Below are 230,686 nucleotides of genomic sequence, written 5' to 3'. Positions count from 1 at the left end.
TGTCCAGGCTTTCGGCGATCTGCAGCGCCTTTTGGCGCATGTGCGGCCAGTCTTCAACCGCTGCACGGACATCGCTCAGTACCCGCTGCAGGCCTTCCAGCAGCGTTGCCTTGGCTTCATCGGATACGCGGTTTATTTCGACGGCGATCCATGATTCCATGTGCGAGGCGTTTTCACCTTGCGCGATGAGATGGGACAGGTTGGGCATGGCAGCGGTATCACCGCTGGAGATGCCCAGGTGTGAGGGGACCTTGTTGACCTCGACCAGGGTGCCCGTTTCCCTGTTACGGGTGGCCACGAAAAGGGGGTGGACCACCAGCCGGATGGCAGCATGCTGCCGGACCAGTTCGGCGTTGACCGAGTCTACAAGGAAGGGCATGTCGTCGGTTACCACGAAGACCACGCTGCTGTCTTCCTCATCAACGATGGAGATATTTGCATGGCCCGGTTTCCGCACCGCGGCGCCGTCCCGGTGTGCTTCCGCACGTGCGGTCAGTACGTCTCCCGGATAACTCCGCGCGTCCTCTTCGGCTAGATGCTGATAGTAGTCCCCGATAAAGCCCTCATGGCCTTCGATCGAAAGGGGCTGATCCTCCACGCTGGATCCAGACGACATCGACACACGCCTCCATCACAAGATTCTCGCTGCTTCCTTGCAGCTCTTACGGCGAGCCTAGTCTTTTAGTTTGCGCCCTGCTGTGGAAGAAAATACAGAGGTTTTGGACTTTTGTTGGACGGGTGCACAAACAAGGTCTGCGATGGCGCGGCGGAGAGGCGATTCGGGCGCCGCTTCGAGCAGCAGGGATCCTCCTAGCAGTGCCGCGTCTGCTGCCGCGTTGTCCTCTGGAAGGAAAGCCTTGAGTTCCGATGCCGGGCCGAACCTTTCCCACGCGTCCCGCAATTGCCGCTCTGGGCCCCTGCCCACTGAGGAAGCGCGGACCTTGTTCATCACCACGACGGGCGCGGCCTGTGGAACGGCGCTCTCAAGCTCAGCCAAACCCCGCACCAGTCGTGGCACGCCGACGGGATCGGCGGCACCAACAGCGAAAACAGTGTCAGCCAGCTCCAAAGAACGCAGGGTGGCCGCGTTTCTGCGGGGAGCCATGGTGTCGAAACTCAGCTCCTCGTCAGCCTCAAGGCAGAACCCAGTGTCCACCACAACCACCTCTGCAACCTGTTTCGCCCGTTCCAGGACGATGGCAAGCGCGGATGCCCGGAGCTCCGTCCACCGGTCCGCCCGGGTGATTCCCGTGAGGACCCGGAAAGGACCGAGCTTCGTGGCGATCGGCGTGGCCACCCTCCGCAGCGCCTCCGCGTCCAGCAGCCCCTGGTCAGCGAGCCTGCATGCCTGCGCCAGGCCGGCGGACTCGTCCATCAGGCCAAGCACAGCGGCTATGCTCGCACCATAGCTGTCGGCGTCGACGAGGATAACAGACTTTCCTTCGGCAGCCAGTTCGCCCGCGATGTTCGCCGCAACGACGGTCCGTCCCGGCGCCCCGACAGGGCCCCATACCGCGATGATCCGCCCCGGCCCTGGTTCCTCCCGGGTGCTTGGTGGTTGCACCGGGACAGGGTTGAGGGCAGCGCCCGTGTCGGCGGCACCGCTCCAGTGCGCGCCCCGGGGTTCGTCACCGGTCAGCTGGGCCACTGCCTCCGCAATCCTGTCCGACAGGACCGCCGATTCCACACCGGTCAGGGCCGAAGCCACTCCTATCCCCCGTAGTCTTGCCGCTTCGTCAGCCGAATCGGTGAGGGCAATAATGGCCACACCAACCGCTCCCAGCCGGTCCACCAGGGAAGCGGTCAGACCCTCGCAGCCTTCGGCAACCACCGCGGCCCTCGCCAGGCCGCTCTGGCACGCGGCCAGTAATTCGGGCAGTTCTGCGCACCGTCGGACCACTGTGACCGGACCGTGCAGGCGCTCCAGTCCGCCGACCAAATCCTCACGGCTCTGCCCGACGGTGACGACCGGAATGCTCATCGGGCGCCGCCTCCGGGGTTCCAGACCACCGAGATCTTTGCTTCATTCGCCTGTGCTCCAAGCAGGCCGGGCATCTGGCTGTCCTCCACCAGCACCATCAACACAGTGGTCCGGGACGAGCCCAGCGAAGTGGAGCCAGCCGTTACTTCCGCAATTTCAGCGCTCGGCAGGAGAAGCTTCGGCTCGCTGAAACCGTTGCGGGCGTCCGGCTGGGCTACCCAAACATCGACCCTGGCGCCTGCCACTGCCTGCGCCGGCAGGGTCTCCTCGATTGTTAAGGCAACGGGTTTGCGGTCCAGTTGGTCCACTGCACCGAGGCTTGCCCGGGGAACGAGTTGATCCTTGCCAATCCTTTGCACTGCAACTACGTTCTCCGGCAGTCCAGATTCGGCGGTAATGTATTGCGCCTCCGTCTCCCCCAGCCTGACTTTGGCCCGGACGACGTTCTCGGACGTCAGCCTTTCGCCCACGGCTATGCCGTCGCGGGCCGCATAAACCTCCGTGGTCCGGTCGGCGCTTCCCACCAGGAACACGACGCCCGCCACCGAGGCCAGCACAAGGAGAACACCGACCAGCAAGCGGGGATCCTTCCATGAAGGCCGCTTCAGCCTTGCCGCCGTGGCAGATGACTCTGGAACCATTACCGCTTCTCCCCCCATGGGCACCGTGACGCCCGCTGTGTCCCGACTCCTCATTGTTACGGCAAGGAGGCAGGAACAAAAGACAAAAGTTCAAACAAGGCCAAATTGTGGATAACAGCAGCAAACTCCCCGTTCCGGTGGCAAAATGGAGGTATGCCCAGGTTTCTTACACTCGCAGACGTCGCCGAGCAGCTCCAGATCAATTCTCCAGCTGCCTACGCTCTGGTCCGGAGCGGAGAGCTCAAGGCTATCCAGGTTGGCGGCCGAGGCCAGTGGCGGGTCGAAGAAAAGATGCTTGAGCAGTACATCGAGGAACGGTATGCCGAAGCAAGCCGAATGATCCAGGAATCCAAGTCGAAGTCAGTCTGAATCTCTCCCTGCTTGGCGCTCGCGGACTTCGTGTGCCGCTCCACCCTTGGTGCGCATCGCTAGAGCTCACTGGTCCGCCGTGACCTGACCGCAGCCAGTGCAGCGAAGGGAATGGTTGCGATCTGGTGGACGTGGTGGCTGCGGCGCACCTCCCCGGGAGTGAGGACAGCAAAGTCAACGTAGTCCCTTCCCACCCGGTCGATAACTCCTGCCAGCCGCACCACTCCGCCCGCATTTCCGATGAGGACTGACAGCTCGGCGCGGTCCCGGGCCATCCCGCGAAGGGCGCCAGCAAGCCCTATCCCCCGGCGCACGGCGGAGGTTTCGGCCTGTGAGAGCCGGCCCAGTCCTACATAGCGCACCGCTGCGGTGTAAGGAATGAGCAGCTGGTGCTGTTCTTCATCCAGCACCAATGCCTCCCCGCCGGCGTGGGAAAGCGTGCCGCTAAAAGACTCCCCCGCTGCGAGGTAGACGGTTAGCCGGCAGCCCACAATTGCCCGCAACCGGTCGGCCAGTTCCAGACCCACCATCTCCGCACGCGCCCGCTCGTTGACTTCGGCATCAAGGGCCAGTCGGTCCGCCTCCGCAAATTGGCTTTCGAGGTCAGTAAAGAGTGCATCCCAGCGCATCCGGCCAGAGTAGGGCCCCAGCCGTGACCAGGTCAACGACGAGGACCTTTTCTCTCCAACGTATGGACAAAGCTAGAAGAAGAGGAGCAAACTAGCTATATCAATGCCAAAAGGCATCAAACTGCATCAAGAGGATACCAATGACACAACCAGCAGAACCGGTCCGGCCCGCCGATGCCATCACTGTGGCGGCCATACTGCTGCTGGGCGTCCTGCTTTTTGCCGTGGGTTCCGGGATACTCGGGCAATGGCAGCTGTCTTCGGCTCGGCAGCAGGGACTCTCTCCGGAGCACCTTCTTGGCGCCGCCGCGGCGGCCGGCGGGGCCGCTTTGGTGGGCTGGTGGCTTGTTGCATTTGTCTTTGCAGGAGCCACCGTTTTTCTGGAGCGCAACGGCAGGACCCGCGCGGCCGCAGCGACCCGGAACCTGTCCCCCGCCTTAATGCGGCGGCTCGTGCTTGCTGCGCTTTCGGTTCAGCTGCTGTCCGGTCCAGCCGCACATGCCGGCGCGATTCTGCCCGGACCGGAGTGGACTCCCGCGCAGTCCCGGGTAGCATCCGCTCCTGCAAGTGCCGGGCCGCTGGCAGTGGAGGAACGCCCGGAGAACCCTGCAACTCAGCCATTAGATATTGACCCGGGGTGGCAGCCGGCTGCCCCTGTTGCCGGCCCTGGATTGCTGGCTGCTCCTGCAGTCCGCGCAGTCGAGCAGGCAGGAATCGAAACCGAGGCTGTGGCTGTCCTGGCGGGAGACACACTGTGGGATATCGCTGCGCAGGCGATGGGACCAGGGGCCTCGGACGTCGAGATCGCAATGGAATGGCCCCGGTGGTACGAGGCCAACCGGGCCGTCATCGGCCAGAATCCCGACGTTCTGCTCCCGGGACAAATTCTTCAGCCGCCTTCCGCAGCATAACGGCAGCCAGCCACCGAAAATTTCAGCCACCAATTAAGGGGAAAGCAATGACTGCAACCACGCCTGTTCGAGCTGTCGAAAAGCCGGGGAGGGCGGTAAATCCGGGCATCCGGCGGATTCCACCGCAGGCCCCGACCAGGATTTCCCCTCCAGTCCAGGCCGGAACACCTCCAGTGTTGCGTCCCGTTGATGAGTTGTCAGAAGTACGTGCGGTCGCCCGCGGTACAGTCCAGGCGGCCATGGAAGTGCTCGCGGGTATTCGCCCCATCCACCAACTGGCCCGGCGGCTTGATCCCCGCTGCCTCGGAGCTTTGCAGCACCGCGCCTGCCTGATCCGGCGCGAAATCACCCGTACGGGCAACCCCGCTCTGGCACGGCTGCACCGGAATTCCATCGTCCGCTCCGTCCGGGTTTGCGAAGTGGACGATGGCATTTTTGAAGCCAGCGCCGTGGTGGTGGACGATGCCCGTGCCAGGGCTGTGGCCGTCCGGCTGGAGCGGGGCAAGCAGGTGTGGCGGGTGACTGAGCTTGTCATTGGCTGACGGGCTGGCAGCACAGAACTCCGGCGGTGCCGAGCCCGTGCAGATTCAAGGCCAAACGGGAGCAGGGCCGGGAAACGATGCCCGGCCCTGCTCTTCATTCAATTATCTTCCTGACGAGGTGTCAGCGCTTTTTCTTCTTTGCAGATCGCCTGGCTGCGTCCTGGGCAGCCGCCTTAGCAGGATTTCCTGAGCGGCCGGAGGACCGGGTTTCCACCCGGGTTTGAGTGCCGCCATCCTCGCGGGGAGCAGTGTACTGCAGCTGGGCGGGCTGGGCAGGGGCTTCCAGTCCAGCGGCCCGCACCTGCGGCTCAACGTGCTCAGTGTGTCCGCCCCGCGCGTCTTCGACAACGACGTCCTGTGCTGGAGTGACTTCAACTTCGAGGTTGAAGAGGAATCCTACGCTTTCCTCGCGGATGGCCTCCATCATGCTTTGGAAGAGGGTAAAGCCCTCACGCTGGTACTCAACAAGAGGGTCACGCTGTGCCATAGCGCGCAGGCCGATCCCCTCCTTGAGGTAGTCCATCTCGTAAAGGTGTTCCTGCCACTTGCGGCCAATCACTGACAGGACAACGCGGCGTTCCAGCTCCCGCATGCTTTCGGAACCGATGGTTTCTTCCCGGGCCTGGTAGACCAGGCGTGCATCGGACAGCAACTCCTCTTTTAGGAACTCAACCGTAAGCCTGGACTTGCCGCCGGCTTCCTCTATGATCTCGTCGGCCGTGACACTCACCGGGTACAGCGTCTTGAGGTTGGTCCAGAGCTGGTTGAAGTCCCAATCGTCGCCGTTGCCCTCCGCCGTGGCAGCATCGATGAGCGATGTGATGGTGTCCTCAATAAAGAACTGCACCTTTTCGTGCAGGTCATCACCTTCAAGGATCCGGCGCCGGTCACCGTAGATGGCCTCGCGCTGGCGGTTGAGGACGTCGTCGTACTTCAGAACGTTCTTGCGCTGTTCGGCGTTGCGGCCCTCTACCTGGCCCTGGGCGGAAGCGATGGCACGGGAGACGAGCTTTGATTCCAGCGCGACGTCGTCCGGCACCGAACTGTTCATCAGGCGCTCCGCGGCGCCTGAGTTGAAGAGCCTCATAAGGTCGTCGGTCAGCGAAAGGTAGAAACGGGACTCGCCGGGGTCGCCCTGGCGGCCGGATCGTCCGCGCAGCTGATTGTCGATGCGGCGCGACTCGTGCCGTTCGGTGCCCAGGACGTACAGGCCGCCCAGGTTCAGAACTTCCTCGTGCTCGTCCTTAACCGACTGCTTGGCAGCTTCAAGGGCGGCAGGCCAGGCGGATTCGTATTCCTCGGAGTTCTCCTCCGGATCAAGGCCGCGTTTCGCCAGCTCCGCCACGGCAGTGAACTCTGCATTGCCGCCGAGCATGATGTCCGTACCGCGGCCGGCCATGTTGGTTGCCACCGTAACGGCGCCCTTTCGGCCTGCTTGCGCCACGATGGCTGCTTCCCGGGCGTGGTTCTTCGCGTTGAGGACTTCGTGGCGGATTCCTTCCTTGGCCAGGAGCCGGGACAGGTATTCGCTCTTTTCCACGCTCGTGGTGCCTACCAGGACCGGCTGGCCCTTTTCGTGCCGTTCGGCAATGTCCTTCACGACGGCGTCGAACTTGACGGCCTCGTTCTTGAAAACCAGGTCCGACTGGTCGATCCGCTGCATGTCGCGGTTGGTGGGAATGGCAACCACACCGAGCTTGTAGGTGCCCATGAATTCCGCTGCTTCGGTCTCGGCAGTTCCGGTCATGCCCGAAAGTTTGCCGTACATGCGGAAGTAGTTCTGCAGCGTTACGGTGGCCAGAGTCTGGTTCTCCGCCTTGATCTCCACGCCTTCTTTGGCCTCGATGGCCTGGTGCATGCCCTCGTTGTAGCGGCGGCCGGCAAGGATACGGCCGGTGTGCTCATCGACGATCAGGACCTCGCCGTCAAGGATGACGTAGTCCTTGTCACGCTTGAACAGTTCCTTCGCCTTGATGGCGTTGTTGAGGAACCCAATGAGGGGCGTGTTGGCGGATTCATAGAGGTTCTGGATGCCGAGGTAGTCCTCGACCTTTTCGATGCCGCTTTCCAGGACACCTACCGTGCGCTTCTTTTCGTCGACTTCGTAGTCCTTCTCCGGCTGGAGCCGCAGGACCACTTTGGCAAATTCGCTGTACCAGCGGTTGGTGTCACCCTGGGCGGGACCGGAAATGATGAGCGGGGTACGGGCTTCATCGATAAGGATGGAGTCGACTTCATCAACAATGGCGAAGTTGTGCCCGCGCTGGACCAGTTCGGATTTGTCCCAGGCCATGTTGTCGCGGAGGTAGTCGAAGCCGAACTCGTTGTTGGTGCCGTAGGTGATATCCGAGGCATACTGCTGGCGCCGCACGGCCGGGTCCTGGTTGGCCAGGATGCAGCCACTGGTCAGGCCGAGGAAACGGTAGACGCGGCCCATGAGGTCGGACTGGTATTCGGCCAGGTAGTCATTGACGGTGATGACGTGGACGCCCTTGCCGGTAAGCGCGTTGAGGTAGGCAGGAGCAGTTGCCACCAGGGTCTTGCCTTCACCGGTCTTCATTTCTGCGATGTTGCCCAGGTGCAGGGCTGCGCCACCCATCAGCTGAACATCGAAGTGGCGCATGCCCAAGGTCCGTGAGGAGGCTTCCCGGACTGCGGCAAAGGCCTCGGGAAGCAGGTCGTCAAGCTTCTCCCCGTCCTGGTGGCGTTCGCGGAGCCGGTCCGTTTCCTCGCGGAGTTCGGCATCCGTGAAGGTCTTGAACGAATCTTCCAGGGCATTGATGGAGTCGGCATAGTTCCGCAGCTGCCGGAGCGTTTTTTTGTCACCGGTGCGGAGAAGTTTTTCGATAAGTGATGCCACGTGAAGATGCTCCCAGTCTCATGCCGCCGAATTCTGGCGTTTTTAGTCTACGGGAGAGACACCGCCCCGGGGCCCGTTTGTTCCCTGAGAGCGGATACGGGCTACAACCCCGCAACGGCCTTCGCGAGCGCGCCGGAGAGATCGCCGCGGCAACCGACCTCCACGTCAGGAAGTCCCAGCCACTCAGCCATCAACCGAAGTTCGGCGGCGAGTTCGATGGCGGTGTCCACCGGGGCGCCCGGCTCGGCGAACGCTGACTTGGCCAGCAGTTTCCCGCCTGCGCGGTCAGCTTTCAGGTCCACCCGTGCCACGATCCTGTCCCTCAGGAGGAAGGGAAGCACGTAGTACCCATACCGCCTCTTGTGCTCGGGTGTGTAGATTTCGATCCGGTAGTGGAAGCCAAACAATTCTTCCAGCCGGCGGCGCTCAAAAACCAGTGAATCAAACGGACTCAGCAGTGCCCGGCCGACCGCCTTACGTGGAAGCGTGGCCTCCACGTGCCGGAACACGTCGCGGTTCCAGCCGGCCACGGCCACCCGCTCCAGCCTGCCGCAGTCCACCAGATGTTCCACGGAGGCAGCGGCCGCCTTGGCCGGCGTGCGGAAGTAGTCAGCGAAACACCGTACGGTGCCGATGCCGTGAGCCTGAGCCGCGGCGTCAATAAGGCGGTGCAGGGCAGGGGCACGTTGGAGTTCCCGGTCCAATGAAAGGGGCACGTCCGGCAGCACCCTGGAGGTCAGGGTGTACTTGCGCTCAAACTGCTCCGTCCTGGAAGCCGCCGAAACGATGCCCTCCTCAAACAGGTGTTCCAGTACACGCTTGACGGCACTCCAGTTCCAACCCCAGTTAACCGCCTGTTTTTCCTCGACGTGGCCGATCCTCGCCGCGATCTCGGCAGCCGTCATGGGTCGTGCGGAGGCAAGTGTTTCAAGGATCCGGGCAGCGATGGTGGCCCGCACACCCGGGTCCATACCTGCGGCGCCCACCCATGCCCTTTTTTGCCAGAGCCGAAGGTCGGGAAAGTGCTCAGGGCGGATATAGCTGGCCTCATGAGCCCAGTACTCCACCATGCGCCGTGGATGGGTGCCGGACATGCGCTGGAGGATGGTGCGGTCGTAGTTTCCGAGCCGGGAGAAGAAGGGGAGAAAGTGGCTCCGGGCGAGAACATTGACGGAATCTATCTGGACGAGCTGGAGCCGGGCAAAGGTGCGGCCCACCGTCCGTGATGTCACGGGGCCGGTGGGCCGTCCTTTGTCGAGTCCCTGTGCTGCCAGAGCAATCCGCCGGGCCTGGTCCAGGCTCAGCGTCGCTGGCACATCAGTCCTCTCTGTGGTTGGTGTTCACCACCCTAGGCGTTTGCTGCTGCGTCGTCCGAACGGTACGCGATAATTTTTTCTTCGACCACGGTGTCACCGGGTTCGCATTCGTGGTCCAGGGTGATGACCCCATAGGTCCAGCCGCGGCGCCGGTAAACGACGGACGGCGTATTAGTAGCCTTATCCACGAAAAGGTAGAAATCATGGCCGACGAGTTCCATGTTGTCCACGGCGTCGTCGAGGGAAAGCGAGGCGGCCGGGAAGACCTTGCGCCGGATCAGGACCGGGGAATCACCAGCCGGGATGTCATTGTCAACATCGTAGGGAGACTTCTCTGCTGGGGCCTGCGCGGTTTCGTTCCGGTGGCTCGCCTCGACATAAATCGGTTCGTGGGCACTGGCGGGCTCCAGCGTGGCGGTTGCTTCACGAACAGCCTTAGGCGTGTGCCGTCCATGATGGACCTTCTTGCGGTCTTTGGCGCGGCGGAGCCGCTCAAGCAGCTTGTTGTACGCGAGGTCGAATGCCGCGAACTTATCAGCGGCGCTTGCTTCGGCACGGATCACCGGTCCCCTGCCCAGAACTGTCACCTCAACGGTCAGCTGGTCGCCGGTCTGCCGGGAACTGGTCTCCTTGGAAACCTTCGCATCAACCCGCTGGACTTTGTCCCCCAGCGACTCGATTTTTGAGATCTTCTCCCCGGCATATTCGCGGAACCGGTCTGAAACTGTCAGATTTCGTCCGCTGATCATAAACTCCATGGTGCCCTCCAAATGACTTCGGTGACACGACGGCAGCACTTCCCTGGGCCGATCTGTTTGACAGTCAAGCCCCTCTCCGAGCCGCCATCGACAGGTACATTCTGTTCTTGGTACCCACCACCGACGTTAGTTCATAGCCATGCGTTATTCATCCTTTCTTGGTTTATTTTTTTCTAAGTCATGCTCCCTTCCCCGGCCTTCAGCGGATGCTGCGCCGGAGGCCGAAGAGTCGGGCGGGCGTGTCGCGGCGAGCACGATTGCGCCGGCCACTACTGCACCTGAAAGGTGCAGCGCCCGGGCCGCTTCCGCCAGTGTCGCGCCTGTGGTGAGGACGTCGTCGATGATGACGCAGCGTCGTCCGGCAACCTTGTTCCGGTCCCGTTGGCGGACCCGCATGGAACCCCGTACGCGCTTTGCGCGGCCGCCGCGGTCCAGGCCTTTTTGTCCCCCGGGCAGTTGGAGGCCCCGCGTTCTGGTCTTTCCCAACACGTCCCGCACCGCAACCCCGGGCACTTGGTGGGACACCTCCCTCAGCAGGAGGTGGACGGGGCTGAAACCGCGCTTCAGGAAGGCTGCGTTGCTGCTCGGTACCGGGACCAGGCAGTGCACTTCCATCCCGGCGGATGCCGAACGGACAGCACAGGCGAGCGCCCGCCCCAGGCTGCCCGTGAGCTGATACTGGCCGTGGCGCTTGAAAGACAGCAGGGCCGAGGCGAGCTCCTCCCGGTATACCCCGGCAGCCACGACGGGCAACAGCACCCTCCCGCCAACGTCCATCAGGGCAGGTGCTCCGCTTTCAGCCCGGAAGGGGTCTCGTGTCAGACGGCGGACGCGGCGGTCGCACTGGGCGCACAGGGCCCGGTCTTCGGCTCCGCAGCAAACGCAGTCCACTGGAACGGCAAGTGCAAGAAGGTCGGCCGCAGCCCCCGCCGTCTGGTCCAGCAGGCGCAAAAGCGCATTCTGATACTCGGAGCGGTGCGCGGCGGACCGTTGTCCTTCCGGTGAAAGGTCCGGGTCCAGGCGTAGCCTTCTCCCGGCACTGGCCTCAGTAGCGGATCTGTTGCTCACCGCACAAGGATCTGACCGGATGCAACCTTGGGACAGGCCGCTGCCTGCCTATGTGGACAACGCCCAACAACATCAGCCAGGGAACGACAGGTCAATGGGTCCCTTGATCTGGGGGGACCAGCCATTTCCGAGCCGCTGGAAGACGCCCTCCCCGGACTGCGCATAGATCTCCTCAGCCCCGTTTCCGGCACTGAGCGCCACCAGCCCGGGCCACGGGGCCAATTGTTGCGGCTGCCCCGAGGTGAGGGACAGCAACTCAGGCGTGACGTTAGACGCCGCGGTACCCTTCATCACGGCAACGGTAGTGTCACTGACCCACACACCCTGGTCCGGTTCGCTGTCGGTGGCCAGGGTAACCGGCGGGGTCAGCTCCCGCGGTGTTCCGTCCGCGGCGCGGATTATGCCGGTCACCTGCACGCGGGTCTTCCCGTTCTGTTCGGAAATCACCAGCGCCCGGACTCCTTCCCGCGAGATCCGGAAGTCCTTGACGGTGCGCCCCGCCAGCCAGGCGGGCGCCAGGGTTACCGACGGCACGTTGACTCCCTCGGCGACGCCGGTGGGGCGGTATGCAACAACTTCGGTTTGCCCCGAAGCTCCCGGTCCTGCCGACCACACCCATTCGTTCAGTCCGAAGGAGGGCCGGGTCAGTGCGCTCCGTGTGGTTAATGCCCGTGCGGGCTCGCCGGGGTTGATGCTGTACAAGGTGGTGCGGCTGTCGTTAAGGAACGCCGCAGTCTGTGACACCGGGGATTCTGCCGGGAACCGCGGGTTGAGGGAAGACACCGGCTGCATATCCGGCAGCGGTGACACCCGGTTGTTCTCGTAGCGCACCAAATCGTTGCCGCTGACGGCAATCTGGCGTGAAGGCACGCTTTTGTCCAGCACCGGTGGGAGGACCGAGCCGTTGTCCTCCACGCGGACCAGGTCCTGGTTGGCGCGCAGCTCAACGTTGACCACGTCCGGCTGGCTGCGGAAAGTCAGCGTCAGCTGCATCTGCATCCGCAGACGGTCTTCAGGTGAGGTTTCCGTAAGTTCCTTGGCTGTCAGGTCCACTTGCGCCGCACCTGAGACAACCGGCACCGACTCCCGGGCCAGCTTGATGCCGGAGGGGAAGGCGCTCACCACCGCCCCTCGCAGGTAAGGCGCAGGCCCGGCCAGCAGTGCACTGGTCATCGCCTTGACAGTCTTGTTCTTGATGAACCAGCGGACATCAGGCACAGCGTACGTGAAGCTGGGGTCATAGAAGTAGATGGGGTAGGCCCCGTAGATGACCTTGAACGTTTCTTCCGCAATTGCCGTGCCATCCGGAAGGGCGGAGATCCGCCATTCCCCGTCCACCTGGGTGACCGTCACTGGAATTTTTTCAACTGTTCCCTCTGGTGACTGGGTGGCTATGCCGTCAGCGTCGACCGTGTAGGCGACGTCGAGCTCATAGTTGTAATCATTCTCCGCCTCACCCGGCACGACCCGTGCTTCACGGTAAACAAGGGCCCGCTGGTCCGGCTTCCAGGACACGGATGACGCCTGGGTCAGATACTGGCGTGCGACGGCGTAGTCGTCCTCATAGCCGCTGCCTGCCCGGTAGAAGTAGTCGATGATCGTTTCGGGCGTGGCGCCCGCCTGCGGCGCCGCCGGCAGGAACACGGGTGCACTGAGGTTGCCCGCGCTTCCTTCACTGCTCTTGCCCACCGGCCCGGACGTGGGAATGCGGGCACAGCCGGACAGCAGGACGGCCAGCAGGACCAGCAGTAGAGCCACGGGTTGCGCCCGGCGCAGGGCGTAGCCCGTCATGTGGTCTCCTTCGACGCCGGCGCCGGAGCAAACGGCGCCCTGCCCGCTTCCAGCACCAGCATGTTTTTGTTGTCCGCCTCATCAGGAAGGGTGATGTCATTGGGTTCCAGTTGGACCGGCGACTTGTCGATCTCCTCGCCTTGACGCAGTGGCAACGTCAGCCGGAAGTTTGCCCCGTTCCCCTTTTTGCCCCAGGCTTGGAGCCAGCCGTCGTGGAGCTTGGTGTCCTCCATCGCTATGGACAGGCCAAGGCCGCTGCCGCCGGTGGTGCGGGCGCGGGCAGGGTCGGCACGCCAGAATCTGTCAAAGACGCGTGCGGCTTCGGCCGGTGCCATGCCAATGCCGTGGTCCCGGACCGCTATTCCGACGGCGGTCTGGCTGGCTGCCACGGTGACCCTTACCGGCTTCCCCTCGCCGTGCTCCACAGCGTTAAGAATAAGGTTCCGAAGGATCCTGTCGATCCTGCGGGCATCCATCTCCACAATGATGGCACCGCCGGGCGCGCTGAGGATGATTTCGGAGCCGTATTCCGCTGCCACAGGCGCCGCCCCTTCAATGACGTGGGCCACCACCTGCAGGATGTCCTCCGGCTCGGCATCCAGCATGGCCACGCCGGCATCGAAGCGGGAGATTTCCAGCAGGTCCGAGAGGAGCGACTGGAAACGCTCCACCTGGTTGTACAGCAGCTCGGCTGAGCGTTTGTTGATGGGGTCGAATTCTTCCCGGGCGTCGTAGAGCACTTCGGCGGCCATCCGCACGGTGGTCAAAGGGGTCCGCAGTTCGTGGGAGACGTCGGACACGAAGCGCTGCTGCATCTGGGACAGCGTGGCCAGCTGGGTGATCTGTTCCTGGAGGCTGGCTGCCATGTGGTTAAAGGATGCACCAAGGCGGGCAACCTCGTCCTCGCCCCGGACCACCATCCGCTCCTGCAACTGGCCGGCCGCCAGCTTTTCGGACACCATCGCGGCGTGGCTGACCGGACTGACGACGTTGCGGGTGACGTACCAGGCAATGGCACCGATCATCAGGACCAGCACGGCGCCGCCGGCCCACAGCACACTTTGGATCTCGTCGAGGGTCTGCTGTGCGGTGTTCAGGTCGTAGATAAGGTACAGCTCATAAACGGTGCCATTGAAGGTCACCTTGTTGCCCACGGCAATGCCGGGACGGTCCTCCGTGCCAACCGGGATCACGGTGGAGGCCCAGTACTGGTCCTTCCCCGACTCCTGCACGGCTTTACGGAGTTCCGGCGGGATGACGCTGACCGTCAGCTGGTCCGATGCCCGTGACTCCACCCACCGGTTGCGGGGTTTGGTCTGTTCGGGCATGGCCTCGAAGACATACCGCCGTTGGATGACCGAACCGCGGCCCTCTACCGCGTTGAGGGTGTCGTACACCAGGGTGATCACGCTGGACTGATCGGTGACCTGGGCGCCGTCGAACGTTTCCTGGACCTGCTTGACGTTGTAGCGCGTCTCCGACTCGGCCTGCGTGAGCCGCTCCTGGAACAGGTTGTTGGCGATCTGGTTCGACAGGTACGCCCCAACCACAGCAAACGAGGTGATCGCAAGCATCAGGGTGGTGAGGACGGTGCGGAACTGCAGCGACCGGCGCCACCGCCGATGCAGGGCCCGCCCTATATACCGGAGCGCCGGCAGGAACCGCCGGAACCCGGTTCGGACCAGCCGGGCAACGCGCAGGCTGACGATCAGGGTGCGGCGCTGCCAGATCCGAGCGCGAAAGGACAGCCTGTGGAGGCCGGCGGTGACGGCGTCCGTGTGCTCGGGGGCCTTGCGCGGCTCATGCCGGTCAGGCCCGCCGTCGGATTCGGGAGAATTTCCCACGGCGGGCGCGTTGGCAGGTCCCCCCTTGGGAACTGCGGGGTCAGGCCCCTGCTTTGTAGCCGACACCACGCACCGTTAATACAACTTCCGGGGCTTCCGGATCCTGCTCGATTTTTGACCGGAGGCGCTGGACATGGACATTGACCAGCCGCGTGTCGGCGGCGTGGCGGTAGCCCCAGACCTGCTCGAGCAGCAGTTCGCGGGTGAATACCTGCCAGGGCTTGCGGGCAAGGGCCACCAGGAGGTCGAACTCCAGCGGCGTGAGGGAGATCCGCTCGTTGCCCCTGCTGACGGTGTGCCCCGCGACGTCGATGGTGATGTCCGCGATCTTCAGGGTTTCGGGGGCTTTCTGGTCGCCGGGCCGAAGCCGCGCGCGGACGCGTGCTACGAGCTCTGCCGGTTTGAAGGGCTTGGGCACGTAGTCGTCGGCGCCGGATTCGAGGCCGCGGACGACGTCGGAGGTGTCTGCCTTGGCGGTGAGCATCACGATGGGCACGTCCGACTCCGCGCGGATCTGCCGGCAGACCTCGATGCCGTCCACGCCGGGAAGCATAAGGTCCAACAGGACAAGGTCAGGCCGGGATGAGCGGAAAACGTCAAGCGCCTTGGCGCCGTCGGCGCAGAAGACCGGCTCGAAGCCGTCATTGCGAAGAACAATTCCGATCATTTCGGCCAGCGCTTCGTCATCATCTACCACCAGAATGCGTGCCTTCATAGTTATATATTCCCTTATCAGGCAGGCTTTGTCCTGTTCAGGGCGCTGCGGCATGGCGGAACGCTAGGTGGCCCGCCTGCGGAACTATAGGCTGGGACGAAGCCGGACGTTCCCGGTGCCCACCGTGTGCTGCGGCCCGGGCGCCGGCGGCCGGGGCACTGCTACAGGGGGAAGGAACACGGGTGTCACAAGAGGATCCGGGCGCGCAGCAGCCCCAGGGCTGGGACCGGTCCGGTGAAGGCGGTGGCGCCGGCAGCGAAGGCCCCGGCAACGAAGGCCCCGTCAGCAAAGGTCCCGACGCTGACGGCGGCCCGGGCGCCAGCAGCAACGCCAGCGACGACGGCGCACCTGGCTTCGACCCTAATGTCCAGCCCGCGCCTCCTATTCATTACCAGGCCGGTTGGGGTTCAGCGCCTGCGTGGGGCAGGCAGCCTGAATGGGGTGGCCAGCCCGTCTGGGGATCCGGGCCGGGACAGCAGCAGTGGGGCACACCGCAGTCCCCGACCCCTGGTCCGAACCACGGCCAGCAACCGTACGGTCAGCAACCCTACGGCCAGCCCCGCTATGTAGCCCCGCCCAAACCCGGCATCGTTCCGCTGCGCCCGCTGATGTTCGGTGAGATCCTGGATGGTTCCTTCCAGACCATTCGGCGCAACGGGAAGGCCATGCTGGGCGCCGCCGTCCTGGCGCAATCGCTCGCAGCCATCCTCGCCGCAGTGATCACGGCCGTGACAGCCACCTCCCTGGTCTCCTTCGAAACATGGGCGGAAAGCGCCAGTCCCGCCGATCTTGCCTCCCTCGGCCTGGGATTTCTGGCTGCCGTCCTGCTGGTAGTGATCCTCACGCTTTTTATCTCGGCCGTGCTCCAAGGCGCCATGGTGGTGCCCGTGGCGCGGTCCATCCTCAACCGCCCCACCGGGTTCAGGCAAATGTGGGGCCTGGCACGTTCGCGCGCCTGGGCGCTGGTCCGCCTGGCCGCGCTGATGATGGTGGCGGGCCTGCTCGGGTTTCTGGTGATGGCAGCGGTCGCCGTGGGGCTGGTCGCCAGCATGGAAGGCGCAGGTGCCCTGCTGCTGATTCCCCTGGTGCCTGCTTTTATTGCCGTGTTCGTGTGGATCTATATCAAGCTGTTGGTGGCCCCTGCCGCCGTCGTCATCGAAGAACTTGGCGCCCTGGACAGCTTGCGCCGCTCCTGGGCACTCACCCGCGCCAACTGGTGGCGGATCTTCGGCATCACCCTGGTGGTGAGCATCATGGTGGGCATCATCGGGCAAGTGGTCATGATTCCGGTGAGCCTGGTGCCCACCTTCCTTGGCGGTTTTATCTCGCCGCACGGCGGCACTGAGCAGGACGTCGCCATCGCCGTTGCCGTCGGCGTGGCCACTGCCGTCCTCGGTGCACTGATCGGCGCAGTCGGCTACGCGTTCCAAACGTCGGTGATGGCGCTGATCTACATGGATCTTCGAATGCGGAAGGACGGGCTGGACATCGCCCTGCTCCGCCTGCTGGAAACCGGCGCGGATCCTGAAGGAATCCCCGGCCGCGGGATGACTGCATCGGGGCCGGGCCCTCGTCCCGGGACGGGCCCCGGCGGAGCCTGGCCGAATGTCCGCTGAACCTCCGGTGCTCCCGGGGGCTGAGGAAGCCCGGCGGTGGGCAGCTGAGGAACTTGCTAAATCCGAGTACCGGGACGCTGAACCGGGTTGGCTGGACTCGTTGTGGCGAAGTTTCCTGGACTGGCTGCTGTCCCTGGACGGGCCGGCCGGCGAAGCGGGCCCGGTGCCGAGCCCGGCCATCGGAATCGTGATCGCGGTAGTCATCGCCGTCGCCGTGATCCTGGCCCGGCCCCGCCTGAACCCGAAGACCCGGCAGCGTAAGCAGGTCTTCGAGCCGGACACTGAACTGAAAGCTTCGCACTACCGGATACGCGCGGAAGCCTCGGCCGCAGCAGGCAAATGGGGGGACGCCGTCGTCGACCGGTTCCGTGCGCTGGTCCGTTCCGCGGAAGACCGTACGGTCTTTGATCCGCAGCCGGGCCGGACCGCTGATGAAGTGGTCCTCGCCCTGTCCGTCCCGTTCCCGGCTGAGGCGGCACGCCTCGAGCAGGCCGCCAGGACCTTCGACGCAGTACGCTACGGAAACTGGACGGCGGGCAGTTCTGACTACCAGTCGATAACCGTCCTCGACCAACATCTCGAGGCAACCAAGCCTGTCAGGAACCTAGACCAGCAAAATGGCGCCCTGCAGCAGGACCCGGCGGCGCTGCCATGACCGGGATGGTTTCCGAAGCTGCGAACACGGAGAGCCACAGCGCCGAAACCGGGGTTGCCGGCAGGAATCCGCTTCGGTGGCTTCGCCGCCACCGCGCCCTGGCCGCCGTGGCAGCAGTCGTGGCGGTGGCCTTGGGGCTGGTTATCTGGGGCCAGCTCGCCCCCAGGGGCGACGGCGTTTCCTTGTCTGTCCATAATCCCGGACCAGAGGGGGCACGGGCTGTCACCCAAATTTTGGGCCGTCACGGGGTTGACGTCCAGGACGCCAACACGTTCGACGACGCGATGGCCGCCCTTGCCGACGGTGACTCCCCCACGCTCCTGCTGTACGACCGGAGCGCGTTCCTGGACGACTCCCGGCTGCGCGAACTCTCCGGCGCCGCGAAGCGCTTGGTGGTTGTATCGCCCCGCCTGCAGACGCTTGCCGCGCTGGACAGCGGGATCAGCCAGGCCGGCGTGGTGCCCGAGGCAGCAACAGTCCTCGAGCCCGGTTGCGCGCTCCCGGATGCGGAGGCTGCCGGCGCCGTTTCCGGCCAGTCCGGCTTCGTGTACGACGGCGGGACGTCCTGCTACCGGCCCACAGACTCCGCCGCCGGGCTGCTGACCGTAAGTGCCGACGGGCACCTCTCGGTCCTGGGCAGCACGGCCATCCTCAGCAATGAACGGCTCGACGAACTGGGCAACGCCGCCCTCGCGATCCGGACCCTGGGCAGTTCACCGGACCTGGTCTGGTACCTGCCGTCCGTGGCCGACCTGGAGACGTCCGGTTCCCCGCAGACGCTGGATGAGCTTGCGCCGCCCTGGGCCCGTTTCCTTGGCCTCTGGCTCGCCCTGGTGGCACTGGCGGCAATCCTTTGGCGGGGCCGGCGGCACGGACCGCTGGTCTTCGAGCCGCTGCCCGTGGTGGTCAAGGCTGTGGAGACTGCAGAGGGAAGGGCCCGGCTCTACCACGACTCGCATGCAATCGAACAAGCCCGGGACAACCTTCGGGCCGGCACGCTGGTTCGGCTGGGCCGGAAGCTGCGGCTGGGGCCAGGTGCCACCGCGGACGACACTGCTGAAGCGGCGGCACGGTTCCTGGACCGGCCCTCCCAGGACATCAAACAACTCCTCAACGAACATCCCCGCAGCGAGGCACGGCTTGTGGCCTGGTCGCAGGAGCTGGACACCCTAGAGAAAGAGGTCAGTAGCCGATGAGCGAACAAGGCAGCGGCCCCCGGGTCCTTGACGATACCCATGATTCGGCCCGGCAGGCGCTGCTGAGCGTGCGCCATGAGGTGGCAAAGGCAGTGGTGGGGCAGGATGCCACCGTCACCGGCCTGCTGATTGCCCTGCTGTCGCAGGGGCATGTGCTGCTGGAAGGTGTGCCGGGTGTAGCCAAGACCCTGCTGGTGCGGGCGTTGTCCGCAGCCCTGAGCCTTGACACCAAACGGGTGCAGTTCACCCCGGACCTGATGCCTGGCGACGTCACCGGTTCCCTGGTGTACGACTCCCACAGTTCCGAGTTCTCGTTCCGGGAGGGGCCGGTGTTCACAAACCTCCTGCTCGCCGACGAAATCAACCGGACCCCGCCCAAGACCCAGGCATCGCTGCTTGAGGCCATGGAGGAGCGGCAGGTCTCGGTGGACGGCGTCTCGCGGCCGCTGCCCTCCCCATTCCTTGTTGCCGCCACCCAAAACCCGGTGGAGTACGAGGGCACCTATCCACTCCCCGAGGCACAGCTGGACCGTTTCCTGCTGAAGCTCACCATGCCCTTGCCGGAGCGCCGGGACGAGATGGAAGTGATCCGCCGCCACGCCGCCGGCTTCGACCCGCGTGGCCTTGCAGCCGCCGGTGTCCGGCCGGTGGCAGGCGCGGCGGACCTTGAGCGGGCCCGGCAGGCGGTGGCCACCGTTGCGGTCGAGCCTGAAATCATTGGCTACATCGTGGATCTTGCCCGGGCCACGCGGTCGGCACCATCCTTCCAGTTGGGCGTCTCACCCCGCGGTGCCACGGCATTGCTGAACACATCGCGGTCCTGGGCCTGGCTGTCGGGCCGGGGTTTCGTCACACCGGATGACGTCAAGGCGCTGGCCCTGCCCTGCCTGCGGCACCGGGTGACGCTGCAGCCTGAAGCGCAGATGGACGGGGTGCGGGTGGACGACGTTCTGGCCAGCATCCTCGCTTCCGTGCCCGTGCCGCGCTGATGGCCATTTCCGGGCGTTTTGTGGTGCTGGTGCTGCTGGGCCTGGTGCCGGTCCTGCTGGTGCCCGGCTGGGGAACGTTCTTCCTTGTGGCCGGCTGCCTGCTGGTTCTGGCAGCCGTGGACCTTCTCCTGGCCGGCTCGCTCCGCAACGTCCGGGCTGCGCGCCGGGAGCCCGGCACCGTGACGCTGCACGGCACCGCGAACTCTGTGCTGACCGTCCGGAACGATGGACGGCGCCGGTTGCGCGGGACCGTACGCGATGCCTGGCAGCCCTCCGCCGGCGCCCAAAATCCTGTCCAGGACATTAGCGTTCCGGCTGGCGAAAGCCGCCGGACCAGTGTGCGGCTGCGGCCTGCCAGGCGCGGAGACCTCAAGGCCCCCCACGTCACCATCCGCTCCTACGGACCCATGCTGCTGGCAGCCCGCCAGCGGACCATCGACTGCCCCGGCTTACTGCGGGTCCTGCCTCCTTTTAATTCCCGGCGGCACCTGCCGTCCAAACTGCGCAAGCTCCGCGAGCTCGACGGCAAGGCTGCGGTCCAAATCAGGGGAGCCGGCACCGAGTTTGATTCCCTGCGTGACTACGTCCGGGGCGACGACGTCCGCTCCATTGACTGGCGCGCAACCGCCCGCAGGTCTGCCGTCGTGGTGCGCACCTGGCGGCCGGAACGCGACCGGCGCGTCGTGATGGTTCTGGACACGTCCAGGACCTCGGCAGCAAGGATCGACGACGAGCCCCGCCTGGATACCGGAATGGAAGCGGCCCTCCTGCTGGGAGTCCTTGCGGAAAGGGGCGGCGACCGGGTGGACTTCCTGGCCTTTGACCGGCGAACGCGGGCCAGGGCGGGATCTGCCGGGCAGGGTAATCTCCTGGGCCAGTTGGTCCAGGCGATGGCCCCGCTGGAAGCCGAACTCATCGAACTGGACTGGTCGGCGATCCCGGGGCAGGTCCGCGCCGTGTCAGCCCACCGGTCCCTGGTGGTGCTGTTGACCTCTTTGGAGGGCGGCGCACCTGAGGAGGGCCTCATTCCCACTGCCATCCAACTGGCCCGCCAGCACGTGGTGGTAGTGGCGGCTGTCCGGGACCCCGAACTCGGAACGATGCTGCGGGAACGTGACAGCGCCGCCGGTGTCTTCCGTGCCGCCGCCGCCGAACGCGCGCTTCTGCAGCGGGCAGCAGTCACCGCTGAACTCCGGCATCATGGCGTGGAAGTGGTTGACGCTGAGCCGCAGGAGCTCCCGCCACAGCTGGCGGATATGTACATCAGGCTCAAGGCTGCAGGTAGATTGTGAAGTCCCCATCGCTGTCCGTGCCCCTCACGAGGAGGTCCCCATGAACTTACCGATCTACCAGCAGGCCCTGGGGCCGGACTTCGGCCGGCTGCAGCCCGAACTGCAGGAGTACTTTGCCCTGGTACCGGGCAGCGGCCGGTACGGCGTAGGCGAGGGCACGTTCGACGTCGTGGGCTGCCGCCAGGACTGGCTGCGTCCGCTGCTGCGGCTGACCGGCGGGGAGGAAGCATTTTTCCCCGAGTATGGGGAGAACATTCCGTTCCGGATCGAAAACCACGCCCACCAGGATCCCTTTGGCCGCTCAAGCCTCACGGCGCGGCGGGAAATCCGCTTCCCGGGGCGTACCCGGATCTTCCAGGACACCACCAGCGTTGTCCGCCGCAAAGGGGGAGCCCGGCTGGTTGACTACGTGGGGAGGTACCGGCGGCTGGTGACCGACCTGAACCTGAGCGTGACAGCGGAGGGACGGCTCCGCGGCGTTTCCGAAGCGTCAAGGCTTTTCCTTGGGCCCCTCCGGATCCCCCTTCCCGCGGCCCTGGACGCCAAAGCCTACGCGGAACAATGGTGGGATCCAACCGAGGGCAGCAATGGGAAACACCACATCCAGGTCAAGGTGATCCAGCCCCAGATCGGACTGGTGCTGGTCTACGCCGGCAGCTTCGACTACAGGCTGCGGGCATACACCGGCGGGAGCGCGGCACGGAGCTTCCTGCCGCGGTACGCGCAGCCGGACCGCTGGGAAAACCGCCTTTGACGCCCTAGCCCTGCGCCAGCTGGTTCAGCCCATCGGCGAGCTGAGTGATCCGGCCCAGGACTGCCGTAGCGTCAGCCGGGCTGCGGCCGGCAAGCCCGGCAGAGGGCGTAACGCGGACAGTGCTGAGGGCCGTCGCCGGCAGGCCCAGCTGGTGCCAGGGACGCCAGACCGCCTCGACGCAGTCAGACACCTTCGCCAGGGAGTTCCCCGCGACGTCCATGGCCCCGATCCACAGACGTTTGTCTGATTCCACGGCTCCCGCCAGTTGCTCCCATTGCCGGGCGGTCAGCGCCTTCAGCGGAACAGCAATGCCGTCCGCTCCGGCGGCAAGGATCTGCTCGAACGGCGCCTCAATCTCGGGAACAGCAATAACGATCTCGGCGGCGCCGGCGGCCCGCAAAGCATCCAGGACAACGCGCCAGGACTCCCGCGCCTCCGACGCCGCAACTGCACGCAGCGTGCGGTAACCGCTGGAGGTGGGAATGGTGCCGGCCAGGACGGCTGCGATGTCAGGCTCATCCATCTGGACGACCAACCGGGCACCGGGAACCGCCGCCGAGACCCGGGAAAGATACGTGCCGACGCCGGCAGCAAGGGAAGCTGCGAGATCCCGCCGGGCTCCGTAGTCGATGAGGGCGCGCTCGCCGTTATGCAGGTGGAGGCCGGCGGCAAGGCTCAGCGGGCCCACCAACTGGACCTTCACCTCGGCAGCCGGTTTCTCCTCTGCACCGGCCACATCGGCCAGGACATTGATGTCAGTGGCAAGGGCGGAGGCAGCGCGGCGGAAGTCCTTGCCGGGACGGTCCACCAGCCGCCAGCCATAGGGTTGGACGTCCACGGCCAGCTCCTCGAGGAGGCAAGCCGTGCGGCCCAGGGCATCTGACCCCACGCCCCGGTCTGGCAGTTCGGCGAGGAAGGGCAGATGGGGGCTGCCCAGCTCGCCCCGGATGATCTTTGCCGCCTCCACCGGGTCCTCGCCGGGCCAGGGCCCCAGTCCGGTGGCGGTTACTTCCCTCGGCGGCGCCTCGTTGCCGCGGGCTGCCCCGGAACCGGCTTCGTGCCGCTCTCCCGTCCTCACGCGAGCGCTGATGCCTGCGGGTGCTGCCCCGAGGAAGCCTCATGGTCTTCGGCGATCGCCTCGTGATGCCGGATGACTTCACCGATGATGAAATTGAGGAACTTCTCAGCAAAGGCAGGATCCAGGTGGGCGTCTTCGGCCAGCCTGCGCAGCCGTGCAATTTGGGCTGCCTCGCGCCCCGGGTCGCCTGCTGGCAGCCGATGCGTGGCTTTGAGGAACCCGACTTTCTGGGTTGCCTTGAATCGCTCAGCCAGGAGGTAGACCAGCGTGGCGTCGATGTTGTCGATGCTGGAGCGGATGGAGAGCAGCTCAGCCATCACCGAGTTGTCCACCTGGCCGGCCAGCGAACTGGCGGAGGGATCGTAGTCATCGGAGCCAGGAGCGTGGAGGTTGTGCTGCGTCATGGTTCAAGTCTATGGGAGGGCTCCCGTTTCGAGCGGGGTGTTAAGCGCCGGTGCCGCTATCCGGCACCGGCGCTTAGTGCAGGCCCGGGTCAGTGCATCAAATGCCGAGCAGTGCCCGGTGTTCTTCCCGCCGCTTCGCCTGTTCCTGCGGATCCGGTACGGGAAGGGACGCGATGAGCCGCCGCGTGTAGTCATGCTGCGGGTTTCCCATCACCTGGCTCCCAATCCCCTGCTCCACCAGCCTGCCCTTGTACAGGACGCCCACCCAGGAGGACAGGATGTCCACCACAGCGAGGTCGTGGCTGATGAAGAGGCAGGCGAAGCCAAACTCCTGCTGGATGTCCTTAAACAGCTCCAGGACCTTGGCCTGCACTGAAACGTCCAGGGCCGACGTCGGTTCATCAGCTATCAGCAGCCGAGGGTTAAGGCTGAGGGCCCGCGCCAGCGATGCGCGCTGGCGCTGCCCTCCGGACAGCTCATGCGGGTACCGTCCCGCGTACGACGCCGGCAGCTGGACTGATTCGAGCAGCTCGCCTACGCGTTTGCGCGCCTGCGCCGGGCTTGGCTTGGTGTGGATGACCATGGGTTCGGCGATGCAGTCCCCGATGGTCAGTTGCGGGTTGAACGAGGCAGCAGGGTCCTGGAACACAAAGCCGATGTCCTTCCGGAGCGGTTTGAAGGTCCGCTCCCGGAGGTTCAGCATTTCGTATCCCAGCACCCGGAGGCTGCCGCCAGTGGTCCTGTTGAGGCCCGCGATGGCCCGCCCGATGGTGGTCTTCCCGGAACCGGACTCCCCTACCAGCCCGAACACTTCGCCCCGGGAAACGGTGAAGCTGACCCGGTCCACGGCTTTGAATGCCGGTGTTCCGAGCCTGCCCGGGTACTCGATGGTCAAGTTGTCCGCTTCCACCAGGACTTCCTCATCCTGGTGCGCCCGGCGGGTAAGTCCTTGCGAGGCGGAGTTGTGCCCGAGGTGCGGTACCGCGGCGAGCAGCCTTCGGGTGTAGTCCTGCCGTGGTTCCGCAAACAGGGTTCGGGCGGGCGCTTCCTCGACAACGTCCCCCTGGTACATCACCACCACGCGGTCGGCGAGGTCGGCCACCACCCCCATGTTGTGCGTGATGAGCACAATGGACGTGCCGTACTTGTCCCGCAGGTCCCGGAGCAGTTCCAGGATCTCTGCCTGGACCGTGACGTCCAGCGCGGTGGTGGGTTCGTCGGCAACGATGAGGCCGGGGTTCAGTGCCAGGGCCGCGGCGATCACCACCCGCTGCTTCTGTCCTCCGGAGAACTGGTGCGGGTAGTAGTTGACGCGGTGTTCCGGATCGGGGATGCCGACCTTGCGCAGCGCTTCAACGGCCCGGGACTTGGCTTCCCTGGCCGAAACCCGTTTTCCGCCACTGCCTGAATGCGCCCGGATGCCTTCGGCGATCTGCCAGCCGACGGTGAACACCGGATTCAGCGCCGTGGAGGGTTCCTGGAAAACCATGGCCACGTCACGGCCACGGATCTGGCGCAGGCGGGCGGCGCTGACACTGATGACGTCAGCCCCGTTGATCACCACTGCACCTGTACTGCTGGCCGTTTCCGGAAGCAGGCCCAGAATGGTTTTGGCGGTGACCGTCTTGCCGGACCCGGACTCCCCCACGATGGCGAGTACTTCGCCCTTCCCGACTTCCAGGCTGACATCCTTGACGGCATGGACAGGCCCGCCGTCGGTGGCAAACGTGACCTGAAGGTGGTCGATGTCGAGAACCGGGCGGCCGCCGTCGGACTGCCCCCCGGAATGCCGGCCGGACAACGGGTCGATGTTGACGGTCATGATGCCCTCACTTCTGTTGCGATGGCGCCGGTATCCGCCGGCGCCGGCGAGTTGCCCCGCGTGCTCTTGCGGCCGCGCAGGCGCGGATCATTCAGGTCGTTGATGCTCTCGCCCACCAGGGTCAGGCCCACCACGGTCAGCACGATGGCCAGGCCCGGGAACATTCCGGTCCACCAGATTCCGGAGGTGGTGTCGGCGAGCGCCTTGTTGAGGTCGAAGCCCCATTCCGCGGCCGAGCTGGGTTCGATGCCGAAACCCAGGAAGCCCAGACCGGCCAGGGTGAGGATGGCTTCGGAAGCATTCAGCGTGAAGATCAGCGGCAGGGTGCGCGTGGCGTTGCGGTAGATGTGGCGGCTCATGATGCGGACGTTGGAGGCGCCCACCACTTTTGCTGACTCTACGAACGGCTCGGCCTTAAGCCTGACAGTCTCGGCGCGGATAACCCGGAAATACTGCGGAATGAATACCAGCGTGATGGCCGTGCCGGCGGCAAAGATGCCGCCGATGAGGCTGGACTGCCCCCCGCTGATGACAATGGCCATGACGATGGCCACCAGCAGCGACGGAAAGGCGTAGACAGCGTCGGCGATGACCACCAGGATCCGGTCGAGCCACCCGCCCAGGTAGCCGCTGACCAAGCCAAGGACGACGCCGACGACGATGGACATGGCCACGGCAACGACGATCACCAGGATTGCGGTCTGTGCACCCCAGATCACCCGCGACAGGACGTCGTAGCCCCCTACCGTTGTACCCAGGAGGTGCTTGCCGCCCGGGGCCTGCTGGGTGGGGAAGTTGCCGTCGGCGTCGGAGAGCTGGGAGAAGCCGTAGGGCGCCAGCAGCGGGGCGAAGAGCGCCGTCAGGACGAAAGCGCCGGTCAGGATCAGGCCTGCCACCAGCATGCCGCGCTGGAGGCCAACGCTTTTGTTGAAATGCGAGACGACCGGCAGGCGCCGGTACCAGGGCGCGCGGGGACTTTCCATGGGGACGGGAACGGCTGGAATGCTCATGTCAGTACCTCACGCGGGGATCGATCAGCGCGGCGATGATGTCCACGATGAAGTTGGTCATGGCGACGATGATGGCGAGCAGCACCACGATGCCCTGGACCGCCACGAAGTCGCGTGCTGTGAGGTAGTTGGCCAGCTGGAATCCCAGGCCCTTCCACTCAAACGTCTTTTCGGTCAGCACCGCCCCGCCGAGCATCACGGCGATCTGCAGCCCCATCACGGTGATGATCGGGATCAGGGCGGGCTTGTAGGCATGCTTGGTGACCAGGCGGTATTCGCTCACTCCCCTGGACCGGCCGGCCTCCACGTAATCCCTGCCCAAGGTGCCGATGACGTTGGTCCGGACAAGGCGCAGGAAGATCCCGGCCGTCAGGAGCCCCAGCGCCACCGCAGGCAGGACAGCATGGGCCATGACGTCGCTGAGCGCTGCCATGTTTCCGCTTCGGAGCGCGTCCAGCCAGTAGATCCCGGTGGGGGCCTCCAGGGATGTCAGGGCGAGTTCGCTGGATGTTTTGGCCCTGCCTGCTACTGGCAGCCACCCCAGCCAGACTGAAAACGTAAGCTTCAGCAGCATGCCCGCGAAGAACACGGGGGTGGCGTAGCAAAGAATGGCGAAGACCCGCAGGACGGCGTCGGGCGCTTTGTCCCGGCGGTGCGCCGCGACCATGCCGAGCGGGATGCCTACCAGGAGGGCGACGAGCAAAGCGTTGATGGTCAGCTCCAGTGTTGCTGAGCCATAGGTTGAGAGCATTTCGACGACGGCCCGGTTGTCCGTGAGGGTGCGGCCGAAGTTGCCCGTGGCCAACTGGCCGAGGTATTCGAAGTACTGGACCAGGAGGGGCCGGTCGTAGCCGGCCGCCTGGATGCGCTCCTGAAGCTGGTCGGCAGGCAGCCGGCCGCCCATGGCTGCAGTAATGGGGTCACCGGTGATCCTCATCAGGAAGAAGACCATGGTCACCAGGATGAAGATTGTGGGGAAGATCAGCAGGAAACGGATCAGGATGTACTGGCCCAGTCCACCGCCGGAAGATTTTTTGGTGGCCGGGAGGAGGCCGTCCGCCTCGCTTGGTGGCGCGTCAATGAGTGTTGTCATGGGTACCTAAAGTTGTCGTTGCCGGCGCTGCGGCTCCAAGCAGGTGGGCAGCACCGTGGCCAGCAGACGGGGCGGGACGCGTGCACCTGGCTGCAGGCGCATCACGTCCCGCCCCGTGTGCGGTCAGAGCCGGATGGTCGCTGTACCTACTTGGACATCACGCCAAGACGGGTCTTGAACGACGCGTCCAGGGTCTTTTCGACTCCCTGGACATCCGTTCCGGCCACCATCACCTGGGCGCCCTGCAGGAGCGGCAGCGTGGAGAGATCCTTGGCGATTGCTTCTTGGGCCTGGCCGAGCAGTTCGCTCCGCTCGGCCTTGTCCGTGGTGACGAGCTGGTTCTTGACGATCTCCGTCACGGCGGGATTCTCGTAGTGGTTGCCGAGGAAGTTGCCCGGGATGAAGAACGGCGTCAGGTAGTTGTCGGCGTCCGAGTAGTCCGGGAACCAGCCGAGCTGGTAAACCGGGTAAGCATCCGCCCGGCGTTCCTTGGTGTAGGTGGTCCATTCCGTGGACTTGAGGTCCACGGTAAAGAGGCCTGACTTCTCAAGCTGTTCCTTCACGAGGGCATACTCATCTGCAGCCGACGTGCCGTACCGGTCCGTGTACTGCAGCTTAAGGTCGACCGGGGAGGTGATGCCGGCGTCGGCCAGGACCTTCTTAGCCTTGTCCAGGCTGGGCTTGCCGCTGCCGTCACCATAGAGGCTCTTCAGTGGCTCCGTAGCTCCCTCGAATTCCTTGGGGACGTAGGAGTAGACGGGCGTGTAGGTGTTCTTGAACACCTGGGAGGCAATAACATCGCGGTCAACGAGGTGCGCAATGGCCTGCCGCACTGCCAGCGACTTCGCGGGATCGGCCTCGGGCGTCTTGGCACCGAACGGCATGGTATCGAAGTTGAAGACCATGTAGCGCAGTTCCCCGCCGGGCCCCTTGTGGACCTTGACCTTGGAGTCCTGTTCCAGGTCGGCCACGTCGGTGGCCGTGAGGATACGGCCCGCCACATCGATGTTGCCCTGCTGGACATCGAGTTTCAGGTTGTTCGGGTCCGCGTAGTGCTTGAGCGTCGCGCCGTCATTGGCGGCTGCGCCCAGCATTCCCTGGTAGTCCGGGTTGGGCTTGAAACTGACCAGTTCGTTCTTCTTGTAGCTTTCAATCGTGTACTGGCCGGCAAAAGGCTTCGCGGCAATGATGGCGTCATCGTCCATGATCTTGTCCGCGGGGAAGACTTCCTCGTCCACAATGGGTCCCGGGTTCGAGGCGAGGACGCCCGGGAACACCTGGTCGTTTCCAGCAGCGAGGGTGAACACCACCGTGTTGGGGTCCGTCGCTTCGATTTTCTCCATATTGGCCAGGAGCGAAGCGGGACCGTTGGGATCGTCAATGGCCTTGACGCGGTTGAACGAGAAAACGACGTCGGAGGAGTCAAGGGTGTGGCCGTTGGCGAACTTCAGGTCCGGCTTTAGCTTCACGGTGAACTCGGTGGGGCTGGTAAAGGAAGCCGACTCAGCGATGTCCGGGGTGGCATCGGCGGTGCCGGGCTTGTAGTTGAGCAGGAAGGGGTATATCTGGTTCATCACCATAAAGGAGCCGCCATCGTAGGAGCCGGCGGGATCCAGCGTGACAACTTTGTCAGTGGTTCCGTAGGTGATGGCCCCGCCGCCGGCATCGCCGGTAGTGGTTCCGCCGCCGCCTGAGGGGCCCGTGCAGGCCGTCAGTGCAAGCGCGGAAATGCCTGCCAGCGCGATCGCGCCGTGCAGTGCCTTGTTGCTCTTCGTCATCTGTGAACTTTCTGTTCGATGAGTACGCGCCCTGCCGCCACTGCAGGATGTCTTTGCCTGGGCGGGAGCTCGCTGTGCTGATGCCTAGATTCAATCAGAGAGTCAATCCCCAACACGGGCCATTTTGTGAGTTGAGACACAAAATTTACCTGAATGATGCGGTGCTCTCATTTGCCGGCGGCGCAACGAAGAACACCGCCCCGGCGAAACCGCGGCGGTATGTGGAATGAAGGGTTCTAGAGCGCGGCGCGCTGGAGCGAGCGTGCGGCGTCGATGGTGGCCTGGCCCAGTACCCGGCTGCCCTGGTAAAGGACCACGGTCTGCCCGGGGGCGACGCCGCGCAGCGGCGTGGTCAGCCGAACCACCAGTTCAGCGCCGGCACCTTCTTCCTGAGCTTCCATGCGGGCCGTCGCGGGGACGGGGTCGCCGTGCGCGCGGACCTGGGCGTAGCAGTCGAAGTCCTCGCCCGTTTCCACTTCCACAATGGGCAGGCCGGCCCAGGACACCTTGATGCCCCTGATTTCGTCAATGGCCAGCAGGGCTTCGGGACCCACCACCACCTTGTTTTCCTTGGGCCGGATCTCAAGGACAAACCGCGGCTTGCCGTCAGCGGCGGGGGTGCCCAGTTTCAGGCCGCGGCGCTGGCCCACTGTGAAGGCGTTGGCACCCGGGTGCTCCCCCACCTTGGTGCCGGTTTCATCCACGATGTCGCCGGTGGTCATGTCGATCTTTTCGGCGAGCCAGCCGGCGGTGTCGCCGTCGGGGATGAAGCAGATGTCGTGGCTGTCGGGCTTGTTGGCCACGGAGAGGCCGCGGCGTTCAGCTTCCGCACGCACTTCAGCCTTGGAGGGCGTGTCGGCCAGCGGGAACATGGAGTGCTTGAGCTGCTCGTGCGTCAGGACGCCCAGGACGTAGCTCTGGTCCTTGGCCCAGTCAGCGGCGCGGTGCAGTTCGCGGTTGCCGTCGGCGTCCTCGATAACCTTGGCATAGTGTCCGGTGCAGACGGCATCGAAGCCCAGGGCGATCGCCTTTTCCAGCAGCGCCGCGAACTTGATCCGCTCATTGCAGCGCATGCACGGGTTGGGGGTGCGGCCGGCCGCGTATTCGTCGATAAAGTCCTGGACAACGTCCTCCTTGAAGCGTTCGGAGAAGTCCCACACGTAGTAGGGAATGCCCAGGACGTCGCAGGCGCGCCAGGCGTCCCGGGAGTCCTCGATGGTGCAGCAGCCGCGGCTTCCGGTCCGCAGTGTGCCGGGCATGCGGGAGAGGGCCAGGTGGACCCCGACGACGTCGTGCCCCGCCTCGACGGCGCGGGCGGCGGCGACGGCGGAATCAACTCCGCCGCTCATGGCTGCTAGGACTCGCATACTGGCTCTCTGTTTGGGGGTGTTTCCGGCTCTTGGCCGCGTGGTGCCGGACGGTGCTGGCTGGACCTGCTGCCGAAAACGCAGGCAGGCTCCCGGGAAACGATCTTGGCCTATCTATTCTACGGCCTCTGGCAAATGCACGGTCAGCGGGCGCCCAAACCCTGCCGGGCAACGGTACCGGCCGTCTGGATGGAGGACTCGTGGCCGGCCATTCCAGCCTGCCGCGCCCGCGCGTAGGCATTGGGAAGGGCGGCCAGCAGCGCATCGACGTCCTCTGCCTTCGAGGAGTGCCCCAAGGTGAAGCGCTGGGCGCCGCGGGCTGTTTCCTCGTCCAGTCCCATCGCGAGCAGTACGTGCGAGGGCCGCGGCACCCCCGCGGTGCAGGCTGACCCGGTGGACGATTCCACACCGGCCAGGTCCAGGAGGAACAGCAGGGAGTCCCCTTCGCAGCCGGGGAAGGTGAAGTGGGCGTTGCCGGGGAGCCTGCCGGCGGCGGGTGCACCGCGCAGGACTGCTTCCGGTACCTGCCCGCGGACGCCGTCGATCAGGCGGTCGCGGAGTGCGGAGATGCGATCCGTTTCAGTGCCGAGGTTCGCGACGGCGGTTTCGGCCGCCGCAGCGAAGGCTGCGATCGAGGCGGTGTCCAGGGTGCCTGAGCGGACGTCCCGCTCCTGGCCTCCGCCATGCTGGACCGGGGTGAGTTTCACCGACCTTCCGAGCAGCAGGGCGCCCACCCCTACGGGTCCACCAATCTTGTGCCCGGAGACGGACATGGCATCCAGGCCTGATGCCTTAAAGTCAACCTGCAGCGATCCAAACGCCTGGACCGCATCGGAGTGGACAGGAACACCCACCGCATGCGCCAGTTCCACCACGCGCTCGACGGGCTGGATGGTTCCCACCTCATTGTTCGCCCACATCACGGTCACCAGGGCGATGGTGTCCGGGTCACGGGAAAGCTCAGTCTCCAGGAACGCCAGGTCCACCAACCCGTCGCCGTCCACCGGAAGCCAGGTGACCTCGGCGCCCTCGTGCCGCTCCAGCCACTCCACCGTGTCCATCACTGCATGGTGCTCGACGGCGGAACACAGGATGCGTCGACGCGCGGGGTTTTCGCCCACGCGGGACCAGTACAGGCCCTTGACGGCAAGGTTGTCAGATTCGGTGCCGCCGGACGTGAAAATCACCTCGGAGGGATGGGCGCCTGCCGCCGCGGCAAGGGCTTCGCGTGCATCTTCCACGGTGCGGCGTGCCCTGCGGCCGGAGCCGTGAAGGGAGGACGGATTTCCGGTGCGGGCAAGTTCACGCGTCAGGGCAGCCAATGCCTCGGGAGAAAGAGGGGTGGTGGCTGCATGGTCGAGGTAAACGGGCACCCTGTAATTCTAGCCGTCCCGCCCCCATAGGTCGGTGGCGCAGCGTTCAGGCCGGCGGCAGAATCCTTGCACAGCAGTGGCCGGGCAGGTCTGCAGGTGCCACACGGTCCGGGGAGTCGTCGAAACGGCTTGCGGCGCCCCTCAGGAAAGCACCATTCATGGTGCACACGACCCCCGGATGCCCGTCGGAAAGGCGGCGGAAAGGGCAGTTCGGCAGGAGGAAGCCGCCGTCGCCATCCGGCTCGGGGCGGTAGCCGGACTGCACGAGGAAGTCCTCCAGTGTCTCCGCCGTTTCAGCCAGGGCGCAGCCCTTCTGAAACGACTCGGCGGGCAGGGAATCGCCGACTGGCTCACCTCCGCTGGTGGACCGCTCGATCGCTGCTGCCATCAGCTCGCCGGCGAGGTCGTAGTTCCGGTCCGGCACTGACGCTCCGATTTCACCTGCCACAGGCCGGTACATCTTGGCCGGGCGGCCCGAGCCCGGTCCCGACTTCCCCGGCGGCTTGTGGAACTCAACCGCCAGCAGGCCGTCCTGCACCAGCCGGTCCAAGTGAAAGGAGACTGTGCTGCGGGGAATTCCGGTGGCACCGGCCACCTCGTCCCGGCCTACGGCCCTTGGGGAAGCCGCAACAAGCTCAAAGAGCTGGCGGCGCTTTTCATCACCAAGGGAGGCGAGTGCGGCCATCCGGCCCGCCCAGGAAAGTCTGTTCATCGCCCACCAATCCAAAGTCAAGATGTATTGATTATAGACCCTTCCGGATTCTAAAATAGCCTTACCTACTTTTAGAAGGAGTCAGCTGTGAAAACCACATCAGCACTGCGCACCAACGCCAGCACCACCGCGACCAGGGACCCAGCAAGGCAGGCCTTCCTGTTGCTGCGGACAGTTTTTACCGTCGCACCCATCGCCTTCGGACTGGACAAGTTCACGAATATCCTCGCGGACTGGACCATCTACCTCGCGCCGCAGGCCACAGCACTGGTGCCATTGCCCGCCCAAACCCTGATGTACGTCGTCGGGGTGGTGGAAATTGTTGCCGGCATTGCCGTAGCCGTCCGTCCGCAGTTCGGGTCGCTCCTCGTGGCCGCCTGGCTGGGCGGAATCATCCTCAACCTGCTGCTGCTCGGAGCCTTCTTCGACGTGGCACTTCGTGACTTCGGGCTGCTCGTTGGCGCCCTGGCCCTCAACCGGCTGTCCCGGCGGACCGGCAAGCCCTCCCGCAGCTAGGCCGAAGGCGGCAGCACCGGCAGGAACCTGGCCACGTCGTCCCGTGCCGCGGCCAGGGATGCCGGGTCCGGGCATGACACGGAAACGTAGACCGATGATTCCGCAGTGGCAAAAAGCCTGGCCAGCACCGCTGTAGCCCTGCCTCCTGCCGCGGCAGCCTGTTCCAGAACCAGCACTTCAACCGTGCGGCCCGGGGAGGAATCATCCCCTCCCCACCGCAGCGTCGCGGCTTTGAGGTAGTCCGGCAGGATCGTGGGATCCAGGTACTGGAACAGAGCCACAGTGGACTCGTGGTCCCCGCCCCGGGCCAGCACGGACTGGTTGGTCCGGACCTTTGCGGCCACCAGGCAGCCATCTGCCTTAAGATATTGGCTTTCGCCGGCAACATCGTCCTTCACCATCGTCCAGCCGGGCGCATCCTTCAGGCCGTCCGAGATGCCCACCGGTACTCCATGGGCCAGGATGCCACCGGCAGAGAAGGGCAGGTCCTGCGCCGCCACTGCCTCGGCGTCATGGCCCGGAGTGATGGTGGGCGTGGCAACCATCGGGGCGCTTTCCACGCGTTCCGGCGCCGCAGGGTCAGGTACGCCAACACTGCAGCCCCCGGTAAACACGGCACTCAGCGCGGCAGCGGCCAGCGGCACTCTTCCCGCACGAACCCTGCGGGCCCGGCCCGCCGTCGTCGGCTTTTCCATGCGAACCCCACTACATTCCCTGCCCGGCCCCCGCGGCCGTCATCCCCAAGAGTCTAAACGCCGTCCCTGCCCGTCCGAATGGGCAACAGGCGGGCGGCCGGGAACCCGCAACGCCGACACGATCGTTGTCAGGGCAAGGGCCGATAAGCTGGGCCGACAGGGCTGCCCCCGCGGACTGGCCATACCGACAGAAGGATGAGTGCTTGACCGAGAGCAGCTCGCATTATCAGGTGCTTCGTGTGGCGGTCACCGCCACCGAGAAGGAAATTAAGGTGGCCTATCGGCGCGCAGCCCGCGTTGCCCACCCCGACCACGGCGGGGACGCTGCCGCTTTCCGCCGGGTCACCAGCGCCTACGAAACCCTGATTGATCCGCAACGGAGGAAGGCCTACGACCGCTCCTACGCAGCCGGCACCGCCGGGGAAAACCAGGATTCGGAGCCACACTTTGACGCACCGGCGGCGGGCAGCCGGGCTTCGGCCACCGTGCACAGGACCGGCGGCAGCCGAAACACTGCCGGAGACCCTCCGGTCTACGTTCCGCCCTACGGTCCAGCGGACGGTGACATAGTTCCCCTGATACCGCTGGCTGAGGCAAGTCAGCAGATTCACGGCATGCCGCGGAAGCGCGGGATATTCGGGGCCGAAGCGCGGATCCAGCGCGAGATGCGCACTGTCCAGCTCCTGACCCGCCAGGTACTCCCCGCCATCCCGGCGGCGAGGCTCATCAACGGGCTCCAGTCACCGGCGGACAACAGCCACATCGATCACGCCGTGCTGTCCGGCTACCGGCTGGCGCTGATCGGCTCCATGCTTTTGCCCAAGGGCGCCTATGCGTGGGACGGGTGGACCCTGAACCACGGCGGACGCTCGGTTGCCCCGCCGCAGCTGGCGCACATAGTCCGTGCCATGCAGGACATTTTTCCGGAATTGAACGTCACCGGCTGGACGGTGGTGCACAGCCCGGGCGGGAATCTGCACGAGCCGGTGATCGACCAGCATCGCCGTTCGGCCGGCGCCCTGGAGACCGTCCGGATTGTGAATGCCGCGGGCATGGTCCGGGGCCTGAAGGAGTTCCTCGCGTCCGGTCCGGCTCCCAACACTGTCAACGTTCCTGTACTGGCCAGGTTGCTGCGCGGCATGCACTGACGGCGTTGACTAGGATGGGATGGTGTTCCGCATCCTCTTCCACGCCCCCGAAATTCCCGGCAATACCGGCAACGCCATCCGCCTTGCAGCCATCACCGGCGCTGAACTGCATCTGGTGGAGCCGTTGGGATTCGACTTCTCGGACGCGAAACTCCGCCGGGCGGGCCTCGATTACCACGACCTCGCCGTCGTCACCGTCCACAGGAGCATGGAAGACGCCTGGCAGCACCTTCAGCCGGAACGCGTCTATGCTTTTACATCGGACGGAACGGCCAGCTACACGGACATCGCCTACCAGCCGGGTGATGTCCTGATGTTCGGCCGGGAATCGGTGGGACTGCCACCGGAGCTGAAGACGGATCCCCACGTCACTGCCACTGTACGGCTGCCCATGCTGCCCGCGCTCCGCTCGCTCAACCTCGCCAACGCCGCCTCCATCGCTGTCTACGAAGCCTGGCGCCAGCAGGGATTCGCCGGCGCACGGATCTAGGCTCCGGGTCCGCTTTTTACGACCCGGCAGGATGCCGCGCCGGTGGACGCCGGTAAACAATACTGGCCCGGCCCATCCGCCTGCGCAGCTGCGCCGAATAACTCCTGAGAACAATCCACAGCGATCAAGGAGCGGCAGGTGACACTTCTCCGGGAAAGTTCCAGGCCAGGCCACCGCATCCCCGGCGGCACTGCTAAGGATTCATTCCCTGGAGACTTATGCTTGGTAGTAATGGAAACTCCCAACGCGCCTCATTCCGAGGCTCCGGCCACTGTGGCGGAAACGCCGGCCGACATCAGCCAGCGACTGGTTGCCCTGCTGCAGCAGATAGCCGAGGGCGACCGCGGGGCGTTCGCGGAGTTTTACCAACTGACGTCCCGGCGGGTCTACGGCATGGCGCGCAGGGTCCTGATTGACGCTGAGCTCAGCGAGGACACCACGCAGGAGGTATTTCTGCAGGTCTGGCAGAACGCGGCCAAGTTCGATCCGGCCGCCGGAAGCCCGCTCGCCTGGCTGATGACCATTTCACACCGGCGTGCGGTGGACAAGGTCCGATCGGCCCAGTCGGCCACCGACCGTGAAGCCCGCTATGGTGCCAGCACCCAGGACATTGACCACGACAGTGTGTCCGACGAAGTCGGAAGCAGGCTCGAGGCCGAGGCCGTGGTCCGGTGCCTTGGCACGCTGACCGGGACGCAGCAGGAATCGGTCCGCCTTGCCTACTACGGCGGGCTCACCTACCGGGAAGTCGCCGAACGCCTGAATGCAGCAGTTCCCACCATCAAGTCCCGCATCCGCGATGGACTGATCCGCTTGAAGACCTGCCTGGGGGTGAGTTGAAATGACCGAAATGAATAACGGACGCGGCGGCCGCCCGGGCGCCTTCGGCGATACCGTCTCTGCTGACCTCGCCTCCGGCCGGGCGGTGGACCTGGCCGAGCTGTATGCGCTGGATGCAGTGACGGACGACGAACGCCGCGCCATCGAGCAGTACGTTTCAACGGCACCGGCAGCGGAACGGGACTCCTTTTACGAACGCGTCCGCCAGTCCAGGGAAACACTGACGCGGACGTTTAGGGCGGAGGAAGAACCGCCAGCGGACCTGTTCGACCGGATCGTGGCCCAGTTGCCGGCCCAGGACGCGCGCCGGGATTTGGACGTACCCGCTCCTTCCGCCGCCTTCCAGGGTGCCGGGGAGGATTCCAAGGACGAACTCGCCAACGCCCGGCAGCGCCGGGAGGAACGGCGCCGTCCGGCCGGCGCGCGCCGCTGGCTCGCCGGAATTGCAGCGGCAGCAGCGATAGCCCTGGGCGGAGTGGGCGTTGGATCCTACCTTGCCGACCAGAACGACCCCCTGAACCAGGTGGTCCGGGCTGGGGACCTCCGGGAGGCATCGGTGGACGTCGCCGGCGGCGGTACCGCCACCGTCCAGATTTCCTCGTCCGAGGACGCAGCCGTTGTCAGGATGAAAGACGTCCCCGCCCCGCCCGAGGGCAAGGTCTACCAGATGTGGCTCATTCCCAAGGACGGTTCAGCACCTGTCTCGCAGGGGCTGATGGACGCGGAAGCACTCTCGAAGCCCGCAGTAGTGGAGGGCATCTCGTCTGCCGCCGCGCTCGGCATCACCGTTGAGCCCGTCGGTGGCTCCGAGTCCCCCACCCTGCCCACCGTCGCCGCCGCCCCCTTGGACGCGTAGAACGGGCCTGGCAAAGCACAAAAGCGCGCCGCGGTCTTCCGGAAGGAAAGCCGCGGGGCGCTTTTGCATGTTCGCCGGCGCCTAGAAGCCGGCGATGGTTCCGGGACCATTGACCGCCACTACATGGAACGCCTCGGCGCTGTGCCCGGCGGGAAGCCCGGCACGTGCAGCATTTACGTGCATGCCCTGGCGTACCGCTGATTCCATGGCCGCAACATCCGGGTGCTGGCTTACGTGGACATGGATGGCTTGAAGCTTGGCCTCCACATGCGGGGTGACATCCACGAAATGGTTTTCCCGTTCGTCCGGCCCCGCATACAGCCAGAGCCACGGGAGCTTGTACGCCTCCAGCCCGGCCTCGGCGAGTTCAGGGTAGGCAAACGGATTTTCCAAGGCCGGATAAACAGCGCGCGTGACGGCCTCCCCCACGGCAAGGTGGTCCGGATGGCTTTTCTGGATGCGCCGCCAGTTCCGTTCCGGATGCATGGCAAGCACGACGTCGGGACGAAGTTCGCGGATAAGCTTCACCACTCCCCGCATCACCTCGTGCGAGGGTTCGAGGTAGCCGTCACGCTGATGGAGGTAGTGGATGTCGGTCACCCCGACCAGTTCGGCAGCGCGGCGCTGTTCGCGGTCGCGCATGGCGATGATGTCCGCCCGGTGAGCCGGATCGAAACCGCCGGCGTCACCGTCGGTCATGATGCAGTAGCTGACCTGCACACCTGCAGCAGTCCAGGCCGCGATAGTGCCGGCAGCACCGAAATCAATATCGTCCGGGTGGGCCGCAAAACAGAGCACCCGTCCAATCCGGTCCGTGGCCGGGTTGGACGGGCTCTCCGCCTGCGCAGTCAAGGCAGCCAATAATCAGCCTTTACGCTTCTTGATCTCTGCCGTTGCCTGCGGGAGGACATCGAAGAGGTCTCCGACAATACCGAAGTCCGCGATCTCGAACACGGGCGATTCGGCGTCCTTGTTTACTGCGACGATGACCTTGGCGGTCTGCATGCCGGCCTTTTGCTGGATGGCACCGGAGATACCCGCGGAGATGTAGAGCTGCGGGGAAACGGTCTTGCCGGTCTGCCCCACCTGGGCGTCGTGGCTGATCCAACCGGCGTCGGTGGCTGCGCGTGAGGCTCCCACGGCCGCTCCCAGTGCGTCTGCGAGTTCCTCCACGGGTCCGAAGTCGCCGTCGAGGCCGCGTCCGCCGGCCACCACGATGCGGGCGTCGGTCAGGTCCGGGCGGCCGCTGGCGACCTTCTGTTCGCGGGCAGTGATCCGGGCCGCGGCTTCAGTACTGCCCACGGGCACGTCAACCGTGACGATTTCCGGCGTGGTGGGTGCGGCCGCCGGTTCCGGGACCACGTTATTGGCCTTGAGGGTCAGCACGGACACTGGCGTGGTGGTTTTGCACGCGGTGTTGTACGAACCGGCGAGGACGGACTTGTGCGCAGTTCCGTCAGCATCCACGGCGACAACGTCGGTGATAACACCGGCGTTGAGGCGGATTCCAAGGCGGGCGGCAATTTCCTTACCTTCGGGAGAATTGTCGAGCAGCACGATGGTGGCTCCGGTGCTCTGCGCTGCGGCCGCAAGGTAAGCGGCTTTGGGTGCCACGAGGTAGTCGTCAAGGTCCTGTGCGGAGGGGCGAAGGACAGCGCTGACGCCGTATTCGCCGAAGGCAGCCGTTACCTCGCTGTGCAGTTCCCCGTTGAGGGCAACAACGCTGTCCCCAAGGGAACGTGCCAGGGTCAGCAGTTCGAGGCTGCTCTTCTTGAGCCCGTTGCCGGGATTGTCAATGAAAACAAGTACTTTTGCCATTGTCGATGTTCCCTCTTAGAGCAGCTTCTGGGCGGTCAGGAAGTCAACCAGCTTGATGCCGGCGTCGCCTTCGTCGGTGATGATGGTGCCGGCGGTGCGCGGCGGCCGTTCCTCGGCGTTGGTCACTGTGGTCCACGAGCCGGCGTGCCCCACCTGGGCAGGATCCACTCCGATGTCGGCGAGGGACAAGGTGGTGATGGACTTGCGCTTGGCGGCGATGATGCCCTTGAAATTGGGGTACCGCGGCTCGTTGATCTGGTCCGTCACGGACACCAGCGCCGGGAGGGCGGCTTCTACGGTTTCGGAGCTCGTGTCCGCGTCGCGGCGGGCGACGAGCCGTCCGCCGTCCACCTCCAGGGTCGAAGCGAACGTAACCTGGGGAAGGCCAAGGCGTTCGGCCAGCTGCGCGGGCACCAGCGAGGTCTCGCCGTCGGTTGAGGCCATGCCGGTGATGATCAGGTCAACCGGCGCATCCTGGCCCAGGTACCGGACGGCTGCCGAAAGTGCCAGCGAGGTGGCTGCTGCGTCGGAGCCTGCCAAGGCCTCGTCGGTCAGGTGCACGCCCTCGGTGGCGCCCATCTGGAGGGACTTCTTGACGGAATTGACTGCACCGGCCGGACCCATGCTCAGGGCGATGACCTGGTTGCCTGCCTTGCTGCCGCCGCGGGCCTCGGCCAGCTGCAGTGCCGCCTCGAGTGCGTATTCATCCAGCTCGGACAGGATGCTTTCGTCACGGTCCGTCGTGTAGCCCTCCCCGTTGAGGTGACGGTCGAACTGGGCGTCCGGTACATGCTTGACCAGGACGATGATCTTCAATGTCTTCTCCACTGTATCGACAGCAGCCTTCCATGCTTGTGGACAGCCAGCCGGGTAGGGTCATGGCCGCGGAATGCCCGGCGTACGGGTAGCTCCTAGCTAACCATATAGGCGCACTCGTGCGCCGTCTTCCGTTAACGCCTGTGTCAGCCGGGCTGGACGGGGGCGCTGACTGACCGGCTGCAATGACGACGGCGGCATCCCCGCTTAAGGGGACGCCGCCGTCGGCGTTTGGTGATTCTTCGTACCTTCCCGACGCCTGCTGTCAGCTGGCTGCGGCGCCAAGGGTGACGTCGAGCGTTTGTTCCGCACCGTTGCGCAGGACAGTGATCTTGACCTTGGAGCCCGCGGGCTGCTCCCGCACTGCCGCCGTCAGCTGTTCCGGTTCACCGATAGCGAGGTCGTTGAACTTCGTAATAACGTCGCCTACCTTGATGCCTGCTTTCGCGGCAGCCGAATCGGGCTCAAGAGTGGCGACGTCCGCGCCCACCGAGAAACCGGAAGCGGCGCTCGACGCGGACTTCTTCTTGACGCTGACACCCAGTTGGCCGTGAGAGGCCTTGCCGGTGTCGATGATCTCCTGGGCCACCCGCTTGGCGTGGTTGATGGGGATGCTGAAGCCCACGCCGATGTTGCCGCTCGAGGAGGACAGCGAACCGGAGCCGGCTGATGCGATGGCCACGTTGACGCCGATGATTTCGCCGCTGCTGTTCACCAGGGCACCGCCCGAGTTGCCGGGGTTGATGGCGGCGTCCGTCTGGATCACGTTGATGGAGATTTCGCCCTGCTCCGCCGTTTGCTGGCTCTGGCCGCCGCCCGGAGGCGCGAACTGGAAACCGCCCTCGTCGTCGCCCTCAGCGTTGTCGCCCTCTTCAGGGGCGGCAGCCGAGGCGACGCTGATGGTCCTGTTGAGCGTTGAGACGATGCCATCCGTCACCGTCCCGGTCAGTCCCAGCGGCGAGCCGATCGCGATGGCCGTGTCCCCGACGTTGAGCTTGCCGGAGTCGCCCAGGGTGGCAGGGGTGAGGCCTGAGGCGTTGTCCACCTTGATGACAGCAAGGTCTGACAGCGGGTCGGTACCAACCAGCTTGGCGGTGAGCACCCTGCCATCGCTGGTGCGGACTTCGAGGGCGGCGTTGGCCGTCTGTCCGTCCAGGGTGACCACGTGGGTGTTGGTGAGGATATTGCCCTGGTCGTCCAGGATGATGCCTGAACCTGTACCGCCGGCGCCGTTGCTTGATGCGCTGATGGTCACCACACTGGGTGATGCCTTCAGGGCGGCCGCCGTTATGGCATTGACATCATCCTGGTTGTTGACGATGACCGTTCCGGGCTGGCTGTTGCTGGTGGTAGCGGCGCTGGAGCCCGCGCTGTCGAAAACCTCACCGCCCGCAACGGTCGCTACTCCGCCGCCCACCAGGCCGGCCGCGAGGATGCTGGCCACCAAGGTGCCGACACCAAACGAAGCCTTTTTGCGCGGGGCGTCCTTCCGGTTTGGAGCCAGCCCGGGATGGCCGCCGGGGGCGTTGTGCTGGCTTTGGCCGAAGTAGCCGTAGTGGGGCTGAGGCTCCTGGGGTCCATTCGACGGCTGGCTTGCATGCTGGCCGGAAGCAGATTGTCCGTAAAACGGCTGGTGCTGGGAATACGGCTGGCGCTGCGGGTACGCCGGGCGTGCTCCGGGAAGCTCCTGGGTGGGGTTATCCCCCGGGTTCCTCAGGTCCAGCTGCTCGGTAGGGTATTGGCGCTCAGTGGGGTATTGGCGCGGACCGGCAGCCTCGTTGACCCCGGGCGCCGTGGATCGTGAGGCCGCTGTGCCATCCGCGTCCTGAACCTCGCCAGGATTGTTCCCCGGCTGGGCTGAATGCTGCTGCCAGGAATCCTGCCGCCCCGGGCCGCGGTTTTCGGGAGAGGCACCGGGGGTGTGGTTCTCAGTCATGGGACTTCCTTTCATCCTCGTCTGAATTAACTATGGACTCCCTCCCTGTCACAAGCTCGGATGTTTGCTGAGAGCTTGCTGTGGACTTCTCCGAGGCCCTGTTGGTGCCCGTTCCGGGACGTTTCGCTGGTGGCATATTCCCCTCAATGGACGGCCTGTGAGGTGCACCATAGAATCAAGATGATTGCCACAGCGACCTGCGGCTACACACATGCGTGGGGGCGCTGCTGCATTCTGAGACGACCGGTTCGTCCCGAATCGGTGTCAGGCGTGCTGAAGGGTTGCACATGCGGTCAAAGTTCAAACGTATTCTCGCCGTGATCGGCCTCACCGGCCTGCTGGCGGCACCCGCCGCCGCGGCCTGGGCGGAGGATCCGGTCACCATTCCGTCCGGCCAGAACATCGTGGATAACGCGGATGTCCTCGGAAGCCGGAAGGGCGAAGTCCAGGAAGCGGTCCAGAAGCTCCTCAAGGACGACAAGTACAACCTTTACGTTGTCACCGTGGACACGTTCACCAACCCGACTGTCCCCGCAGACTGGGCCGCAGCCGTTGCAACAAAGAAGGGCATGGGCAGGTCCGACGCGATCCTCGCGATAGCCAAAGACGACGGCAAATTCAGCTTTGTCCTGAACTCTGCCAGCCCGATTAAGTCCAAACAGGGGGCCATCAGCCAGAACGCGGTTACGGCCAACCTGGCCGGTGGAAATCCCGATTTCGCCCAGGCAGCCATCGACACTGCAGCGGCGATCGGAGATGCCGCCGGTGGTGGCAGCGGCAACGTTCCTTCCGGTGAGGGAGCCGGGGCAGCCGTTCTGGTAGGAACGGGCGTGGTCGCCGCCGGCGGTGCCGGGGCGTACCTCTACTTCCGCAACAAACGCAAGAAGGCTGCCGTCCAGGCATCCAGCGCGAGCTATGGCCCGCAAGGCGCGGAAGTTGATCCGCTGGCTTCCCTCAGCGTAGAGGAGCTCCGCCGCAAGAGCGGTTCCCTCCTCATCGAGGCCGATGACGCCATCAAGTCCAGCGAGCAGGAACTTATGTTCGCCCAGGCACAATACGGCGACTCCGCCGTCGGCAACTTCACCAAGGCGCTGGAGGAAGCCAAAGGCCACATGACGGAATCGTTCAAGCTGCAGCAGCAGCTGGACGACCACATCCCGGATACAGAAGAGCAGCAGCGCACATGGCTGGGCGAAATTATCCGCCGCTCGGAAGCTGCACTGGCGTCGCTGCAGGAGCAGAAGGCGGACTTCGATTCCCTCCGCGAACTTGAGAAGAACGCCCCCCGGGCACTGGCAGCCGTCAATGCCGGTGCGCGCGAAGCCGATTCGAAAATCGCCAGCGCTGAGCAGTCACTCACTGCCCTCAGGGCCAAGTATGCCGAGAGCGCGCTGGCCCAGGTCTCGGACAATATCCTGCAGGCCAAGGAGCGGCTCGCCTTCGTCCAGAACGCCTCAGCCACTGCTGAGCAGAAGCTGGCAGAGGGCGAAGGAAGCCTGGCTGCTGTTGCTGTCCGCGCCGCAGAAGAGAGCCTGCACCAGACGAACGTCCTCATCGATGCAATCGCCAAGGTTTCCTCCAGCCTTGACGAGGCCCGGAGCGGACTTGAGGCGGCGGTAGTTGATACTTCCCAGGACCTTGCCCAGGCAAAGGCAATGATCCAGTCCGGCGCCCATCCCGGGCTTGCCGGACCGGTGGCGGCAGTTGAAGCTGCCCTGGCACAGGTCAGGTCCGAGATCCAGGGCGGAAAGATCGACCCCATCGCCACCCTGCAGCGCGTCGAAACGGCCCATCAGTCCCTCGACCAGTCACTCAGCGGCATCAGGGACCAGCAGGAACAGGCGCGCCGGGCTCAGGCATCACTCCAGCAGACCATCATGTCCGCCCAAGCCCAGATCAGTGCGACCTCCGACTACATCACTGCCCGCCGCGGCGGTGTGGGCACAGAAGCACGCACCCGGCTGGCGGAGTCGCAGCGCAACCTGGACTACGCCCTGTCCATCGCGCGCACCGACCCGGTCACGGCCCTTACCTACGCCCAGCAGGCACACGCACTCGCTGCACAGGCAGCCCAGCTGGCACAGGCCGACGTTGACCACTTCGATGGCTACGCCAACCAAGGCTACGGCCGCGGCGGCATGTTCGGTGGAGGCGGCGGCGGCGGGTTGGGCGGCGCCATCCTCGGCGGCATCCTGATCAACTCCATCCTCAACGGAGGCGGTGGCGGCGGCTGGGGTGGCGGCCACAGCGACGGCGGAGGATGGGGCGGCGGCGATTTCGGCGGCGGAGATTTTGGCGGCGGCGACTTCGGCGGAGGGGACTCCGGAAGTTTCTGACAGCCGGGGCCCAGGCTCCGCCCGTCGGAGCCTCCCCACTGCCGGATGGGCGCAGTACAACAACGTTCACTGATTTCAGTGGTCAACACAGAGCAGGACGAAAGGTAACACCATGGTTAAACAGTCCATTTTCGGCCGAGTCGCACAGCTGGCAAAGGCGAACATCAACTCCTTGCTGGACAATGCTGAGGATCCGCAGAAGATGCTGGACCAGATGGTCCGGGACTACACCAACAATATTGCCGAGGCGGAGTCCGCTGTCGCGCAGACCATCGGCAACCTCCGGATGCTCGAAGACGACTACAACGAGGACGTCAAGAACTCGCGCGACTGGGGAAACAAGGCCCTCGCCGCGTCGCGCAAGGCCGATGAATACCGCGCTAACGGCAACGTGGCTGACGCCGAAAAGTTTGACAACCTGGCCAAGGTGGCCCTGCAGCGCCAAATGGCGGCTGAGAACGAGGCCAAGGGTGCGGAGCCGAGCATCGCTTCCCAGCGCGAAGTGGTGGACAAGCTGAAGACCGGCCTGGACCAGATGAAGGGCAAACTCAACCAGCTGACCAGCAAGCGCAACGAGCTCGTTGCCCGGTCCAAAACCGCAGCTGCGCAGGCGCAGGTGCACGATGCGATCAAGAGCATCGACATCATGGACCCCACCAGCGAAGTGGGCCGCTTCGAAGAGAAGATCCGCCGTGAAGAGGCCAAGGTCCGCGGGCAGCAGGAACTCGCCTCGTCGAGCCTTGATGCCCAGTTCAACCAGCTTGAAGACCTCGGTGAGCAGGTTGAGATTGAGGCACGCCTGGCTGCGTTGAAGTCGGGTGGCACATCAAAGCCGGCCATCGGCGCCGCCGGCACTGCCGGAGCCGATGAGTCCGTAAGCGAAATCGACTACGACAAACTCTGACAAGCAGGCGGGGAGCACCCTCGCCAGGAACGCCAGGAAGGCCGGGGCCGCTGCCCCGGCCTTCCTGATGCCGGAGGTGTGTAGCGTGGTGGCATGGCTTCCTCCGACGCAACATCCCTCCTCTGGCTGCGGGACGACCTCCGACTTGACGATAACCCCGCGCTGACTGAGGCCGCAGCGCTGGGCCTGCCCCTGACCGTCCTCTTCATTTTGGACGAGGAGTCGGAGGGGATCAGGCCGTTGGGTGGAGCAACCCGGTGGTGGCTTCACCATTCCCTTGCAGCGCTGGCCGCCTCCTTGGAAAACAAAGGGTCGCGGCTGCTTCTCCGCCGCGGACCGGCGTCGGCTGTTATCAGGGAAGTGGCAGCCGAGACCGCTGCCACGAGCCTCTTTTGGAACCGGCGCTACGGGTTCCCCGAGCGCACCGTGGATGCCGAGGTAAAGGCGTGGGCCGACGATAACGGCATTCAGGCGTCCAGCCACCAGGCAAACCTCCTGTTCGAGCCCTGGACCATTCGCACCGGCGCCGGCGGCCCTTACAGGGTCTTCACGCCCTTCTGGCGTGCGTGCCTTGCCCGGGGCGAACTGCGGGAGCCGCACGACGTACCGCACCGCCTTCCCTCCCCCGCACTGGGAAGAGGAGGAGCACTTCCTGCCGGTGATGACCTGGACACCTGGCACCTCCTGCCACACTCCCCCGACTGGAGTGGGGGCCTTGCAGATACCTGGGAGCCAGGCGAAAAGGGCGCCCAGCTCCGCCTGGCTAATTTTCTGGACGGACCGGCCGAGGAATACGGCACCGGCCGGAACGTGCCGGGAGTGGAAGGTACCAGCCGGCTGTCGCCGCACTTGCGCTTCGGCGAGGTCAGTCCGTTCAGGGTGTGGAGCGAAATTCGGCACCGGTTTCCGGGCAAGGTACCGGCCGACGTCGGTGTCTTCCGTTCAGAGCTTGGCTGGCGGGAATTCTGCTGGCACCTTCTGCACACCAATCCCGAGCTCGCCACCCGCAACTACCGTCCGGAATTTGACCGCTTTGAGTGGCAGCCGCTCAGCAGTGGGGAGCTGAAGGCATGGCACCAGGGGCGCACCGGTTATCCCCTGGTTGACGCCGGAATGCGGCAGCTGTGGCAGACAGGCTGGATGCATAACCGCGTTCGGATGGCGGCCGCATCATTCCTGGTAAAAAATCTCTTGGCGGACTGGCGCATCGGCGAGCTGTGGTTCTGGGACACCCTCGTGGACGCGGACGCGGCCAGCAACCCTGCCAACTGGCAATGGGTGGCAGGGTCCGGAGCCGATGCGTCGCCCTACTTCCGCATCTTCAACCCGGTGACGCAGAGCAGGAAATTCGATTCCGCGGGCGTCTACCTGCGCCAGTTCATCCCGGAACTTGCCGGCCTCGACGGTAAGGCCATCCATGAGCCGTGGAAAGCCGCCGAAGTCACCGGGTACCCGGAGCCGGTCGTTGGGCTGCCGGAGTCACGCGAGAGGGCTTTGGACACCTACAGCAGGCTCAAGGACTAACGGGCTGCAGCGCGGGCCCTGCGGCCTCTTATCGGCTGACCTTGCCCATCAGGGACGCTATGGGCCGCAGGAAGATGGGGCGGGCCAGGAACCAGGCCGCCACCATGACCACAACCGAAGCCAGGAAAACCCAGAACCCGAACCAGCCGTCGTCGTCCCGTACTCCATACATGTGGTTGAGGTTGCGCAGCGCTCCCGTGGCGAGCACCAGGAAGACGTGCACCGCGATGAAGGCAACAAAGTAGATCATCACCGGGAAGTGGACGGCCCGGGCCCATTCGATCGGGTAGGCCTTGTTGAGGCCGGTGGCTTTCTTTGGCCACGCAGACGACATCCGCAGGCCTGTAATGAAGGCCAGCGGCGCCGCGATGAAGACCGTGACGAAGTAGGAGAGCAACTGCAGAGCGTTGTAGTTCACCCAGCCGTTTTCCGTAGGCCAGTTCAGGGACGCATACTGCAGGGCAGCCGAGAGCGCGTTGGGAAAGACGTCCCAGCTGGTTGGAACAATGCGCATCCACTGCCCGGTAGCGAACAGCAGGACCGCGAACACCAGGCCGTTGAGGATCCACAGGGCATCCAAAGTGAGGTGGAACCACAGTTCAAGGCTGATCTTGGTGGGAGGGTTCTTCGTCTTGATCAGGCCCTTGTTGTTGCGGGTCCAGTGTCCGCTGGGGCGCGTGGTGGTGCGCACCTGCCAGCCGGTGCGGATGATCAGGAGCAGGAAGAAGGCGTTCAGGAAGTGCTGCCATGCAAGCCAGGCCGGAAAGCCAACCGGCGCTTCTGCCGGCAGCTCTGAGTGGCCCGGATAGTCCGCCACGAATGACGCGACGGCGGGCAGGCCCATCAGCCACTTGGCGATCAACACCACGAGGACCAGCGCCGCAAGAACGGCGGGCACACCCCAATAGAGTCGGGACCGCTTGCCCGCGGCAGTGCCGGGCTTCTTCGTGGGTGTGGACATCGAGCAACATTCCTCTCGAGAATGACTGGCGAAGTGCTCACAATCTGTGAGGCTCTGCGAAAGAGAATACTAGGAACTACCGGCATTCAAGGAAAAAAGAAGACCCCGCCCGGCTTGTCTGCCGGTCGGGGCCTTCTCATGGTTGCGGGGACAGGATTTGAACCTGTGACCTCTGGGTTATGAGCCCAGCGAGCTACCGAACTGCTCCACCCCGCGTCGCAGAATCAACACTACCCTATTTCGGCGGCGGGCTTTTACACGGCTGCGTCAGCGCCCTTTCCGTCCCGAAAACCGGGCTCGACTTCCGTCCCGAAAACCGGGCTCGACGCTTAAACCAAAAAGTCCCGGACACTGTTTCCAGTGTCCGGGACTTCCGTCAGTTGCGGGGACAGGATTTGAACCTGTGACCTCTGGGTTATGAGCCCAGCGAGCTACCGAACTGCTCCACCCCGCGTCGCAAGAACTACTTTACCGGCCGGTGAACAGCAGGCCAAATCGAGAAGGCGTGATCTCCGTCTCGCCGGTCCGGCACCCGCTCCAGGTGGAACGGGTGCCGGGTGCCGCCGTCGTGATCAGCTGCTGGGTGGTCAGCCAGCGGTTAGCTGCTGGCTGCTAGCTGCTGGGAGACGGCGAAGGCGTGGCTTCAGGTGTCGCCGTGGAGGCCGGAGCGGGAGTTGCCTCGGGAGCGGCAACCGGAATCTTGTTCTCTGCGTCCAGTGCGCGCTGGAGGGCCGCTGAGATACGCTTCTGCGCCTCGCCGTAGGCTGCGAAGTCGCCGGCGGCGAGGGCGGCCTGCCCTGCCTGGATGGCGGCGTTTGCCTCATCCAGCGCCGCCCGCAGTTCAGCCTTGGCATCCGCTCCACCCGGTGCAGGCGGAGCAGCCGGATCTGTGGGTGTCTGGCCGTTGTTGCCGGAGTCGCCCGCAGCCGCCCCCGAGTCCCCGCCGAAGAGCTGCTTCAGCGCTTCGTCAAGCGTCGGGGCGAACCCAACCTTGTCACCAAAAGCCACCAGGACGCGCTGCAGCGTGGGGTAGGACGTTTCGCCGGTGGACTTCAGGTACACCGGCTGGACATAGAGGATGCCTCCGCCGACAGGGAGCGTGAGCAGGTTGCCGTTCAGGACGTCAGAGGCACCCTGGCGGAGCAGGTTAAGGGCCTGCGAAACCGTGGGATCAGAGTTGAACTTGTTCTGCGCCTGGCCCGGGCCGGGGACCTGGATCTCCGGTGGGATCTGCAGCAACCGCAGCTTGCCGTAACTCTCGGCCTTCACACCCGCCTGGTTGCCGGCGTCGGAATCGGCGGCCAGGAAGCCGTAGAGGACGTTGCGCGCGTTTCCATTGACAATCTGCGGAATGAACGACGACGTCAGCTGGAAAGCAGGCTTGTCCTGGTCCGGCATCTGCAGCGACATGTAGAACGGCGGCTGCTTGACGTCATTGGTCGAATCGACCGTGGGGTCGTTCGGCACGCTCCAGGCGTCCTTCGTCTGGTAGAAGCTGGAGGGGTCCGTCACGTGGTACTCGCCCAGCAGCTGGCGCTGGACCTTGAAGAGGTCCTCGGGGTACCGGACGTGGCTCATAACATCACCGGACATTTCCGAATAAGGCTTCAGCGACGTGGGGAACACTTTTTGCCAGGACTTCAGCAGCGGGTCCTGGTCGTCCCAGGCGTACAGGGTGACCGAGCCGTCGTAGGCGTCCACCGTGGCCTTCACCGAGTTCCGGATGTAGTTGACGGTGCTGTTCGGCAGGGCGACTGCACGGCCGGAAGTGGTCTGGGAATCAGCCGTGGCGTCTGAGAGCTGCTCCTGCTGCGAGTACGGGTAGTACTGGCTGGTGGTGTAGCCGTCCACGATCCACTTCACCCGGCCGTCGACCACTGCGGGGTAGGCGTTGCCGTCCACGGTCAGGTAGGGGGCCACCTTCTCTACGCGCTCACGCGGGTTGCGTTCGTACAGGATCTGCGATTCCGGGTTGACGCCGTCGGAGAGCAGCAGGTCCGAGGACTGGAACTTGATGGAGTACAGCACCCTGTTGAAGAAGGTACCTACGTTCGGTCCGCCGTTGCCTTCGAAGGTGTACTGCGTCTCACCCTCACCTGACGGCCTGTCCTGCTCGCGGGGCGGAGCACCGTCCGGTGCACCCACGATCGAGTAGTCCGGAGAGTACTCGCCAAAGTAGATCCGCGGCTCGTAGCTGGAGTCATCCCCCAGCACACCGGTAGAGGGAATGCCTGATTGCAGGAACTCCGGCTTGCCGTCAACGGTGAACTTGTTGCCCTTGGCTGCCACCACGCCGTAGCCGTGGGTGTACACAACGTGCTGGTTGAGCCAGCCCTGCTGGTTTGTTTGCACATTGGTGGGGTTCAGCTCGCGGACGGCGATAACGGTGTCCTGGATCTGCCCGTCCACCTCATAGCGGTCAACGTTGAGGGACTCCGGGAACCGGTAGTACGGACGGTACTGTTCCAGCTGCGAGAACGCGTCCGAGATCAGGTTCGGGTCCAGCAGCCTGATGTTTGCCGTGGTCTGGGCATCTGGCGCCAGCGCGCCTGTGCTGGCGGTGTTGGTGGCGTCGTAACGGTCCACCTGGATGGCATCCAGTCCGTAGGCAGCGCGCGTGTTGTCGATGTTGCGCTGGATGAACTCCTTTTCCAGCGTCTCTTCCGATGGGCGTACCTGGAACTGCTGGATCACCCAGGGGTAGACGCCACCGGCCAGGATGGACGTGATGACGAGCATCGCCGTGCCGATCACAGGCAGGCGCCACCGGCCGATGACGGCGGCCACGATGAACAGGATGGCCACAAGTGCCGCCGCCACCGCAAGGATGGACTTGGTGGGGATCACGGCGTTCACGTCCGTGTACAGGGCACCCGCCCAGCGTCCGTTGTTGCTCTGGACCGCCGAATAGCGGTCAAGCCAGAAGTTGATGCCCAGGAGGACCAGGAAGGCGGCACCGGTCACGGCGATATGGATCTGAGCCGCGCGGCTGGTGAAGACGCCCCGTTCCATCAACCGGATACTGCCGTAGAGGTAATGGGTCAGGATGCCTGCGATGCCCGCAATCACCACCACGCTGATCAGGAACCCGGTCACGAAGCCGAGGAACGGCAGCGTCATCAGGTAGAAGCTGATGTCCAGATCGAACTCGGGATCCGTTTTTCCGAAGGGTTCCTGGTTGAAGAAGAGAAGGACCCTCTGCCACTGGCTTGAGGCGGCGCTTCCGGCGAAGAGGCCGAACAGGACCGGCAGGCCCACCATAACCACCCGGCGGACAGGTTCCAGTTGTGCCTGGTACCTGTTGAGGTTGTCGCGGATTTCCGAGTCCGGGGCGTAGACCGGCCGGGACTGGTACGCGATGCGGATGGCGAAGAAGACCGCAAGGAACATGATGGCGAACCCGGCGGCGAAGATCCCGATCCGGGCCAGGTTCTCGGTGACGAACACTTCGATGAAGCCGAGCTGCCGGTACCAGAGGACATCAGTCCAGACGTTGGCAAAGAAGATGAAGCCCACAACCACCAGGGCAACAACAATCAGGGTGGGCGTCAGCGCGCCGCGTCTTGAAGGGGGTTTACCTGTGGACATGGTGCTGGCAGGACGGGACAAACTCGGTACCTCATAGCTGGTCGTCAGATTATTCGAAGCGTGCGTGCGAGCGACGTACTCACCGGTCAAACGCTGGTTTCGTCCGTCTTAATTGCCACGAGTGGCGGTAATGCTTAGTTCCTGCCCAGTCTAGTTGGTTGTGCACGCCGGCAGGCGGGCTGTGTCCCCACCGGAACCGGCGAGCTCGACGGCGCGCCGGGCCTCCGTGAGATTTTCAACCTTGACCACCTGGAGACCGTCGGGAATACGGCCCACCACCTCCCCGCAGTTGGCAGCGGGAGCGAGGAACAGGGTGGCTCCCCCGGACCTTGCGCCGAGCATCTTCTGCCCGATGCCGCCGATCGGCCCCACCTGGCCGTCGGGAGATATGGTTCCAGTGCCGGCCACGTGTTTTCCTCCTGTGAGGTCCCCCGGAGTGACGGTGTCGATGATGCCCAGCGAGAACATCAGTCCCGCACTGGGGCCGCCCACTTTTTCGAGCGAAATCTCCACGTCGAAGGGGAAGGTGAACAGGTACTTGAGCATGACGCCCAGGATGAAGCGCCCCGAACCGTTGTCCTTCGGCGTAATCAGCTGGGTGACCTCCCGGCCGTCGCGTTCCAGCAGCACCGTGGCGGGCGCACCCTTGCCTGCCGCCAGTTCCTCCTGAATGACGGCGAGGGAGGTAATTTCCCGGCCGTTGATTGTCTTGAGGATGTCCCCCTGCTCAATCTTCCCTGCAGCGGCAGAACCCTCGGAGAGGCCTGCTGCCTGAAGCTGCTGCCCGAAGGGAATGTCCAGCTCATTGAGGGCCGAGGCGACCGCGTTCTCCTGGGATGTGGTCATCGCCACTGAACTTTGCTCTTGGGCCTCTTCTTTGGTGGTGCCCGTGGGGTAGATCAATTCCTGGGGGTACACAGCCTTTGAAGGGTCGAGCCAGGCGGAGAAAACGCGCAGGATGCTCACAGGGCTGCTCGGGCCTCCGCTGACGTAGACAGTGGTCAGGTCGAGGTTGCCCGCCGCCGGATAGGATTCCCGCCCCGTGACTTTGATGACCGGGCTCCCCTGGCTCTGTCCAAGGGTGTTGTAGGTGGGGCCGGGTGTTTCGACGACGTAGGGAACCGGCAGGGTCCCCACCGCGATTCCAAGTCCCAGGGCCGCTACCCCCGCCACCATCATCGCCGAGACTTTCCTGTCCCGGCGCGCGGGACCGGCGAAGGATATTGCATCATCCCCTGGCACGGAGGCCTCGGCAGCCGCGGGCGCGCCCGCTTCAGGGCCGCCTGATTTCCCATGCCTGGGACCGGAAGGGAGCTCGGCAGCGTGGTCCTCGGAGGGGTGGCCGCCACGGGTTGTAGTCACTGAATCAACACTACGCGGTGCCGGCAGGCGGAGTTCTTTGCCTACAGCGAACGGTAACGCAGTCCGGCAGACAGCCGACCACCGCCGGGGTACCGTGAAGGTTGATCAACAGTCACACCGACGATCGGCGGGATCATGACCTCCAACCCACTCAATCCGTCCAACGGCGACGACACCCCCAAGGACCCGTTGGCAGAGATGCTGCAAAACCTGATGGGCGGCAAGGGGATGGAGAATTTCGACCCTGCCGAGCTGGCAAAGGCTGCCGGCCTGCCCAACGACCCCAACCTCCTGGCCCAGATGTTCTCCCAGGTCCAGGCCATGATGAGCGCACCGTCCGAGGGCCCGGTTAACTGGAAGCTGGCCCACGAGAACGCGCGCCGGGTAGCGGCCGGCAGCGCGGATCCCTCCGTCACCTCACAGCAGTCCCGCGAAGTGGATGAGGCGCTGCGGCTTGCTGAACTGTGGCTCGACCCCGTCACCGATCTTCCCGCTACCGGCCTGATCGGCCGCGCATGGTCCCGTGCGGAATGGGTGGAGGCAACCCTTGGCACCTGGAAGAGGCTGACCGAGCCGGTCGCCAACAGCATCGCCAATGCGCTCTCGTCCGCCATGACGGAGCAGATGCCTGAAGAGATGAAGTCGATGATGGGCGGAGCCTCGTCGATGCTCCAGAATATGGGCGGCGCAATCTTCGGCATGCAGCTGGGGCAGGCCATCGGCGCCCTCTCCACGGACGTGGTCAGCTCCACCGATATCGGAGTGCCCCTGGCTGACCTTGAGATGGCCCTGCTGCCTATCAACGTCGCCGCTTTCGGCGAAGGGCTTTCCCTGCCCGAGAACGACATCCGGCTCTTCCTTGCTGTCCGCGAAGCCGCCCACGCCCGGCTTTTTGTCCAGGTTCCCTGGCTGCGGGGACACCTGCTGGGCGCCATCGAGGCCTACGCGCGGGGCATCCATATCGATACCTCCCGCATTGAGGAACTGGCGCGGGACCTTGATCCCAGCAACCCGGAAGGCATCCAGGAAGCCCTTTCGCAGGGCGTATTTATGCCCCAGCGGACGCCCGCCCAGGACCAGGCCCTCGAGAAGCTGGAAACGGCGCTCGCGCTGGTGGAGGGGTGGGTGGACGAACTCACTGCTGCGGCCACCGAAAAGGTTCTTCCGTCAGCGGGTGCCCTTCGGGAAACCGTCCGCCGCCGCCGTGCAACCGGTGGGCCGGCCGAACACGCATTCGCTTCGCTCGTCGGTCTGGAATTGCGGCCCCGCCGCCTGCGCGATGCTGCCACGCTGTGGGCCACGCTGAAAGAGGAACGCGGCATTGAAGGCCGCGACGCCATCTGGCACCATCCCGACCTGCTGCCCACCGCGGAGGACCTGGACGATCCCCGCGGGTTCAGTGGACGCCGGAAACTGGCCGAAGCCAGCGACACCGAGGTGGACGACGCCCTGCAGAAGCTGCTAAGTGGCGGGTTTGACGACGCCCCGTCCCGAGGAAACGAAGACAGCGACGGCGGGCAGGACGGGAAGCCGGTTGAGGGCCCGGATGCTGATGGGCAGGACGGCGGGCCGAAAAGCTAAGCCGGGCTAGTCGGCGTCGTCCGTCCAGCGCTCCCCGCCTGGCCCGATGGCACCGGCACCGTCCCCCGTTTTGCTGCCCGGAAGGCCGCGTGCCATGGCATAGGAAACGCCTTCAAGAAATGCCTTCGCCCGCGCGGTTTCCGGGTAGGCCGCCAGCAGTTTCCAGAACGCCGCATTGTGGCTGGCTACCAGGAGGTGGGCGAGTTCATGCAGCAGTACATAATCAACGACCCACTGGGGCATGGGGCGGAGCTTGTCCGAGAGGCGGATAGTGCCGTCCGCAGGGGTTGCCGACCCCCACCGTGAGCTCTGGTTGCTGACCCAGCGTACCGACGACGGCACGGCCTTTCCGCCGAGGTACATCTCGGAGAGCCGGGCCGCGTGGGCGGCCAGGGCGGTATCCGAGGCAGGGCGCTTCCTGCCGGAAGCTGTACGCCGCTCCCCCTGCCGGTGCAGCCTGGCCAGCATTCGCTGGACCCATTCCTTTTCCTGGGCTGCCGTGAACCGCGCCGGGATGGCCACCACGGCCGTGCCGTTCTCCCAGAACGCCGCAACGGTCCGGGTCCGGCGGGCCGAGCGCCGCACCTCGACCGGGGCGCCGCCCTCGGTAGTGGTGATCATAGCGAAGTGCTTTCCACCAGGACCCGCAGAACGTCCTCCCCGTAGCGTTCCAGCTTTGACGGTCCCACTCCGGCCAGCGCCGCAAGTTCTTCCAGGGAGGACGGCCGGGCTTCGGCAATGGCTGTAAGCGTTGCGTCGGTGAACACCACGAAGGCGGGAACGTCGGCGGACAGCGCCACCTCACGCCGCCAAGTCCGCAGAGCGTCAAAGGTCTGTTCCTCATAGCTCGGCGGACAGGCGTTGCACCGCCCCACCTTGCGCTCCGCACCCGTGGCAAGCATGCTGCCGCAGACCCTGCAGACAGCCGGGGCGGCTGCCTTGCGGCGGGGTGCGGGCCCCTTGCCCCTGATATTCGAGCCGGCGACGGAATCCGGGCGCAGGCCGTCCAGGAACCTGGAGGGCTTGCGGTTGGCCCGGCCGCCGGGAGTCCGGGCCGTGGACCAGGACAGTGAAAGGTGTTCGCGGGCGCGGGTAATGCCGACGTAGAGGAGCCGCCGTTCCTCATCCACGGATTCCGGAGAGTCGGCAAAGGAGATGGGCATGAGGCCTTCGCTGAGGCCCACCAGGAACACCGCATCCCATTCCAGGCCCTTGGCGGCATGCAGCGAGGCGAGGGTGACGCCCTGCACTGTGGGTGCATGCTGGGCCAGCGAACGCTCCTGGAGTTCGTTGACGAAGTCGCCCAGGCCAAACTCCGGTCCCCGGGTCTGCACGAGTTCGTCGGCGAGGGCCACCAGCGCCGCGAGGGATTCCCAGCGTTCACGGAGCGCACCGCCGTTGTGGGGTGCCGCTTCCGTATAGCCAAGGGAGGCAACGATATCCCTGACCAGCTGGCCCAGCGGTTCCGGCGACTCCGCCGAGACTGCCCGGGTGGCTGCCCGCAGCTGAAGGATGGCGTCGCGTACTTCCTTGCGGGCAAAGAAGCGCTCTCCGCCGCGCAGCTGGTAGCCGATGCCGGCGGCAGCCAGGGCCTGTTCATACGCCTCGGACTGCCCGTTGGTGCGGAACAGCACAGCCACCTCGCTGGCCGGAGTTCCGGCGTCGAGCAATGCCTTGATCCTTTGCGCCACGGTGGCAGCTTCCGCTTCATCGTCAGAGCACTCGGTGAATTGGGGGGCGGGCCCGGCAGGCCGCTGGGCAACGAGCTGGAGCGGCGCGGCCCAGGCGGCGTCCGCGGCAGGTCCACCGCTCCGCCTGCCGGCGAGGAGATCGTTGGCGAGCTTTACCACTTGCGGCGTGGAGCGGTAGTCCCTGATCAGTTTCATCACGTTCGCCTGCGGATAGCGGGCCTTGAACTCCAGGAGGTGCTTCGGGGAGGCTCCCGTGAACGAATAGATGGTCTGGCTGGCGTCCCCGACGACGCACAGCTCATCCCGGCCTCCCAGCCACAGTTCAAGGAGCCTTTGCTGCAGCGGGGAGACGTCCTGGTACTCGTCCACGACAAAGTGCCGGTACTGCTCGCGGACGGTGGCGGCGACCTTCTCGTCCTCCTGCAGGATGCCCACCGTGATCAGGAGGACGTCCTCAAAGTCGATGACATTGCGGTCCGTCTTGACGTCCTCATAGGACTGGAAGACCCGGGCGACAGCAGTGAGGTCGAAACCGCCAGGAGTTCCCCGGTCCTGGGCGTTTTCCAGGTAGTTGGCGGGTGTCAGCATGGACACTTTGGCCCACTCAATTTCCGAAGCAAGATCACGGATTGAGGCCCTGTCCGTGCTCAATCGAAGCCGGCGGGCTGCCTCAGCGAGCATTTGGGCCTTGTGGTCCAGCAGGTTGGGCAGTGTCCCGCCCACAGCCTGTGGCCAGAAAAACTGCAGCTGGCGCAGTGCTGCTGCGTGGAATGTCCGGGCCTGGACGTTGCCTGCGCCAAGGTCCCGCAGCCGGCTGCGCATTTCCGCCGCCGCACGGGCAGTAAACGTCACGGCCAGGAGGCGCTGGGGAGTGTAGACACCAGAGTGCACGCCATAGGCGATGCGGTGGGTGATGGCCCGGGTCTTTCCCGTGCCGGCGCCGGCCAGGACGCACAGCGGGCCGTTGAGCGTGCTGGCGACCTCGCGCTGCTCGGCGTCCAGGCCGCCCAGGATCCGGTCCTCCAGGGACGCTGCGCCGTCAAAATTTTCTGTAGTCATTTTGCTGCTTTTTCGTCTCGACTACCGCGTGCTGGAGTCTGATGGATAAGTAGTGCTTCAGGCGCCAACCCGGTCCTGAATACGTCCGCCGAACCAGTGCTCAATCAGGGAGCGGGCAATCGACAGCCGGCTGGAGATGGTGATCTCACCGGTGAGCACAGCGTCCTGGAGTTCCTCCCGGCTGAACCAGCGCGCCCTGGTGACCTCCACGCCGTCGGGCGTTGCCTCAGCGTCTTCGGTGACGGCGGTAAATCCAAGCATAAGGGAGGCAGGAAAGGGCCACGACTGCGAGCCAAGGTACTGGCAGGCAGCAACCCTCACTCCCACCTCCTCGTGGATCTCCCGGACCACTGCCTGTTCCAGCGATTCCCCCGGTTCCACGAATCCTGCCAGGGTTGAATAGTTCCTGGCATCAGGGGCTCCGCCGCCACCCAGGAGCAGGCGCCCGTCCGGGCCCACGACGGTAACGATGATGGCGGGATCGGTCCGCGGGTAGTGTTCGGACGAATCAGCCGGGCAGCGCCGCACCCATCCTCCGGCTTCCACCTCAGTGGGAGAACCGCAGCGCGGGCAGTGCGTGTGGGTGGCGTGCCAGTTGGCAATGGCGCTGGCCTCAACAAAAAGGGCAGTATGTGTTGGACTCAGCCCGGCGGCAACATCCCGGAATCCTGCCCACGAAGCATCCGAGGGTATGCCGCCAGTTCCAGGCTCCAGCGGTTCCGCCAGGATGAAAAGCAGCATGTGGGTACCAGGGGCAAGGTCTGAACCGGGCAGGGCGGAACCAAGGTAAACCGTCAGCTGGGGCGCGGCACCGGCGGCGGCCAGTTCTTTATGGAGTGGCTGTGCCGCCGACATCAACAGCCCGCCGCCGTGGATCAGCCCCTGCCGGCCGGAGAGGACAACGGCCAACGTGTCTGGTGTGGCGAGGAGTTCCTCCACCATTCCCGGTTGTGCCCGGGCGACTGATCCGCGGTCAACCAGCGCGGGAGGCACCGGGAGCACCGTGTCCATCAGGTGGTTCGCCGGCAACCGGGCCGCCTTGCCCGAGTGGACCGGTGTTACAGACTCCGCGTGGCTCATGTGTCCACCGTACTGACTGGGACCGACAATTGATATTTGGGGTGCGCTCCCCCTTGGCGGCGCTTCCCTGCCTACCCTGATTTGGACTATATCTGAAGACTCGCCGACCTTGGACCGGTATCTTCGACTGGACGCAATCTACCGTGGAACAGTGAGAAGAAAACCGATTGAACTGGCAGCCGTTGCAACCGCGGCAGTCCCCGGACTGACCCCGACGGCCGTTAGCTCTGCCCCGGATGACCCTGCGGACTTCGACTCAGCGCTGCTGCTCGATTCGGAGGGCAAGCGGTGGCGTGTCCGCTCGCCGCGGCACGCCGAGGCAAGCGCCCGGCTTGAGACGGAATTCCTCGTGCTGCGTGCCTTCGCCCCGGCCATCAGGGCCGAGCTGCCCTTCCTGATGCCCACCGTTGCCGGCAGCGTACGGCTGGGAACCTTGAGCACGTTTGTCTACTCGCATCTGGCCGGCAGCACGCGAAGCGTCGAGGAGCTGACCGCAGGCCCGGACGCACTGGCCCGTGAAATCGGCGTCGCCCTGGCTGCGATCCATGATTTGCCCCATTCGCTGGTCAGCAATGCCGACCTGCCCAGCTACACCCCCAACGAGTTCCGGCAGCGGCGGCTGAATGAGCTTGACCAGGCAGCCACTACAGGGAAAATTCCGCCCGCCCTGCTGCTCCGCTGGGAGCACGCCATGGAAGATGTGTCCCTGTGGCGCTTCAACCCGAGTGTGGTGCACGGCGACCTTCACGAGGACAATCTCCTGGTGGAAGGACAGCGCGTTACTGCCGTCACCGGTTGGACCGACCTGCGGATCGGCGATCCAGCCGACGATTTCGCCTGGCTTGTTGCCTCCAATGAGCAGGACTTCGTGGACGCGGTACTGGGCGCCTACACGGCCAGTCGCAGGGACACCCCGGACAATCACCTCCTGCGCCGGGCAGCACTTTCCGCCGAATTCGCCCTGGCCCAGTACCTGGTGAAGGGGATTGCCTCGGATGACCCCGGCATGATCTCGGAAGCCGAAGAGATGCTCGGCACCCTGGCCCGGGACATCGAGGAGCACGGCGGGCAGCCTATCAGCGTGGAGCCCCAACCGGCCGCGGGTGCACCGGCCGGGGGCTTCCCCGCCGCCGGGGCGGGTGCCCAAGCGGCCCCGGGAAAGGTGTCAGCGATCATGGCGGCCGACGCCGGTCCTTCGGGTTCAGTGCCGTCCGTGACGGTAGTGCCAGTGCCGGTCCCGCCCCCGGTTCAGCCGGCGGTCCACGTCACGGCCATCCCGGCAGAACCCCCGGCTGAGCCGCGTACGCAGGGCCCCGCTGGGAACAAGGGGCCGACGATGGACAGCCGGCAGGCCAACGCAGAGGACAAGAAGGACCTGGACGACACCTCCACGGCCGCCATCTCCATCGTCGACGTCACGAAGAACTGAGCGCGGCCGCCACGATCTCCTCCAGCTCGCCTCCTGTACCAAGGTCGTGGGGACGGACTACCTCGTTGTCGGCGACGTAGAAGAAGGCCGCCCGCACGTCCTCGAGAGGAACCTCCTTCAGCCTCGCCCACGCAAGGCGGTACACGGCGAGCTGCACCGACTTGGTCCTCAGCTGCGCGGCAGCCGGCCGCCGTCCGGTCTTCCAGTCCACCAGGTCCCACCGGCCGTCGGCGTCCCGGAAGACTGCGTCAATGCGCCCACGCACCACGACGTCGCCCACCCGGGTCTCGACGGGAACCTCAACAAAGGCGGGCGAGCGTTCAGCCCAGGGGGACGCTTTGAAGGTTGCCACCATGGCGTCAAGGTCGTAGGCAGCATCAATGTGGTCATCCGAACCGGGAGCTTCACCGAGGTCGAGCATTCCGGCGGCGCCGAAGTACTCCTCCACCCATTCGTGGAAGGCGGTTCCCTTCCGTGCTGACATGCCGGGTTCCCGTGGCACCGGCCTGCGGAGCCTGCCAAGCACCGCGGCCGGGTCCTCCCGCAGTTCCACCAGGGTGGATGCAGAAATGTGGCCGGGCAGGTGCACTTCGCGGCCGGCGCTCCTCCTGGTGCGTCGCTCCAGCAGCAGCGCTGCTTCCCGGGCCCATCCCCGCGCCACCCCCGTCAGCTCCCTCCCGGGACCAGCCTGCCCTGGGGGTGCTTCTGATGGATGCGGGACCGGAAGGGGTTCCCCACCGCTGTTTTCCAGGGCGGCAAGAACCCTGGCAGCGGCTGATTCCATGGCCTGCCGCCGTCCGCCCGAGAGGCGCAGCCGCTTTCCCGTTCGCGGATCCACAGGCCCCTCGAGGGGGTCGTACGGCCAGCCGGCAACTTCCGTTTCAAGGGTGAGCGGGCTCTCCACGGGAAGGGCTGCTTCCTCCAATGACCCCGGATGGATTGTCGCAGCAGCACGCTGACCTTCGGCCGCCTTGGTAAGTGCCTCGAGTTCGGCAAGGAACGGCGACATCCCGGCACGCCCCGCCCGGGATCCCACCCACGCGGGACTGGACGCCCAGAGGACGTGCTTGGCCCTGGTGTACGCCACGTAGGCGAGCCTGCGTTCCTCTGACTCGCCGTGGGCCTGGACGGCCGACTTGAAGTCTTTTTCCGCGTCCAGCCAGCCCTTCTGGTCCGGCTGGTCGAGGTCCCACTGGGGAAGGTCTGCACGGTCACCCCGGAGCGGCCAGGGCAGGGCAGCCGAGCCGCTGCTCCACCGGGAGTCCCTGTCGCTGGGGAAGGCCCCTGCATTGAGCCCGGGAACGAAAACCACATCCCATTCGAGGCCCTTCGACGCATGGACTGTCAGCAGTTGCACGGCCTCCCGGTTGACATCGCTGGCAGGTGCTTCCAGCCCGTTTTCCTCAGCCGCGGCGGCTTCCAACCAGGCCAGGAACGCCAGGATGTCCACACGCTGCGACGTGCGCAGGAACCCCGCGGCGGCATCCTGGAAGGCGTCAAGGTTGCGGCGGGCCTGATGGATGCTGATGCCTGGCCGCGCTGCCACTTCGATGTCCAGCAGCATGGCCCGCTCGACCTCGCCCAGCAGGGTGGTGAGATCATCCCCGAGGTAACTCCGGAGGTGCCGCAGTTCTGCTGACAGCCGGGTCAGCCGGCTGCGGGCGCCGGGGGTCAGCGACCTGCCGTTGGCGGACGTCCAGCCCTCCCGGGGCAGCCAGTCCAGGGCTTCCACCAGGCTGGCAGCGTCAGTCAGATCACTCTCGAGGACCGTTTCACTGACGTGGTCCGGCTGCTCGTCAAGGAACCGTTCGGCCACATGCCCGCGCCGGCGCGCCAGTTGGCTGGACCAGTCGCGCAGAGCCATCAGGTCGGCCGGGCCGATGCGCCAGCGGGCACCCGCGAGGAGGCGCATCAGCGAGTCTGAGCGTCCGGGGTCGGCAAGCACGCGCAGCGTCGCCACGAGGTCCACGATCTCGGGGGTATCCAGAAGTCCGCCAAGCCCGACGATCTCGTAGGGGATTCCCCTGGCTTCAAACTGGCGCCGAATGGCCTCCATCTGGGCGCGGCGGCGGCAAAGGACGGCAAGGGCAGGCGCTACGGGAGTTCCGTCGGGTTTGAGCTCAAAGTCCGTCACCCGGTACTTCAGAACGTCCTCTGCGAGTGCGGCGGCTTCATCAACATCTGTCCCGAAGCGCCCCAGCACCACCGTTCCCTCAACTGCACCCGGACTGGGCTGCAACCGGGGCACGTCCGGTGCTACCGCCCCTCCCCCGCCGGCCGGTCCACGCTGGGCTGCTGCCTTGCCCAAGGACTGGGACATGACGTTGGCTGCCGAGAGGATTGACCGGCCGTTCCGCCAGGCTGTTGTCAGGTAGGACGTGGGGGCAGGAGTCCATTTTCCGTCGCCGTCGGGACCACTGGCTACGGGAAATTCCCGAACGAAGTGGAAAAGCTGCCCGGCCGAGGCGCCGCGGAAGCCGTAGATCGACTGGTTGGGGTCGCCCACTGCCGTCACTGCATGCCCGCCTCCGAACAGCCGGGAGAACAGCACCAGCTGGGCATAGGAGGTGTCCTGGAATTCGTCGAGCAACACCACTTTGTACCGCTGCCGTTCCATGTGTGCGGCCAACGGGACATCCTGCGCCACCTTGGCAGCGAGCGCCACAAGGTCACCGAAGTCAAGAGCACCCCGGGCCCGCTTCGCTGCTGCGTACCGGCCCACCATGTCCGCCACGCTGGCCCTGGTCCGGAGCATCGCGGCAAGCTCCGCCGCCGCCTGAGGCGGGTTCTTCTTTTTGCCCGCCTGGTACGGCAGGGATTCGAATTCGGACAGCCTTGCCATCAGCCAGGCTTCCACGTCCTCGGGCTCCTGGAGGTGCTCTGCGCATTCCCCGGCCAGTTGGATAACCGCCTTCACCAGGGTGGACTTCGCAGAACGGAAGTGTGCGTACTCGCCGTCGTAGGCCTCCACCACTTCGCTGGCCAACTGCCAGGCCTGTGCGCCGCCGAGGAGGACCACATCCCGCTCCACGCCCAGCCGCAGTCCATAGTCAGAGACGATGCCGCTGGCAAAGGAGTGGTAGGTGGAGACCTTGGGCTCGAGGGAATCACTGCTGACCAGTTGCTCCGGGAACAGCCGGCGCGCCGTGTCCTGGCTGGCCAGCCGCTGCAGGGCGGCCAGTTTCGCCCGGATCCGGGACGCGAGCTCACCCGCAGCCTTGCGGGTGAACGTCACCCCAAGGACCTCCTCTGGCCGGACCCAGCCGTTGGCCACCAGCCAGACGACACGGTCGGCCATGGTGGCAGTCTTACCCGATCCGGCGCCTGCGATGACCAGGCGCGGAGTCAGCGGCGAACTGATGATTTCCGACTGCTCCCGGGTGGGGAGGTTCTTTTCCCCCAGCAGCAGCGAGAGTTCCTCCGGCGTAAACCGGGGTTCGGGGAGCCGGGGCATGATCACGGCTGTTTCCGCACTCATTCCGTGACCTGCCTTCCGCGTACGCACAAAGGACACACTTCGGGGAGCCGGCAGCCGTGTCCGCCGTGGCTTCCCTTCGCTGGATCATGCCGTGCCGGGAATTCGTTGCCGGCCATCACAGCGGCGGCCTCCTTCACCATGTCCAAAGCCCAGTTATCCTGGGGGTCAAGCGGATCCTGCTGTTGAATGCCTGGATTTTTTGTTCCCGTACCAAGTTGGGCGAGTACTGCACCGCCTGGAACGGCAGCCGTACTCCCCCCGGGGCTTTCGCTGAAGCCGCCGGCGAGGACTGCGGCCTGGTAGGCGCCGAGCTGCGGATGCGTGGACAGCTCCGCTTTCCCCGGCTGGCGTTTTCCTGTTTTAAGATCCACGATGACCAGCCTGCCCTCGTTGTCGATTTCCAGGCGGTCCACCTGGCCGCGAAGGACTGCTGCGCGCGCCGAACCGTCGTCCATCACCACGTCGGCGAGCGCCACCTCAAAGTCCTGCTCGACCCCCAGCAGGCTCCGGCCCTCACTCCTCATGACCAGAACATACTGGGCAAGCTTGCGGACCATGGCCTCCGCCCGCTGGAAATCCAGTCTTCCCTCCCAGTTGTCCTTCATCCCCAAAGCGGGCCACCGGCGCACCAGTTCCGCTACGTACTCCGCTCCTGACGCATCCGGCAGTTCCTGTGCAATTGCATGCACCAGCGTGCCCAGGCTCCTCGCGAAATCGGTGGCCGCTTCGCCGCCTGCAGCCTGCACGAACCAGTCGAGCGGCGACTTTTGCACCGTCTCAACCTTCGACGGCGACACAAACACTGTTCCGCCGGGGGGAACCACGGGATCGGACGAGGTCAGCTGCGGCAGGCCCCACCAGCTTCCGGGATGCGCGCCGGCAACAGGGGGTTCGGCGGCCGCGAGCCGCGCGAGGACCCTGACTGCTTCTTCCGCCTCGGCCGCATGCTTTCCGTCCAGCTGGGCATGTTGCCGCAATTCGGCAACCAGGGCACGCAGGGTCATGGGGCGCTCCACCGGCGTGAATCCCCGGCCCTCCTGGTCTGGATTGAGGGGTGAGACGTAATCCAGGAAGGAGGAGGGCTGTTCGTCCTCTGAGGAGACGGCGGTACAGACCAGGAGCTCCTGTGCCCTCGACACAGCAGTGGAGAAGCTCCGCAGTTCGTCATACCGGATATCCCGCAAACGGCTCAGCGGATCCCGCTGCAGCGCGTAAGCTGTGCCGTGTTCAACGGCGTCGGCGTACAGGGTGCTTCCAAGGAGTTCGCCGCGTAGACGCGTATTGGGCCATACGCCTTCCTGGAGCCCGGGAACCAGGACCACAGGCCATTCCCGCCCTGCTGCGCTGGCAGGAGTCATCAGTTCGACGGCGTCATCCAGCTGGGCGCGGGCTGCCAAAGTGTCCATGGGGAGCTCCTGGTTCAGCAGGTACTCCAGGAACTGCTCCGGGCCGGCACCAGGCATCTGGTCAACGTACCGTTCAGCGGTGTGGAAAAGCGCCATCATGGCGTCAAGGTCCCGGTCCGCGCGGGCGCCGTGCGGCCCGCCGGACAAAGCCGTGTCCGTCCAGGCGGTGGAAAGACCGGTGGAATTCCAGAGGGCCCACAGCACCGACTCGGCATTGGCACCCGGCTCGAATGCAGCTTTACGCCCTGCCTGGATCATGCCTGCTGTGCGCCGCGCCGCACGGCCTTCCATGCCGAGGGAGGACAGGGCCCCCGGTTCGAGCAGGGCTTCGACGAGCAAGGCATCACTGGTGCGGCCCCCGCCGCCCAGGAGCTCTTCGCGCCTCAGCGACTGCCGCAGCCGGCGCAGCTCGATGGACGTGGCACCGCCCATGCGGGAGGTCAAAAGGGATACAGCTGTTTCTGGGGTCAGCAGGGCGGGGTCAAGGGCGACGGCAAATGCGTCAAGCAGCGGCCGTACCGCCACTTCGTCCCGGACAGCCGACTCGGCCACCGGCACGCGAATCGGGATCCCTTGGCCGGACAGGTAACGCTGCAGCTCGCTGACCTGCCCTCCATTACGCACAATCACCGCGATGTCCGCCAGGTCACGGCCGTGGTTGATGTGCTGATCGAGGATGCGCTGGGCCACATACCGGAGTTCATGCACGGCCGACGGCACGAGATGGGCTTCCACCACTCCCTGCGCCCGGTCCCCCACCGGCTGCTCGAGTTGCCTGGCCAACTGCCCGCCGGCCCGCTGCGAGATACGGGCGGCAACGCCCAGCCACGCGTCTGCCAGGGCAGGCGTGTGCCGGTGTGCGTAGCGCAAGGGCCGCTCCAGGGCCGGGGCGTGCGGGGACAGCAGGCGCGGCAGTTCGGCCACGAGATCCGGGCGCGCTCCCCGGAAGCCCTGGACGACAGTGTCCGGGGAGAAGGCAATGAAGCAGTCCGTCCCGCGGGCGATGTCCGCCAGAAGCTCAAAGACGGCAGGGTTTGCCTCCTGCACGTCATCAACGACGATCACCTGCAGGCGCTCGCGTTCGGCAGCGAGGAATTCAGGGACGTCCTGGAAGATCTGGCGTGCCGCGGTGATGATCCCTGCGGGATCAAAAGCTTCCGGCATCCTCAGGTCCAGGACGTCACGGTACTCCGAGTACAGCCCGGCGGCGGCAATCCAGTCAGGCCGGTCGCACTGGCGGCCCAGGTGGGCGAGGTCCGCGGCGGTCAGGCCCGACTCAATGACGCGGTCGAACAGCTGCCGTATTTCCTGCCGGAAGCCGCGCGTCTCCAGGGCTCCCGCGAGATCGTCAGGCCACGGCAGCTCCAGCCCCGGCAGGCGGTGGCCTTCGAGGAGTTCCTTGATGATGAGGTCCTGCTCCGGGCCGGACAGGAGGCGCGGCGGCCTTGAGAGGGGCAGCACTCCTTCGGCCTTGGCGCGCCGGAGGACATCAAAGGCGTAGGACGCCCAGGTCCGGGCCGGCGTCGTGCTCAGGCTTCTGTCCAGCCGGGCGGTGAACCGGTCGCGAAGGGAATCAGCCGCGAGCCGGGTTGGGGCCAAAATGAGCATCCGCTCGGGGTCAACGCCGTCCCGCAACACCCGCGTAACGGCCGCTTCGATCAGGACAGTGGTTTTGCCCGTGCCCGGCGCCCCCGGTACCAGGACAGGGCCGGATCCTTGTGCCACATCAACAGCTGCCTGCTGATCGGGTGTCAGCGACGGGGCTTCCGCGTGGATGCGCCGGGGCGGCAGCAGCTTAAGGCCAGGAGGAGGGCCGGGCTTGCCCGGCTGCATGGCGCCGCCATGGCATAAGGCTCCGGCGGCCGTAGCGAAGTCGGCCTCAAGGCCGGCTGCTGGTTCGTACCGGTGCTCGTCGCGGGGACCTGTGAAGGAAACTGTTACTGTCACGCCGATATTCCATCATCAGCCACCGACATTTTATGGAGCTGACGCTCCAACTCCCCGGCAACGGCGTCAATGTGCTCAAAATCTTCAGCTGTCGGCGCCCACCTTGCGGCGGAAAGGTCCACCCGCCAGGAGCCCTCCCCCGTCCGCAGGTAGGTTTCGTGGTCGCCTCTGAGGGGAGTTCCCTCCTGGCAGTAGTGGCTCAGGGCTTTCACTTCAAGTCCCTCCGGAGCGTGTCCGCTCGCCTTGAGGATCCGCCACCAAGGTACGCCGCTGCCGTAGTGGCTCATGACTGAGCCGATTTGCCTGGGCCCGCCGGACCCCAGCAGTTCGGCGACGTCCCCGTACGAGACTGCGGATCCGGCCGGAACCAGCCTCACGATGGCCAGTACCGCCTCCACATACTCAATCCGCATTGATCCAATCTAGCCGCAGTGGCGCTCCCGGGAATTGTCCGTGGCCCCCGTTAGCGTGGATGCATGAGCACCTGGAACACCCTCCCCCGCGCAGCCTTCGACCTGGAAACCACCGGCCGCAATTCGCGTGCAGCCCGGATAGTGACGGCGTCAGTCACAGTGGTGGACCACAAGGGTGAGGTCATAGAGGAACATGAGTGGCTGGCTGATCCAGGGGTTGAAATACCTGCCGAAGCCAGTGATGTGCACGGCATCACCACTGAACAGGCCAGGCGCGAGGGCAGGCCTGCCCGCGAGGTGACGCAGGAGCTCGCCGCAGTGCTGCAGGGGCTTTTCGACGCCGGTACGCCCGTCATCGCGTTCAACGCCAGTTACGACTTCACGGTGCTCGCAGCGGAGTCGGCCCGCTACGGGGTCCCGCAACTTACCCGGTTTCCCGTTCTGGACCCTTACATCATGAACAAGCAGGTGGACCGTTACCGCAAGGGCAAGCGAACCCTCACGGCTTTGTGCGAAGAGTATGGCGTGGTCCTGGACAACGCCCATACCTCTGCCGCTGATGCCCTTGCTACCCTGAAGGTCCTCGACGCCATGGCCGGGAAATTCCCGAAACTGAGCATGCCCGCCAGCCAGCTGCACCAGCTCCAGGTGGACTGGGCCGTGAGCCAGGCCGCCGATTTCCAGGGCTACCTCCGCAAGACGAAGCCCACAGCCGTCATCGAAGGCGACTGGCCAGTACTCCCGCCGCAGGATGCCAGCGCCGGCGGCTTCTAGCCACCAGGCCGCGCTGGCGTTCCGAGATATATTTCACAGTCATATCGCTTCATAAGGCAGCTTGCTTTCGCGCTGTGGGGATTCGCTGCGGCGGCGACTGAAAGCTCCAGCACGGCGGCTAAAGCAGCGTTGGGCCGAATTCTGTTCGGCCAATGGTAGGTCTCACCCGCGCTTGTTCACCATCAGAACGCGAAACGCCCAAGTGAGACAATAAAGTTTTGCGGTCACCCCTGCTCTGGCCTTGCTTGACCAGCACCGGGCAGGTGCCAGGCGCCACCAGCGCAGCCTTGCGGCCCGGTTGACTATTGACTCAATGAAAGTGACAACCTGATGAAAATCAAAGCGATGAAGTGGCTGACAACCGCTCCCGTGGCAATCGCCCTCGCGGTTTCCCTCGCAGCATGCGGCTCAGGATCTGCTGAGCCCGCCGGGACGCCCACGGATGCCCTCGCCGGCAGTGACCAGCAGACGCTGGACAAGTACACCACCGCCGACGTCACCCCCGTCGATCAGATCGACAAGACCAAGCTCGGCCTCAACACTGAGGGCACGCTCGAGGTGGGCACCCTTTCGGACGCTCCGCCGAACATCTTCATTGACCCCTCCGGCAAGTTCACCGGCTACGACAACGAACTGCTGCGCGCCATCGCCGGCAAGCTCGGCCTCGAGGTCGAATTCGTTGCCACGGACTTCTCGGCACTCCTCTCCCAGGTGCAGACCAAGCAGTTCGACGTCGGCTCCTCCTCCATCTCCACCACGGACGCCCGCCGCGAGAACGTCGGATTCACCAACGGTTACGACTTCGGCTTCATGGCAGTAGTTGCCAAGACCGACAGCGACGTCAAGGGCTTCGCCGACCTCACCGGCGACCTCCGCATCGGCGTGGTCCAGGGCACCGTCCAGGACGACTACGTCACCAACACCCTGAAGCTTGAGCCAATCCGCTTCCCGGATTACGCCACCGTGTACGCCAACGTGCGCAACGGCCAGGTGGACGCGTGGGTGGCCCCGTCCCAGCAGGCCACCGGCCAGGTGAAGGAAGGCGACGGCACCGTCATCGCCGAGTCCGTCGTCAACACGCAGAACTTCACTGCCTACGCGGTGGCCAAGGACAACCAGCCGCTGATTGACGCGCTGAACTCCGGCCTGGACGCCGTTATCGCTGACGGAACCTGGTCCAAGCTGACCAAGGAGTGGTACCCGGACCGCGAGATGCCGAGCGACTGGAAGCCGGGCAGCAAGGCCGCCACGGTTCCCCAGAGCTGATTGAGCCGCAACGTCTATGGATCTCTTGGATCAGCTGGCTGACACCTTCTTCAACTGGGAGGAAATGGCGAAAGTCATTCCCGCCCTGCTTATGGTCGGTTTGCCCAATACCCTGATATTGGCCGTGGCCTCCGGTGTCTTGGGCTCCCTGTTGGGGCTGGCGCTTGCCATGATGGGGATCTCCCGCAACGCGGGGGCCCGCTGGGTGGCGCGCTTCTACACCGATGTCTTCCGTGGGCTCCCCGCCATCCTGGTGATCCTGGTCATCGGTATCGGGCTCAGTCCCATCGCACGGGAAATCACCGGATCCCGGAACCCGTACCCCCTGGGCATCCTGGCCTTGACGCTCATCGCGGCAGCCTACATCGGTGAAATTTTCCGTTCGGGCATCCAGAGCGTGGAGAAGGGCCAGCTGGAGGCATCCCGGGCGCTGGGCTTCAGCTACGGCAGTTCCATGCGCCTGGTGGTGGTGCCGCAGGGCATCCGCCGGGTCCTTCCCGCCCTGGTGAACCAGTTCATCTCGCTGTTGAAGGATTCCTCGCTGGTGTTCATGCTTGGCCTTGCCGCCTCGGACCGGGAGATCTTCCGGATCGGAAATGATGCCATGGCCAACACCGGCAACCTGTCTCCGCTGGTGGCCGCTGGTGTTCTGTATCTGATCCTGACTGTTCCGCTGACCCACTTCGTGAACTTCATCGACAACCGGCTGCGTACCGGCAAGCCGGAAAAGAAGGAACCGGATGAGCTGGCAGCACCTATCGGCAAAGGGGCACAGGCATGACGGAATTCGCGTCCGGAACCCTGACCGGCAAGAACCTGCACCTGTCGTTCGGGCACAACCACGTTCTCCGCGGCATTGACCTGCACGTGGAGAAGGGAACCACCGCCTCAGTAATCGGCCCGTCAGGGTCCGGTAAGTCCACACTGCTGCGCGTGATGAACCGGCTGATCGAACCCGATCAGGGCGACATCCTCCTGGATGGCCGTTCGGTCCTGAAAGACAACCCGGACGAGCTCCGGCAGCGGATCGGCATGGTGTTCCAGCAGTTCAACCTGTTCCCGCACAAAACGGTAGTGGACAACGTGTCCCTGGCGCTGAGGAAGCTGCGTAAGCTGCCGCAGGAACAGGCCCGAGCCGAAGCCCTGGAGCAACTGGACCTGGTGGGCCTGAAGCACAAGGCCGACGCCCGCCCGGCAAACCTCTCCGGAGGCCAGCAGCAGCGCGTCGCGATAGCGCGGGCACTTGCCATGAAGCCGGAAGTCATGTTTTTTGACGAGGCCACATCCGCGCTGGATCCCGAGCTCGTCAAGGGCGTCCTGGCGCTTATGACGGACCTCGCGAAGGGCGGCATGACCATGGTGGTGGTGACCCACGAAATGGGCTTCTCCCGCAATGTCTCGGACACGGTGACGTTCATGGACGCCGGGGTTGTGGTGGAATCCGGTCCTCCCCAGCAGATCTTCAGCGACCCGGCCACGGACCGCTTGAAGAACTTCCTCTCGGACGTTCTGTAGCTCCTGGCCCAGGCACACAAAGAAATCCCCGGTTGCATAACGCAGCCGGGGATTTCTTTTACGTCCGGGTGGCCGGGAGGTACCTCGAGAGAGATAAAAACGCCCGACGACGGAACTAGCCTTGTGCGGCTGCTGCCGCCTTCGCTGCCGCCGGAAGCGCATCGAAGATCCGGTTCATCGCTGTGTCGTCGTGCGCGGCGGACAGGAACCAGGCCTCGAAGACCGACGGCGGCAGGTAGACGCCCGACTCCAGCATCGAGTGGAAGAACGGCGCATAGCGGAAGCTCTCCTGGGCCTGGGCGTCGGCGTAGTTGTGCACTCCCCGGGCCGAGGTGCCGAAGGCCACCGAGAAGAGGTTTCCGGCGAACTGGATGGAGTGGTCCACGCCGGCGGCGTCCAGTGCAGTGGACAGGGCCGAGGAGAGCTCCAGCGAGCGGACGTCAATGAAGGAGTAAACGTCCCGGGTGGCGTGCGTCAGGGTGGCAACACCCGCAGCCATGGCCACCGGGTTCCCGGAGAGCGTTCCGGCCTGGTACACGGGACCGGTGGGGGCAAGGTGGTCCATGATGTCGGCACGTCCGCCGAGGGCCGCCGTCGGCATTCCCCCGCCGATGACCTTGCCGAAGGTGAGCAGGTCCGGCGTCCACGGTTCAGCGGCGTCCGGCGCGCCGCCGGTGAGGCCCCAGTAGCCGGAGTAGCCGGTGCGGAACCCGGTGAGCACCTCGTCCACGATGAGCAGCGCCCCGTGTTCGCGGGTGATGCGGGACAGGCCGAGGTTAAAGCCCTCCTCCGGTGTTACCACGCCCATGTTGGCCGGCGCCGCTTCAGTGATGACGGCGGCGATATTGGGTCCGTGGGCGGCGAAGGCTTCCTTTACGGCGGTGAGGTCGTTGTACGGCAGCACCAGGGTCTCGGCCGTGGTGGCCTCGGTGACCCCGGCCGAGCCTGGCAGGGCGAGCGTTGCCACGCCCGAACCCGCAGATGCCAGGAGGCTGTCCAGATGCCCGTGGTAGCAGCCTGCGAACTTGATAATCAGGTTCCGGCCGGTGAAGCCGCGGGCCAGGCGGACGGCCGTCATGGTTGCTTCGGTGCCGGTGGAGACCATCCGGAGCCGCTCGACGGCGGGCACGCGTTCCTGGACGATCGCCGCGAGGTTCGCCTCGTCAGGGGTGGACGCGCCGAAGGACAGGCCGCGGTCCACCGCCGCGTGGACGGCCTCCAGCACGGCCGGGTGTGCGTGGCCCAGCAGTGCCGGTCCCCAGGAACAGACCAGGTCCACGTATTCCTTGCCGTCGGCGTCCGTCAGGTACGGGCCCTTGGCGGAGACCATAAAGCGCGGAGTCCCGCCCACGGACCCGAAGGCCCTCACAGGAGAGTTGACTCCGCCCGGCATCAGCTGGCGGGCGCGGTCGAAAAGTGCCTCATTGCGAGGATTGCTGGAAGTCATGGTTCCCATTCTCTCAGTTAGCGGGCGCTTCAGTTGCGAGCAATTCCGCCACTCGGGGCGCTACCGCCATCCCCAGGAGCTCGATGGAACGCATCATCGCGGAGTGCGGCAAGGGGCCGTTGCTGTACTTGAGGTCAAAGCGGTCCACGCCCAGGTTCTGCTTGAGCAGGACAATCTTCCGGGCCACGGTCTCCGGCGGTCCTACATACAGGGCGCCCTCGGGGGCGCACAAGGCGTCGAACTCCGCCCTTCCGGCAGGTCCCCAGCCACGCTCGGCCCCAAGCTTGTTCCGCAGTTTCAGCCAGTGCGGGAAGAGTTCCTCCCGTGCCTGTTCATCTGTCTCTGCCACATGGCCGGGTGAATGCGTCGCAACCTGCTGCATCGGGTGGCCGTATTTCGACATGGCTTCCCGGTACAGGTCCACCAGCGGCCGGAACGAGCGCGGCTGACCGCCAATAATGGCGAAGATGATGGGATACCCGTACTGGGCAGTGCGGAGAACGGATTCGGGTGTTCCGCCGACGCCGATCCAAGTGGGCAGCAGGTGGCGTTCCAGGGGCGGGTAGACGCTCAGGCCGGAAAGGGCAGGCCTGATGCGGCCTTCCCAGTGGACCGGCTTCTGCGCCCTTACCTTGTCGAACAGCTCCAGCTTCTCTTCGAACAGGACCTCATAGTCCGCGAGGTCCAGCCCGAACAGCGGAAAGGATTCGATAAACGATCCGCGGCCAAGCATCACTTCGGCCCGGCCGTTCGAGAGGGCGTCCACGGTGGAGAACCGCTGGAAAACCCGGATGGGATCATCTGAACTCAGGACCGTGACTGCGGAGCCGAGGCGGATCCTCGTGGTGCGGGCGGCAGCGGCAGCGAGGAAAACCTCGGGCGCGGATACCGCGTAGTCCTTGCGGTGGTGTTCGCCCACCCCAAAGGCGTGGAGTCCGACGGCGTCCGCGAGCTCAGCCTGTTCGAGCAGCTGGCGCAGCACCTGGGCATGCGGCTGCGGGCTGCCGTCCCGGTGCTCGCCGACGTCGCCGAAGGTGTTCAGCCCGATCAGGATCCGGTCCGCGCCGACCGGGGCCGTGGGAAGGGGCGGGATGTCATTCATCGGGACTCCTTCAGCCAGCCGGCCAGTTCCGCTGCCCAGTAGGTCAGCACCATGTGGGCGCCGGCACGCCGGATGCCGAGCACGGATTCGGTGATGGCCGCCCGCCGATCAATCCAGCCGTTCCCGGCGGCAGCCTCGATCATGGCGTACTCCCCCGAGATCTGGTAGGCCGCCACAGGGACCGGGCTCATCGCCGCCACGTCGGCGACGATGTCCAGGTAGCTCATGGCCGGCTTCACCATCACCACGTCTGCCCCCTCGGCGAGGTCCAGTTCAACCTCGCGGAGGGCTTCGGTGCGGTTGCCCGCATCCATCTGGTACGTGCGGCGGTCCCCTTTAAGCTGGGAGTCGACGGCTTCCCGGAAGGGACCGTAGAAGGCCGACGCGTACTTGGCTGCATAGGCAATAACGGAGGTACTGGTGTGCCCTGCCTGGTCCAGGGCGGCGCGGATCGCGGCGACCTGGCCGTCCATCATGCCCGACGGGCCCAGCATGTGGGCACCGGCGTCGGCCTGTGCCACGGCCATCCGGGCGTAAATCTCGATCGTGCGGTCGTTGTCCACATAGCCCTCGGCATCCAGTACGCCGCAGTGCCCGTGATCAGTGAACTCGTCCAGGCACACATCGCTCATGATCACCAGGTCGTCGCCGACCTCTGAGCGGACATCCCGGATGGCCTTGTTCAGGACGCCGTCAGGGTTAAGGGAGGCGGTGCCCTCGGCGTCCCGGGTCTCCGGGATGCCGAACAGCATGATGCCGCCAAGGCCGAGCTCAACGGCTTCAGCCGCGGCCCGCTTGAGCGTCTCCGTGGTGTGCTGGACAACTCCGGGCATCGACGTGATCGGGTTCGGCTCGGTGAGGCCCTCCCGGATGAAGGCCGGGAGGATCAGCTCGGCCGGGGCCAGCCGGGTTTCCGCGGTCAACCGGCGCATGGCCGGGGTGGTGCGGAGGCGGCGGGGGCGTTGGCTCGGAAAAGTCATGGTCCTGTCCTTGGGAAGGGGTCGAGGGGTGGGCGGAAGTTCCGGCTGGCGGCTTTCCGGCAGGTCAGGGTGGTTGCGGCCCGGCGTTCCCGCCGGTTCCCAGTGCAGTTCCGACCGCCGCCACCAGCCCTTGCGGGGTGGGCTCGCCGGCAATTGCTGCCACGGGCAGGCCCAGGGAGGCAGCCTGTTCCGCCGTCGACCGTCCAATTGCTACAAGCCGGCAGCCGTGCAAGGGCGAGAGCGCATGGATTCTCCGGACGGCGCTGGGCGAGGCCGCCACTACTGCCTGGATCCGCCCGGCCGCGATTTCAGCGGCGGCAGCTTCCGGTGCAAGGAGGGAGTACGGTGCCGTGCCCCGCCCCGGTCCCGCATCCTCCGGCGGTATGGCCAGCCTGCGCTCCGCTGCCGCGGGATAGTCGACGGTGCGGTAGGCGGTCACAGCCGTGACGGTGCTGCCCGCCGCCGTCAGCCCTTCGGCGAGCCGTGCAGGCGCGATGTCCGCCTGGGGAAGAAGTACTTTTCCGGTGCCGGCCGGCCATACGTTGAGCAGTCCCGAGGCAGACTGTTCGTCCCGGGGCATGAGGTCCACCGGCAGTCCGGCGGATTCGAGGAGACGCCGGCAAGCCGGTCCGATCGCAGCGATCCGCGTGGCGGCGGGAATCCACTGGCGCAGCGTGAGGCCCCGTTCGGTTGCCTTGGCGGCGAGCACATGGACTGTGGTGGCACTGCTGATGATCAGCCACTCAAACGCGCCGGCACCCAGCGCATCGCATGCCACGTCCAGGGTGTGCTGGTCCGCGGCACGTTCAAAGTCGATCAGCGGCAGCAGGAGCGCCTCGGCGCCGGCCTCCTCGAGTGCCGCCACCAGGGGCAGTGAGCGTTCCGGGCTGCGGGTGATCAGTACCCGGGCCCCGCTCAGCGGATTACCGCTGCGTGAACCTGCTGCTCCATGCACAGGGCGGTCCGCCATGCCTACCCCTCCCCAAGGAGGGTGCCCCGGCCACGGCGGGAAGGCAGTCCCATGGCCGGGCTCAGGAAGCCTGCAGGTCTGCGATATCGGCGGCACCTGCGGCAAGGAGGACTTCGGCAAGTTCGATGCCAAGCAGGGTGGCCCCTATTTCCGTGAGTCCGTCGGTTGCCCGCTTGTCCCGGACCGAGGCGGTGCCGTCCACAGCACAAACCACGGCTTCCAGGTGGAGCATGCTGCCCTTCCGGAAGGCGTAAGCACCCACCGGTGCTGCGCAGCCGGCTTCGAGCCGGGCCAGCAGGGCCCGTTCAGCCGTAACCGCAAGCCGGGTGTCCGGATCGTCCAGCGCGGCCAATGCCTGTGCGAGGACGTCCTTGGAACCTTCAGTGGAGCCTAACCTGGGCGGGGCGTCAGCTGTGCGGCATTCGATGGCGAGCGATCCCTGCCCGGCAGCGGGCAGCATGACATCCGTTTCGAGGTACTCGCTGACGGCATCCAGCCGGCCGATGCGCTCCAAGCCTGCCGCCGCGAGAACTACGGCATCGAGATCGCAGGACTTCCCCGCAACCATCTGGTCCGTTGTGTTTCCCGGAAGTCCGGGGACCCTGCCCAGGCGGGTGTCAACGTTGCCGCGGATATCGAGGATTTCCAGGTCGGGCCTGGCCGCGCGGAGCTGGGCGGCGCGGCGGGGAGAACCGGTCCCCACTGTGGCCCCGGCGGGAAGATCTGCGAGCTTCAGCCCGTCGCGTGCGCACAGGACGTCGCGGACATCCACGCGCCGCGGCGTGGCCGCAAGGCTGAGGCCTACTGCCGCCCCAGTGGGCAAATCCTTGAGCGAATGGACCGCGACGTCACACTCGTTCCTCAGCAGCGCATCGCGCAACGCGGCCACAAAAACACCGGTGCCGCCCATTTGCGACAAAGACCCGGTGAGGACGTCGCCGTCGGTCCTGATGTGGACTAGCTCCACGGGAAAGCCTCCGACGGCGGCCAACCGGTCAGCGGTTTGCTGCGTCTGGGTAAGAGCCAGCTTGCTGGCGCGGGTTCCGATCCGGACGGTCACTGCTGCGGCGCTCCCCCGGCCGTGCCTGGCTGGTTGGCCGCCGGTTCGGCCGCTGCCTCGGCTGGATAGGGATCATGGCCGGTCCCCACGGTGGTGTCCGCCCCTGCGATGGTTGGCTTCTCGCCGCGGAAGTTCGCGCAGCATCCCGGGCGGCAGACGTCGTACCAGGGGCCGAGGGCGGTCACTGCCGGGCGGTCGCTGATGTTGTTGGCCACGGTCCGCTCGGAAATCAGGTCCACCATGCCGTTGACGAACTTGCGGTGTGTGCCCGGAGTTGGGACGCGGGTGGCTGCGAGTCCCAGGTTGGCGCAGGTTTCCAGGGCTTCCGTGTCCAGGTCCCAGACAACTTCCATATGGTCGCTCACAAAGCCCAGGGGCACAATAACAATGCCCTTGACGCCTTTGCCGGCAAGCTCTTCAATGGCGTCGTTGATGTCAGGCTCGAGCCACGGCACGTGCGGGGCCCCGGAACGGGACTGGTACACCAACGACCACGGCGCTGTAAGGCCTGATTCCTCTTCCACCCTCTGGATGACGGCGGCTGCGGTAGCCAGGTGCTGGGCAACGTACGCTGAGCCCTCATCGAATTCGCGGGGTTCACCCTCGGAACGGCCTGCCGCGTCTGCGTCGCGCGTAGGGATGGAGTGGGTGGCAAACAGGATCTGGACGGGCGCGTCCGGCGTCCCTGCAGCTGCCAGTTTTTCCCGGACCTCCGCGAGGCCCGCTGCGGTGCCTTCCACGAACGGCTCCACGAAGCCGGGGTGGTCGAAGTACTGGCGGACCTTGTCCACCTCCAGGCGGCCGTCCAGGCCGGTTTCGGTCAGGGCCATGCCGATGTCCTCGCGGTACTGGCGGCAGCTGGAGTAACAGGAGTAGGCACTCGTGGTGATCATCAGCAGGCGGCGGTGCCCGGCGTCGTACGCGTCCTGCAGGGTCTGCGGGATGTACGGGGCCCAGTTGCGGTTGCCCCACAGCACGGGAAGGTCAATGCCCCGGGCGCCGAGCTCGGCCTCGAGTGCTGCCTTCAGCTCGCGGTTCTGCTGGTTGATGGGGCTGATGCCGCCGTTGGCGCGGTAGTGGTGGGAGACTTCCTCGAGCCGCTCGTCCGGGATGCCGCGGCCGCGGGTCACGTTGCGGAGGAACGGAATGACGTCCTCCTGGCCTTCGGGCCCGCCGAAGGAGGCGAGGAGGACGGCGTCGTAATTCTTGGGGGCCATGCGGCCGGTCTCTGTCACGGGGTTAACGGCCACCACATTGGCGGAATCGCGTGCTTCAAGGGGGCTCATGCCAGCACCTCTGCAACTTCTTCCGCGGAGATGCGGCGTCCGGTATAGAACGGGATCTCTTCCCGGACGTGGTTGCGCGCTTCGGTGGCGCGAAGGTGGCGCATGAGGTCCACAAGGTCCACGAGCTCAGGCGCCTCCAGGCCCAGGATCCATTCCCAGTCACCCAGCGCGAAGGAGGAGACAGTATTGGAAATGACCTGCGGGAAGTCCCGGCCCAGCAGGCCGTGGTCGCGGAGCATCTTGCCCCGCTCGGCCTCGGGCAGGATGTACCACTCGTAGGAGCGAACAAACGGGTAGACGCACAGCCATTCTGCCGGTGCGACGCCACGGGAGTAGGCAGGGGTGTGGTTCTTGGCAAACTCAGCCTCGCGGTGCACACCCATGGCGGACCAGACGATCTTAGTCCCGGCGAAGAGGGTGCTGCGGCGGATGTCCCGGATTGCCTGCTGCAGGGCTTCGGGTTTGGGCCCGTGAAGCCACACCATCACGTCCGCATCCGCCCGCATGGCGGAAACGTCGTAGCTGCCACGGTGAGTCACGCCGGCCTGGGCGAGCCGTTCCAGCAGGGCCTCGAAGTCCGTGGCGGCAGCGGCGCTGCGGACCAGCGCCTCCGAACGCTTGAAGACCGTCCAGAGGGTGAAAAACTGCTCGGCTGATTCTTCGGTTTTAGTGACAGATTCGGCAGAAGTGTGGCTCATGGTTACAAGTTTGCCCCTTCGTACCCAAAAGTCGAAACCAGCGAGTTCTACAACCCGTAGAAGTGCTCAATGTCACAGCAGCACCCGCTTTTCCGGATCCCCGGAAGTCCCGCCTAGGGATTTCGCAGGCGGAAGAAGACCAGTCCGGCGGCACCAGCCACCCCTACCAGCCCCGAACCAAGCCACACCAGGGCGCTCTTCGGCTCAGGCTGCGGAGCCAGCACGGCGCTGCTCCGTACGCTGCTGCCGTTCGGAGCTGAAGCGTATGGCGTCCACCCCGCCTTGGTATGAGGTACCGCGTAAAGCGGTACGTATCCGGCCACTTCACCTGCAGTTGCGGTAGGAGCTTCGACTGCGGCCACGTCGGCAGTGGGCTGGCCTGCCGCCGTCGTGGAAGGATTCCGGGCCACGGTGGATGCGGGCGGGGCAGGCTGCGCCGGCGTCGTCCCGCCTGCCGCCGGGGAGGTTGCCGGGGCTGCAGGGGCGCCTGCGCCCTGCGATTCCGGCACGACAACTGGAGCCAGGGATGCAACGCCCGGCTCGGTTCCCGAAGACGCAGGGGCGGAGGGCGCGGGAGCGGGCGTCGCAGAGCGGGTGGCTGTCGGGGCGCTGGATGCGGGGGCGCTGGATGCCGGAACCTGGGACGCCGGAGCGGTGGCCGAAGGTGGCGCCGGTTTTTGGGTGGCCTTCACCGCGGGACGGAGGGCTGACGGGATTGCAGAGGCGGACGGAGTGGCAACCGGACTGGGGCTGGGGGGCTGCCCGGACTCCGAGCCCTTCCCCTTGTCCCCCGGAGCCTTGCCGTTGCCGTTCTTCCCCTCGCGGTTCTGGCCGGGCGCCTCCTGCCGCGCTTCGCCCGACTGGCCCTTCAGCGGGACCACCGGGAGGGATTTGGTGTCCGCAGCCGGGGCTGCAGGGTCCCCGGGATCGGGCGCTCCCTCTTTTGCTTGGGACGCCGGGACGCCCGTGGTGAGAACCAGTACCGCTCCGATTGCCGCAGCTGCTGCGCCGCGTCGGAGTCCCCCATGGATACCGGTCCGGGGCATGGAAAGATCGGACCTGTTGTGAACCATAGTCATCGACACTAACCATGCGGGGCGGCGAAGTGAAAACCAGCAACGCCCCCAACGGCGGCCCGGGAAAGGCCTGTTGCCACGCCTCCACCGGCCTGACCAGCGAGGACGTTCAGCCGGCCAGGTTCCGGATTTGGTTCTTCGTGTCGGACACCACTGCGGCGAGTCCGTTCCCGGCCACCCAGCCGCCCACCACGGCCAAACCGCCCACCGCGTTGCAGGCGTCCCGTATGGCGGTTACCCGCGCACGGTGTCCGACGGCGGCGAAAGGCAGGGCACCACGCCACCGCACAACGTCCCACTCCACAACGTCCTGCCGGTCGATGCCAACCCCGAGCAAGGCCGACGCATCCTGAAGCGACGCTGCCAGGAGCCCGTCGTCGGTATCAGGTCCGCCGGGCTGGATACCGGTGCTGTCAACGCGTCCATAGGAAAGCCGGAGCACATGCCTGCCGGAGCCGGCGGCGGCAGCCAGCCAGTCCCATTTGCCGGTGGCATGGGTCAGGGCCTTTGCCTGGATGCCGGGCGCTTGAGGTGATACGAGGACGCCGGTGCCGCGGGGACGGCGGTCCAGTTCAGGCTTGTCCAGGACCAGGGTGACGAGTTGCACGTCAGGCCCGGAACCGGGCTGCTTTCCAGCAATTGCCGGCACCGCCTTCTCCAGCAGTCCGACGGCGGCCGGGCCGTCCACTGCGACGACCAGCAGGCCGGCGTCGAACATCTCCCCCGCGGCGTCAACGCGCCACCCATCGGATGTCCGGGCCACGTTTGTTGCGCGCCTGCCGGACAGGAGCGTGACGCCGCGGTCGTGGAGATCGCCGACCAGCGCGCTGACCAGGGTATGCATTCCGCCTTCGAGGCCGGCGACAGCGGAGCCTGCCTTGGCGGGTCCGGTGCTGTTGCGCCGCTGGGATGCCACAGCGGCGGCCAGGGAGCCGTGCTGCCGGACTCCTGCACGCAGTCCCGGAGCTACCATGTCGACGTCGAGCAGACCCGGGTCGGCGGAGTGCACACCTCCCACAACGGGCGCAACCAGCCGCTCAAGGACCCGGCGTCCCATGCGCGCCCGGACGAGGGCGGACACGCTGACAACGTCCGCTGCCGTGCCGATGGACGCGGGCAGGATCCTGTCGAGGGTGGCGCGGAGCGAGCCGAGAAGCCCAAGGGACCTGCGGACTTCGGCGTCCCAGGGGTTGGCGGGAATTCCGAGGATGCCTGTCTTGGGAAGTTCGCGGGGGCCGCCCGGGAGCTGGACCCAGGCACCGCCGGGCCGGGGCGCAACAATCCTGTCCGAAAGGCCCAGTTCCTTGGCGAGGCCGGCAACGGCGTCGGACCGTGTGGCGAAGGACTCAGCCCCGCTGTCCAGGGTGAGGCCCGCCACAACGTGGCTGCCCACGCAGCCGCCCCATTCCCCGCCGGCTTCCAGGACTGTCACCGGGTGCCCGGCCGCGGCCAGCTCCCGGGCGGATAGGAGGCCTGAGATCCCACCGCCCAGCACCAGCGCGGACGGTGCACCAGCCGGGTGAATCGCCACGGGTTACTCCGGCGAGATGGAATGGATGAGCTCTACAACCCGGGTAAGGACGGCAGGGTCGGTCTCGGGAGGAACGCCATGGCCCAGGTTGAGGACGTGGCCGGGCGCAGCTGCTCCCGCGGCGATTACAGAGCGGACGTGGGTTTCGAGGATTTCCCAGGGGGCGGACAGCAGCGCAGGGTCGATGTTTCCCTGCAGCGGGACTGATCCGCCCAGCCTGCGGTTGGCCTCGTCCAGCGGCAGGCGGTAGTCAACGCCCACCACATCCACGCCCACGTCCCGCATGGCCACGAGAAGCTCAGAGGTACCGGTGCCGAAGTGGATGAGCGGGGCACCCAGGTGCCTCACATGGTCCAGGGCGCGCGTGGATGCGGGAGCCACGAATTTTGTGTAGTCGGCCAGGCCCAGGGAGCCTGCCCATGAGTCGAACAGCTGGGCGGCGGAGGCGCCGGCCTCAAGCTGGGCCTGCAGGAACATGCCGGATGCGTCGGCGGCCCAGTTGGCGAGGGCGCGCCAGGTCTCCGGGTCCGCGTGCATCATGGTGCGCGGTCCGAGGTGGTCCCGGGATGGCTTGCCCTCCACCATGTAGGCCGCCAGGGTGAAAGGCGCCCCGGCGAAACCAATCAGGGGGGTCTTACCGAGTTCGGCAACCGTGAGGCGGACCGCTTCGCGAATGGGTTCGAGCGCCTCCCAGGTCAGCTGCGGCAGGGCGGCAACGTCCGCGGCCGTCCGGACGGGCTTATCCAGGACCGGACCCACGCCGGGCACAATGTCCACTCCGACGCCAGCCAGCTTGAGCGGAATGACAATGTCGGAGAAGAAGATTCCGGCGTCCACATCGTGGCGGCGGACCGGCTGGAGCGTGATCTCCGAGGCTAGCTCGGGACGCAGGCAGGAGTCCAGCATGGCAATGCCTTCGCGGACCTTGAGGTACTCAGGGAGCGAACGCCCCGCCTGCCGCATGAACCATACGGGGCGGCGCGATGGCTTTCCGCCGCGGTAGGCCGTTATCAGTGGCGAGTCTGCAGTACGGCCATCCATCAGCGGATGGTCTGCAGCGAGGGCGCCGGCAGCGGACATGGCAGGGCTGGAAGTCATGCCTTTGATTGTGCCCAAAATCAGCAGCAAAAGATAACGACAGGCTGTCACGCCAGGGGCCGATTCCCGCGCCGTGGCAGGAATCACAGCTTCGGCCGGGGGCCTCCGGCCCGGACAGTTGTTCTACCGAGGAACGAAAAAGCTATGATTGACCTGCTGTGGTTCTTTTTTCATTGGTGGCTACACACGCCGACATCGATCTTGAGACCGTTGCTCAGTTGAGCAACGGTGCCTCCGGGATCGCCACATCCGCTCTCTCCGGATCGCCGGCGGTGACGGGTGCGGTTGTCCTTGCCACCTGCAACCGCTACGAAATCTACGGCGAGGCTCCCCACCCGGACGACGTTGAGGCCGCCCGCGCAGCGCTTGTCGCCCAGATCAGTGACGTCAGCGGACTCAGCGAGCCCTTGGTTTCCCGCTCCTTCAGCACCCGCACCGGCCCCGAAGTCAGCCAGCACCTCTTTGCCGTCAGCGCCGGACTGGATTCCGCCGTCGTCGGTGAACGCGAAATCGCCGGCCAGGTCCGCCGGGCCCTCATCACCGCCCAGCATGAAGGAACCGCCAGCTCCGGACTCGTCCGCCTGTTCCAGGCCGCGTCCAAGACGGCCAAGGACGTCGGCGCCCAGACCGCACTCGGATCGCGGGGCCTGTCCATCGTGTCGGTGGCACTGGACCTGGCAACTGATCTTTCCGAGAACCCTGACTGGTCCACCAAGAAGGTGGTGGTCTTCGGCACGGGTGCCTACGCCGGCGCCACGATGGCGCTGCTCCGTGAGCGGGGCTGCACGGACATTTCCGTCTTCTCCTCATCCGGCCGCGCGGAAGGCTTTGTGGCCACCCGCGGCGGCACCGCCCTTGACTCCGAAACGCTCCGTCCCGCCGTTGCTGCCGCGGACGTGATGATCGGCTGCAGTGGCTCGGACACCCGGGTGGAAGCCGACGAACTCGCCCTCGTGCGCGCAGATTCGCCACAGCCACTGATCGCCATCGACCTGGCCCTCACCCATGATTTCGACCCCGGCGTGGGCGAGCTGGAAGGCGTTGAGCTGTTGACCCTCGAATCCGTGCGCCTCGCCGCACCTCAGGAGCAGGCTGAATCACTGGCCCAGGCAAGCGGCATCGTCAGCGGCGCCGCCAAAGCCTTCGAGCAGGAGCGGGAGGCCCGGTCCGTTGATTCCGCGATCGTTGCACTGCGGCGGCACACCATGAACGTCCTTGACGCGGAAATGGAAAAGGTCCGCGCCCGGCACGGCTGCACTGCGGCGGCTGAAGAAGTGGAATTCGCACTTCGGCGCATGGTCAAGCAGCTGCTTCATGTGCCCACCGTGCGCGCCCGAGAGCTCGCCGCCAACGGCCAGCAGGACGAGTACGTCGCCGCGCTTGAGGCCCTTTACGGCATCACTGTGGAGCAGCCGGCAGCCCGCGCCGTTCCCCAGGCTGAGTGCCCGGTGGACCATGAGGGCCGCGAAAGCGCCTGACCGCGCAACACCCCACCACTCCTGTACCCTCCCGCACAACGCCCCACCACCTCCTGCCCTCTTAATCTGACGCTCTCGCACTTAATGCGTCATTTCCACCGACGCTCGCTCACTCTCCTAAGGAAAGTGAGAGAGCGTTGCACAAAAAGGCGCATTAACTGAGAGAGCGTGCTGCAAAGGGTGCGGAACGTGATGGCGCGTTGGAGAGGGCACTGCAGCCTTAGTAGACGGGTTTGTTGGGTTCCACCTCGCGCACCCACGCCAGGATGCCGCCGTCGAGATGGCTGACCCGCTGATAGCCGGCCTTCTGCGCCGCTGCCAGGACGTTCGCCGAGCGGGTTCCCCCCTTGCACAGGAACACAATGTCCTTGTCCTGCGGCAGCTCCTGCCACGCTTCCCCGGCAAGTATCCGTCCCTGCGGGATGAGCACAGCGCCGTCGATCCTGACAATGTCGTATTCCCCTGCCTCCCGCACATCCACCAGCTCAAAGTCCTTGAGGCCGGCCTTCCGGGACGCGAGCATGGTAGCCAGCTGGGTAGCTGTGACGGTGTGTTCCGTGTCCGCCTGTGCCGGCGTAATGCCGCAGAACGCCTCATAGTCCGCGAGCTCCGTGATCGGCTCCGCTGCCGGGTCCTTGGAGACGCGGATTTCACGCCAGCTGCCGCCCAGGGCGTCGAACAGGGCCACCCTGCCCAGCAGAGAGCGCCCGACGCCGGTGATCAGCTTCACTGCTTCCGTCACCATCAGTGACCCCACGGCAGCGCAGAGCATGCCGAACACCCCGCCCTCGCCGCACGAAGGGACGGAGCCTGCAGGTGGCGCCTCAGGATAGAGGTCCCGGTACGTGGGCCCGTGCTTTTCCCAGAAGACACTCACCTGCCCGTCGAAACGGAAGATGGACCCCCAGACGTAGGGCTTGCCCAGGAGGGCGGCGGCATCGTTGACCAGGTAGCGGGTGGCGAAGTTGTCGGCACCGTCCAGGATCAGGTCGTAGCCGGCGAACAGCTCCAGGGCATTGGAGGCATCCAGCCGTACGTTGTGCAGCCGGACGTCCACCAGCGGGTTGAGGGCCGCGATAGCGTCCCGCGCCGACTCGATCTTCGGCCGTCCAACGTCAGCGACGCCGTGGATGACCTGGCGCTGCAGGTTGCTGAGGTCAACGGCATCGTCATCGATGATCCCCAACGTTCCCACCCCCGCCGCGGCAAGGTACAGCAGCGCCGGGGACCCGAGCCCGCCGGCACCGATTACCAGTACTTTGGCGTTCTTGAGCCTCCGCTGCCCCAGTGCGCCGATCTCGGGAATGATGAGGTGCCGCGAGTAGCGCTCCACCTCGTCAGGGGTGAGCTCACCTGCCGGTTCAACCAGCGGGGGCAGTGAAATAGTCGAAACATTTGCGGTGAATGTCGAAGCCATACTTCAATGTATGCCCCGGGATACCGCCGGGTCATATTACCCCGACGTAGAGTGGGGGTAACTGCAAGGGAAAGAAGGACAACTGTGGTCCATGAAGCACGGGCTGACCGCCCGTCCGCAGCCGAACCGCAAACCGCCTCGCGCCCCGCCGGGCAACGGTCCGCCCGGCTTCCCCGGGACGAGAGACGCGCCCAACTCCTTTCCGCAGCACAGGAAGTCTTCGTTGCCAACGGCTATCACGGCGCCGCGATGGACGAAATCGCCGAGACAGCCCACGTCAGCAAACCGGTCCTCTACCAGCATTTCCCCTCGAAGCGGGAACTGTACCTGGCCTTGCTCGAAAGCCACCTGGCATCCTTGACCGACCTGATGCTGGGGGCGCTGAACTCCACCACTGATAACGATGAACGCGTCCAGGCCGTAATGCGCGCCTATTTCCAGTTCATCGCCAACGATGACCAGGCCCACCGGCTCGTTTTCGAATCGGACCTCATCAACGATCCGGATGTCAGCTCGCGGCTGGAGACCTTCAACCGGACCTTCGCGGATGCCATTGCGCGCGTCATCGCTGAGGACACCAAACTTCCCCACCTGGAGGCAGAGCTCCTGGGCCGCGGGCTCGCCGGGATGGCGCAGGTCAGTGCACGGTATTGGCTCGAAACTGACGGGAACCTGGACCTCCATGTGGCCAGCGACCTCATCTACCGTTTAGCTTGGCGCGGAATCTCTCGCTTCCCCAAAGAGTCCTAGACTACAAATAAGACATAACCCGAGTAACGTGAACAGGCTGGGAGGCCCCCTGTGGAAATTAAGATCGGCGTGCAGAATGTTGGCCGCGAAATTGTGCTGGAATCAGTCCAGGACCCGGATGCCGTGGCCAAGGTTGTAGAGGAAGCCATCACCACCGGCAGCGAACTGCGCCTGAAGGATGACAAGGGACGCCTGATCATTGTTCCCGGCAAGGCCTTGGCCTACGTTGAAATCGGCGCAGAGGAACAGCGCCGCGTAGGGTTCGGCCAGTTCTAGCACCGCGCCCCGCAAAGGGGCATGTACTCCAAGGAGAGCCATGCTTTCGCTGACCATTGTGGTGCTGGTGACAGCGGCCGCAGGTTTCATCGTCTGGGCCAACGACAAGCGGCACACCAAATACGGCGTCGTCCTGCCGGCCGGCGTTGCCGTGGGGGCGGGAGCTGTCACCTGGATCATCCTGATGGCTGCGGGCTTCGGTTACCGGCCGGGCATGACCTGGCTGCCGTGGGTCCTGCCCATGGTTGTGGGCTCAGCAGCAGCGGTTGCAGTGGTCCTCTACTTGGGCCGCGCGAGGGCAAAGCATGATCTGGAACGGCTTACTGCGGCGCTGCGGCTTTAACCGCACACCACGAGCTTTGGCCGGAACCACGCGCCCGGACACTCAAGCACGGCTGTGACCACTGCCTTTCGGGCAGTGGTCACAGCCGGTTAAGCGGCTGCAGGGTGTTTCGCCGGCTCCGCAGCCGCGTGGACCGCCGCAGCGGCTTCACTTACTGCCTCGGCCGCGCCCACGTCGCGGGCAGTGACTTCTCCCCCGGCGTCATGCGACGTGTATAGGAGGAAAACCCGGTTGTACCGCCAGTCCAGGTCCGGGTGGTGGTCCTGTTCCTCAGCAAGGCGCCCGACGGCGGCAATCAGCTCAAGTGCGGCAGCCGCCGTCGGCATCTTGTACACCGTCACGAGTGCACCATGGCTGTACCGCCAGTCGGTCAGGACGGCCAGGGCGTCCTCGAGCCGCTCGGGAGAAAGAATGTCCTTGCCGGCCATGACTGCTCCTCGCCTTAAGGCTGGCTTCCGCGGCACCGGGAGCGGGCTACAGGAACTCTGCCCGGCCCTCCATGGCCGACGACGCCAGTGCATGTTCGCGGCGCGGGATCCTGCCCGCCGCTTTCGCCAGCCTACCGGCGATGACTGCATGTTTGAAGGCCTCCCCCATCAGGGCAGGATTCTGCGCCCGGGTTACCGCCGTGGCCAGCAGCACGGCGTCACAGCCCAACTCCATGGCCAGCGCGGCGTCCGAGGCCGTACCGATGCCGGCGTCCAGAACCACCGGAACCGAAGCGCGTGAGACGATCAACTCGATGTTGTGCGGGTTCAGGATGCCCAGTCCGGTGCCGATCGGCGCCCCGAGGGGCATGACCGCAGTGGCCCCAAGGTTCTCAAGCCGCAGCGCGAGGACCGGATCATCGTTGGTGTAGGCAAAAACCTTGAAGCCCCTGTTGACGAGTTGTTCCGTGGCGTCCACCAGTTCGACGGCGTCCGGCAGCAAGGTCTGTTCGTCAGCGATGACTTCCAGCTTCACCCAGTCGGTTTCCAGCGCCTCCCGGGCCAGTTCGGCCGTCAGCACGGCATCCCGGGCCGTGAAGCAGCCTGCTGTGTTGGGCAGCACCCGGATGCCGTGGTCCACGAGCAGCTGGAAGAGTGATCCGGTCTCAGCGGTGGAATACCGCCGCATTGCCACCGTGGTGAGGCCGGTGCCGGAGGCCAGGAGGGCAGCCCCCAGGCCGTCCAGGCTGGGCGCGCCGCCCGTGCCCATGATGAGGCGGGATGTCAACGTGACGCCGTCAATGACCAGCGGATCATCATGGCCGGCCACGCGTGGAGTGGTGATCGTTTCGGTCATGGTCTCAGCCTCCCTGGACTGCCGTGACGAGTTCGACCTCGTCGCCATCCGCGAGCGCGGTGGTAAACCACTGGCTGCGCGGTACAACCTCGGAATTGTGGGCCACGGCCACACCAAGCTTTTGGCCGTCGGTTGCCTGGCCGTTGGCGGCCAGGGGGCGGCCGGTGATCTGGCTGACGAGCACGGTGATGGAGGCACCCTCAGGCACAGGGTGCCGGGTTCCGTTCAAGGTGATGTTCATGCTGTTTCCTTTGTGGGCGATGTGTGGCTGAAGTGTTTGGGGACTGAGCCGGTGGTTACGCCGGCGCCTGCCCCGGTGGAGAAGCGGCCCGGGCTGAAGGCCGCCCACCGGGGGTCCTCGTGGCCGTCCAGAAGGTCCCGGCAGACGGCGGCTGCGGCCGGTGCCAGCAGGACTCCGTGGCGGAAGAACCCGGTGGCGATGATCAGGCCGGAAACGTACCCGTGCTGGCCGTTGGCCGCTGCGTCCGGGGCGGGAACCCGCCCCAGCAGCGGCGCGTTGTCGGGTGTTCCGGGACGGGCGCGGGCGGTGCATTCCAGCAGTTCGAGTTCGGCGACGGCGGGAACCAGTACTTGCGCGTCGCGGAGGAGCTGGTACACGCCCCCGGCGGAAACGGCGTCCGTGCCGGACACCGCATCCTCGCGCTGGGTCGCCCCGATCACCACCGTGCCGTCCCTGCGGGGGACGATGTAGACCGGAACGCCGTGCACCAGTCCACGGACGGTGGAGGTCACCAGGGGCTGCAGATGCCTGGGCACTGCCAGGCGCAGGATGTCCCCGTAGACGGGCCGCAACGGCAGGAGCAGCTCATCAGGCAGTCCTTCAAGAGCTGCCGCGTGCAGCCCGTTCGCCACCACCGTTTCGGCCGCCAGCACGGTTCCCCCGGACGCCAGGCGCACGCCGGCAACAGCCCCGTCCTGCCACAGCAGTCCGGCTGCCTTCGCCGGTACCGCATATCCGTCGACGGCGCCACCTGCTGCACTGCCCCAACCTGCGGCTGTCTTCGTGTCCCCGCCGCCGTCATCCGCACCATGCCCGGCCAAGGCGGCCTGCAGGCAGGCCACCAACAGTCTTGGATCCACCTGGTGGTCGGCCGGAGTGTCCAAAGCGCAGGCGATCCCGGGGCTGAGCAGGGGTTCCCGTTGCCGCGCACCCCGGACGGTAAGCGGCTCTACGGAAAGGCCGCTGGCCTGCTGGACGGTACGCAGGTCCATCAGGGCACGGCGGTCGGCGGCGTCGGCACCCACGGCGAGGGTCGGCGTCGTGATGTATCCGGGATCTGCTCCCGACGCTGCGGTGAGACCGGCGGCAAATTCCGGCCAGCGGGCCGAGGCATCCAGCATGAATTCCAGGAGATCCTCCTCCTGGTAGTGCAGCTCGCTTACCGGGGCAAGCATCCCGGCGGCGGCCCAGCTGGCCCCCGAACCCGGTGCGTCATCGATCACCGCAACGGAACGGCCGGAACGCTTCGCCTCCCACGCGATACCGTGGCCAATGACTCCGCCGCCGATCACCGCCACATCAGCATGGATTGTGCTGTCCGCGTCCACGGCCAGGGGCCCTGATGGTGCGCCCATGTGTCTCCTTCCCTACGCCGGTATTAGCCGGATCAGGTCAAGCGGTCGGCTCTGACGCCCTCTCAGCCCGGCGCTTTGTGACAGCTGCCGCGGGCTCCCGCAGTACGAGGCCAGTGTAGAGGAACTAGGCTTTCCCCCATGAATGTGTCCCACACCCCTGCCGCCGGCACCGATGTCCTCAGCAGCGCCAAGATCAGCAACGGCGTCAACGCCGCCCGCCTCTACCTCTGCACTGACGCCCGCAGGGACCGCGGCGACTTCGACCAGTTCGTGGACGCAGCGTTCGCCGGCGGGGTGGACATCATCCAGCTGCGGGACAAGGCCATCGAGGCAGCAGAGGAACTGGAACTCCTGGCGGTGCTCAAGGAAGCGGCAGAGCGGCACGGCCGGCTATGGGCTGTCAACGACCGTGCCGACATCGCGGTGCTGTCCGGGTCACCCGTCTTCCACATCGGCCAAAAGGACCTGCCCCTGGACGCTGCACGGACCCTGCTCAACGGCAACGCCGCCATCGGCCTGTCCAGCCACACCCCTGCCCAGGTGGATGCGGCGCTCGGTGCGGCCGCCGGCCCCGCCGGGCTGGACTACTTCTGCGTGGGTCCGGTATGGGCCACGCCCACCAAACCGGGGCGGGCAGCTGTGGGACTGGAGCTGGTGCAGTATGCCGCCACAGCCGCGCGGCCGGCAGCGCGGGAAGGACAGGACGACGGCGGTGTGCCCTGGTTCGCGATCGGCGGCATTGACCACGGCAACGTGGAGCAGGTGGTGGAAGCGGGCGCACGCAGGATCGTGGTGGTCCGGGCCATTACGGAGGCCAGCGACCCGGCAGCCGCCGCCGCTGCGCTGCTCGCCGCCCTGGATGCCCTCACCTCCTGATGCCGCCGCTCCGGGACGGATGCCTGCATAAAGGCGCCGATTCCGGCTAGGCTGATTTTCGTGTCACACCATCGGCTGGCCCCCAACGTCCACGAGCACAACAACGCCCTTGAGGAAGCGCTGAGTGCCCTGAGGACGGAGCTGGAGCTGCCGGGCGCCTACCCTGAGGACGCGGTGGCTGACGCGAAAGCGGCAGTTGAGGCCCTGCAGTTTCCTGACTACGACCTCACCGGCGTCGAATTCATCACCATCGATCCCGCATCGTCCACTGACCTGGACCAGGCACTGTTCATCGAAGCTGACGGCGACGGCTACCACGTGCTGTACGCCATCGCCGATGTCCCCGCTTTCGTGCCCCCTGGCGGGGCCCTGGACACGGAAACCCGCCGCCGGGGCCAGACCTTTTATGCCCCTGACGGTCGGATCCCGCTGCATCCGGAAGTCATCAGCGAACAGGCCGGCAGCCTCCTCCCCGGCCAGGACTGTTCTGCGTTCGTCTGGGACTTCCGCCTGGACAGCGCTGCCGAGGTGACATCCGTAGCCGTGAAGCGGGCCCGGATGCGCAGCCGCGCGAAGCTCAGTTATAAGGGGGTGCAGGCGGAGCTTGACGCCGGTACCGCCTCCCCTGTGCTGCAGCTCCTTAAGGAAGTGGGGCTTAAGCGCGTGGAGCTGGAACGGGCCCGCGGGGGCGCCAGCCTGAACATGCCGGAACAGGAGATTGTCCAGCTTCCCGACGGCGGCTACCGGATTGCCGCCGCTCCCCAGCTTCCGGTGGAGGACTGGAACGCGCAGATATCCCTGATGACCGGAATGGCAGCGGCCAACCTCATGCTCGCGGGTAAGGTGGGCATCCTGCGCACCATGCCGTCCCCGGACGAGCGCTCCCTGAATCATTTCCGGCTGCAGACAGAGGCCCTTGGCAAGCCCTGGGACGGGGAGGTTAGCTACGGCGAATACCTGCGCAGCCTCGACTCCACCGATCCCCGCCAGCTGGCCATCCTGCATTCGGCCGGCATGCTGTTCCGCGGCGCCGCCTACACCGCCTTTGACGGTTCCGTCCCGGAGGACGCCGTCCAGTCCGCCATTGGCGCCGCCTATGCCCATACCACCGCTCCCCTGCGCCGCCTCGTGGACCGCTTTGTCCTGGTGATCTGTGAAGCGTTGAGTAATGGCGGCAATGTACCGGCCTGGGCACGGGAGGCACTCCAGTCCCTGCCCGAGATCATGGCCGGGTCGGACCAGCTGGCATCACGGATGGAACGGATGGCCCTCGATACCGTGGAGGCCGCGCTGCTGGTTAACCACATCGGGCAGGAATTCGACGCGATCGTGATTACCGGGTCCAAGCCGCAAAAGGAAAACGGCAAAAACGGCAACGGCAACGGGAAGAACGGCAACGGGAACGGCGGTTCGGGGGTCATCCAGATCGCAGACCCCGCTGTGACCGCACGCTGCGCCGGGGAACTGGTGTCCGGAACCAAGGTCCGGGTCCGCTTGGTCTCCTCCGATATCGCGACGCGCGAAGTCCATTTCGAACTCGTGGAGTAGTGCCGCGAAGGGCCGTCCGGCCGCGGAAGCCTGGTTTTTGGCCGCCTGCGGCTAGACTGAAGAGGTAGAAATGGATGCCCGGTCGTTGATTTCCTTGATTTGAAACCAACAAGCCCGCCCCTACGCGATCTTGAGATACACCCGCTGGTCACCAGTGCCAGCATTTAGATAGCCCGCGATCGGCTTCCACTGGAATTGCTTGTGCGCCCGAGCGTGCTCCGGAACAGCCCTTCGGCCGGCCCGTTGAGCAGGCAGCGCCACTGCCCAAATGAATAAGGAAACTCCACAGTGAGTGAATTGCATACCCACCAGCTTCTGACCGATGAGTCCGGCACCGAGACCATCGAGCCGGAAGAAACCATCATCTCGGACGAGAAGCCCCACGAGATCGCCGAGAAGTCCTTCGCCGACTACAACGTCCGTGCGGACATCGTGGAATCCCTGGCCGACGCCGGGATCACCCACCCCTTCCCCATCCAGGCCATGACCCTGCCGGTGGCCCTGTCCGGCCACGACATCATCGGCCAGGCGAAGACCGGTACCGGCAAAACCCTCGGCTTCGGCATCCCCGCCCTCCAGCGGGTGGTGGGCCAGGACGACCCCGGCTACGACAAGCTTCCGGTTCCCGGCGCCCCGCAGGCCCTGGTCATCGTACCGACGCGCGAACTCGCCGTGCAGGTGGCCAATGACCTGCAGACGGCGTCCCGCAAGCGCAACGCCCGCATCACCACCATCTACGGCGGTCGTGCCTACGAGCCGCAGGTGGAGGCGCTGAAGAAGGGCGTGGAGATCGTGGTGGGAACACCCGGCCGCCTCATCGACCTCTACAAGCAGAAGCACCTGAGCCTGAAGAACGTCAAAATCGTCATCCTGGACGAAGCGGACGAGATGCTGGACCTCGGCTTCCTGCCGGACGTGGAAACCCTCATCGCCGGTACGCCGGCAGTCCGCCAGACCCTGCTGTTCTCGGCCACCATGCCGGGCCCGGTCATCGCGATGGCCCGCCGCTACATGACGCAGCCCACCCACATCCGCGCTGCAGATCCCGACGACGAGGGCCTCACCAAGCGCGATATCCGGCAGCTGATCTACCGTGCCCACAGCATGGACAAGACCGAAGTTGTGGCCCGCATCCTCCAGGCGCGGGGCCGCGGCCGCACCATTATCTTCACCAAGACCAAGCGCACCGCCGCCAAGGTGGCCGAGGAGCTTGTGGACCGCGGCTTCGCAGCCGCCGCCATCCACGGCGACCTGGGCCAGGGCGCCCGGGAACAGGCACTGCGTGCCTTCCGCAACAACAAGGTGGACGTCCTGGTGGCCACCGACGTCGCCGCGCGCGGCATCGACGTTGATGACGTCACCCACGTCATCAACTACCAGTGCGTGGAAGACGAGAAGATCTACCTGCACCGCGTGGGCCGCACCGGCCGGGCCGGCAACAAGGGCACCGCGGTGACCTTCGTGGACTGGGATGACATGCCGCGCTGGAGCCTCATCAACAAGGCCCTGGGCCTGAGCGTGCCGGAGCCCATCGAGACCTACTCCTCCTCACCGCACCTCTACGAGGACCTGGACATCCCTGAAGGCACCAAGGGCCGCCTGCCGCGTGACAAGCGCATCCTTGCCGGGGTGGACGCCGAGTTGCTTGAAGACCTGGGCGAAACCGGCAAGAAGAACAGCCGTGGCGGCCGTGACAGTGGCCCATCACGCGAACGCGACGGCCGGGACCGCAGCAGCCGTGGCCGCGACGGCAGGGGCGGAAACCGCGACGACAGCCGCAGCAGCGGTGACTCTACAGCCCGCACCGGGGAGCGCCGCCGTCGTACGTCCGATTCCGCTGCAGCCCCCACAGCTGCCGCCGAATCCCCCGCCGCGGCCTCACCCGCAGCAGAGGGCGAGCAGCCCTCTCGTGTCCGCCGCTCCCGTACGCGCACCCGCCGCCGCAATGGCGAGGTAGTGGCCGGCAGTGACACAGCGGCACAGCCTGGCAGCACCGAGGCCTAACCCCCTCAATGACTGACACTGTCTGGGCGCCGGACGGCAGCAGCCTGGTGGTACACGCGGACAACGCGGAGTTCCTCCCCTCGCTGCCGGATGGCGCCTTCACACTGATATACGTGGATCCGCCGTTCAACACCGGCAGGCCCCAGCTGCGCCAGCAGACCATCATGGTGGCCAACGCCGACGGCACAGGGGACCGCGTAGGTTTCAAAGGGCGCTCCTACGACACGATCAAGGGAGCGCTGCACCGCTACGACGACGCGTTCAGTGACTACTGGTCCTTCCTGGAACCACGGCTCGTCGAGGCCTGGCGCCTTCTGGCAGAGGACGGCACGCTGTACCTGCACCTGGACTACCGCGAAGTGCACTACGCCAAAGTGATGCTGGACGCCATCTTCGGCCGCGAATGCTTCCTGAACGAGATTATCTGGGCCTATGACTACGGCGCCCGGGCCAAAAACCGGTGGCCCACCAAGCACGACAACATCCTGGTCTACGTGAAGAACCCGGCCAAGTACCACTTCAACAGCGCCGAGGTGGACCGGGAACCCTACATGGCGCCCGGGCTGGTGACGCCCGCCAAGCGCGAGCTGGGCAAGCTGCCCACCGACGTCTGGTGGCACACCATCGTCTCCCCCACCGGCAAGGAAAAGACCGGCTATCCCACCCAGAAGCCCGAAGGGCTTGTCCGGCGCGTCGTGGCTGCGTCAAGCCGGCCCGGGGATTGGTGCCTGGACTTTTTTGCGGGTTCCGGCACCCTCGGCGCCGTCTCGGCGAAGCTCGGCCGGAAGTTCGTGTGCGTGGACCAGAACCAGCCCGCCATTGACATTATGGCCAAGCGCCTGGGTGCCCACGCCGAGTTCACGTCTTTCCCTGCCAACTAGGCAGGGAAGGCGGCGGGACTAGGGACGGACGACGGCGGTCCCGGTGGCCATGTCCTCAATCCGGGCAAGGACATCCGGCCTCGTCAGGTTTTCCCCCAGCAGGTTGGGTTTGCCGGTGCCGTGGTAGTCGGACGAACCCGTGATCAGCAGGTCATGCTTCGCTGCAAGCCGGCGCAGGAAGTCACGGCCCTCCTCCGGATTGTCGCGGTGGTCAATTTCCAGGCCCGCCAGGCCGGCGTCGATCATTTCCTGGTAGACGCGCTCCCCCACAATGCGGCCCCGCGAGGAGGCCACCGGATGGGCAAACACGGGCACGCCGCCAGCCGCGCGGACCAGTTGGACGGCGGTGGCCGGGTCCGGCGCGTAATGCTGGATGAAGTAGCGGGACCGGGAGGTGAGGATGGACGCGAAGGCTTCCGACCGGTCCTCCACCACCCCGGCGGCCACCAGGGCATCGGCGATGTGCGGACGCCCAAGGGTGGCACCCGGAGCCACATGATGGATGACGTCATCCCAGGTGAGCGGGTAGTCCTCGGCGAGGAGGGTGACCATACGCTCGGCGCGGGTGTGCCGGGCATCCTTGGCTTTGGTGATTTCCTCCAGGAGCCCGGCATGTTCGGGGTCGTGCAGGTAGCTCAGGAGGTGGACACTGATCCCCTGCTCGGTCCGGCATGAGACCTCCATGCCGGGCACCAGTGCAACGCCGTGCTCCACTGCCGCCGCGGACGCTTCCTCCCAGCCTGCGGTGGAATCGTGGTCGGTCAGCGCCACGACGTCCAGCCCGGCGCGGGCGGCGGACGCCATCACGTCAGCGGGCTTCTCCGTGCCGTCGGAGACGTTGGAGTGGGCATGCAGGTCAATCCTCACCTTCCCAGCCTAGTTGACCGCGCATCCCCTTGTTCATGCGGTATTCGCACAAGGCTTCGTGCTGGTGAGACGATGGTGCCGTGAACGATGCCGATAACACCCCGAATTCTGCTTCCCAGCCCTTGGAAGAGCGCGTCAACAACCGCTCCCAGCGGCCCAGTTCCGACGCCTTTAAGGCCTTTATGGCCAGCAACTGGGCGCCGTCCGGCCAGGAACTCCCGGCACGCGACGCCGTCGCCAGCCACGCCGCAACCCGTCGCAAGGCCATCTCCGACCAGTTCAAAGGCGAACGCCTGGTCATCCCGGCCGGTCCGCTGAAGGTCCGCTCCAACGACTGCGACTACCGCTTCCGCCCGCACTCGGGCTTTGCGCACCTCACTGGTCTTGGCCTTGACCACGAGCCCGACGCTGTCCTGATCCTGGAGCCCGTCGACGAAGGAAAGGGCGACGACGGCGGCAACCACCGCGCCACCCTCTACTTTCGGCCACTCGCCGGGCGCGATACCGAACAGTTCTACGCCGATTCACGCTCAGGCGAGTTTTGGATCGGTGCCCGTCCTACCCTGGCCGAGTTCGAAGCCCGCCTGGGCCTGGCCACGGCACACATCGACCAGCTCGAGACGGCCATCACCAAGGACGTGGGCGCCCCTGAAATCGGTGGTGTCTCCATCCGCCTGGTGCGCAAGGTGGACGAAAACATCGACGCCCTGGTGGACACCGCCCGGTACAACACGGCGAAGGACCCCGACAACCTGGACCTCGCCGTCCTGGACGCCCTCGATGAAAAGCTCAGCGAAGCCCTCTCCGAGCTGCGCCTGCTCAAGGATGAGTGGGAAATCGAGCAGATGAAGCTCGCAGTCGCCGCCACCGTGGAAGGTTTCGAGGAGGTGGTGAAGGCCCTCCCGCGGGCACTGACGCACGCGCGGGGCGAACGCGTTGTGGAGGGCGCCTTCTTTGCCCGTGCCCGTGAAGTGGGCAACGAGCTGGGCTACGACACCATCGCAGCCTCGGGCAACAACGCCACCGTCCTGCACTGGACACGCAACACCGGAAAGATCAACGCCGGCGAGCTGCTGCTGGTGGACGCAGGCGTTGAGGCCGATTCGCTGTACACCGCTGACATCACCCGCACGCTGCCCGCTACCGGAGTGTTCTCGGATATCCAGCGCAAGGTCTACGAAGCAGTGCTGGACGCCGCGGACGCCGGCTTCGCCGCCGCACAGCCGGGAACGCGCTTCCGTGACATCCACACCGCCGCCACTACCGTCCTCGCGGAGCGCCTCGCCGAATGGGGCATCCTGCCCGTCAGCGTCGAAGAGGCCATCAGCCCGGAGGGCCAGCAACACCGCCGCTGGATGCCGCACGGAACCAGCCACCACCTGGGACTCGATGTGCACGACTGCGCGCAGGCTAAACGCGAGCTGTACCTGGACGGGATCCTCACCGAGGGCATGGTGTTCACCATCGAGCCGGGCCTGTACTTCAAGGAAGAGGACCTTGCCATCCCGGCGGAGTACCGCGGGATTGGCGTGCGGATCGAGGATGACATCATGATGACCGCAGAGGGCCCTGTGAACCTGAGTGCTGCGCTGCCGCGCAAAGCAGATGACGTGGAGAACTGGATGGCGGGCATCTACCGCGAGGCCGAGGGCGCGAGCTAGGCATACAAACAAGCGGGGCCACCGGAATTTCCGGTGGCCCCGCTTTTTGCTTTCGGCTTTTCTGCCCCGACTACTGCCGTGGCTCGTCCTGGCGCTGGTCATCGCCAGGGCGCCGATCCACGGGACGCTGGTCCGCCGGCTGCCCGTCGTCAGGCTGTCCTGCAATGTGCTGCGCACGCGGCTGCTGGTGGCCGGCCCCCTCGCCTGCCCCGGCTTCAGGACCCTGCGGAAGCCGGACGCCGTACTGGGGGCGGCCGTCCGGGAGGTCAGGGTACCGCACCGCGCGGGCCGGTGACGGCGCGGCCTGCTGCTGCGGACCGGCGTCGGCCTGTTGCCCGGCGGGTGCGCCGTAGGCAGGGTTTTCCTGCACCTGGTTGCCGGGAGACTGGCCGTACGGATCGTTCCAGCCGGAGGGCCGGGCAGGGCCCTGGCCGGGCTGCTGGTAGGGCTGGTTCTGGTAGTCCCGCTGCGTGTAGGGGCCGTTGCCCGCGGCGGCGTCCGAGCGGGTCATGGGCAACTGCTGCAGCAGCCGGCGCGCCTCGTGCGCAGCCTCGGGCGAGACAACGACGTCGTAGCTGGTGGCCACCACCTGGCTGGTAGAGGTAAAGTCCCGCTTCCCCCGCTGCATGGCGTAGGTGACAATGCCAAAGAGCATAAAGAAGGCCGCACCCATCAGCACGGATGCCAGGATGGAGAAGTACCCGGGCGAGGGCGCGAAGAAGGAGAGCATCACGCCCACGAAAAGGCCGAACCACATGCCGCTCAGCGCCCCGGACAGAGCCACGCGCGGGTAGCTCAGCCGGCCCGTTACCCGCTCCACCATCTTCAGTTCGTTGCCCACGATGGATACCATATGGACCGGGAACTGCTGGTCCGCGAGGTAGTCCACAGCCTTCTGGGCGTCCAGGTAGGACGTGTAGGAGCCGACGGTGTCGCCGGTGGGAACCGCGCGGGCTTCGTCCACGCCGTTGGGCCCGCCAGCCTTGGGAGCGCCAAAAATGTTTGCCATAGACCCATTCTTGCCCATGAGTATGTGCGCCGCCTGTAAATTCAGCTAAAAGAGAGCAGACTCGGTAGCCTGTAGGAGTGAGCACAACTCCTACCCGCGTCTTCGTGGCGCGCCTGCTGGGCCTGGACGTCTTCGACCCGCTGGGCGACCGGCTGGGCCGGCTGCGCGATGTTGTTGTGCTCTCCCGCGGCACCCAGGGTGCCCCGCACGTGGTGGGCATCGTGGTGGAGGTTCCCGGAAAGAAACGGGTCTTCGTGCCGATGACGCGGATCACCTCCATCGACCAGACCCAGATCATCTGCACCGGCCTGGTCAACCTGCGCCGCTTCGAGCAGCGCGGCGCCGAAACCCTGGTGGTGGCGGAGATGTTCGACCGCCGCGTCACGCTCCGGGACGGCAGCGGCGACGCCACCATCGAAGACATTGCCATGGACCAGCACCGCTCCCGCGACTGGTTCGTCAGCAAGCTTTTTGTCCGGCGGGGCCATTCCCTCTCGCCGCTGAGCCGGCTGCGCCGGAACGAAACCCTCATTATTGACTGGGCTGACGCCCTGCAGGGGCCGCGCACGGAGCCGCAGGCAGCCACCCAGTTCGTGGCGAACCACGAAGACCTCAAGCCCGCAGACTTCGCCGAAGCCCTCCAGGAGATGAGCGACAAGCGCCGCTTCGAAGTGGCCAGCGAACTGCAGGATGAGCGCCTGGCAGACGTCCTGCAGGAGATGCCGGAGGATGACCAGGTGGAGATCCTCTCCGCCCTGGACGTGCAGCGCGCCGCCGATGTCCTGGAGGAAATGGACCCCGACGACGCCGCCGACCTCCTGGGCGAGCTCCCCTCCGCGCAGGCGGAGGAACTGCTCCAGCTGATGGAGCCCGAGGGCGCAGAGGACGTGCGGCGCCTGCTGGAATACGACGAGGACACTGCCGGCGGCCTGATGACGCCGGTTCCGGTCATCCTGCCGCCTGAAGCGACGGTGGCCGAAGCACTGGCCCATGTCCGGCGGGAGGAACTTTCCCCAGCGCTTGCCTCGTCCATTTTCATCACCAGGCCTCCGCTGGAGACTCCCACCGGGCGCTTCCTGGGCGTCGTGCACATCCAGCAGCTGCTCCGCTACCCGCCTTTTGAGCCGCTGGGAAACCTGGTGGACAAGAACCTTGAGCCGCTGTCCGACCAGGCGCACATCAGCGAAGTGGCACGGACCCTGGCTACCTATAACCTGAACTCCCTTCCGGTGGTTAACGACGCCGGCCGGCTTGTAGGGGCGGTGACTGTTGATGACGTTCTGGATCATCTGTTGCCGGACGACTGGCGAGCCCATGACGGCGAAGCCCCGATAAGAAGGCTCGGTGGCCGCATTGGCTGATATTGGTGCTCCCAAGAACCCCAACGTGCGGCCCCCCGCCAAGGCGGCGGCGAAGGGCAGCCTCGACACGCCGCTGAGCGGCCGCCAACGGATCCTGCCCAAGTTCTCCCCTGACCCCGATGCCTTCGGCCACGCCACGGAGGGCTTCGCCCGTTTCATGGGTACGCCGCAGTTCCTCGTCTACATGACGGTCTTCGTTCTGGTCTGGCTGGCGTGGAACACCTGGGCTCCGCTTGCCTGGCAGTTCGACTCCCGCGACCTCGGCTTCACCCTGCTGACCCTGATGCTGTCCCTGCAGGCGTCCTATGCGGCACCGCTGCTGCTGCTGGCCCAAAACCGCCAGGATGACCGCGACCGCGTCTCGCTCCAGCAGGACCGCCAGCGCGCTGAACGCAACCTGTCCGATACCGAGTACCTGACCCGGGAACTGGCATCGTTGCGTATCGCGCTCCGCGAGGTGGCAACGCGCGACTACGTTCGTGCGGAGCTGCGCTCGCTTTTGGAAGACATGCTGGAAGCCCAGGAGGAGCTCCGCACCCACGATCCTGCCGGGCAGGGGCAACATGAGTCCCCGCGCGACAAGGTGCGGGAAAAACTCAAGGAGCAGCGTGACCGGCAGCGGAACCCCCGCACCCAACAGATTCCCCGGGTAAAGCCCGGGCACTCCACCCAGGACCGCTAAGGAGCGCACCCATCAATAACACCTCGCTGGCCGGGGCAGTCTCTGCCGCCCTGGCCACGGTCATCGATCCCGAGCTGCGCCGTCCCATCACTGAGCTGGGGATGGTTGAGTCCGTCGACGTTTCCGGCGACGGCAGGGTCAGCCTGGTTGTCCTGCTCACCATTGCCGGCTGCCCGCTGCGCGACACCATCACCGCCGATGCAACAAAGGCGCTGCTCGCAGTTCCGGGAGTGGCCGCCGTCGACGTCGAACTGAAAGTGATGACGCAGGAACAGCGTGATGCCCTGAAAGAGCTGCTCCGCGGGGCCGGCGGCCAGCGCGGCATTCCGTTCAATGAGCCCAATTCGCTTACCAAGGTCTACGCGGTCGCCAGCGGCAAGGGCGGGGTGGGAAAATCCTCGGTGACCGTCAACCTTGCCTGCGCCCTGGCCGCACAAGGACTGCGCGTGGGAATTGTGGACGCGGACGTGTATGGCTTCTCGGTCCCCGGCCTCATGGGCATCAGCCAGGCGCCCACCCGGGTGGACGACATGATCCTTCCCCCTGTTGCGTATGGCGTGAAGGTGATCTCCATCGGCATGTTCGTCAGCGGCAACCAACCTGTGGCCTGGCGCGGGCCCATGCTGCACCGGGCCCTTGAGCAGTTCCTGACCGATGTCTACTTCGGCGACCTGGACGCCCTGTTCCTTGACCTGCCGCCGGGCACCGGAGACATCGCCATCTCCGTGGCGCAGCTGCTGCCCAAGGCGGAGATCCTGGTGGTGACCACGCCCCAGGCCGCCGCGGCCGACGTCGCCGAGAGGGCCGGCGCCATCGCTACCCAGACGGGGCAGTCCGTCGCCGGCGTTATCGAGAACATGTCCTACCTGGAAATGCCCGACGGCGGCAGGATGGAGCTGTTCGGAAGCGGCGGCGGGGCGGTCCTCGCCGAACGGCTGACAGCCACGGTGGGCACCTCTGTGCCGCTGCTGGGGCAGATCCCGCTGGACATCCAGCTGCGGGAGGGCGGCGACACGGGAGTGCCGATCGTCCTTGGCGAGGCAGGCACGCCGGCGGCACAAGCGCTCTCGGACATTGCCGGGAGGCTGGCAGCCAAACCCCGCGGCCTGGCCGGCATGAAGCTGGGGCTGCAGCCCCGCTGAGCTCCTGCCCGCGAAGGCTTTCCCGGCCGCCTTCGTCGGGGCCCTTCCGTGTCAGGTGCTTTTGGTCAGGTGGCTTCTGTGTCGAAAGGGGCAGCTTCGCCTGGTGGAAGCGACTGGACCGCCCTTTCAGGACGCTTCGGGGCGGCATCAGCTACTGCTACGGCAGCGGCTCCGGAGACGGCCGCAACGGCGGCAGGCGCACCGGCAGTGACGGGCTTGGTGTCGTCATCCAGGAGCGCCTCTTTGATAATGCGCCGGGGGTCGTACTGGCGGGGGTCGTACTTCTTCCAGTCGACATCATCGATGTCGATCCCCACTTCTTCCTTGATCTGTTCGCGCGCGCCGGAGGCCATGCGGCGGACTTCCTTGACCAGGTTGGCCAGTTTCTGCGTGTATTCGGGCAGGCGCTGGGGACCGATCACGAGGACGCCAATGATCAGCAGAAGAAAGAACTCCGGGCCGTTGATTCCAAACACTTTAGGAAGATTACCCTCTCCGGGCTGCCAGTGACGATTCCCGCCCGCGGACGGTGGATACTGTCCGCTTTACTGCGTAAAAAGGGCCACGATCTTGTTCACGCCGCGCTGCAGCCGATGTACAAGCGGTTCGGCGTCCTGCGCCGGCGGCTCCTCCAGCACTTCCGCTGCAACCCCTTCACCCGCCTGCTCGCTGAGGCGCTCCAGGATGGGCACGGCGTCGTCAGCCCGTTCGGCGGGGAGATCGGAGACATAGGTAAAGGTGCGGCCCTGCGTCCGGTAGGTGGCCGACCAGGGTGACGCCGCCAGGATCTGCAACGGCGGGCCGGCCTGCCCGGAAGCGGGTTCGGGTTCGGTGCCTCCAGGATTGTGGCGCTCGGTGATGGTGGCGTAGTGCGTTCCGTCGGAGAGCCTCAGTTCGACGGCGGGGCGGCCCTCCAGCACCACGGCTTTGGCCGATTCGAGGTGGAATCCCATGGCTTGGAGTTCGGGGCATACCCATCCTTCCGAGCGCAGGCCCGACAGCCGTTCTGCGCTCAGGGCCCTGCCGTCGGCGGGCGTCTGGGCCGAGACCTGCGAGAGGCTGGCTGCGGCTGCGTCTGCGCGGATCGGGTCACCGGCCACGGCAAATGCACCGGCAGCGAGGACACCTGCTGCGGCAACCGTCCCTCCCGCCGTCATGGCCAGCACCCGGACCGCTGCCCTGGGCGCCTGGTGGTCCGGGGCAGGAACCGGCGGCCGGGCTGCCAACTCCTGGGTCCGGGCCAGCAGCCGGGCAGTCAGATCATCGCTGGCCGGCGGGATGGGCGCGCCCCGCAGCCGCTCAAGGTACTGCCGCTCCCGGCGCAGCGCTGAAGCGCATTCGTGGCAGGACTGGATATGGCTGGCGGTGCGCTGATGCCTGCGGCTGAGCGGAAACTGGGGCCTCATGTGCCGTTCAGAGGATGCCGGCGATGCGCGGCAATGACAGTTTGGGCCTGGACTGCTGCGGACGCGGGTCACGGTGGGCCAGCTTTTCGCGGAGCATGGTGCGGCCGCGGTGGATGCGGGAGCGGACGGTACCAAGCTTGACGCCCAGGGCCTCAGCGACCTCGTCGTAGGACAGGCCTTCAAGGTCGCAGAGGACCACGGCCGCGCGGAAGTCCGGCGGGAGTTCCTCAAGGGCGGCCTGGACATCCAGGTCCAGGTTGTTCAGCTCGAAGCTCTGCTCGGGACCCGGTTCACGCCCGGGAATCCTTGATTCGGCGTCCTCGGCAAGGGCATCGAACCGGATGCGGGTTTTCCGCCGCGCCTGGTCAAGGAAGAGGTTGGTGGTGATGCGGTGCAGCCAGCCGTCCAGCGTTCCGGGCTTGAAGTTTTCCAGCGAGCGGAAGACGCGGACAAACACCTCCTGGGTGAGGTCTTCGGCGTCGTACTTGTTTCCGGTCAGGCGGTAGGCCAGCCGGTAAACCTTCGCGGAGTGGTTGGTCACCACTTCTTCCCAAGTGGGGCGCACCCACTCGGAATCCGGCTTGTTTGCTGCAGGGACAGGTGCCACAACTGATGATGACATCGTCCACTCCCCTCGTGGAATGCTTACGCCCGGACACTGTTGACATCTTTGATTCGGCGCCGGCCACCCTTTGGATGGCCGGATAATAATCATTTCAAATTTCGCTGGGAATTTCCTGACTGCCGGGTAACTTCAGCCGTAGGCGCAACGGCCCGCCTTCCCGGCTGTTGCCGGACGACACAGTAGGCTGTAGAGGACAATCCCCCTGCCGCCCAGAAAGCGAAATCCATGAGCGCCGACAAGTCCACGAGCTGGTCCTATGCAGAAGATCTGCCCGCCGAGGATGAGGTTATGCTGCGGGCACGGGAGCGTTCCTTTGAATTGGGCGTGACCCCGATCGGGCCCGGTGTGGGAGCAGTCCTCACCGTCCTCGCTGCGGCGTCGAAGGCCCAGACCGCCGTCGAGATCGGAACCGGCGCAGGCGTCTCCGGCGTCTGCCTGCTCCGCGGCCTCGGTGCGCACGCTGTCCTCACCACCATCGACGTGGACGTCGAACATCTTAAAGCAGCGAGGGAGGCGTTTTCGGAGGCCGGCAGCCCGGCCAACCGGACGCGGACCATTTCCGGCCGCGCCGGTGATGTCCTGCCCCGCCTCACGGACAGCGCGTACGACCTGGTGTTCATCGACGCTGACAAACCGGGACTGCCCGGTTACGTGGAGCAGGCCATCCGGCTCCTGAAGCCCGCAGGGCTGCTGATCATCAACGATGCGCTGGACAAGGACAAGGTAGCCAACCCTGCCGGCCGCGAGGCCACCACAGTGGTCCTGCGCCAGGTGGGGAAGAGCATCCGCGACGACGAGAGGCTCGCATCCGCCATGCTTCCCACCGGAGACGGCCTGCTCGTGGCGGTCAAAAAATAAGACAGGACCCGCAGCCCGAAGGCTTGCGGACCCTGTCCTGCACAATTATTCGGTAACGCCGACCAGGCATTCCTTGAGGTTGGCCGCTTCAGCTGCATTCAGTTCGACCACCAGGCGCCCGCCGCCTTCGAGCGGGACGCGCATGATCAGGCTGCGGCCCTCCTTGGTGACTTCCATTGGGCCGTCGCCGGTACGTGGTTTCATAGCCGCCATGAGGAATTCCCCTCCATTTAGTCCCAGGACTGATCAGCCCGGGTGGGCTGTGTCCGCATGTAGATCAAGCTGCCATGGCGGAGTGGATGGACACCGCCGGGGCTGCGCGTATTCTGAATGCTTTTTGTCCTTGCTTACTTACCATTATCGCGGAATTACCCGTCCGTAGCTAATCGATGGACATTTGTGGACGGGTCCAATTTGCACTCTGACCTGCGCAGAAGCCTGAATTTCTAGGGCGGATAATCCCCGCCGCCCGGCAACTGCTCCCACGCCCAGAGCCAGACAATCCAGACGATCTGCAACAGCACGAACATCACCACGACAGTTCCCCGGTAAGCCCGGGACCGGGACAGGAGCGCGGCCCCAAGCGCCAAGGGGAAAAGCGGCAGCAGCATCCGGAAAGTACTGGTCTGCGGATGGAGGAACATCACCAGGTAGCCCATGTAGCAGGCGCACCACAGCCGGAGTTCGGCCCCGAGCCGGACCACCGGCGGAAGGTACAGCATGGCGCCGAAGAGTGCCACAAAGAAAAAAGGGGCCAGCATTCCGAGCACCGGGCCGAAAAGGTCGACGCCGGTGTCGAACCAGGGTTTGAACGGCACCAGGTCGTGGCCCCGCCACACGGTTTCGGTCTTGGTATAGGCCTGGATGTCCCCGGTAGCCGCCCATGCTGCCGCCGGCCATGCCAGCGCCGAGAGACCTGCCACTGCTGTAAGGGCGGTCAGGGCCGCCAGGTCGCGGACCGAATGCGAATCCGCTTCCCGGCTTCGGAAGCGCTGCACCAGCCGATGGACCAGGAGGAACCCCAGCATGGCCGCGAATGGAACGCCTACCGGACGCGAGAGGCACAGCACCACCACGACCGGGATCGCCGCCAGGTGCTGCCGCCGGACGACCAGCAGCAATGCGGCCGCGAGCAGCAGCAGCGACAACGGTTCGGCATACGGCACCTGGAGGACCGCGGACACGGGGAAAGTGGCGAAGAACGCTACCGCCCACAGTGCCGGTCCGTGTGCTGCCTTCTGGCGGAAAAGTGCGTAGATGACCAACGCGGCAGCCAGTCCGGACAGCATCGCGATAATTGTCAGCGAGGCAGCAGCGGCCAACCCGGTCAGTCTGCTGAGCCCTCCTGCCAGGGACGGGTACAGGGGATAAAAGGCCCACGTGTTTTCCTGGACATTGCCCGCGTCATCAACAGGAAGGCTGGTGGGGTAACCGTTGGCGATCACCCTGCCGTACCAGCGCGCGTCCCAGATGTTGATGAAGTTCCAGTAGTCGGGCCTGGCCGGGAACCACGGGTTGGGCCCCTGGTGCAGGGCGGCAGCCATAAAAATTGCGGCGCTGACGAGCCTTGCGACGATATAGATGGCCGAAACCTGGAGCCACCAGGGCCAGCCGCCTACGGTTGCGCGGAAGCGGAATGCAGCCGCCTGGACCCACGCCGAAATTCCTGTTCCCCGCCGGGTGGCGGTGCTCACGCCTGCTCCTCCCCTGCCCCGGACCCTGCCTCGGCAGGCCGGTGCGATTCCGCGGCAGCTGGTTCCGCTTCGGTCCCATCCCCCTCATCCTGCGCCCGTGCCTCGGAGGAGGGCCCGGCCTGTTCCGCGGCCTCAAGCCGGGCTTTCAGGGTTTCCACTTCCTGCCGGCTTGCCGCCAGCTGGTCCCTCAACTCATCGAGCACCTGGTCCACCTGGTCCATCCGGTAGCCCCGCAGTCCCAGGGCAAACCGCACGCGGTCCACATCCTGCGGCGCTGCGTTGGCCGGGAGGAGGACCGGCGGGAGGTTGGCGGGAGGCTGCTCAAAGCCGGCGTCCAGCAGGGCAGGCAGCGCGGGGCGGCCCGGCTTGCCGGGACGGCTGCCCGCGCCGGCCCACAGGACAGCGCCGATCAGCACCACGGCAAGGAAGACCAGAAAAAAAGTCACTACTCCATCGTGCCAGACCTTGCCGTCATGCTATTCCGGGCGCTGTTCGCCGTTCATCGAGGGGGTGATGGCCACGTGCAGTACGCGGTCCACCGCTTCCGCCGGGTCGTCCACCACCTGGATCAGGTCCAGGTCCTTTTCGGAGACCATGCCCTCAGCCACCAGGGTGCCCCTGATCCAATCGATCATGGGGCCCCAGAAGTCGACGCCGAGCAGCACGATCGGGAAGGACGTCACCTTGCGGGTCTGCACCAGGACCATGGCTTCGAACAGCTCGTCGAGGGTGCCAAGGCCGCCGGGCAGGACGATGAATCCCTGCGCGTACTTCACGAACATCGTTTTGCGGGCGAAGAAGTACCGGAAGTTGATCCCCAGGTCCACCCATTGGTTCAGGCCCTGCTCGAACGGGAGCTCGATGCCGAGGCCCACCGACACGCCGTTGCCTTCGACGGTGCCCCGGTTGGCAGCTTCCATGGATCCCGGGCCGCCTCCGGTGATCACGGCGACGCCGGCCTCGGCCAGCTTCCGCCCCACCTGGACGCCCATCTCGTAGTAGGGGCTGCCCGGTTTGGTCCGGGCTGAACCGAAGACACTGACAGCCGGGCCGAGGTCAGCCAGTGCCCCGAATCCCTCGACGAACTCGCTTTGGATCCTCATCACGCGCCACGGATCGGTGTGCACGAATTGACCAAGGCCTTTGGTATCAAGCAAATGCTGGTCGGACATCTCCACCGCCGCCTGCTTACGGCGAAGTTCAAGGGGTCCTTTACGGCGCGGCTGCGAGTTTTTGGCCGGATCTGCACTGATGCTCATTCACCAAGGCTAACCTGCCGGCGGGAGGTATCTCTTGAATCACGATCCGCAGGAACTTGCGGTGATTCGCGTCATAGGTCCCCGTTGTTCGCTAGATTCTTCCTTATGACTACTCATGTGCCCGGCGATGCCCTCGTCTCCCTGAACGCCGTAAATAAGCATTACGGCCAGCTGCACGTTTTGAAGGACATCAACCTTCAGGTCCGCAAAGGCGAGGTTGTCGTGGTCATCGGGCCGTCAGGGTCCGGTAAGTCCACGCTGTGCCGCGCCATCAACCGCCTTGAAACCATCGAAGGCGGCACCATCAGCATTGATGGGAAGGTCCTTCCCGAGGAAGGCAAGGAACTGGCGCAGCTCCGCGCCGACGTCGGCATGGTTTTCCAGTCGTTCAATCTCTTCGCGCACAAAACGATCCTCGAAAACGTCACCCTGGGCCCGATTAAGGTCAAGGGCGTTGCGAAGGCAACCGCGGACAAGGACGCCATGGCGCTGCTTGAACGGGTAGGGGTCGGACACCAGGCTCCGAAGCTCCCCGCACAGCTGTCCGGCGGCCAGCAGCAGCGTGTTGCCATCGCCCGCGCCCTCGCCATGAAGCCCAAAGTCATGCTTTTCGATGAGCCGACCTCGGCCCTGGACCCCGAGATGATCAACGAGGTCCTGGACGTCATGATCCAGCTGGCCAAGGAGGGCATGACCATGATCGTGGTCACCCACGAGATGGGCTTCGCCCGCAAAGCCGCGGACCGGGTCGTCTTTATGGCGGACGGCCAGATCGTCGAGGATGCCACCCCTGAGGAGTTCTTCACCAATCCCAAGAGCGACCGCGCCAAGGATTTCCTCTCCAAGCTCCTCACCCACTGATTCACCTACGAACAAACACTCCCAGTTCGCACCCAGGGCCGTGACCCACGGCCACCAATGAAAGGAATGTCATGAAGGCATTTATGACCCGGCGGAAGTCATTCTTTGTGGCGGCTACCGCTGCCCTCGCCCTCTCCCTGAGCGCCTGCGGCGGAGGCGGCGCCGGCACCACCAGCGACCCCTCTGTCGAAGCAGCCCCCACCTTCGCCGCCGGCACCACCATGGAAAAGCTCGCCTCGGCCGGAACCATCAAGATCGGTACCAAGTACGACCAGCCGCTCTTCGGCCAGGTGGGCCTGGACGGCAAGCCGGTCGGCTTCGACGTCGAAATCGGCAAGCTGATCGCCGCCAAGCTGGGTATCGCCGCTGACAAGATTGAATGGTCCGAGACGGTATCGGCAAACCGCGAACCGTTCATCGAGCAGGGCAAAGTCGACCTGGTGATCGCCACGTACACCATCAACGACAAGCGCAAGCAGGTTGTCAGCTTCGCCGGACCGTACTACGAAGCCGGCCAGGCCCTCATGGTGAACAAGGACAACGACACCATTAAGACGCCTGAAGATGTCAAGGGCAAGAAGGTCTGCTCTGTCACCGGTTCAACGCCGGCCGCAACAATTGTGGACAAGTACGGCGCAGAGCTCGTCCCGGCCGCAACCTACTCTGCCTGCCTTGAGCCGCTGCGCAACAAGCAGGTTGAGGCAGTCACCACCGACAACGTGATCCTGGCTGGTTTCGTGGACAAGGAGCCGGACGCCTTCAAGCTCGCCTCGGACGAAACCTTCACCAAGGAGCCCTACGGCATCGGCCTGAAGAAGGACGACACCGAGTTCCGCAACTGGATCAACGACCAGCTGGAAGCATTCCAGGAGGACGGGTCCTACAAGAAGGCATGGGAAGCTACCGCAGGCTCGGTCATCAAGACCGCCCCTGAGCTGCCCGCGCTCGATCGTTACTAGGTAATTCAGTGGTTGCCGGGGCTGCTCAGCGGCCCCGGCAACCACCGTTTCCAGTCCCGTCCACGCCCACAGCCAAAGGATCCAATGGACGTCATTCTTGAAAACCTTCCCCTGTACTGGAACGGTTTTCTCCGCACACTTTTCCTTTCCGCCGTTTCCGGGGTCATCGCGCTCGTGCTCGGGACCCTGCTCGCAGCGGCCAGGGTTTCGCCAGTAGCCGCGCTCCGCGGCTTCAGCATGGTCTATGTGGAAGTTCTCCGGAACACTCCGCTGACCATCGCCTTCTTCTTCGCAGCGATTGTCCTCCCCCGGCTCGGCGTCAAATTTGAGCAGTTCGAAATCGCCGCCATCATTGCCCTTAGTACCTACACCGCAGCGTTCATCGCCGAAGCTGTCCGCTCAGGTGTCAACAGTGTTCCCGTCGGCCAGGCCGAAGCCGCGCGCAGCATCGGCATGAACTTCGGGCAGGTCCTGAACCTCATCATCCTCCCGCAGGCCCTGCGGACGGTGATCCCGCCGCTGATCAACATCCTGATCGCCCTGGTGAAGAACTCCTCCGTTGCCGGCGCGTTCTTTGTCCTCGAACTGTTCGGCTACGGCCGGCAGCTCGCGAACGCTAACGGTGATGCGGTGATCCCCGTACTGCTGGGCGTTGCGTTCTTCTATCTGCTCCTCACCGTTCCCCTGGGCATCCTGGCCAGCACGGTGGAACGAAAGGTGGCGATTGCCCGATGACCTCGGTACTTTATGACGTTCCGGGCCCGAAGGCCCGCCGGATATCCGTTATTGGTTCCATTGTCGGTTCGCTGCTGATCCTGGGCCTGCTGGCCTGGATCATCATGACCTTCGCCCAGCAGGGCATCTTCGAAGGGCGCCGCTGGGCCATCTTCACCCGAGGCGACGTGTGGACCCTCCTGGCCAACGGATTGGGCGCCACGCTCAGCGCCGCGGCTTTGGCAGCCGTTATCGCTTTCCCCCTCGGGCTGTTGCTTTGCCTGCTGCGCATCTCGGATGCGGCGTTTATCCGGATTCCCGTCCGGATCATCCTCGAGTTCCTCCGCGGCATGCCTGTGGTCCTGATGATGCTGTTCGTCCTCCTGGGCTTCGGCACCTCGCCGTTCATTGCCGTGGTGACAGGCCTGGTGCTGTACAACTCGGCGGTGTTCGCAGAGATCATCCGCGCCGGCATCCAGTCCCTTCCCCGTGGGCAGCGTGAGGCCGGCCTTGCCATCGGCCTGACCAGCTTCAAGTCCCGCATGCTCATCGAACTCCCGCAGGCTATCCGCCGCATGATGCCATCGCTGGTGGCGCAGATGGTGGTGCTCCTGAAGGACACGTCACTTGGCTACATTGTGGCGTACGGCGAGCTCCTGCGGGCCGTGCAGGTCATGGCGGACTTCCTGGGGACGCAGTTCCTGTTCCCCATCTTCTTCGTTGCCGCGGCGATCTACATCGCCATCAACATCCTCGTTTCCCGCATTGCGGTCTGGATCGAGCGCCGCGGGTCCACGAAGGCGGCAGGCGGGGTGGCCAAGGCAGAACCGGAAAAAGCCGAAGCCCCGGTTCCCTAACCCTTCACCAACAATGGCCCGGACCTTCTGGTCCGGGCCATTGCCGTTTAAGTCAGGCTGCCAGCCAGTCCTGCAGCGCCTGCAGGCACTTACGGATGGCGTCAGCATGGACGTGCTCGTTGTCCTTATGCGCCAGCAGGGCATCCCCCGGCCCGAAATTTACCGCCGGGATCCCCAGTTCACTGAAGCGCGCGACGTCGGTCCAGCCGTATTTGGGCTTTGGCTCGGCTCCGACGGCGGCAACAAACGAAGCGGCCGCGGGGTGCTGGAGCCCCGGGCGTGCACCGGCGGCAGCATCAGTGCGGACGACGTCGAACCCTTCAAGGAGTTCCCGCACCACGGCTTCTGCCTCATCGGGCGTTTTGTCCGGCGCAAAGCGATAGTTGATCTCCACCACGCACCGGTCCGGAATAACGTTGCCGGCAGTGCCGCCGCTGATCTTTACCGCGTTAAGGCTCTCGCGGTATTCCAGCCCGTCCACGTTGACCGTGGCAGGTTCGTACGCCGCCAGCCTCGCCAGGATCGGTGCCGCTGCGTGGATGGCGTTGCTGCCCATCCATGCCCGGGCGGAGTGGGCTGCCTCGCCCACAGTTGTTGCCTCGAACCGGCTGGTGCCGTTGCAGCCGCCTTCCACCGTGCCGTCCGTCGGTTCCAGCAGGATGGCGAAGTCGCCGTCGAGCAGGTGGCCGTGGTTGCGCACCAGCCGGGCCAGGCCGCTCTTCACGGCTTCGACTTCCTCATGGTCGTAGAACACAAAGGTGACGTCCCGCCTGGGTGCTGCCCCGCCGTCGAACATTGTGGCGGCAAGCGCAAGCTGCACTGCGACGCCGCCCTTCATGTCGGTGGCACCCCGGCCGTACAGCACGCCCTCCCCTGGCACGCCGGACTCCCAACTGGATGGGACCGTACCCCTGGACCCTTCAGCCAGGGGCAGCGGAACAGTGTCGAGGTGGCCTGCCAGGATGACGCGTTCCGCGTTCCCCAGCTCCGTCCGGGCAATGATTGAGTCTCCGTCGCGGACAACGTGCAGTTCCGGAATGGTCAGCAGGGCCGCTTCCACGGCGTCAGCCAGCACGGTCTCCTGTCCGGAGACGCTGTTGACGTCCATGATGGCGGCGGTCAGCAGCGCAACGTCCTGGCGCAGGTCGAGCGGAAGGGTGGAAGGTCCGGGGGCGGTTTCGGCAGTCACGAAGCCAGTCTAGTTCGGAGCAGGTCCCCCGCCGTCGATAGACTGGGGCCATGACTGAGACTGCTTCCTCCGCCGTGCCCGAAATCCAGAACGCCCCCACCGAAGAACGCTCCGCCTACGGCTTCGGTGTGGCCACCATTGCGTCCGCTAAAAGCAACGCAGATGATGCCACCGTCCTGGACGTATGGTTCCCGGCCCCGGCCCTGGGTGTAGCCGCCGAAAACCTGCGCTCAGTGGAGAACGCGGACGACGTGCTCACCCGGATTGCCGAAACCGGCACCGACGAGGACCGGGGCACGGAGCAGAAGGTGGTCTTTGTCCAGATCAACCTCGATGAGGCTCCGGCAGACACCGCTGACGCCTACCTTCGCCTGCACCTGCTCTCGCACCGCCTGGTCCGGCCGAACACCATCAACCTTGACGGGATCTTCGGCAAACTGCCGAACGTTGTGTGGACCAACTTCGGGCCCGCTGCAGTGGAGGGTTTTGAACTGACCCGTGCCCGGCTGCGCCGGCGCGGGGCAGTCACCGTCTACGGCATCGACAAGTTCCCCCGCATGGTGGACTACGTAGTACCCACAGGTGTCAGGATTGCCGACGCCGACCGCGTGCGCCTGGGTGCGCACCTGGCCGAAGGCACCACCGTGATGCACGAAGGCTTCGTCAACTTCAACGCGGGCACGCTGGGCACCTCGATGGTCGAAGGCCGGATTTCCGCCGGTGTGGTCACCGGTGACGGCAGCGACGTTGGTGGCGGAGCGTCCATCATGGGCACGTTGTCCGGCGGCGGCAAAGAGAAGATTACTATCGGTGAGCGCGTCCTGCTCGGCGCCAACTCCGGCGTGGGCATCAGTATCGGCGATGACTCGGTGGTGGAAGCCGGCCTCTATGTCACGGCCGGAACCCGGGTGCGCGTACCCGGCCCCAAGGACGAGGTGGGCGAAGACACCACCAAGATCGTTAAGGCCGCGGAACTCTCCGGCGTCCCCAACCTGCTGTTCCGGCGCAACTCCACCAACGGCGCGGTGGAGGTCCTTCCCCGCGCTGGCCAGACCGTGGAACTGAACGACGCCCTGCACGCCAACTGATCCTTATGGCACGAAGCCGAAGCCGAAGCGTGCGCCGGCTCCTGGTGCTGCTGCTCGCCCTGGCACTCGTGATCGGCGGCGTCTATGCGGCGGTGTTTTTTGTGCAGCGTTCCGAGACCCTTGTTTCGGAACGCTGCACCGCCGTCGTCGGCGGAGGAACGGCAGAGCTGGCCCCCGACCAGGCGGTCCACGCTTCGCTGATCACCGCCGTCGCTGTCCAGCGGGGGCTCCCGCCGCGCGCCGCGAGCATAGCACTCGCCACCGCGATGCAGGAGTCCAAGCTGCGGAACATCGACCACGGAGACCAGGCGGGCCCTGATTCGCGGGGGCTGTTCCAGCAGCGGCCTTCGCAGGGCTGGGGCAGCGAGGCGCAGGTGATGGACCCGTACTACGCAGCAAACGCCTTTTACGATGCTTTGGTCCAGGTGCCGGGCTATGAGTCGATGGAGATTACCGAAGCCGCGCAACGGGTCCAGCGGTCCGCTTTCCCCACTGCCTATGCCCAGCATGAGCAGATGGGACGCTCTTTCGCCTCCGGACTCTCCGGACAGACACCCGAAGCCGTGCAATGCACGCTCCGTTCTGCTGCGGCTGCCGGAGACCCCGGCGTCGTGTCGGCCGGACTGGCCCGGGCCTACGGACCGCTGGGCACGGCTGTGGAAGGCCGGACGCTGGTGGTGGAAGCCAGCGGCCGCCAGGCCTGGTCTGTTGCCCAGTGGGCCGTGGCCAACGCCAAGGGATACGAAGTGACGCAGGTAGAGGTTGCCGGACGGTCCTGGGACCGTGCGGCGCGGAACGGCTGGCAGGAATCATCAGCCTCCGACGGGCAGGTCCGGATCACTGTGTCACCGGTTGGCGTCGAGGGCTGAGCCCCCTGCGTATCTAAGCCAGGATCTCCACCACGGGCTGGACATAGCTGCGGAACAGTTCGGGCTCGCCCATCAGCTGGTGGCTCATGATGATTTTGTCCGGCTCGAGGTACCAGGCCCGCTGCTCATTCAGCGGCAGCTCGATGATGGTCAGCTTGAAGGCGCGCGCGTCCCGCCCTACCTCCAGCAGCCTGTCGTCAACCATGTCCTCCAGCAGCTGGTCTGCACCGATGGCAGCCCGCTCTGCTTCCAGCTCGGCGTACTCGCTCCTGCGCTCCCGCGCCCACGTGAGGGCGGAGCCGAAGTGCGCCTGGAGTACACGCTGCAGAGCGGGCGAATTGCCAAAGGCCTCAAAATTGGGCGGCGACAGTTCCGGCGACGTCTGGGGATGAGCCTTCAGTAACTGCGCCCACCAGGCCTCCCATTCCGTCTTCAGCACGCTCAGGCCACCAACATCGGCGGTGAGGTGGGAATGGTCTGCAGGGCGGATTTTGGGAGCGGCATGGGACAGGGCCGGATGGCCGGCGCCGTCAAGCCCGGCTGCATCGCGGACGTACAGGGCAATCATCATCGGCCCCGACGTGTCGGTGGTGATCTGCCAGCCGGAACCGCCTGTTTGGTGCATCCGAAATCCTTCCCTGGCGCGTTGTTACCGGGCCTGTTGATCCGATGTCACGCCCCCGGTTATCAGTCTATTCCCCATGTTCGACGACGTTAACGGCAGTCACGCCGCCAGCCCGTCAAGGTGCCGCTCCAGGACTCCCCTGCACATGCCGGCTGTCATCCAGGCCGGCTGGAGCAGGGCATGCATGCACAATCCATCGAGGGTTGCCAGGAGCCTTTCGGCCTCCACCACCAGCGCTTCTTCGGGTGCATGGGCGGGCAGCAGGGTGGTGATGACGCGTCCCATCAAGGCCGCCACTTCCCGGTGGCTGCGATCGGCCTCAGCAGCAAGGAACGGCCTGATCCTTGCGGCGTTCCGAAACGCCATCCACACGCAGGCCTCCACAGCCCGCTGTTCATCCAGCGGCAGCAGTTCGCCCAGCAGGGTTAAAACGGCTGCACGGTGTTCAGGGCTCGCCGGCGGGTTATCCTGCAGGGCGGGCAGGGCTTCAACCAGCCTGGTGACAATACGGTCGATAACGGCCGCGAAGGAGTACGTGAGGAGCTCCTCGCTTCCGGCGAAGTAGTGCCGTACGGACCCGACGGCGAGCCCCGCCTCGTCTGCCACTTCCCGGAGCGACGCCTTCTCAAGACCGTCAACCGCGATGATCCGCCAGACAGCTTCCACCACCTCCTGGCGGCGGACTTGGGCATCGACAATTTTAGGCACTCCACTTTTTAGCACATGTGTGCGCAATCAAACGTCCGGCCCGCCGCCGCTGCCGTAATCGCCCGTCATGCTGCCCGTCGTCCGGGACATACCGGCAGCAGCACGCCCATGTGGGATAGCGTTGGAAGCATGAAAATACTGGTCACAGGGGGAACCGGCTACATCGGTTCCCACACTGTTCTGTCCCTGCAGGAAGCCGGCCATGACGTGGTGGTCATCGACAACCTCGTCAACTCCAGCGAAGAATCGCTTCGCCGGGTTGCGGAACTCACCGGCAAGACTGCGAAGTTCCATAACGCCGACCTGGTGGACGAAGCCGCCGTGGAAAAAGTGTTCGCCGGCGACACCATCGATGCGGTGATCCACTTCGCCGGACTGAAGGCCGTGGGCGAGTCAGTGCGCGAGCCGCTCAACTACTACTACAACAACCTGGTGGGCACCCTTAACCTCATCCGGGTCATGGACCGGCACAACGTCCGCTCCATCGTCTTCAGCTCCTCCGCCACCGTCTACGGCGAGCACAATCCCATCCCCTACGTGGAAAAAATGGAGATCGGCGCCAACAACCCCTACGGCCGCACGAAAGAACAGATCGAGGACATCCTCTCCGACCTCGGATCCGCCGACAACCGCTGGCATATAGCCCTGCTGCGCTACTTCAACCCCGTGGGCGCGCACCCCTCCGGCCGGATCGGCGAGGATCCCCAGGGCATCCCGAACAACCTGGTGCCCTTCATCGCCCAGGTAGCCGTTGGCCGCCGTGAAAAGCTCATGGTCTTCGGCGGCGACTACGATACCCCGGACGGCACCTGCCTGCGCGACTACATCCACGTCGTCGACCTCGCCGAGGGCCACGTGGCCGCCCTGAGCCATGTAGCGGACCGCGCGGGCGTCTTCCGCTGGAACCTCGGTTCCGGCAAGGGCTCCTCCGTGCTGGAGGTCCTACGCTCCTTCGAGAAGGCTGTCGGCAAGCCCATCCCCTACGAAATCACGGGCCGCCGCGCCGGCGACCTGCCGGCCTTCTGGGCAGACGCCACCTCCGCCCTGGCGGACCTCAGCTGGTCCACCACCAAGACCGTGGATGAGATGTGCGAGGACCACTGGCGCTGGCAGAAAAACAACCCCCAGGGCTACGCCGGCTAAGCAACCCGGCCCACGCCCGCAGGGTACCTAGGGGCTGCTCCCCTGGTGGTTAACGACGTCGGCCGCCCACCTCCTGGAGGTGGGCGGCCGACGTCGTTATTCAGGTTGCCGTGTCAGCGGGCCGGGTAGTCGCGCTCCGGCTCTCCGATGTAGAGCTGCCGCGGGCGGCCGATCTTGGTGTTCGGGTCGCTGATCATTTCCCGCCACTGGGCGATCCAGCCCGGGAGGCGGCCGATCGCGAAGAGCACGGTGAACATCTTCTCCGGGAAGCCCATGGCCTTGTAGATGAGGCCGGTGTAGAAGTCCACGTTCGGGTAGAGCTTGCGCTGGATGAAGTAGTCATCGTTCAGCGCCTTCTCTTCCAGGCGCAGGGCGATGTCCAGCAGTTCGTCGTTGCCGCCGAGCTTGGTGAGGATCTCGTGGGCGGTGGCCTTCACAATCTTGGCGCGCGGATCGTAGTTCTTGTAGACCCGGTGTCCGAAGCCCATGAGGCGGACGCCGTCTTCCTTGTTCTTGACCTTCTCCATGTAATCCTCGGGCTTGGTGCCCTCGGCCTGGATCTGGCGAAGCATCTTGAGGACCGCTTCATTGGCGCCGCCGTGGGCGGGCCCGAAGAGGGCATTGATGCCTGCTGAGACGGACGCGAACAGGTTCGCGTTGGAGGAGCCCACCAGGCGCACGGTGGAGGTGGAGCAGTTCTGCTCGTGGTCCGCATGCAGGATGAGCAGGAGGTCCAGGGCCTTGGCGACGACCGGGTCCACCTCGTACTGCTCGGCCGGAAGGCCGAAGCTGAGCCGGAGGAAGTTCTCCACAAGGTTGTGCGAGTTGTCCGGGTACAGCATGGGCTGGCCGATGGACTTCTTGTGGGCGTAGGCCGCGATGACCGGGAGCTTGGCCATCAGGCGGATGGTGGAAACTTCCACCTGCTCGGCGTTAAAGGGATCCAACGAGTCCTGGTAAAACGTGGACAGGGCCGAAACAGCCGAGGACAGCACGGGCATGGGGTGCGCGTCCCGGGGGAAACCGCCGAAGAAGCCCTTGAGCTCTTCGTGCAGCAGCGTGTGCCGGCGGATCTTCTGGTCGAATTCGTCCAGTTCCGTGGGCGTGGGCAGGTTGCCGTAGATCAGCAGGTAGGACACCTCGAGGAAGCTGGAGTGCTGTGCCAACTGCTCGATGGGGTATCCGCGGTAACGCAGGATGCCCGCATCGCCGTCGATGTAGGTGATAGCCGAAGTTGTGGCTGCTGTGTTCATGAAGCCGGGGTCAAAGGTGACTGCGCCCGTCTGCTTCAGCAGTTTGGAAACGTCGTAGCCCTCGTTTCCTTCAACAACCTGGATGCGCGGCAGCTTAAGCTCGCCTCCTGCGTGGTGCAGGGTCGCAGCATTGTTGGTCTCAGTCATGGAGTCCCCTTCATGAGGCGTCTGGGCCTCTGTCGAAAGCTTGATCCAACATCTGGTGAGCCGCGCACGAAGCCTGAGAACACAGGTTCCAACACCCGGGCTGCCTTCTTGTAGAAAGCCACCATTGATAGTCACTTAAAAAGCTACCGCTCCTTGGCGGGTGCCACTAATCCGCGACCTTCGAAAATGCCCTAAAACGAGCCTGATGTGGCGCGAGTCACAGCATTGTTACGATGTGGCGGCCAGTCGGGCGACGGCGGCGTCGATCCTTTCGTCGGTTCCCGTGAGGGCCACCCGGACGTAGCCGTTGCCCGCCTCGCCGTAGAAAACGCCCGGGCCCACCACGATGCCGCGCTCTGCCAGCCGCGCCACAGTGTCCCAGGTGCTCTCCCCTGCCGTAGACCAGAGGTACAGTCCGGCGTCGGATTCCTTGATTTCCAGCCCAAACCCCAGCAGCGCCGGAACCAGCCGTTCGCGGCGTCCCCGGTACAGGTCCTTTTGGGTCTCCACGTGTGCGTCGTCACCCAGCGCCACCCGCATGGCCTCCTGCACCGGATAGGGCACTATCATGCCCGCGTGCTTGCGGCTGTTCACCAGGTTGGGCATCAGGTCCGGGTCGCCGGCCACGAAGGCTGCGCGGTAGCCGGCCACGTTGGATTGCTTGCTCAGCGAGTACACAGCAAGCAGCCCTTGATGGGACCCGCCGGCAACCCGGGGATCCAGGATGCTCGGAACTGCCTGGCCGCCCCGCTGGACGTCCCAGTCGCCCCAGCCAAGCTCTGCGTAGCATTCGTCCGAGGCCACCACGGCGCCCAGGTCCCGGGCCTGCTCCACCAGCGTCTTCAAGGAGTCGACTCCGCGGACGCTGCCGGTCGGGTTGCCCGGCGAATTGACCCAAATCAACCGGACGCGGGAGCGCGTGGCCTCGTCGAGTTCGTCCAGGTTGTCTGTTGCAACGGAGATCACGCCGGCAAGCGTGGCGCCGATATCGTACGTGGGGTAGGCAACCTTGGGGCGTACGACGACGTCGCCTGGCCTCAGCCCCAGCAGCAGCGGCAGCCAGGCCACGAGTTCCTTGGAGCCCACCGTCGGCATGATGTTGCGGGGATCAAGGCCGGCCACGCCGCGGCGGCGTTCGAACCATCCTGCGATGGCTTCCCGCAGCGCGGGCGTGCCGTGGACGGTGGGATACCCCGGGGCGTCCGAAGCGGCCTTCAAGGCGTCCTGGATCAGCGCGGGGGTAGGGTCCACGGGTGTCCCGATGGACAGGTTGACGGCGCCGCCGGGGTGCTCCGATGCCTTGGCAAGATACGGCGCCATGGCCTCCCACGGGTAATCGGGCAGGTCAAGGCCAAACGTATTCACTGCTGCGGTCACCTTTTCTGCGTCAGTGGTCTTGATTCTGCGGCGGCAGCGCGGCGATCATGGGGTGGTCCTTGCCGGTGTTCCCGATCTTGGCGGCTCCGCCCGGTGAACCGAGGTCGTCAAAGAACTCCACATTGGCCTTGTAGTAGTCAGCCCACTCATCCGGAGTGTCATCCTCGTAGTAGATGGCCTCAACGGGGCAGACGGGTTCGCAGGCCCCGCAATCGACACATTCGTCCGGATGGATGTACAGCGAACGCTCACCTTCGTAGATGCAGTCGACGGGGCATTCTTCAATACATGCCTTGTCCTTGACATCTACACACGGCTGCGCGATTACGTACGTCACGTCCCTGGCCTCTCCACGTTGGTTCCGGCGACCCGCCGGTTCTTGCATCCGGCAACTATGGCCGGACCCTGACATCTGAGCCTATTATCTCCCGGGCCGTTCCCGCGAACCTAGCCGGTGGCCTTGTGTGAAGCCATTTAGTATGAAGTGGTGAACCTGCCTGCCCCCACACCTGCCGGATTCCTTGCCGCCGCCGCGCCCGGTACCCGCGTAGTGGTGCGCTACCGCATCAAGGGCGGCTTCACCGATGCGTTGGGGCACCTGGTGATGTGCGACGCCGGTTCCGTCACCGTCCGCACGCGGCAGGCCGACGTCGTCATCGCCCTGGACGAGGTTGTAGCAGCCAAGGAAGTCCCGCCGGCACCCGAGCCGCGGCGCCGCCCGGCTGCGCAGTGAGACACGCCGTCACTGCGCAGGGACTGCCGCGGCGGACCGAATCCGGACTTCAATGCGCAGTCCGGCACGCGGCCAGAGCTTGGTGAACCATCCGCACGAACTCTTTGGGCTCGCTGACCAGCATTTCGAATGTCACGCGGAGGGTGGGAACGCCCCGGACCACAGTGATGTTCCAACGCCGCCGGTCCTCCCGGTACGCCTTCCGGCTGCTGTGATGGGCGTAGCCGTCCGTCTCGATGCCCAGCAATCCGTCAACGAGGAGGTCCAGGTGCCCCATCCCCGGAATGTTGACCTGGAGCTCGACTGTCAGACCGGCTTCTTGCAGCAGGTACCGCGCCATGGTTTCAATGATGGATCCCGACTGGGGCCGGATTCTTGCCACCAGCCCCAGCAAGGCCTTTTCCCGTGCAGCTGGAAAGCGGCCGCGCAGATCTGAAAGTTGAACCAAGCCCTGTTTGGCTGCAGACTCAGCTATGGTCAGGCCTTCAAGCGGCGGCAGGCATCGCAGCGATTGGCAGACAATGTCCAGGTGCGTCAGTGGCAGGCCGCTTCGATGCACCACGCATCCATTGATTGGCCTGCCATGCCGCGCAGCAAGATGCGGCTTGTCAGGCCTTTGGACAACCCACAGCCCTGCTGCGTAAGCGGCCGTGACGCAGCCGGGCACCGCATGATGGCGGCCGGCATGGATTAGCCAAGGGGCGGCGTCGGGCAGTGCATACACGCCACGCGCCACCCTATGCACGGCGCCGTCAAGGACGCCGGCTTCAATGGTCCGGCGGGGTACACCGGCTTGCCTCAGTGCGTCAACGCCCGCAACTCCATTCAGCCGGGCCAGCGCATCAGTAACTGTTCGCATGACTGAATGGTTCCTGTCACCGGGTTCCGGGCACAGCAGCGACAGCAACTATGTGGACAACGTACGGACGCAGGAACGTAGAACCTCGGTGCGCAGGGACCGTCCCTGCGCACCCAGGACGGAAATGAGTGAGCAGCCGGGCACAGTTGGCAAAAGAAAAAGCCGGGACGACGGCGGGATATCCCGCCTGCCGTCCCGGCAGTTTCATTGGCCCTGAGGCCGGTGTTGCTAGACCTTTGCGCGGGCTCGGTTGGCCTTGGCGCGGTCATTGGTGTCCAAGATCACCTTGCGGATGCGGATGGACTCCGGGGTCACCTCGACGCACTCGTCCTCGCGGGCGAATTCGAGGCACTCTTCGAGGGTGAGGTCGCGCGGCGGCGTTAGGTTCTCGAAGGTGTCGGAGGAAGCGGCACGCATGTTGGTGAGCTTCTTTTCCTTGGTGATGTTGACGTCCATGTCGTCGGCGCGGGAGTTCTCGCCGACGATCATGCCTTCGTACACCTCGGAGGTGGGCTTCACGAAGAAGGAACCGCGCTCCTGCAGATTGATCATGGCGAACGGCGTTACAACACCGGCGCGGTCGGCGACCATGGAACCGTTGGTGCGGTACTCGATGGGGCCGGCCCAGGGCTCGTAGCCCTCGGAAATGGAGGCTGCGATGCCGGCACCGCGGGTGTCCGTGAGGAACTTGGTGCGGAAGCCGATCAGGCCACGGGCGGGAACGATGAATTCCATCCGGCACCAGCCTGTGCCGTGGTTGGCCATATTGGTCATGCGGCCCTTGCGGGCTGCCATGAGCTGGGTGACGGCGCCGAGGTACTCTTCCGGCACGTCGATGGTCATGTGCTCCATGGGCTCGTGGATCTTGCCGTCGATGGTCTTGGTGACAACCTGCGGCTTGCCCACGGTCAGCTCGAAGCCTTCGCGGCGCATCTGCTCAACGAGGATGGCCAGGGCCAGCTCGCCACGGCCCTGGACTTCCCAGGCGTCGGGACGCTCGGTGGGGAGAACCTTGATGGAGACGTTACCGATCAGTTCCTTGTCCAGGCGGTCCTTCACCTGGCGGGCCGTGACCTTGGCGCCCTTGACCTTGCCGGCCAGCGGCGAGGTGTTGATACCGATGGTCATGGAGATCGCGGGATCGTCCACGGTGATCAGCGGCAGCGGCTGCGGGTTCTCGGCATCGGTCAGGGTCTCACCGATGGTGATGTCCTCGATACCGGCGACGGCGACGATCTCACCGGGACCGGCGGATTCGGCCGGGACGCGGTCCAGGGCCTTGGTGGCCAGCAGTTCGGTGATCTTGACGTTCTTGAGCTCACCGTTGGCACGGGCCCAGGCAACGGTCTGGCCCTTGCGCAGGGTGCCGTTGTAGATACGCAGCAGCGCCAGGCGGCCCAGGAACGGGGAGGCGTCCAGGTTGGTGACGTGCGCCTGCAGTACACCTTCCGGGTTGTAGGTGGGAGCCGGAATGTGCTCAATGATGGTCTTGAAGAGCGGCTCCAGGTCCTCGTTTTCCGGAGCGGTGCCATCGGCGGGCTGCTCCAGGGACGCGCGGCCGACCTTGGCGGCAGCGTAGACAACGGGAACTTCGAGGATCTTGTCCAGGTCAAGGTCGGGAACTTCGTCTGCCAGGTCAGAGGCCAGGCCCAGGAGAAGGTCCATGGACTCGTGAACGACTTCCTCAATGCGGGCATCGGGACGGTCGGTCTTGTTCACCAGCAGGATAACGGGCAGGTGGGCGGCCAGGGCCTTGCGGAGGACGAAGCGGGTCTGCGGCAGCGGACCTTCGGAAGCGTCAACGAGGAGGACGACGCCGTCAACCATGGACAGGCCGCGCTCCACCTCGCCACCGAAGTCGGCGTGACCGGGGGTGTCGATGACGTTGATGGTGATGGTCTGGCCGTTGGAGGACGGACCGTTGTAGGCCACCGTGGTGTTCTTGGCCAGGATGGTGATGCCCTTTTCGCGCTCGAGGTCACCGGAGTCCATCACGCGGTCTTCGAGGTGGTTGTGCTCGGCAAAGGAGTTGGTCTGCTTGAGCATGGCGTCGACCAGGGTGGTCTTGCCGTGGTCAACGTGGGCCACAATCGCGACGTTGCGGAGGTCACTGCGCGATGCAGTGGCTACCGCGGTGTTGGTGGTGGTTTCAGACATGCGTAATGGCTCGATTCAGTGGTGAAAGTCAGCTGTTGTATCGCGACATTTCCAACTGGAACGCACGACGGATCAGGCCCTTAGCACAGGGCGCCTTCCCCAAGTCTAGCCGCTGTGCCATTTATTGGCCTAAAAGACCGGAAAACAAAATTTCGAAGGGGCGGCAGCGGCCTCGTCCCTAATGGCACACTCGCTGGATTAATGCCGGAAAATGCCCCATGATTGCTGTTGATGAGCAGCGAGCAATTCAGGACACCAGCATGCGTCCCGCCCCTGCCCTGATTCGGGTCGCCGTGGTGGTGACTACGGTCGGAATCGTCCTTGCCACGCCTGGCCAATCGCTCGAGCCGTTGCCACCGGAATCCGGGGACCATGCACTCGCGGCCGGTGTCCACCCGGATGGTGGCCCTCCCAGGCTGCTCAGGCCGGTTCCGGCCCCAGGCCAGCCCGTGGCCGCTCCATACTCTTCTCGTCTTGACCTGGCAGAGCTCGTCGGCGGGACATCCATCACACGGCCGGGCTCTGTCTACCGGAACCCGGTCAATGGCCGCAACGAGGTGGTTGTGCCCAACATAAGCAGGACTGCTGTCCTGATTGGCGACTCACAGTCAGCGCCCGCCAACGGATGGCCACGTCAAGCGCTTGGGGCCTTGGGCTATCAGGTCTACTTCGCCGGGCTGGGAGGAACGGGCTTCGTGAAGGCGAATGGCAAGGTGGGAAACTATATCGACGCCCTGGAGCGCGGCAACTGGTTGCTTCCAGTGGGCACGCCCGGCCTGGTGGTGGTACAGGGAGGGGGGAACGACGCCGGCAGCGGCGCCACGGATGCCCAGATCACCACCAATGCAAACCGGCTTCTTGACGCCTTGAAGTCGAGGTATCCCTCTTCCCGTATCGTGATGATCGGGACGTTGGGGCGCGGAGCAGCCAACGGCGGCGGCCGGCGGAGCAAAGTGGATGCCCTGCTGGGAACCATTGCGGCCAAGCAGGGCATCACCTTCGTGAGCGTTGGGGACTGGTTGACCCGATACAACCTGGCTCACCGGCTCGCGGATACCGTTCACATGGATGACGATGGGCGCAACGCCCTGGGCATCCTGCTGGAGCGCCGCCTGCGGGAACTCAAAATCCCTGACCTTAAAGCTACTACCAGCGGTTCGTCGGACAGGACTGACGACGACAAAACGTTGCGCTGACGCCGCCGCCCCCAAGGGGCGGCGGCGTCAGTATACCGCTGGGTGGGCTACGCCACTTCCGGCGGCAGCATCAGCTTCGCGCCGGGGATGGCGTTAAGCAGTGCCTGCGTGTAATCCTGCTGCGGAGCATCGAACACGTCGTCCGTGGATCCCGTCTCCACCAGGCGCCCCTTCTCCATCACGCAGACGTGGTCCGCGATCTGCCGGACCACCGCGAGGTCGTGGGTGATGAAGAGATAGGTCAGCCCAAGGTTCGACTGAAGGTCTGCCAGCAGATTCAGTACCTGGGCCTGGACCAGCACGTCCAGCGCGGATACTGCTTCATCGCAGATGATGACCTCAGGATCCAGGGCGAGTGCCCGCGCTATGGCGACGCGCTGCCGCTGCCCGCCGGAGAGCTCGTTCGGGTACCGCTGCATGGTGGATTGCGGCAGCGCCACCTGGTCCAGCAGTTCACGGACCTTCTTCTCCCGGCTGGCCTTGTTCCCGATCTTGTGGACCCGCAACGGCTCCTCAATGGTCCGGAAGATGTTGTACATCGGGTCCAGGGAGCCGTAAGGATCCTGGAAGATGGGCTGGACCCGACGCCGGAACTTGAACAGCTCCGAGGGCTTCAGCAGCGAGGTGTCCACACCATCGAAAAGGATCTTGCCGTCCGTGGGCTTTTCCAGCTGGAGCACCATCTTGGCCACGGTGGACTTGCCGGAGCCCGACTCCCCCACGATCGCCGTCGTGGTTCCCCGGAGGACGTTGAAGCTTACGCCGTCCACGGCCGCGAAGTCCGATGATTTCCCCAGGCCCTGCCGGAGCTTGTATACCTTCCGCAGGTCCTGGATCTGCAGGACGTTGTCGGCAGCAAGGGCCTCAGCGGCCGGAGCGAGCAGATCGGCGGCTTCCACGCCCTGTTCCTTGGCGACCTGGATCCTTCGGCTCGCCAGGGACGGTGCAGACTCGACAAGCCGCTTGGTGTAGGGGTGCTGCGGGTTCTGCAGCAGCTCCAGGGAAGGACCGGACTCCACCACCTGCCCGCGGTACATCACCACAACCTTGTCAGCGCGTTCAGCCGCGAGGCCCAGGTCGTGGGTGATCAGCAGGACAGCTGTGCCCAGCTCCGAGGTCATGCCTTCGAGGTGATCCAGGATCTGCCGCTGCACCGTGACGTCCAGCGCTGAGGTGGGTTCATCGGCGATCAGCAGTCTCGGCTGGCAGGACAGGCCGATCGCGATCAGGGCCCGCTGGCGCATACCGCCGGAGAACTCATGGGGGTACTGCTTGGCGCGCCGGTGCGAGTCCGGAAGGCCGGCTTCGGACAGGACCTTGGCGATGTCCTCGGGGCCGCTGGGGCGCCCGTTGGCCTGCAGCGTTTCCTTGACCTGGTAGCCGATCTTCCATACCGGGTTGAGGTTGGACATGGGGTCCTGGGGCACCATACCGATGGTGTTGCCGCGCAGTTCGATCATCCGCTTTTCGGGCGCATGCGAGATGTCTTCGCCGTCCAGCAGGATCTGGCCGCCGGAGACCCGGCCGTTGGCGGGCAGGAGGCCAATGGCAGCCAGGGCCGTGGTCGATTTTCCGGACCCGGACTCGCCCACGATCGCCACGGTCTCGCCCGGCATGATGGTCAGGTGCGCGTTCCGGACAGCCTTGACTTCGCCGTTGCTGGTGTTGAACGTGATGGCGAGGTCGCGGATTTCCAGCAGCGGCCGGTCTGCGGGTGTTCCGGCTTCAGTAATAGTGACATCGGATGTAGTCACGTTTGCCTCCTTCATCGCTGGCGGCTCTTCGGGTCAAGAGCATCGCGCAGGGCATCGCCCAGCATGATGAAGCTCAGGACGGTGATGGACAGGGCGGCAGCCGGGTACAGCAGGACCGCGGGGTTGGTGCGGATGGACGACTGCGCCGCGGAGATGTCGTTGCCCCAGGACATGATGCTGCCGGGGAGCCCAATGCCCAGAAAGGACAGCGTGGCCTCCAGCACGATGAACACACCGAGTTCCATGGTGGCCAGCACGATGATGGGGGCAAGGGCGTTGGGCAGGACATGTTTGATCAGGCTCTGGATCCTGGACACGCCCAGCGAACGGGCCGCCGTAATGAAGTCCGCGTTCCGGACTTCGATCACCGCCCCGCGGGTCAACCGGGCCATCTGTGGCCACGCCAGCAGCACGATGATCATGATGACAGTCCACACGCTCTTGTTTTCCCGGAAGAACGGCAACTGGGTCACAACCAGGGCACCGAGCACCAGCGGAAGCGCGAAGAAGATGTCGCCGAGGCGGGCAATGACGGAATCGACCCACCCGCCGTAGAAACCGGCAAGCGCGCCGAGCGTCACACCAATGATGAGCACGCCGATAACGGCGAAGACACCAACCATGACGGAAGCCTGCGTGCCGTAAATGACGCGGGCGTAGACGTCGCAGCCCTGGAAGGTGAACCCGAACGGGTGGCCGGGGGAAGGTGCGCCGTCCGAGTTGGCCAGCTGGCAGTTGTCGTTGGGCGCAGTCTGCGTGAACAGGCCCGGGAAGAACGCCACCACCAGGATGACCAGGATCATCACTGCCGAGACGATGAACAGCGGACGACGGCGGAGCTTGCGCCAGGCGTCAGCCCACAGGCTCAGCGGGGCCTGGTCTGTCTTTACAGCATCCGTTGCCAGCAGAGGGGTTTCCTCGATGGGGGCAACGAAGTGCGTGGTGTCTTGGTTACTTTTCATAGCGAATCCTCGGATCAAGCCAGGCGTACAGCAAATCAACCAGCAGGTTGGCGATAACGAAGACCAGCACCAGCACACTCACGATGGCGACGACCGTGGGGCCTTCGCTGCGGAGAATTGCCTGGTAGAGCTTCTGCCCTACGCCGGGAACGTTGAAGATGCCTTCGGTGACAATGGCGCCGCCCATCAGTCCGCCGAGGCTGGCGCCCAGGTAGGTAACGACGGGAATCATCGAGTTGCGGAGGATGTGCGCCATGACCACGCGCGGCCGGGACAGCCCTTTTGCCGTCGCGGTACGGACGTAATCAGCCGTTGAGTTCTCAATGACCGATGCCCGGGTCAGGCGAAGCACGTAGGCGAAGGACACCAGCGCCAGCGCGAAGGCCGGAAGCAGCAAGGTGCTCCAGCTGACGTCCGTGCCCACGGTGGGTTTGGCCCAGCCAAGGTATACGCCGAAGACGAGCTGCAGGACGAAGCCGAGGACAAAGATGGGGATGGCGATGACGATGAGCGAGGCGAGCAGCACCGACGAGTCGAAGATCTTGCCTTTGCGCAGGCCGGCGATGAGGCCGAACCCGATGCCGAACACTGCCTGGATAACCAGCGCTTCGACCGCAAGCATCACGGTGACAGGGAAGACACGGCCCAGGGTTGCCGCGATGGGCTGGCCGGTGAAGTCGACGCCGAGGTTGAACGTAAAGAGATTCTTGAGAAACAGGCCGTACTGAACCCAGAACGGCTGGTCGAGGTTGTACTGCTGGCGAAGGGCTGCGATCACAGCCTCGCTCGGCGGGCGGTCTCCAAAGAGCGCCCGGATGGGATCTCCGGGCAGGGCAAACACCATGAAGTAGACCAGCAGGGTGGTGCCCAGGAATACGGGGATGACTTGGAGCAGTCGCCGGAAAATGAACTGGATCACAGCACACCCTCCGAAAATTGTGGAGATGTTGGGAAATTCATGTGGGACAGCTTCCTGCCGGTATCAAGGCTATGGGGGCCCGGCTGTTGCCGGACCCCCACTAGCTAGTTGAGTTGGTCGGTCTCAGAACTACTTCGCGGTGATGTTGTAGTACTGAATGACACCGTTCCAGCCGCTGTCCACGTTGGTGACGTTCTGGCTCCACACGACCTGGCGTGCGGAGTACCACAGCGGGAGGTTGGGCAGGTCCTGGAACAGGATCTCCTGGGCCTCGGTGAACTTGGCGTTGGCGTCGTCCGTGGACTTGGCACCCAGTCCTTCGTCGAGGAGCTTGTCGAACTCGGGGTTCGAGTAGCCCTCGTAGTTGGCGCTGGCACCAGTCCTCAGGAGCGGGCCGAGGAAGTTGTAGAGCGACGGGTAGTCGGCCTGCCAGCCTGCGCGGGTGAAGCCGGGAAGAGTCTGCGCCTTGCGGAGGTCGAGGATCTCAGCGAACTTGGCGAACGGCTGTCCCTCGGCCTGGATGCCCAGGTTGTTCTTCAGGTTGTTGGCAACAGCGTCGATCCATTCCTTGTTGCCGCCATCGGTGTTGTAGGCGAGCTGGAGGGTCTTGTCCGCCGGCCAGGGGCTGATGGCGTTGGCCTTGTCCCAGGCTTCCTTTGCCTTGGCGGCATCGAACTTAAGGACGTCGGAACCCTCAACGTTCTCGTTGTAGCCATCCACTGCCGGGGAGGTGAAGTCCTTGGCAGGGATGCGGGTGCCGCTGAAGATCACCTTGGTGATCTCGTCGCGGTTGATCGCCATCGAGATGGCCTGACGGCGCAGCTTGCCGGCCTCGCCCTGGAACTCGGGCAGGTAGCCCGGGATGTTCAGGGTGGAGTTGCCGGCGTACGGCTTGTTCAGGTGGTTCTCCGGGAAGTCCGTGGTGTAGGTCTTCAAGGCGTTCGTCGGCAGGACGTCCGTGACGTCCAGGTTGTTGGCCTGGATGTCCGTGTAGGCGGGAGCCGGATCGGTGTAGAACTTGAAGGTCACGCCGCCGTTCTTCGCTACACGGGGGCCGGCGTAGTCCTCGTTCTTGACGAGTTCAATCTGGCTGTCGTGCTGCCAGGCGCCTTCCTTGGCCATCTTGTACGGGCCGTTGCCTACCGGGTTCTCGCCGTAGGCCTTCGGGTCAGCGATCGCCTGGGACGGAAGGGGCATAAAGGCGGTGTAGCCAAGGCGCAGCGGCCAGTCAGCCTCAGGCTGGGTCAGCTTGACTTCAATGGTCGTGTCGTCCTTGAGGACCAGGCCCGAGAGGGTCTGGGCGGTGGGAGCGGGGACCTCGGTCTCGCCTTCCTTCTTGGTGGCGCTGACGGCGTCATAGCCTTCAATCGACTCGAAGAAGCTGCTGTTGGCCTGGGCATTGGTGCTCAGGGCAGCAAAGTTCCAGGCGTCCACGAAGCTCTTGGCAGTGACTTCCTCGCCGTTGGTGAACTTGGTGCCGCTCTTGACCTTGATGGTGTAGTTCTGGCCGTCCGGGGATTCGATGGACTCGGCCAGGGCGTTGACCGACTGGCCGCTGGGGTCGTAGCTGGTCAGGCCTTCGAAGAGAAGTTCGACGACGCGGCCGCCATAAACTTCGTTGGTGTTGGCCGGCATCAGCGGGTTCTGGGGTTCATTGCTGTAAGCGGTGATGACCTTATTGGGGTCGCCAGCCGACTGGCTGGCACCGTCATTGCTGCCGCCTCCAGCGCCGCAGCCGGTCAGGGCGAGTGCGGCGATTGCCACGATGCCCAGTGCTTTGGAAGTGCGCGCAAAACGCATTCCGCCTCCTATGAGTTGTGGGAGAAAACGAGGGGAATAGTGCTTCCCCGCAGGCGAGACGCAGCTATCGAACTGTGACGCAACCTACATATACGAGTAGCCTAACCGCACAAAGTCCAGATACTGGTACTCCGTTGCCAAACCGTGACCGGCTTGAACTGAACGCCTAGTCGGTCAACGGAAGTTGTGCAAGTCACATGCTACTCGCCGGTAGGCACAACAGCGAAATCGGAATGTGAACCGTGCCACGGGACATGCGGCAAGGTATCGAGCTGGCTTCTAGGCCAGCCGCCAGTCCCAGACGTTCCACCAGACGCCAAGGGGGCCCGGGCTTGGTTTTACCCCGGCAATCCGGGCGCTGAAAGCTGTTGTGCCCACGGTCTGGTACAGCGGAAGGCCGTAGGCGTTCTCCCACACCTGCTTATCGATGTCCACCAGGAGCTCGTCCTGTTTGGCCAGGTCAGTGGTTCCGGCGAGTTCTTCCATGGCCCTGTCGGCGTCCCCGTCGGAGAATCCGTTGAAATTGCTGCCGGCGCCGGTACGGAAGATCTGCGGGACGCGGCTGACGCCCACCCCGGTGCCGATCCAGCCGAGCAGGGCTGCGTCGTACCCGCCGCCGCCCAGGGCCCTGGCCCAGTCGGCGTTGCCTTGTCCGGCGTCGACCACCTGGAAGCCGGCCCGTGATGCCGAGTCCCGGATCAGGGCAAAAGCCTCGGCGCGGTTGGGGTTGTCACGGTTGTAGAGGATCCGGACAGTGGGGGTCTCACCATCCAGCAGCGCCTTTGCACCCTCGATGTCCACCTCAGCGTAATCCGCGGATCCGTTGTTCTTCGCGGTGTCTTCGTACTTTGGCTGCCCCGGCAGGAACACGTGCGAGTCGAGGGGTTTTGCATCGGGCAGCAGATCCCCGACGACGGCATCGACAATGGCCTGCCGCGGAACCGTCTTGAGGAATGCCTCCCGGACGTCCTCCCGTGCGAAGGGGCCGGAAAAGCTCAGGTCCAGGTGGTCATACCCGGACTGGTTGTAACGCTCGACGGTGTTGCCCTGTTCAACCAGGCCGGTGAACAGATCATCAGTGCCGGCGGAAGGCTGAGGCGAAATAATGTCCGCCTGACCGTTCCGGAGGGCATCCAAAGCTGCCGGCAGCGCCCCGGTGAACCGGATGTTGATCTCATCGAGCCACGGTTCCTGGCCCCAAATGTAGTCCCGGTTGCGGACGAGCCTCATGGAAACCTCGGGGACGATGTCCCGGACAATATACGGCCCGCTGGAAAGGTAGAGCGAGGGATCATCAGGCAGACCTTTGGTGTCGAATCCGGAGTTCCAGAAGTCGCTGACCTGCTTGAGCGCTGTGTTGACCGCGGGCTCTTCGACATCCCCGCGCGGTGAGTCCTTGATCAGGTCGACGAGGTCTTCCTCATCGTTCAGGCCGCTTTTCGCTGCGACCACGTGGGCCGGCACTCCGACGTCGAACGCCACTTCCCAGTCGGCGTAAGGCTCCGTGTACTCAAGGGTGATGGACCGCCCATCCGAGCCGATCTCGGGAAGAACCGTTCCTGCCAGGCCGCTGGTATCGGCGGCGGTGGAGAAATACTTGGTGCCGGTGCCGGCCATGGGATCGGCGTCGTTGAAGTAGCCGGAGCCGGCAGCCCAGCTCAACAGGAGGTCGCCGGCGTCGATCGCTTCGCCGTCAGACCAGGTGACGCCCTCGTTAACGGTGTACCTCACCTTGAGCGGCTCGTCGGACACCTTTTCGAAGCGTCCGAACTTTTCGTTGCGCACCACGGTGGAGGAGTCGTCCAGGTAGTAGAACCCTGAGTGGGTGATGTGCCCGATCTTGGAGTTGATGTCCGTGTTGCCATCAGTGCTGTACGGGTTGAAGGACGAGAAGGCGTTGACCTCGGCAACGGTGGCGCTGCCACCCCGTTTCGCCTCTCCCACCACCACAGGAGTGGGACCTCCCCCGCCCGAGCAGCCCGAAAGTCCTACGGCTGCAGCTACCGCTGCGGTGATGAACTGCATCAAACGCCTGACCGGCATGCCGCCTCCTGTTTTCCTTCTGCGGGAGGGGCTCCTGGACTTCACAGGATCACGCCCTGTACTCAGGATAGTGCGTGAGGCCCCTTGTTGCCGGTGCCGTCCGCAGCAGCCGTGTTGCCCCCTGTCCTGCGCCCAGCAGGGCTTCAGCACGACGGCGGTGCTCCCGCCGTTTTTCCGGGTCCATGGCTTCGAGCAGGGAGACCACCATCCGGGATCGCGGATTCCGTGCGAAGACCTCCCGGTGGTCATCGATGTCCCAGTCCGTTGCTGTGGTGCAACCGATTAGCGGTGCGCATCTGCCGGCCGCGGGTCCGGTAGGTGGCGCGCATGTATTCACGCCAGCCAATCACCTGCCGGACCAAAGCCTCGGGGGGCTCGGCCGAGACTAGAAGGCGGTGCTGGGCAGATCCTTCTCGCCATCGACGATCGCGGTGATAATCCGCGCTGCAACCCGGTCTGGATCCAGCCCCGCGCCGAATTGCGGCGCTGACCCGGCGATCGGATGATCGGACAGCGCGGTGCCAGTGTGGCCTGGGCGGGCGTCCAGGATTCGGATGCCCGCGCGGCGATACTCGCGCGCCGCTGCGACGACGAAGGCCGCGAGCCCAGCCTTCGACGCCGAGTATGCCGCCAGACCGGCGACGGGTGCCTCGGCGACAACGCCGCTGAGTGTGACAACGAAGGGCTCCCGGCCCTCACGTGCCGAGGCCGCGAGGTAGGGCTGGCTCTGGGTAATGATCTGGATCGGGCTGGTCGTGTTCACAGCGAAGAGTTCGTCCACCGTGGCGGGTTCAAGGTCTGATGCGGCGCCGAAGGCGACGACCCCGGACGCAACCACTAGCCCGTCGAGGCGTCCGTACTGCGCATTCGTATCATCCAGCACCTCCTGGATCACGGAGGGTGCGCGCAGATCGTGCCCAGCAGACTTTGACGACCGGGCGACGATGGCGCCGTTACTCTCCAGCTGAGCGGCGATGCGAGAACCGAGTCCGCCGGTGGCGCCGACTACCAGAACGACCGCACCCTGAAGAGTCGTCATGGGTAGATCCTAGGTCACATGCTGCAGGTAGCCCAGCGTGGGTCGATTGTAGAATCCTCCCATCGCACCAACCAGAGAGGGGCCCATCTGCGGAAGCAGATGGGCCCCTCTAAAATTTCTGTGGGCTAGACGTTGAAGCGGAATTCCACCACATCGCCGTCGGCCATGACATATTCCTTGCCTTCGATCCTGACCTTGCCCCGGGACTTGGCCTCGGCCATGGACCCGGCTTCGACGAGGTCATTGAAGGAAACCACCTCGGCCTTGATGAAGCCGCGCTGGAAGTCAGAGTGGATTACCCCTGCTGCCTGCGGTGCAGTATCCCCCTGGCGGATGGTCCAGGCACGGGTTTCCTTGGGGCCGGCCGTGAGGTAGGTCTGCAGCCCCAGCGTGTGGAAGCCGACGCGCGCCAGCTGGTCCAGTCCGGATTCGTCCTGGCCATTCATTTCCAGCATTTCGCGGGCCTCTTCCTCGTCAAGTTCCACGAGGTCGGCCTCGAGCTTGGCGTCCAGGAAAACGGCGTCCGCCGGGGCAACCATGGCCCGCAGTTCCTCCTGCTTTTCGGGACTGCCCAGGATGGCTTCGTCGGCGTTGAAGACGTAGATGAACGGCTTTGCCGTCAGGAGGCCGAGCTCCTTGAGGTGCTCCATTTCCAGCTTGTCGCTCTTGATGGAAGAGAAGATGGTATCGCCGCGTTCCAGCACCACCTGGGCAGCCTTGATGGCGGCAAGCTCCGCAGCTTCCCGCTTCTTGATCTTGACTTCCTTTTCGATCCGCGGAATGGCGTTCTCGATGGTTTGCAGATCGGCCAGGATGAGCTCGGTGTTGATGGTCTCCATGTCGGAGCGGGGGTCCACTTTGCCATCCACGTGGATAACGTCGGGGTCATCGAACACGCGCACCACCTGGGCAATGGCTTCGGCCTCGCGGATGTTGGCCAGGAACTTGTTGCCCAGGCCTTCGCCCTCGGACGCGCCCTTGACGATGCCGGCGATGTCCACGAACGACACCGGTGCAGGCAGGAGTCGCTGCGAACCGAAGATCTCAGCCAGCTTCTGAAGGCGGGGGTCGGGCAGGTTCACGACGCCGACGTTGGGCTCGATGGTGGCGAATGGGTAGTTCGCCGCCAGCACCTGGTTGCGGGTCAGTGCGTTGAAAAGGGTTGATTTGCCGACGTTGGGCAGTCCGACGATGCCAATAGTAAGAGCCACGAGCATTGATTCTACCCGCAGCAAGCGCCAAGGGGTTCCGGGCAGGAGGGCTGAAATGTCGCTTCCGGGAAATGTCACAGCCCCGTGCGACAGTGAGCACATGGATGCTTTTGCGCTGATACTGGCTTTGTTCATGCTGTTACTGGGGGCCCTGGCGGGCGCTGCAGCCACCTACTTTGCGCTGCGGAAGAACAGCCGCGCCGTGGAGGAGGACTTCGACGCCGTTTCGTCACGGCTTTCGGAGGTGAGCGCCCAGTTTGCCGCGGCCGACGCCGAACGCCGCCTTTTGGCTGCACAGAACCGGGAGCTGGGGGAATCACGGTCCCAGGACGGAAGCGTGCTCCGTGCACTGGCGCCCGTGGCCGAGAAACTGACGGCAGTGCAGCAGCAGGTGGCGCTCCTGGAGCGGGACAGGCTGGAACAGTATGGCCAGCTCGCCCAGCAACTGCAGGAAGCCCGGCTTTCGGACGAGCAACTGATCCGGTCCACCCATGCCCTGGAATCTGCCCTGCGGTCCAACAGTGCGCGCGGGCAGTGGGGAGAGGTCCAGTTGCGGCGCGTGGTGGAGGCCTCCGGGATGCTCCGCCACGTCGACTTCATCGAACAGGTCCACAGCACCGGCGGCGAGTCTTCCGTCCGTCCGGACCTGGTGGTCCAGCTGCCCGGGGAGAAGCAGTTGGTGGTGGATGCAAAGGTCCCGCTGTCGGCCTACCTCGAGGCGCAGGAGCTCGGCGCGTCCATGGATTCCCGGTCGGGGCAGCCCGGGCTGCCCCTGAGCACAGACCGCCGCTCACAGCAGGGGCTCCTGGCTGCCCACGCGAAGGCGTTGCGGGCGCACGTGGACTCATTGAGCAACAAGAAATACTGGGACATCCCCGGCAACTCCCCCGAGCTGGTGATCTGCTTCATCCCGGCCGAATCGATCCTGGCCGCAGCACTCATGGCTGATGCCGAACTCCTGGACCATGCGCTCTCCAGGAATGTTGTCCTGGCGTCGCCCAGCACACTGCTGGCTGTGCTGAAGTCTGTGGCCTTCACCTGGCGGCAGGACGTCCTGACGGACAGCGCCCGCGAGCTGTTCGACCTCGCGAGGCAGCTGTACGACCGGATGGGAACCCTGGGCGAAAATGTCAGCAAGCTGGGGTCTTCGCTGAAGTCGTCCGTGGACCGCTACAACTCCATGGTGGGCACGCTGGAAGCCCGTGTCCTTCCCACTGCCAGGAAGTTGAACACCCTGGAGGAATCGGGCCTGATAACCCCTCCCGTTGTGGAAGTCACTCCGCGCGCACTGGCCGCCCCCGAACTCCAAAGCGAGGACGAGGCCGCCTGAGGCCAGCCCCGGGGTAAGAGCCTCGGGTTAGGAGCTCCAAGGTCAGGACTCCGGGACAACGAAAGGGCCTGGCAGCAACAGCTGCCAGGCCCACCCAGTTTGCTTTCAGCGTCGCCGCCGGCGTTCTTAGCTCCGCGGGCGGCGTCCGCCCAGTGCACGGCTGACATCGCCGGCCTGCTTCAGGGTTGCCCGAAGCTCCTTGGGCAACGAGAACAGGAGGTCCTCTTCGGCTGTGACGACTTCCTCAACGGTGCCGTAGCCGTAGTCGGCCAGCAGGCGCAGCACATCCTGGACCAGCACCTCGGGGACGGACGCCCCGGACGTCACGCCAACCGTTGCGACCCCTTCAAACCAGGCCTCATCAACTTCGTTGGCAAAATCCACCCGGTAGGAGGCCTTGGCCCCGTATTCAAGGGCAACCTCCACCAGCCGAACGGAGTTCGAGGAGTTGGCCGAGCCCACCACGATCACCAGATCTGCCTGGGGGGAAATCTTCTTGATCGCCACCTGGCGGTTGGTGGTGGCATAGCAGATGTCGTCGCTGGGCGGGTCCTGCAGGGTGGGAAAGCGGTCCTTGAGCAGACGGACTGTTTCCATGGTTTCGTCAACGCTGAGGGTGGTCTGTGACAGCCAGATGACCTTTTCCGGATCGCGCACCGTGACCTTGTCCACTTCGTGCGGACCGTTGATGATCTGGATGTGTTCCGGAGCTTCGCCTGCCGTGCCTTCAACTTCCTCGTGGCCGTCGTGGCCGATCAGCAGGATGTCGAAATCGTCCTTGGCGAACCGCACGGCTTCCTTGTGGACCTTGGTCACCAGCGGGCAGGTGGCGTCGATGGTGCGCAGGCCGCGATCCTCAGCGGACTGGACCACCGCCGGCGATACGCCGTGGGCGGAGAAAATCACCAGCGCACCTTCCGGCACTTCGTCCGTCTCGTCAACGAAGATGGCGCCCTTTTCCTCCAGGGAGCTGACCACATGGACGTTGTGCACAATCTGCTTCCGCACATACACCGGAGGGCCATAGTGTTCCAGGGCCTTCTCAACGGCGATGACGGCACGGTCAACACCGGCGCAGTATCCCCGAGGGGCAGCGAGCAGCACCTTCTTGGGTCCGGATACGGGTGCTGCAGCAGCTACTTCCTCAGGAGAGCGGCGCCTACGCGGGATAGTGGGCATCGAAAGGGAAACAGCTGAGGGGGTCATTACTCAATTCTACCGGGTTGCCCGCGCCCGCCTGCGCGGTATGAGGCCGGCCACAACTCCCGCCAGCACCAGTGCGCCGCCGGTGATTGCCGTGGCCCAGGTCCAAGTTTGGAAGTTGGCGGAGGACGCCGCGACAAACTCATTCCTGAACATGTTGGCCACCTCGTTTCCGCTGTCCGTAGCCAGCACGGCAGCGGAGCCTGCCTGCGCGCCGAGCGTCCAGACGGCTGCCAGCAGCAACGCGCCAATTCCTGCGCCCACCAGCACTGTCCAACGCCGGCGGGCAGCCACGAGGGCAAGGAGCAGCGCCACCGCCGATCCGCCGGCCAGCAGGTACCCGGCGGGGGCATAGGTGCGCAGGCGCTCCGTCCATTCCTTTTGCTCGGCCTGGCCCACGCTGATAAGCGTCTGCTCCGGCGGGTCCAGCGGAAGCCTGGTGGCGCGTGAGAGTTCCTCGGAGCCCAGCGCCACCAGAGGAGCGACGTCGAGGGTCAGGGATGAGGCAGGCGCAGAGCCCGGGGTGCCCGCATCCGTCCCCGCGAAACTGAGGCGGTGGCTCTTCCGCAGGGTTTCTTCCCACGCCGCGGGGTAGCCGGGAAGTGCGCTCAGGGACGCCGCGGCGTTCTCCAAGACCGGCCGGACCAGGTCCGAGAGGAAGCCCGGGACGGCGCTGGTGTCGATGGTACCGATGGCAGCCGCCGCCAGTCCTTGCTGGAACTCCGGGTTCCTCCCCAACGGCGCCGCCAGGTCCACGAAGCCCCGCTCCTGGACAATGTTGCGGTCCAGCCAGATGGCTGGAACTGCCACGGCGGCGAGCAGTACGGCCAACACGGTGGCAGCAGCGGAAACAAATGTGCGCACAGCAGGTCCTTCAAGTCGATGGCGGTCCACCCATCCTAGGCGGGCATCCTGACCGGCCACTGTCAGTCCCGGATGCTACAGCTTATGGATAAGGTTGAATGACCGCCGCACAACAGACGAAGGACCCCATGCCCGCAGCTCCGTCCCCGCAAGGGACTTCGCATGTCTGAACAGGCCTCACTACCCGTCCCCGGTCAGCAACTGGCCACGCCCACCACCCTTCCCGCGACGGCGGCTGAAACCACCCCGGACAACCCGTGGCCACTCCAGCTCCTCTCGCAGAAACTGAAAGCCCACATCGACCGCACGCCGTCGGCCTGGGTGGAAGGCCAGGTCATTGAACTGAACCGCCGCGGCAGCAACGCCTACCTCACCTTGCGGGATGTTGACGCGGAAGTTTCGCTGCCGGCCTCGGTGTGGACCAAAGTGCTGGAGCGCCAGAACCTTCCGCTGGAACGCGGTTCCCGTGTGGTGGCCCTGCTGAAGCCCGAGTTCTGGATCAAGACGGGCCGGCTGAACATGCTGGTCAGGGACATCAGGCCGGTGGGCCTGGGCGACCTCCTCGCAAGGATCGAGCGGCTCCGCCAGGCCCTCGCTGCCGAAGGCCTCTTTGCGGACTCCCGCAAGAAGCCGCTGCCCCTGTTGCCCCACCGCATCGGCCTCATCACCGGCCGCGACTCTGACGCGAAAAAGGACATCCTCCGGAACGCCGCCCTGCGCTGGCCCGCAGTGGAGTTTGAGATCCGGGAGGTTGCCGTGCAGGGGAATACGGCTGTAGCGCAGGTGGTGCGCGCGTTGCGGGAGCTGGACGCCCGCCCGGAGGTGGACGTCATTGTCATTGCCCGCGGCGGGGGCGCCCTGGAGGACCTGCTGCCCTTCAACAGCGAAGAACTGATCCGGGCCGTAGCCGCGGCCTCCACTCCCGTGGTGAGTGCCATCGGCCACGAGGCGGACAGGCCGCTGCTGGATGACGTTGCCGATCTACGCGCCTCCACTCCCACAGACGCCGCCAAGCGCATCGTGCCGGAAGTCTCCGAAGAACTGGCAGGGGTACGCCAGGCCCGGGATCAGCTGCGCCGGTGCATGGAGCGCCTCGTGGACAGGGAATCGGACCGCCTGGCCTCCCTTCACTCAAGGCCTGTCATGGCTGCACCCGAAGGCATGGTGACCGTCCGCTCCGAGGAGATTGAGCGGTTGCTCCGACGGTCCTCCGCGGCAGTGAGCTCCACCGTGGTGCGGGCTGCCGACCAGCTGGAGCACCTGAAAGCCCAGGTACGCGCGCTGTCCCCGCAGAAGACGCTCGACCGGGGGTACGCCGTCGTCGAACGCGCCGATGCACTGGCAGCACACTCCGCCAACTCAGGGCACGCCGTGGTGCGCCGCCTGGCGGAGGCGCCGGCGGGAACCCCGCTCTCGGTAAGGGTTGCGGAAGGCCGCTTCGGCGCCACCTCCACGGGCAGGCTTGAACAGCACACATCGGAAACCGGAGACCCCAATGACTGAGCAAAAGCCAGGAAACGACGTCGCAGCGCTGAGCTATGAGGAAGCCCGCGAGCAGCTCATCGCAGTGGTGGGCAGGCTGGAGGCTGGAGGCGCCAGCCTGGAGGAATCCCTCGCACTGTGGGAGCGGGGCGAGGCCTTGGCCGCCCGCTGTGAGGAATGGCTGGAAGGCGCCAGGAAGCGGCTGGCCGCTGCCCGCGACCAGCCGCTTTAACCATTCAGGAACGGAGGATCAACTCCCGCTCGGTGGGGACGTCAAACTCGGCCTTGGGCCACCCAAGGTTCAGTTCGGCCAGTGCCCCCAAGAGCAGCTGCTGCACGGCGATCCGGGCGTACCACTTCTTGTTGGCCGGAACCACGTGCCAGGGCGCGTCCGGAGTGCTCGTTTCATCGAAAGCCGCCTGGTACGCATCCATATAGTCCTCCCAGAACGCCCGCTCGTCGAGGTCGCCCCGGCTGTATTTCCAGTGCTTGGCGGGGTCGTCCAGCCGGGCCAGCAACCGGGCCTTCTGCTCCTCGCCGCTGATGTGGAGCATTACCTTGACGACTTTCGTCCCGGAGTCCCTCAGTCGCGCCTCGAACTCGTTGATAGCCCCATAACGGCGCTTGATTTCATCAGGGCTGGTCCAGCCGTGGACCCGATGGATCAGCACGTCCTCATAATGGGACCGGTCGAAAACGCCTACCATTCCCGCGGCCGGCACTTCCTTCTCGATGCGCCAGAGGAAGTCGTAGGACTTCTCTTCGTCCGTCGGAGCCTTGAACGCCTTGAACTGGACCCCCTGCGGGTCCATGGCTGCCATGACGTGGTTGACAATGCCGCCCTTGCCCGCGGTGTCCATCGCCTGCAGGATCAGCAGGATCCGCTTCCGGCCGCCGAACCGCGACTCGGCAAACAGCTTTTCCTGCAGCTCGCCCAACTCGTCGTCCAGGTCCGCCAGGAGGGCCTTTCCGTCCTCCTTGGCGCCGCTGTAGCCGGGGGTGGAATCGGGGTCAACGCTTGCCAGCGAGAAACCCTCCCCTGCCCGAAGGGTCTCGGAGGGGTGCTGATCGAACTGGACGACGCCGGCCATGAGGGAATCCTTTCCGCGAAGGTGCACGGGCCCCGAGGGCCCGCGTCCACAGGCTAGTTCCCCTGATACCTGCTTAGGAAGTCCCCCATCCGTCCGACGGCCTCTTCGATGTCCTTGACGTTGGGCAGGGTGACCATGCGGAAGTGGTCGGGGCGTACCCAGTTGAAGGCACGGCCGTGGGAAACCAGGATCTTCTGCTCCCGAAGGAGGTCCAGGACAAATTTCTCGTCGTCCCTGATGTGGTAGACCTCCGGGTCCAACCGGGGGAAGAGGTACAGCGCACCGCGTGCCTGTTGGGTGCTGACGCCGGGGATGGCGTTCAGCATGTCGTAGGCCTTGTTGCGCTGTTCCAGGAGGCGGCCGCCGGGCAGGATCAGGTCGTTGATGCTCTGGTAGCCACCCAGCGCCGTCTGGATGGCGTGCTGGGCCGGAACATTTGCGCAGAGACGCATGTTGGCCAGGAGGCTGATGCCCTCGAGGTAATCCGCCGCGTCCTTTTTTGGACCCGAGATGGCCATCCAGCCGGCGCGGTAACCGCATACGCGGTAGGCCTTGGACAAGCCGCTGAAGGTGAGGCACAGGACGTGGTCTCCGGTGAGCTTGGCGAGGTTCAGGTGGACTGCGTCCTCGTACAGGATCTTCTCGTAGATCTCGTCAGCGAAAATCACCAGCCCGTGCTTCTCGGCGAGGGCCACAATCTTCTTCAGCGTCTCTTCGGGGTAGACGGCGCCGGTGGGGTTGTTCGGGTTGATGACCACGATGCCCTTGGTCCGCGGCGTGATCTTGGCTTCCATGTCCTCGAGGTCAGGCTGCCAGCCGGATTCCTCGTCGCAGAGGTAGTGGACCGGCTTCCCGCTGGCGAGCGCCACGGATGCGGTCCACAAGGGGTAGTCAGGCGTGGGGATCAGGACCTCGTCGCCGTCGTCGAGCAGGGCCATCAAGGACATGGTGATGAGTTCGCTGACGCCGTTGCCCAGGTAAATATCATCGACGTGGATGTTCTGGATCCCGCGGGTCTGATAGTACTGCGAGACGGCGGTACGCGCCGAGAATATGCCGCGGGAGTCGCTGTAGCCCTGGGCATGCGGCAGGTGGCGGATCATGTCCACCAGGATGGCGTCCGGCGCTTCGAACCCAAACGGGGCCGGGTTTCCGATGTTCAGCTTGAGGATCCGGTGCCCCTCCGCCTCCATCTGCTGGGCGGCCTGGAGGATCGGTCCACGGATGTCGTAAAGGACGTTGTTGAGCTTCGTGGACTGCTTGAATTCTGCCATTCACTAAATATGCCATAGGAGGGATGCACTTCCGCTGAGACGTCAGCCACACCCGTGCCAGGCACCAACGGCAGGAAATGCCCCGGGCATCACGACGGCGGCTGCCGGACCTGGGAAAGTCCGGCAGCCGCCGTCGTACTGGCACAGCAGGTAAGCGGGCTCCTACTTGACGATGCCCTTGTCCTTGAGCCAGGCCTCGGCCGCTTCCTTTGCACCCTGCTTCTGGTCGCCGCTGACGGCACGGTTGAGGTTGACCAGGTCCTCGGTGGTGAGGATCCGCGAGACAGAGTTGAGCGCTTCCTTCGCCTTGTCCGTCATCTTCGCTTCGTTGTACAGCGGGATGACCTGCTGCGCAATGAAGTTGTTCTTGGGGTCCTCCAGGACCACAAGGTCGTTATCCGCGATGGACGGCGTGGTGGTGTAAATGTCCGCCACCTGCACCTTGTCTTCGAGCAGGGCCTTGAGCGTTACCGGACCTCCGCCGTCGCTGAACGGTTCCAGCTTGCTGGGCTCGCAGTTGTAGTTGCTCTTCAGGCCCGGCAGCCCGTAGGCACGCTCAGCAAAGGTGGCCGGGGCTCCCACCACAATCTCGCTGCAGACCTTGGCCAGGTCCTCGATGGACTTCAGCTGGTACTTCTCGGCGGTTGCCTTGGTGACCACCATGGCGTCCTTGTTTTCGGCCTTGGCCGGCTCCAGGACGGCGAGGCCGGCGGGCAGCTTCTCCGGCAGGGCCTTGGCGATATCATCCGCCGAGACCTCCTTTGCCTCCTTGTCCACATGAAGCAGCAGGTTGCCGGTGTAGTCCGGAATCACGTCAACCGATCCGTCCTGGACGGCCGTGAAATACACCTCGCGCGAGCCGATGTTCGGCTTGGTGGTGGCGGTGACGCCGGACGCATTGAGCGCCCCCGCATACAGCTCGGCGATGATCTGGCTCTCGGGGAAGTCCGCGGAACCGATCACCAGCGAGGTGGCTCCCCCGGACGCGGTGCCGCTGGTTGCCGGGGCGTTGCTCAGCGGATCTGACGATCCGCCGCAAGCGGACAGTGCCATGGCCAGGCCAATTCCGGCGGCTACCCCGCCAAACGTCCGCCTGCCAAAACCTTGTGGTCGGCTTTCTTTCATGACTTACCTCCTTGTGCCACAGTCTCCGCAACAACGGGGTCTGTGAGATCGACCGCAGCCTGCTGGCCGCGGTGGGACTGATTCGAGGCACCTGGTGACAGGAACAACCTCTGGATGAGGGCAAGGACAAGATCGATGCCGATGGCCAGCGCGGCGATCAGCAGTGATCCTCCCAGCATCTGCGGGAAGTCGCTAAGGACGAGTCCGTCGAACAGGTACCGGCCCAGGCCGCCCAGGTTGATGTAGGCCACCACGGAGACAGTGGCGATCACTTGGAGCACGCCGGTCCGGAAGCCGCCGAACATCACCGTCAGGGCGTTGGGAAGTTCGGCCCGGAACAGGACCTGAAGTTCGGTCATCCCCATGGCCCGGGCGGCGTCCACCACGTTGCGGTCCACGCTGGAGATGCCCGCGTACGTGCCGGCGAGAAGGGGCGGCACCGTGAGGATCACCAGCGCCCAGACGGGAGGCATCAGTCCAATTCCGGCCAGCAGGACAAACAGCGTCAGCAGGCCCAGTGTGGGAAGGGCGCGCAGGGCACCGGCAAGAGCCACGATTGCTACCCTCCCCCGTCCTGTGTGGCCGACGTAGAGGCCGACGGGGACGGCGATGGCGGTGGCGATCAGCATCACAAGCCCCGTGTACTGCAGGTGCTCGCCCAATCGTGCGGGAATGCCGGCGCTCCCGGCCCAGTGCAATGGGTCGGCGAGCCAGGCGAAGGTATCGGAGAAGACATTGCTCATTTCGATCCTCCCGCTGGCGCAAGGCTCAGTCCGACGGGATCAGTCGTGCCGGCCCGCCCCGCGTTTCCCCGCTGGCCGGCCCGTTCCCACGGTGTCAGCAGCCGCTCCAGCAGGACCAGGACGGCGTCCATCAGCAGCGCCAGGACCAGGATGGCAATGATGCCCACCACGATTTCCGTCACAAAACCCCGCTGCAGCCCCGAGGTGAAGAGCATGCCCAGGTTGCCGACTCCGAGCAGGGCGGCCACGCTGACAAGCGAGATATTGCTGACGGAAACGACCCGGAGGCCGGCGAAGAGTACGGGCAGGGACAACGGGAGGTCCACGTGCAGGAACCGGGCAAGCGGCTTGTACCCCATGGCGACGGCTGCCTGGCTGACGTCCCCGTCCACCGAGTCGAAGGCATCGAGGGCAGCACGTAACAGCAGGGCCACAGCGTAGATGGTCAGGGCCACCACCACGTTGAGTGGGTCCAGGATCCTGGTCCCCAGGATCGTGGGCAGAATGATGAACAGTGCCAGTGAGGGAATGGTGTAGAGCAGTGACGACGCCGTGAGCACCACCGAGCGAAGCACGGGATGCTGCCGCGCCAGCTGGGCCAGCGGGATGGACACCAGCAGTCCCAGGACCATGGGCACCAGGGCCAGGACCATGTGCTGGCCGGCCCGTTCCAGGACCATGCCGCTGTTGGCAAGGAACCACTCCATCAGAGCGCAGCCTGCCGTACCTGGCGGGCCTCTTCAATGAGGGCCAGGACTTCGCCACCCCTGACGACGCCGAGTACCCGGCCCTCCGGATCCACGGCAACGCCGAGGCCGGACGGCGAGGACAACGCCGCGTCGAGGGCGCGGCGCAGGCTCTCGCCGGGGCGGAAGAGTGATCCGCCGGGAATCAGTCCGGCGGCGGTTCCGGGACCGGTCCAGCCGAGCGGACGCCCGTCGGCATCCACAACGAGCTGCCAGCCGGCGGCGGGATTGGCGTCCAGACTGCCGTCGGGACCACGCACCACGGTCGGCACCTGGTGGACGGCGACGCCGTCGGACGGCGTGAATCCCAGGTGGCGGAACCCGCGGTCCCGTCCCACGAAGGAAGCCACGAAGTCGTTCGCAGGCGCCCTCAGGATTTCCTCCGGAGTGGCATACTGCGCGAGCTTGCCTCCGGTGGCGAAGACGGCCACCTTGTCGCCCAGTGTTGTTGCCTCGTCGATGTCGTGGGTGACAAAGACGATGGTTTTGGCCAGGTCCTTCTGGAGCCTCAGGAGCTCCTGCTGAAGCTCGTCACGGACCACAGGATCCACGGCGCTGAAGGGTTCATCCATCAGGAGGACCGGTGGGTCGGCGGCGAGGGCCCGGGCGACGCCCACGCGCTGTTGCTGGCCGCCGGAGAGCTGCGACGGGTAGCGCTTGGCCAGGGAAGGGGCCAGGCCGACGACGTCGAGCAGTTCCCGGGCGCGTTTCCTTGCGTCGGACTTGGAGACGCCGTTCAGCCTGGGCACGGTGGCGATGTTGTCCAGCACCGAGCGGTGCGGCAAAAGTCCGGAGGACTGCATCACGTACCCCATGGAACGGCGCAACTCAGGAGCCGGGACGGTAGTGACGTCCTTGCCCGCTACCGTGATGACGCCTGACGTGGGCTCCACCATGCGGTTGATCATGCGCAGCGACGTGGTCTTTCCGCAGCCGGAGGGCCCCACAAATACTGTGATGGAACCTGGGCTGATGGACATGGTGAGCTGGTCCACGGCCGGCTGCCCGCCCTGGTACTGCTTGGTGACGCTCTGAAACTCGATCATGGCCTGGTCCATGGTGCGGACTTACCTGTTCTGTTGGACGGCTTCGGAAAGCAACGCGAGATTGTCACAGCACGCTGATAGTTACGGTAGCCGAAACCGGGCGCTGCAACACCTGCAGCACACCCCATTTCCGGCAAAGGAATCCCTACTGTAACCATTCGGTGCCGGCTCCCTACGGGATGGGTAGGTCCTCGGCCGGGGACGGGAGGGACATACCGGAGGGGTGGCAACCCGGCCTAAAGTGGGGAGGTGACCAACTTGGAACTTTCTCCGAAACAGGAAGTCTGCCCGCCGGCGAAACCGGAAGGGAGCTCCGGCCCCTGCCTGCAGCTGTGGCCTGAACGCGAAGTACCGCTGGGCGGGGTGCGTGCCATGAATGTCCAGCGGACGTTGCCCCAGCGTGGGCTTCCCACCATCGGCGCCTGGTGTTTCCTGGACAGCTTCGGCCCGGACCGCACGGCGATGTCGGTGCTTCCGCACCCGCATATCGGGCTGCAGACGGTGACCTGGCCGCTGGCCGGGACCATCCGGCACCGGGACAGCGTGGGCAGCGACGTGGTGGTGCGCCCCGGCGAGCTGAACATCATGACGGCGGGACACGGGGTTTCCCATTCGGAGTTCGCAGTGCTTCCGCCGGCAGGCGGACTGCCCCTGCAGCGCGGCCTCCAGCTCTGGGTTGCCCTGCCGGATGGGGAACGGCACCGTCAGCCGGCGTTCGAGCAGCACCGGGACCTTCCGAAGGCAGCCGGCGAGGGTTTTACCGCCACGGTGATGGTGGGCGAACTCGGCGCTGCGGTCTCGCCGGCAACGATGTATTCCCCGATCGTGGGAGCTGATGTTTCCTGCGAAGGCAGTGCCGTACTCCCACTCAACGAGCACTTTGAACACGGCATCCTGGTGCTCGACGGCGGGCTGACGCTGGACGGACAGGAACTTCCACCCGGGCCGCTGGGCTACCTTGGCACGGGCCGGAGGGAACTGCAGCTGCAGGCGAAGCCCGGTACGCGTTTCCTCCTGATCGGCGGAGAGCCCTTGCAGGAGGAACTGCTGATGTGGTGGAACTTCGTGGGACGGACGCACGAGGAAGTCGAGCAGGCCCGGGATGCGTGGGAAGCGCAGGCTGCGCTTCCCGACGGGGAGATGGCAGCGGCCCGGTACGGCCTGGTCCCCGGGCACGGTCCTGACGCCGGTGCGGAAGCCGGCCGCATCCCTGCTCCCCCGCTGCCTGCCGTCCGCCTCACTCCCCGTAAGCGGTCCGTGTAAGAGCCCGTAGCGGCCGGACGCGCCGGCAGGGCGCGCCACGTTGTGGGCGCGTCCCGCTTATGCCAGCTGTCAGGCCTGTTCTGCCAGCAGCTGCAGCACACCGAAGACGGGTTCCTGGTCAAGGACCCGAACATTTGTGACCCCCGCTCCCGCAAGGTGCCGGCGGAAGGCGCCCTGGAGGGGTACCACGTTCATGCCCAGCCCGCCGCCCAGGATGACGGGTCCCGGGATCTCCAGCTGCTGCAGCACCTGCAGGGCCAGCCCGGCCAGGTCCTGGCCTGCCTGCTCCAGGAGTTCCCCGCTTGCCGGATGTCCCGCCGCTGCGGCCTCCACTACATGCCGGGCCTGCTGCGCCCAGAAACGGCGGCCGGTGTCCGGGGAGTGGAACTGCGCAATGAGGCGGTTCGGATGGTCCACTCCGCAGGATGCCAGCAGCGCGGCAGTCAGCTGGTCCACCGGGAGTCCCTGGTTCATCCGCCGCAGGCTGTGCCGCACCGCTTCCCGTCCCAGCCAGTAACCACTGCCTTCGTCACCCAGCAGGTGACCCCAGCCTCCCGCCCTGGCCTCGCTGCCGTCGGCGTTCCTGCCCCACGCTGCCGAACCGGTGCCGGCGATCACCGCGACGCCCGTGCTGGCGTGGCCCGCAGCAAGGAGCAGCCGCGAGTCATGCACCACCGTGATGTGCGCGCCGGGAACATGCGGTTCGATCAGCCCGGCGAGGGCTGCGGCGTCCTCTTCGGTGTCGATGCCGCCGGATCCGGCATACACGTGGGCCACCGTTCCCCCGCCGATCCTGCCGAAGAGGCTGGCCAGGTTGCGGGCCGCTTCATCACGCGTGACGTTTTGGACGTTCGAACTCCCCGCAGACTCATCGGCCACCGGGACCCCGTTGTCAAACCGGATGCCGTGTGTTTTCGTTCCGCCGATGTCCAGGCCGATAATCACCCCGCCGGGCGGATTGGACGGTGGGATCAGTGTGGCAGCGGGCCGGGCAAGGGGATTTTCGGTGTTCGTCACGTCACAAGGGTACTGGGCAGAAAGGTATTGAAGGCTAGGACCCGTCGTCGTGCGGACCGGCCAGCCGGGACCGCCGTTCCACCAGACCGGCCAGGAGCCCGGGTCCGTCTGTGAGGACCATTTGGCGGAACAGCCGGACGGCAGCCGGTTCAACCTCTGCCTTTCGCTGCCGCCAGCTCAGGCCGACGTCGCGGAAGGCCAAAGCCGAGTCAAGGGGCACCTCAATCCAGCCCAGGTTGCCTGTCTCCGCGCTGACGTTCCGGCCGGGGGCGTCCCCGCCGGGTGGCAGGATGCTGACGCCGAGTCCGGCGGAGACGAGGCCCCGGACGGTGTGGGAGTCCTGGCTTTCAAAGGCGATGCGGGGACGGTATCCCGCCTCACGGAACAGGGCATCGGTCAGCGAGCGCATGCCATAACCGGGGCCGAGTGCAACAAACGCTTCGGAGCGGATGTCCGCGATGGACGCCACGGGCCTGCCCGCGAGCGCATGGCTGTGGTGGACCACCAGGCGCAGGGGTTCACGGTAGAGCGGGGCGGAGAGAAGGCTCTTGCCCGCAGTTGCCACCGGCGCGGTGAGCGCCAGGTCGGATTCGCCCGCCGAGAGCTCAGCGAGGCAGGAGTCGCGCGCTCCCTGGCTCAGTGTGAATACGGCGCCGGGGTGGCGGCTGCGGAAGGCGCTGATGAGGAGCGGGAGCGTGGACTCGCCGAAGGTGTGCTGGAACGAGACGGAGATCCTGCCGCGGACAACGTCAGACTCGTTGCGGACCAGGTCCAGCCCTGCCTGGAACTCCGTCAGTGCCCGCTCGATGTAGGGCAGCAGTGACCGGGCAGCCGGGGTGAGTCGGACACCCCTGCCGTCCCTGACCAGGAGTTCGGTACCCACGACGGCGCTGGCCCGCGCCAGCGCCCTGCTCACCGTGGACTGGGGTACTCCGAGGAGTTCGGCGGTTTCGGTGACATGTTCCGTCCGGCCCAGCTCGGCCAGCAGCGGCAGGAGCGGAAGAAGCTGCACCAGCTGCTTGTGGTCGGGCTCCATAGGTCCTTCCTGGTTCCAGGGGTGGCGGGCATCGTTCCGGATTCGCTATGAGTCTGGCACAAAAGATGCATTGGAGGCAGGCGTTGGGCCGGGTCTACTCTTGCCAGATGCCACACTTCCTCCCGCAGCCCGGTCAGCAAACGTCCCCGCCGGGCTGGGAGGGGCACGCGAAAGGTTCGACGGCGTACGGCCGGATCATTGCCGGCCTGGCCTTTGCCGGGGTGGCGACCTTTGCCCAGCTGTATTCCACCCAGGCCGTCCTGCCGCTCCTTGCCTCGGATTTGCAGATCACGGCCGCAGAAGCCGCGCTGACCATCTCACTGGCTACGGTAGGGCTGGCCGTCACGGTGATCCCCTGGTCCTTCCTTGCGGACAGGATAGGCAGGGTCAAGGCCATGACGTGGGGAATTTCCGTGGCAACCGTGCTGGGCCTGCTTGTTCCGCTGTCCACCAGCTTTGCCATGCTGCTTAGCCTGCGGCTCCTCGAGGGGATGGCACTCGGAGGGATTCCGGCCATCGCCATCGCCTACCTCAACGAGGAGGTCACCAAGGCCCATGCCGCAGTGGCAGCAGGAAGCTACGTAGCAGGCACCACGCTCGGCGGCCTGGCCGGCCGCCTGGTGGCCGGGCCCGCCGGGGAGTTGTGGGGCTGGCGTGCCGCGGCACTGGCCGTTTCCGTCCTGGCCACGCTCGCCGCCGTCGCCTTCCTGGTGCTGGTGCCGCGGGCCCAGGGATTCACTGCTGCGAAGGCCCCCGGATTCCGTGGAGCTGCCCGCACCCTCGGCGGACATCTTCGCAACATCCGGCTGCTCGCCCTCTATATCCAGGCTTTCCTGATGATGGGCGGCTTCGTGGCCGTCTACAACTACCTCGGGTTCCGGCTCTCGGGCGAGCCCTTTGGCCTGCCCACCACGGTCATCAGCCTGATTTTCCTTGCCTACCTTTCCGGGACCGTCTCCTCCCGCTGGGCAGCCGGGCTGACCATGCGTTTCGGCCGCCGCAATGTACTGCTCGCCGGGCTGGCCCTCTCGACGGCGGGCCTCGCCCTCACGCTGACCGCGTCACTTGTGCTGATCCTCGCGGGGCTGGTGGTTTTCACGGGCGGCTTCTTCGCCGCGCACAGTATCGGTGCGGGCTGGACGGGCGCCATTGCCACCACCGGGCGTGCCCAGGCAGCCTCGCTCTATAACCTGGCCTACTACTTGGGATCGAGTCTCATCGGCTGGGCCGGCGGCCTGCTCTTCCAGTCCTATGGCTGGGACGCCCTGGCGGCGGCCGTCATGATCCTCGCCTGCCTCACTGCGGTGACTGTCGCCGTCGTCCACTCGAAGGCAGCCGGCAGCGCCGCCGCCTGAACGCGGGCCCCGGGCGTCTAGGATAAACGCAGGAACTTTGTAAGGAGCCGCCGTGAGCACGAATGCCAGGAACGTCAGGCCGGGAGTGCATCTGGAGCCCCTTGATGCCATCGACGAACGGCTTCTTGCCGCGTTGGTGGAGGACGCAAGGATCTCGAACAAGCAGCTTGCGGAACTCGTGGGCATCGCCCCCTCCACAGCCCTGATGCGGACCCGTGCGCTCACGGAGCGGGGGATCGTGCAGGGTTTCGAGGCGAAGCTCAACCTGTCATCCATCGGCAGGTCGGTGCAGGCACTGGTTGCTGTGCGGCTGAGGGCGCACGACCGGGACCAGATCGACCGCTTCACGGCGCGCGTCCCCCACCTCCCGGCAGTGCTGTCCACGTTCCATACCTCGGGTTCGGTGGATTACCTGCTGCACATTGCCGTTGCCACCACCGAGGATCTTCGGGACTGGGTGCTGGACAACCTGGCCACCGATCCGGTGGTTGGCCACACGGAAACCACATTGGTGTTCGAGCACATCCAGGGCAACCACGGGCCGCTCCCGGAGTAGCAGGGCCTGTGGCAGCTAGCCCCGTGTGCGAACTGCCTGGCGGAGCGTAACGGCAGCCAATATGAGCCCTGCGGAACCGCACAGCACTACGAATCCGGCCACGGAAGGCGCCAGGCCGATCACGCCGGCGGCCCAGCCAAGCCCCAGCACCGGGACAGCGCTGCCCAGGTAAGTGATGACGTACACCGTGCTGATGGTCTGGGCCTGGCGGATTGGCTCCACCCGGGCAGCAACATCATTGAACACAGTGCGGAAGGCGAGGCCCTGCCCCATGCCGGCGGCAACGCTTGCAACCACCAGCAGCACCGGACTGCTCCATGCCCCTGCCCCGCCGAGGAGGAGGACTGACGTGCCCAGGACCGCCAGCCCGCCCGGGACTACGTAGCGGCCCCGAAGGGTCAGCAACTGGGTCAGCGCCGACGCCGCGAGGGTCAGGCCGGCCAGCACGCCGATCAGGGGGCGGCTGTCCACGGCCAGGATCCGGGCGAAGTAGCCAGGGGCCAACGAGAGGCAGAAACCAAACACTGCGAAGCTCAGGAAGCCGACGCCGGACGCCAGCCAGAACGCGCCCCTCGCCTCCCGCGTGACGGAGGGACGGCGCGGTGCCAGCGACTGCAGCGGCTTGGGGCCTGCGGGCGGTTGGATGGCGGGGCGGGCCCGGAGGAGGTACAGCGGAACCAGCAGGGCGGCGAGGACCGCAGCATGAACGTAGTACGGTGCCGACGTGGCTCCGGGAAGCAGTGACAGCAGGCCGCCGATCACGGGGCCGGCAGCTACTCCCCCGGCCGAAGCAAGCAGCGTGAACCGGGAGGCCCATTCGGGGCGCGAGGGTAGCAGTTCACGCAGGGCAGCGGCGCTGGCGCCCGTTGCAAGGGCAACTGCGACTCCCTGGAGCGCCCGCCCGGCGCACAGCGCAACCAGTGTGTGTGCCTCGGCAAAAAGCCAGCCGCCGGCCAGGCCGGCAACAACGGCGAGGATGAGGGCAGCCCTCCGCCCGATGTGGTCCGACCAGTGCCCGGCCAGCATCAGCGTGGCCACAAGCGCCAGCACGTAACTCGTGAACGCGGCCGTTACGTCCAGTGCGGACAGCCCGAGTTCCGCCTGCAAGAGGGGGTACAGGGGCGTGGCAAGGTTGGCCCCCACCAACAGCGTGAAAATGACGGCGCCCGCCAGCACCAGCCGGGCAGTAACCGACGCGTCCCACCCAGCCGTTGTGGCTGGAGCCGGACGCATGCGGAGTTCGCTGAAGACCGTCATTGTGCCGCCTCTCTTGCTGCCGCGGCAGGTTGTCCTTGTGGGAGCCGGGCGCGGATGGACATGTGATAGCTCTAGGGTGCAGCATTTCTGCTCTTTCGAGCGGAAAACGGTGCCACAATTGAGCATCATCATCAAAAATTGGATGCTGAAGTGACGGAGAGTGATCATGTGAACAATCTGGACCCCACCGACCTGAAGATCCTCCTGGAGCTCATCAGGGACCCCAGGATGCAGATCGGTGAGCTCAGCGATTCGCTGGGGGTGGCCCGCAACACTGCACAGTCACGGGTCCGGCGCCTGCTCCGGGCCGGGGTCCTGCGCGCCGGTGGCCGCGAGGTGGACCTGGAGGCTGTGGGCTACGACGTGGTGGCCTTCGTGACCATTGAGGTGTCACACCGCGAACTGGACACGGTGGTTGGAGGATTAAGGCTGATTCCGCAGGTCCTGGAGGTCCACGAGATCTCCGGACGCGGCGACGTCTGGTGCCGGGTCGTGGCCACCGACACCCACAACCTCCAGGCGGCCTTGCGGCAGGTCCTGAGGATCAAAGGGGTTATCCGGACCGAAACCGTCCTGGCGCTGCACACGCATATCCCCTACCGGACGGAGCCGCTCATCAGCGGACTGGCCAAAGCCGCCGGGGCAGGACAACACGGCCCGGCGAAACCCTCCCGCGCCGCCGGGGTGGAGACGGACGGCTAGGATTTTCAGAATGGATTGGCTCTCGTACGTTTCACAGATCAACTGGCTCGCCGTGCTGCTTGCCTTCATCGCCACCATGGCCATCGGCTTTGTCTGGTACATGCCCGCCGTCCTGGGCAACAGGTGGATGGCCGCGATCGGGAAAACTGAGGACGATCTCAAGAGCATGAGCGGCGGTGCCGGTATCTGGGTGCCCATGATGGTGGCGGCCGCCTTGACGGCGATCCTGCTGGCAGTCCTGATCAGCAAGCTGGGGCTGGACAACGCCCTGGCGGGCGGGTGGTTTGCCTTGGTTCTGGCATTGGTCTTCCGTGCCGGCGGGCATGTGATCCACAACGGCTTCGCGGGCCGGCCTGCTGCCGTCACCCTTATTGATTCCGGCCACGACCTGCTGGCCATGACAGTGTCGGGTGCCATCATTGGAGCGATGTCCTGATGCCGCGGACCCCCTCGGCGAAGGACAGCCGGCCATGACCATCATTGACAATGCGGTTTACGTGGACGGCGTGCGGCACGCGGAACCCGAAAACCTGGAACAGACTTTTGAGACCCTTGCGCACCACGGCGGAATGGCCTGGATCGGCCTCTACCGGCCCACCGCTGACGAAATGGCGGCGGTGGCCTCCGAGTTCGGGCTGCACGCCCTGGCGGTGGAAGACGCCATTTCCGCGCACCAGCGCCCCAAACTCGAGCGCTACGAAGACAACCTTTTTACCGTCCTGCGGCCTGCCCGCTACCTGGACGTCACTGAAACCGTGGAATTTGGCGAGCTCCACATTTTTACGGGCAAGAACTTCGTTGTGACCGTACGGCATGCCGAGACTGCTGGAGTGGCACGGGTCCGGCAGAGGCTGGAAAGCAGGCCGGACCTGTTGCGGCACGGGCCCGAGGCCGTCCTTTACGCCCTGCTGGACCGGGTGGTGGATGACTACGGACCGGTGGTGGCCGGGCTGGAAAACGACATCGACGAAATTGAAGACCAGCTGTTCAGCGGCGACACCACCGTGTCGCGCCGCATTTATGAACTCGCCCGCGAGGTCATCCAGTTCCAGCGGGCCATTCATCCCCTGCCGGACATGATGCACCAGCTCAAGCGGGGGTTTGAAAAATACGATGTGGAAACCGATCTCCGGCACAGCCTGCGCGACGTGGAGGACCACGTGGAGCGGGTGATCTCCCGGGCGGATTCGTTCCGCGACCTGTTGCAGAACGCCCTGACCCTGGACGGCACCCTCACCGCGAACCGGCAAAACGAAGCAAGTGCAGAACAGAACGAACAGGTAAAGAAGATTTCCTCGTGGGCCGCCATCTTCTTCGCCCCGTCCTTCGTGGCAGGCGTCTACGGCATGAACTTTGACCACATGCCTGAACTCCACTGGCAGCTGGGCTATCCGATGGCCATCGGCCTCATGGCAGCCACGGCGGCGTTGATGTACGTCATCTTCAAAAAGAAGGGCTGGCTGTAGGGCGCAGAGGCGCCACGTCACGAGGGCCGCAGTACCCCGGCAGGGAGATATTTGTGGAGCTAAGGGGATTCGAACCCCTGACCTCTTCGATGCGAACGAAGCGCTCTACCAACTGAGCTATAACCCCGGGAACCAGCCGCTTGGTCAACAGGAGCGGCACCGGTGAACCTAGGCTACAAATTTTCCCGGCCCAATGCCAACCGGCGCCCTGAAGCCCGGCGTGGGACACCTGCCCGGGATCAGAAGTCAGGCGCGGCGGCGCTGCAGGACGTCGTCGAGGTTGCTGAGCGCGCTCTGGGCCTTGCTGAGCTGCTGCGTTTCCGGAGCCGGGGCGGCGGGGACGGCGGCAGCACCCTGCTTGAGGGACGGCTTGCCGGTGGCTTTGGGTGCTTCGGGCAGCTCCAGCGGTTCGGGTGCGGGGCGCTCGGCCTTTGCCGCCTCTACGTAAACGGGCTTGGGCACCTCCACGGGCTCCCAGGTGCTGGCAGGTGCCGGCTGCGCTGCGCTCGTGTCGCCGGCGGCCACTGCAACGGCCAGGGCAGCTTCACGAAGTTCCAGGGCCGTCAGCGGTTTGATCTTGGGCTTGTCTGCCTCCGCGTCAAAGAGCGGGCTTTCCGGGCGCACCGGCGCGGCTTCCGGCTTGGGCGGAACGCTCTCGGCTGAGGGCCTGGGGGCAGGTGCCGCCATCGCGGAGCGGAAAGCAGCATCGACTCTGGCTTTGCGGTCCCGGACGGCCAGCCAGCGGAGCAGGGCCACGGACGCTGCTGTCAGGGCTATGCAGGCCAGGGGCAGGACCGCAGTTCCCAGTCCAAACGCCAGCAGGACAGCGGAAACGAAGGCGGTCAGCAGGGAGACCAGTCCCACGAGGGCGAGTGCGGTGCGGCCGTATCGGATCCGGAACTGGCCTGCGGGGGCAGCGCTGGCCGCCGTGGCCGCAGTGGATCCGGTGCTCTTCCTGGTGTCCATGGCTTTCTCCTGCTGGGCGGCGACCTTCAAAACCAACCCTGCTCGCGGGTCCGGTAATTCATCGGCGGGGGCGTCTGCCAGGAAGTCGCCGGCGGGCTGGAACTGGTGCCGGCGGTTCCGGAGGACGTAGGGGGCAACCCATACAATCCAGAGCACAACGGCAACCACAAGGATCACTGAGCTGCTAAGGGGGAAGTCCACACTCAAAACCGTATGAGCATCACGTCGGCTGCAGCCGCATTAGACCCGGTGTGTCGTGGGCCGGGTGCCAAATCAATGGATTTATGACGGCCTCGAGGCAAGCCAGCGCTGCAGCAACCCCTCCGGGACTTCCTCGGACGTCAAGGCAAACGACCTGTGGTCAGCCCATTCCCCATTGATGTGCAGGTAGCGCGGACGGTATCCCTCATCCCGGAAACCCAGCTTCTCCACCACCCGCAGGCTGGGCCCGTTCTCGGGCCGGATGTTGATTTCCATCCTGTGCAGGCCCAAGGTCCGGAAGCAGTGGTCTGTGACCAGGGCGACAGAGGTGGGGGCTATCCCCCGCCCCGCCCGCGCCTGGTCCACCCAGTACCCAAGGGTTGCCATCATGGCCGAACCCCACACGATGGATGAAACTGTCAGCTGGCCAACGATGGCGGGGTTCTTCCTGGCGGGAATGCGCTCGGTGATCACAAACGGAAGGGCTGTGGCCTGGGCCGCCTGCGAGTTGAGCGAGCGGACCATCTGCCGGTAATCAGGGAGGCCGCCGGCAGGGTCCGGGTTGGACGCCTCCCACGGTGCCAGCCATTGGCTGTTGCGGGCCCGCACTTCCGTCCACTCTTTTTTGTCCCGGTACCTGATGGGCCTCAGGACCAGGTCGCCGCACTCGAGGGTCACGGGCCAGATGGGGCCGGGTCGCACAGTGCTACTTGGACAGGCTGGCGGTGAAGCCCGGCAGCCACTCCCGCAGGCCGGGGCCCAGGTCTTCGCTGTCGATGGCGAGCTGGACGCAGGCCTTGAGGTAGCTCAATTTGTCTCCGGTGTCGTAGCGGCGTCCGCGAAAGACAACGCCGTAGACGCCTTGCCCCTCGCCGTCTCCGGACGCGAGCTCCTGCAGGGCATCGGTGAGTTGGATTTCGCCGCCCCGCCCGGGACCGGTGTGCTCCAGGACTTCGAAGACGGCGGGGTGCAGCACGTAGCGGCCAATGACGGCGAGATTGGAAGGGGCTTCGTCCGCCGCCGGCTTCTCTACCAGGCGGTTGACGCGCACATAGTCTTCGCCGTCGATCTCCTCGATGTCGGCGCAGCCGTACGCGCTGATCTGTGAGGGTTCCACCTCGATGAGGGCGATCACGGACCCTCCCGTTTTCGCCTGCACCTCGATCATGGTGCTGAGGAGTTCGTCGCGCGCATCGATGAGGTCATCGCCCAGGAGGACCGCGAAGGCTTCGTTGCCCACATGCTGCTTTGCACGGAGGACAGCGTGTCCGAGACCGTTGGCGTCGCCCTGGCGGACGTAGTGGATGTCACCGAGGTTACTGGCAGCCTGGATGGACGCCAGTTTCGCGGTGTCCCCTTTGTCTTCGAGGGTGGACTCCAGCGCCGGCACCCGGTCAAAGTGGTCTTCCAGGGCCCGCTTGTTCCGCCCGGTGATCATCAGCAGGTCATTGAGGCCCACGTTCACGGCTTCCTCAACCACATACTGGATGGCAGGCTTGTCCACGACCGGAAGCATTTCCTTGGGCATGGCCTTGGTGGCGGGCAGGAACCTGGTGCCGAGTCCGGCAGCGGGTATAACGGCTTTGCGAACTCTGGGGCTACTGGTAGTCACCCGACTAATCTAACGTCAGCGTCAAGCATTCAGTAATCATTGAGCAGCCACAGGTCCCCTGCGGCTGCAGCGCACATGGCCGCAAGGCAACCGATGGAGGAATACACAGTGCTTGAAGAGGCCAAGGCAGCCAAGACCAGGATCCGTACCGCCCACCGCCGCCGGCGTGCCGCCCTAACGCCACAGCAGCTGGAGACGGCCGGGGCTGCCATCGCCCGCCACGGCGCAGGATGGGCGGCATCCCTGGCCGGTGGTGCTCCTGCCACGTTCTGCGTCTACTTCGGCGTGGGCGTTGAACCGCCCACCCTTCCGCTGATCAACGCGCTCCACACCGGCGGCCACCGCGTCCTCCTGCCCGTCTGTGAACCTGGACGGGAGCTTGCCTGGGTCTTCTGGAACCCGGATGCCGGCTTTGAGCAGAGCCGGTACGCCCCGATCCTGGAACCCAAGGGCGACAGGCACGGACCCGAGGTGGCCGGAACGGCTGCCGCCCTCTTCATCCCCGCCACAGCCGTGGACCTTTCGGGCAACCGCGTTGGGCAGGGCGGAGGGTACTACGACAAGTTTTTGGGCCATCTCGCCACCGCCGGGAAGAATATTCCGCTGGCTGCCGTTATCTACGACGAAGAATTGCTCCCCGCCGGAGAAATCCCCGAAGAGGAGTTCGACCGCCCGGTCCCCGCCGTCCTGGCGCCTTCTGGATTCCTGCCGCTCAACGGTCACCACCGAGTCCACGGGCCAATGCTGCAGGGATGGTAGAATTAGCACTCAGGCCCTGCGACTGCTAAAAACGGGAACATCCGTCCAGGCAGCACGGGACCTCTCGTTTGCCCAAGAGGAGGAGCACCAGTGCCAACGTACGCGTACGCCTGCAAGGATTGCGGCCATGCCTTCGACATCGTCCAGTCGTTCTCGGACAGTACCTTGACCTCCTGCCCTGAGTGCCAGGGGACGTTGCGCAAGAAGTTCAACAGCGTGGGCGTCGTCTTCAAGGGTTCGGGCTTCTACCGCACCGATTCCCGCGACTCAAAGGGAAGCGCCGTTTCGCCGGCCCCGGCTGCTGCGACGTCCGCTCCCGCAGCGGCACCTGCCGCGTCCGCTCCGGCGGCTGCCGCAGCCAGCTAGGCAGTTCGACGCCGCCGTCCGGCTTGTCCACATAGCTCACCGCGCTCCTGTTCCGGGTAGTCCCGCGGCCATAGCGTAGGCACATGCCTGCAAACCTTCTCCGCCCCGGCCGGGCTGCCTCCCGTTATCCGCGCAACCCCCGCCGTTCCGGCCGCCCGTCCGCAGCGGTCCGCCTTGGCGGGTGGCTGAGCCGCAACCGCAGGCTCGCGGTGGCGCTCTTGCTGTGCGCGGCGGCTTCAATCATCGTCCATCAGCTCACTCCCGCGCCGGTCCACACTGTCACGGCCCTGGCTGCCGCACGGGACTTGCCTGCCGGCTCAGCCATGGCGGCGTCGGACCTTACCCACGTGCAGGTACCGCCGGACATGATGGCGGCGGGTTTTTTGGACGAGGAAAGCGAGTTGGCCGGCAAGCAACTCGCGGCGCCCCTGCGGAAGGGCCAGCTCCTGACGGACGCCCAGCTGCTGGGTCCAGGGCTACTGGCCGGCACTCCTCCGGGCTCGGCCGCCGTGCCCCTTCGGATGGCCGATCCGTCATCCATCCAGCTCGTTTCGCCCGGGCAGCTGGTGAACGTGGTGCTGACGGCGGCCAACGGCTTCGACCAGCAGGCGCCGTCCGAGGTCCTGGCTGCGTCCGTGCCGGTCCTGTGGACGTCCGGCAAGGGCGGCCCCAGCGGGCAGTGGCTGGGCACCGCCGAGACGGACGGGCTTATTGTGGTGGCGGCAAGCGCCGAGCAGGCTGCCCGGCTCGCCGGGGCCTCCACACAAGGAAAACTGTTCTTCGTCATTGTTGGACCCTGAGCAGCCGTAAACCTGCTATCGGGCCCAGTACCTCAGACCCGGTCACTCAGCCCCAGTGCGGCGGCTTTTGTTCCTTCAGCCAGGCGTCGTGGTCGTCGTCAGCGTCGCCCCAGCCCCGCGGGTCATCCTCCGCGGCCTTCGTGGGCAGAATCCCTGGGGTCACGCCTTGCCCTTGCACCTTGTCTTCCCCCTGGCCCTGCTCCTCTTCCCGGGCCGGGCCGGGAGGAACGGACTGCCCCACGGCCATGCTGTTGTTGTTCTGATCAGGGGCCACGGAGACCGCCTCCTTGCTGTCCAGGTTCTTCTCCTCGCGCGGCCGGCGGCGTGCCTGCTCCCCGGCGTCGATACCATTGAGCGCCTGGTCCACGTCGTCGTCAAGGAATCCTGTTGAGGTTGACGTCCGGTCCCGAAGCACTGCCCGCTCAAGGCCCAGGTAAGCGGCAATCCGGTCGGCGCAGGAAGACGGATCAGTAAACACTTCGATGGTCCACAACGGCATGTACCGCCACCCCAGCCGCTCCAGCAGTTGCGGCCGCAGCCGGCTGCGCTCACGCACGCTCATGGTGCGGTACTGCTCGGTACCATCAGACTCGATGGCCACGGGCCACGGCAGGTCGGTCTCGTCCTGGCCCATGGTGCTCAGCGGATCTGCAGCCGCCACGACGTCGATGGCGCCGTCGTACTGGTGCCAGACCCGAGCGCCGCGTGCCCGGAGCCTGTCCGCCAGGTCAGCCACCAGGGGATCGGCACCAAGGGCTTGTTCGCTGGCAGCTGCCCGGGACGCAGGAGTTCCCAAGTCGGTATTGCCCGAAATTTCGCGGTCCAGTAATGCGTACAGGTCCACCGCGCCGTGCGTCAGCCGGGTGTGGTCCAGGTCCTCCGGACGGAAGCAGGTCAACACATGAATCGAGCGGCGTGCCCGCGTCATGGCCAGGGCGAATTTCTCCCGGCCCCCTTCAGCGGAGAGCGGACCAAAATTGTGCAGGGCGCGTCCGTGCGGGGTGCGGCCGAAGCCCGGCGAGAAAATGACGTGGTCGCGCACCAGTCCCTGGGCCCGTTCCAGGTCGACAACCCTGAAGGACTCCGGACCGGCCCCAAAGAAACCGGCCAGGCCGGGGTGGTTGGGCAGCTGGAGCCGGATGGACTCACCGATCCGGGCAGCATGGCGGAGGCTGGCCGTGACCACTGCCAGTGATGTCCGGGGACGGGTGCGTGCGTGTTCGAAAACCAGCTGCACCACCCGATTGACCTCGGCCACCACCGACTCCACGCCTTCGTGGTCCGCGCTTGGCAGTCCGGTGCCGTCCGGCAGGTACTCCACCAGCAGGGACCGGTCCAGGCCGGTAGCGGACTGGCCCTCCGGAAGGCGGCGCAGGGCGCCGTCGTAAAAGTTCTTGCTGAGCTGGAGGACCAGGTCCTCGTCCACGGCGCGGTACACGAAGTTGAGCCGCCACACGGGAAGCACGGCAGAGAGCGCTTTGAAGGCACTCTCCACCCGCTGGTGTGCCGTCTCGCCTGCGGCCAGCCGCTCTACGCCGACAGTAAATGTCCGCGGGCTGGCAATCATGGCGTCGCCGAAGGCAATGACCTGGCGGGCACGGGCTATGGATGGCAGCACAGCCTGGAGCGACGTGGCTTCGGCGTCCAGGATGACCACCGCGTCGAAGTGTTGCTCGGCGGGCAGCAGGCCGGTCATCAGGTACGGGCTGACGGACCAGACCGGAACGAGGGTGCCGATCAGGTCGGGAGCCTGTGCAGTCAGCGCGGGCAGGGACACCCTGCCGTCCTTCAGGAGGCTGCGCAGGAGGTCGGCCTGGCGGGGGTGGGCCGCTATGCCGGCCCGCCACCGTTCTGCCAGGTCCCACCGAAGGCGGGCAGCACCGCTTGCGATGTGCGCGTTGTCCGCCAGCCGGTACTCGGCCTCCAGCTGCCGCAGGGCGTCACCGTCGGACATGGCGAGGTAATCGTCCCCGCTGATCATCGCTTCCAGTGCCGACTGCCACCAGGCGAGTTCAAGTTCGGCAGCGACCGAGCCTGCCGGGACCTCCCGCTCCGCCAGGTCCGCCAGGAGCTCCCCCAGCCCGTGCTCGCGCATGTTCTCCACCAGGAGGGTGCGCTCCGGGAGCGTCTTGAGGGTATCGGTGTCCGCCACGAGCCGCTCGAGCCGTTCCATCAGCTCTTCATACCGGACAGTGGACAGGGAACCGCCAGCCTCCGTGTGCCGGAGCGCCTCGCCCAGCTGGGCCAGTTCCCGTTCCAGGGCACGGTACATCATGCTGATCTCGGCGAGTCCGGACGGCACGGCCGGATGGCGCTGCGTTGTGGCGTAGCCAGCCCAGAGCGCACGCTGTTCCTGGACCAGGACCAGGGAGCTGTGCAGATCGGCTATGTGGACGCCGGGCCGGACGTATTCCTTGGCGACCCTGCGCAGCCGTGACCGCTGCATGGAGGTCATCTCGATGCCCCGCTCCCGCCGCCAGGCAGACGGCGCCGTAGCCGAAATGAGGTCGGTCACGGGCCGGTCGAAGATGTCAGGGGTGAACTTGTCCAGGCTCCCCCGTACTGCCATCAGGAGCTCGAGCTGTTCGCCCCATTCCGCGAAGGAAGCGCCCAGCCGGATCTCGGCGTGCTCGGCCACCGCGTTCATGCGTTCCCGCAGGGCCGGCAGGCTCTTTTCAACGGACCGGACCAGATCCTGGGCTTCCTCGGTCTCCTTGCGTGTGAGGAGGCGGGCCCCGTGCCAGGGACTGGTAGTGGACGCCTTGCTGAAACTTCCAAGCTCTGCCGCGCGCCGGAGCCTGCCGGCAAGCTCGTCACGGTCCCGGATGCTGTCCAGGACACTGCGTTTCAGCCGCACGGTGGTGGCGGGCGCCGGATGGATCGACGTCAGCTCAGCGAGCGACTGCATGGCCTGGTAGGGCGAGCAACCCCAGCGCTGGCGGATGTTATGAAGGGACGCCACGTGGTCCATCAAGGCGTGGCGGTGCTCAGTCAGGGTGTTGTGCAGGTTCCCCAGCTGGGGTTCCAGGGATTTTTCGTTACGGACGATCGCCCGGACCAGCTGGCCCTTGAGCTGCTGCGGAGTAACGTTTCCGGACAGCTGGAACAGGATGGATTCAAGGCCCATGCTTTCGAGCTGGCCGGACACTTCGTTGAGGCTGGCGCGGCGGTCGCCGACGACCAGCACCGTCTTGCCGGCGTCCACGAGGGCGCCGATGGTGTTGAGGGCCGTTTGGGTCTGGCCGGTGCCCGGAGGGCTGCTGACCACAAGGGAATCGCCGGCGCGGGCGGCGTCAATGACGTACTGCTGGTCGATGTCCGCGTCCAGCAGGAGCATCTCGTCCCTGGGGTGCCTGCTGTCCAGCGGCGGGAAACGGGACGGGTCCGGCTCTTCGACGTCCACCACTTCCCCGCCTGCTGCGGTGGCGAGGTTGGAGACGATGGGGTTGGAGTCGTTGATCCAGGGATCGTCCAGGTTTCCGGAGAGGTCCGCGAAGGTGGAAACCAGCAGGTTGTGCTGCGCCTCGGCGCCGTGGATGGGCCGGATGAGCGCAGCCAGTTTGTCCAGGACCGGCTGGGGGTCGAATCGGGCTGTGCTGTAGGCGAGCCGGGTGACGGCATTGACGTCAAAGACAATCCCGTGAATGTTCTTCAGGTGCCGCACCAGGGCCGGGTTGATATGGGCCTGTTCGGTCAATTGCAGTTCGTAGTCGTCCTCCCCCGGACGGACAGTGAGTGAAATCGCCGTCAGCATCACGGGAGCCGAGATGCGCTGGGGCTTGCCGCCCACCGCAGAAGTCCACACCACCGTGCCTGCCGAGAAATAGCCGGCATCGATGCCGCGGTCATTGGCAAGCTCGAAAATCTTGGACCGGATGTTCCGGGAAGCCCTGGCCGCCACGACGTATTGCTGGCGGTCACGGATCAGCGTGGAAAGCCTGGTCTTGCGGCCGGCCATAAGCTGGGCGAGGCCGGACGGGTGGGCGTGCGTCAGGTCGATGGAGCCCTCGGGGGTCTTGGTGAAGCGCAGCATCGTATCCGCCCCGGTGACGGGCTTGAGCCCGGACAACCATTTACGGAGCTCCTCGGAGCCTTCCGGGTGGCCTTGACCAACTGACACTACTGCCTTCTTTTCTGCGTTTGCACGTGACGCCCTGGACCATACCGGCATAGATTCGAGCGTAGCCGCTTCCATGCCCGGACTGAGAGACCGCAACACTGGAGCAGGCTAAATTGCGGAGATTCGGTATTGGAAACAGCAGTGGCCGGCCTCCTTCACCGGAGGCCGGCCACTCATGACGCTATTCCCACTCGATGGTTCCCGGCGGCTTGCTGGTGACGTCTAGCACGACGCGGTTGACACCCTCCACCTCGTTGGTGATGCGGTTCGAGATCCTGGCGAGGAGCTCGTACGGCAGGCGTGACCAGTCAGCGGTCATGGCGTCCTCGGAGGAGACGGGACGGAGCACGATGGGGTGGCCGTAGGTGCGACCGTCCCCCATGACGCCAACGCTGCGGACGTCGGCCAGCAGGACCACCGGCATCTGCCAGACTTCGTTGTCCAGTCCGGCTGCCGTGAGCTCGGCCCGGGCAATCGCGTCAGCTTTGCGCAGCAGGTCCAGGCGGTCCTTGGTGACCTCGCCCACGATGCGGATTCCGAGTCCCGGTCCGGGGAAGGGCTGGCGTCCCACGATCTCCTGCGGCAGTCCCAGCTGGGCACCGACGGCGCGGACCTCATCCTTGAAGAGGGCGCGCAGCGGTTCCACGAGTTCGAACTGGAGGTCCTCGGGCAGGCCGCCCACGTTGTGGTGGCTCTTGATGTTCGCGGCACCTTCGCCGCCGCCGGATTCGACGACGTCCGGGTACAGGGTGCCCTGGACCAGGAACTTGATCTTCTCGCCGTGCGCGGCGGCTTCGGCGATGATGGCCAGTTCCGCTTCCTCGAACGCGCGGATGAACTCGCGGCCGATGATCTTGCGCTTGGTTTCCGGATCGCTGACCCCGGCGAGGGCGGACAGGAAGCGTTCCTGCTCGTTCGCGACGTAAAGCTTCACGCCGGTGGCAGCAACGAAGTCGCGCTCCACCTGCTCCGCTTCGCCTTCACGCAGCAGGCCGTGGTCAACGAACACGCAGGTGAGCTGGTCGCCAACGGCGCGCTGGACCAGGGCTGCGGCGACGGCGGAATCGACGCCGCCGGAGAGGCCGCAGATAACGCGGGCATCACCGATCTGCTTGCGGATGCGCTCCACCTGCTCGTCGAGGATGTTGCCCGTGGTCCAGTTGGGTTCGATCTTGGCGCCTTTGAAGAGGAAGTTCTCCAGGACCTGCTGGCCGTAGGCGGAGTGCTTGACCTCCGGGTGCCACTGGACACCGAACAGGCCCTTCTCCTCGTTGGCAAAGGCAGCCACCTCGGCGCCCGCCGTCGTCGCCAGTACTTCAAAGCCGTCCGGCGCCTCGTGGACGGAATCGCCGTGGCTCATCCACGTGTTCTGGTGCTGGGGCATGCCCTCAAGGACGGAGCGTCCCTCGCCGAGGATGGTGGTTTCGGTGGAGCCGTACTCCCGCAGCCCGGTCTTGTCCACCTTGCCGCCGAGGGCGTTGGCCATCGCCTGGAAACCGTAGCAGATGCCAAAGACGGGAACGCCGGCTTCAAAGAGGTCGGCACCGACGCTCGGAGCGCCGTCGGCGTAAACGCTGGACGGGCCGCCGGACAGGATGATGGCGGCCGGGTTCTTGGCGAGGAGCTGCTCGGTGGAATAGGTATGCGGAACCACTTCCGAATACACATTCGCTTCCCGGACGCGGCGGGCAATCAGCTGCGCGTACTGGGCACCGTAGTCAACAACCAGCACCGGCTTCTGGGAAGTCTGGGATGCAGTGGGAGTAGTCACCGTACTAGCCTACTGGGCGCCGTTGCACCGGCGCACCTTGAGGAGCTGCGCTGTGACGGAGCAAACTCCGGCCGGACTCAGTACCTCTGCGGTGCCTGGGGGTGGGCCGCGAGCTCAGCTTCCACCTCGGCGTGGAACTTCTTCTCCACGATGAAGGACAGGAACGGAATGACTCCGCCCAGGGCCAGCAGGATCAGTTTGAGGAACGGCCAGCGCATGAGGGCCCAAAGCCGGAAGTTTGAAATGAGGTACACCACGTACATCCAGCCGTGCACGATGAGGACCGCAACGGACAGGTTGACCCCGCCCAGCACGCCCTGCGGTTCCGCATCCGCGAAACCAAAGCCGAACGGCTGGCCGCTGACGGCGTCGGTGCCGCCGGCAAACAGGTACTTTCCAAAGCCGTACCGGGCGATCAGTTCGGCACACAGCAGCAGCAGCATGGCGCCGGTCAGGTAGGCCAGCACCTTGTAGAACTTCAGCGCCGAGCGGATCTGCGCCTCAGTGCCGCCAAAACGGCGCTTCTTTCCGGATCCCTTGCCGGCAGTGTTGTTGCCTGCCGCGGTGGGGGTGGCCGGTTTCGGATCAATCATGGCTCTACCTTTTGCTGGTTCTGTTCAGGGTGGTGGGTTTGGGCGGGGCTTACCGGGACGTCGCCATCGTCATCATCGAGGTCTTCCTCAAGATCCCGGTGGTAATCGTCCTTGACCAGCCGCCACCAGATGAAGAGGGCAAAGCCGGCGAAGACAACCCACTCCAGGGAGTAGAAGAGGTTGAGCCAGTTGATCTGCTGGGCCGGCGGCTGCGGACCGATCTGCAGGGGAAGGAGGTCTCCCGGTACTGCTGCTGGGCTGACGTCGGCGCCATCGGCGATTTCCGCAGTGGCGGCGACGAAGCCCGGGTAGCTGCTGACTTCCCAATAGTTGATGAGCTCTGCCACCGAGACTGCAGTGGCCTCGCCGGGTGCGGCTGCCGTGCCCGCCACGGGCGCCTCGGACGGCAGCAGCCGGCCGGTGAGTTCAACAAGGCCCGACGGCGGTGCCGGCGCAGCTGCGGGGTTGGCCACCCATCCCCTCGCAACAGGAATCCAGGTCTGGGGTGAGGCGGCAACGCCACTGAGGGTGGGTGCGCCGTTGACGGCGAAGGCGGAAATCACCCAGTAGCCTGTTTTGCCGCCGTGCAGGCGGCCCGGGACCAGGACCTGCTTCGCCGGGTCGTAGGTTCCCTGCGCGGTGACCATCTGGTCGGCGTCGGTACCGTGGAAGAAGTCCCCGGGCTGAAGCGTTTCGGTCAGTGGCTGCACCTGCTCGGTGGCCGGATTAGCCGGCACTTCCGGCTGGGTGGAGCGTCCGAACTGCCATTGGCTGAGCAGCACGAAGACCCCGGAAACGACGATCGCGAAGATGAAGCCTGCGATCCATCGGGGCTTAAGGGCTGTTTTCCACACGTCTTAACCGTACTTCGTCCCGCTGTAGAACAACTAAACGCCCGGGGCCGGAGAGGTCCTGCGCAGCGTCAGGACCAGCGGGAAGGGGCGCAGTAGCCACAAGCGTCAGTGGTCGAAAAACACCAGGCTGGAATTGATGAGTTCCGCGATCACTTCGGCGTCGTAAGCACGGCGCAGCGATTCGCGGAACGACTCCTTGGACAGCGAACGGGCCAGGGTGGCCAGGACCTCGAGGTGGTCGGAGAAGGAACTCGCGGGCGTGGCGATCAGAAGGATCACCGTGGCCGGCCCGTCCGTGGCACCGAAATCCAGCGCATGGCCGTACTTGGCGATGCCGACGGCGATCGAGGTGCGGGAGACGAATTCGCTGCGGGCGTGGGGCAACCCGATGCCACCGGGGAGCCCGGTGGCCAGCTGGTGCTCACGGGCATTGACATGCTTGAGGAACCCGGGCAGATCCGACACCCGTCCGGCAGCGAAGAGCCGCTCTGCAAGCTGTGTGGCGGCGTCCGCCTTGTCCGATGCCTCCAGCTCCAGGATCACCATCTCCGGGGTGGTAAGTTCGGCATCGTACCGGTCAAGTGGTTCCGCCAAGGCGTATCCCTTCAGTCAGCAGTGCTGGTGCCGTGAATCCCTCAGCGCAAGGGCACGATGTCTTCCACACCCAGGCGGGCGGCGTCTGCGGATTCGTCGTCCGGCTGTTGCTGGCTAAGGCGTTCCGCCTCCACCCGTGCAATGTAGTGCCTGACCTCATTTTCACGTTGGGCGTCGCTCCAGCCAAGGACGTCACCCATCAGTTTAGCGACTACCGGCACGGCAGACACACCGCGGTCCCAGGCCTCGATGGAAATCCTGGTCCGCCTGGTCAGGACGTCATTGACGTGGCGGGCGCCCTCATGGCTTGCCGCATAGACCGCCTCAGCCTGCAGGTAGTCGTCAGCACCGGGGATCGGTTCGGCAAGGGCGGGGTTCTCCGCGATGATGGCCAGCACCTCGGGCGTCAGGGACCCGTAGCGGTTGAGGAGATGCTCAATCCGGGCCACGTGGACGCCCGATTCCTCCGCCGTGCGGTTCCGGCGGTTCCATGCGGCTTTGTACCCGCTTGCCCCCAGCAGCGGGATGGTTTCCGTGCAGCTGGGAGGTACCCGCTCGTCCATGGTCCGTGTTGCCTCATCCACGGCGTCCTTGGCCATGACCCGGTACGTGGTCCACTTTCCGCCGGCCACCACCACCAGGCCGGGAACGGGGTGTGCCACCACGTGCTCCCTCGACAGCTTGGCCGTGGAGTCGTTTTCGCCGGCCAGCAGCGGACGCAGGCCGGCGTACACACCTTCCACGTCTTCCCGGGTAAGCGGGCGCTTGAGGACCTTGTTGACGTGTTCCAGGATGTAGTCGATGTCCTTGCTGGACGCCGCGGGGTGGGCTTTGTCCAGGTGCCAGTCGGTGTCCGTGGTGCCGATGATCCAGTGCCGGCCCCAGGGAATGACAAACAGCACCGATTTTTCGGTGCGCAGGATCAGGCCCACCGTGGACTGGAAACGGTCGCGTGGAACCACCAGGTGGATTCCCTTCGACGCCCGGACCTTCAGCTGGCCGCGCTCGGTGACCATGGCCTGCGTTTCGTCCGTCCAGACTCCGGTGGCGTTGATGACCTGCTTGGCCCTGATGTTGAACTGCGTCCCGTCCTCGTGGTTGACCACCTTGGCTCCCACCACGCGTTCACCTTCGCGCAGGAAGTCCACCACAGCCATCTGGTTCACCGCGTGGGCGCCGTAGTAGGCAGCTGTCCGGATGAGGTTGGCGCAGTATTTCGCGTCGTCCACCTGTCCGTCGTAGTACCGGATGGAGCCCACGAAAGCGTCGTCCTTCAGGCTCGGAGCGGCCCGCAGCGTACCCCGCCTGCTGAGGTGCTTGTGGAACGGCACTCCCCTGCTGTGGCCGCTGGAGATGGACATGGCATCGTACAGTGCGATGCCGGCGCCCACGTAGGGGCGCTCGACGAAGGGCCTGGTCAGCGGATACAGGAACGGCACCGGCCGGGCCAGGTGCGGCGCCAGTTCGGAGAGCAGCAGCCCGCGCTCCTGCAGAGCCTCCTTGACGAGGCCAAAGTCGAGCATTTCCAGGTAGCGCAGCCCGCCGTGGATGAGCTTTGAGGACCTGGAGGACGTACCGGCAGCCCAGTCATTGGCCTCCACGATCCCTACGTCCAATCCACGGGTTACCGCGTCAAGGGCCGCACCTGTACCCACGATGCCGCCGCCGACAATCAGGATGTCCAGTTCCTGTCCTGGCTCGGCGGTTGCACGCAGCCGCTGGATGGCCGCTTCCCTGGCTGCGGGGCCCAGGGCCCCTCCGTTAGCAGGAACACTCTTCATCGAACGCCTCCAGTGCCACTAGTCCCGGTCGTGAAACCACACTACTTCCTTGCGGCACGCTTGGGCAGGGCGGCAGGGAGCGATGACGCCCTGCCGCCGCAGGTCAGTTCCCGGAGTAAGGGGAAACCACGACGTCGACCCGCTGGAATTCCTTCAGGTCGGAATAGCCGGTGGTCGCCATGGAACGGCGGAGCGCGCCGATGAGGTTTGAGGTCCCGTTGGTGTGGTGGCCCGGTCCGAAAAGGACTTCCTCGAGCGGACCCACGGTACCGACGTTGGCGCGGTCACCGCGCGGCAGTTCCAGGTGGTGGGCTTCCTGGCCCCAGTGCCAGCCCTTGCCGGGTGCCTCTTCGGCCCTGGCCAGGGCGCTGCCCAGCATCACGGCGTCGGCGCCCATGGCAATTGCCTTGACGATATCGCCCGAGGTGCCCATGCCGCCGTCGGCAATGACGTGGACGTAGCGCCCACCGGATTCGTCCATGTAGTCGCGGCGGGCGGCAGCGACGTCGGAAATTGCCGACGCCATCGGCGAATGGATACCCAGGGCGCGGCGGGTGGTGGTGGTGGCGCCGCCGCCAAAGCCCACCAGCACGCCGGCAGCACCGGTGCGCATCAGGTGCAGCGCCGGCGTGTAGCCTGCCGCACCGCCGACGATTACGGGGACGTCCAGTTCATAGATGAACTGCTTGAGGTTCAGCGGCTCGTGGTCCCTGGACACGTGCTCGGCGGAAACGGTGGTTCCCCGGATGACGAAGATGTCGACGCCGGCGGCCACCACTGTCTTGTAGTGCTCCTGAGTGCGCTGCGGGGTGAGCGAACCGGCTACGGTCACGCCCGCGGCCCGCATCTCCGCGAGGCGGGAGGTGATCAGCTCGGGCTGGATGGGGGCCTTGTACAGCTCCTGCATCCGCCCCGTCACCGCGGGACTGTTCGTCTCGTCCTGCAGCGCACCGATCTCGTCGAGAATGGGCTGCGGGTCCTCGTACCGGGTCCAGAGGCCTTCGAGGTCAAGGACGCCGAGGCCGCCGAGCTTGCCCAGTCCGATGGCTGTGGAGGGGGACATGGCCGAGTCCATGGGAGCGGCGATAACGGGCATCTCGAACTGGTAGGCGTCGATCTGCCAGGAGACGGAGACGTCCTTGGGGTCGCGGGTGCGACGGTTGGGGACGATTGCAATGTCATCCAGGGAGTAGGCACGACGCCCACGCTTGCCACGGCCGATCTCGATCTCGTAAGTCACTGCTCTAGGTTATCCCAGCAGCAGTACTGTCCACGGCTACAGTGGGCCGCATGGGCAGACGCTGGGTGTTCGACGGTCACATTGCAGGGCTTGGGACGGCCTCGGGACTGCGGGCCGTGGTGGGAGTCTGGCAGGCCTCCCCCTTCGGCGCCTTCTCCGATGTGATGGTTCAGCAGCCCTCCGGGCACCGTTTGCTGCTCGCGCCCACAGCGGAGGTGGCCCGCTTCATCTCGGACACCTACCGCTTCGACGAGGTCCGGGTACTGAACGTAAACGCCACTTTGGCCCCAGATCTGCTGACGGTCGACGCCGGCGCCCTGGCTGTCCGCGTCCGGCTCGGCCCGAGGACCCTCCTGGGCAGCGCGCTGCGGGCAGTGCCCCGGCCCCTCGCCGTCCACCCGGGCTGGCTGCGGGTGGTCAGCCCGGTTGCGGCCGTTCTCAGCGGCGGTTCACGTACCGCGGGAGCCGCCCGAAGCGGCCGGCACGAGTACTACGGGGTGAGTGACCTGCGGGCCATCAGTTCCGCCGTCGTGCAGTGGGACGGGGTGGACGCCGGTGCGTTGGCCCCCATTGTGCCGGCGGTGACCTTTGGCTTCAGCAGTGTTCCGCCGCAGCCGAACCTGGCTCGGGTCCGCACCACGGTGGTGGACGCCGGTGCAGCCGGGGACAAGTCCCCATTGCGGCGGCCTGCAGAATGATTCTCCAAGGTCAGACTCCCTCGGCTTCCTCTACGGTCAGTTGCGATTCGAACATCCTGAAGTAGCGGCCCCGCAGCGCCACAAGCTCCTTGTGTGTCCCCTGTTCCACGATCCTGCCGTCCTCCAGCATGTACACGATGTCCGCCTTTTCGATGGTGGCGAGCCGGTGGCTGATGGCGATGATGGTGCTGCTGCGGTCCGCGAAGAGGCGGGTGAAGATGCGGTGCTCGGCGAGGGCATCGATGGCCGACGTCGGTTCGTCCATCACCATGAACGAGGCGTCCCGGTAGAAGTTGCGGGCCATTGCCAGCCGCTGCCACTGGCCGCCGGAGAGCCCGCTGCCCTTGCGTCCCCGCGGGTCCTCCATCCAGTTGCTGACATGGTTTTCCAAGCCGTTGGGCAGTTTGTTGATGAAGTCCAGCGCCTCCGCATCTGCTGCGGCTTTGCGGATGCGGGCGTCGTTCCGGGGCGAGTCAACATCACCGAAGTAGATGTTTTCGGCGGCAGTGGCGAACTCGTACTTGAGGAACTCCTGGCTCAGCACTGCCAGGTGCCTGTGCCAGGAGGTGACGTCGACGGCGGCGAGGTCCACGCCGTCGAGCATGACCTGTCCGGAGTCCGGGCGGTGGAGGCCGGCCAGGATCCGGATCAGGGTGGACTTTCCGGCGCCGTTCTCCCCCACAATGGCAATGTGCTGTCCTTCGCGGATGGTCATGCTGATTCCGCGGATTACCTCGATGTCGCTGCCCGTGTACGTGAAGCGGATGTCCTTCAGTTCCACGGTTTTCGGCGACTCGAGTAGCGGGGGCGCGTTCTCGGAATGCACCGGCAGGGCCATAAACAGTTCATAGTCCTTGAGGTTCGCCAGGTCCTCGTCGATGGAGCTGAGGGAGGACACCAGGTTGTTGGCCGTGGACAGGGCCCGGCTGACGATCTGCTGCACATAGAGGAACTGGCCAACGGGCTGTGCCCGGGCGATGATCTGCCCAACCACCCAGATCAGCGAGACCACCTCCGCACCGTATTGCAGGGCATCGGCGGCGAGTTGCTTGGGGATGTACCGGCGCTGGAAATCAAGACGGCGGCGCTCGTCCGCGTCCCGGAGGCGGGAGCGGAGGTCCATCAGGAAGCCCACGATGCCGTAGAGGCGCATCTCAGCAATATGCTGCGGCCGCAGGAGGTTGGTTTCGATCATCCGCCGCTGCCGCCGGGAATCCACCTGCGTGTTCCAGTGCGCAATCTGCTCCCGGGACAGCTTGAACTGCAGGTAGACGCTGGGCACGATTGCCACCAGGACAATTACCGCAATCCACCAGCTGACCAGGAGCAAGGCTCCCACCGCAAGGATGACCGAAACGAGCTGGGTGAAGATCGCCGCGATCCGGTCCAATACCCGGGCGTAGGAGTCGGAGAACCGCTTGGCGCGGTCGTACAGGTCTACGGTTTCTTTGTCGTCGTAGCGCCAGAACTCGAGGGCAAGGAACCGCTCGTACATCTGGTCGCCCACGATGGCACCCACCTTGAAGCTCATCAGCTGCTGGATGTAGCGGTCCACGCTGGTGAAGGCACCCCAGAAAAGACCCAAAGCGGCGGTGATGATGACGTAGACAATCGCGAGCTGGCCGGCTGCGGCGTCACCGGAGTACGCGGCAGCCAGCGCCGTGGTGGTGAGCGCAGCGAAGTACGTGGTGACCAGCGGCAGCACGGCGGAGATCAGCGAGCCGAGCACCTTCATGACCACCGCGCCCGGGGAGGCCCGGAAACTTACCCGCAGCACCTGGGCTACCGCGCGGGCGTACGGACGAAGGGCCAGCCGTCGTTGCGGCTGGCCCTTCGTCCGGTCAGGAACCGTTGTCAGCGGGAACCGTAGTTCGGCGCCTCGACGGTCATCTGGATGTCGTGCGGGTGCGATTCCTTCAGCCCTGCCGGGGTGATCCGGACAAACTTGCCGCGGGCCTTCAGCTCGGGGATGGTGGGGGCACCGGTGTAGAACATGGTCTGGCGCAGGCCGCCCACCAGCTGGTACGCCACGGATGCCAGCGGACCGCGGTAGGCAACACGGCCTTCGATGCCCTCGGGGATGAGCTTGTCGTCGCCCGACACGTCGGCCTGGAAGTAGCGGTCCTTGGAGTAGGACGTGTTCTTGCCCCGCGACTGCATGGCACCCAGGGAGCCCATGCCGCGGTAGGACTTGAACTGCTTGCCGTTGACGAAGATCAGCTCGCCCGGTGATTCATCGCAGCCGGCCAGGAGGGAGCCGAGCATCACCGTATCGGCGCCTGCCACCAAGGCCTTGCCGATGTCGCCGGAGTACTGCAGGCCGCCGTCGGCGATCAGCGGAACACCGGCGGGGATGGCTGCCTTGGCAGATTCGTAGATGGCGGTGATCTGCGGGACGCCCACACCTGCCACCACACGGGTGGTGCAGATGGAGCCCGGCCCCACGCCCACTTTGATACCGTCAGCGCCGGCGTCGATCAGTGCCTGGGCGCCTTCGCGGGTGGCGGCCTGGCCGCCAATGACGTCGACGTGTGCCGCCACGGGATCTGATTTGAGGCGGCGGATCATGTCCAGCACGCCTTGGGAGTGGCCGTTCGCGGTGTCCACGAACAGGGCGTCGACGCCGGCATCAACCAGTGCCATGGCCCGCTCCCAGCCGTCCCCGAAGAAGCCGATGGCGGCACCCACCCGGAGCCGGCCTTCGTCGTCCTTGGTGGCAAGCGGATACTGCTCCGCCTTGGTGAAGTCCTTGGTGGTGATCAGGCCCTTCAGCCGGCCCTGCTCATCCACCAGTGGCAGCTTTTCGATCTTGTTCGTGGCCAGCTTGTGCGAGGCTTCCTCGCGGCTGATGCCAACGTGACCGGTGACCAGGGGCATCTTGGTCATCACGTCACTGACCAGCCGCAGCGGGAAGTCGGATTCGGGCACAAAGCGGGTGTCGCGGTTGGTGACGATGCCCAGCAGGCGGTTGTTTTCGTCCACCACCGGCAAACCGGACACGCGGTACTGGGCACAGAGGTCATCCAGCTCGCGCAGGGTTGCCTCCGGCCGAATGGTCAGCGGGTTGGTGATCATCCCGGACTCGCTGCGCTTTACGCGGTCCACCTGGTCCGCCTGGTCGGCGATGGACAGGTTGCGGTGCACCACGCCCAGGCCGCCCTGGCGGGCCATGGCGATGGCCATCCGGGACTCCGTCACCGTGTCCATGGCTGCGGAAAGCAGGGGGGTTTGAACGGTGATGCGCTTGGAGATCCGGGAGGAGGTGTCCGCTTCGGAAGGGATGACCTCGGTGTGGCCGGGCAGGAGCAGGACGTCGTCGTAGGTCAGGCCGATGAAGCCAAAGGGGTTGTGTTCGGGCTCGGTCATGAGTGCGCCTCTTACCTTGGTTGCTGTGCGGGTAGGGGTTGCAGCCGATGACCAGCCCGTCATTACGGGACTGGCCTGTGCAGGAGATTGGGACCACCACTGCGTGCGGCGCTCCGGGTTCAGAAAGTGTTGAGTAAATATTAGAACCTTGGGGCCGATCCCCCTATTCCATGCCGGCAATGTGAGCAACCACACCAACGGGCGCCCCACAGCGGATGCTGTAGCGCCGTCAGCTCCAGCCGGTCGCGGCCAGCAGGCGCTGTTCAAACATGGGGATCATCGTTTCAACGTAGGTCCGGGTGAGGTGGTTGTCGTCTTTGTAGACGTAGACATTTCCCACCACACCCGGGCAGATGCCGCGCGCACAGATGAAGTCGCTCAGGTCCATCAGGTGCAGCCCCTCGACCCGGCCCGAGTAGTTTTCGAGCGGAGAGGGGCTCACCAGGGATTCTTCCAGGGACACGCTGCATTCCGAGGCGTCCGGGCCGTTGCGCTGGATGCACTCGGGCATGTTGAACGTGAAGCGGGGGTTGTCCCGGATGCCGATAATTTCGATCCCGGCGTCAGCAAACGGTTGGACGCCCGCCAAGTACCCCGGGACTTCTGTTTCGAACGGGGCATCCTCATGGGTCAGTGATGCCACCGTGAACACTGCGTCGGGCTTGTGTTCCAGGACGTAGGCGGCGCTGGCCTGGTTGTAGGCATTGCATTCCGCGTTCCTTTCCACCGACTCGGTCCCAAAGCGGCACGCCGGCATCAACAGCGTCACCAGTTCCCAGCCCCGTGCAGCCGCAATCGGCGCCAGCGCGCCGAGGTACTGCTGTGAGTGTGAGTCGCCAAGGACCACAATGCGCTTGGTGACCTCCCCTTCCGGGACCTCCTGGCGGCATCCTTCGAGGATGGGGTCGGCCGTGGCGTTGGCACCGGTGCAGGGGGCATGGATTCCGGCCCAGTCGCTGTCCAGCGCCGCCGGACCCGGAATGATCTTGGCGTCAGCAGCAGGCACCGGGGCGTTCTCCGGGCTCAGGGCGGCCGCCCCTGGCGTGAGCTCCCGCGGCTGGGCCGCCGTCGCGCTTTCCTCTGCGGTGAGCGTGGTCTGCCAGACGGCCACCGGACCGGCGAGGACGGCGCCACAGGCAGCAATTACGACGGCGGTGCGCCAGGCCCGGCGTTTCGGCCAGTGCCAGTCGCGGAGCGGCTTTTCAACGAACCGGGTAGTGAGGACAGCGAGGACGACTGATGCGCCGACGATGCCCAGCCCTTGGGCCAGGTTGGGCGCTTCCACGCCGGTGGCAGCGAGCGCAAGCACCAGGACGGGCCAGTGCCACAGATACAGGGCGTAGGAGTTGTCCCCCAGCGCCACCATGGGTTTGCTGCTCAGGAACCTGTCCACACCGTAGCGGCTGCCGGATTGTCCCGCAACGATAATTGCCGCCGCCGCGAGGGTGGGCCACAGCGCGACGTACCCGGGGAAGGACCGGTCAACGGTCAGCAGCAGGCCGCAGGAGAGCATGGCAGCCAGTCCGGCCCAGCCGAGCACCACCCGCAGGGCCCGGGCAGGCTTGAGGTAGGGCAGCGCCAGGGCAAGCAGGGATCCCAGTGCGAATTCCCAAAGCCGCGCCCTGGTGTCGAAGTAGGCGTACGCCTGGTTGGTTGCGGTCTGCTCTACGGAGTAGGCCAGCGAAAAGGCGAAGACCGTTCCGAAAACCAGCGCCAGCAGCCCCCGGTAGTTCACCGCGCCAAGTGCCGGGACACGGCGGAGCAGCGCCAACAGCGCCGCGGTGCCGGCAAAAATAAGGGGCCACAGAATAAAGACCTGGCCCTGGATGGACAGCGACCAGAAGTGCTGGAGCGGGCTGGCGCCGGCATGGTCCTGGGCGTAGTAGTCCACCGCGGTATCAGCGAGCAGCCAGTTCTGGTTGTACAGCAGCGACGCCCAGGCCTGGTCCAGCACCTGCGGCCAGCGGCTTTGCGGCAGGATCAGCCAGGTCCCGGCAAGCACGCCGAGGATGACCACAACGGCAGCCGGCAACAGCCGCTTGAACAGGTGCAGCCAGTGTCCCGGAAGTCCGAAGGGACGCCCTGATTCGGCTTTCCGGACAAAGGAAAGCGTGAGCAGGAAAGCCGAAATCAGCAGGAAAATGTCCACCCCGCCGGACACCCGGCCCAGCCACACATGGTAGGCAACCACCATCAGGACAGCGAGGGCCCGGAGCCCCTGGACCTCTGGCCGGAAGGTTGATTTCCGGCTCTTGGCATCGGCTCCGGACAGCGGGGCGCCGGTGGTCCGCCTTCCCCCTGGCGACTGCTTCAAATCGCCCATCCCGTGGCAGCCAGGAACTCCTGCTCAAAGAACGGCGCCATCGTCAGCATGTAGGACCGGGTGACGTGGTTGTTGTCCTTGTAGACAACAACATTGCCGATAATGGCCGGGCAGAACGTATCGGCGCAGAAGTACCGGGAGAGATCGATGAAGCGGGTACCAGGGAGCCGGTCTGCTGCCGCGTCTGTGGGCGGGACGGGGGTGTAGCTGGCTGCACGGCTGCTGCCGCAGACGTCAGGTGTTTGGGGATTCTCCGCCAGGCATTCAGGTGTGTCGGCCGGCATCCGTGGAGTGTCCCGAACCGCCACCACGGGGATCCCTGCCTCATTGAGCCGCTGGACGTCACGGACCCACCCCTCATCAAGTACCTCCGGGGCTTCGGGGTCGCCGAAGGTACGTGTGCTGGTGGTCAGCACCAGGTCTGGCTTCATAGCGAGAACCCTGGACATGCCCTCCTCATTGAACTTCTCGCACGCCTCGTCGGCTCCGGAAGCGATCCCGGCACCCAACGGGCAAAAACCCTTGGTGATCGAGGTGACGCCCCACTGGTATTTCCCGGCCATGGCAAACACGGCTGTATTCAGCACAAACGCGTGGGAGCTGCCCATCACCACGATGTTCTTTGATCCCGCAGTGACGGAGTTGGTGCAGATGCTGGCGTTCTCGCCGGCATCTTCGCACGGCTCGGGGAACTCCGGCCATTCACCGGCGATCACCTCGAGTTTGGGGACCGGGTCGGCTTTGGGATCCGGCGAGAAGACGTAGCCTTCACTGGCGGCCCGCGCGCCGGGGTAACGGGGATTGTCCAAGCCAATGGACGAGATCGAACTGGACTGCAGTATCTGGTGGCGCCAGGCACCGAGCGGCGCTGCCGCCACTGCCACCGCCAGCAGAATGGCCAGTACTGAACGGCGGCGGTTGACTTCAGGCCATTCCCACCGGCGCCAGGGCGCCTCGATGAATCGCGTTGTGAGGTATGCGAGAACCAGTGACGCGAGGATTATCACGGATCCCGAGAGCCACCCCGCGTGCTCTTTACCACTCCATGCCAGCCCGATCACCAGGAGCGGCCAATGCCACAGGTACAACGCGTAGGACAGTCCTCCCAGCTTCACAAGGGCTTTGGAGCTCAGGAACCTGTCCACACCGGCGGCGCTTTGGGTCTGGCCGGCCGCAATGACCAGAGCCGCTGCCAGCGTCGGCCAGAGCGCTGCGACCCCTGGGAAAGCTGCCTGCACGTTGAGTAGGAGGCCGCAGGCGAGCATTGCCACCAGCCCCACCCAGCCCATCACGATCCGGGTACGGCGGGAAAGGTACAGGCCGGGAAGAATCAGCGCCACCAGCGTTCCCAGGGCAAACTCCCAAAGCCGGGCCCCGGTGTCAAAGTAGGCCTGCGCCTGGTTGTTTGCCGTGAAGTAGATGGAATAGCCCAGCGATACAGCGAAAACCGCGAAGAAGACATAGGCGAGCAACGGCCGGTACGAAAGTCTGAAACGAGCTGCCGCCCAGGCCGCCAGCACAAAGATCAGAGGCCACAGAATGAACACCTGTCCCTGGATGGACAGGGACCAGAAGTGCTGCAAGGGACTGGCAAGGCCGTGGTTCGTCGCGTAGTAGTCCGCTGACTGCTCCTGCAGCAGGCGGTTTTCCCGGTAGAACACGGACGCCCAGCCGTGCTCAATGAGGTTAAGCCACCGGGTGCGGGGAAGGAACAGATACGAAGCGGCAAGTGTGGCTATGATCACTGTTACCGCTGCAGGCAGGAGCCGGCGGAACAGATGCAGCCAATGCTTCAGCAGCGCAGCCGGCTCCCGCCGCTCGTGGCGTCCTGTGAACTGGAGCGTCATCAGGAATGCCGAGATGAGGAGGAAGACGTCAACGCCTCCCGAGACCCGGCCGAACCAGATGTGGTACGTAACCACCATGAGGACAGCCAGTGACCTGAGCCCTTGGATTTCAGGGCGGTAAGAGGATTTTCGTGGCACCCGCCGGGCACCGCCAGCGCGTGCCGGTGCCGGCTCGGTAGATATAGCGGACACAAATAACCCTTCGGAGCGCAAAACAAACCACCAAGTCTAGCGGAATGGGCTGCTCCTCCCGAACCGGCTTTGGCTGGCGGCTGGACGGTGCGGATACTGGCGCCTCCCGAAGTTAGCAGCAGCGGGCTAAGTACGCAGCAGTTCCCGCAGCGTCTGGATGGTGTCGGCTTCGGCCGCTGTCTTGTCGTCGCGGTAACGCTTGACCCGGGCGAACCGCAGGGCAATCCCGCCCGGATATCGCGAAGACTGCTGCACTCCGTCAATCGCGATCTCCACCACGGTGACGGGTTCCACCCAAACGGTGCCCGCTGTGCGCCGCACCTCAAGCTCCTGGAACCTCCCGGTTTGCCAGCGCAGCAGGGCGTCCGTGAGGCCCTTGAAAGTCTTGCCCACCATCACGTAGCCGCCAGGACCGCCGAACTCGCCCGTGGGGTCGAGGGCACCCAGGTGCAGGTTGGACAGGAGCCCGGTGCGCCGACCTGACCCCCACTCGCACGCGAGCACCACCAGATCGTAGGTGAGCACCGGCTTCACCTTGACCCAGTTGGATCCCCGGCGGCCAGCCGCGTAGGCCGATCCGACGGCCTTCACCACCACGCCCTCATGGCCGGCGGCCAGTGCATCCCGGGCCACGTTCTCCGCTGTGGCCGCATCCGCCGTGATCTCCCCAGGGATCCGGTACCCGGGAGCGATGCGCTCGAGCACTTCGAGGCGGGTCATCAGCGGCTCGTCGAGCAGGTCCCGGCCGTCAACGTGCAGCACGTCGAAGAACCATGGATGCAGCAACGTGGCGCGCGCGGCGTCCGCCCCGAACCGGGACATGGTTTCCTGGAACGGCCGCGCGCCGCCGTCCTCGTCGAGGGCAAGGGTCTCGCCGTCCAGGATCACGTCCCGCACGGGCAGGCCGCGCACCGCGTCGACCACCTCGGGCAGGCGGTGGGTCACCTCGGCCAGGGTGCGCGTAAAGATGCGCACCACATCGCCGAGGCGATGCACCTGGATGCGCGCGCCGTCGAGCTTGTATTCCACGGATGCCTCCCCCGTGGCTTCCAGCGCTGCCCCGGCGCTGGCCGCGGTTGAGGCGAGCATGGGCTGGACGGGGCGTCCGACCACCAGGCCGACGGCATCAAGCTGGGCCGCCGTGCCCGTCATTGCGAGCAGGGCGGTTTCGCCGAGGTCGCCGGAGAGCATTGCCGCGCGGCGTACGGCGTCGACGGGCCGGTCGGCGGCACGGGCAACGGCATCGGTGAGAACACCTTCAAGCGCACCGGTCCGCAGTTCGCCGAGCAGCACGCCGGCGATGAAGGCCTGCTCGCGCTCCGTGGCTGCCGCCGTCAGCGTCCGGAGGGTCGCCGCGCGCTCCGCTGCAGATCCTGCGCCTGACGTGACGAGCAGCCGATCCAGTGCAGCATCGAGGTCGGCGACGGTAAGACTTGGCTCGGCGGCCGGCTCCCCCATCGCCGCTGACATGCCGCGCCAACCGATCCCTACCCGGCCCTGCCGAGGCCTGGCGGTGAGCAGGCTGACCGCGGTGGCGATGTCAGGGGCCTCAAGCCGGCGCAGCAAGTCCGCCAGTGCCTCCACCTTGGCGAGCCGGGAGCGCGTGGACGCCACGGCATCCGTAGTTCTCACAAGCTCATCGAGCAGCATGGCACCAGTGTGCCATGCCGGCCGATGCCCGGTAGGGCTGGCCGCCGATGCTGGACAGCGCCGGGGCGCAGTTCCAGACTGGACGCATGGGAATCATCGTCGCGAACCTGTTCCTCACCCTCGACGGCGTCTACCAGGGACCCGGCGGCCGCGAAGAGGACACGGAGGGCGGCTTCGACCTTGGCGGCTGGCAGATGCCGGTATCCGACGACGAGGCGGAGGCTGCCATCGAGGCCGAAATCAGCCTGATCGACGCCCTGCTTCTCGGCCGGAAGACCTACGACATCTTCGCCGCCTACTGGCCCCACCAGTCCGGAGACATCGGCGGGACGCTCAACCGGGTGCCGAAGTTCGTTGTTTCCCACACACTGACCGCTCCGGCGTGGGCGGGCACCACTGTCCTGCCGGACGCCACGGCCGCCGGCCGGCTGCGTGAGGAGTACAACCAGGTGCACATGTTTGGCAGCGGTGTCCTCATCCGCTCATTGCTCGCGGCGGACGTTCTGGACCGTCTCCGCCTCTGGCTTTACCCCGTCACGCTCGGGCAGGGCAAGCGGCTCTTCGACGCCGGGACCATCCCCGCCTCCTTCCGCCTCGCTGAGCCGGCACGCACCTTCCCGAAAGGGGCGGTATCGCTGGTGTATGAGCGCGCGGGCGGTGTTGAGACACAGGACATGCCGGGCGCCTGACGCAGGTACCGGAGCACAAAAAACCGGCCCAGCGATGCTGGACCGGTTCTTTGTGACTTCAGACGTGCTGGGGAAACTGCAGGTCAGTGGCTGTGGCCTGCGTGCTCGTCTTCCTCGGCAGGCTTCTCCACAACAAGGGTCTCGGTGGTGAGAACCAGTGCTGCGATGGAGGCTGCGTTGCGGAGGGCTGCACGGGTGACCTTGACGGGGTCGATCACACCGGCGGAGATCAGGTCCTCGTACTCGCCCGTCTTGGCGTTGAAGCCGTTGTTGGTTTCGAGTTCGGCAACCTTGGCGGTGATGACGTAGCCGTCGAAGCCGGCGTTCTGGGCGATCCAGCGCAGCGGCTGGACCAGTGCGCGGCGGACAATGCCCACAGCAGCGGCAGCGTCGCCTTCGAGTGCCGTGACGGCCGGGTCCTCATCCAGTGCCTTGAGGGCATGGATCAGGGCGGAACCGCCGCCGGCGACGATGCCTTCTTCGAGGGCAGCGCGGGTGGAGGAAACAGCGTCCTCGATGCGGTGCTTCTTTTCCTTCAGCTCAACCTCGGTGGCTGCGCCGACCTTGATGACGCCGATGCCGCCGGCCAGCTTGGCCAGCCGCTCCTGGAGCTTTTCGCGGTCCCAGTCGGAGTCGGTGCGGGTCAGCTCGGCACGGAGCTGGGCAACGCGTGCTGCCACGTCTTCTGCCGCACCGGCGCCGTCGACGATGGTGGTGTTGTCCTTGGTGACCGTGATGCGGCGGGCGGTACCCAGCACCTCAAGGCCAACGGTGTCCAGGCTCAGGCCCAGTTCCGGGGAGACAACCTGCGCACCGGTGAGGGTGGCGATGTCCTGCAGCATGGCCTTGCGGCGGTCGCCGAAGCCGGGAGCCTTGACGGCTACAACGTTCAGGGTGCCGCGGATGCGGTTGACGATCAGCGTGGACAGGGCCTCGCCGTCGACGTCTTCAGCAATGATGAACAGCGGCTTGGAGCTCTGCAGCGCCTTTTCCAGCAGCGGCAGGAATTCCTGCACGGAGGAGATCTTGCCCTGGTTGATCAGGATGAGTGCGTCCTCGAGGACGGCTTCCTGGCGCTCCGCGTCGGTGACGAAGTACGGGGACAGGTAGCCCTTGTCGAACTGCATGCCCTCAGTGAGGACCAGTTCGGTCTGCGTGGTGGAGGACTCTTCGATGGTGATCACACCATCCTTGCCAACCTTGCCAAATGCCTCGGCGAGGAGCTCGCCGATTTCTTCGCTCTGGGCGGAGATTGCTGCAACGCTGGCCACCTGGGTGCCTTCAACGGGACGGGCGTTCTCCAGCAGGCGGGCAGCAACGGCTTCGACGGAAACCTCGATGCCGCGCTTGATCTGGCCAGGAGCCGCACCTGCCGCTACGTTGCGCAGGCCTTCCTTGACCAGAGCCTGGGCCAGAACCGTTGCGGTGGTGGTGCCGTCGCCGGCAACGTCGTTGGTCTTGGTGGCGACTTCCTTGGCCAGCTGGGCGCCAAGGTTCTCGTAGGGGTCGTCCAGCTCGACTTCGCGGGCGATGGTGACGCCGTCGTTCGTGATGGTGGGAGCGCCCCACTTCTTGTCCAGGACGACGTTGCGGCCACGTGGGCCGAGGGTCACCTTGACGGTGTTGGCGAGCTTATCAATGCCGGCTTCAAGAGACCGGCGGGCAGCGTCGTTAAACGCAAGCTGCTTTGCCATGGTTTTGTCCTTTCAAGACAGAACCCCGCGCAGCTGACCAGCAGAACGCATGACCAGCGGCACGGGGATCCGGGGAGTTACTTTACGACGATCGCCAGGACGTCGCGGGCGGACAGTACGAGGTACTCGGTGCCGCTGTGCTTGACTTCGGTTCCGCCGTACTTGGAGTAGATAACAACGTCGCCCTCGGCAACGTCGAGCGGGACGCGGTTGCCGTTGTCGTCAAAGCGGCCGGGGCCTACTGCAACAACTTCGCCTTCCTGGGGCTTCTCCTGCGCGGAGTCCGGGATAACCAGGCCGGAAGCCGTGGTCTGCTCGGCTTCGAGCGGGCGGACAACAATACGATCCTCAAGAGGCTTAATAGAGACCGACACTCGGACCTCTCCTTTTCGTCAGCAAATTCGTGGACTGGAAAGCTTTCCGCCCTGGCTGGCAAACCGTCGTCGCGGTGCCGGCAGCAGCCTGGCTGGCAGCTCTTCATGTGTTAGCACCCTCCTAGGGAGAGTGCTAATGAAGACTCTATGTAAGGGTTAGCACTCGGTCAAGGCGAGTGCCAGCGTTTCGTCATTCGCGAACCCTCCGCATGTACATTTGAGCGGTGCGAGCTGCCGTATACCTGATCCTTGCCAACCTTTTCTGGGCCGGAAATTTCGTGGTGGGCCAGGCCGCAATGAAGACCATGGAGCCGCTCCAGCTGACGTTCTGGCGTTGGGTGCTGGCCGCCGTGCCGCTGCTGGTGCTGGCCCACGCCGTGGAGCGGCCGGACTGGCGGGCTGTCCTGCAGCGCTGGCCGGTCCTGCTGCTCCTGAGTTCCCTGGGCATGAGCGGCTACACCCTGTTGCTCTACAGCGCCCTGCAGGATACGTCTGCCTTGAACGCCTCCCTGGTGACCGCTGCGAACCCGGCACTGATCATGGTGCTGGCCGTAGTCCTCCTCCGGGACAGGCCGCGCCCGCTGAGCTGGGTGGGGATCGGTCTGGGCCTGCTGGGCGTCCTGCTGGTGCTCACGGGGGGCGAGCTGCAGCGCCTGCTGACATTTTCCATCAACAGGGGCGAGCTGCTGATCCTTGGGGCCATCACCGTCTGGGGCCTGTACACCATCATCGCCCGCAGGTTGAGCATCCCCGCCATCACCTCCACGGCGGTGCAGGTGGCAATGGCGGCCGTGGTCCTGAGCCCGCTCGCCCTTGTGACCGGGGCCGGCTTACCGGGGACCCCTTCGGAGGGCTGGTCCCTGGCGTTCATCGCACTGTTTCCTTCGCTGGGCTCCTACCTGCTCTGGAACCTCGCCCTCAAGCGGACCACCGCCGCCAACGCCGGCAACTACCTGAACCTCATCGCTGTGTTCACCGCCATCATCACTGTCGCCCTGGGCCAGCCCATCACTGTGCCGCAGGTGCTCGGCGGCGTCCTGGTCATTTCTGGAGTGCTGCTCACCAGTGCCGGCGGCAAGGCTCCTCAGCGTCCCAGGTCGTCGAAGTCGACGTCCTCCCCGCCTTCGCCCTCACCGGAGGCCGGATTCCGCCCCCGGTAAAGCACCACCGCCGCTCCTGCCGCCGTCAGCAGGGCAGCAACCAGGACGGCGATGCTGCCGGAACGCGCGCCGTCGTAAAGCCCCCGGATGTCCCGCGCTTCCCGGGTGTCGCCCGCGATGTCATCACCGCCCACTGAGTAGACCGTGGCATTGAACGTATCGAGGAAAAAGATCACCACCAGGAGCCCGATGCACACCACCGCCACGAGGGATCCGGCGATCAGTGCCGGCCGGGCGAATCTGGCGGGGCCGCTGTGCCTGGTTGGTTCTCCGGACTGATGGCGGCCTGCGCTCTCTTCCATGGTTTCAACACTATCCGCATCCCTCCGGACGCTCCTCCACTAGGCTGGAACGCATGTCTCACGCTCCCCAGGACCAGATCGCGCCGCTTCTCACCCCCGAGGGATGGGACCTTTTGGCGTCGTTGGGGCCCTACCAGGAGGACACCTCGTTCGAACTCAACTCGGCCCTGCGCAAGGCCGGGCACTCCCCGGCGATGGTCTCGGCCGTCCTGACCCAGTCCAGGCTCCGGACCAGGGCCGAAGCGAAGTTCGGTGAGTTCGCCCGGAGCATGCTGTTCACCCAGGCCGGCCTGGAGCAGGCAACCAGGCTCAACGTTGCCGCCCGGCACGCCCAGCGGTTCTCGGAGGCGGGAATCAAGCACGTGGCGGACCTGGGCTGCGGCCTCGCTGCCGATTCGCTGGCGCTGGCTTCGATGGACATCACCGTGACTGCGGTGGAAATGGACGAGACCACCGCCGCCTGCGCCACCGTGAACCTCATCCCCTTCCCCAACGCCACCGTGGTCCATGCAGACGCCACCGCCGTTCCGCTGGACGGGATCGACGGCGTCTGGCTGGATCCTGCGCGGCGGGTCACCTCCACCTCCGGAACCAAGCGCATCTGGGACCCGGAAGCCTTTTCGCCGCCGCTGTCCTTCGTTCAGTCCCTGGCAGCGTCCGGCCGCGCGGTCGGCGTCAAAATGGGGCCCGGGATGCCCCATGATTCCGTGCCGGCAGACTGCGAAGCCCAGTGGGTTTCGGTGTCCGGGGATGTCACCGAAGTGGCACTGTGGTTCAATGCCGTGCAGCGGCCCGGAGTCCGCAGGGCAGCGCTCGTCCTGGGAACTGAGGGGGCAGCCGAACTGACCAGCGGCGAGGATTTCGGTGCGGGACCCGCAGCCGAGGTGGGGCCGGTGGAGGGCTACCTGTACGAGCCGGACGGTGCGGTGATCCGCGCGGGGCTGGTGGCCGACGTCGCGCGGCAGCTGGGCGGGCACCTGGTGGATGAACACATCGCCTACATCTGCGCGCCACAGCTGGTGGACACCCCCTTCGCGCGGGCCTACAGGGTCCTGGACGTGATGCCCTACAACGTCAAGGCGCTCAAGGCGTGGGTGAAGGCAGAGGGCATCGGGGTGCTGGACATCAAGAAGCGCGGCACTGCCGTGACCCCTGAGGAACTCCGCAAGCAGTTGTTGCCCGGCGGCAAAAACGCGGGCAGCAAGAAGGGCGGCAACACAACAGCCACCCTGGTCCTGACCCGCATCGGGGAGGACCGGGTGGCCATCGTGGTGGAGCCGGCCTAAGAGCGCTACTGGGCGCGCATGAACTCCTCTGCGGCACGGACCTGCTCTGCGGTGGGCCGGACCCCGGTGTACAGCACAAACTGCTCCAGCGCCTGGATGGTGGCCACCTCCGCTCCGGTGATCACCGGCTTCCCGGCGGCCCGGGCCGATTTGATCAACGGGGTTTCGGCCGGCAGGGCAACCACATCGAAAACCACCCGGGCAGCGTCGATGGTTTCCTGAGGGAAGGCCAGGCTCTCCGCTTCGGCACCCCCTGCCATACCAATAGGTGTCACGTTGATGATCATGTCGGCCGTCCCGCCGTCGAGCGCTGCACGCCACTGGAAGCCGTACTGCTCGGCGAGCGCCCGCCCGGTGGTCTCGTTCCGGGCGAGGACAGTGACATCAGCGAATCCGGCGTCACGGAGCGCAGCGACGGTGGCCTTGGCCATGCCCCCCGCACCCTGGACCAGGACCGAGTAGGTGGTGGGCACGGCGTTGGCGGCCAGCAGCTGTTCGATCGCCGTGTAGTCGGTGTTGTACGCCTTTAAATGCCCGTCGGTGTTCACGATGGTGTTCACCGAGTCGATGGCTTTGGCGGACGGGTCCATCTCATCCACGAGGGCAATCACGTCCTCCTTGTAGGGCATGGAGATGGCGCAGCCGCGGATGCCCAGCCCCCGGACCCCGGCGATGGCCTGCTCCAGGTTGGTGGGGGCGAACGCCTTGTAGATCCAGTTCAGGTCCAGCTGCTCGTACAGGTGGTTGTGGAACCGGGTCCCGTTGTTGCTGGGACGGGCCGAGAGCGAGATGCAGAGGGTCATGTCTTTATTCAAAATGGGCACCTGACCATTAAACGCGTTCCCACCCACCTGACTGGCAGATAACGCACTGAAAATCGCGAATGACGACGTTAAGTGCGAGCTACTTCGGATCAGGGGCAGCCGGTTCCCGCGGGATAGCTTCCGACGGCGGCGGGCAGCTTTCCGGGTGCCGGCGCCGTCCCGGCCAGGACGGCGGCGAGGGCGTCGAAGGCACCCTGGGTGCGGCCGTAGAGCGCCACCTTCACCGGAGCAGCGGAGTGCTGCAGCGGCCAGGGTGCGTCCAGGGCGACGGCGATGTCGCCGCCTGCGGGCCTTCCGCCGTACGGGATGAGGCTCACCAAAGGTCCGGAACCGAGGGCGAGCCCGTTTCGCGCCGCAGCATCTGCGAAACGCGCCCGGTCCGCCGGGCTGCCGCCTGTGACCCGGACAGCACCGGGTGCCAGGGGCCCACCGCAGTGGCCGGAAAGGACCGTGACGGCGGCGGCGGACACCTTGCCGGCGAGCGCGGCCCCGCTGCCGGCAGGGGTGCCGGTTGGCGTGCCGGTGCCCGCTGCTGCCCGGGCATGCCAGGTCATCATGGTCGCCACCCGCAGGGCCGCTTCGTCCAGGCGGGCGGCGGGCAAGGTGCCGGTGGCAACAGCATTAACAATCGCGGCATGCGCCTGCCCAACGTCCGCAGGCATCAGCAGGAGGTCGGCCCCCGCGGCAAGGGCCCTAATGGCGGCCGCCCCTGCCGGGTACTGCTTGTGCACCGCCCCCATGTTCAGGGCATCAGTCACTGCCACCCCCTTGAACCCGAGTCCCCGCAGCGCCGCATACGTGGGTTGGGAGAGCGACGCCGGCACTCCGGGTTCCAGGGCAGGCACGGCGATGTGGCCCGTCATCACCATCGGCGCTCCGGCGGCGATGGCGGCCTGGAACGGCTTCCAGTCCCGGGCGGCCAGTTCCGGCACGGTGGCCGGCTGCGTGGGAAGGTTCAGGTGCGAATCAGTGGTTACGGAGCCGTGCCCGGGGAAATGCTTGACGGTGGGAAGGACGCCTGCGGCCAGCATGCCCTGGGCGAATGCCACTCCGAGGCTGGACGCCACATCCGGGTCGCCGGACATGGACCGGGCACCGATGGTGGGATCCGCCGGTCCGATGGTCACATCGGTGTCAGGGGCAAAGTCGGTGTTGAACCCGAGCGGCACCAGTTCCCCGGCGAGCCCCTGGCCCGCCTCTTGGGCAAGGGGTGCGCTGCCGGCGGCGCCATAGCTCATGGGGGCCGGCCACTCCGTCAGCGGTGCATTCAGGCGGGCCACTATCCCGCCCTCCTGGTCCACGCCGATCATCCCCGGCCATGGCCTGCCGTCCGCCGTTGCCGCCTGTGCGAGCCGCTGGTTGATGGCGGCCATCGCCCGCAGGTCCACTTTGCCCTGCGGGTCCAGCGGCACGTTGTCGCCCATGATGATGGACCCGGCGAGGTGGAGGCGTTCGACGACGGCGGCATGGGCGCCTGAGTCAGTCCCGGTGAAGAACGGAAGGAGGACCTGTCCGGCCTTCTGTTCCGGCGACATCGCCGCCACGGCAGCCGCTGCGGCGTCCTGGTCCCGCTGCTGGGGACCCCACCCCAGCGGCCGGGAACCGGGATCGGGCGTCACGGCAGGTGAGGGGGAAGCGGTGGCCGGCGCCGGCGTCGTACTTGGAGATGCGGAAGGTGCGGCCGGCGTGGACGGTGACTGCGACCGGCCAGGCGCCGGAGCGGCCGTACAGGATGCCAGTGCCACCGCCGCGGATGCAGCGGCCAGGACGGGGAAGGATTTGTGAAAACTGTCACGCAGGTGTTGGAACGGGGCCATCAATACGATGCTACCCCTGCACTAGACTTGAAACACCCGTCCGCCTGCCAGCAGCAGCCTGTGAGCGGCGTGCGCCAGCGGTAAACCGGACAGTGAGGATACGTGTGAAGATTGACTTCGCTTCTTCGAGGCAATCAACCCTCGGTGTTGAATGGGAGCTCGCGCTGGTGGACGGCCGGACCGGCGAGCTCGCCTCCGTTGCCAACGAGGTACTCCGTGGTGTCGCATCCCGCCACCCGGAACTCAACGAAGATGACGAGCACCCGCACATCAAGCAGGAACTGCTGCTGAACACCGTGGAGCTGGTTACCGGCATCTGCGAGACTGCCGCCGAAGCGAAGGAGGACCTCACCCGGTCTCTCGCTGCCGTCCGGGAAATCACCGATCCGATGGGTGTGGAGCTGTTCTGCGCCGGAAGCCACCCGTTCAGCCCGCCGCAGCTGCAGCCGGTGACGGACAAGGCCCGCTACGCGAAACTTATTGACCGCACCCAGTGGTGGGGCCGCCAGATGGTTATCTACGGCGTGCACGTCCACGTGGGGCTGGACCGCCGCGAGAAGGCGCTTCCGGTGCTGGACGGGCTGGTCAACTATTTCCCGCACTTCCAGGCGCTCTCGGCGTCGAGCCCTTTCTGGGGCGGCGAGGACACCGGCTACGCATCACAGCGGGCCCTAATGTTTCAGCAGCTGCCCACGGCCGGCCTCCCCTTCCAGTTCAGCTCGTGGGAGGAATACGAGTCGTATGTGCAGGACATGTTCACCACGGGAGTGATCGACACCCTTTCGGAGATCCGCTGGGACATCCGGCCTGTGCCGAACCTGGGCACCATCGAAATGCGCATCTGTGACGGCCTGGCCACGCTGGAAGAAGTGGGCGCCATTGCTGCCCTCACCCAGTGCTTGGTGGACGAGTTCTCCACCACCCTGGACAACGGCGGAACCATCCCCACCATGCCGCCGTGGCATGTCCAGGAGAACAAGTGGCGTGCCGCCCGCTACGGCATGGACGCCATCATCATCCTGGATGCCGCCGGCAAGGAGCAGCTGGTGACCGACCACCTGCTGGAGACCCTCAACCGGCTGGAGCCGGTGGCCGCGAAGCTGGGCTGCCCGGATGAGCTGGCGGACGTCGAAAAGATCATCCGCAGGGGCGCCGGCTACCAGCGCCAGCGCCGGGTGGCCGAGGAGCACGGGGGCGACCTCCAGGCCGTGGTCCTGGACCTGGTCAAGCAGATGCGGAACGGCCCCACCGCCTGATTTCCATTGCGTTGACCTATCAGCTGTGGTCCCCAAACCCGTGTTTTGGATACCAAAACTGATAGGTCAACTGCCTTACGCCGGGAGGGACACCGCTGTGACCGGCAGGGACGAATCCGGCGCAAACCGGATGCCGCTCGGCTGTACCCCCGCCATCACCAGTTGCGCGCCCAATGCCGCCACCATGGCGCCGTTGTCGGTGCAGAGGTCCAGTGGCGGCACGTGCAGCCTGATTCCGGCGGAGGCGCAGCGCTGGGCGGTCAACTCGCGCAGGCGTGAGTTTGCCGCCACCCCGCCGCCGAGCAGCACGTCCGTGATGCCGTGCTCGCGGCAGGCCAGCACGGCCTTGGAGGTGATGATGTCCACCACGGCTTCCTGGAACGCGGCGGCGATATCGGCCACCGGAACCTCCTGGCCGCGTGCCTCGAACTGTTCAACGCACCGGGCCACGGCGGTTTTGAGGCCGCTGAAGGACCAGTCGTAGCGGTGCGGGCCTGGCTCTTCGGATGTTCCCATGTACTTGGGCTGGCTGAGGCCGCGGGGGAAGCGGATGGACTTGGGGTTGCCGGTGCGGGCCATTTTGTCGATGGCGGGTCCGCCGGGGTAGCCGAGCCCCAGGATGCGGGCCACCTTGTCGTAGGCTTCGCCGGCGGCGTCGTCGATGGTGGAACCGAGGAGGACTACGTCGTCGGTGATGCTGTTGATTTTCAGGATTTCGGTGTGGCCGCCGGATACCAGCAGGGCGCCGAGGTTTTCGGGCAGCTGCGGCGCCTGTCCGTTCTTCCCGTCCAGCAGTCCCACACCTACGTGCGCCACGAGGTGGTTGATGGCATACAACGGCTTGCCGGTGGCCACGGCCAGCGCCTTCGCGGCGCAGACCCCCACCATGAGGGCTCCTGCCAGGCCGGGGCCGGAGGTGACGGCGATCGCGTGCACGTCGTCCAGGGCCACGCCGGCATCGGACAGCGCCTGCTCGAGGGTGGGCACAAAGGCGTCGAGGTGCGCGCGGGAGGCGATCTCGGGGATGACCCCGCCGAACCGGACGTGCTCATCCATGGACGAGGACACCGTGTTGGTCAGGAGGGTGGTCCCGCGAACGATGCCAACCCCGGTCTCGTCGCAGGACGATTCGATGCCCAGCACCAAGGGCTGCGAGCGGTTCATGGCTGGCCTGCTTCCGTAGATGAATCGTCTCCCGTTCCTTCACCGGCTGCCCCGGCGAGCTGGAGCCGCATGATGAGGGCGTCCACGCCGTCGCGGTAATAGCGGGGCCGGACATGGATCTGTTCAAAACCGAAGCGCCGGTAGAGCTGCTGGGCGCGGGGATTGTCGGCGCGGACCTCCAGCAGGAGGTCCGCCGCGTGCCTGCGGCGCGCCTCCTCGATGAGCCGGGTCAGCAGCGTGGTGCCGATGCCCCGCCCTTCGTATTCAGGCACGACGGCGATGGTCTGCACATCGGCGATGGGTTCGATGCACATCAGCCCGGCGTAGCCCACGATGCCGGCGTTGCTCTCCGCCACCAGATAGTGGCGGGTCTCCGGCTGGGACAGCTCGTCATAGAACATCTGCAGGGGCCAGGCATCCACCGGGAATAGCCGCTGTTCCAGGACGCTGACGGAAATCACGTCCTCGGGGGTCATCCCACGCACGGAGACGCCGTGGCTGTTGATGTCCGGGGCGGTTGTCACAGTGCCCTCTTCCTGGGTCCGGGGACCTGCGCGTCTGATTCGCGGAGGTACAAAGGAGTGGAGTCGAGGAGCTCGTCACCGGCTGCCAGCCGGGCCAGCGCGAACTGGCCCAGGTAGAGGGCGTCCGGCTGTTCCGCTGCGAACTCCGGGTCCGCCTTCAGGGTGTCTGCGTAAAGCCCGGCGCCGGCGCCGTAGGCCGGCAGGTCCGGCAGGTCCGCGGCGAAGCCAACGTGCGGGCCGTCCTCCAGCACGGGAAGCTGGCCTTCCGAAAGGCGGTAGCGCGCCCAGTAGACCTCTTTGCGGCGCGCGTCCGTCACCACCAGGAATTCGGGGGCGGCGGCGGTGGATTCGGCGACTTCCAAAGCAACGGCGTCCAGGCTCATCAGCCCGTGGAGGGGTTTGCCCCAGACGAAGGACAGGGTGCGTGCGGTGGCGATCCCCGACCGCAGCCCGGTGAACGGGCCGGGACCCACGCCCACCACCAGGGCATCAATATCGCTGCCGCTGACGCCGGCGTCGGCAAGGAGCTGTTCGATTCCCGGGGCGAGGACCTCGGCGTGGCTGCGGGTGTCCTCGGTGGAGAAACTTGCCACCACGCCTTCCAGTGCATCGTCTGAAACCAGTGCCGCGCTGGCAACGGCAGAGGTGTCGATGGCGAGGATGAGCATCAGGCGTTCCCTTCAAAAGTTGCGACGGGTTCCGGAACAGCCGGCCAGCGGGGACCGTATCCGCGCATCACGATGGTCCGCGGCTCGTCCGTGTCCTCGTCCTCGAAATCCAGCATGCCGCCGTCGGTGGTGCCGGGATCATCGCCTGTGGCACCAACGCCGCCAGCGCCCAGCCCGAGCCCCATGGCACGGTGCAGGTCGATCTCCAGCCGGCTTTCACTCAGGTGCTCCACCCGGTCATGGCCCCACTCCACCACCGTCACGGAGGAGTCGAGGGTGTTCTCGAGGTCGATGTCGTCTATCTCTGCGGCAGAGCCCAGGCGGTACGCATCAACGTGCACCAGATCGGGCCCGCCGGGACGGGGCCCGTCCAGCAGGTTTGGGTGGATGCGGACCAGGACGAACGTGGGCGAGATGATCCCGGCGCGGACGCCCAGCCCCTCCCCCAGACCTTGGGTGAAGGTGGTTTTCCCGGCACCCAGCTCGCCGGAGAGCACCAGCAGGTCCCCGGCGTCGAGGACCGACGCAAGGCGTGCGGCGAGCGCATGGGTCTGGTCCGCCGTCGTCGCGGTGAGGGTCTTTTCCCAGTTGGGGCCAGCCCCGCCGGTAGCCAGGGACTCCGCCGCGGCGTTCACGCGGCACCCTCCGCATCGCGTACGACGGCGGCCGGGACCTGTTCGTTGATGAAGCGGCGGGGCACGCGGGGGCTGATCCTGGTGACGATCTCGTAGTTGATGGTTCCGGCAGCGCGGGCCCAGTCGTCGGCGGTGGGGCCGCCGTCGGCACCGTCACCGAACAGTTCGGCTTCGGCACCCAGCAGGCCTGCGCCGGCAGGGCCGGTGTCGCCGAGGTCGATGACCATCTGGTCCATCGCGATCCGCCCCACCACGGGGTAGGTGTTGCCGGCAACGCGGACAGGGCCGCCGGTGGCGATGCGCGGTACGCCGTCGGCGTAGCCCACGGGGATCAGGCCGAGCGTGCTGCGGCCGCTGGTGCGGTATCGCAGGCCGTAGGAGACGCCTTGCCCATCCGGCACTTCCTTGCACTGGGAAACGAGGGTCCGCAGCGTCATGGCCGGGCGGAGTCCCAGCTCGGCCGACGTCTGCCCGTCAAAGGGGGACAGCCCGTAAATCCCCAGACCCACCCGGACGAGGTCGAAATGGGTGTCCGGCCGGGACAGGGTTGCCGGCGTATTGGCGAGGTGCCGGACCTCGGGGTCCACGCCGGCGTCTTCGGCAACAGCGAGCACTTCCCGGAACGCCGCGAGCTGCTGGTCGGTCTCGGGCCGTTCCGGTTCGTCGGCGACGGCAAGGTGCGAAAAGATGCCTACCACGCGCAGCAGGCCCTGGTCCTGGTATTCCATGGCTTCGCCCACCAGGTGGTCCCAGGTGTCAAGCGTGGCACCGTTGCGTCCCAGCCCGGTGTCCACCTTCAGATGCACGCGGGCGGGGCGCTCCTGCTCCCGGGCGGCTGCAACAATGCGCTCAAGTTCCCAGCCGGAGCAGCCAATGTCGACGCCGGCAGCCACCGCCGCGCCAAAGTTGCTTTCCGTGGTGTGCAGCCAGGCGAGCAGCGGAGCCTCGATCCCGGCGGCACGCAGGGCCAGGGCTTCGGAGATGTGGGCCACCCCCAGCCAGGATGCGCCTGCTTCAAGGGCAGCCCGGGCCACCGGGACCGCGCCGTGCCCGTAGGCGTCGGCTTTGACCACCGCCATGACTTTGGCCGGGGACGCTGATGCGGCCAGCCGGCGGACGTTGTGCCGGATGGCATCAAGGTCAATCACGGCGGACCGTTCGTGGCGGGGGTCCTGTGCCGGGGCAGCATCGAAATCACCGGTTGTAGCGGGGTAAGTCACCTTAGTGATTCTAGTGCTGGCGCTTCGGACCGAATAATCACGGCGGCCGGGCCCGAATCCCGAACTCGCAGGTGCTGCCCGTCCTTGGACAGGGCCTGTCCCGCAGTTGTAGATGGCTAAATCGCTTCCTCGCTGCTGGGCGGGGTGACGCAGGGATTTGAGGACAAAGGCTTTATGAGTCTTCCTTCTCCTTGCCTTCGGCCGCGGCCCTTTCCAGTTCCTGGTCTGAAATGATCTGCTCGTCCGGATCGGCCGCACCTGTCCCGGGTGTGAATCTGAGCGCGTCCATGTAGGGAGTGGGTTCCTTCTTGCGGTACCCGGCGAACTCCTTGGCGTAATACGCCCGAGCCGCTGAGGTGTCCTTCCGTCCCGTGACAATGTCATTCATCAGGTTCAGCGCCAGGCGATTGGCCTCCTCGTCGTGGCACCGGGCCGAGACTTCACCTGCTGTCCGTTCAACGATAACGCTCCCGTCGAAGGCAGCCAGGGCGGAATAATGTTCAGCGGGGACCCGGTAGTCGATCACCGACTCGACCGAATCAAAGTGGGGGGCAGGAAAATCGTGCTGGTAAAACACCTTCGAGGCAATGACCCGCTTCCACTCTCCGGCGTCGTACCAGACCAGCAGGGACGGCGTGCACTCGTCCGGCTCCCCGTACTTGTCGATCACCAGCTGCGCCGCCTCCCGCGACTCCTCGGGCCAGTCCTGAATGATCTGCGAACCTGGTTGATTATCCATGATGTAGACGGATCTCCTTCGATGGGTGCGGCTCCGGGCAGGGGACCTTTGGACGTGACGGCGGCCAACAGCAGGGTCCAAACAAAATGGTAAGTAGGCTTAGCATGCCACCCTAACCAAGCACGCCCCCACCTGTACACCCTCCAGCCACCGGGCGTCAGGCATCGGGCGTCGAGTCAGGCGTCGGAGAGGTGCGCGATGGTGGCCGCTGCCCTGCGCTGGGCAGCCAGCGGAACGTCCTGGACGATGTCCGCCAGGAACGAGAAGCGCCGCAGCCACTGGCTGGTCTGCCGTTCGGGCCTGGCGTTGGCCCGTTTCCACCAGTCAGCAATGTCGCCCCAGCCCGGGGCGGCAAGGGAACCTCCCACTTCCTGCACCGCGAGAGAGGCACAGAGGTTGGCGAAACGCAGCCTGTTGCCCAGCGGCCACCCGGCCAGGCTCCCCACGATGAACGCGGCGTCGAAGCAGTCACCGGCGCCCGTGGGATCAAAAGCCTTGACGGGCAGTGACGGCACCCACTCCTCCTCCCCCGTTTCCGAGTCCACGGCCATGGCGCCCTGTGGTCCGAGGGTCACCACGGCAACGGGCACCCGGTCCGCCAGCGCGTAGAGAGCAGTCCAGGGATCGTCCTTGCCGGTGAAGGCCATGGCCTCGCGCTGGTTGGGCAGGAACGCGTGGAAATACTGCAGGTTGTCCAGGCGGACGGGCGCCCAGACGCCGCTGGGATCCCACCCGACGTCCCCGAAAAGCTTCACCCCCGCCTGGTACGCCGCCCTGGCCCACGGTTCCACTTCCAGCCCCACTTCAGCGATGCCGGCGAGCGCGGGAGGCGGGTCCCCGATGAGCTCCGACGCTGTCACCGGTGGAGCATGGCCGTGGGTCACCAGGGACCGGTCCTTGTCCACACAAAGGGAGACAGTCACCGGCGAATGCCAGCCCGGAATCTTCCGCGACAGGCTGAGGTCCACGTGCTCCTGGCTGGAGAGGATCTTCCAGTTGAAATCCCCGTAGCCGTCATCGCCGAAGGCTGCCGCCAAACCGGTGCGCAGGCCGAGCCGCGCCGCAGCGATGGCCTGGTTTGCCACCCCGCCCGGGCAACTGCCCATGCCGTCGCTCCAGATTTCCGTGCCCGGTTCCGGCCCGTGCGGAAGGCCGGTGAAAATGATGTCCTGGAACACCGTTCCGGCCAGCAGCACGTCGAATCCAGGGTCCGACGGCGAGCGGACGGTAGCCAGGGGATCGAACGGGCGTGCTGGAATCGCCTCCATGTGCGGCACACTACGCCCTGCCACAGACATCCGGTAGGGGCTGCCGTAGGTGCTGTGGACACCCACGCCTAGACTGCTGATTATGCGGCTTCTGATTGTCGGCGGTGGTGGTTTCCGGGTTCCGTTGATTTACCGGGCGCTGGTCTCCGGGCCGTTCACCGGCGTAGTCAGCGAACTGGTGCTGTTCGACGTCGACCTTTCCCGCCTTGCCGCCGTGACAGCGGTCCTGCGGAGCATGCCTTCGGGGCATGCCCCCGGCCTGCCGGTCCATCCCACCACCAGCCTCCCGGAGGCGCTGGCGGGAACGCAGATGGTCTTCGCCGCCATCCGGCCCGGCGGCACCGCCGGACGCGTGGCCGATGAGAAAGTGGCCCAGGACCTGGGTGTGCTGGGGCAGGAGACCACCGGGGCCGGCGGCATCTCCTACGCCCTCCGGACCATCCCGCACATGCTGGAGCTGGCGGACCTTATGAAGGAACACTGCCCGGACGCGTGGCTGATCAACTTCACCAACCCCGCCGGCATGGTCACCGAGGCGCTGCTGCCAGTGCTCGGCAGGCGCGTCATCGGGATCTGCGACTCTGCGGGCGGCCTAGTGCACCGCGCGGCGCGCGCAGCCCGCGTCACGCTGCCGGAAGGAACGCTCGACGGCGTGGGCTACTACGGCCTGAACCACCTGGGCTGGCTGTACCGGCTGGAGTCCGGCGGGCGGGACGTCCTTCCTGCACTGCTGTCCGATCCGGCTGCCCTTCAGTCCTTCGAAGAGGGCCGGCTGTTTCCCCAGCCCTTCCTGGCCCGCCTCGGTGCCCTTCCCAACGAGTACCTGTATTACTACTACCAGCAGGACGCCGCCCGGGAAGCGATGCGGGCCATGCCTGAAACCCGGGGAGAGTCCATCCACAGCCAGCAGCAGGAGCTGTATCCGCGGCTGGCAGCGGCCGGCGGTGAGGCCTATACGCTGTGGGAGGCAGCGCGCCGGTCCCGGGAAGAGGGTTACCTGGCCGAGGCCCGCGGAAAGGATGAGCGCCGCACTGAGGACGACCTTGCCGGCGGCGGGTATGAGCGGGTGGCGCTGGCAGCCATGCGTGCACTGTCCGGTTCCGGGGACGCGCAGCTGATCCTGAACACCCGCAACACGCTGCCCCCGGTGTCGGCACCTGCTGCTCCCCAGGCAGCCGGGCCGGCCACCGCCCAGCCGGGTGCCACCACAGCTGCCATTCCGGGGCTGCCGGCCGACGCCGTCGTCGAAATCCCCTGCACGGTGACGGCCGACGGCTCGCTGCCGCTGGCCCAGCAGGCTCCCCCGCCGGAACAGCTGGACCTGCTCCGGCACGTGAAGGACGTGGAGCGGCTGACCGTGCGGGCTGTTGCGGAAGGTGACCGGGATGCCGCGCTGCAGGCCTTTGCCCGGCATCCCCTGGTGGGGTCCGAAGAACTCGGCGCCGCCCTGCTGTCCGGCTACGAGGAGGCGTTTCCGGCCCTGGGGAAGATGTGGCGCGGCGGTACGCGTTGACACAGGAGTAGTGTTTTATCGAATGCCCAGCACTGATCCGGCGCGCTAACCTTCGCCGGCGGCCGGAAGGAGGTCCCGTGGCACAGGTCCGCAGGGTGGCCTTACTGTCACTCCACACCTCCCCCATGGAGCAGCCGGGTTCCGGTGATGCCGGCGGCATGAACGTGTATATCCGGGAACTGGCCTCCGCCCTGGCCGAGGCCGGCGTGGAAGTGGAGGTCTTCACGCGTTCAACCTCCGCCAGCCAGCCCGCCGTCGAGCACCCCGATCCCGGTGTGTGCGTCCACAATGTCCTGGCCGGGCCCACCAGGAAGATCCCCAAGGAAGAGCTCCCCGGCCTCCTTCATCACATGGTGGAAGAGATCGAACAGATCCGGCAGCGGCAGCCACACGGCCGCTACGACGTCATCCATTCGCATTATTGGGTATCCGGGATCGCGGGCCTGGAGCTTTCCGGGCTGTGGGGCGTGCCGCTGGTGCACACCATGCACACCATGGCCAAGGTCAAGAACCTGTTGCTTGAATCTGGCGAACAGCCTGAACCGCGGCGGCGCGAGCTGGGTGAGCACCGGATTGTCGACGGCGCCGCCCGGCTGATTGCCAACACCAGCGCGGAAGCTGCGGAGCTGGTGTCCCATTACGGGGCGTCGTATGACCGGATAGACATTGCCCCGCCGGGGGTAGACCTCAGCACCTTCACTCCTGCGTTCCGGGCCAGGTCGCGTACCCAGCGGGACATCAGCCCCGAGACTTTCCACCTGGTGTTCGCAGGCCGGATCCAGCGGCTGAAGGGGCCCCAGATCCTGGTGAAGGCCGCAGCCCTGCTCCGGCGCCGCCGCCCGGACATCAACCTGCGGCTCACCATCCTGGGTTCGTTGAGCGGGAACAAGGAATTCAACCTCCGGCGGCTGGTTGCCGAGTCGGGAATGGACGACGTCGTCACGCAGCTTCCGCCGGTGAAGGCACCGGAGCTGGCGGCCTGGTTCAGGGCCGCGGACGTGGTGGTGATGCCCTCCTACAGCGAGTCCTTTGGGCTGGTGGCCCTTGAAGCCCAGGCCTGCGGCACGCCGGTGGTGGCAACGCGGGTCGGGGGGCTGTCGCGGGCCATTTTCGATGGCAGGACGGGACTGTTGGTGGACGGCCACCACGCGTCGGACTGGGCGGATGCCCTGGAGGCGCTCTACGACGACCCCGCTACGCGCGAGGACATGGGCCGGGCCGCCGCCATCCGTGCCCAGAACTCGGGGTGGCAGCGCACAGCCGCGATTACGCTCGAGAGCTACCACGCCGCCGTCGACAACCATGCAAGCCGCCCCCTAACGACGGTTCCCGCCTCCTGACGCCCACCGCACCCTGCCCCATCCGCTCCAGCAAAGGACAAAGATGTCTGCTACCCCGAGTGACCTCGAGATCGCCCGTGCGGCACGGATCCGGCCCATTGAGGAGATCGCGGCGGCCGCGGGAATCAACGCCGGGGCCGTGGAACTGTACGGGCGGTACAAGGCAAAAGTCGACCCCGCGCGGCTGGATGCGCCGCCGCCCCAGGGCAAGGTGGTGCTGGTCTCGGCCATGTCCCCCACGCCGGCTGGTGAGGGAAAATCCACCACCACGGTGGGGCTCGCCGATTCACTTGCACGAGCAGGGCATCGCGTGATGGTCGCCCTGCGCGAGCCCTCCCTTGGGCCGGTCCTGGGAATGAAGGGCGGAGCCACGGGCGGTGGATACTCGCAGGTGTTGCCGATGGACGAGATCAACCTTCACTTCACCGGGGATTTCCATGCCGTGACCTCGGCGAACAACGCCCTGATGGCGCTGGTGGACAATCACATCTACCAGGGCAACGAACTCAACATCGACCCCCGGCGCATGACCTTCAAACGGGTTCTGGACATGAACGACCGGGCACTGCGCGAGGTGGTCATCGGGCTCGGCGGGCCCACGCAGGGAGTCCCCCGCCAGGACGGGTTCGACATCACCGTGGCGTCCGAGATCATGGCCGTTTTCTGCTTGGCTACTGATCTGGCGGACCTCCGTGAGCGCCTGGGCCGGATCACCTTCGGCTACACCTTTGGCCGTTCGCCGGTGACCGTGGCGGACCTCGGCGTGCAGGGCGCGCTGACCCTGCTTTTGAAGGAAGCCATCAAGCCCAACCTGGTGCAGACCATCGCCGGCACCCCTGCCCTGGTCCACGGCGGCCCCTTCGCTAACATCGCGCACGGCTGCAACTCGCTGATTGCCACCCAGACAGCGCGGAGGCTGGCGGACATTGTGGTCACGGAGGCAGGCTTCGGCGCCGATCTGGGGGCCGAAAAGTTTATGGACATCAAGGCCCGCATTGGCAACCTGGCGCCTTCCGCCGTCGTGGTGGTGGCAACGGTGCGCGCGTTAAAAATGCAGGGCGGAGTGGCCAAAGACCAGCTGACAGCCCCGAACGTGGCCGCTCTGGAGGCGGGGGTGGCCAACCTCCGCCGGCATATCCGGAACGTGGAGAAATTCGGGGTGACACCCGTGGTGGCCATCAACAGGTTTGCCTCCGACTCCGCAGAGGAACTTGAGTGGCTGCTGGCGTGGTGCTCGGCGGAGGGCGTCCCGGCCGCCGTCGCCGATGTCTGGGGGCGCGGCGGCGGTGGCGACGGCGGAGACGAACTTGCGGCCCTGGTGGCGAAGGCACTGGCCGGGCCAAACGACTTCCGGCACCTCTACCCGCTGGAACTGCCGGTGGAGGACAAGATCCGGACCATAGCCCAGGAAATTTATGGTGCCGACGGGGTGGATTTCTCCGTCCCGGCCCTGAAGCGGCTGGCCGACATAGAGCGGAACGGCTGGGGCGGACTGCCGGTATGCATGGCCAAGACCCAGTACTCGTTCACTGACGACGCCTCCCGCCTCGGGGCGCCCAAGGGCTTTATCATCCACGTGCGGGACCTCCTGCCCAAGACCGGCGCAGGGTTCATCGTGGCGCTCACCGGAGCGGTGATGACCATGCCCGGGCTGCCCGCCGCCCCGGCCGCCATGCGCATGGACGTGGACGACGCCGGCAACCCCATGGGCCTCGCCTGACCAACGCCCCACCGTTGACCTATCAGTTTTGGCAGTCATACGAGGGTTTTGGGAACCAAAGCTGATAGCGCAAACGAGGCCTGTGGATATCTTCTGCGGCCGCGCCGGGGTCCGGGTAACAATGGTCCGCATGCAGCCCCCCGCGCCTTTGCCGGCCCATCTTTCTTCGGTCCCTTTCACAGTCCATGAGGCGCAGGCAGCGGGCCTGAGCACGGGTCGGCTACGTTCGTCTGACCTGGCATCCGCCGGCCGTCTGCTTTATATCCCCGCCCGTTGGGAATTCGAAATTGCCGGGCTGGCCCGCGCACTTTCGGCCGCAACTCCGGGGGCATGGATTTCACACACAACGGCAGCAGCGTTGTGGGGACTCTGGCTTCCGGGCTGGCTGCAGGGCTCCGGAGTTATGCACCTCAGCAAGCCGAAAGTACTGCCACAAGTACGGCGGGAAGGTGTTGCCGGCCACACCGTCTTAGCTTTCGATGACGAAATCACCGTCTTTGAAGGCATCCGCATATCCACTCCGGCACGGACATGGCTGGATCTGGCAACTTCCTTACCTCTTCGAGATTTGGTTGCCGTGGGTGACCAATTGGTCCGACAACCACGAAGCGGTTTGGAAGAACGAACAGAGCCATGGAACGCCGTGGAGCAGTTGCGCTGCATGCTGAACCGGCACCCGAAGATGAAGGGGATCGTCAAAGCCCGCGAGGCAACGTCATTAATCCGTGCCGGCGCTGATTCCGCCCCTGAAACTTTCCTGCGTCTTGCCCTTACTGAAGCCGGTCTTCCCGAGCCTGAACTGCAATTGCGGGTCAGCCCCGGTGATAGCTATTCCCCTGCCGCTGACATGGGATACCGGTGGCACCGCATCGCTATCCAGTACGACGGGGGCCACCACCTGACGCGGGAACAGCAGTCCAGGGACAATCGGCGGGACGAAGCCTTCAACTCGGCGGGCTGGCGGTACTTCAAGTTCAATGCGGATGACCTGGCCCAAGACTTCCGGCGTGCCACCAACCAGGTAAGGCTGGCACTTCGGGCCGCTTAAAGCCAGTTGCCCTATCACTTGTAGTTCCCAAACCATGGGTTTGAGGACCAAAAGTGATAGGGCAACTGCAGAAAATCGGGGTTTAGCGCTCGAGGTCTCCGCGGATGAAGGCTTCCACCTTTTCGCGGGCGAGGTCGTCGTTGAACTGCTCCGGCGGGGACTTCATGAAGTAGCTCGAAGCGGAGAGCAGCGGGCCGCCGATGCCACGGTCAAGGCCGATCTTCGCGGCGCGGATAGCGTCGATGATGACGCCGGCCGAGTTGGGTGAGTCCCAGACTTCCAGCTTGTACTCGAGCGAAACGGGCGCATCGCCAAAGTTGCGGCCTTCGAGGCGGACGAAGGCCCACTTACGGTCATCAAGCCACTGGACGTAGTCCGACGGGCCGATGTGGACGTCCTTGGCGGCCATCTCGGCTTCCACGTTGGACGTCACGGCCTGGGTCTTGGAGATCTTCTTGGACTCCAGGCGGTCACGCTCCAGCATGTTCTTGAAGTCCATGTTGCCGCCGACGTTCAGCTGGTACGTGCGGTCCAGGGTGACGCCGCGGTCTTCGAAGAGCTTGGCCATCACACGGTGCGTGATGGTGGCACCGATCTGGCTCTTGATGTCGTCACCGACGATCGGCACACCGGCGGCGGTGAACTTGTCAGCCCACGCCTTGGTACCGGCGATGAATACGGGCAGGGCGTTGACGAAGGCGACGCCGGCGTCAATGGCGCACTGGGCGTAGAATTCGGCAGCTTCCTGCGAGCCAACCGGCAGGTAGCAGACCATGACGTCTACCTTGGCGTCCTTGAGTGCCTGGACAACGTCCACCGGCTCTTCGTGGGACTGCTCGATGGTCTCGAGGTAGTACTTGCCGAGCCCGTCGAGGGTGTGGCCGCGCTGGACGGTGACGCCGGTGGGCGGTACGTCAGCGATCTTGATGGTGTTGTTTTCGCTCGCCAGGATCGCGTCGGCAAGGTCAACGCCTACCTTTTTGCCGTCAACGTCGAACGCGGCGACGAACTCAACGTCACCTACGTGGTACTGGCCGAACTCAACGTGCATCAGGCCCGGGATCGTGGCCTTGGGGTCTGCGTCCCTGTAGTAGTGGACGCCCTGGACCAGCGAAGCGGCGCAGTTTCCTACGCCGACAATTGCAACACGAATCGGATGTGAAGACACGGAACTCCTTTGAGGACAAACGACAGCCGGCCGGTTCGGCTTCGGGGGAAGGACGACGGCGGCTGGCAGGCACGGCGCCACACGGCGCCTTTTCATAGTACCCAACAGAGCGGGACAAGGACTTGTTCCCCTGTCCCACTCTTCGGGATGACGGCAAGGAAACTAGACGGGCTGCTTCCAGAGGTTGATGTCCGATTCCACCGCGAATTCGTCAATGGCGTTCAGCTCATCTTCGGTGAACCCGAGGTTGTTGATGGCGGACAAGGTGTCCTCCAGCTGGCGGACGCTCGAGGCACCGATCAGTGCGGACGTCACAGGCGAACCCTTCGGCTGGTCCCGCAGGATCCAGGCCACGGCCATCTGTGCAAGGGACTGCCCGCGGCCCTCAGCGATGCCGTGCAGCCCACGGATCCGGTGCAGCTTTTCGTCCGTGATGGCGTCCTCGGAAAGAAAGCGGGCCTTGGCTGCACGCGAATCAGCAGGAACACCATTGAGGTAGCGGTCGGTAAGCATGCCCTGCGCCAGCGGCGAAAAGGCGATGGAGCCGGCGCCCACCTGGTCGAGTGCCTCATAGAGGTTCGGGGAGCCGTTCTCGGTCCACCGGTTGAGCATGGAGTAGCTGGGCTGGTGGATCAGCAGGGGCGTCCCAAGGTCCTTCAGGATCCGGGCCGCTTCCAGCGTCTGCTCAGGGGTGTAGGAAGAGATGCCGGCGTAGAGCGCCTTGCCCGAGCGCACGGCGTAGTCCAAAGCGCCCATGGTTTCTTCCAGCGGGGTTTCGGGATCCGGCCGGTGGCTGTAGAAGATGTCCACGTAGTCCAGGCCCATCCGCTCCAGCGACTGGTCCAGGCTGGAAATCAGGTACTTGCGGGAGCCCCATTCACCGTAAGGGCCCGGCCACATGTAGTAGCCGGCCTTCGTGGAGATGACGAGTTCGTCCCGGTAGGGCTTGAAGTCGTCCTTGAGGTGACGGCCGAAGTTGGTTTCGGCAGAGCCGTCCGGCGGGCCGTAATTGTTGGCGAGGTCGAAGTGGTTGACGCCCAGGTCGAAGGCACGGCGAAGGATAGCGCGCTGTTCGTCAAAGCGCTTGTCGTCGCCGAAGTTGTGCCACAGTCCGAGGGAGATCGCCGGGAGTTTCAGGCCGCTGCGGCCGACGCGGCGGTAGGGCATGGAGTCGTAGCGGTTTTCCGCCGCGGAATAAGTCATACGTTCCATCCTGCCAGTTGTGACCGGCGCTACAGTTCATGGCCGTAAAGTTACGCCGCGGGCTGGCATCAGCCCGCGGCGCAACTCTCCAGCCGGAAATACTCAGGACTTCAGGATCGCGGCGCTCCAGGGCGCCAAGGCGAGGGCTTCGCCGTCAAGGCTGCTTCCCTCATCGGTGGCCAGCAGGACCGACCCGGAAACGTCCTCCAGCCGGACCTTGGCGTCCGAGAGGTTCAGCAGTACTTCAACGCTGCCGCGGCGGAAACGCAGCCAACCTGCGTCGTCGTCGAACGTCACGTCCGTCTCGCCGAAACCAAGCCCGGCGAGCTCGGTGTGCTCACGGCGCAGCGCTGTCAGGGCACGGTAGAGCGCCAGGAGCCGTGCATGGTCTCCACCGGCTGCTTCGTCCCAGTTCAGCTTGGACCGGCGGAATGTCTCCGGGTCCTGGGGATCGGGCACGACGGCGGGGTCCCACCCCATGCGCTCAAACTCCTTGATCCGGCCCTCAGCGGTGGCCTTGCCCAGCTCCGGTTCCGGATGCGAAGTGAAGAACTGCCACGGAGTGCTCGCGGCAAACTCCTCGCCCATAAACAGCATGGGCGTAAACGGTGACGTCAGGGTCAGTACGGCGGCCACGGCCAGCTGCCCGTAGGACAACGACTGCGAAAGCCTGTCCCCCGTGGCCCGGTTGCCGATCTGGTCGTGGTTCTGGTTGCACACCACCAGGGCGGCGGGGTGGGCCAGGGCGGCATTGATGGGCCGGCCATGGTGGCGGCCGCGGAAGCTGGAGTAGCTGCCGTCGTGCAGGAAGCCATCTTTCAGGACCTTGGCCAATACGGCCAGGGACTGGAAGTCCTCGTAGTACCCGGTGGTCTCGCCGCTGACGCTCACATGGACGGCGTGATGGAAGTCGTCGCTCCACTGCCCGGCGAGCCCATAGCCGTTGGCGTCCCGCGGGTACAGCAGGCGCGGGTTGTTCAGGTCGGACTCGGCAATAAGCGTTTTGGGCAGCCCGGTTTCAGCCGAGACGGTGTCGCCCAAGGCACCGAACTCCTCCAGGATGTGTACGGCACGCTCATCGCGCAGTGCGTGCACGGCATCCAGGCGGAGCCCGTCCACGTGGTAGTCCCGGAGCCAGAGCGCGGCGTTGTCCAGGATGTACTCGCGCACCACATCCGAGCCGGGGCCGTCCAGGTTGACCGAGTCGCCCCAGGTGTTGGCGTCCCCCTGCTTCAGGTAGGGGCCGAACTTGGGGAGGTAGTTGCCGCTGGGTCCGAGGTGGTTGTACACCACGTCCTGGATGACGCCGAGGCCGGCAGCGTGCGCTGCGTCCACAAAGCGTTGGTAAGCCGCAGGCCCGCCGTAGCCTTCGTGCACGGCGTACCACTGCACGCCGTCGTAGCCCCAGTTGTGGGTCCCGTTGAAGCCGTTGACGGGCAGCAGCTCCACGAAGTCGATACCGAGGTCCGCCAGGTAGCCCAGCTTTTCGGCCGCGGCGTCCAAGGTGCCCTCCGGGGTAAAGGTGCCCACGTGGAGCTCGTAGATGACCGAGCCCTGCAGGTCCTTGCCCTTCCAGCCACCGTCCTGCCACTCGTGCGCGGCGGGGTTGAAGGTCCGGGAGAGCTGGTGAACGCCCTCGGGCAGCCGCCGCGACCGCGGATCTGGCACGGGATGGCCGTCCCCGTCCAGGAGGTAGCCATAGTCCACGTCACCGTCCCCGGGAGCATCGGGGGCAGTCCACCAGCCCTCCGAGCCGGGCGGCGTCTCCTTCTTCAGCATGGGATACTGCCGGCCGTTGGCCACCAGGATCACGGAGCTGGCGTCGGGGGCCCAGACGTCGAAGCGCTTGGGTCCTACATTGACGAGGGTCATGCCTTTTCTCCATCCACCGGTACGAGCAAAGCCACCGGGTAGGTACCCAGCACTTCAGCCACCGAAACGGCGCCCGGTCCGTAGCCGGCGCCGGTGAGCTCGTCCCGCACGGGGACAGGGAGTTCGACGGCGGTGTCCCGCCACCCGCCGTCGGCCGCCAGTCCCGCTGGAAGGCGGGTGGCCAGCGTCATGGCTCCGGAAGTCCCGTCGGCCCCGCGGTGGAACGCAAGCAAGTGGTCTGCAGCGGCCCCGGAGGCGGCATGCGGAGTGTAGCCCTGGAACAGCTCGGGCCGGTCGCGGCGGAGCCGGAGCGCCCGGGAGGTGACCAGGAGCTTGCTGGTTTCGGTGCCCGCGTCAGGCAACTGTCCGGCGTCGAGCTTTGCGAGCTCCTGCTGGCGGACCGCGAAGTTCACCGGCCGCCGGTTGTCGGGATCGGTCAGTGACCGTTCCCAGAATTCGCTGCCCTGGTAGACGTCCGGGACGCCGGGCATGGTCAGCTGGACCAGTTTGGCGCACACGGAGTTGGACGCCGCGTACGAATCGATCCGTGCCACGAAGTCCTCCACCACCTTGGTGACCCGGTCGTCGTCGAACGCAGCGTTCACCGCGGCCTTGACGTGGGACTCGAATTCTTCGTCCGGGTCCGTCCACTTGGTGGAGTTGCCGGCCTCCCGGGCTGCCTTCTCCGCGTAGCCCTGCAGCCGTTCCCGGCTCGCCGGCCAGGCGCCGACGATGGCCTGCCAGAGCAGGTTCTCGTAAGGACCGTCCGGAATCGGTGCCAGCTCGCGAAGAGTGTTCAGCGTGGCAGTCCACTCCTGAGGCACTTCGGCGATCACCGAGATTCTGGCACGTGCATCCTCGCTGCGCTTGGTGTCGTGCGTGGACATGGTGGTCATCGAAAGCGGAAGCTCCTCCTGGCGCCGAAGCATCCGGCGGTGGAACTCCTCGGGCGAGACAGCGAACTCCGTCGGTTCGGCTCCTACCTCCGTCAGCGTGCCAAGCCGGGTGTAGCGGTAGAACGCCGTGTCCTCCACGCCCTTGGCCATCACCATGCCGGAGGTCTGCTGGAAGCGGACGGCGATCGGGTTGGCCGGGTCGAGGAGCAGCGGCAGCAATGTGCCGACGGCAACCTCCAACTCTGGCCGGTGAGCCGCCGCGGACTCGCAGGCTTCCTTGAGGATGTCAGCACCGGTGGGCAGGTACGTCCGGTAGACCGGGAAGGCGGCGATGATTTCCGCGATGGCATCGGCTGCCTGTTCCACCGGCAACCCGTAGGACTCCGGAACCAGGCGGGCCAGGCGCAGCACCTCGGACCTCAGGATGCCGTCCGCGATCATCCGCTTGGTGCCCCGGATCATCTCGGCGTAGTCAGCGGGAACCCCAGAGCCCCGCAGCTTGGCGTCCAGGTCATCAAGGGCCTGCTGGCCGGCGGGATCAACAAACACCCGGTCCACGTCAGCCAGCGCGTCATAGCCGGTGGTGCCCTCGGTGGCGAAGTCCTGGGGCAGGGCTTCGCCCGGCTCCAGGATCTTTTCCACCAGGATGTAGGCTCCGCCGCTGAGGTCCTTCAACCAACGCAGGTAGCCGGCAGGATCCGCGAGGCCGTCCGGGTGGTCCACCCGGAGCCCGTCCACGAGTCCTTCACGGAACCAGCGGCCCACTTCGGCATGGGCTTCCTCGAAGACGTGCGGGGTTTCCACCCGGATTCCCGCAAGCGTGGTGACGGCGAAGAAGCGCCGGTAGTTCAACTCGGCGTCGGCCCGGCGCCAGTCGATCAGCTCGTAATGCTGGCGGCTGTGGACGTCCTGCGGGGTGTCACCGTCCGAATACGTCCCTTCGGCGATCGGGAACCGGTGGTCGTAGTAGCGGAGTTCGCCGTCCTTGACCTCCAGCTTGTCCAGGTCCTCACCGGAGCCAAGCATGGGCAGCCGGATCTTTCCCCCGGCAAGTTCCCATTCGACGTCGAAGGCCTCGGCGTAGGGCGAGCCCTGCCCTTCCTTCAGCAGGGACCACCACCACGGGTTCTGGATAGGCGTGGCGACACCCACGTGGTTGGGCACGATGTCCACGAGGACGCCCATGCCGTGCTCGCGGGCAGCCTTGGACAGGGCCAGCAGGCCTTCCGGGCCGCCCCGCTCCGGATCGACGGTGGAGGGGTCGGTCACGTCGTAGCCGTGGTCCGAGCCCTGCTCCGCCGTGAGGATGGGCGAGAGGTACACCCAGTCCGCGCCGAGCGATTTCAGGTACGGGACCTGGTCCGCGGCATCAAACAGGGTGAAACCTCGGCGGATCTGCAGGCGGTAGGTGGATGCCGGGACCCTCATTTGCCGGTGTCCTTCCGCTCCCCGATCTTCGTGGTTTTCCCGGGCTCGGCCACCATGGGGGTGGTAAGAGATTCGGTCTCGCTCGTGGACGTCTGCGTCAGCGCGGCCAGGGAAGCGGCCACGGAATGGTCCGGCTCCACTTCCTCGACGGTGTGCGCCCGCAGGACCACCAGGGACTTGGCCTCCACCGGCAACGGCTGTCCGGACGAGACGGGTTCGGTGTCGGCGTTGTGCCCGGCCGTGTCGATGATGACGTCCCAGGCCGGGGCGTACTCGTCCGTGGGCAGCGTGAACTTGACGGTGTCGTCGTGTGCGTTGAAGTACAGCAGGAAGTTCACATCGGTGATCCTGCGGCCGCGGCTGTCCTTGCCCTGGATGCCGTCGCCGTTCAGGAAGACGCCCACAGACCGGCCAAATCCACTGTCCCAGGCCTCCGGCTTCATGGTTTCGCCGTCGGGGTCCAGCCATACGATGTCCGGCAGTCGCTCGTCTTCACCCCTCAAAACGGGGCGGCCGTCAAAGAACCGGCTGCGGCGGAACGTCGGGTGCTTGGCGCGGAGCGCGTTGACCGCTGCCGTGAACTCGATCAACGGCTGGTCCACGTTGTCCCAATTGATCCAGGTCAGTTCGGAGTCCTGGCAGTACCCGTTGTTGTTGCCCTGCTGGGTGCGGCCCAGTTCGTCACCGTGCAGGAGCATGGGCACGCCCTGGGACAGCAACAGCGAGGCGATGAAGTTGCGCTGCTGGCGGGCCCGCAGCGCAAGGACCTCGGGATCGTCCGTGGGACCTTCAACGCCGCAGTTCCAGGAGCGGTTGTGGGATTCGCCGTCGTTGTTGTCCTCGCCGTTGGCGTCGTTGTGCTTCTCGTTGTAGGACACCAGGTCCGCCAGGGTGAAGCCGTCGTGTGCGGTGACGAAGTTGATGGAGGCCACGGGGCGGCGGCCGGAGTGCTCGTACAGGTCTGCCGAGCCGGTGATGCGGGAAGCGAACTCACCCAGGGTGGCCGGCTCGCCGCGCCAGAAGTCGCGCACCGTGTCGCGGTACTTGCCGTTCCATTCGGTCCACTGCGGCGGGAAGTTGCCCACCTGGTAACCGCCGGGGCCAACGTCCCATGGCTCGGCGATGAGTTTGACCTGCGAGACCACCGGGTCCTGCTGGATGAGTTCGAAGAAGGTGGACAGCTTGTCCACGTCGTAGAACTCACGGGCCAGGGTGGAGGCGAGGTCGAAACGGAAGCCGTCCACGTGCATCTCGGAAACCCAGTACCGCAGCGAGTCCATGAGCAGCTGCAGGGAGTGCGGCTGGCGGACGTTCAGCGAGTTGCCGGTACCGGTGTAGTCCATGTAGTGCTTCTCGTCGCCCTCCATCAACCGGTAGTAGGCGGCGTTGTCGATGCCCTTGAAGGACAGTGTGGGGCCGAGGTGGTTGCCTTCGGCGGTGTGGTTGTACACCACGTCAAGGATGACCTCGATGCCGGCCTTGTGCAGTGAGCGGACCATGGCTTTGAAGTCCTGGACCTGCTGGCCGGTGTCCCCCGTGGAGCTGTAGGTGTTCTGCGGCGCGAAGAAGCCGATGGTGTTGTAGCCCCAGTAGTTGTTCAGCCCCTTGTCCTGCAGGGTGCCGTCGTTGACGAACTGGTGCACGGGCATGAGCTCGATGGCGGTGACGCCGAGCTTCTGCAGGTGGGAGATGACGGCGGGGTGCGCCACGCCGGCGTAGGTGCCGCGCTGCTCCTCAGGGATTTCCGGGTGCAGCTCGGTGAGGCCCTTGACGTGGGCTTCGTAGATGACCGACTGGTGGTAGGGAATCCGCAGGTTCTGGTCGCCGTCCCAGTCAAAGAACGGGTTGATGACCACACCCATCATCATGTGGCTGGCGGAATCCTCGTTGTTGATGGAGTCCGGCTCGCCCAGGTTGTAGGTAAACAGCGACGGGTCCCAGTCCACCTGGCCGTGGACGGCCTTGGCATACGGGTCCAGCAGGAGCTTGTTGGGGTTGAAGCGGTTACCGGAAGCAGGATCGTAGGGGCCGTGGACCCGGTAGCCGTACTTTTGGCCGGGCTGGACCTGCGGGATGTAGCAGTGCCAGACATACCCGTCCACCTCGTCCACGGTGATGCGGGTTTCCTTGCCATCATCGTCAAAGAGGCAGAGTTCAACTTTTTCGGCGCGTTCGCTGAACAGGGCAAAGTTGGTGCCGGTGCCGTTGTAGGTGGCGCCAAGGGGATAAGCCGATCCAGGCCAGACTTCCATAATGCTCCTCGTTGTGATTCCGCAGCAGAAGGGCAGAGCCCCCTACCGCCGTGCGAACTATTGCCTACCGTAGCGGCTGGCTGTGACTATTACGTTTCCGGACCCCAGCGTTACTAAGCGTGCTTACTTTACCCCAAATTTGGGGTAGGGCGTCGGCGACACCTCCCGCGGTGACCGGTCCACCGAAGCAGGAGTCCGACGCCGCCCTCCCGGCGCGGCCATGCAGCGCGGCTCCCAGCGCGGCCAGGACGGCCCACCGTCCGTCCTCTTCCGGGCCCAGCTTTAGGGTGCGCCCGACGTCGGAACCCGCTTGAGCGAGCAGCGCACCGATGACGCCCGCCAGCACGTCGCCGCTGCCGGCAGTGGCGAGCCAAGGCGTACCGTCCGCCTGGCTGTACATGTCCCCGGAAGGGGCTGCCACCAGGGTGGTGGCGCCCTTGAGCAGGACGGTGGCTCCGGTCAGTTTGGCGGTTTGACGGGCGGCGCCCAGAGTTCCGGCCTCCACTGCAGCGCGGTCCCCCTCAATTCCCAACCGCTCCAACAGTGCGGCGAGCTCGCCGGCGTGCGGTGTCAGCACCACATGCGGGGGCAGTGCGACGGGAAGGGCGGGCAGCGCACCGGCATCGGCCACCACGGGCAAGCCGGACTCGACGGCGTCACGCGAACGCTGCAGCTGTTCGTGGTCACCGGGCCCCATGCCGGAACCCACCAGCCACGCCTGAACCCTGTTCTCAGCCACGGTCCCGGTGCTGCAGACCACTTCCGGGCAGGATTGGCGGATCAGGTCCGCGACTTCGGGCGGCCCAAGGTACCGGATCATCCCGACTCCTGCAGCAAGAGCGCCGCGGCAGGCAAGGACGGCCGCGCCGGGATAATCTGCGGATCCCGCCACCACTCCCAGGACCCCGCGGGAGTACTTGTGCGCGCGCCGGGCAGGGTTGGGGAGGAGGCTCGCTATGTCGGTATCGCCGAGCCGGCGCAGAGCAGGTTGGTCGAAATTGTCCTCGATCCCGATGCGCACCACGTCCACCCTGCCGGCGTGGTCTGCTCCGGGATCCACCAGCAAGCCGGCTTTGGCCGCTCCGAACGTCACCGTGACATGGGCTGAGAGTACCGGTTCGGAGACTTCGCCAGTATCAGCGTCGACGCCGCTGGGCAGGTCGCATGCCACCACAAAACCGGGGGCAGTTTGTCCGGTCCGGGCGCCGGCGACGGCCTTCACCAGCGTTGCCGCACTCCCCCGCAGCCCGCCTTTCGCGCCGGTCCCCAGCACAGCATCGATAACGACGTCGGCCCGCGCAGCTTCTGCGGCCAGCTGACTGGATGCCGTGTCCGTAAGACGATGCACCCGGCCGCCGGCGCGCTCAAAAGCAGCCAGCGCCTTCGGATGGGCCGAGTCGGCGGTGAGCACCGCCGTCGTACGCATGCCGCGGGCGGCGAGGAAAGCGGCGGCGTAAAGACCGTCCCCGCCGTTGTTGCCCTTGCCGGTGAGCACCACAAGGCTGGAGCCGTAGATCCGGCGGCCCCGGGACTGGAGCTCCCGGATGATGGTGTTGGCCAGCCCGTGGGCTGCGCGCTGCATGAGGACGTCGCCCAGGCCGGCAGCCAGAAGGGGTTCCTCGGCTTCCCGGACCTGGGTTCCGGTGTAGGCGCTGATCATGGTGGTCAGGGGCGCAGGCGGGCCGCTTGGCCGGTTCAGCCTTCGGCCAGGACCGTAGCCGTGGCGATGCCGCCGTCGTGGCTGATGGAGAGATGCCAGCGTTTGACGCCCTTGGACTCAGCGACTGCAAGCACCGTTCCCTTGACCTGGACAGTGGGGCCGTTGTGGTCCAGGCCGATCCAGCAGTCCTGCCAGTTCATGCCGGCCGGCGCGCCGAGGACCTTGGCCACAGCTTCCTTCGCGGCAAACCTCGCAGCCAGCGACCGGATGTTCAGCTCGCGCTCAGCAGGGACGAACAGCCGGTCCCGAAGGCCGGGGGTGCGCTCAAGCTGGCGGCCGAACCGCTCGATGTCTACTACGTCTACGCCTATGCCAACAATCATGCGGCTTATTCTACGGTGACGGCCGGAACCGGAAGTGACAGGGGAAGCCCCGAGCCGTGGGCCCGGGGCTTCCTCTTGATACGACCAGACTGGCGTGTGGCCAGTCCGCAGTTACTCGACGGTGACGCTCTTGGCGAGGTTGCGGGGCTGGTCCACGTCGTAGCCCTTGGCGGCTGCGAGTTCCGCGGCGAAGATCTGCAGCGGGACCGTGGTCAGCAGCGGCATCAGCAGGGTGGGGGTCTCCGGGACGTAGAAGACGTACTCGGCGTAGGCTTTCACGGCTTCGTCGCCTTCCTCGGCGATCACCAGGGTGCGGGCGCCGCGGGCGCGGACTTCCTGGATGTTGGAGACCACCTTGGCATGCAGGGAATCGCGGCCGCGCGGGGAGGGGACCACCACGAACACCGGCTTGCCCTCGTCGATCAGCGCGATCGGGCCGTGCTTGAGTTCACCGGCGGCGAAGCCTTCGGCGTGGATGTAGGCAATTTCCTTCAGCTTCAGTGCACCCTCGAGCGCTACCGGGTAACCGACGTGCCGGCCCAGGAACAGGACTGACTTCTCGTCGGCCATGCTGCGGGCCAGTTCGCGGAGCGGACCGGCGTTGTCCAGGATGGTCTGGATCTTCGCCGGGATCTTGTTCAGGTCCGCGAGGACGTCCTTGATCTGGCCGGAGAAGATGTTCCCGCGCAGCTGCGCCAGGTACAGGCCCAGCAGGTAAGCGGCGGTGATCTGGGCCAGGAACGCCTTCGTGGACGCGACAGCGATTTCCGGGCCCGCGTGCGTGTAGAGCACGGCGTCGGATTCGCGCGGGATGGTGGAGCCGTTGGTGTTGCAGATCGAGATGGTCTTCGCGCCCTGTTCCCGGGCGTAACGGACGGCCATCAGGGTGTCCATGGTCTCGCCGGACTGGCTGATGGACACCACCAGGGTCTTCTCGTCCAGGATCGGGTCGCGGTAGCGGAACTCGTGGGCGAGTTCCACCTCCGTGGGAATCCGGCACCAGTTCTCGATCGCATACTTCGCCACCGTCCCCGCATAGGCGGCGGTACCGCAGGCCAGGACCACGATCTTGTTAACCTGCTTCAGCAGCTCCGGGTCGATCCGGATCTCATCCAGGGTCAGGTTGCCGTCAAGATCCGAACGGCCCAGCAGGGTCTGCGCCACGGCGTCGGGCTGGTCATTGATTTCCTTCTCCATGAAGGAGCTGAACCCGCCCTTCTTCGCAGAAGCCGGGTCCCAATCCACGTGGTATTCCTTGCCCGCGGCCGGGTTGCCGAAGAAATCGGTGATCTCCACCGTGTCCGCGGTGATGGTGACAATTTGGTCCTGGCCCAGCTCCACCGCACGGCGAGTGTAATCAATAAACCCGGACACGTCCGAGCCCAGGAAGTTCTCGCCCTCGCCCAGGCCCACCACCAGGGGTGAGTTGCGGCGGGCGGCGACGACGACGTCGGGCTGGTCCGCATGGACCGCGAGCAGCGTGAACGCGCCCTCCAGGCGCTGGCAGGCCAGCTGCATAGCCTCCGTCAGGGCGTCGGCGGACTTATCCCCGCCCAACTGGTTGCGGTAAATGTCCGCCAGCAGCGCCGCGGCCACCTCGGTGTCCGTCTCGGACAGGAAGGTGACGCCCTTCCCCACCAGCTCGAGCTTGAGCTCGGCGAAGTTTTCGATGATGCCGTTGTGGATCACGGCGAGCCTGCCGTCATCAGCCAAATGCGGGTGCGCGTTACGGTCCGTCGGCCCACCGTGGGTAGCCCAGCGGGTATGACCGATCCCGGTCACCGTCTCCGGCAACGGACGCTCCTCCAGCTCGGCCAGCAGGTTGCTCAGCTTCCCCGACTTCTTCCGGGACTCGATCAAGCCCTGGGACACCACCGCGACCCCCGCGGAGTCGTAGCCCCGGTACTCCAGGCGGCGCAGCCCCTCAAGGACAACATCCAGCGCACTGTGACTTCCGCCGTCATTAGAACGGCCCACGTAACCCACGATTCCACACATGCGCACAAGACTATCGGCAGGTTGGGCCAGATCTAAACTAGGTGCCCACTCTTGAAGCAATTCCGTGATCCGCCGGGGATGTGGGTGAGTCCTGCATTTCGCTCTCAGCCGGGCTGGGGGCAGAATCTCTAAAGTGACTGTGCAACGCAATGACGCGAACGGCGAAGGTGTCTCCCCGTTCGTTGAGCTGGACCGGCAGACCTGGTCCCGGCTCGCAGACGAGATGGAACAGCCTCTTAATGAGGAGGATATCGTCCGTCTCCGCGGCCTGGGCGATCCCTTGGATATCAACGAAGTCCGGGAGGTCTACCTTCCGCTGTCAAGGCTCCTGCACCTCTATGTTGAAGCCGCCGGCCAGCTTCACGCCGCCACCACCACCTTCCTGGGCGAGCAGACCCAGCGCACCCCGTTTGTGATTGGCGTGGCGGGATCGGTCGCCGTCGGCAAATCCACCATCGCCCGCGTACTCCGCGAAATGCTGCGCCGCTGGCCCGGCACCCCCAATGTGGAACTGATCACCACGGACGGTTTCCTGTACCCGCTGGCCGAGCTGAAGCGGCGGCAGCTGCTGGAGCGCAAGGGCTTCCCCGAGTCCTATGACCGGCGTGCTTTGCTCCGCTTTGTGAGTGAAATCAAGAGCGGCGCTGAAGAGGTGCGGGCGCCCTGGTACTCCCACGTTACGTACGACATCGTTCCGGGCAAGGAAGTGGTGGTCCGCCGTCCCGACGTGCTGATCGTGGAAGGCCTGAACGTGCTGGCCCCGGCGCGGCCGCGGCACGACGGCCGGCAGGGGCTGGCACTGAGCGATTTCTTCGACTTCTCCATCTACGTGGATGCCAAGACGTCCTATATCGAGGAATGGTACGTGGACAGGTTCCGCAAGCTCCGCACCACGGCCTTCGCGCAGCCGGAGTCGTACTTCCACCGGTATGCGGCATTGTCCGACGACGAAGCCGAGAGCACTGCCCGGGACATCTGGAAGCGCATCAACGAGCCGAACCTGGAGGAGAACGTCCTCCCCACGCGCGGCCGCGCCCAGCTGGTGCTGTCCAAGGACGCGGACCATTCCATCCGCCGCATGCTTCTCCGGAAGGTTTAGCACAGGTGTGCTACGACTGCGCTCCTTCCGACACTTCCGGGCAGGCAGCGACCAGCCGGCGCACCTTCGCCCGGTTCCTCGCGGCGGGGGCAGGACTCACGGTGCTGGCTGCCTGCACGCCGGAGGCACCCGGGGCGGCGGCGCCGTCGTCCGGCACGCCCTCTGCTTCACCTGCGCTTTCTCCGTCGGCCTCCGCCTCTCCCATTCCGACGGCGGAAACCACGACGGCTGCTCCCCCGCCCCCGGAGCCGTCCCCGACGCCGTCGCCCTCCTCCGGCCTGCCGCGGCAGTTCTCCCTGACTGACCCGGCGAGCCCCTGGCTGGTGGTCAACAAGCATCGGCCGCTGGTGCCGGCGGACTATGTGCCGGCTGACCTGGTCCGGCCCGCCGTCGCAATGACCGTGTCCGGTGAGGCGGCGCTGCTGAACAGTACGACGGCGGCCGCGGCCGAGGCCATGTTCGCTGCGGCCGCGCGGGACGGCGTAGCGATGGTGCTGGCAAGCGGCTACCGCTCCTACGGCACTCAGGTGGCCACCTACAACGGCTATGTCGCCTCGCGCGGCCAGGCCGACGCCGATACAGCAAGCGCCAGACCGGGACACTCGGAACACCAGACGGGCTGGGCCTTCGACATCGCCGACGGTAACGGCGTTTGCGGGTTCCAGCCGTGCTTCGCGGACCAGCCCGCTGCGGTATGGGCAAAGGCCAACGGACACCGGTTCGGGTTCGTGGTGCGGTACCCGTGGATGTTCCACCCGGTCACGGGGTACTACTACGAACCGTGGCACCTGCGGTATATCGGCGTGGAGGCGGCGACGGACATGGCGAACCGCGGCATCTTCACCCTGGAGGAGTACTTCGGCGTGGAAGCGGCTCCGGGGTATCCCTGACGCGATGAGTTAGCGTGGTTTCCATGCTTAGTGGATTCAAGAATTTCATCATGAAGGGCAATGTCATTGACCTTGCCGTCGCCGTCGTTATTGGAACCGCCTTTGGCGCGGTGGTGACGGCACTCGTGAACAAGGTGCTCATGCCTTTCATTGCCGGGCTGACTGGTTCGCCGAACTTCGACAGCTTCGCAAGGGTGAATTTCAACGGCAATTTCATCGAATTCGGGGTCCTGCTGACCGCAATCGTCAATTTCCTCCTGATCGCCGCGGCCATTTACTTCGTTGTGGTGATGCCGATGAACCTCATGATTGAACGCCGCAACCGCAGGCTGGGAATCGGCCAGGACGTGAAGGAGGAGTCCGCCGAGGACCCCCAGATCGCCCTGCTCACCGAGATTCGGGACGCCCTGAAGAGCCGCACGCCCTGACTTTTTCGAACAACGCAAAGTGGCCCGCCTCCTGCTGGAGACGGGCCACTTTGATGTTTAGGACCTACTCGGAGACGAGTTCCAAAGCGAGTTCTGCCCGGACTACCTGGGCAAGGTGTTCGGCGATGGACTGGGCTGTCTCTTCATCCGCTGCCTCTACCATCACGCGCACCACGGGCTCTGTGCCGGAGGGACGAAGCAGGACGCGGCCGGTGTCACCAAGTGCGGCTTCGGCTGCGGCCACGGCCTGGGCAAGGACCTCATTGCTCTTTACGCCGGCGCGGTCCACGCCCTTGACGTTGATGAGTACCTGAGGCAGCTTGGTCATCACCGTGGCGAGTTCCTTGAGCGGCTTGCCGGTAAGGGCAATCTGGGCGGCGAGCTGCAGCCCGGTGAGCACACCGTCGCCGGTGGTGGCGTGGTCTGCGAAGATCACGTGGCCGGACTGTTCCCCACCCAGGTTGAAACCGCCGTCGCGCATTTCCTCCAGGACGTAGCGGTCCCCCACGGCGGTTTCGCGGATGTTGATGCCCGCGTCGCGGAGCGCGATCTTGAGGCCCAGGTTGCTCATGACGGTGGCCACCAGGACATCGTCCCTGAGCTTGCCCGAGGCTTTCAGCGCGACCGCGAGGATGGCCATGATCTGGTCGCCGTCCACCTCGTTGCCCTCGTGGTCCACAGCAAGGCAGCGGTCCGCGTCGCCGTCGTGCGCGATGCCCAAGTCCGCGCCGTATGTGACGACGGCTTCCTTGAGGGATTCCAGGTGGGTGGAGCCGACGCCGTCGTTGATGTTGTGGCCGTCCGGGTCTGCACCGATGACTATGACGTCCGCACCGGCGTCCTTGAACACCTGGGGCGAGCAGCCGCTGGCGGCGCCGTGGGCGCAGTCCAGGACAACCTTGAGGCCGTCCAGCCGGTGAGGCAGGGTCTGGAGGAGGTGGACGATGTAGCGGTCCTCGGCGTCGGAGAAGCGCTGGATGCGTCCGACGTCGGCGCCGACCGGGCGGACGGCTTCCTTGGACATCTGGGCCTCGATGGCGTCCTCGACGTCGTCGGGAAGTTTCTGGCCGCCGCGGGCGAAGAACTTGATGCCGTTGTCCGGTGCCGGGTTGTGGGAGGCGGAGATCATCACGCCGAAGTCCGCATCCAGATCCGCGACGAGATAGGCGGCAGCGGGAGTGGGAAGGACACCGGCGTCATAAACGTCAACGCCGGAGCTGGAGAGCCCCGCCTCCACCGCCGCGGCGATGAACTCGCCGCTGGCGCGCGGGTCGCGGGCCACCACGGCGCGCGGCCGGGACCCGTTGGAGTTGCGGTCGTGGCCAAGTACGACGGCGGCCGCCTGGGCCAGCTGCATGGCGAGCTCAGCAGTCAACAGACCGTTCGCCAGCCCCCGGACACCATCAGTTCCAAATAATCTAGACACCGGTCAAGTGTAGAGGATGGGTGCTGAAGGACTTCAAACGGCAGGTGAGACGGCTGTAACGCCTAGAAGCGCTGGAGAATGCTCTTGCCGCCAACAACAAAAAGCCCGCCCCGCCAATGGCGGGACGGGCTTCTGTGTAAGCGGATTTAGCGCTTGGAGTACTGCTGAGCCTTACGGGCCTTCTTGAGGCCAGCCTTCTTACGCTCGATGACGCGGGCGTCGCGAGACAGGTAGCCAGCCTTCTTCAGGGTGGCGCGGTTGTTCTCGACGTCGATCTCGTTCAAGGAACGGGCGATGCCGAGGCGCAGTGCACCGGCCTGGCCGGAGATGCCGCCGCCGTGAATGCGGGCGATGACGTCGTAGGCGCCTTCGAGATCAAGGATCTTGAAGGGCTCGTTGACGTCCTGCTGGTGCAGCTTGTTCGGGAAGTAGTTGTCCAGCGCACGGCCGTTGATGGTCCACTTGCCGGAGCCGGGAACAACGCGAACGCGTGCAACGGCTTCCTTGCGGCGGCCAACAGCTGCGCCGGCAACGGTCAGTGCCGGGCGCTCTTTCTTCGGCGCAGCGGCGTCAGCAGCTGAGCTTTCAGAGGTGTAGCTGGTCAGGGTTTCCTCAGCCTCTACGGCTTCGGTGGTCTCTTCGTTCTGAGCCACGATTCTCCTTGTATAGATAAGTTGTTTGGTGGCCAGGACTACTGGGCGACCTGGGTGATTTCGAAAGTCTTGGGCTGCTGGGCGGCGTGGGGGTGCTCTGCACCGCGGTACACCTTCAGCTTGCCCAGCTGCTGGGCAGCGAGGGAGTTCTTGGGGAGCATGCCCTTGATGGCCTTCTCAACGGCGCGGACCGGGTTGGATTCCAGCAGTTCCGCGTAGTTGACGGAGGTCAGGCCGCCCGGGTAGCCGGAGTGGCGGTAAGCGCGCTTCTGCTCCAGCTTGGCGCCGGTCAGGGCAACCTTTTCAGCGTTGATGATGATGACGAAGTCGCCCATGTCCATGTGGGATGCAAAGGTGGCCTTGTGCTTGCCGCGCAGCAGGATTGCGGTCTGGCTCGCGAGACGACCAAGGACAACGTCTGTGGCGTCAATGACGTGCCACTGGCGGTTGATATCGCCGGGCTTCGGGGTGTACGTACGCACGGTGTTTGCCTCGTTCTTGTTCTGGCGTTCTTGTTTAGGAGCCACTCAGGGGTGGGCACCTACTTTCTGCGCGCTACCGGAACAGAGGTGAGGGCTCTATGTAACCAGTCATCCTGTGGTTCCGAATGTGCACGTTGAGTAGTTATCCTGCAACCGGATCCTCAGCGGGCACGCACCATCGGAATAGGACACGCACAACGACTACCAAGATTAGCGCGTTAAGGGGTTCAGGGTCAAAATGGGGTAGCCGGACGATGCCTCAGTTCCCGCCGGCCTGATGCTAGTGGGGGTTGCAGTGGCGTTTTGGGGCAGCGATGGCTTTGCCGGCTGGTTCTTCATCCTTGGCGCCGGCCTGCTTGGGTGTGTCCTCTCCCCCATCACTGAATTGCTGATCGCCCGCCAACTCTCTCGCCTTGGCGGACTTCCCTCAACCAGGACCAGAATTACGACGGCGGCTGTCACCGCTGCGCTCTGCGCCGCCCTAACACTGCGTATGGGGATGGACTGGTCCCTTCCGGCTTTCCTGGCCCTTGCGGTGCTCGCTGTGCAGTTGGCACGAATCGATCTCGCTCACCACCTCTTGCCGAATCCCCTGGTTCTGGCCCTACTCATCGCCGGCCTTGCCTTCTTTGGAGTCAGCAGTTCGGCCTCCGCGGGTTGGGCGGACCTGGTGCGCGCGATCGCGGGGGCCGCCATCCTCTTCCTTGTCTATCTGGTCCTGGCACTTGTCTCACCAAGCGGCATCGGAATGGGTGACGTGAAGCTTGCGGCCCCGGTGGGCCTTTTTCTGGGGTACTTGGGCTGGGGCCAGTTGTTTTACGGCGGTACGCTCGGGTTCGTACTGGGTGGCCTTGCCTCCGTCATTCTGGTTGCAACAAAGGGAGCCAGAAAGAATGCCGAGGTCGCTTTCGGTCCCTCTATGCTGGCTGCGCTCCTGAGCACCACCTTTGTGGCGCAATAGAAGGACTTTTAGGCGGCAAAACCCGCCTCAAACTTATAGCAACTTTTCCCTCAACAGCTGTCAAACCGAAGCTTGAAAAGCAGAATTAACGCAGGACAAGCGCAGGAAATACCCAGTGCGGGAAATCTTCGCTCAAGATGCTGCAAACATCCGGTTTTTGCAGAAATCAACGCCTAGCTTTGACTAGGAACTGGTGCTGGACCAGCTCTCCCTCACTCGCTCAGGAGTTTCAAATGCTTGCTTTCTTCTCTAACACCGCCGCCCGCATCCGCCGCGACGAAAAAGGTGCCACCGCTGTTGAATACGGCATCATGGTCGCGCTCATCGCAGTCGTTATCATCGCTGCCGTCACGCTCCTCGGCGGTGGTATGAAAGACGCCTTCACTAAGACCCAGTGCTCAATCAACGGAGGAACATTCACCGATGTGGTCGCGTCGGGTGGGGACACCTGCGCGCCACGGACGACCCTGTAGGACCACTGACGTCGCAGAACCTACGACCAACCGTAGGGGTAACAGTCTTTTAGCCGTTACCCCTACAGTTCTTTTCGAAGTGTCCTTCCTCTCACCCTTTGGAGCGTGCGTACTGATGCCGAAGACGTCAGAACGCGGCGCTGCAGCAGTCGAATTTGCGCTCCTAGTACCGGTCCTCATACTGATCCTCCTAGGCATCCTGGAATTCGGCAGGGCCTACAACGTACAAGTGTCACTTACAAACGCAGCCCGCGAAGGCGCCCGCAGCATGGCCATCAATAAAGACCAGGACACCGCTCGTACGGCAGCAAAGAGTGCCGCCTCTCACCTCAACCCGGCACTTGTGGATGGCAATATCGCCTTCAGCCAAGTCGCCTGCCCGGCAGACGCACAAACAACGGTCACCATCAGCTACAACCTCAGCACGATGACCGGTATTGCAGGACCGTTCGCCATGACAGGGAAAGGAACGATGCTGTGCGGCGGCTAGCAGCCACGGGTAAAGATGAACGGGGAGGAATAGCCGTCGTTGTCGCCATACTCATGGTGGTGCTGCTCGGCTCCGCTGCCCTCTCCATCGACGTCGCAAAGCTATATTCGGAACGGGCGCAACTCCAAAATGGAGCAGATGCAGCCGCCCTCATGGTGGCCCAGAAGTGTGCCAAGAATGAAGCCGACACGAACTGCTCGTCAACATCACCGATGGCTGCAGAACTGGCCAATAAGAACGCATTAGACAGCCTCAGCAATGTGAGGGTCGTCAACCTCGACAAGCCTGGCCGTACCGTCCACGTGACAGCAGGCGCAAAAGAAGCCGGCGCCACCACGAACAGTGTGTCCATGTTCTTCGCCGGGGTCTTGGGATTTCCCAGTTCCGAGGTATCAGCATCATCGAGCGTACGTTGGGGCAGCCCTGTCGAGGGCACCACGCCCTTCCCTCTGGCATTCTCGGTCTGCCAAGTTGCCGGGATGGTGGGCGGTGCGACGCAACTGCTCCAAAACCATTCCGCGGATAAGAATGCGGATTGTGCTCTCGGGCCGGCCGGAAAAACGGTACCAGGCGGCTTCGGCTGGATTGTTCAGGACCCTGGGCAGTGCGGCGGCATTGTCGACCTTGCTACCAATGAAAGCGGCAGCAACACCGGCAACGATGGTCCCTCAAACTGCGATGCCGTCTTGGATAAGTGGGCTGCCGACATCGGCGCCGGAAAAACTGTCACCGTCCTGCTGCCCGTGTATGAGGACATCAGCGGAACCGGTGCCGGGGCGTCCTACGACCTGTTGGCCTTTGCCTCATTCAACGTGCAGGGGTGGGCCTTCAGCGGCGCGGATAAGCTCCCGCTGGTCTACAACAATGCATCTTCATCCGACACAGATTTGCACTGCAAAGGCAATTGCCGCGGCATCATTGGCAAGTTTGTTGAGTACGTTTCGCTGGCTGACGGCTACAAGCTGGGGCCCGTCAGTCCTTACGGCGCGACTGTCGTAGAACTAACCAGCTAATCCAACGCACGTCCGTATTCGATAATCCCCAGGAGCAGTAAGTGAAGTCTCGATTGTTGGCAGGAGCGGCAGCGGTAGTTCTTGCCATCGTCGGCGCGTTCTTGATTGTTTCGTATGCCCAGGGTGCCGACCAACGAGCTGTCAAGGACCTCGAGCCTGTGGCGGTTTTGGTCGTGAAGACGGCGATTCCCGCAGGCACTCCTGTCGAGTCCATGGCGGTTTCGCTGGCTACCGAGCAGCTTCCGGCAGCGGCCGTGACTGGCACATCGTTGGATTCCCTCCAGAGCGCAGCAGGCAAGGTAGCCGCCGTCGACCTCGTTCCCGGGGAACAGCTTGTCTCCGAACGGCTGGTCGCTCCCGAGGAGCTTAAGACGTCAGGATCCGTGGAAGTTCCGGCCGGACTGCAGGAAGTCTCCTTCCAGCTTGAGCCGGACCGAGTCGTTGGCGGGCGGCTCGCCCCTGGCGACCATGTGGGCGTCTTCGTGTCCATGGAGGAAGGTGGACTGGAAGCTAAGGCCGACAAGGAGACCACCAAGCTGACCGTGCGCAAGGCGCTCGTCACTGCTGTCCAACGGGCACCCGAAGCAGCCCCGGCGTCCGCCCCCACGCCTACGGCGAGCGCCGATCCCAACGCGGCCGACCCGAAGGACACTACCCTGCCAACGGGCTCCCTGATGCTGACGGTCGCCGTCACTGATGTCGACGCAGCCAAGATCGTCTTCGCCGCTGAGTACGCCAAAATGTGGCTCAGCAAAGAGCCCACGGACGCTACTGACAGCGGTCCCCGGATCATTCAGCGGAGTGAGGTCTACAAGTGAGCCGCTTCGTCCTGATCACACCCAACACCGATTTTGACGCCCGCCTGAGGCAGGCCGTGGCGGGCGGTCTCCAAGGCGGCGTGCAGACATTCTTCACGAATGTCCTGCCCGCCGGTCCCTATGACCTGTTTGCGCAGCTCAACCAGGAACAACCTGAGGTCCTCGTTCTCGGGCCGGACGTCCCCATGGACGAGGCAATCCGCCTGGCCACCGTACTCGACGTTCAGGTGCCGGAACTTACGGTGCTGCTGGTCAGTGAGCCCGACCCGGAGTTCATCCTGCAGGCCATGCGTGCCGGTGTCCGTGACATCCTCAGCCCGTCCGCCGACCCCGCCCAGATGCGGGTGCTCCTGGAGCGCGCCTGCCAGTCCTTCGCCAGCCGCCACCGCATGGGTCAGCCGCAACAGGCCCAAAGCGGCAAGGGACGGGTGATTGGCGTCTTCTCCCCCAAAGGCGGAGTCGGGAAGACAACCATCGCCACGAACCTCGCCGTAGGCCTTGGCAAAGTGGCGCCCATGAGCGTGGTGGTGGTGGACCTTGACCTGCAGTTCGGCGACATTGCCTCCGGTCTCTACCTCAACCCGGAGCATACTGTGACGGACGCAGTCTCCCCTGCGGCGAGCCAGGATACCCTGGTGCTCAAGGCATTCCTCACGGTGCACCCTTCGAGCATCTATGCCCTGTGCGCACCTGATAACCCCGTGGAAGCAGACCACATAACCCCTGAACAGGTCACCCGGCTGCTGGAGCAGCTTGCGGAAGAGTTCCAGTACGTTGTCGTCGACACCGCCCCCGGATTGCCGGAAATAGGACTGGCAGCCATGGAGGCCTGCACGGACGTGGTGTGGGTCAGCGCAATGGACATCCCCAGCGTCCGAGGCCTGCGCTCCGGGCTGGACGTCCTCCGCCAGCTCGATATTCTGCCCGAGGGCAGGCACGTGGTCCTGAACATGGCGGACGCCAAATGCGGGCTCTCCGTCCAGGACGTGGAATCGACCATCGGCGCTCCGGTCGATGTCAGCGTTCCCCGCTCCCGTGCCGTTGCATTTTCCACCAATCGCGGCGTTCCGGTACTCCAGGACACCAAGAAGGATCCTGCAGTCAAGGGACTCAACCAACTTGTGGAGCGGTTCAGCGGCGATGGACGGGAAAAGGGCCAGCGGAGAAACCACCGGCGGGTGGTGGTCTGATGAAGCTCTCCGAACGCATTCAGGCGGCCCAGACAGAAGCACAACGGGCCGCTGCCGCAACGACGAGCCTGGGCTCCTTGGCGGTTCCCTCCACCGCCCCGGCGGACGTTGCCCCAACGACTGCCGATACTGTCGCTGCCGCCGATGCACAACCGGCGGTCAATACTCCTTTTCTCGGCCCTGACGCCGAGCGACCGGACTCGGGCCAGCACCAGCCGGCAGGAAAGCCTTTCCAGCTGCCAGCTCCGCAGCACGAAGTGTTCAAGCCGAGGACCCAACAGCCGGTAGACGCATTCGCTGCTCTTAAGCAAAGGGCGGCGACTGCTCTTTTCGAACGGATGGGCGCCCGCTTCAACGACTCCTCAATTACCGAAAAAGAGCTGCGAAGCACTGCCCGCGAAGAACTCAGCCGCATCATCGACACTGAGCAGGTTCCATTGACCGCAGACGAGCGTTCCCGCCTTGTCGCGGACGTGGCCGACGACGTCCTCGGTTATGGCCCGTTGCAGCGGTTGCTGGATGATCCGGCGGTTACCGAAATCATGGTCAACCGCATGGACCAGATCTATGTCGAACGCAAAGGGAAGCTGACCCTCAGCGAATCGCGGTTCAGTTCTGAGGAACACCTGCGCAAAGTCATCGAGCGCATCGTGTCCAAGGTGGGGCGGCGCATTGACGAGTCCTCCCCTTTGGTTGACGCGCGGCTGGAAGACGGCTCCCGCGTGAATGCCGTGATACCTCCTCTGGCCGTGGGAGGCTCTTCGCTGACCATCCGTAAGTTCAGCAAAGTTCCCCTGACGGTACAGAACCTCATCGATTTCGGCACGCTGACACCGGAAATGGCGGAACTGCTGAACGCGTGCGTCAAAGCCAAGCTGAACATCATCGTCTCTGGCGGTACTGGCACCGGTAAAACCACGTTGCTCAACGTTCTCTCGTCGTTCCTGCCCACCAACGAGCGCATCGTGACCATCGAGGATGCCGTGGAACTTCAAATCCAGCAGGAGCACGTTGTGCGGTTGGAAAGCCGGCCACCCAATACCGAAGGTAAAGGCGAGGTCACCATCCGTGAGTTGCTTCGAAATTCACTGCGTATGCGTCCCGACCGCATCGTGGTGGGCGAGGTCCGTGGCGGAGAATCCCTGGACATGCTTCAGGCCATGAACACCGGCCACGATGGTTCACTCTCCACGGTCCACTCCAACTCCCCCCGCGACGCCGTCGCACGTCTGGAAACCCTGGTGCTGATGGCCGGAATGGACCTGCCCCTGCGGGCTATCCGCGAGCAGATCGCTTCCGCCGTTAACCTCATCATCCAGATATCCCGTCTCCGGGACGGCACGCGCCGCATCACCCACGTCACCGAGGTCCAGGGCATGGAGGGTGACATCGTGACCCTCCAGGACGCCTTCGTGTTCGACTACTCCGCGGGTGTGGACCAGCACGGACGCTTCCTTGGTTCACCCATCCCCACGGGCATCCGGCCACGCTTCATCGACCGCTTCGAAGACATGGGAATCCACGTCTCGGCAGGTGTTTTTGGCATTCCGTTGGCCTCCAGCGGAAGGCAATGACGTGATCTTGACGATGGGAATCATCCTTTTCCTCGCCGCCATAGCCCTTGCAAGCGTGGCACTAATCATTCCAGGAGCCCCGACGGTGCCGCTGGATCGCCGTCGGCCATTCCGCGCCGAGTCAGACTCCCAACTGACTCGGTTTGCAGGATCAGCTGTCCAGGGAATTGAGCACGTCCTCGCCAAGCGGAATGTCCGTTACTTCAACCGGGAAGTCCTCGAAAATGCGGGGCTGCGCCTCAGCCAGGCCGATTTCCTGCTTTTGGTGCTCATTGGTGCCTTCGTGGGTGCCCTGATGGGCCTCGTCGTGGCGGGCCCCGCCCTCGCCATCCTCCTGGTCATTGCAGCACCGTTCATCGCCCGCCTGGTGCTGGGCTTCCTCACGGGCAAAAGACGGACCAGGTTTGATGACCAGTTGGGTGACACCCTGCAGCTGCTCTCGGGCAGCCTCCGCGCCGGGCACAGCATCCTACGCGCCATCGATGCCGCGGCAAACGAGTCACAGGCGCCTACTTCCGAGGAGATGCGCCGCATTGTTTCAGAAACCAGTTTGGGACGGGACCTGCTCACTTCGTTGAATGACACTGCCGAACGCATGCGCAGTGAAGACTTCGTGTGGATCAGCCAGGCGATCCAGATTAACCGGGAGGTTGGCGGCAACCTGGCTGAAGTGTTGGACCAGGTCAACGAGACCATCCGCGAGCGCAACGAAATCAAAGGCCACATCAAATCCCTTGCCGCGGAAGGAAAATTCTCCGCTTACATCCTCATGGCCCTTCCCATCGGCATCGTCGCAATGCTCATGCTGGTCAGTCCGGGCTACATGGACAAGATGGTTTCCACGGTCCTGGGGTGGATCATGATCATCGCCTCGATCATCATGATGACCATCGGCGGGCTGTGGATGCGCAAGATCATTGACTTGAAGTTCTGAGGACACGATGAATCCTCTGCTAATCCTCGGCCTCCTCATGATTTGCCTGCCGGTCGCCTACCTTGCCTGGTCCCTGCTCTCCAGGGACAAAAAGGGCGAGGCCGTGGCCCGCGACATTCTCTCCCGTGGTGCCCACCGGGCAGACGTGGAAAAGAAGACCACCGGCGGCTCTCTCGAGAAAATTGGCCGCCGCCTCACTCCTACGGCTTATGTCCAGAAACTCGACCACCTGCTTTCGCTGGCTGGGCGCCCCGCCAACCTTCCCCTGGGCCGGGTTCTGGCTGCCAAACCTGCACTTGGCCTGATCGGCGGACTCGTCGGGCTATGGCTGAGTTCTGTCGGAACGACGCCGCTCATCAAGCTCGTGGGACTGTTCGTCCTGATCCTGGGCTACTTCATCCCTGACCTGCTCCTCTACAGCAAAGGGCAGGAACGGCAGAAAGTCATGCAGCTGGAGCTGGCCAACACCCTCGACCAGATGCTGATCTCGGTTGAAGCAGGGCTTGGCTTTGAAGGTGCCATGGCTCGTGCCGGCGAGAACGGCAAGGGCCCCCTTGCAGAGGAACTGGTGCGGACCCTGCAGGACATGCAGGTGGGCCGCAGCCGCCGGGAGTCGTACCTCGCCCTCGCTGAGCGCACGAATGTTCCGGAGCTGCGCAGTTTCGTTCAAGCCGTGGTCCAGGCGGACACCTACGGCATCGCCATCAGCCGGGTCCTTCGCGTTCAGGCAAAAGTCATGCGGGTAAAACGTCGCCAACGCGCTGAAGAGAAGGCCATGAAACTGCCCGTCATGATCCTGTTCCCGCTGCTGTTCTTCATTTTTCCGGTTCTCTTTATTGCGATTCTCGGACCGGCAGTCATCAACACCATAGAGACATTCAGCGGGCAATAGAGGGCACGGGTTTTGCCGCGGTCATGTCTCAAGGTTTACACAGGATCACCCGAAATAGGACAACCAACTACTACCAGGAAGTAGCCTTGAAGAATGCAAAGTCCAGATCCCGGCTCCAGCGACAGGGGCGCAGCTGCGAATCCACCGCAGCCCGGGATCGCACCGGGTACCGGTTCCGGGCTCTCGCAGGAAGCGGCTGGGCTCTTGCCGTTCGTTGACGCGGCAGTGCTGGAGGAGCTCGAAGACGAGCTTGCCGGTTCCGGTCTCGCCCAGCGCTTCGCCCGCGACTACGCCGCGATGTGGGACCAGCGCTGCGAACGGCTTGCGGCAGCGGTGGACAGGCAGGACAGCGAATCCGCCCTCGATGCCGTCATCAGCCTGAAGATCAGCTCGGCAATGGTGGGCGGGATGCGCCTGGCGAAACTGGCCGAACTGCTGGAAGTTTTGATCCGCCGGGGCGACTTCGGCCAGGGCCAGGCTCTCATGGAGCGGGTTGCCCGGGATGGCGGCCAGACGGTATCCGAACTCCAGGCGACGTACATCCTCAAGAACGGCTAGCCGTCCCGGCGCCCTGCTTTGCTCCGCACAGCCTAGACAGCGTCCGGCCTGCTCGGCGCCAGCCTGTACCCGACGCCCCGCACGGTCTGAAGCCAGCGCGGTGCCACCGAATCTTCCTTCAGCTTCCGCCGCAGGTTTCCGATGTGGACCTCAACAGCGCGCTCGTCCGCCTCGCTGATGTAGGTGTCCTCGCCGTAGAAGTCGCCGCGCACTGCCCGGACAAGATCGGCGCGGGTGCAAACCGCCCCGCCGCCGCGCAGGAGGACGTGGAGCAGATCGAACTCGCTTCGCGTCAGCCCCAGCGGCTCCCCTTTGATTTCCACCGTGCGTGTCCGGTGGTTCAGCGCCAGGCCGTTGTGGTGCAGGACCGCGGAATCCTCCAGCCTGGCGGCCGCAACAGCGGCGGCCGGCGCCGCCCCCCATACGGAAGACACCGGTTTCTGCCCGTCCACCTCGTGCCGGGGCCTCCGCATCATCGCCGCCACCCGTGCCCGCAGCTCGCGGGGCCGGAACGGCTTGGCAATGTAGTCGTCAGCACCGGCATTAAGGGCGGACAACAGGTCCGGCTCTTCGGTCCTGCCGGTCAGCATCACCACGTAGGCGTTGCTGAAATTGCGGATCCGGCGCAGCACTTCGAAGCCGTCGATGTCCGGCAGCCCGATGTCCAGCGTCACCACATTTGCCTGCTTGTTCCGGACCACTTCCACTCCGGCCCGCCCGTCAACCGCTGTATGCACCTCGAAGCCCGCCTGGCTCAACACCCCTTCGAGGAGGTTGCGCACATCGGCATCGTCTTCAATTACTACAGCCACACCAAGATCGTCCATTGATATCCCTGAGCCAGGCGGTTATGGCCCCCCATTAGCCCAGCGCCAATGCCCATACCCGCTCCAACCCTTTATACGCTACAAGTAACCCGAGATGATGACATCTCTTTCAACATTGCATCCGAAAAGTCAATTATTATGACAAGTATGTGGATTACGAGCCGGAGAGGATGTGCCATGGTGCCCAGCAGCATTGCGGACGCACAGCCGGCGGATTTTCAGCTGGCGATCCACCAAGGCCTGATTCGTATCCTGAGCCATGGCCATCGCCGGGGTCATGGCTGAGCGGCTTTTCCCTCGCGGGCCGGCGCGCTTCTTCCAGCGGCTCGGGCCGCGCGCGCAGGTTGCCCTGTGCCAACTGCCCCTGACCTTGATCGTGGCCGCACTCGCGGTTGCCACCCCGTTCGCCTGGCCCGCGCTGCTGCACAGCCCACTCTTCCTGGCCGGGATCTTCCTCACCGGCATCCTCTTCCTCGGCTGCCTGCTCGTTCCATGGGAGCGGCTGGCGCACCGTCCGTACCTGCTGGTCCCCATCCTCGACTTCGTCGCGATCGGGCTTCTCCGGAACGGCGCCGCACCTCTCCTCCCGGGACTTGCCGTCCTGGCGGTGTTCCCGGTGATCTGGCTTTCCGCCTCGGGCATGCTGGCCCGGAGCAGCCTCGTCCTCAGTTTCTTCGGCCCCATGCTCATCATGGTTCCCTCGCTGGCCGGGCGGTTCCCCAACCTGACGCCCTCGGACATCACCACCACGCTGCTGTTTCCCCTCATGATGTTCTCGGTTTCCCTCGCCATCAGGTTCGCGAGCATGCACGTCCGGCTGCAGCAGCGCGAACTGGCGGAGAAGGACAAGGAGCTTCGGAAGCTGCTCCGCGAGAGCCGGGAGCGTGAAAAGCTGCTCCAGACGGTTCTGGACGCCACCGACGTCGGGATTGCCGCCGTCGACCGTGCCGGCCACTTCCTTGTGGCCAACGACCGGCAGCGGAGCTTCCGGCGGGCAACAGGTGCCGACGACGCCGTGCCCGGCCAGGGCCACCAACTGATCTTCGGGCAGGACAGGCGGACCCTGCTGCCGCCGGAGAAGCGTCCGATCAGCCGCGCCATCGCCGGGGAGTCCTTCGCCGACTATTTGGTGTGGGCCGGCGAGGGAACGGAGCAGCGGGCAGTTTCGACGGCGGCCCGGCCCCTCGTCGGCGAGGACGGCCAGTTCAACGGTGCCGTAGTGGTCTACAGCGATGTCACCGGCTGGGTGGAAGCCCTGGCGGCGAACCAGGAGCTGGTGTCCAACGTGACGCACGAGTTCAAAACGCCGCTGAATTCCGTCATCGGCAACGTGGACCTGGTACTCGACGACGTCGCCGCCCTGCCGCCGCAGGTAGCCCAGCGCCTGCTGGTGGTTCAGCGGAACGCCGAGCGACTGCTGGCCCTGGTGGCGGACCTGTCTGCTTCGGCGTCTGCCGCACTGAACGTTCATCCCAAACGCACCGACCTCGCCAGCCTCGTGGAAACCTCCATCGGCTCTGCCCAGGCCCAGGCCGAGCATGCGAACGTCCGGCTCACCGCGGACGTCCCCTCACCTTTGTGGGCCTACGCGGACCCGCTGCGGATCGGGCAGGCGCTGGACAACCTGGTCTCCAACGCCATCAAGTACTCCCCCGGTGGCGGGAAGGTGAGCATCAGCGCCCGCAGCACCGACGAGTGGGTGCAGCTGAGTGTCAGCGACACCGGGATGGGGATCAGCAGCGAGGACACCACCAGGGTCTTCAAGCGCTTCTTCCGGACGGAGTCAGCCAAGGGGGCGGCCATCGCCGGCGCGGGCCTGGGCCTGTCCATCACCAAGATGATCGTGGAGCGCCACGGTGGGCACATCACGTGCAGCAGCGGGCAAGGTCAGGGGAGCACGTTCACGCTGACCCTGCCCGCGGAGGGTCCGCCGCCCGCTTTCTGAAGGTGGGGATTACTCCCGCAGCGCCCGGGTGAGCTCCGCGCGGGCCAGAAGCTCGTCGTCGGACGGGTAGGCCACTTCTTCCAGCACCAGCGGGTGCGGGGCGGCCAGCACGGACTTGGCATCCCGCTTCTTGGCGAGCAACCGTTCGTGGAGCCAGCCCGGTTCCTCCACGCCCTCCCCCACATACAGAGCCGAGCCGATCAGCGCGCGCACCATGTTGTGGCAGAAGGCGTCGGCCTGGACGGTGGCCACGATGACGCCGTCCTCCGCCCGGGTGAATTCGAAGCGCTGGAGCTCGCGGATGGTAGTGGCTCCCTCACGGGGCTTGCAGAACGACAGGAAGTTCTGCAGCCCGAGGAGCTTGGCAGCGCCCTCGTTCAGCAGGGAGACGTCCAGCGGGTTCTTGTGCCACAGGGTGGAGTACCGGCCCAGCGGATCCCACAGGGTGGGGCCGTCGGCGATGCGGTAGCTGTAGCGCCGCCACAGGGCCGAGAAGCGGGCATCGAAGCCGGGGGGCGCCAGCGAGATCCTGTGTACTTCCACTGCTCCGGTCAGATCCCCGAGGATGCGGCTCAGCGCACCACGGATCCTGCGGAGCATTGCGACGGCGGGATCCAGTTCGTGCCCGCGCGGCAGGCCCTGCCACTCGGCTTCCGTCAGGTCCAGGTGGACCACTTGGCCGCGGGCATGCACGCCGGCGTCGGTGCGCCCGGCAACAGTCACTCGGACGGCACGCCGAAGGAGCAGATGCAGGGCCTCCTCCAGAACGCCCTGGACAGTCCGCAGGCCCGGCTGCAACGCCCACCCGCTGAAGGGGCCGCCGTCGTACGACATATCGAGCCGGACACGCAAAAACCCGCCGCCCCCCAATACGGGGGCCGCGGGTTTTTGGTCGTTCATAGACTTAAGTCTAAGCGAAGAAAATCAGCGAATTACTTCGCGTCCTTTTCCTCGGCTGCGGGAGCTTCCTCAGCGGCCGGAGCCTCTTCGGTTGCAGCCTCTTCGGTTGCAGCGTCCTCAGCAGGAGCCTCGGCCGGAGCTTCAGCAGCTTCGGTCTCGGCAACCTCACCCTCGGGAGCTTCCTCGGCAGCCGGAGCAGCCTTAGCAGCAGCCTGGGTAGCCTCAGCGACGACAGCCTGCTTAGCGGAAACCGGCTCGAGAACGAGCTCGATGACAGCCATGGGAGCGTTGTCGCCCTTGCGGTTGCCGATCTTGGTGATGCGGGTGTAGCCGCCGTCGCGGTTCTCCACAGCCTGGGCGATGTCGGTGAACAGCTCGTGGACGACGCCCTTGTTGCTGATCAGGCCGAGAACGCGGCGGCGGGAAGCGAGGTCGCCACGCTTGGCGAAGGTCACCAGGCGCTCTGCGTACGGCTTCAGGCGCTTGGCCTTGGTCACGGTGGTGGTGATCCGCTTGTGCTCGAACAGGGATGCTGCCAGGTTCGCGAGCATGAGGCGCTCGTGAGCCGGGCCGCCTCCGAGGCGCGGACCCTTAGTGGGGGTAGGCATAATTGTTTCTCCTCAAATGGAAGCCGTGGGCGGGGCACACCATGGTGCCCTGCCCGCCGGCCAAGGTCTGGTTTAGAGTTCGTCGTCGCCGAAGGCGGCGTCGTCCTCTTCGATTGCTGCGGCGCGTGCTGCGAGGTCAAAACCGGGAGGCGAGTCCTTGAGGGACAGGCCCAGTTCAACCAGCTTTGCCTTGACCTCGTCAATGGACTTGGCACCGAAGTTGCGGATGTCCATCAGGTCAGCCTCGGAGCGGGCAACGAGTTCACCCACGGTGTGGATGCCCTCACGCTTGAGGCAGTTGTAGGAACGGACGGTGAGGTCCAGATCCTCGATCGGCAGGGCCATGTCGGCTGCCAGGGCAGCGTCGGTGGGCGACGGGCCGATCTCGATACCTTCAGCTGCGGTGTTCAGCTC

206 protein-coding genes, 3 tRNA genes, 1 pseudogene and 1 riboswitch (2 of these 211 running past the window's edge) are annotated in these 230,686 nt (G+C 65.3%); of the genes and pseudogenes, 81 read left to right on the top strand and 129 right to left on the bottom strand.

Going from position 1 to position 230,686, the window contains the following annotated elements:
* The 3 genes in view from M1D32_RS07350 to M1D32_RS07340 are tightly spaced (at most 57 nt apart) and all read right to left on the bottom strand, a layout consistent with a single transcriptional unit that may run on beyond the window.
* Positions 1-616: the beginning of an NAD-glutamate dehydrogenase gene (locus M1D32_RS07350; protein ID WP_458781611.1), read on the bottom strand. Its footprint begins 4,238 nt before the window's first position; only the first 616 of its 4,854 coding nucleotides appear in the window; its start codon is at positions 614-616; its stop codon lies off the left edge, out of view.
* A 57-nt stretch (positions 617-673) separates the two neighbouring features.
* On the bottom strand, positions 674-1,981 hold the full coding sequence (locus M1D32_RS07345) for an AAA family ATPase (protein WP_458781610.1): 1,308 nt from the start codon (positions 1,979-1,981) through the stop codon (positions 674-676).
* Positions 1,978-2,622 carry a hypothetical protein gene (locus tag M1D32_RS07340; RefSeq protein WP_458781609.1) on the bottom strand — a complete coding sequence of 215 codons (645 nt, stop codon included), beginning with the start codon at positions 2,620-2,622 and terminating at the stop codon, positions 1,978-1,980. Before M1D32_RS07340 ends, M1D32_RS07345 begins: the two co-directional genes overlap by 4 nt.
* Positions 2,623-2,775: 153 nt before the next feature.
* On the opposite strand from M1D32_RS07340, the gene M1D32_RS07335 reads away from it, so the two are divergent.
* Entirely contained in the window at positions 2,776-2,991 is a 216-nt protein-coding gene (locus M1D32_RS07335) for a helix-turn-helix domain-containing protein (RefSeq protein WP_045729765.1), read from the top strand.
* 59 nt (positions 2,992-3,050) lie between these two features.
* Here the strand turns inward: M1D32_RS07335 and M1D32_RS07330 are convergent, their stop codons facing one another.
* The gene (locus M1D32_RS07330; protein ID WP_458781608.1) at positions 3,051-3,620 is read right to left on the bottom strand and encodes a hypothetical protein; all 570 of its coding nucleotides are present in this window, start codon (positions 3,618-3,620) and stop codon (positions 3,051-3,053) included.
* A gap of 140 nt (positions 3,621-3,760) precedes the next feature.
* Here M1D32_RS07330 and M1D32_RS07325 point away from each other — a divergent pair, with 140 nt between their 5' ends.
* Both M1D32_RS07325 and M1D32_RS07320 read left to right on the top strand, forming a co-directional pair.
* Positions 3,761-4,531 (top strand): LysM peptidoglycan-binding domain-containing protein, encoded by a 771-nt coding sequence (locus M1D32_RS07325; RefSeq protein ID WP_458781607.1) that lies wholly within the window; start codon positions 3,761-3,763, stop codon positions 4,529-4,531.
* 194 nt (positions 4,532-4,725) lie between these two features.
* The gene (locus M1D32_RS07320) at positions 4,726-5,073 is read left to right on the top strand and encodes an Rv3235 family protein (RefSeq protein WP_458781606.1); all 348 of its coding nucleotides are present in this window, start codon (positions 4,726-4,728) and stop codon (positions 5,071-5,073) included.
* 121 nt (positions 5,074-5,194) lie between these two features.
* Here the strand turns inward: M1D32_RS07320 and secA are convergent, their stop codons facing one another.
* The 7 genes from secA to mtrA all read right to left on the bottom strand — a co-directional run bounded on the left by secA (position 5,195) and on the right by mtrA (position 15,425).
* A complete protein-coding gene (secA, locus tag M1D32_RS07315; protein ID WP_458781605.1) occupies positions 5,195-7,933 on the bottom strand; it encodes a preprotein translocase subunit SecA in 2,739 nt (912 codons plus the stop codon).
* Between the two features lie 101 nt (positions 7,934-8,034).
* A complete protein-coding gene (locus M1D32_RS07310; protein WP_458781604.1) occupies positions 8,035-9,249 on the bottom strand; it encodes a winged helix-turn-helix domain-containing protein in 1,215 nt (404 codons plus the stop codon).
* Between the two features lie 32 nt (positions 9,250-9,281).
* Positions 9,282-10,007, bottom strand: coding sequence for a ribosome hibernation-promoting factor, HPF/YfiA family (gene hpf / locus M1D32_RS07305; RefSeq protein ID WP_458781603.1), 726 nt, complete (start codon positions 10,005-10,007; stop codon positions 9,282-9,284).
* 144 nt (positions 10,008-10,151) lie between these two features.
* Positions 10,152-11,075 carry a ComF family protein gene (locus M1D32_RS07300; RefSeq protein ID WP_458781602.1) on the bottom strand — a complete coding sequence of 308 codons (924 nt, stop codon included), beginning with the start codon at positions 11,073-11,075 and terminating at the stop codon, positions 10,152-10,154.
* A 72-nt stretch (positions 11,076-11,147) separates the two neighbouring features.
* Positions 11,148-12,866, bottom strand: a complete 1,719-nt coding sequence (locus M1D32_RS07295; RefSeq protein ID WP_458781601.1) for an LpqB family beta-propeller domain-containing protein — start codon at positions 12,864-12,866, stop codon at positions 11,148-11,150.
* Positions 12,863-14,614 carry an MtrAB system histidine kinase MtrB gene (gene mtrB, locus M1D32_RS07290; protein ID WP_458782125.1) on the bottom strand — a complete coding sequence of 584 codons (1,752 nt, stop codon included), beginning with the start codon at positions 14,612-14,614 and terminating at the stop codon, positions 12,863-12,865. The genes M1D32_RS07295 and mtrB overlap by 4 nt, the downstream gene beginning before the upstream one ends.
* A 136-nt stretch (positions 14,615-14,750) precedes the next feature.
* Positions 14,751-15,425, bottom strand: coding sequence for an MtrAB system response regulator MtrA (mtrA, locus tag M1D32_RS07285; protein ID WP_163162297.1), 675 nt, complete (start codon positions 15,423-15,425; stop codon positions 14,751-14,753).
* A gap of 182 nt (positions 15,426-15,607) precedes the next feature.
* Between mtrA and M1D32_RS07280 the strand changes: the two genes are divergently transcribed.
* The 6 genes from M1D32_RS07280 to M1D32_RS07255 are packed head-to-tail and all read left to right on the top strand — an operon-like array spanning position 15,608 to position 21,927.
* The gene (locus M1D32_RS07280; protein WP_458781600.1) at positions 15,608-17,041 is read left to right on the top strand and encodes a DUF7847 domain-containing protein; all 1,434 of its coding nucleotides are present in this window, start codon (positions 15,608-15,610) and stop codon (positions 17,039-17,041) included.
* Entirely contained in the window at positions 17,031-17,696 is a 666-nt protein-coding gene (locus tag M1D32_RS07275) for a DUF4129 domain-containing protein (RefSeq protein WP_458781599.1), read from the top strand. The genes M1D32_RS07280 and M1D32_RS07275 overlap by 11 nt, the downstream gene beginning before the upstream one ends.
* Positions 17,693-18,892, top strand: coding sequence for a DUF4350 domain-containing protein (locus tag M1D32_RS07270; RefSeq protein ID WP_458781598.1), 1,200 nt, complete (start codon positions 17,693-17,695; stop codon positions 18,890-18,892). The genes M1D32_RS07275 and M1D32_RS07270 overlap by 4 nt, the downstream gene beginning before the upstream one ends.
* Positions 18,889-19,881 (top strand): AAA family ATPase, encoded by a 993-nt coding sequence (locus tag M1D32_RS07265; RefSeq protein ID WP_458781597.1) that lies wholly within the window; start codon positions 18,889-18,891, stop codon positions 19,879-19,881. Before M1D32_RS07270 ends, M1D32_RS07265 begins: the two co-directional genes overlap by 4 nt.
* A complete protein-coding gene (locus tag M1D32_RS07260) occupies positions 19,881-21,173 on the top strand; it encodes a DUF58 domain-containing protein (protein ID WP_458781596.1) in 1,293 nt (430 codons plus the stop codon). Before M1D32_RS07265 ends, M1D32_RS07260 begins: the two co-directional genes overlap by 1 nt.
* 40 nt (positions 21,174-21,213) lie before the next feature.
* Positions 21,214-21,927 (top strand): DUF4166 domain-containing protein, encoded by a 714-nt coding sequence (locus M1D32_RS07255; protein WP_458781595.1) that lies wholly within the window; start codon positions 21,214-21,216, stop codon positions 21,925-21,927.
* A gap of 4 nt (positions 21,928-21,931) precedes the next feature.
* Here the strand turns inward: M1D32_RS07255 and M1D32_RS07250 are convergent, their stop codons facing one another.
* The 9 genes from M1D32_RS07250 to M1D32_RS07210 form a co-directional block, all read right to left on the bottom strand.
* Positions 21,932-23,005: a uroporphyrinogen decarboxylase/cobalamine-independent methonine synthase family protein gene (locus M1D32_RS07250; protein ID WP_458781594.1), complete on the bottom strand. Its 1,074-nt coding sequence runs from the start codon at positions 23,003-23,005 to the stop codon at positions 21,932-21,934.
* A complete protein-coding gene (locus tag M1D32_RS07245) occupies positions 23,002-23,409 on the bottom strand; it encodes a chorismate mutase (RefSeq protein ID WP_458781593.1) in 408 nt (135 codons plus the stop codon). The genes M1D32_RS07250 and M1D32_RS07245 overlap by 4 nt, the downstream gene beginning before the upstream one ends.
* A gap of 97 nt (positions 23,410-23,506) precedes the next feature.
* Positions 23,507-25,231, bottom strand: a complete 1,725-nt coding sequence (locus M1D32_RS07240; RefSeq protein WP_458781592.1) for an ABC transporter ATP-binding protein — start codon at positions 25,229-25,231, stop codon at positions 23,507-23,509.
* Positions 25,228-26,241 carry an ABC transporter permease gene (locus M1D32_RS07235; RefSeq protein WP_458781591.1) on the bottom strand — a complete coding sequence of 338 codons (1,014 nt, stop codon included), beginning with the start codon at positions 26,239-26,241 and terminating at the stop codon, positions 25,228-25,230. The genes M1D32_RS07240 and M1D32_RS07235 overlap by 4 nt, the downstream gene beginning before the upstream one ends.
* A gap of 1 nt (position 26,242) precedes the next feature.
* Complete coding sequence (locus M1D32_RS07230) at positions 26,243-27,334, bottom strand: ABC transporter permease (protein ID WP_458781590.1); 1,092 nt, start codon at positions 27,332-27,334, stop codon at positions 26,243-26,245.
* Positions 27,335-27,480: 146 nt separating this feature from the next.
* Positions 27,481-29,112, bottom strand: a complete 1,632-nt coding sequence (locus tag M1D32_RS07225; protein ID WP_458781589.1) for an ABC transporter substrate-binding protein — start codon at positions 29,110-29,112, stop codon at positions 27,481-27,483.
* A gap of 236 nt (positions 29,113-29,348) precedes the next feature.
* Entirely contained in the window at positions 29,349-30,479 is a 1,131-nt protein-coding gene (gene mnmA / locus M1D32_RS07220) for a tRNA 2-thiouridine(34) synthase MnmA (protein ID WP_458781588.1), read from the bottom strand.
* Positions 30,480-30,622: 143 nt separating this feature from the next.
* The gene (locus M1D32_RS07215; protein ID WP_458781587.1) at positions 30,623-31,852 is read right to left on the bottom strand and encodes a cysteine desulfurase family protein; all 1,230 of its coding nucleotides are present in this window, start codon (positions 31,850-31,852) and stop codon (positions 30,623-30,625) included.
* A 46-nt stretch (positions 31,853-31,898) separates the two neighbouring features.
* Positions 31,899-32,564: a helix-turn-helix transcriptional regulator gene (locus tag M1D32_RS07210; RefSeq protein WP_458781586.1), complete on the bottom strand. Its 666-nt coding sequence runs from the start codon at positions 32,562-32,564 to the stop codon at positions 31,899-31,901.
* Between the two features lie 87 nt (positions 32,565-32,651).
* On the opposite strand from M1D32_RS07210, the gene M1D32_RS07205 reads away from it, so the two are divergent.
* A complete protein-coding gene (locus tag M1D32_RS07205) occupies positions 32,652-33,080 on the top strand; it encodes a hypothetical protein (RefSeq protein ID WP_458781585.1) in 429 nt (142 codons plus the stop codon).
* On the opposite strand, the gene M1D32_RS07200 is transcribed toward M1D32_RS07205, so the two are convergent.
* Positions 33,077-33,775: a hypothetical protein gene (locus M1D32_RS07200; RefSeq protein ID WP_458781584.1), complete on the bottom strand. Its 699-nt coding sequence runs from the start codon at positions 33,773-33,775 to the stop codon at positions 33,077-33,079. The two genes, M1D32_RS07205 and M1D32_RS07200, sit on opposite strands and share 4 nt — an antisense overlap.
* A 203-nt stretch (positions 33,776-33,978) precedes the next feature.
* Here M1D32_RS07200 and M1D32_RS07195 point away from each other — a divergent pair, with 203 nt between their 5' ends.
* From M1D32_RS07195 to M1D32_RS07180, 4 genes are all read left to right on the top strand, one after another.
* The gene (locus M1D32_RS07195) at positions 33,979-34,923 is read left to right on the top strand and encodes a J domain-containing protein (protein ID WP_458781583.1); all 945 of its coding nucleotides are present in this window, start codon (positions 33,979-33,981) and stop codon (positions 34,921-34,923) included.
* Between the two features lie 22 nt (positions 34,924-34,945).
* The gene (locus M1D32_RS07190; protein WP_458782124.1) at positions 34,946-35,413 is read left to right on the top strand and encodes a tRNA (cytidine(34)-2'-O)-methyltransferase; all 468 of its coding nucleotides are present in this window, start codon (positions 34,946-34,948) and stop codon (positions 35,411-35,413) included.
* Between the two features lie 231 nt (positions 35,414-35,644).
* Positions 35,645-36,253, top strand: coding sequence for an ECF RNA polymerase sigma factor SigK (sigK, locus tag M1D32_RS07185; RefSeq protein ID WP_458781582.1), 609 nt, complete (start codon positions 35,645-35,647; stop codon positions 36,251-36,253).
* Positions 36,254-36,263: 10 nt separating this feature from the next.
* Entirely contained in the window at positions 36,264-37,109 is an 846-nt protein-coding gene (locus M1D32_RS07180) for an anti-sigma factor (RefSeq protein WP_458782123.1), read from the top strand.
* 81 nt (positions 37,110-37,190) lie between these two features.
* Here M1D32_RS07180 and M1D32_RS07175 read toward each other — a convergent pair whose 3' ends face one another.
* The 4 genes from M1D32_RS07175 to M1D32_RS07160 all read right to left on the bottom strand — a co-directional run bounded on the left by M1D32_RS07175 (position 37,191) and on the right by M1D32_RS07160 (position 41,679).
* Positions 37,191-37,970, bottom strand: a complete 780-nt coding sequence (locus tag M1D32_RS07175; RefSeq protein ID WP_458781581.1) for a PIG-L deacetylase family protein — start codon at positions 37,968-37,970, stop codon at positions 37,191-37,193.
* A 3-nt stretch (positions 37,971-37,973) separates the two neighbouring features.
* Complete coding sequence (locus M1D32_RS07170; RefSeq protein ID WP_458781580.1) at positions 37,974-38,927, bottom strand: electron transfer flavoprotein subunit alpha/FixB family protein; 954 nt, start codon at positions 38,925-38,927, stop codon at positions 37,974-37,976.
* Between the two features lie 15 nt (positions 38,928-38,942).
* Positions 38,943-39,743 (bottom strand): electron transfer flavoprotein subunit beta/FixA family protein, encoded by an 801-nt coding sequence (locus tag M1D32_RS07165; RefSeq protein WP_458782122.1) that lies wholly within the window; start codon positions 39,741-39,743, stop codon positions 38,943-38,945.
* A 265-nt stretch (positions 39,744-40,008) separates the two neighbouring features.
* On the bottom strand, positions 40,009-41,679 hold the full coding sequence (locus M1D32_RS07160) for a S1C family serine protease (RefSeq protein WP_458781579.1): 1,671 nt from the start codon (positions 41,677-41,679) through the stop codon (positions 40,009-40,011).
* A 287-nt stretch (positions 41,680-41,966) separates the two neighbouring features.
* On the opposite strand from M1D32_RS07160, the gene M1D32_RS07155 reads away from it, so the two are divergent.
* The 3 genes from M1D32_RS07155 (at position 41,967) to M1D32_RS07145 (ending at position 46,443) form a co-directional block, all read left to right on the top strand.
* Positions 41,967-44,015: a TPM domain-containing protein gene (locus M1D32_RS07155; RefSeq protein ID WP_458781578.1), complete on the top strand. Its 2,049-nt coding sequence runs from the start codon at positions 41,967-41,969 to the stop codon at positions 44,013-44,015.
* Between the two features lie 112 nt (positions 44,016-44,127).
* Positions 44,128-44,919 carry a PspA/IM30 family protein gene (locus tag M1D32_RS07150; RefSeq protein ID WP_458781577.1) on the top strand — a complete coding sequence of 264 codons (792 nt, stop codon included), beginning with the start codon at positions 44,128-44,130 and terminating at the stop codon, positions 44,917-44,919.
* Positions 44,920-45,012: 93 nt separating this feature from the next.
* Positions 45,013-46,443 carry a cryptochrome/photolyase family protein gene (locus tag M1D32_RS07145; protein WP_458781576.1) on the top strand — a complete coding sequence of 477 codons (1,431 nt, stop codon included), beginning with the start codon at positions 45,013-45,015 and terminating at the stop codon, positions 46,441-46,443.
* Positions 46,444-46,471: 28 nt separating this feature from the next.
* Here the strand turns inward: M1D32_RS07145 and M1D32_RS07140 are convergent, their stop codons facing one another.
* From M1D32_RS07140 to M1D32_RS07120, 5 genes are all read right to left on the bottom strand, one after another.
* The gene (locus tag M1D32_RS07140) at positions 46,472-47,404 is read right to left on the bottom strand and encodes a cytochrome b/b6 domain-containing protein (protein WP_458781575.1); all 933 of its coding nucleotides are present in this window, start codon (positions 47,402-47,404) and stop codon (positions 46,472-46,474) included.
* A 139-nt stretch (positions 47,405-47,543) separates the two neighbouring features.
* Positions 47,544-47,620 (bottom strand) — tRNA-Met (locus tag M1D32_RS07135).
* Between the two features lie 164 nt (positions 47,621-47,784).
* Positions 47,785-47,858 (bottom strand) — tRNA-Met (locus M1D32_RS07130).
* Positions 47,859-48,016: 158 nt separating this feature from the next.
* On the bottom strand, positions 48,017-50,992 hold the full coding sequence (locus M1D32_RS07125) for a UPF0182 family membrane protein (RefSeq protein WP_458782121.1): 2,976 nt from the start codon (positions 50,990-50,992) through the stop codon (positions 48,017-48,019).
* A gap of 150 nt (positions 50,993-51,142) precedes the next feature.
* Positions 51,143-52,354, bottom strand: coding sequence for a YlbL family protein (locus M1D32_RS07120; RefSeq protein WP_458781574.1), 1,212 nt, complete (start codon positions 52,352-52,354; stop codon positions 51,143-51,145).
* 135 nt (positions 52,355-52,489) lie between these two features.
* On the opposite strand from M1D32_RS07120, the gene M1D32_RS07115 reads away from it, so the two are divergent.
* Positions 52,490-53,935 (top strand): zinc-dependent metalloprotease, encoded by a 1,446-nt coding sequence (locus M1D32_RS07115; protein WP_458781573.1) that lies wholly within the window; start codon positions 52,490-52,492, stop codon positions 53,933-53,935.
* A gap of 6 nt (positions 53,936-53,941) precedes the next feature.
* On the opposite strand, the gene M1D32_RS07110 is transcribed toward M1D32_RS07115, so the two are convergent.
* Genes M1D32_RS07110 through nudC form a run of 3 tightly spaced genes read right to left on the bottom strand, consistent with a single transcriptional unit; the run spans position 53,942 to position 57,765 of the window.
* Positions 53,942-54,556, bottom strand: coding sequence for a YgjP-like metallopeptidase domain-containing protein (locus M1D32_RS07110; RefSeq protein ID WP_458781572.1), 615 nt, complete (start codon positions 54,554-54,556; stop codon positions 53,942-53,944).
* Entirely contained in the window at positions 54,553-56,685 is a 2,133-nt protein-coding gene (locus M1D32_RS07105; protein ID WP_458781571.1) for an ATP-dependent DNA helicase UvrD2, read from the bottom strand. Before M1D32_RS07105 ends, M1D32_RS07110 begins: the two co-directional genes overlap by 4 nt.
* Before the next feature lie 57 nt (positions 56,686-56,742).
* Positions 56,743-57,765 (bottom strand): NAD(+) diphosphatase, encoded by a 1,023-nt coding sequence (gene nudC / locus M1D32_RS07100; RefSeq protein ID WP_458781570.1) that lies wholly within the window; start codon positions 57,763-57,765, stop codon positions 56,743-56,745.
* A gap of 151 nt (positions 57,766-57,916) precedes the next feature.
* On the opposite strand from nudC, the gene M1D32_RS07095 reads away from it, so the two are divergent.
* Positions 57,917-59,194, top strand: a complete 1,278-nt coding sequence (locus M1D32_RS07095; RefSeq protein ID WP_458781569.1) for a macrolide 2'-phosphotransferase — start codon at positions 57,917-57,919, stop codon at positions 59,192-59,194.
* On the opposite strand, the gene M1D32_RS07090 is transcribed toward M1D32_RS07095, so the two are convergent.
* From M1D32_RS07090 to M1D32_RS07080, 3 genes are all read right to left on the bottom strand, one after another.
* Positions 59,181-62,672, bottom strand: a complete 3,492-nt coding sequence (locus M1D32_RS07090) for an ATP-dependent helicase (RefSeq protein WP_458781568.1) — start codon at positions 62,670-62,672, stop codon at positions 59,181-59,183. The two genes, M1D32_RS07095 and M1D32_RS07090, sit on opposite strands and share 14 nt — an antisense overlap.
* Positions 62,669-65,911, bottom strand: coding sequence for an ATP-dependent helicase (locus tag M1D32_RS07085; protein WP_458782120.1), 3,243 nt, complete (start codon positions 65,909-65,911; stop codon positions 62,669-62,671). Before M1D32_RS07085 ends, M1D32_RS07090 begins: the two co-directional genes overlap by 4 nt.
* Before the next feature lie 110 nt (positions 65,912-66,021).
* Positions 66,022-66,438 (bottom strand): MGMT family protein, encoded by a 417-nt coding sequence (locus M1D32_RS07080; RefSeq protein ID WP_458781567.1) that lies wholly within the window; start codon positions 66,436-66,438, stop codon positions 66,022-66,024.
* 63 nt (positions 66,439-66,501) lie between these two features.
* Between M1D32_RS07080 and M1D32_RS07075 the strand changes: the two genes are divergently transcribed.
* The 4 genes from M1D32_RS07075 to M1D32_RS07060 all read left to right on the top strand — a co-directional run bounded on the left by M1D32_RS07075 (position 66,502) and on the right by M1D32_RS07060 (position 69,993).
* Positions 66,502-67,212 carry an exonuclease domain-containing protein gene (locus tag M1D32_RS07075; protein ID WP_458781566.1) on the top strand — a complete coding sequence of 237 codons (711 nt, stop codon included), beginning with the start codon at positions 66,502-66,504 and terminating at the stop codon, positions 67,210-67,212.
* A 330-nt stretch (positions 67,213-67,542) separates the two neighbouring features.
* Positions 67,543-68,478 (top strand): ABC transporter substrate-binding protein, encoded by a 936-nt coding sequence (locus tag M1D32_RS07070; protein WP_458781565.1) that lies wholly within the window; start codon positions 67,543-67,545, stop codon positions 68,476-68,478.
* A 16-nt stretch (positions 68,479-68,494) separates the two neighbouring features.
* A complete protein-coding gene (locus M1D32_RS07065) occupies positions 68,495-69,259 on the top strand; it encodes an amino acid ABC transporter permease (RefSeq protein WP_458781564.1) in 765 nt (254 codons plus the stop codon).
* Entirely contained in the window at positions 69,256-69,993 is a 738-nt protein-coding gene (locus tag M1D32_RS07060) for an amino acid ABC transporter ATP-binding protein (protein WP_163162219.1), read from the top strand. Before M1D32_RS07065 ends, M1D32_RS07060 begins: the two co-directional genes overlap by 4 nt.
* Positions 69,994-70,108: 115 nt before the next feature.
* On the opposite strand, the gene hemL is transcribed toward M1D32_RS07060, so the two are convergent.
* The 10 genes from hemL to hemE all read right to left on the bottom strand — a co-directional run bounded on the left by hemL (position 70,109) and on the right by hemE (position 81,241).
* Positions 70,109-71,440, bottom strand: coding sequence for a glutamate-1-semialdehyde 2,1-aminomutase (gene hemL, locus M1D32_RS07055; protein WP_458781563.1), 1,332 nt, complete (start codon positions 71,438-71,440; stop codon positions 70,109-70,111).
* Between the two features lie 13 nt (positions 71,441-71,453).
* On the bottom strand, positions 71,454-72,542 hold the full coding sequence (locus M1D32_RS07050; RefSeq protein WP_458781562.1) for an LLM class flavin-dependent oxidoreductase: 1,089 nt from the start codon (positions 72,540-72,542) through the stop codon (positions 71,454-71,456).
* Positions 72,539-73,522: a porphobilinogen synthase gene (gene hemB, locus M1D32_RS07045; RefSeq protein ID WP_458781561.1), complete on the bottom strand. Its 984-nt coding sequence runs from the start codon at positions 73,520-73,522 to the stop codon at positions 72,539-72,541. Before hemB ends, M1D32_RS07050 begins: the two co-directional genes overlap by 4 nt.
* A 64-nt stretch (positions 73,523-73,586) precedes the next feature.
* Complete coding sequence (locus M1D32_RS07040) at positions 73,587-74,492, bottom strand: uroporphyrinogen-III synthase (protein WP_458781560.1); 906 nt, start codon at positions 74,490-74,492, stop codon at positions 73,587-73,589.
* 61 nt (positions 74,493-74,553) lie between these two features.
* On the bottom strand, positions 74,554-75,552 hold the full coding sequence (gene hemC / locus M1D32_RS07035; protein ID WP_458781559.1) for a hydroxymethylbilane synthase: 999 nt from the start codon (positions 75,550-75,552) through the stop codon (positions 74,554-74,556).
* Positions 75,549-76,838: a ferrochelatase gene (locus M1D32_RS07030; RefSeq protein WP_458781558.1), complete on the bottom strand. Its 1,290-nt coding sequence runs from the start codon at positions 76,836-76,838 to the stop codon at positions 75,549-75,551. Before M1D32_RS07030 ends, hemC begins: the two co-directional genes overlap by 4 nt.
* Positions 76,835-77,536: a hydrogen peroxide-dependent heme synthase gene (gene hemQ / locus M1D32_RS07025; protein WP_458781557.1), complete on the bottom strand. Its 702-nt coding sequence runs from the start codon at positions 77,534-77,536 to the stop codon at positions 76,835-76,837. The genes M1D32_RS07030 and hemQ overlap by 4 nt, the downstream gene beginning before the upstream one ends.
* A gap of 113 nt (positions 77,537-77,649) precedes the next feature.
* Entirely contained in the window at positions 77,650-78,615 is a 966-nt protein-coding gene (locus M1D32_RS07020; RefSeq protein WP_458781556.1) for a hypothetical protein, read from the bottom strand.
* A 106-nt stretch (positions 78,616-78,721) separates the two neighbouring features.
* Positions 78,722-80,143 (bottom strand): protoporphyrinogen oxidase, encoded by a 1,422-nt coding sequence (gene hemG, locus M1D32_RS07015; protein WP_458781555.1) that lies wholly within the window; start codon positions 80,141-80,143, stop codon positions 78,722-78,724.
* A gap of 3 nt (positions 80,144-80,146) precedes the next feature.
* Positions 80,147-81,241: a uroporphyrinogen decarboxylase gene (hemE, locus tag M1D32_RS07010; RefSeq protein WP_458781554.1), complete on the bottom strand. Its 1,095-nt coding sequence runs from the start codon at positions 81,239-81,241 to the stop codon at positions 80,147-80,149.
* 158 nt (positions 81,242-81,399) lie between these two features.
* Between hemE and M1D32_RS07005 the strand changes: the two genes are divergently transcribed.
* Complete coding sequence (locus M1D32_RS07005; RefSeq protein WP_458781553.1) at positions 81,400-82,719, top strand: glutamyl-tRNA reductase; 1,320 nt, start codon at positions 81,400-81,402, stop codon at positions 82,717-82,719.
* A gap of 220 nt (positions 82,720-82,939) precedes the next feature.
* Here the strand turns inward: M1D32_RS07005 and moeB are convergent, their stop codons facing one another.
* Positions 82,940-84,136, bottom strand: a complete 1,197-nt coding sequence (gene moeB, locus M1D32_RS07000) for a molybdopterin-synthase adenylyltransferase MoeB (protein WP_458781552.1) — start codon at positions 84,134-84,136, stop codon at positions 82,940-82,942.
* Positions 84,137-84,220: 84 nt separating this feature from the next.
* Between moeB and M1D32_RS06995 the strand changes: the two genes are divergently transcribed.
* The 3 genes from M1D32_RS06995 to M1D32_RS06985 are packed head-to-tail and all read left to right on the top strand — an operon-like array spanning position 84,221 to position 85,505.
* On the top strand, positions 84,221-84,886 hold the full coding sequence (locus M1D32_RS06995; RefSeq protein WP_458781551.1) for a TetR/AcrR family transcriptional regulator: 666 nt from the start codon (positions 84,221-84,223) through the stop codon (positions 84,884-84,886).
* A gap of 51 nt (positions 84,887-84,937) precedes the next feature.
* Positions 84,938-85,162 (top strand): DUF3107 domain-containing protein, encoded by a 225-nt coding sequence (locus M1D32_RS06990; RefSeq protein WP_458781550.1) that lies wholly within the window; start codon positions 84,938-84,940, stop codon positions 85,160-85,162.
* Between the two features lie 40 nt (positions 85,163-85,202).
* The gene (locus M1D32_RS06985) at positions 85,203-85,505 is read left to right on the top strand and encodes a hypothetical protein (RefSeq protein WP_458781549.1); all 303 of its coding nucleotides are present in this window, start codon (positions 85,203-85,205) and stop codon (positions 85,503-85,505) included.
* An 89-nt stretch (positions 85,506-85,594) separates the two neighbouring features.
* On the opposite strand, the gene M1D32_RS06980 is transcribed toward M1D32_RS06985, so the two are convergent.
* The 4 genes from M1D32_RS06980 to M1D32_RS06965 form a co-directional block, all read right to left on the bottom strand.
* Positions 85,595-85,933 carry a 4a-hydroxytetrahydrobiopterin dehydratase gene (locus tag M1D32_RS06980; RefSeq protein WP_458781548.1) on the bottom strand — a complete coding sequence of 113 codons (339 nt, stop codon included), beginning with the start codon at positions 85,931-85,933 and terminating at the stop codon, positions 85,595-85,597.
* 46 nt (positions 85,934-85,979) lie between these two features.
* Positions 85,980-86,789, bottom strand: coding sequence for a thiazole synthase (locus M1D32_RS06975; RefSeq protein ID WP_458781547.1), 810 nt, complete (start codon positions 86,787-86,789; stop codon positions 85,980-85,982).
* 4 nt (positions 86,790-86,793) lie between these two features.
* Positions 86,794-87,030, bottom strand: a complete 237-nt coding sequence (thiS, locus tag M1D32_RS06970; RefSeq protein WP_458781546.1) for a sulfur carrier protein ThiS — start codon at positions 87,028-87,030, stop codon at positions 86,794-86,796.
* Positions 87,027-88,385: an FAD-dependent oxidoreductase gene (locus M1D32_RS06965; protein WP_458781545.1), complete on the bottom strand. Its 1,359-nt coding sequence runs from the start codon at positions 88,383-88,385 to the stop codon at positions 87,027-87,029. The genes thiS and M1D32_RS06965 overlap by 4 nt, the downstream gene beginning before the upstream one ends.
* Positions 88,378-88,496, bottom strand: a riboswitch (TPP riboswitch). Its footprint overlaps the gene before it by 8 nt.
* Before the next feature lie 27 nt (positions 88,497-88,523).
* Between M1D32_RS06965 and thiE the strand changes: the two genes are divergently transcribed.
* From thiE to M1D32_RS06945, 4 genes are all read left to right on the top strand, one after another.
* Positions 88,524-89,261, top strand: a complete 738-nt coding sequence (gene thiE, locus M1D32_RS06960; protein WP_458781544.1) for a thiamine phosphate synthase — start codon at positions 88,524-88,526, stop codon at positions 89,259-89,261.
* A gap of 60 nt (positions 89,262-89,321) precedes the next feature.
* Positions 89,322-90,809, top strand: a complete 1,488-nt coding sequence (locus tag M1D32_RS06955) for an RNB domain-containing ribonuclease (RefSeq protein WP_458781543.1) — start codon at positions 89,322-89,324, stop codon at positions 90,807-90,809.
* 288 nt (positions 90,810-91,097) lie between these two features.
* The gene (locus tag M1D32_RS06950) at positions 91,098-92,813 is read left to right on the top strand and encodes a DEAD/DEAH box helicase (RefSeq protein ID WP_458781542.1); all 1,716 of its coding nucleotides are present in this window, start codon (positions 91,098-91,100) and stop codon (positions 92,811-92,813) included.
* Positions 92,814-92,821: 8 nt separating this feature from the next.
* Entirely contained in the window at positions 92,822-93,694 is an 873-nt protein-coding gene (locus M1D32_RS06945) for a DNA-methyltransferase (protein ID WP_458781541.1), read from the top strand.
* An 18-nt stretch (positions 93,695-93,712) separates the two neighbouring features.
* Here M1D32_RS06945 and M1D32_RS06940 read toward each other — a convergent pair whose 3' ends face one another.
* Positions 93,713-94,561 (bottom strand): PHP domain-containing protein, encoded by an 849-nt coding sequence (locus M1D32_RS06940; RefSeq protein ID WP_458781540.1) that lies wholly within the window; start codon positions 94,559-94,561, stop codon positions 93,713-93,715.
* Positions 94,562-94,641: 80 nt separating this feature from the next.
* Here M1D32_RS06940 and M1D32_RS06935 point away from each other — a divergent pair, with 80 nt between their 5' ends.
* Entirely contained in the window at positions 94,642-96,222 is a 1,581-nt protein-coding gene (locus M1D32_RS06935) for an aminopeptidase P family protein (RefSeq protein ID WP_458781539.1), read from the top strand.
* A 70-nt stretch (positions 96,223-96,292) separates the two neighbouring features.
* Here M1D32_RS06935 and M1D32_RS06930 read toward each other — a convergent pair whose 3' ends face one another.
* Positions 96,293-97,231 (bottom strand): general stress protein, encoded by a 939-nt coding sequence (locus M1D32_RS06930; protein WP_458781538.1) that lies wholly within the window; start codon positions 97,229-97,231, stop codon positions 96,293-96,295.
* A gap of 77 nt (positions 97,232-97,308) precedes the next feature.
* Here M1D32_RS06930 and M1D32_RS06925 point away from each other — a divergent pair, with 77 nt between their 5' ends.
* From M1D32_RS06925 to M1D32_RS06915, 3 genes are read left to right on the top strand one after another with little or no spacing between them, the layout of a single operon-like run.
* A complete protein-coding gene (locus M1D32_RS06925) occupies positions 97,309-98,592 on the top strand; it encodes a magnesium transporter MgtE N-terminal domain-containing protein (RefSeq protein ID WP_163162170.1) in 1,284 nt (427 codons plus the stop codon).
* Positions 98,576-99,274, top strand: coding sequence for a DUF1003 domain-containing protein (locus M1D32_RS06920; RefSeq protein ID WP_458781537.1), 699 nt, complete (start codon positions 98,576-98,578; stop codon positions 99,272-99,274). The genes M1D32_RS06925 and M1D32_RS06920 overlap by 17 nt, the downstream gene beginning before the upstream one ends.
* Before the next feature lie 11 nt (positions 99,275-99,285).
* Entirely contained in the window at positions 99,286-100,416 is a 1,131-nt protein-coding gene (locus tag M1D32_RS06915) for an Mrp/NBP35 family ATP-binding protein (RefSeq protein WP_458782119.1), read from the top strand.
* A gap of 65 nt (positions 100,417-100,481) precedes the next feature.
* Here the strand turns inward: M1D32_RS06915 and M1D32_RS06910 are convergent, their stop codons facing one another.
* The 3 genes from M1D32_RS06910 to sigE form a co-directional block, all read right to left on the bottom strand.
* Complete coding sequence (locus tag M1D32_RS06910; RefSeq protein WP_458781536.1) at positions 100,482-100,892, bottom strand: Sec-independent protein translocase family protein; 411 nt, start codon at positions 100,890-100,892, stop codon at positions 100,482-100,484.
* Positions 100,893-100,961: 69 nt separating this feature from the next.
* Entirely contained in the window at positions 100,962-101,822 is an 861-nt protein-coding gene (locus tag M1D32_RS06905; protein ID WP_458781535.1) for an anti-sigma factor, read from the bottom strand.
* A gap of 7 nt (positions 101,823-101,829) precedes the next feature.
* Positions 101,830-102,444 (bottom strand): RNA polymerase sigma factor SigE, encoded by a 615-nt coding sequence (sigE, locus tag M1D32_RS06900; RefSeq protein ID WP_458781534.1) that lies wholly within the window; start codon positions 102,442-102,444, stop codon positions 101,830-101,832.
* A 228-nt stretch (positions 102,445-102,672) separates the two neighbouring features.
* Between sigE and M1D32_RS06895 the strand changes: the two genes are divergently transcribed.
* Positions 102,673-103,305, top strand: coding sequence for an O-methyltransferase (locus M1D32_RS06895; protein WP_458781533.1), 633 nt, complete (start codon positions 102,673-102,675; stop codon positions 103,303-103,305).
* 45 nt (positions 103,306-103,350) lie between these two features.
* On the opposite strand, the gene M1D32_RS06890 is transcribed toward M1D32_RS06895, so the two are convergent.
* From M1D32_RS06890 to M1D32_RS06875, 4 genes are all read right to left on the bottom strand, one after another.
* Positions 103,351-103,518 (bottom strand): DUF3117 domain-containing protein, encoded by a 168-nt coding sequence (locus M1D32_RS06890; RefSeq protein WP_009357720.1) that lies wholly within the window; start codon positions 103,516-103,518, stop codon positions 103,351-103,353.
* Positions 103,519-103,751: 233 nt separating this feature from the next.
* Entirely contained in the window at positions 103,752-104,999 is a 1,248-nt protein-coding gene (locus M1D32_RS06885) for a hypothetical protein (protein ID WP_458781532.1), read from the bottom strand.
* Positions 104,996-105,445, bottom strand: coding sequence for a DivIVA domain-containing protein (locus M1D32_RS06880; RefSeq protein WP_458781531.1), 450 nt, complete (start codon positions 105,443-105,445; stop codon positions 104,996-104,998). Before M1D32_RS06880 ends, M1D32_RS06885 begins: the two co-directional genes overlap by 4 nt.
* A 30-nt stretch (positions 105,446-105,475) precedes the next feature.
* The gene (locus M1D32_RS06875) at positions 105,476-106,258 is read right to left on the bottom strand and encodes an LOG family protein (RefSeq protein WP_458781530.1); all 783 of its coding nucleotides are present in this window, start codon (positions 106,256-106,258) and stop codon (positions 105,476-105,478) included.
* Positions 106,259-106,363: 105 nt separating this feature from the next.
* On the opposite strand from M1D32_RS06875, the gene M1D32_RS06870 reads away from it, so the two are divergent.
* The 4 genes from M1D32_RS06870 to M1D32_RS06855 all read left to right on the top strand — a co-directional run bounded on the left by M1D32_RS06870 (position 106,364) and on the right by M1D32_RS06855 (position 109,649).
* Positions 106,364-107,119 carry an amino acid ABC transporter ATP-binding protein gene (locus tag M1D32_RS06870; protein WP_458781529.1) on the top strand — a complete coding sequence of 252 codons (756 nt, stop codon included), beginning with the start codon at positions 106,364-106,366 and terminating at the stop codon, positions 107,117-107,119.
* 71 nt (positions 107,120-107,190) lie between these two features.
* On the top strand, positions 107,191-108,078 hold the full coding sequence (locus M1D32_RS06865) for a glutamate ABC transporter substrate-binding protein (RefSeq protein ID WP_458781528.1): 888 nt from the start codon (positions 107,191-107,193) through the stop codon (positions 108,076-108,078).
* Positions 108,079-108,162: 84 nt separating this feature from the next.
* Positions 108,163-108,813, top strand: coding sequence for an amino acid ABC transporter permease (locus tag M1D32_RS06860; RefSeq protein ID WP_458781527.1), 651 nt, complete (start codon positions 108,163-108,165; stop codon positions 108,811-108,813).
* Complete coding sequence (locus M1D32_RS06855) at positions 108,810-109,649, top strand: amino acid ABC transporter permease (RefSeq protein ID WP_458781526.1); 840 nt, start codon at positions 108,810-108,812, stop codon at positions 109,647-109,649. Before M1D32_RS06860 ends, M1D32_RS06855 begins: the two co-directional genes overlap by 4 nt.
* Positions 109,650-109,701: 52 nt before the next feature.
* Here the strand turns inward: M1D32_RS06855 and dapE are convergent, their stop codons facing one another.
* A complete protein-coding gene (dapE, locus tag M1D32_RS06850) occupies positions 109,702-110,838 on the bottom strand; it encodes a succinyl-diaminopimelate desuccinylase (RefSeq protein WP_458781525.1) in 1,137 nt (378 codons plus the stop codon).
* A gap of 50 nt (positions 110,839-110,888) precedes the next feature.
* Here dapE and dapD point away from each other — a divergent pair, with 50 nt between their 5' ends.
* Positions 110,889-111,926 (top strand): 2,3,4,5-tetrahydropyridine-2,6-dicarboxylate N-succinyltransferase, encoded by a 1,038-nt coding sequence (gene dapD, locus M1D32_RS06845; RefSeq protein ID WP_458781524.1) that lies wholly within the window; start codon positions 110,889-110,891, stop codon positions 111,924-111,926.
* Between the two features lie 5 nt (positions 111,927-111,931).
* Complete coding sequence (locus M1D32_RS06840) at positions 111,932-112,795, top strand: hypothetical protein (protein WP_458781523.1); 864 nt, start codon at positions 111,932-111,934, stop codon at positions 112,793-112,795.
* 13 nt (positions 112,796-112,808) lie between these two features.
* Here M1D32_RS06840 and M1D32_RS06835 read toward each other — a convergent pair whose 3' ends face one another.
* Positions 112,809-113,420 carry a hypothetical protein gene (locus M1D32_RS06835; protein WP_458781522.1) on the bottom strand — a complete coding sequence of 204 codons (612 nt, stop codon included), beginning with the start codon at positions 113,418-113,420 and terminating at the stop codon, positions 112,809-112,811.
* 99 nt (positions 113,421-113,519) lie between these two features.
* Positions 113,520-114,128 (bottom strand): TetR/AcrR family transcriptional regulator, encoded by a 609-nt coding sequence (locus M1D32_RS06830; protein ID WP_458781521.1) that lies wholly within the window; start codon positions 114,126-114,128, stop codon positions 113,520-113,522.
* Between the two features lie 129 nt (positions 114,129-114,257).
* Here M1D32_RS06830 and galE point away from each other — a divergent pair, with 129 nt between their 5' ends.
* On the top strand, positions 114,258-115,271 hold the full coding sequence (gene galE, locus M1D32_RS06825) for a UDP-glucose 4-epimerase GalE (RefSeq protein ID WP_458781520.1): 1,014 nt from the start codon (positions 114,258-114,260) through the stop codon (positions 115,269-115,271).
* Positions 115,272-115,384: 113 nt separating this feature from the next.
* Here galE and M1D32_RS06820 read toward each other — a convergent pair whose 3' ends face one another.
* The 3 genes from M1D32_RS06820 to fdxA all read right to left on the bottom strand — a co-directional run bounded on the left by M1D32_RS06820 (position 115,385) and on the right by fdxA (position 118,385).
* Positions 115,385-116,671: a citrate synthase gene (locus M1D32_RS06820; protein ID WP_256248415.1), complete on the bottom strand. Its 1,287-nt coding sequence runs from the start codon at positions 116,669-116,671 to the stop codon at positions 115,385-115,387.
* Between the two features lie 228 nt (positions 116,672-116,899).
* A complete protein-coding gene (gene dapC, locus M1D32_RS06815; protein ID WP_458781519.1) occupies positions 116,900-118,048 on the bottom strand; it encodes a succinyldiaminopimelate transaminase in 1,149 nt (382 codons plus the stop codon).
* A 10-nt stretch (positions 118,049-118,058) separates the two neighbouring features.
* Positions 118,059-118,385, bottom strand: coding sequence for a ferredoxin (fdxA, locus tag M1D32_RS06810; RefSeq protein ID WP_009356972.1), 327 nt, complete (start codon positions 118,383-118,385; stop codon positions 118,059-118,061).
* A 150-nt stretch (positions 118,386-118,535) separates the two neighbouring features.
* On the opposite strand from fdxA, the gene M1D32_RS06805 reads away from it, so the two are divergent.
* On the top strand, positions 118,536-118,781 hold the full coding sequence (locus tag M1D32_RS06805; RefSeq protein ID WP_458781518.1) for a putative acetyltransferase: 246 nt from the start codon (positions 118,536-118,538) through the stop codon (positions 118,779-118,781).
* A 49-nt stretch (positions 118,782-118,830) separates the two neighbouring features.
* Here M1D32_RS06805 and M1D32_RS06800 read toward each other — a convergent pair whose 3' ends face one another.
* Both M1D32_RS06800 and typA read right to left on the bottom strand, forming a co-directional pair.
* Positions 118,831-119,640 carry a type IV toxin-antitoxin system AbiEi family antitoxin domain-containing protein gene (locus M1D32_RS06800; protein WP_458781517.1) on the bottom strand — a complete coding sequence of 270 codons (810 nt, stop codon included), beginning with the start codon at positions 119,638-119,640 and terminating at the stop codon, positions 118,831-118,833.
* 228 nt (positions 119,641-119,868) lie between these two features.
* Complete coding sequence (gene typA / locus M1D32_RS06795) at positions 119,869-121,797, bottom strand: translational GTPase TypA (RefSeq protein WP_458781516.1); 1,929 nt, start codon at positions 121,795-121,797, stop codon at positions 119,869-119,871.
* Between the two features lie 218 nt (positions 121,798-122,015).
* On the opposite strand from typA, the gene M1D32_RS06790 reads away from it, so the two are divergent.
* Entirely contained in the window at positions 122,016-122,993 is a 978-nt protein-coding gene (locus tag M1D32_RS06790; RefSeq protein WP_458781515.1) for an SGNH/GDSL hydrolase family protein, read from the top strand.
* 47 nt (positions 122,994-123,040) lie between these two features.
* Here the strand turns inward: M1D32_RS06790 and M1D32_RS06785 are convergent, their stop codons facing one another.
* The 7 genes from M1D32_RS06785 to ychF all read right to left on the bottom strand — a co-directional run bounded on the left by M1D32_RS06785 (position 123,041) and on the right by ychF (position 132,721).
* Positions 123,041-124,747 (bottom strand): dipeptide ABC transporter ATP-binding protein, encoded by a 1,707-nt coding sequence (locus tag M1D32_RS06785; RefSeq protein WP_458781514.1) that lies wholly within the window; start codon positions 124,745-124,747, stop codon positions 123,041-123,043.
* 11 nt (positions 124,748-124,758) lie between these two features.
* A complete protein-coding gene (locus M1D32_RS06780) occupies positions 124,759-125,709 on the bottom strand; it encodes an ABC transporter permease (protein ID WP_430225870.1) in 951 nt (316 codons plus the stop codon).
* On the bottom strand, positions 125,699-126,628 hold the full coding sequence (locus tag M1D32_RS06775) for an ABC transporter permease (RefSeq protein WP_458781513.1): 930 nt from the start codon (positions 126,626-126,628) through the stop codon (positions 125,699-125,701). Before M1D32_RS06775 ends, M1D32_RS06780 begins: the two co-directional genes overlap by 11 nt.
* Positions 126,629-126,757: 129 nt before the next feature.
* Positions 126,758-128,428, bottom strand: a complete 1,671-nt coding sequence (locus tag M1D32_RS06770) for a peptide ABC transporter substrate-binding protein (RefSeq protein WP_458781512.1) — start codon at positions 128,426-128,428, stop codon at positions 126,758-126,760.
* A 279-nt stretch (positions 128,429-128,707) separates the two neighbouring features.
* On the bottom strand, positions 128,708-130,471 hold the full coding sequence (locus M1D32_RS06765) for an ABC transporter family substrate-binding protein (protein ID WP_458781511.1): 1,764 nt from the start codon (positions 130,469-130,471) through the stop codon (positions 128,708-128,710).
* A 385-nt stretch (positions 130,472-130,856) separates the two neighbouring features.
* A complete protein-coding gene (locus M1D32_RS06760; RefSeq protein WP_458781510.1) occupies positions 130,857-131,510 on the bottom strand; it encodes an SDR family NAD(P)-dependent oxidoreductase in 654 nt (217 codons plus the stop codon).
* A 125-nt stretch (positions 131,511-131,635) separates the two neighbouring features.
* Positions 131,636-132,721, bottom strand: a complete 1,086-nt coding sequence (gene ychF, locus M1D32_RS06755; protein ID WP_163162110.1) for a redox-regulated ATPase YchF — start codon at positions 132,719-132,721, stop codon at positions 131,636-131,638.
* Between the two features lie 100 nt (positions 132,722-132,821).
* Here ychF and M1D32_RS06750 point away from each other — a divergent pair, with 100 nt between their 5' ends.
* Positions 132,822-134,051, top strand: coding sequence for a DNA recombination protein RmuC (locus tag M1D32_RS06750; protein ID WP_458781509.1), 1,230 nt, complete (start codon positions 132,822-132,824; stop codon positions 134,049-134,051).
* Positions 134,052-134,177: 126 nt separating this feature from the next.
* Here M1D32_RS06750 and M1D32_RS06745 read toward each other — a convergent pair whose 3' ends face one another.
* A complete protein-coding gene (locus M1D32_RS06745; RefSeq protein WP_458781508.1) occupies positions 134,178-135,257 on the bottom strand; it encodes a 4-hydroxy-3-methylbut-2-enyl diphosphate reductase in 1,080 nt (359 codons plus the stop codon).
* A 9-nt stretch (positions 135,258-135,266) separates the two neighbouring features.
* A complete protein-coding gene (locus M1D32_RS06740) occupies positions 135,267-136,118 on the bottom strand; it encodes a hypothetical protein (RefSeq protein ID WP_458781507.1) in 852 nt (283 codons plus the stop codon).
* Positions 136,119-136,280: 162 nt separating this feature from the next.
* Between M1D32_RS06740 and xseA the strand changes: the two genes are divergently transcribed.
* Complete coding sequence (gene xseA, locus M1D32_RS06735) at positions 136,281-137,621, top strand: exodeoxyribonuclease VII large subunit (protein ID WP_458781506.1); 1,341 nt, start codon at positions 136,281-136,283, stop codon at positions 137,619-137,621.
* Entirely contained in the window at positions 137,614-137,832 is a 219-nt protein-coding gene (locus M1D32_RS06730) for an exodeoxyribonuclease VII small subunit (protein ID WP_163162100.1), read from the top strand. The genes xseA and M1D32_RS06730 overlap by 8 nt, the downstream gene beginning before the upstream one ends.
* Before the next feature lie 4 nt (positions 137,833-137,836).
* On the opposite strand, the gene M1D32_RS06725 is transcribed toward M1D32_RS06730, so the two are convergent.
* The 6 genes from M1D32_RS06725 to M1D32_RS06700 form a co-directional block, all read right to left on the bottom strand.
* Positions 137,837-138,691 carry a polyphosphate kinase 2 family protein gene (locus tag M1D32_RS06725; protein ID WP_458781505.1) on the bottom strand — a complete coding sequence of 285 codons (855 nt, stop codon included), beginning with the start codon at positions 138,689-138,691 and terminating at the stop codon, positions 137,837-137,839.
* 53 nt (positions 138,692-138,744) lie between these two features.
* Positions 138,745-139,965 (bottom strand): pyridoxal phosphate-dependent aminotransferase, encoded by a 1,221-nt coding sequence (locus tag M1D32_RS06720; RefSeq protein WP_458781504.1) that lies wholly within the window; start codon positions 139,963-139,965, stop codon positions 138,745-138,747.
* Positions 139,966-140,127: 162 nt separating this feature from the next.
* Positions 140,128-141,090, bottom strand: coding sequence for an ABC transporter substrate-binding protein (locus tag M1D32_RS06715; RefSeq protein ID WP_458781503.1), 963 nt, complete (start codon positions 141,088-141,090; stop codon positions 140,128-140,130).
* Positions 141,087-141,833 carry an ABC transporter permease gene (locus M1D32_RS06710; protein WP_458781502.1) on the bottom strand — a complete coding sequence of 249 codons (747 nt, stop codon included), beginning with the start codon at positions 141,831-141,833 and terminating at the stop codon, positions 141,087-141,089. Before M1D32_RS06710 ends, M1D32_RS06715 begins: the two co-directional genes overlap by 4 nt.
* Positions 141,830-142,540, bottom strand: coding sequence for an ABC transporter permease (locus M1D32_RS06705; protein ID WP_458781501.1), 711 nt, complete (start codon positions 142,538-142,540; stop codon positions 141,830-141,832). The genes M1D32_RS06710 and M1D32_RS06705 overlap by 4 nt, the downstream gene beginning before the upstream one ends.
* Positions 142,540-143,637, bottom strand: a complete 1,098-nt coding sequence (locus M1D32_RS06700) for an ABC transporter ATP-binding protein (protein WP_458781500.1) — start codon at positions 143,635-143,637, stop codon at positions 142,540-142,542. Before M1D32_RS06700 ends, M1D32_RS06705 begins: the two co-directional genes overlap by 1 nt.
* Positions 143,638-143,874: 237 nt before the next feature.
* On the opposite strand from M1D32_RS06700, the gene M1D32_RS06695 reads away from it, so the two are divergent.
* The gene (locus tag M1D32_RS06695; protein WP_458781499.1) at positions 143,875-144,888 is read left to right on the top strand and encodes a pirin family protein; all 1,014 of its coding nucleotides are present in this window, start codon (positions 143,875-143,877) and stop codon (positions 144,886-144,888) included.
* Between the two features lie 69 nt (positions 144,889-144,957).
* Here M1D32_RS06695 and M1D32_RS06690 read toward each other — a convergent pair whose 3' ends face one another.
* Together M1D32_RS06690 and M1D32_RS06685 are read right to left on the bottom strand one after the other, a co-directional pair.
* Positions 144,958-145,905, bottom strand: a complete 948-nt coding sequence (locus tag M1D32_RS06690; protein ID WP_458781498.1) for an N-acetylglucosamine kinase — start codon at positions 145,903-145,905, stop codon at positions 144,958-144,960.
* Positions 145,906-145,939: 34 nt separating this feature from the next.
* Positions 145,940-146,941, bottom strand: coding sequence for a LysR family transcriptional regulator (locus M1D32_RS06685; protein WP_458781497.1), 1,002 nt, complete (start codon positions 146,939-146,941; stop codon positions 145,940-145,942).
* 107 nt (positions 146,942-147,048) lie between these two features.
* Here M1D32_RS06685 and M1D32_RS06680 point away from each other — a divergent pair, with 107 nt between their 5' ends.
* Positions 147,049-148,296 (top strand): MFS transporter, encoded by a 1,248-nt coding sequence (locus M1D32_RS06680; RefSeq protein ID WP_458781496.1) that lies wholly within the window; start codon positions 147,049-147,051, stop codon positions 148,294-148,296.
* Positions 148,297-148,348: 52 nt separating this feature from the next.
* Positions 148,349-148,852 carry an Lrp/AsnC family transcriptional regulator gene (locus M1D32_RS06675; protein WP_307094416.1) on the top strand — a complete coding sequence of 168 codons (504 nt, stop codon included), beginning with the start codon at positions 148,349-148,351 and terminating at the stop codon, positions 148,850-148,852.
* A gap of 15 nt (positions 148,853-148,867) precedes the next feature.
* Here M1D32_RS06675 and M1D32_RS06670 read toward each other — a convergent pair whose 3' ends face one another.
* On the bottom strand, positions 148,868-150,109 hold the full coding sequence (locus M1D32_RS06670) for an MFS transporter (protein ID WP_458781495.1): 1,242 nt from the start codon (positions 150,107-150,109) through the stop codon (positions 148,868-148,870).
* A gap of 168 nt (positions 150,110-150,277) precedes the next feature.
* On the opposite strand from M1D32_RS06670, the gene M1D32_RS06665 reads away from it, so the two are divergent.
* From M1D32_RS06665 to corA, 3 genes are read left to right on the top strand one after another with little or no spacing between them, the layout of a single operon-like run.
* Positions 150,278-150,811, top strand: coding sequence for an Lrp/AsnC family transcriptional regulator (locus M1D32_RS06665; protein ID WP_458781494.1), 534 nt, complete (start codon positions 150,278-150,280; stop codon positions 150,809-150,811).
* A 10-nt stretch (positions 150,812-150,821) separates the two neighbouring features.
* Positions 150,822-151,247 carry a DUF1761 domain-containing protein gene (locus M1D32_RS06660; protein ID WP_458781493.1) on the top strand — a complete coding sequence of 142 codons (426 nt, stop codon included), beginning with the start codon at positions 150,822-150,824 and terminating at the stop codon, positions 151,245-151,247.
* 34 nt (positions 151,248-151,281) lie between these two features.
* Positions 151,282-152,277, top strand: coding sequence for a magnesium/cobalt transporter CorA (corA, locus tag M1D32_RS06655; RefSeq protein ID WP_458781492.1), 996 nt, complete (start codon positions 151,282-151,284; stop codon positions 152,275-152,277).
* 54 nt (positions 152,278-152,331) lie between these two features.
* Here the strand turns inward: corA and M1D32_RS06650 are convergent.
* The 4 genes from M1D32_RS06650 to galU form a co-directional block, all read right to left on the bottom strand.
* Positions 152,332-152,404: transfer RNA gene (locus tag M1D32_RS06650), tRNA-Ala, on the bottom strand.
* 119 nt (positions 152,405-152,523) lie between these two features.
* The gene (locus M1D32_RS06645) at positions 152,524-153,444 is read right to left on the bottom strand and encodes a hypothetical protein (RefSeq protein WP_458781491.1); all 921 of its coding nucleotides are present in this window, start codon (positions 153,442-153,444) and stop codon (positions 152,524-152,526) included.
* An 81-nt stretch (positions 153,445-153,525) separates the two neighbouring features.
* Entirely contained in the window at positions 153,526-154,146 is a 621-nt protein-coding gene (locus M1D32_RS06640; protein ID WP_458781490.1) for a GNAT family N-acetyltransferase, read from the bottom strand.
* A gap of 4 nt (positions 154,147-154,150) precedes the next feature.
* Complete coding sequence (galU, locus tag M1D32_RS06635) at positions 154,151-155,056, bottom strand: UTP--glucose-1-phosphate uridylyltransferase GalU (protein ID WP_458781489.1); 906 nt, start codon at positions 155,054-155,056, stop codon at positions 154,151-154,153.
* Positions 155,057-155,149: 93 nt separating this feature from the next.
* Here galU and M1D32_RS06630 point away from each other — a divergent pair, with 93 nt between their 5' ends.
* The 3 genes from M1D32_RS06630 (at position 155,150) to M1D32_RS06620 (ending at position 156,981) form a co-directional block, all read left to right on the top strand.
* On the top strand, positions 155,150-155,815 hold the full coding sequence (locus M1D32_RS06630) for a 5-formyltetrahydrofolate cyclo-ligase (RefSeq protein WP_458781488.1): 666 nt from the start codon (positions 155,150-155,152) through the stop codon (positions 155,813-155,815).
* Positions 155,816-155,905: 90 nt separating this feature from the next.
* On the top strand, positions 155,906-156,181 hold the full coding sequence (locus M1D32_RS06625; RefSeq protein WP_458781487.1) for an FmdB family zinc ribbon protein: 276 nt from the start codon (positions 155,906-155,908) through the stop codon (positions 156,179-156,181).
* Between the two features lie 83 nt (positions 156,182-156,264).
* On the top strand, positions 156,265-156,981 hold the full coding sequence (locus tag M1D32_RS06620) for an RcpC/CpaB family pilus assembly protein (protein ID WP_458781486.1): 717 nt from the start codon (positions 156,265-156,267) through the stop codon (positions 156,979-156,981).
* A gap of 46 nt (positions 156,982-157,027) precedes the next feature.
* Here the strand turns inward: M1D32_RS06620 and M1D32_RS06615 are convergent, their stop codons facing one another.
* From M1D32_RS06615 to M1D32_RS06585, 7 genes are all read right to left on the bottom strand, one after another.
* Positions 157,028-161,152, bottom strand: coding sequence for an AAA family ATPase (locus M1D32_RS06615; protein WP_458781485.1), 4,125 nt, complete (start codon positions 161,150-161,152; stop codon positions 157,028-157,030).
* A 130-nt stretch (positions 161,153-161,282) separates the two neighbouring features.
* Positions 161,283-162,872: a glutamine-hydrolyzing GMP synthase gene (guaA, locus tag M1D32_RS06610; protein WP_458781484.1), complete on the bottom strand. Its 1,590-nt coding sequence runs from the start codon at positions 162,870-162,872 to the stop codon at positions 161,283-161,285.
* A gap of 77 nt (positions 162,873-162,949) precedes the next feature.
* A complete protein-coding gene (locus M1D32_RS06605; RefSeq protein ID WP_458781483.1) occupies positions 162,950-163,465 on the bottom strand; it encodes a DUF3817 domain-containing protein in 516 nt (171 codons plus the stop codon).
* Entirely contained in the window at positions 163,462-164,319 is an 858-nt protein-coding gene (locus M1D32_RS06600; RefSeq protein WP_458781482.1) for an SURF1 family protein, read from the bottom strand. Before M1D32_RS06600 ends, M1D32_RS06605 begins: the two co-directional genes overlap by 4 nt.
* A gap of 105 nt (positions 164,320-164,424) precedes the next feature.
* The gene (locus M1D32_RS06595; RefSeq protein ID WP_163162053.1) at positions 164,425-164,913 is read right to left on the bottom strand and encodes a PTS sugar transporter subunit IIA; all 489 of its coding nucleotides are present in this window, start codon (positions 164,911-164,913) and stop codon (positions 164,425-164,427) included.
* A gap of 41 nt (positions 164,914-164,954) precedes the next feature.
* Positions 164,955-166,694, bottom strand: a complete 1,740-nt coding sequence (locus M1D32_RS06590; protein WP_458781481.1) for a glycerol-3-phosphate dehydrogenase/oxidase — start codon at positions 166,692-166,694, stop codon at positions 164,955-164,957.
* Positions 166,695-166,797: 103 nt separating this feature from the next.
* Complete coding sequence (locus tag M1D32_RS06585; RefSeq protein WP_458781480.1) at positions 166,798-167,934, bottom strand: GuaB3 family IMP dehydrogenase-related protein; 1,137 nt, start codon at positions 167,932-167,934, stop codon at positions 166,798-166,800.
* 50 nt (positions 167,935-167,984) lie between these two features.
* Between M1D32_RS06585 and M1D32_RS06580 the strand changes: the two genes are divergently transcribed.
* The gene (locus tag M1D32_RS06580; RefSeq protein ID WP_458781479.1) at positions 167,985-168,632 is read left to right on the top strand and encodes a hypothetical protein; all 648 of its coding nucleotides are present in this window, start codon (positions 167,985-167,987) and stop codon (positions 168,630-168,632) included.
* A gap of 10 nt (positions 168,633-168,642) precedes the next feature.
* Here M1D32_RS06580 and M1D32_RS06575 read toward each other — a convergent pair whose 3' ends face one another.
* The 5 genes from M1D32_RS06575 to M1D32_RS06555 all read right to left on the bottom strand — a co-directional run bounded on the left by M1D32_RS06575 (position 168,643) and on the right by M1D32_RS06555 (position 178,010).
* A complete protein-coding gene (locus M1D32_RS06575) occupies positions 168,643-170,544 on the bottom strand; it encodes an ABC transporter ATP-binding protein (RefSeq protein ID WP_458782118.1) in 1,902 nt (633 codons plus the stop codon).
* A complete protein-coding gene (gene guaB, locus M1D32_RS06570) occupies positions 170,487-171,998 on the bottom strand; it encodes an IMP dehydrogenase (protein WP_458781478.1) in 1,512 nt (503 codons plus the stop codon). The genes M1D32_RS06575 and guaB overlap by 58 nt, the downstream gene beginning before the upstream one ends.
* A gap of 229 nt (positions 171,999-172,227) precedes the next feature.
* Positions 172,228-174,321: an acyltransferase family protein gene (locus tag M1D32_RS06565; protein ID WP_458781477.1), complete on the bottom strand. Its 2,094-nt coding sequence runs from the start codon at positions 174,319-174,321 to the stop codon at positions 172,228-172,230.
* Complete coding sequence (locus M1D32_RS06560; protein ID WP_458781476.1) at positions 174,309-176,360, bottom strand: acyltransferase family protein; 2,052 nt, start codon at positions 176,358-176,360, stop codon at positions 174,309-174,311. The genes M1D32_RS06565 and M1D32_RS06560 overlap by 13 nt, the downstream gene beginning before the upstream one ends.
* Before the next feature lie 126 nt (positions 176,361-176,486).
* Complete coding sequence (locus M1D32_RS06555; RefSeq protein ID WP_458781475.1) at positions 176,487-178,010, bottom strand: ATP-dependent DNA ligase; 1,524 nt, start codon at positions 178,008-178,010, stop codon at positions 176,487-176,489.
* 86 nt (positions 178,011-178,096) lie between these two features.
* Here M1D32_RS06555 and M1D32_RS06550 point away from each other — a divergent pair, with 86 nt between their 5' ends.
* A complete protein-coding gene (locus tag M1D32_RS06550) occupies positions 178,097-178,699 on the top strand; it encodes a dihydrofolate reductase family protein (RefSeq protein ID WP_458781474.1) in 603 nt (200 codons plus the stop codon).
* A gap of 83 nt (positions 178,700-178,782) precedes the next feature.
* Here M1D32_RS06550 and groL read toward each other — a convergent pair whose 3' ends face one another.
* A complete protein-coding gene (gene groL, locus M1D32_RS06545) occupies positions 178,783-180,393 on the bottom strand; it encodes a chaperonin GroEL (RefSeq protein ID WP_458781473.1) in 1,611 nt (536 codons plus the stop codon).
* A 77-nt stretch (positions 180,394-180,470) separates the two neighbouring features.
* Complete coding sequence (groES, locus tag M1D32_RS06540; protein ID WP_050054380.1) at positions 180,471-180,767, bottom strand: co-chaperone GroES; 297 nt, start codon at positions 180,765-180,767, stop codon at positions 180,471-180,473.
* A 224-nt stretch (positions 180,768-180,991) separates the two neighbouring features.
* Between groES and M1D32_RS06535 the strand changes: the two genes are divergently transcribed.
* A complete protein-coding gene (locus tag M1D32_RS06535) occupies positions 180,992-181,927 on the top strand; it encodes a DMT family transporter (protein WP_458781472.1) in 936 nt (311 codons plus the stop codon).
* Here the strand turns inward: M1D32_RS06535 and M1D32_RS06530 are convergent.
* Positions 181,852-182,229, bottom strand: a complete 378-nt coding sequence (locus tag M1D32_RS06530) for a hypothetical protein (protein WP_458781471.1) — start codon at positions 182,227-182,229, stop codon at positions 181,852-181,854. The genes M1D32_RS06535 and M1D32_RS06530 overlap by 76 nt on opposite strands.
* 53 nt (positions 182,230-182,282) lie before the next feature.
* Between M1D32_RS06530 and M1D32_RS06525 the strand changes: the two genes are divergently transcribed.
* Positions 182,283-183,515 carry a THUMP-like domain-containing protein gene (locus M1D32_RS06525; protein WP_458781470.1) on the top strand — a complete coding sequence of 411 codons (1,233 nt, stop codon included), beginning with the start codon at positions 182,283-182,285 and terminating at the stop codon, positions 183,513-183,515.
* A gap of 5 nt (positions 183,516-183,520) precedes the next feature.
* Here the strand turns inward: M1D32_RS06525 and M1D32_RS06520 are convergent, their stop codons facing one another.
* Complete coding sequence (locus tag M1D32_RS06520) at positions 183,521-184,318, bottom strand: shikimate 5-dehydrogenase (RefSeq protein WP_458781469.1); 798 nt, start codon at positions 184,316-184,318, stop codon at positions 183,521-183,523.
* 110 nt (positions 184,319-184,428) lie between these two features.
* Positions 184,429-185,874: a glycoside hydrolase family 3 N-terminal domain-containing protein gene (locus M1D32_RS06515; RefSeq protein WP_458782117.1), complete on the bottom strand. Its 1,446-nt coding sequence runs from the start codon at positions 185,872-185,874 to the stop codon at positions 184,429-184,431.
* A gap of 386 nt (positions 185,875-186,260) precedes the next feature.
* On the opposite strand from M1D32_RS06515, the gene M1D32_RS06510 reads away from it, so the two are divergent.
* The gene (locus M1D32_RS06510) at positions 186,261-187,412 is read left to right on the top strand and encodes a glutamate--cysteine ligase (RefSeq protein WP_163162019.1); all 1,152 of its coding nucleotides are present in this window, start codon (positions 186,261-186,263) and stop codon (positions 187,410-187,412) included.
* Positions 187,413-187,487: 75 nt separating this feature from the next.
* Here the strand turns inward: M1D32_RS06510 and tsaD are convergent, their stop codons facing one another.
* From tsaD to M1D32_RS06475, 7 genes are all read right to left on the bottom strand, one after another.
* Positions 187,488-188,576 (bottom strand): tRNA (adenosine(37)-N6)-threonylcarbamoyltransferase complex transferase subunit TsaD, encoded by a 1,089-nt coding sequence (tsaD, locus tag M1D32_RS06505; protein ID WP_458781468.1) that lies wholly within the window; start codon positions 188,574-188,576, stop codon positions 187,488-187,490.
* Positions 188,573-189,052 carry a ribosomal protein S18-alanine N-acetyltransferase gene (rimI, locus tag M1D32_RS06500; RefSeq protein ID WP_458782116.1) on the bottom strand — a complete coding sequence of 160 codons (480 nt, stop codon included), beginning with the start codon at positions 189,050-189,052 and terminating at the stop codon, positions 188,573-188,575. Before rimI ends, tsaD begins: the two co-directional genes overlap by 4 nt.
* A 44-nt stretch (positions 189,053-189,096) precedes the next feature.
* On the bottom strand, positions 189,097-189,768 hold the full coding sequence (gene tsaB, locus M1D32_RS06495; RefSeq protein ID WP_458781467.1) for a tRNA (adenosine(37)-N6)-threonylcarbamoyltransferase complex dimerization subunit type 1 TsaB: 672 nt from the start codon (positions 189,766-189,768) through the stop codon (positions 189,097-189,099).
* A complete protein-coding gene (gene tsaE / locus M1D32_RS06490) occupies positions 189,768-190,403 on the bottom strand; it encodes a tRNA (adenosine(37)-N6)-threonylcarbamoyltransferase complex ATPase subunit type 1 TsaE (RefSeq protein ID WP_458781466.1) in 636 nt (211 codons plus the stop codon). The genes tsaB and tsaE overlap by 1 nt, the downstream gene beginning before the upstream one ends.
* Positions 190,400-191,623, bottom strand: coding sequence for an alanine racemase (gene alr / locus M1D32_RS06485; RefSeq protein ID WP_458781465.1), 1,224 nt, complete (start codon positions 191,621-191,623; stop codon positions 190,400-190,402). The genes tsaE and alr overlap by 4 nt, the downstream gene beginning before the upstream one ends.
* A gap of 172 nt (positions 191,624-191,795) precedes the next feature.
* Positions 191,796-192,362, bottom strand: a complete 567-nt coding sequence (locus M1D32_RS06480; RefSeq protein WP_458781464.1) for a hypothetical protein — start codon at positions 192,360-192,362, stop codon at positions 191,796-191,798.
* Between the two features lie 176 nt (positions 192,363-192,538).
* Complete coding sequence (locus M1D32_RS06475; protein ID WP_458781463.1) at positions 192,539-193,630, bottom strand: carbohydrate kinase family protein; 1,092 nt, start codon at positions 193,628-193,630, stop codon at positions 192,539-192,541.
* Between the two features lie 82 nt (positions 193,631-193,712).
* Here M1D32_RS06475 and M1D32_RS06470 point away from each other — a divergent pair, with 82 nt between their 5' ends.
* The 4 genes from M1D32_RS06470 to M1D32_RS06455 all read left to right on the top strand — a co-directional run bounded on the left by M1D32_RS06470 (position 193,713) and on the right by M1D32_RS06455 (position 199,251).
* Positions 193,713-195,143 carry a family 4 glycosyl hydrolase gene (locus tag M1D32_RS06470; RefSeq protein WP_458781462.1) on the top strand — a complete coding sequence of 477 codons (1,431 nt, stop codon included), beginning with the start codon at positions 193,713-193,715 and terminating at the stop codon, positions 195,141-195,143.
* Between the two features lie 77 nt (positions 195,144-195,220).
* Entirely contained in the window at positions 195,221-196,483 is a 1,263-nt protein-coding gene (mshA, locus tag M1D32_RS06465; protein WP_458781461.1) for a D-inositol-3-phosphate glycosyltransferase, read from the top strand.
* Between the two features lie 43 nt (positions 196,484-196,526).
* Positions 196,527-198,203 (top strand): formate--tetrahydrofolate ligase, encoded by a 1,677-nt coding sequence (locus tag M1D32_RS06460; RefSeq protein ID WP_458781460.1) that lies wholly within the window; start codon positions 196,527-196,529, stop codon positions 198,201-198,203.
* 613 nt (positions 198,204-198,816) lie between these two features.
* Positions 198,817-199,251: an endonuclease domain-containing protein gene (locus M1D32_RS06455; RefSeq protein ID WP_458781459.1), complete on the top strand. Its 435-nt coding sequence runs from the start codon at positions 198,817-198,819 to the stop codon at positions 199,249-199,251.
* Between the two features lie 82 nt (positions 199,252-199,333).
* On the opposite strand, the gene M1D32_RS06450 is transcribed toward M1D32_RS06455, so the two are convergent.
* From M1D32_RS06450 to glmS, 8 genes are all read right to left on the bottom strand, one after another.
* Positions 199,334-200,419 (bottom strand): inositol-3-phosphate synthase, encoded by a 1,086-nt coding sequence (locus M1D32_RS06450; protein WP_458781458.1) that lies wholly within the window; start codon positions 200,417-200,419, stop codon positions 199,334-199,336.
* A gap of 162 nt (positions 200,420-200,581) precedes the next feature.
* The gene (gene mgrA / locus M1D32_RS06445; RefSeq protein WP_458781457.1) at positions 200,582-201,622 is read right to left on the bottom strand and encodes an L-glyceraldehyde 3-phosphate reductase; all 1,041 of its coding nucleotides are present in this window, start codon (positions 201,620-201,622) and stop codon (positions 200,582-200,584) included.
* A 102-nt stretch (positions 201,623-201,724) separates the two neighbouring features.
* A complete protein-coding gene (gene treZ, locus M1D32_RS06440) occupies positions 201,725-203,494 on the bottom strand; it encodes a malto-oligosyltrehalose trehalohydrolase (RefSeq protein ID WP_458781456.1) in 1,770 nt (589 codons plus the stop codon).
* Entirely contained in the window at positions 203,491-205,818 is a 2,328-nt protein-coding gene (treY, locus tag M1D32_RS06435; RefSeq protein ID WP_458781455.1) for a malto-oligosyltrehalose synthase, read from the bottom strand. The genes treZ and treY overlap by 4 nt, the downstream gene beginning before the upstream one ends.
* Positions 205,815-208,070, bottom strand: coding sequence for a glycogen debranching protein GlgX (gene glgX / locus M1D32_RS06430; RefSeq protein ID WP_458781454.1), 2,256 nt, complete (start codon positions 208,068-208,070; stop codon positions 205,815-205,817). The genes treY and glgX overlap by 4 nt, the downstream gene beginning before the upstream one ends.
* Positions 208,071-208,134: 64 nt before the next feature.
* Positions 208,135-209,730, bottom strand: coding sequence for an NAD(P)H-hydrate dehydratase (locus tag M1D32_RS06425; protein WP_458781453.1), 1,596 nt, complete (start codon positions 209,728-209,730; stop codon positions 208,135-208,137).
* 35 nt (positions 209,731-209,765) lie between these two features.
* Positions 209,766-210,113: a holo-ACP synthase gene (locus M1D32_RS06420; RefSeq protein ID WP_458781452.1), complete on the bottom strand. Its 348-nt coding sequence runs from the start codon at positions 210,111-210,113 to the stop codon at positions 209,766-209,768.
* A 111-nt stretch (positions 210,114-210,224) separates the two neighbouring features.
* A complete protein-coding gene (glmS, locus tag M1D32_RS06415) occupies positions 210,225-212,111 on the bottom strand; it encodes a glutamine--fructose-6-phosphate transaminase (isomerizing) (protein WP_458781451.1) in 1,887 nt (628 codons plus the stop codon).
* A gap of 133 nt (positions 212,112-212,244) precedes the next feature.
* On the opposite strand from glmS, the gene coaA reads away from it, so the two are divergent.
* Genes coaA through mscL form a run of 3 tightly spaced genes read left to right on the top strand, consistent with a single transcriptional unit; the run spans position 212,245 to position 214,528 of the window.
* Positions 212,245-213,210, top strand: a complete 966-nt coding sequence (gene coaA / locus M1D32_RS06410) for a type I pantothenate kinase (protein WP_458781450.1) — start codon at positions 212,245-212,247, stop codon at positions 213,208-213,210.
* 5 nt (positions 213,211-213,215) lie between these two features.
* Complete coding sequence (locus M1D32_RS06405; protein WP_458781449.1) at positions 213,216-214,100, top strand: M15 family metallopeptidase; 885 nt, start codon at positions 213,216-213,218, stop codon at positions 214,098-214,100.
* Positions 214,101-214,123: 23 nt separating this feature from the next.
* Positions 214,124-214,528 (top strand): large conductance mechanosensitive channel protein MscL, encoded by a 405-nt coding sequence (gene mscL, locus M1D32_RS06400; RefSeq protein ID WP_458781448.1) that lies wholly within the window; start codon positions 214,124-214,126, stop codon positions 214,526-214,528.
* Positions 214,529-214,592: 64 nt separating this feature from the next.
* Here mscL and glmM read toward each other — a convergent pair whose 3' ends face one another.
* From glmM to rplM, 3 genes are all read right to left on the bottom strand, one after another.
* On the bottom strand, positions 214,593-215,954 hold the full coding sequence (gene glmM / locus M1D32_RS06395; protein ID WP_458781447.1) for a phosphoglucosamine mutase: 1,362 nt from the start codon (positions 215,952-215,954) through the stop codon (positions 214,593-214,595).
* A 146-nt stretch (positions 215,955-216,100) separates the two neighbouring features.
* A complete protein-coding gene (gene rpsI / locus M1D32_RS06390; RefSeq protein ID WP_050684362.1) occupies positions 216,101-216,607 on the bottom strand; it encodes a 30S ribosomal protein S9 in 507 nt (168 codons plus the stop codon).
* 38 nt (positions 216,608-216,645) lie between these two features.
* A complete protein-coding gene (gene rplM / locus M1D32_RS06385) occupies positions 216,646-217,089 on the bottom strand; it encodes a 50S ribosomal protein L13 (RefSeq protein ID WP_015937805.1) in 444 nt (147 codons plus the stop codon).
* Between the two features lie 283 nt (positions 217,090-217,372).
* Between rplM and M1D32_RS06380 the strand changes: the two genes are divergently transcribed.
* From M1D32_RS06380 to M1D32_RS06330, 11 genes and pseudogenes are all read left to right on the top strand, one after another.
* Positions 217,373-218,050 carry a prepilin peptidase gene (locus tag M1D32_RS06380; protein WP_458781446.1) on the top strand — a complete coding sequence of 226 codons (678 nt, stop codon included), beginning with the start codon at positions 217,373-217,375 and terminating at the stop codon, positions 218,048-218,050.
* Between the two features lie 233 nt (positions 218,051-218,283).
* Positions 218,284-218,523, top strand: coding sequence for a Flp family type IVb pilin (locus tag M1D32_RS06375; protein ID WP_458781445.1), 240 nt, complete (start codon positions 218,284-218,286; stop codon positions 218,521-218,523).
* Positions 218,474-218,728 (top strand): annotated as a pseudogene (locus M1D32_RS06370) (TadE/TadG family type IV pilus assembly protein); the annotation flags it as partial. The gene M1D32_RS06375 and the pseudogene M1D32_RS06370, both read left to right, overlap by 50 nt.
* A 63-nt stretch (positions 218,729-218,791) precedes the next feature.
* Positions 218,792-219,013 (top strand): hypothetical protein, encoded by a 222-nt coding sequence (locus M1D32_RS06365; RefSeq protein WP_458782272.1) that lies wholly within the window; start codon positions 218,792-218,794, stop codon positions 219,011-219,013.
* On the top strand, positions 219,001-220,026 hold the full coding sequence (locus M1D32_RS06360; protein ID WP_458781444.1) for a pilus assembly protein TadG-related protein: 1,026 nt from the start codon (positions 219,001-219,003) through the stop codon (positions 220,024-220,026). Before M1D32_RS06365 ends, M1D32_RS06360 begins: the two co-directional genes overlap by 13 nt.
* A 41-nt stretch (positions 220,027-220,067) precedes the next feature.
* Positions 220,068-220,844 carry a Flp pilus assembly protein CpaB gene (cpaB, locus tag M1D32_RS06355; protein WP_458781443.1) on the top strand — a complete coding sequence of 259 codons (777 nt, stop codon included), beginning with the start codon at positions 220,068-220,070 and terminating at the stop codon, positions 220,842-220,844.
* A complete protein-coding gene (locus tag M1D32_RS06350) occupies positions 220,841-222,034 on the top strand; it encodes an AAA family ATPase (RefSeq protein ID WP_458781442.1) in 1,194 nt (397 codons plus the stop codon). The genes cpaB and M1D32_RS06350 overlap by 4 nt, the downstream gene beginning before the upstream one ends.
* Entirely contained in the window at positions 222,034-223,608 is a 1,575-nt protein-coding gene (locus tag M1D32_RS06345; protein WP_458781441.1) for a CpaF family protein, read from the top strand. The genes M1D32_RS06350 and M1D32_RS06345 overlap by 1 nt, the downstream gene beginning before the upstream one ends.
* A gap of 1 nt (position 223,609) precedes the next feature.
* A complete protein-coding gene (locus M1D32_RS06340; protein ID WP_458781440.1) occupies positions 223,610-224,542 on the top strand; it encodes a type II secretion system F family protein in 933 nt (310 codons plus the stop codon).
* 7 nt (positions 224,543-224,549) lie between these two features.
* Positions 224,550-225,434: a type II secretion system F family protein gene (locus M1D32_RS06335; RefSeq protein ID WP_458781439.1), complete on the top strand. Its 885-nt coding sequence runs from the start codon at positions 224,550-224,552 to the stop codon at positions 225,432-225,434.
* A 93-nt stretch (positions 225,435-225,527) separates the two neighbouring features.
* Positions 225,528-225,992: an Hpt domain-containing protein gene (locus M1D32_RS06330; protein WP_458781438.1), complete on the top strand. Its 465-nt coding sequence runs from the start codon at positions 225,528-225,530 to the stop codon at positions 225,990-225,992.
* A 32-nt stretch (positions 225,993-226,024) separates the two neighbouring features.
* Here the strand turns inward: M1D32_RS06330 and M1D32_RS06325 are convergent, their stop codons facing one another.
* A complete protein-coding gene (locus tag M1D32_RS06325) occupies positions 226,025-226,819 on the bottom strand; it encodes a response regulator transcription factor (RefSeq protein ID WP_458781437.1) in 795 nt (264 codons plus the stop codon).
* 277 nt (positions 226,820-227,096) lie between these two features.
* On the opposite strand from M1D32_RS06325, the gene M1D32_RS06320 reads away from it, so the two are divergent.
* Entirely contained in the window at positions 227,097-228,764 is a 1,668-nt protein-coding gene (locus tag M1D32_RS06320; protein ID WP_458782115.1) for an ATP-binding protein, read from the top strand.
* Positions 228,765-228,773: 9 nt separating this feature from the next.
* Here M1D32_RS06320 and M1D32_RS06315 read toward each other — a convergent pair whose 3' ends face one another.
* The 3 genes from M1D32_RS06315 to M1D32_RS06305 all read right to left on the bottom strand — a co-directional run.
* Positions 228,774-229,664 carry a tRNA pseudouridine synthase A gene (locus M1D32_RS06315; RefSeq protein WP_458781436.1) on the bottom strand — a complete coding sequence of 297 codons (891 nt, stop codon included), beginning with the start codon at positions 229,662-229,664 and terminating at the stop codon, positions 228,774-228,776.
* Positions 229,665-229,696: 32 nt separating this feature from the next.
* Positions 229,697-230,272 (bottom strand): 50S ribosomal protein L17, encoded by a 576-nt coding sequence (gene rplQ, locus M1D32_RS06310; RefSeq protein ID WP_458781435.1) that lies wholly within the window; start codon positions 230,270-230,272, stop codon positions 229,697-229,699.
* Positions 230,273-230,344: 72 nt separating this feature from the next.
* Positions 230,345-230,686, bottom strand: partial view of a DNA-directed RNA polymerase subunit alpha gene (locus M1D32_RS06305; protein ID WP_013601812.1) — the end only. The gene runs 669 nt beyond the window's last position; the window shows 342 of its 1,011 coding nt (coding positions 670-1,011); its start codon lies off the right edge, out of view; its stop codon occupies positions 230,345-230,347.

This window comes from Arthrobacter sp. D3-16, from assembly GCF_054408515.1.
Note: the sequence above shows the minus strand (reverse complement) of the source record. Positions and strands in the feature narration are given on the sequence as shown.

Coding starts and splice junctions, on each gene's coding strand:
- M1D32_RS07345 (WP_458781610.1), bottom strand. CDS start 1,981: ATGAGCATTCCGGTCGTCACCGTCGGGCAGAGCCGTGAGGATTTGGTC.
- M1D32_RS07340 (WP_458781609.1), bottom strand. CDS start 2,622: ATGGTTCCAGAGTCATCTGCCACGGCGGCAAGGCTGAAGCGGCCTTCA.
- M1D32_RS07335 (WP_045729765.1), top strand. CDS start 2,776: ATGCCCAGGTTTCTTACACTCGCAGACGTCGCCGAGCAGCTCCAGATC.
- M1D32_RS07330 (WP_458781608.1), bottom strand. CDS start 3,620: ATGCGCTGGGATGCACTCTTTACTGACCTCGAAAGCCAATTTGCGGAG.
- M1D32_RS07325 (WP_458781607.1), top strand. CDS start 3,761: ATGACACAACCAGCAGAACCGGTCCGGCCCGCCGATGCCATCACTGTG.
- hpf (WP_458781603.1), bottom strand. CDS start 10,007: ATGGAGTTTATGATCAGCGGACGAAATCTGACAGTTTCAGACCGGTTC.
- M1D32_RS07295 (WP_458781601.1), bottom strand. CDS start 12,866: ATGACGGGCTACGCCCTGCGCCGGGCGCAACCCGTGGCTCTACTGCTG.
- mtrA (WP_163162297.1), bottom strand. CDS start 15,425: ATGAAGGCACGCATTCTGGTGGTAGATGATGACGAAGCGCTGGCCGAA.
- M1D32_RS07275 (WP_458781599.1), top strand. CDS start 17,031: ATGTCCGCTGAACCTCCGGTGCTCCCGGGGGCTGAGGAAGCCCGGCGG.
- M1D32_RS07270 (WP_458781598.1), top strand. CDS start 17,693: ATGACCGGGATGGTTTCCGAAGCTGCGAACACGGAGAGCCACAGCGCC.
- M1D32_RS07265 (WP_458781597.1), top strand. CDS start 18,889: ATGAGCGAACAAGGCAGCGGCCCCCGGGTCCTTGACGATACCCATGAT.
- M1D32_RS07260 (WP_458781596.1), top strand. CDS start 19,881: ATGGCCATTTCCGGGCGTTTTGTGGTGCTGGTGCTGCTGGGCCTGGTG.
- M1D32_RS07255 (WP_458781595.1), top strand. CDS start 21,214: ATGAACTTACCGATCTACCAGCAGGCCCTGGGGCCGGACTTCGGCCGG.
- M1D32_RS07245 (WP_458781593.1), bottom strand. CDS start 23,409: ATGACGCAGCACAACCTCCACGCTCCTGGCTCCGATGACTACGATCCC.
- M1D32_RS07240 (WP_458781592.1), bottom strand. CDS start 25,231: ATGACCGTCAACATCGACCCGTTGTCCGGCCGGCATTCCGGGGGGCAG.
- M1D32_RS07235 (WP_458781591.1), bottom strand. CDS start 26,241: ATGAGCATTCCAGCCGTTCCCGTCCCCATGGAAAGTCCCCGCGCGCCC.
- M1D32_RS07230 (WP_458781590.1), bottom strand. CDS start 27,334: ATGACAACACTCATTGACGCGCCACCAAGCGAGGCGGACGGCCTCCTC.
- M1D32_RS07225 (WP_458781589.1), bottom strand. CDS start 29,112: ATGACGAAGAGCAACAAGGCACTGCACGGCGCGATCGCGCTGGCAGGC.
- mnmA (WP_458781588.1), bottom strand. CDS start 30,479: ATGCGAGTCCTAGCAGCCATGAGCGGCGGAGTTGATTCCGCCGTCGCC.
- M1D32_RS07210 (WP_458781586.1), bottom strand. CDS start 32,564: ATGAACAGACTTTCCTGGGCGGGCCGGATGGCCGCACTCGCCTCCCTT.
- M1D32_RS07200 (WP_458781584.1), bottom strand. CDS start 33,775: ATGGAAAAGCCGACGACGGCGGGCCGGGCCCGCAGGGTTCGTGCGGGA.
- sigK (WP_458781582.1), top strand. CDS start 35,645: ATGGAAACTCCCAACGCGCCTCATTCCGAGGCTCCGGCCACTGTGGCG.
- M1D32_RS07180 (WP_458782123.1), top strand. CDS start 36,264: ATGAATAACGGACGCGGCGGCCGCCCGGGCGCCTTCGGCGATACCGTC.
- M1D32_RS07170 (WP_458781580.1), bottom strand. CDS start 38,927: ATGGCAAAAGTACTTGTTTTCATTGACAATCCCGGCAACGGGCTCAAG.
- M1D32_RS07160 (WP_458781579.1), bottom strand. CDS start 41,679: ATGACTGAGAACCACACCCCCGGTGCCTCTCCCGAAAACCGCGGCCCG.
- M1D32_RS07155 (WP_458781578.1), top strand. CDS start 41,967: ATGCGGTCAAAGTTCAAACGTATTCTCGCCGTGATCGGCCTCACCGGC.
- M1D32_RS07150 (WP_458781577.1), top strand. CDS start 44,128: ATGGTTAAACAGTCCATTTTCGGCCGAGTCGCACAGCTGGCAAAGGCG.
- M1D32_RS07145 (WP_458781576.1), top strand. CDS start 45,013: ATGGCTTCCTCCGACGCAACATCCCTCCTCTGGCTGCGGGACGACCTC.
- M1D32_RS07140 (WP_458781575.1), bottom strand. CDS start 47,404: ATGTCCACACCCACGAAGAAGCCCGGCACTGCCGCGGGCAAGCGGTCC.
- M1D32_RS07125 (WP_458782121.1), bottom strand. CDS start 50,992: ATGTCCACAGGTAAACCCCCTTCAAGACGCGGCGCGCTGACGCCCACC.
- M1D32_RS07115 (WP_458781573.1), top strand. CDS start 52,490: ATGACCTCCAACCCACTCAATCCGTCCAACGGCGACGACACCCCCAAG.
- M1D32_RS07110 (WP_458781572.1), bottom strand. CDS start 54,556: ATGATCACCACTACCGAGGGCGGCGCCCCGGTCGAGGTGCGGCGCTCG.
- M1D32_RS07105 (WP_458781571.1), bottom strand. CDS start 56,685: ATGACTACAGAAAATTTTGACGGCGCAGCGTCCCTGGAGGACCGGATC.
- nudC (WP_458781570.1), bottom strand. CDS start 57,765: ATGAGCCACGCGGAGTCTGTAACACCGGTCCACTCGGGCAAGGCGGCC.
- M1D32_RS07090 (WP_458781568.1), bottom strand. CDS start 62,672: ATGAGTGCGGAAACAGCCGTGATCATGCCCCGGCTCCCCGAACCCCGG.
- M1D32_RS07085 (WP_458782120.1), bottom strand. CDS start 65,911: ATGCAGCCGGGCAAGCCCGGCCCTCCTCCTGGCCTTAAGCTGCTGCCG.
- M1D32_RS07080 (WP_458781567.1), bottom strand. CDS start 66,438: ATGCGGATTGAGTATGTGGAGGCGGTACTGGCCATCGTGAGGCTGGTT.
- M1D32_RS07075 (WP_458781566.1), top strand. CDS start 66,502: ATGAGCACCTGGAACACCCTCCCCCGCGCAGCCTTCGACCTGGAAACC.
- M1D32_RS07070 (WP_458781565.1), top strand. CDS start 67,543: ATGAAAATCAAAGCGATGAAGTGGCTGACAACCGCTCCCGTGGCAATC.
- M1D32_RS07065 (WP_458781564.1), top strand. CDS start 68,495: ATGGATCTCTTGGATCAGCTGGCTGACACCTTCTTCAACTGGGAGGAA.
- M1D32_RS07060 (WP_163162219.1), top strand. CDS start 69,256: ATGACGGAATTCGCGTCCGGAACCCTGACCGGCAAGAACCTGCACCTG.
- hemL (WP_458781563.1), bottom strand. CDS start 71,440: ATGACTTCCAGCAATCCTCGCAATGAGGCACTTTTCGACCGCGCCCGC.
- M1D32_RS07050 (WP_458781562.1), bottom strand. CDS start 72,542: ATGAATGACATCCCGCCCCTTCCCACGGCCCCGGTCGGCGCGGACCGG.
- hemB (WP_458781561.1), bottom strand. CDS start 73,522: ATGACTTTTCCGAGCCAACGCCCCCGCCGCCTCCGCACCACCCCGGCC.
- M1D32_RS07040 (WP_458781560.1), bottom strand. CDS start 74,492: ATGGCGGACCGCCCTGTGCATGGAGCAGCAGGTTCACGCAGCGGTAAT.
- M1D32_RS07030 (WP_458781558.1), bottom strand. CDS start 76,838: ATGAGCCCCCTTGAAGCACGCGATTCCGCCAATGTGGTGGCCGTTAAC.
- hemQ (WP_458781557.1), bottom strand. CDS start 77,536: ATGAGCCACACTTCTGCCGAATCTGTCACTAAAACCGAAGAATCAGCC.
- M1D32_RS07020 (WP_458781556.1), bottom strand. CDS start 78,615: ATGACTATGGTTCACAACAGGTCCGATCTTTCCATGCCCCGGACCGGT.
- hemE (WP_458781554.1), bottom strand. CDS start 81,241: ATGACTTCCAGCCCTGCCATGTCCGCTGCCGGCGCCCTCGCTGCAGAC.
- moeB (WP_458781552.1), bottom strand. CDS start 84,136: ATGGCTTCGACATTCACCGCAAATGTTTCGACTATTTCACTGCCCCCG.
- M1D32_RS06985 (WP_458781549.1), top strand. CDS start 85,203: ATGCTTTCGCTGACCATTGTGGTGCTGGTGACAGCGGCCGCAGGTTTC.
- M1D32_RS06980 (WP_458781548.1), bottom strand. CDS start 85,933: ATGGCCGGCAAGGACATTCTTTCTCCCGAGCGGCTCGAGGACGCCCTG.
- M1D32_RS06975 (WP_458781547.1), bottom strand. CDS start 86,789: ATGACCGAAACGATCACCACTCCACGCGTGGCCGGCCATGATGATCCG.
- thiS (WP_458781546.1), bottom strand. CDS start 87,030: ATGAACATCACCTTGAACGGAACCCGGCACCCTGTGCCTGAGGGTGCC.
- M1D32_RS06965 (WP_458781545.1), bottom strand. CDS start 88,385: ATGGGCGCACCATCAGGGCCCCTGGCCGTGGACGCGGACAGCACAATC.
- thiE (WP_458781544.1), top strand. CDS start 88,524: ATGAATGTGTCCCACACCCCTGCCGCCGGCACCGATGTCCTCAGCAGC.
- M1D32_RS06945 (WP_458781541.1), top strand. CDS start 92,822: ATGACTGACACTGTCTGGGCGCCGGACGGCAGCAGCCTGGTGGTACAC.
- M1D32_RS06930 (WP_458781538.1), bottom strand. CDS start 97,231: ATGGCAAACATTTTTGGCGCTCCCAAGGCTGGCGGGCCCAACGGCGTG.
- M1D32_RS06905 (WP_458781535.1), bottom strand. CDS start 101,822: ATGAGGCCCCAGTTTCCGCTCAGCCGCAGGCATCAGCGCACCGCCAGC.
- sigE (WP_458781534.1), bottom strand. CDS start 102,444: ATGTCATCATCAGTTGTGGCACCTGTCCCTGCAGCAAACAAGCCGGAT.
- M1D32_RS06895 (WP_458781533.1), top strand. CDS start 102,673: ATGAGCGCCGACAAGTCCACGAGCTGGTCCTATGCAGAAGATCTGCCC.
- M1D32_RS06890 (WP_009357720.1), bottom strand. CDS start 103,518: ATGGCGGCTATGAAACCACGTACCGGCGACGGCCCAATGGAAGTCACC.
- M1D32_RS06875 (WP_458781530.1), bottom strand. CDS start 106,258: ATGAGCATCAGTGCAGATCCGGCCAAAAACTCGCAGCCGCGCCGTAAA.
- M1D32_RS06870 (WP_458781529.1), top strand. CDS start 106,364: ATGACTACTCATGTGCCCGGCGATGCCCTCGTCTCCCTGAACGCCGTA.
- M1D32_RS06865 (WP_458781528.1), top strand. CDS start 107,191: ATGAAGGCATTTATGACCCGGCGGAAGTCATTCTTTGTGGCGGCTACC.
- M1D32_RS06860 (WP_458781527.1), top strand. CDS start 108,163: ATGGACGTCATTCTTGAAAACCTTCCCCTGTACTGGAACGGTTTTCTC.
- M1D32_RS06855 (WP_458781526.1), top strand. CDS start 108,810: ATGACCTCGGTACTTTATGACGTTCCGGGCCCGAAGGCCCGCCGGATA.
- dapD (WP_458781524.1), top strand. CDS start 110,889: ATGACTGAGACTGCTTCCTCCGCCGTGCCCGAAATCCAGAACGCCCCC.
- M1D32_RS06840 (WP_458781523.1), top strand. CDS start 111,932: ATGGCACGAAGCCGAAGCCGAAGCGTGCGCCGGCTCCTGGTGCTGCTG.
- M1D32_RS06835 (WP_458781522.1), bottom strand. CDS start 113,420: ATGCACCAAACAGGCGGTTCCGGCTGGCAGATCACCACCGACACGTCG.
- galE (WP_458781520.1), top strand. CDS start 114,258: ATGAAAATACTGGTCACAGGGGGAACCGGCTACATCGGTTCCCACACT.
- M1D32_RS06820 (WP_256248415.1), bottom strand. CDS start 116,671: ATGACTGAGACCAACAATGCTGCGACCCTGCACCACGCAGGAGGCGAG.
- M1D32_RS06800 (WP_458781517.1), bottom strand. CDS start 119,640: ATGCGAACAGTTACTGATGCGCTGGCCCGGCTGAATGGAGTTGCGGGC.
- typA (WP_458781516.1), bottom strand. CDS start 121,797: ATGTCTGAAACCACCACCAACACCGCGGTAGCCACTGCATCGCGCAGT.
- M1D32_RS06790 (WP_458781515.1), top strand. CDS start 122,016: ATGATTGCTGTTGATGAGCAGCGAGCAATTCAGGACACCAGCATGCGT.
- M1D32_RS06780 (WP_430225870.1), bottom strand. CDS start 125,709: ATGAAAAGTAACCAAGACACCACGCACTTCGTTGCCCCCATCGAGGAA.
- M1D32_RS06770 (WP_458781512.1), bottom strand. CDS start 128,428: ATGCGTTTTGCGCGCACTTCCAAAGCACTGGGCATCGTGGCAATCGCC.
- M1D32_RS06765 (WP_458781511.1), bottom strand. CDS start 130,471: ATGCCGGTCAGGCGTTTGATGCAGTTCATCACCGCAGCGGTAGCTGCA.
- M1D32_RS06760 (WP_458781510.1), bottom strand. CDS start 131,510: ATGACGACTCTTCAGGGTGCGGTCGTTCTGGTAGTCGGCGCCACCGGC.
- M1D32_RS06750 (WP_458781509.1), top strand. CDS start 132,822: ATGGATGCTTTTGCGCTGATACTGGCTTTGTTCATGCTGTTACTGGGG.
- M1D32_RS06745 (WP_458781508.1), bottom strand. CDS start 135,257: ATGACCCCCTCAGCTGTTTCCCTTTCGATGCCCACTATCCCGCGTAGG.
- xseA (WP_458781506.1), top strand. CDS start 136,281: ATGTCTGAACAGGCCTCACTACCCGTCCCCGGTCAGCAACTGGCCACG.
- M1D32_RS06730 (WP_163162100.1), top strand. CDS start 137,614: ATGACTGAGCAAAAGCCAGGAAACGACGTCGCAGCGCTGAGCTATGAG.
- M1D32_RS06725 (WP_458781505.1), bottom strand. CDS start 138,691: ATGGCCGGCGTCGTCCAGTTCGATCAGCACCCCTCCGAGACCCTTCGG.
- M1D32_RS06720 (WP_458781504.1), bottom strand. CDS start 139,965: ATGGCAGAATTCAAGCAGTCCACGAAGCTCAACAACGTCCTTTACGAC.
- M1D32_RS06715 (WP_458781503.1), bottom strand. CDS start 141,090: ATGAAAGAAAGCCGACCACAAGGTTTTGGCAGGCGGACGTTTGGCGGG.
- M1D32_RS06710 (WP_458781502.1), bottom strand. CDS start 141,833: ATGAGCAATGTCTTCTCCGATACCTTCGCCTGGCTCGCCGACCCATTG.
- M1D32_RS06705 (WP_458781501.1), bottom strand. CDS start 142,540: ATGGAGTGGTTCCTTGCCAACAGCGGCATGGTCCTGGAACGGGCCGGC.
- M1D32_RS06700 (WP_458781500.1), bottom strand. CDS start 143,637: ATGGACCAGGCCATGATCGAGTTTCAGAGCGTCACCAAGCAGTACCAG.
- M1D32_RS06685 (WP_458781497.1), bottom strand. CDS start 146,941: ATGGAGCCCGACCACAAGCAGCTGGTGCAGCTTCTTCCGCTCCTGCCG.
- M1D32_RS06680 (WP_458781496.1), top strand. CDS start 147,049: ATGCCACACTTCCTCCCGCAGCCCGGTCAGCAAACGTCCCCGCCGGGC.
- M1D32_RS06670 (WP_458781495.1), bottom strand. CDS start 150,109: ATGACGGTCTTCAGCGAACTCCGCATGCGTCCGGCTCCAGCCACAACG.
- M1D32_RS06660 (WP_458781493.1), top strand. CDS start 150,822: ATGGATTGGCTCTCGTACGTTTCACAGATCAACTGGCTCGCCGTGCTG.
- corA (WP_458781492.1), top strand. CDS start 151,282: ATGACCATCATTGACAATGCGGTTTACGTGGACGGCGTGCGGCACGCG.
- M1D32_RS06630 (WP_458781488.1), top strand. CDS start 155,150: ATGGAGGAATACACAGTGCTTGAAGAGGCCAAGGCAGCCAAGACCAGG.
- M1D32_RS06620 (WP_458781486.1), top strand. CDS start 156,265: ATGCCTGCAAACCTTCTCCGCCCCGGCCGGGCTGCCTCCCGTTATCCG.
- M1D32_RS06615 (WP_458781485.1), bottom strand. CDS start 161,152: ATGCCGGTATGGTCCAGGGCGTCACGTGCAAACGCAGAAAAGAAGGCA.
- M1D32_RS06605 (WP_458781483.1), bottom strand. CDS start 163,465: ATGATTGATCCGAAACCGGCCACCCCCACCGCGGCAGGCAACAACACT.
- M1D32_RS06590 (WP_458781481.1), bottom strand. CDS start 166,694: ATGAAGAGTGTTCCTGCTAACGGAGGGGCCCTGGGCCCCGCAGCCAGG.
- M1D32_RS06580 (WP_458781479.1), top strand. CDS start 167,985: ATGGGCAGACGCTGGGTGTTCGACGGTCACATTGCAGGGCTTGGGACG.
- guaB (WP_458781478.1), bottom strand. CDS start 171,998: ATGACCGAGCCCGAACACAACCCCTTTGGCTTCATCGGCCTGACCTAC.
- M1D32_RS06565 (WP_458781477.1), bottom strand. CDS start 174,321: ATGGGCGATTTGAAGCAGTCGCCAGGGGGAAGGCGGACCACCGGCGCC.
- M1D32_RS06555 (WP_458781475.1), bottom strand. CDS start 178,010: ATGCTGCTCGATGAGCTTGTGAGAACTACGGATGCCGTGGCGTCCACG.
- M1D32_RS06550 (WP_458781474.1), top strand. CDS start 178,097: ATGGGAATCATCGTCGCGAACCTGTTCCTCACCCTCGACGGCGTCTAC.
- groL (WP_458781473.1), bottom strand. CDS start 180,393: ATGGCAAAGCAGCTTGCGTTTAACGACGCTGCCCGCCGGTCTCTTGAA.
- M1D32_RS06530 (WP_458781471.1), bottom strand. CDS start 182,229: ATGGAAGAGAGCGCAGGCCGCCATCAGTCCGGAGAACCAACCAGGCAC.
- M1D32_RS06525 (WP_458781470.1), top strand. CDS start 182,283: ATGTCTCACGCTCCCCAGGACCAGATCGCGCCGCTTCTCACCCCCGAG.
- M1D32_RS06520 (WP_458781469.1), bottom strand. CDS start 184,318: ATGACCCTCTGCATCTCGCTCTCGGCCCGTCCCAGCAACAACGGGACC.
- M1D32_RS06515 (WP_458782117.1), bottom strand. CDS start 185,874: ATGTCGCCGGAACAGAAGGCCGGACAGGTCCTCCTTCCGTTCTTCACC.
- tsaD (WP_458781468.1), bottom strand. CDS start 188,576: ATGAACCGCTCGCAGCCCTTGGTGCTGGGCATCGAATCGTCCTGCGAC.
- rimI (WP_458782116.1), bottom strand. CDS start 189,052: ATGACCCCCGAGGACGTGATTTCCGTCAGCGTCCTGGAACAGCGGCTA.
- tsaB (WP_458781467.1), bottom strand. CDS start 189,768: ATGCTCATCCTCGCCATCGACACCTCTGCCGTTGCCAGCGCGGCACTG.
- M1D32_RS06480 (WP_458781464.1), bottom strand. CDS start 192,362: ATGGATAATCAACCAGGTTCGCAGATCATTCAGGACTGGCCCGAGGAG.
- M1D32_RS06475 (WP_458781463.1), bottom strand. CDS start 193,630: ATGGAGGCGATTCCAGCACGCCCGTTCGATCCCCTGGCTACCGTCCGC.
- M1D32_RS06470 (WP_458781462.1), top strand. CDS start 193,713: ATGCGGCTTCTGATTGTCGGCGGTGGTGGTTTCCGGGTTCCGTTGATT.
- M1D32_RS06460 (WP_458781460.1), top strand. CDS start 196,527: ATGTCTGCTACCCCGAGTGACCTCGAGATCGCCCGTGCGGCACGGATC.
- mgrA (WP_458781457.1), bottom strand. CDS start 201,622: ATGACTTATTCCGCGGCGGAAAACCGCTACGACTCCATGCCCTACCGC.
- treZ (WP_458781456.1), bottom strand. CDS start 203,494: ATGACCCTCGTCAATGTAGGACCCAAGCGCTTCGACGTCTGGGCCCCC.
- treY (WP_458781455.1), bottom strand. CDS start 205,818: ATGAGGGTCCCGGCATCCACCTACCGCCTGCAGATCCGCCGAGGTTTC.
- glgX (WP_458781454.1), bottom strand. CDS start 208,070: ATGGAAGTCTGGCCTGGATCGGCTTATCCCCTTGGCGCCACCTACAAC.
- M1D32_RS06425 (WP_458781453.1), bottom strand. CDS start 209,730: ATGATCAGCGCCTACACCGGAACCCAGGTCCGGGAAGCCGAGGAACCC.
- M1D32_RS06420 (WP_458781452.1), bottom strand. CDS start 210,113: ATGATTGTTGGCATAGGCGTAGACGTAGTAGACATCGAGCGGTTCGGC.
- glmS (WP_458781451.1), bottom strand. CDS start 212,111: ATGTGTGGAATCGTGGGTTACGTGGGCCGTTCTAATGACGGCGGAAGT.
- mscL (WP_458781448.1), top strand. CDS start 214,124: ATGCTTAGTGGATTCAAGAATTTCATCATGAAGGGCAATGTCATTGAC.
- M1D32_RS06375 (WP_458781445.1), top strand. CDS start 218,284: ATGCTTGCTTTCTTCTCTAACACCGCCGCCCGCATCCGCCGCGACGAA.
- M1D32_RS06365 (WP_458782272.1), top strand. CDS start 218,792: ATGGCCATCAATAAAGACCAGGACACCGCTCGTACGGCAGCAAAGAGT.
- M1D32_RS06345 (WP_458781441.1), top strand. CDS start 222,034: ATGAAGCTCTCCGAACGCATTCAGGCGGCCCAGACAGAAGCACAACGG.
- M1D32_RS06335 (WP_458781439.1), top strand. CDS start 224,550: ATGAATCCTCTGCTAATCCTCGGCCTCCTCATGATTTGCCTGCCGGTC.
- M1D32_RS06330 (WP_458781438.1), top strand. CDS start 225,528: ATGCAAAGTCCAGATCCCGGCTCCAGCGACAGGGGCGCAGCTGCGAAT.
- M1D32_RS06325 (WP_458781437.1), bottom strand. CDS start 226,819: ATGGACGATCTTGGTGTGGCTGTAGTAATTGAAGACGATGCCGATGTG.
- M1D32_RS06320 (WP_458782115.1), top strand. CDS start 227,097: ATGGCTGAGCGGCTTTTCCCTCGCGGGCCGGCGCGCTTCTTCCAGCGG.
- M1D32_RS06315 (WP_458781436.1), bottom strand. CDS start 229,664: ATGAACGACCAAAAACCCGCGGCCCCCGTATTGGGGGGCGGCGGGTTT.
- rplQ (WP_458781435.1), bottom strand. CDS start 230,272: ATGCCTACCCCCACTAAGGGTCCGCGCCTCGGAGGCGGCCCGGCTCAC.